At 47.8% G+C, this 230,686-nt stretch carries 203 protein-coding genes, 3 tRNA genes, 1 other RNA gene and 1 pseudogene (1 of these 208 cut by a window edge); 123 read left to right on the top strand and 85 right to left on the bottom strand.

The genetic code is table 11. The features are described from left to right. The 14 genes from OI18_RS09010 to OI18_RS08950 all read left to right on the top strand — a co-directional run. A protein-coding gene (locus tag OI18_RS09010; protein ID WP_039139133.1) for an SDR family oxidoreductase crosses the window boundary here: on the top strand, positions 1 to 360 show its final stretch. It extends 390 nt beyond the left edge of the window; the window shows 360 of its 750 coding nt (coding positions 391–750); the start codon falls outside the window, past its left edge; its stop codon occupies positions 358 to 360. Positions 361 to 401: 41 nt separating this feature from the next. Beyond that, positions 402 to 989, top strand: coding sequence for a TetR/AcrR family transcriptional regulator (locus tag OI18_RS09005; protein ID WP_039139131.1), 588 nt, complete (start codon positions 402 to 404; stop codon positions 987 to 989). A 54-nt stretch (positions 990 to 1,043) separates the two neighbouring features. Continuing rightward, on the top strand, positions 1,044 to 2,345 hold the full coding sequence (locus OI18_RS09000; protein ID WP_052273016.1) for an epoxide hydrolase family protein: 1,302 nt from the start codon (positions 1,044 to 1,046) through the stop codon (positions 2,343 to 2,345). Positions 2,346 to 2,548: 203 nt separating this feature from the next. Continuing rightward, positions 2,549 to 3,844 carry an epoxide hydrolase family protein gene (locus tag OI18_RS08995; RefSeq protein ID WP_240312742.1) on the top strand — a complete coding sequence of 432 codons (1,296 nt, stop codon included), beginning with the start codon at positions 2,549 to 2,551 and terminating at the stop codon, positions 3,842 to 3,844. A 110-nt stretch (positions 3,845 to 3,954) separates the two neighbouring features. After that, positions 3,955 to 4,122: a hypothetical protein gene (locus tag OI18_RS24675; protein WP_160290210.1), complete on the top strand. Its 168-nt coding sequence runs from the start codon at positions 3,955 to 3,957 to the stop codon at positions 4,120 to 4,122. Between the two features lie 98 nt (positions 4,123 to 4,220). Continuing rightward, on the top strand, positions 4,221 to 6,830 hold the full coding sequence (locus OI18_RS24390) for a sigma-54-dependent Fis family transcriptional regulator (protein ID WP_052273015.1): 2,610 nt from the start codon (positions 4,221 to 4,223) through the stop codon (positions 6,828 to 6,830). A gap of 157 nt (positions 6,831 to 6,987) precedes the next feature. Continuing rightward, positions 6,988 to 7,743, top strand: a complete 756-nt coding sequence (locus OI18_RS08985) for an SDR family oxidoreductase (protein WP_039139130.1) — start codon at positions 6,988 to 6,990, stop codon at positions 7,741 to 7,743. Positions 7,744 to 7,801: 58 nt separating this feature from the next. Beyond that, positions 7,802 to 7,993, top strand: coding sequence for a hypothetical protein (locus OI18_RS08980; protein WP_039139128.1), 192 nt, complete (start codon positions 7,802 to 7,804; stop codon positions 7,991 to 7,993). 17 nt (positions 7,994 to 8,010) lie between these two features. Beyond that, on the top strand, positions 8,011 to 9,108 hold the full coding sequence (locus tag OI18_RS08975; RefSeq protein WP_082037897.1) for an alpha/beta hydrolase: 1,098 nt from the start codon (positions 8,011 to 8,013) through the stop codon (positions 9,106 to 9,108). A gap of 17 nt (positions 9,109 to 9,125) precedes the next feature. Continuing rightward, positions 9,126 to 9,902, top strand: coding sequence for an alpha/beta hydrolase (locus tag OI18_RS08970; protein ID WP_039139127.1), 777 nt, complete (start codon positions 9,126 to 9,128; stop codon positions 9,900 to 9,902). Positions 9,903 to 9,943: 41 nt separating this feature from the next. After that, positions 9,944 to 10,291: a YciI family protein gene (locus OI18_RS08965; protein WP_039139125.1), complete on the top strand. Its 348-nt coding sequence runs from the start codon at positions 9,944 to 9,946 to the stop codon at positions 10,289 to 10,291. A 210-nt stretch (positions 10,292 to 10,501) separates the two neighbouring features. Then, entirely contained in the window at positions 10,502 to 11,638 is a 1,137-nt protein-coding gene (locus OI18_RS08960) for an efflux RND transporter periplasmic adaptor subunit (RefSeq protein ID WP_205410012.1), read from the top strand. Between the two features lie 11 nt (positions 11,639 to 11,649). Further along, a complete protein-coding gene (locus OI18_RS08955) occupies positions 11,650 to 14,844 on the top strand; it encodes an efflux RND transporter permease subunit (RefSeq protein ID WP_039139123.1) in 3,195 nt (1,064 codons plus the stop codon). Between the two features lie 21 nt (positions 14,845 to 14,865). Further along, positions 14,866 to 16,266: an efflux transporter outer membrane subunit gene (locus tag OI18_RS08950; protein WP_039139121.1), complete on the top strand. Its 1,401-nt coding sequence runs from the start codon at positions 14,866 to 14,868 to the stop codon at positions 16,264 to 16,266. A 23-nt stretch (positions 16,267 to 16,289) separates the two neighbouring features. Here OI18_RS08950 and OI18_RS08945 read toward each other — a convergent pair whose 3' ends face one another. Further along, complete coding sequence (locus OI18_RS08945) at positions 16,290 to 16,700, bottom strand: hypothetical protein (protein ID WP_039139118.1); 411 nt, start codon at positions 16,698 to 16,700, stop codon at positions 16,290 to 16,292. Positions 16,701 to 17,021: 321 nt separating this feature from the next. Next, positions 17,022 to 18,434 (bottom strand): carbohydrate porin, encoded by a 1,413-nt coding sequence (locus OI18_RS08940; RefSeq protein ID WP_039139116.1) that lies wholly within the window; start codon positions 18,432 to 18,434, stop codon positions 17,022 to 17,024. 237 nt (positions 18,435 to 18,671) lie between these two features. On the opposite strand from OI18_RS08940, the gene trhO reads away from it, so the two are divergent. The 3 genes from trhO to OI18_RS08925 all read left to right on the top strand — a co-directional run bounded on the left by trhO (position 18,672) and on the right by OI18_RS08925 (position 22,604). Beyond that, positions 18,672 to 19,712: an oxygen-dependent tRNA uridine(34) hydroxylase TrhO gene (gene trhO / locus OI18_RS08935; RefSeq protein ID WP_039139113.1), complete on the top strand. Its 1,041-nt coding sequence runs from the start codon at positions 18,672 to 18,674 to the stop codon at positions 19,710 to 19,712. A gap of 149 nt (positions 19,713 to 19,861) precedes the next feature. Beyond that, complete coding sequence (locus tag OI18_RS08930) at positions 19,862 to 20,398, top strand: hypothetical protein (RefSeq protein WP_039139111.1); 537 nt, start codon at positions 19,862 to 19,864, stop codon at positions 20,396 to 20,398. A 100-nt stretch (positions 20,399 to 20,498) separates the two neighbouring features. Next, positions 20,499 to 22,604 carry an endonuclease MutS2 gene (locus OI18_RS08925; RefSeq protein WP_039139109.1) on the top strand — a complete coding sequence of 702 codons (2,106 nt, stop codon included), beginning with the start codon at positions 20,499 to 20,501 and terminating at the stop codon, positions 22,602 to 22,604. A gap of 24 nt (positions 22,605 to 22,628) precedes the next feature. Here the strand turns inward: OI18_RS08925 and OI18_RS08920 are convergent, their stop codons facing one another. Next, entirely contained in the window at positions 22,629 to 23,057 is a 429-nt protein-coding gene (locus OI18_RS08920; protein ID WP_039139106.1) for a CBS domain-containing protein, read from the bottom strand. Positions 23,058 to 23,162: 105 nt separating this feature from the next. Between OI18_RS08920 and OI18_RS08915 the strand changes: the two genes are divergently transcribed. Together OI18_RS08915 and OI18_RS08910 are read left to right on the top strand one after the other, a co-directional pair. After that, positions 23,163 to 25,766, top strand: coding sequence for an MGH1-like glycoside hydrolase domain-containing protein (locus OI18_RS08915; protein ID WP_039139105.1), 2,604 nt, complete (start codon positions 23,163 to 23,165; stop codon positions 25,764 to 25,766). A gap of 7 nt (positions 25,767 to 25,773) precedes the next feature. Next, the gene (locus OI18_RS08910) at positions 25,774 to 27,330 is read left to right on the top strand and encodes an NAD(P)/FAD-dependent oxidoreductase (RefSeq protein ID WP_039139103.1); all 1,557 of its coding nucleotides are present in this window, start codon (positions 25,774 to 25,776) and stop codon (positions 27,328 to 27,330) included. On the opposite strand, the gene OI18_RS08905 is transcribed toward OI18_RS08910, so the two are convergent. After that, positions 27,315 to 28,571 carry a glycosyltransferase family 87 protein gene (locus tag OI18_RS08905; RefSeq protein ID WP_082037896.1) on the bottom strand — a complete coding sequence of 419 codons (1,257 nt, stop codon included), beginning with the start codon at positions 28,569 to 28,571 and terminating at the stop codon, positions 27,315 to 27,317. The genes OI18_RS08910 and OI18_RS08905 overlap by 16 nt on opposite strands. 41 nt (positions 28,572 to 28,612) lie before the next feature. Here OI18_RS08905 and OI18_RS08900 point away from each other — a divergent pair, with 41 nt between their 5' ends. Both OI18_RS08900 and OI18_RS08895 read left to right on the top strand, forming a co-directional pair. Further along, complete coding sequence (locus OI18_RS08900; RefSeq protein WP_052273014.1) at positions 28,613 to 29,449, top strand: aminotransferase class IV; 837 nt, start codon at positions 28,613 to 28,615, stop codon at positions 29,447 to 29,449. Further along, positions 29,446 to 30,390 carry a helix-turn-helix transcriptional regulator gene (locus OI18_RS08895; RefSeq protein WP_039139099.1) on the top strand — a complete coding sequence of 315 codons (945 nt, stop codon included), beginning with the start codon at positions 29,446 to 29,448 and terminating at the stop codon, positions 30,388 to 30,390. Before OI18_RS08900 ends, OI18_RS08895 begins: the two co-directional genes overlap by 4 nt. On the opposite strand, the gene OI18_RS08890 is transcribed toward OI18_RS08895, so the two are convergent. The 6 genes from OI18_RS08890 to OI18_RS08865 are packed head-to-tail and all read right to left on the bottom strand — an operon-like array spanning position 30,385 to position 36,574. Further along, complete coding sequence (locus OI18_RS08890) at positions 30,385 to 31,485, bottom strand: vWA domain-containing protein (RefSeq protein ID WP_039139097.1); 1,101 nt, start codon at positions 31,483 to 31,485, stop codon at positions 30,385 to 30,387. The two genes, OI18_RS08895 and OI18_RS08890, sit on opposite strands and share 6 nt — an antisense overlap. Further along, complete coding sequence (locus OI18_RS08885) at positions 31,486 to 32,379, bottom strand: AAA family ATPase (RefSeq protein ID WP_039139095.1); 894 nt, start codon at positions 32,377 to 32,379, stop codon at positions 31,486 to 31,488. A 6-nt stretch (positions 32,380 to 32,385) separates the two neighbouring features. Continuing rightward, positions 32,386 to 33,219 (bottom strand): FAD binding domain-containing protein, encoded by an 834-nt coding sequence (locus OI18_RS08880; protein ID WP_039139093.1) that lies wholly within the window; start codon positions 33,217 to 33,219, stop codon positions 32,386 to 32,388. Positions 33,220 to 33,248: 29 nt separating this feature from the next. Then, positions 33,249 to 35,615: a xanthine dehydrogenase family protein molybdopterin-binding subunit gene (locus tag OI18_RS08875; RefSeq protein ID WP_039139092.1), complete on the bottom strand. Its 2,367-nt coding sequence runs from the start codon at positions 35,613 to 35,615 to the stop codon at positions 33,249 to 33,251. Beyond that, complete coding sequence (locus OI18_RS08870) at positions 35,612 to 36,094, bottom strand: (2Fe-2S)-binding protein (RefSeq protein WP_039139089.1); 483 nt, start codon at positions 36,092 to 36,094, stop codon at positions 35,612 to 35,614. The genes OI18_RS08875 and OI18_RS08870 overlap by 4 nt, the downstream gene beginning before the upstream one ends. Positions 36,095 to 36,115: 21 nt before the next feature. Continuing rightward, the gene (locus OI18_RS08865; protein ID WP_039139288.1) at positions 36,116 to 36,574 is read right to left on the bottom strand and encodes an SRPBCC family protein; all 459 of its coding nucleotides are present in this window, start codon (positions 36,572 to 36,574) and stop codon (positions 36,116 to 36,118) included. Positions 36,575 to 36,662: 88 nt separating this feature from the next. Between OI18_RS08865 and OI18_RS08860 the strand changes: the two genes are divergently transcribed. Both OI18_RS08860 and OI18_RS08855 read left to right on the top strand, forming a co-directional pair. After that, positions 36,663 to 37,352 carry an SDR family NAD(P)-dependent oxidoreductase gene (locus OI18_RS08860; protein ID WP_039139088.1) on the top strand — a complete coding sequence of 230 codons (690 nt, stop codon included), beginning with the start codon at positions 36,663 to 36,665 and terminating at the stop codon, positions 37,350 to 37,352. A gap of 24 nt (positions 37,353 to 37,376) precedes the next feature. Beyond that, entirely contained in the window at positions 37,377 to 38,489 is a 1,113-nt protein-coding gene (locus OI18_RS08855) for a DmpA family aminopeptidase (RefSeq protein WP_039139085.1), read from the top strand. Positions 38,490 to 38,734: 245 nt separating this feature from the next. Here the strand turns inward: OI18_RS08855 and OI18_RS08850 are convergent, their stop codons facing one another. Beyond that, positions 38,735 to 39,571, bottom strand: coding sequence for an MBL fold metallo-hydrolase (locus OI18_RS08850; protein WP_039139083.1), 837 nt, complete (start codon positions 39,569 to 39,571; stop codon positions 38,735 to 38,737). A gap of 108 nt (positions 39,572 to 39,679) precedes the next feature. On the opposite strand from OI18_RS08850, the gene OI18_RS08845 reads away from it, so the two are divergent. Genes OI18_RS08845 through OI18_RS08835 form a run of 3 tightly spaced genes read left to right on the top strand, consistent with a single transcriptional unit; the run spans position 39,680 to position 42,928 of the window. Continuing rightward, a complete protein-coding gene (locus tag OI18_RS08845; RefSeq protein WP_039139082.1) occupies positions 39,680 to 40,150 on the top strand; it encodes a (2Fe-2S)-binding protein in 471 nt (156 codons plus the stop codon). After that, complete coding sequence (locus tag OI18_RS08840) at positions 40,147 to 42,315, top strand: xanthine dehydrogenase family protein molybdopterin-binding subunit (RefSeq protein WP_039139080.1); 2,169 nt, start codon at positions 40,147 to 40,149, stop codon at positions 42,313 to 42,315. Before OI18_RS08845 ends, OI18_RS08840 begins: the two co-directional genes overlap by 4 nt. Before the next feature lie 25 nt (positions 42,316 to 42,340). After that, complete coding sequence (locus tag OI18_RS08835) at positions 42,341 to 42,928, top strand: hypothetical protein (RefSeq protein WP_039139079.1); 588 nt, start codon at positions 42,341 to 42,343, stop codon at positions 42,926 to 42,928. A 5-nt stretch (positions 42,929 to 42,933) separates the two neighbouring features. Here the strand turns inward: OI18_RS08835 and OI18_RS08830 are convergent, their stop codons facing one another. Beyond that, a complete protein-coding gene (locus OI18_RS08830) occupies positions 42,934 to 43,461 on the bottom strand; it encodes a DinB family protein (RefSeq protein ID WP_039139077.1) in 528 nt (175 codons plus the stop codon). Positions 43,462 to 43,604: 143 nt separating this feature from the next. Here OI18_RS08830 and OI18_RS08825 point away from each other — a divergent pair, with 143 nt between their 5' ends. The 4 genes from OI18_RS08825 to OI18_RS23705 all read left to right on the top strand — a co-directional run bounded on the left by OI18_RS08825 (position 43,605) and on the right by OI18_RS23705 (position 46,816). Next, complete coding sequence (locus OI18_RS08825) at positions 43,605 to 44,090, top strand: DUF4304 domain-containing protein (protein WP_039139076.1); 486 nt, start codon at positions 43,605 to 43,607, stop codon at positions 44,088 to 44,090. Between the two features lie 180 nt (positions 44,091 to 44,270). Further along, complete coding sequence (locus tag OI18_RS24515; protein ID WP_152616768.1) at positions 44,271 to 44,561, top strand: hypothetical protein; 291 nt, start codon at positions 44,271 to 44,273, stop codon at positions 44,559 to 44,561. 185 nt (positions 44,562 to 44,746) lie between these two features. Then, a complete protein-coding gene (locus OI18_RS08820; RefSeq protein WP_039139074.1) occupies positions 44,747 to 45,613 on the top strand; it encodes a sigma-70 family RNA polymerase sigma factor in 867 nt (288 codons plus the stop codon). A gap of 57 nt (positions 45,614 to 45,670) precedes the next feature. Continuing rightward, the gene (locus OI18_RS23705) at positions 45,671 to 46,816 is read left to right on the top strand and encodes a BamA/TamA family outer membrane protein (protein WP_052273013.1); all 1,146 of its coding nucleotides are present in this window, start codon (positions 45,671 to 45,673) and stop codon (positions 46,814 to 46,816) included. A 7-nt stretch (positions 46,817 to 46,823) separates the two neighbouring features. Here OI18_RS23705 and OI18_RS08810 read toward each other — a convergent pair whose 3' ends face one another. Continuing rightward, positions 46,824 to 47,780 (bottom strand): SMP-30/gluconolactonase/LRE family protein, encoded by a 957-nt coding sequence (locus OI18_RS08810; protein ID WP_205410011.1) that lies wholly within the window; start codon positions 47,778 to 47,780, stop codon positions 46,824 to 46,826. A 100-nt stretch (positions 47,781 to 47,880) separates the two neighbouring features. On the opposite strand from OI18_RS08810, the gene OI18_RS08805 reads away from it, so the two are divergent. Together OI18_RS08805 and OI18_RS08800 are read left to right on the top strand one after the other, a co-directional pair. After that, a complete protein-coding gene (locus tag OI18_RS08805) occupies positions 47,881 to 49,167 on the top strand; it encodes a Gfo/Idh/MocA family protein (RefSeq protein ID WP_039139069.1) in 1,287 nt (428 codons plus the stop codon). A gap of 61 nt (positions 49,168 to 49,228) precedes the next feature. Continuing rightward, positions 49,229 to 49,576, top strand: a complete 348-nt coding sequence (locus OI18_RS08800; RefSeq protein WP_039139285.1) for a four-helix bundle copper-binding protein — start codon at positions 49,229 to 49,231, stop codon at positions 49,574 to 49,576. A 2-nt stretch (positions 49,577 to 49,578) separates the two neighbouring features. On the opposite strand, the gene OI18_RS08795 is transcribed toward OI18_RS08800, so the two are convergent. From OI18_RS08795 to OI18_RS08785, 3 genes are read right to left on the bottom strand one after another with little or no spacing between them, the layout of a single operon-like run. Continuing rightward, entirely contained in the window at positions 49,579 to 50,427 is an 849-nt protein-coding gene (locus OI18_RS08795) for an endonuclease/exonuclease/phosphatase family protein (protein WP_039139067.1), read from the bottom strand. Positions 50,428 to 50,456: 29 nt separating this feature from the next. Then, positions 50,457 to 52,241, bottom strand: a complete 1,785-nt coding sequence (locus OI18_RS08790) for a RagB/SusD family nutrient uptake outer membrane protein (protein WP_039139065.1) — start codon at positions 52,239 to 52,241, stop codon at positions 50,457 to 50,459. 39 nt (positions 52,242 to 52,280) lie between these two features. Beyond that, on the bottom strand, positions 52,281 to 55,514 hold the full coding sequence (locus OI18_RS08785) for a SusC/RagA family TonB-linked outer membrane protein (RefSeq protein ID WP_082037906.1): 3,234 nt from the start codon (positions 55,512 to 55,514) through the stop codon (positions 52,281 to 52,283). 430 nt (positions 55,515 to 55,944) lie between these two features. On the opposite strand from OI18_RS08785, the gene OI18_RS08780 reads away from it, so the two are divergent. Genes OI18_RS08780 through OI18_RS08765 form a run of 4 tightly spaced genes read left to right on the top strand, consistent with a single transcriptional unit; the run spans position 55,945 to position 59,101 of the window. Further along, on the top strand, positions 55,945 to 57,033 hold the full coding sequence (locus OI18_RS08780) for a Gfo/Idh/MocA family protein (protein WP_039139063.1): 1,089 nt from the start codon (positions 55,945 to 55,947) through the stop codon (positions 57,031 to 57,033). A gap of 22 nt (positions 57,034 to 57,055) precedes the next feature. Further along, a complete protein-coding gene (locus tag OI18_RS08775; RefSeq protein ID WP_039139061.1) occupies positions 57,056 to 57,799 on the top strand; it encodes a glucosamine-6-phosphate deaminase in 744 nt (247 codons plus the stop codon). Then, the gene (locus tag OI18_RS08770) at positions 57,792 to 58,634 is read left to right on the top strand and encodes an ROK family protein (protein WP_052273011.1); all 843 of its coding nucleotides are present in this window, start codon (positions 57,792 to 57,794) and stop codon (positions 58,632 to 58,634) included. The genes OI18_RS08775 and OI18_RS08770 overlap by 8 nt, the downstream gene beginning before the upstream one ends. 35 nt (positions 58,635 to 58,669) lie before the next feature. Further along, positions 58,670 to 59,101 carry an ester cyclase gene (locus OI18_RS08765; protein ID WP_052273010.1) on the top strand — a complete coding sequence of 144 codons (432 nt, stop codon included), beginning with the start codon at positions 58,670 to 58,672 and terminating at the stop codon, positions 59,099 to 59,101. A gap of 8 nt (positions 59,102 to 59,109) precedes the next feature. Here OI18_RS08765 and OI18_RS08760 read toward each other — a convergent pair whose 3' ends face one another. Next, positions 59,110 to 60,114 (bottom strand): alpha/beta hydrolase, encoded by a 1,005-nt coding sequence (locus OI18_RS08760; RefSeq protein WP_052273009.1) that lies wholly within the window; start codon positions 60,112 to 60,114, stop codon positions 59,110 to 59,112. 118 nt (positions 60,115 to 60,232) lie between these two features. Between OI18_RS08760 and OI18_RS08755 the strand changes: the two genes are divergently transcribed. Together OI18_RS08755 and OI18_RS08750 are read left to right on the top strand one after the other, a co-directional pair. Then, complete coding sequence (locus tag OI18_RS08755; RefSeq protein WP_052273008.1) at positions 60,233 to 60,781, top strand: dioxygenase family protein; 549 nt, start codon at positions 60,233 to 60,235, stop codon at positions 60,779 to 60,781. A 26-nt stretch (positions 60,782 to 60,807) separates the two neighbouring features. Continuing rightward, entirely contained in the window at positions 60,808 to 61,335 is a 528-nt protein-coding gene (locus OI18_RS08750) for a DUF2911 domain-containing protein (RefSeq protein ID WP_039139059.1), read from the top strand. Here OI18_RS08750 and OI18_RS08745 read toward each other — a convergent pair whose 3' ends face one another. Beyond that, positions 61,336 to 61,989 (bottom strand): protein-L-isoaspartate(D-aspartate) O-methyltransferase, encoded by a 654-nt coding sequence (locus tag OI18_RS08745; RefSeq protein ID WP_039139056.1) that lies wholly within the window; start codon positions 61,987 to 61,989, stop codon positions 61,336 to 61,338. A gap of 118 nt (positions 61,990 to 62,107) precedes the next feature. Between OI18_RS08745 and OI18_RS24670 the strand changes: the two genes are divergently transcribed. The 3 genes from OI18_RS24670 to OI18_RS08740 all read left to right on the top strand — a co-directional run bounded on the left by OI18_RS24670 (position 62,108) and on the right by OI18_RS08740 (position 64,876). Continuing rightward, a complete protein-coding gene (locus tag OI18_RS24670) occupies positions 62,108 to 62,275 on the top strand; it encodes a hypothetical protein (protein WP_160290209.1) in 168 nt (55 codons plus the stop codon). Between the two features lie 65 nt (positions 62,276 to 62,340). Next, positions 62,341 to 62,517 (top strand): hypothetical protein, encoded by a 177-nt coding sequence (locus tag OI18_RS24665; protein ID WP_160290208.1) that lies wholly within the window; start codon positions 62,341 to 62,343, stop codon positions 62,515 to 62,517. An 82-nt stretch (positions 62,518 to 62,599) separates the two neighbouring features. Further along, positions 62,600 to 64,876: a hypothetical protein gene (locus OI18_RS08740; RefSeq protein ID WP_240312741.1), complete on the top strand. Its 2,277-nt coding sequence runs from the start codon at positions 62,600 to 62,602 to the stop codon at positions 64,874 to 64,876. 18 nt (positions 64,877 to 64,894) lie between these two features. Here the strand turns inward: OI18_RS08740 and OI18_RS08735 are convergent, their stop codons facing one another. Beyond that, positions 64,895 to 65,755, bottom strand: a complete 861-nt coding sequence (locus tag OI18_RS08735) for a helix-turn-helix domain-containing protein (protein WP_052273007.1) — start codon at positions 65,753 to 65,755, stop codon at positions 64,895 to 64,897. Positions 65,756 to 65,951: 196 nt separating this feature from the next. Here OI18_RS08735 and OI18_RS08730 point away from each other — a divergent pair, with 196 nt between their 5' ends. Beyond that, positions 65,952 to 67,310 carry an amidohydrolase gene (locus OI18_RS08730; RefSeq protein WP_039139055.1) on the top strand — a complete coding sequence of 453 codons (1,359 nt, stop codon included), beginning with the start codon at positions 65,952 to 65,954 and terminating at the stop codon, positions 67,308 to 67,310. 18 nt (positions 67,311 to 67,328) lie between these two features. Here OI18_RS08730 and OI18_RS08725 read toward each other — a convergent pair whose 3' ends face one another. From OI18_RS08725 to OI18_RS08690, 8 genes are all read right to left on the bottom strand, one after another. Then, a complete protein-coding gene (locus OI18_RS08725; protein WP_039139053.1) occupies positions 67,329 to 70,439 on the bottom strand; it encodes an efflux RND transporter permease subunit in 3,111 nt (1,036 codons plus the stop codon). 3 nt (positions 70,440 to 70,442) lie between these two features. Beyond that, entirely contained in the window at positions 70,443 to 71,561 is a 1,119-nt protein-coding gene (locus OI18_RS08720; RefSeq protein WP_082037905.1) for an efflux RND transporter periplasmic adaptor subunit, read from the bottom strand. Between the two features lie 30 nt (positions 71,562 to 71,591). Then, positions 71,592 to 72,851 carry a TolC family protein gene (locus tag OI18_RS08715; protein WP_039139051.1) on the bottom strand — a complete coding sequence of 420 codons (1,260 nt, stop codon included), beginning with the start codon at positions 72,849 to 72,851 and terminating at the stop codon, positions 71,592 to 71,594. A 71-nt stretch (positions 72,852 to 72,922) separates the two neighbouring features. After that, positions 72,923 to 74,287 carry a sensor histidine kinase gene (locus OI18_RS08710; RefSeq protein WP_039139050.1) on the bottom strand — a complete coding sequence of 455 codons (1,365 nt, stop codon included), beginning with the start codon at positions 74,285 to 74,287 and terminating at the stop codon, positions 72,923 to 72,925. Then, positions 74,277 to 74,963 carry a response regulator transcription factor gene (locus OI18_RS08705; RefSeq protein ID WP_039139048.1) on the bottom strand — a complete coding sequence of 229 codons (687 nt, stop codon included), beginning with the start codon at positions 74,961 to 74,963 and terminating at the stop codon, positions 74,277 to 74,279. The genes OI18_RS08710 and OI18_RS08705 overlap by 11 nt, the downstream gene beginning before the upstream one ends. 637 nt (positions 74,964 to 75,600) lie before the next feature. Continuing rightward, complete coding sequence (locus OI18_RS08700; RefSeq protein ID WP_039139046.1) at positions 75,601 to 76,041, bottom strand: hypothetical protein; 441 nt, start codon at positions 76,039 to 76,041, stop codon at positions 75,601 to 75,603. Positions 76,042 to 76,396: 355 nt separating this feature from the next. Next, positions 76,397 to 76,651, bottom strand: coding sequence for a GIY-YIG nuclease family protein (locus OI18_RS08695; protein WP_205410010.1), 255 nt, complete (start codon positions 76,649 to 76,651; stop codon positions 76,397 to 76,399). A 148-nt stretch (positions 76,652 to 76,799) separates the two neighbouring features. Beyond that, positions 76,800 to 76,884: transfer RNA gene (locus OI18_RS08690), tRNA-Ser, on the bottom strand. A 196-nt stretch (positions 76,885 to 77,080) separates the two neighbouring features. Here OI18_RS08690 and fucP point away from each other — a divergent pair. From fucP to OI18_RS08630, 12 genes are all read left to right on the top strand, one after another. Beyond that, the gene (gene fucP, locus OI18_RS08685) at positions 77,081 to 78,364 is read left to right on the top strand and encodes an L-fucose:H+ symporter permease (RefSeq protein WP_039139042.1); all 1,284 of its coding nucleotides are present in this window, start codon (positions 77,081 to 77,083) and stop codon (positions 78,362 to 78,364) included. Positions 78,365 to 78,374: 10 nt separating this feature from the next. Next, a complete protein-coding gene (locus OI18_RS08680) occupies positions 78,375 to 79,139 on the top strand; it encodes an SDR family NAD(P)-dependent oxidoreductase (protein WP_039139040.1) in 765 nt (254 codons plus the stop codon). Position 79,140: 1 nt separating this feature from the next. Beyond that, positions 79,141 to 79,998 (top strand): fumarylacetoacetate hydrolase family protein, encoded by an 858-nt coding sequence (locus tag OI18_RS08675; protein WP_039139037.1) that lies wholly within the window; start codon positions 79,141 to 79,143, stop codon positions 79,996 to 79,998. After that, positions 79,985 to 80,815, top strand: a complete 831-nt coding sequence (locus OI18_RS08670; RefSeq protein WP_039139034.1) for an amidohydrolase family protein — start codon at positions 79,985 to 79,987, stop codon at positions 80,813 to 80,815. The genes OI18_RS08675 and OI18_RS08670 overlap by 14 nt, the downstream gene beginning before the upstream one ends. Positions 80,816 to 80,823: 8 nt before the next feature. After that, the gene (locus tag OI18_RS08665; protein WP_039139031.1) at positions 80,824 to 81,609 is read left to right on the top strand and encodes an L-fucose dehydrogenase; all 786 of its coding nucleotides are present in this window, start codon (positions 80,824 to 80,826) and stop codon (positions 81,607 to 81,609) included. An 11-nt stretch (positions 81,610 to 81,620) separates the two neighbouring features. Continuing rightward, positions 81,621 to 83,261: a UxaA family hydrolase gene (locus tag OI18_RS08660; RefSeq protein ID WP_039139029.1), complete on the top strand. Its 1,641-nt coding sequence runs from the start codon at positions 81,621 to 81,623 to the stop codon at positions 83,259 to 83,261. Positions 83,262 to 83,292: 31 nt separating this feature from the next. After that, entirely contained in the window at positions 83,293 to 84,333 is a 1,041-nt protein-coding gene (locus OI18_RS08655) for a flavin reductase family protein (protein ID WP_039139027.1), read from the top strand. A 39-nt stretch (positions 84,334 to 84,372) separates the two neighbouring features. Beyond that, positions 84,373 to 85,161: a carboxylesterase family protein gene (locus OI18_RS08650; protein WP_039139272.1), complete on the top strand. Its 789-nt coding sequence runs from the start codon at positions 84,373 to 84,375 to the stop codon at positions 85,159 to 85,161. 122 nt (positions 85,162 to 85,283) lie between these two features. Next, entirely contained in the window at positions 85,284 to 85,640 is a 357-nt protein-coding gene (locus OI18_RS08645) for a hypothetical protein (RefSeq protein WP_039139023.1), read from the top strand. 52 nt (positions 85,641 to 85,692) lie between these two features. Further along, positions 85,693 to 86,799 carry an efflux RND transporter periplasmic adaptor subunit gene (locus OI18_RS08640; RefSeq protein WP_039139020.1) on the top strand — a complete coding sequence of 369 codons (1,107 nt, stop codon included), beginning with the start codon at positions 85,693 to 85,695 and terminating at the stop codon, positions 86,797 to 86,799. Between the two features lie 10 nt (positions 86,800 to 86,809). After that, a complete protein-coding gene (locus tag OI18_RS08635) occupies positions 86,810 to 89,953 on the top strand; it encodes an efflux RND transporter permease subunit (RefSeq protein ID WP_039139017.1) in 3,144 nt (1,047 codons plus the stop codon). Then, entirely contained in the window at positions 89,946 to 91,385 is a 1,440-nt protein-coding gene (locus tag OI18_RS08630; protein ID WP_160290207.1) for a TolC family protein, read from the top strand. Before OI18_RS08635 ends, OI18_RS08630 begins: the two co-directional genes overlap by 8 nt. Positions 91,386 to 91,389: 4 nt before the next feature. Here the strand turns inward: OI18_RS08630 and OI18_RS08625 are convergent, their stop codons facing one another. Next, positions 91,390 to 91,659 carry a hypothetical protein gene (locus tag OI18_RS08625; RefSeq protein WP_039139012.1) on the bottom strand — a complete coding sequence of 90 codons (270 nt, stop codon included), beginning with the start codon at positions 91,657 to 91,659 and terminating at the stop codon, positions 91,390 to 91,392. 81 nt (positions 91,660 to 91,740) lie between these two features. Here OI18_RS08625 and OI18_RS08620 point away from each other — a divergent pair, with 81 nt between their 5' ends. The 6 genes from OI18_RS08620 (at position 91,741) to OI18_RS08590 (ending at position 99,102) form a co-directional block, all read left to right on the top strand. Then, positions 91,741 to 92,898 carry a glycoside hydrolase family 53 protein gene (locus tag OI18_RS08620; RefSeq protein WP_052273006.1) on the top strand — a complete coding sequence of 386 codons (1,158 nt, stop codon included), beginning with the start codon at positions 91,741 to 91,743 and terminating at the stop codon, positions 92,896 to 92,898. A gap of 12 nt (positions 92,899 to 92,910) precedes the next feature. Next, positions 92,911 to 94,734: an ABC transporter ATP-binding protein gene (locus OI18_RS08615; RefSeq protein WP_039139010.1), complete on the top strand. Its 1,824-nt coding sequence runs from the start codon at positions 92,911 to 92,913 to the stop codon at positions 94,732 to 94,734. A gap of 118 nt (positions 94,735 to 94,852) precedes the next feature. Beyond that, positions 94,853 to 95,275, top strand: coding sequence for a DUF3276 family protein (locus tag OI18_RS08610; protein WP_072038980.1), 423 nt, complete (start codon positions 94,853 to 94,855; stop codon positions 95,273 to 95,275). 281 nt (positions 95,276 to 95,556) lie between these two features. Next, positions 95,557 to 96,273, top strand: coding sequence for a succinate dehydrogenase cytochrome b subunit (locus OI18_RS08600; RefSeq protein ID WP_039139004.1), 717 nt, complete (start codon positions 95,557 to 95,559; stop codon positions 96,271 to 96,273). Between the two features lie 59 nt (positions 96,274 to 96,332). Beyond that, positions 96,333 to 98,306 (top strand): fumarate reductase/succinate dehydrogenase flavoprotein subunit, encoded by a 1,974-nt coding sequence (locus tag OI18_RS08595; protein ID WP_039139003.1) that lies wholly within the window; start codon positions 96,333 to 96,335, stop codon positions 98,304 to 98,306. A 37-nt stretch (positions 98,307 to 98,343) separates the two neighbouring features. Then, positions 98,344 to 99,102, top strand: coding sequence for a succinate dehydrogenase/fumarate reductase iron-sulfur subunit (locus OI18_RS08590; protein WP_039139002.1), 759 nt, complete (start codon positions 98,344 to 98,346; stop codon positions 99,100 to 99,102). Positions 99,103 to 99,172: 70 nt separating this feature from the next. On the opposite strand, the gene OI18_RS24660 is transcribed toward OI18_RS08590, so the two are convergent. After that, complete coding sequence (locus tag OI18_RS24660; RefSeq protein WP_160290206.1) at positions 99,173 to 99,331, bottom strand: hypothetical protein; 159 nt, start codon at positions 99,329 to 99,331, stop codon at positions 99,173 to 99,175. Positions 99,332 to 99,484: 153 nt separating this feature from the next. On the opposite strand from OI18_RS24660, the gene OI18_RS08585 reads away from it, so the two are divergent. After that, positions 99,485 to 101,125, top strand: coding sequence for an ABC-F family ATP-binding cassette domain-containing protein (locus tag OI18_RS08585; protein ID WP_039139001.1), 1,641 nt, complete (start codon positions 99,485 to 99,487; stop codon positions 101,123 to 101,125). An 18-nt stretch (positions 101,126 to 101,143) separates the two neighbouring features. Here OI18_RS08585 and OI18_RS08580 read toward each other — a convergent pair whose 3' ends face one another. After that, a complete protein-coding gene (locus OI18_RS08580) occupies positions 101,144 to 101,965 on the bottom strand; it encodes a hypothetical protein (protein ID WP_039139000.1) in 822 nt (273 codons plus the stop codon). Positions 101,966 to 102,056: 91 nt separating this feature from the next. On the opposite strand from OI18_RS08580, the gene OI18_RS08575 reads away from it, so the two are divergent. After that, the gene (locus OI18_RS08575; protein WP_039138998.1) at positions 102,057 to 105,539 is read left to right on the top strand and encodes a hypothetical protein; all 3,483 of its coding nucleotides are present in this window, start codon (positions 102,057 to 102,059) and stop codon (positions 105,537 to 105,539) included. A 68-nt stretch (positions 105,540 to 105,607) separates the two neighbouring features. Next, a complete protein-coding gene (locus tag OI18_RS08570) occupies positions 105,608 to 106,132 on the top strand; it encodes a hypothetical protein (protein WP_039138997.1) in 525 nt (174 codons plus the stop codon). A 36-nt stretch (positions 106,133 to 106,168) separates the two neighbouring features. Here the strand turns inward: OI18_RS08570 and OI18_RS08565 are convergent, their stop codons facing one another. Continuing rightward, the gene (locus tag OI18_RS08565; protein WP_082037895.1) at positions 106,169 to 106,687 is read right to left on the bottom strand and encodes a DinB family protein; all 519 of its coding nucleotides are present in this window, start codon (positions 106,685 to 106,687) and stop codon (positions 106,169 to 106,171) included. Between the two features lie 89 nt (positions 106,688 to 106,776). After that, a complete protein-coding gene (locus OI18_RS08560; RefSeq protein ID WP_039138994.1) occupies positions 106,777 to 107,751 on the bottom strand; it encodes a hypothetical protein in 975 nt (324 codons plus the stop codon). A 206-nt stretch (positions 107,752 to 107,957) separates the two neighbouring features. Here OI18_RS08560 and holA point away from each other — a divergent pair, with 206 nt between their 5' ends. Then, positions 107,958 to 108,953, top strand: a complete 996-nt coding sequence (holA, locus tag OI18_RS08555; RefSeq protein WP_039138992.1) for a DNA polymerase III subunit delta — start codon at positions 107,958 to 107,960, stop codon at positions 108,951 to 108,953. Here holA and OI18_RS08550 read toward each other — a convergent pair. Continuing rightward, complete coding sequence (locus OI18_RS08550) at positions 108,940 to 109,893, bottom strand: bifunctional riboflavin kinase/FAD synthetase (protein ID WP_039138989.1); 954 nt, start codon at positions 109,891 to 109,893, stop codon at positions 108,940 to 108,942. The two genes, holA and OI18_RS08550, sit on opposite strands and share 14 nt — an antisense overlap. 83 nt (positions 109,894 to 109,976) lie before the next feature. On the opposite strand from OI18_RS08550, the gene OI18_RS08545 reads away from it, so the two are divergent. From OI18_RS08545 to OI18_RS08525, 5 genes are all read left to right on the top strand, one after another. Further along, positions 109,977 to 111,155 carry an AIR synthase related protein gene (locus OI18_RS08545; RefSeq protein ID WP_039139267.1) on the top strand — a complete coding sequence of 393 codons (1,179 nt, stop codon included), beginning with the start codon at positions 109,977 to 109,979 and terminating at the stop codon, positions 111,153 to 111,155. A 188-nt stretch (positions 111,156 to 111,343) separates the two neighbouring features. After that, positions 111,344 to 112,201, top strand: a complete 858-nt coding sequence (locus tag OI18_RS08540) for a sigma-70 family RNA polymerase sigma factor (RefSeq protein ID WP_039132713.1) — start codon at positions 111,344 to 111,346, stop codon at positions 112,199 to 112,201. A gap of 107 nt (positions 112,202 to 112,308) precedes the next feature. Further along, the gene (locus OI18_RS08535; RefSeq protein ID WP_240312740.1) at positions 112,309 to 113,193 is read left to right on the top strand and encodes a DUF4249 domain-containing protein; all 885 of its coding nucleotides are present in this window, start codon (positions 112,309 to 112,311) and stop codon (positions 113,191 to 113,193) included. 91 nt (positions 113,194 to 113,284) lie between these two features. Next, positions 113,285 to 114,235: a thioredoxin-disulfide reductase gene (trxB, locus tag OI18_RS08530; RefSeq protein ID WP_039138986.1), complete on the top strand. Its 951-nt coding sequence runs from the start codon at positions 113,285 to 113,287 to the stop codon at positions 114,233 to 114,235. Between the two features lie 49 nt (positions 114,236 to 114,284). Further along, positions 114,285 to 114,641 (top strand): dihydroneopterin aldolase, encoded by a 357-nt coding sequence (locus tag OI18_RS08525; protein WP_039138983.1) that lies wholly within the window; start codon positions 114,285 to 114,287, stop codon positions 114,639 to 114,641. A gap of 21 nt (positions 114,642 to 114,662) precedes the next feature. On the opposite strand, the gene OI18_RS08520 is transcribed toward OI18_RS08525, so the two are convergent. Further along, a complete protein-coding gene (locus OI18_RS08520) occupies positions 114,663 to 116,021 on the bottom strand; it encodes an MATE family efflux transporter (RefSeq protein ID WP_039138982.1) in 1,359 nt (452 codons plus the stop codon). On the opposite strand from OI18_RS08520, the gene OI18_RS08515 reads away from it, so the two are divergent. Genes OI18_RS08515 through rluF form a run of 7 tightly spaced genes read left to right on the top strand, consistent with a single transcriptional unit; the run spans position 116,002 to position 122,736 of the window. Then, on the top strand, positions 116,002 to 116,901 hold the full coding sequence (locus OI18_RS08515; RefSeq protein ID WP_039138980.1) for a DUF3822 family protein: 900 nt from the start codon (positions 116,002 to 116,004) through the stop codon (positions 116,899 to 116,901). The two genes, OI18_RS08520 and OI18_RS08515, sit on opposite strands and share 20 nt — an antisense overlap. After that, positions 116,892 to 117,431 (top strand): RsmD family RNA methyltransferase, encoded by a 540-nt coding sequence (locus OI18_RS08510; protein ID WP_039138977.1) that lies wholly within the window; start codon positions 116,892 to 116,894, stop codon positions 117,429 to 117,431. Before OI18_RS08515 ends, OI18_RS08510 begins: the two co-directional genes overlap by 10 nt. Before the next feature lie 8 nt (positions 117,432 to 117,439). Further along, positions 117,440 to 118,069, top strand: a complete 630-nt coding sequence (gene bioD, locus OI18_RS08505; RefSeq protein ID WP_039138975.1) for a dethiobiotin synthase — start codon at positions 117,440 to 117,442, stop codon at positions 118,067 to 118,069. Next, complete coding sequence (locus tag OI18_RS08500; protein WP_039138972.1) at positions 118,066 to 118,638, top strand: 5-formyltetrahydrofolate cyclo-ligase; 573 nt, start codon at positions 118,066 to 118,068, stop codon at positions 118,636 to 118,638. Before bioD ends, OI18_RS08500 begins: the two co-directional genes overlap by 4 nt. Further along, complete coding sequence (gene lpxK / locus OI18_RS08495; RefSeq protein ID WP_039138970.1) at positions 118,628 to 119,704, top strand: tetraacyldisaccharide 4'-kinase; 1,077 nt, start codon at positions 118,628 to 118,630, stop codon at positions 119,702 to 119,704. The genes OI18_RS08500 and lpxK overlap by 11 nt, the downstream gene beginning before the upstream one ends. A 9-nt stretch (positions 119,705 to 119,713) precedes the next feature. Continuing rightward, the gene (gene rnr / locus OI18_RS08490; RefSeq protein WP_039138969.1) at positions 119,714 to 121,765 is read left to right on the top strand and encodes a ribonuclease R; all 2,052 of its coding nucleotides are present in this window, start codon (positions 119,714 to 119,716) and stop codon (positions 121,763 to 121,765) included. A 2-nt stretch (positions 121,766 to 121,767) separates the two neighbouring features. Next, a complete protein-coding gene (gene rluF, locus OI18_RS08485) occupies positions 121,768 to 122,736 on the top strand; it encodes a 23S rRNA pseudouridine(2604) synthase RluF (protein ID WP_072038979.1) in 969 nt (322 codons plus the stop codon). 7 nt (positions 122,737 to 122,743) lie between these two features. Here the strand turns inward: rluF and OI18_RS08480 are convergent, their stop codons facing one another. Genes OI18_RS08480 through OI18_RS08460 form a run of 5 tightly spaced genes read right to left on the bottom strand, consistent with a single transcriptional unit; the run spans position 122,744 to position 126,393 of the window. Further along, on the bottom strand, positions 122,744 to 123,247 hold the full coding sequence (locus OI18_RS08480) for a GNAT family N-acetyltransferase (protein WP_039138966.1): 504 nt from the start codon (positions 123,245 to 123,247) through the stop codon (positions 122,744 to 122,746). A gap of 12 nt (positions 123,248 to 123,259) precedes the next feature. Then, positions 123,260 to 124,876: an amidase gene (locus OI18_RS08475; RefSeq protein ID WP_039138963.1), complete on the bottom strand. Its 1,617-nt coding sequence runs from the start codon at positions 124,874 to 124,876 to the stop codon at positions 123,260 to 123,262. Next, positions 124,873 to 125,370 (bottom strand): nuclear transport factor 2 family protein, encoded by a 498-nt coding sequence (locus tag OI18_RS08470; RefSeq protein ID WP_039138961.1) that lies wholly within the window; start codon positions 125,368 to 125,370, stop codon positions 124,873 to 124,875. The genes OI18_RS08475 and OI18_RS08470 overlap by 4 nt, the downstream gene beginning before the upstream one ends. Before the next feature lie 10 nt (positions 125,371 to 125,380). After that, positions 125,381 to 125,803, bottom strand: coding sequence for an SRPBCC domain-containing protein (locus OI18_RS08465; protein ID WP_052273003.1), 423 nt, complete (start codon positions 125,801 to 125,803; stop codon positions 125,381 to 125,383). 29 nt (positions 125,804 to 125,832) lie between these two features. Then, positions 125,833 to 126,393: a GNAT family N-acetyltransferase gene (locus OI18_RS08460; protein WP_240312739.1), complete on the bottom strand. Its 561-nt coding sequence runs from the start codon at positions 126,391 to 126,393 to the stop codon at positions 125,833 to 125,835. A gap of 84 nt (positions 126,394 to 126,477) precedes the next feature. On the opposite strand from OI18_RS08460, the gene OI18_RS08455 reads away from it, so the two are divergent. After that, positions 126,478 to 129,525 carry a choice-of-anchor tandem repeat GloVer-containing protein gene (locus tag OI18_RS08455; protein WP_039138960.1) on the top strand — a complete coding sequence of 1,016 codons (3,048 nt, stop codon included), beginning with the start codon at positions 126,478 to 126,480 and terminating at the stop codon, positions 129,523 to 129,525. A 76-nt stretch (positions 129,526 to 129,601) separates the two neighbouring features. Here OI18_RS08455 and OI18_RS08450 read toward each other — a convergent pair whose 3' ends face one another. From OI18_RS08450 to OI18_RS08425, 6 genes are all read right to left on the bottom strand, one after another. After that, positions 129,602 to 129,949, bottom strand: coding sequence for an MmcQ/YjbR family DNA-binding protein (locus OI18_RS08450; RefSeq protein ID WP_039138958.1), 348 nt, complete (start codon positions 129,947 to 129,949; stop codon positions 129,602 to 129,604). Between the two features lie 12 nt (positions 129,950 to 129,961). Then, positions 129,962 to 130,552 (bottom strand): hypothetical protein, encoded by a 591-nt coding sequence (locus tag OI18_RS08445; protein ID WP_039138956.1) that lies wholly within the window; start codon positions 130,550 to 130,552, stop codon positions 129,962 to 129,964. Between the two features lie 46 nt (positions 130,553 to 130,598). After that, on the bottom strand, positions 130,599 to 131,264 hold the full coding sequence (locus OI18_RS08440) for a DinB family protein (protein WP_039138954.1): 666 nt from the start codon (positions 131,262 to 131,264) through the stop codon (positions 130,599 to 130,601). A gap of 121 nt (positions 131,265 to 131,385) precedes the next feature. Then, positions 131,386 to 132,735, bottom strand: a complete 1,350-nt coding sequence (locus OI18_RS08435) for a Gfo/Idh/MocA family protein (protein ID WP_039138953.1) — start codon at positions 132,733 to 132,735, stop codon at positions 131,386 to 131,388. A gap of 65 nt (positions 132,736 to 132,800) precedes the next feature. Beyond that, positions 132,801 to 133,778, bottom strand: a complete 978-nt coding sequence (locus tag OI18_RS08430; RefSeq protein WP_052273027.1) for a formylglycine-generating enzyme family protein — start codon at positions 133,776 to 133,778, stop codon at positions 132,801 to 132,803. Positions 133,779 to 133,821: 43 nt separating this feature from the next. Continuing rightward, positions 133,822 to 134,745 (bottom strand): FAD:protein FMN transferase, encoded by a 924-nt coding sequence (locus OI18_RS08425; RefSeq protein ID WP_039138951.1) that lies wholly within the window; start codon positions 134,743 to 134,745, stop codon positions 133,822 to 133,824. 172 nt (positions 134,746 to 134,917) lie between these two features. Between OI18_RS08425 and OI18_RS08420 the strand changes: the two genes are divergently transcribed. The 6 genes from OI18_RS08420 to OI18_RS08395 all read left to right on the top strand — a co-directional run bounded on the left by OI18_RS08420 (position 134,918) and on the right by OI18_RS08395 (position 144,588). Beyond that, entirely contained in the window at positions 134,918 to 135,844 is a 927-nt protein-coding gene (locus OI18_RS08420; RefSeq protein ID WP_039138949.1) for a hydroxypyruvate isomerase family protein, read from the top strand. Positions 135,845 to 135,884: 40 nt separating this feature from the next. Further along, the gene (locus OI18_RS08415) at positions 135,885 to 137,945 is read left to right on the top strand and encodes an alpha-L-fucosidase (protein WP_052273002.1); all 2,061 of its coding nucleotides are present in this window, start codon (positions 135,885 to 135,887) and stop codon (positions 137,943 to 137,945) included. 29 nt (positions 137,946 to 137,974) lie between these two features. Then, the gene (locus tag OI18_RS08410; RefSeq protein ID WP_240312738.1) at positions 137,975 to 140,713 is read left to right on the top strand and encodes a DUF1553 domain-containing protein; all 2,739 of its coding nucleotides are present in this window, start codon (positions 137,975 to 137,977) and stop codon (positions 140,711 to 140,713) included. Between the two features lie 13 nt (positions 140,714 to 140,726). Further along, positions 140,727 to 142,238 (top strand): DUF1501 domain-containing protein, encoded by a 1,512-nt coding sequence (locus OI18_RS08405; protein WP_039138948.1) that lies wholly within the window; start codon positions 140,727 to 140,729, stop codon positions 142,236 to 142,238. 101 nt (positions 142,239 to 142,339) lie between these two features. Continuing rightward, positions 142,340 to 143,167 (top strand): sugar phosphate isomerase/epimerase family protein, encoded by an 828-nt coding sequence (locus OI18_RS08400; RefSeq protein ID WP_240312737.1) that lies wholly within the window; start codon positions 142,340 to 142,342, stop codon positions 143,165 to 143,167. Positions 143,168 to 143,184: 17 nt separating this feature from the next. Beyond that, entirely contained in the window at positions 143,185 to 144,588 is a 1,404-nt protein-coding gene (locus OI18_RS08395) for a c-type cytochrome domain-containing protein (protein ID WP_039139256.1), read from the top strand. On the opposite strand, the gene OI18_RS08390 is transcribed toward OI18_RS08395, so the two are convergent. Then, positions 144,575 to 145,150 (bottom strand): hypothetical protein, encoded by a 576-nt coding sequence (locus OI18_RS08390; RefSeq protein WP_039138945.1) that lies wholly within the window; start codon positions 145,148 to 145,150, stop codon positions 144,575 to 144,577. The two genes, OI18_RS08395 and OI18_RS08390, sit on opposite strands and share 14 nt — an antisense overlap. A 134-nt stretch (positions 145,151 to 145,284) precedes the next feature. After that, positions 145,285 to 145,575, bottom strand: a complete 291-nt coding sequence (locus OI18_RS08385) for a hypothetical protein (protein WP_039138944.1) — start codon at positions 145,573 to 145,575, stop codon at positions 145,285 to 145,287. 146 nt (positions 145,576 to 145,721) lie between these two features. On the opposite strand from OI18_RS08385, the gene OI18_RS08380 reads away from it, so the two are divergent. Next, positions 145,722 to 146,489: a hypothetical protein gene (locus OI18_RS08380; protein ID WP_039138942.1), complete on the top strand. Its 768-nt coding sequence runs from the start codon at positions 145,722 to 145,724 to the stop codon at positions 146,487 to 146,489. Positions 146,490 to 146,584: 95 nt separating this feature from the next. Next, positions 146,585 to 146,749, top strand: a complete 165-nt coding sequence (locus OI18_RS08375) for a hypothetical protein (RefSeq protein ID WP_039138939.1) — start codon at positions 146,585 to 146,587, stop codon at positions 146,747 to 146,749. A 2-nt stretch (positions 146,750 to 146,751) separates the two neighbouring features. On the opposite strand, the gene OI18_RS08370 is transcribed toward OI18_RS08375, so the two are convergent. After that, positions 146,752 to 148,794: a T9SS type B sorting domain-containing protein gene (locus OI18_RS08370; protein ID WP_039138937.1), complete on the bottom strand. Its 2,043-nt coding sequence runs from the start codon at positions 148,792 to 148,794 to the stop codon at positions 146,752 to 146,754. A 131-nt stretch (positions 148,795 to 148,925) separates the two neighbouring features. Further along, positions 148,926 to 149,987, bottom strand: coding sequence for an oxidoreductase (locus OI18_RS08365; protein ID WP_039138935.1), 1,062 nt, complete (start codon positions 149,985 to 149,987; stop codon positions 148,926 to 148,928). A gap of 39 nt (positions 149,988 to 150,026) precedes the next feature. Here OI18_RS08365 and OI18_RS08360 point away from each other — a divergent pair, with 39 nt between their 5' ends. From OI18_RS08360 to rnpB, 5 genes are all read left to right on the top strand, one after another. Then, complete coding sequence (locus OI18_RS08360) at positions 150,027 to 151,265, top strand: MgtC/SapB family protein (protein WP_039138932.1); 1,239 nt, start codon at positions 150,027 to 150,029, stop codon at positions 151,263 to 151,265. 61 nt (positions 151,266 to 151,326) lie between these two features. After that, positions 151,327 to 152,292 carry a polyprenyl synthetase family protein gene (locus tag OI18_RS08355; RefSeq protein ID WP_039138930.1) on the top strand — a complete coding sequence of 322 codons (966 nt, stop codon included), beginning with the start codon at positions 151,327 to 151,329 and terminating at the stop codon, positions 152,290 to 152,292. A 59-nt stretch (positions 152,293 to 152,351) separates the two neighbouring features. Next, positions 152,352 to 154,028: an amino acid permease gene (locus OI18_RS08350; RefSeq protein ID WP_039138929.1), complete on the top strand. Its 1,677-nt coding sequence runs from the start codon at positions 152,352 to 152,354 to the stop codon at positions 154,026 to 154,028. Between the two features lie 35 nt (positions 154,029 to 154,063). Continuing rightward, the gene (locus OI18_RS08345; RefSeq protein ID WP_039138927.1) at positions 154,064 to 155,092 is read left to right on the top strand and encodes a Smr/MutS family protein; all 1,029 of its coding nucleotides are present in this window, start codon (positions 154,064 to 154,066) and stop codon (positions 155,090 to 155,092) included. 20 nt (positions 155,093 to 155,112) lie between these two features. Then, positions 155,113 to 155,488, top strand: an RNA gene (rnpB, locus tag OI18_RS23725) — RNase P RNA component class A. A gap of 6 nt (positions 155,489 to 155,494) precedes the next feature. On the opposite strand, the gene OI18_RS08340 is transcribed toward rnpB, so the two are convergent. Continuing rightward, positions 155,495 to 156,592 carry a DNA alkylation repair protein gene (locus OI18_RS08340; RefSeq protein ID WP_039138925.1) on the bottom strand — a complete coding sequence of 366 codons (1,098 nt, stop codon included), beginning with the start codon at positions 156,590 to 156,592 and terminating at the stop codon, positions 155,495 to 155,497. 278 nt (positions 156,593 to 156,870) lie between these two features. Here OI18_RS08340 and OI18_RS08335 point away from each other — a divergent pair, with 278 nt between their 5' ends. Next, entirely contained in the window at positions 156,871 to 158,481 is a 1,611-nt protein-coding gene (locus tag OI18_RS08335; RefSeq protein ID WP_052273000.1) for a PAS domain-containing sensor histidine kinase, read from the top strand. Between the two features lie 15 nt (positions 158,482 to 158,496). Here OI18_RS08335 and OI18_RS08330 read toward each other — a convergent pair whose 3' ends face one another. The 6 genes and pseudogenes from OI18_RS08330 to OI18_RS08305 all read right to left on the bottom strand — a co-directional run bounded on the left by OI18_RS08330 (position 158,497) and on the right by OI18_RS08305 (position 162,414). Continuing rightward, a complete protein-coding gene (locus OI18_RS08330) occupies positions 158,497 to 159,198 on the bottom strand; it encodes a YceI family protein (protein ID WP_052272999.1) in 702 nt (233 codons plus the stop codon). A gap of 66 nt (positions 159,199 to 159,264) precedes the next feature. Continuing rightward, positions 159,265 to 159,672: pseudogene (arfB, locus tag OI18_RS08325) on the bottom strand (alternative ribosome rescue aminoacyl-tRNA hydrolase ArfB); the annotation flags it as partial. Positions 159,673 to 159,689: 17 nt separating this feature from the next. Continuing rightward, on the bottom strand, positions 159,690 to 160,610 hold the full coding sequence (locus OI18_RS08320) for a CPBP family intramembrane glutamic endopeptidase (protein ID WP_039138922.1): 921 nt from the start codon (positions 160,608 to 160,610) through the stop codon (positions 159,690 to 159,692). A gap of 22 nt (positions 160,611 to 160,632) precedes the next feature. Next, entirely contained in the window at positions 160,633 to 161,589 is a 957-nt protein-coding gene (gene plsX, locus OI18_RS08315) for a phosphate acyltransferase PlsX (protein ID WP_039138921.1), read from the bottom strand. Between the two features lie 33 nt (positions 161,590 to 161,622). Next, on the bottom strand, positions 161,623 to 161,817 hold the full coding sequence (gene rpmF, locus OI18_RS08310; RefSeq protein WP_039138919.1) for a 50S ribosomal protein L32: 195 nt from the start codon (positions 161,815 to 161,817) through the stop codon (positions 161,623 to 161,625). 27 nt (positions 161,818 to 161,844) lie between these two features. Next, positions 161,845 to 162,414, bottom strand: a complete 570-nt coding sequence (locus OI18_RS08305; protein WP_039139253.1) for a YceD family protein — start codon at positions 162,412 to 162,414, stop codon at positions 161,845 to 161,847. 357 nt (positions 162,415 to 162,771) lie between these two features. Here OI18_RS08305 and OI18_RS08300 point away from each other — a divergent pair, with 357 nt between their 5' ends. From OI18_RS08300 to OI18_RS08285, 4 genes are all read left to right on the top strand, one after another. After that, positions 162,772 to 163,833: a saccharopine dehydrogenase family protein gene (locus OI18_RS08300; protein ID WP_039138918.1), complete on the top strand. Its 1,062-nt coding sequence runs from the start codon at positions 162,772 to 162,774 to the stop codon at positions 163,831 to 163,833. A gap of 10 nt (positions 163,834 to 163,843) precedes the next feature. Further along, positions 163,844 to 164,776 (top strand): DUF1338 domain-containing protein, encoded by a 933-nt coding sequence (locus OI18_RS08295; protein ID WP_039139252.1) that lies wholly within the window; start codon positions 163,844 to 163,846, stop codon positions 164,774 to 164,776. 184 nt (positions 164,777 to 164,960) lie between these two features. Continuing rightward, positions 164,961 to 165,995: a sensor histidine kinase gene (locus OI18_RS08290; protein ID WP_039139251.1), complete on the top strand. Its 1,035-nt coding sequence runs from the start codon at positions 164,961 to 164,963 to the stop codon at positions 165,993 to 165,995. A gap of 101 nt (positions 165,996 to 166,096) precedes the next feature. Next, positions 166,097 to 166,876, top strand: a complete 780-nt coding sequence (locus OI18_RS08285) for a LytR/AlgR family response regulator transcription factor (RefSeq protein WP_039138916.1) — start codon at positions 166,097 to 166,099, stop codon at positions 166,874 to 166,876. Between the two features lie 4 nt (positions 166,877 to 166,880). Here OI18_RS08285 and OI18_RS08280 read toward each other — a convergent pair whose 3' ends face one another. Then, a complete protein-coding gene (locus OI18_RS08280; RefSeq protein WP_160290205.1) occupies positions 166,881 to 169,949 on the bottom strand; it encodes a ligand-binding sensor domain-containing protein in 3,069 nt (1,022 codons plus the stop codon). Between the two features lie 231 nt (positions 169,950 to 170,180). Between OI18_RS08280 and OI18_RS08275 the strand changes: the two genes are divergently transcribed. Both OI18_RS08275 and OI18_RS08270 read left to right on the top strand, forming a co-directional pair. After that, a complete protein-coding gene (locus OI18_RS08275) occupies positions 170,181 to 171,524 on the top strand; it encodes a glycosyltransferase (RefSeq protein ID WP_039138912.1) in 1,344 nt (447 codons plus the stop codon). A 17-nt stretch (positions 171,525 to 171,541) separates the two neighbouring features. Further along, the gene (locus OI18_RS08270; protein ID WP_039138909.1) at positions 171,542 to 172,225 is read left to right on the top strand and encodes a hemerythrin domain-containing protein; all 684 of its coding nucleotides are present in this window, start codon (positions 171,542 to 171,544) and stop codon (positions 172,223 to 172,225) included. 65 nt (positions 172,226 to 172,290) lie between these two features. Here the strand turns inward: OI18_RS08270 and OI18_RS08265 are convergent, their stop codons facing one another. After that, complete coding sequence (locus OI18_RS08265) at positions 172,291 to 172,881, bottom strand: hypothetical protein (RefSeq protein ID WP_039138907.1); 591 nt, start codon at positions 172,879 to 172,881, stop codon at positions 172,291 to 172,293. Between the two features lie 132 nt (positions 172,882 to 173,013). Between OI18_RS08265 and uxuA the strand changes: the two genes are divergently transcribed. The 3 genes from uxuA to OI18_RS08250 all read left to right on the top strand — a co-directional run bounded on the left by uxuA (position 173,014) and on the right by OI18_RS08250 (position 176,286). Continuing rightward, on the top strand, positions 173,014 to 174,195 hold the full coding sequence (gene uxuA, locus OI18_RS08260) for a mannonate dehydratase (RefSeq protein WP_082037892.1): 1,182 nt from the start codon (positions 173,014 to 173,016) through the stop codon (positions 174,193 to 174,195). A 74-nt stretch (positions 174,196 to 174,269) separates the two neighbouring features. Then, positions 174,270 to 174,728: a DoxX family protein gene (locus OI18_RS08255; RefSeq protein ID WP_039138904.1), complete on the top strand. Its 459-nt coding sequence runs from the start codon at positions 174,270 to 174,272 to the stop codon at positions 174,726 to 174,728. Positions 174,729 to 174,864: 136 nt separating this feature from the next. Further along, positions 174,865 to 176,286: a glycoside hydrolase family 125 protein gene (locus OI18_RS08250; RefSeq protein ID WP_039138903.1), complete on the top strand. Its 1,422-nt coding sequence runs from the start codon at positions 174,865 to 174,867 to the stop codon at positions 176,284 to 176,286. Here OI18_RS08250 and OI18_RS08245 read toward each other — a convergent pair. Then, positions 176,275 to 176,466 carry a hypothetical protein gene (locus tag OI18_RS08245; protein ID WP_039138900.1) on the bottom strand — a complete coding sequence of 64 codons (192 nt, stop codon included), beginning with the start codon at positions 176,464 to 176,466 and terminating at the stop codon, positions 176,275 to 176,277. The genes OI18_RS08250 and OI18_RS08245 overlap by 12 nt on opposite strands. 129 nt (positions 176,467 to 176,595) lie before the next feature. Between OI18_RS08245 and OI18_RS08240 the strand changes: the two genes are divergently transcribed. Beyond that, positions 176,596 to 177,693, top strand: a complete 1,098-nt coding sequence (locus OI18_RS08240) for a class I SAM-dependent methyltransferase (RefSeq protein WP_039138898.1) — start codon at positions 176,596 to 176,598, stop codon at positions 177,691 to 177,693. Between the two features lie 9 nt (positions 177,694 to 177,702). Then, on the top strand, positions 177,703 to 178,482 hold the full coding sequence (locus tag OI18_RS08235; RefSeq protein ID WP_039138896.1) for a mechanosensitive ion channel family protein: 780 nt from the start codon (positions 177,703 to 177,705) through the stop codon (positions 178,480 to 178,482). Between the two features lie 12 nt (positions 178,483 to 178,494). Here OI18_RS08235 and OI18_RS08230 read toward each other — a convergent pair whose 3' ends face one another. Continuing rightward, positions 178,495 to 178,746, bottom strand: coding sequence for an acyl carrier protein (locus tag OI18_RS08230; RefSeq protein WP_039138895.1), 252 nt, complete (start codon positions 178,744 to 178,746; stop codon positions 178,495 to 178,497). A gap of 87 nt (positions 178,747 to 178,833) precedes the next feature. Between OI18_RS08230 and OI18_RS08225 the strand changes: the two genes are divergently transcribed. The 3 genes from OI18_RS08225 (at position 178,834) to OI18_RS08215 (ending at position 183,889) form a co-directional block, all read left to right on the top strand. After that, positions 178,834 to 180,549 carry a phytoene desaturase family protein gene (locus OI18_RS08225; RefSeq protein ID WP_039138893.1) on the top strand — a complete coding sequence of 572 codons (1,716 nt, stop codon included), beginning with the start codon at positions 178,834 to 178,836 and terminating at the stop codon, positions 180,547 to 180,549. Positions 180,550 to 180,570: 21 nt separating this feature from the next. Further along, on the top strand, positions 180,571 to 183,015 hold the full coding sequence (locus OI18_RS08220) for a carboxylesterase family protein (RefSeq protein ID WP_039138891.1): 2,445 nt from the start codon (positions 180,571 to 180,573) through the stop codon (positions 183,013 to 183,015). 82 nt (positions 183,016 to 183,097) lie between these two features. Next, a complete protein-coding gene (locus OI18_RS08215) occupies positions 183,098 to 183,889 on the top strand; it encodes an alpha/beta hydrolase (RefSeq protein WP_039138889.1) in 792 nt (263 codons plus the stop codon). Here OI18_RS08215 and OI18_RS08210 read toward each other — a convergent pair. From OI18_RS08210 to OI18_RS08185, 6 genes are all read right to left on the bottom strand, one after another. Further along, positions 183,882 to 186,170 (bottom strand): hypothetical protein, encoded by a 2,289-nt coding sequence (locus OI18_RS08210; RefSeq protein WP_039138888.1) that lies wholly within the window; start codon positions 186,168 to 186,170, stop codon positions 183,882 to 183,884. The two genes, OI18_RS08215 and OI18_RS08210, sit on opposite strands and share 8 nt — an antisense overlap. A 122-nt stretch (positions 186,171 to 186,292) precedes the next feature. After that, positions 186,293 to 186,376, bottom strand: a tRNA-Leu gene (locus tag OI18_RS08205). Between the two features lie 37 nt (positions 186,377 to 186,413). After that, the gene (gene hscB / locus OI18_RS08200; protein ID WP_039138887.1) at positions 186,414 to 186,950 is read right to left on the bottom strand and encodes a Fe-S protein assembly co-chaperone HscB; all 537 of its coding nucleotides are present in this window, start codon (positions 186,948 to 186,950) and stop codon (positions 186,414 to 186,416) included. Between the two features lie 22 nt (positions 186,951 to 186,972). Continuing rightward, a complete protein-coding gene (locus tag OI18_RS08195) occupies positions 186,973 to 187,989 on the bottom strand; it encodes a WD40/YVTN/BNR-like repeat-containing protein (protein ID WP_039138886.1) in 1,017 nt (338 codons plus the stop codon). Positions 187,990 to 188,026: 37 nt separating this feature from the next. After that, entirely contained in the window at positions 188,027 to 188,461 is a 435-nt protein-coding gene (locus tag OI18_RS08190) for an ABA4-like family protein (protein WP_039138885.1), read from the bottom strand. A gap of 13 nt (positions 188,462 to 188,474) precedes the next feature. After that, a complete protein-coding gene (locus OI18_RS08185; RefSeq protein WP_039138884.1) occupies positions 188,475 to 189,404 on the bottom strand; it encodes a phosphoribosylaminoimidazolesuccinocarboxamide synthase in 930 nt (309 codons plus the stop codon). 94 nt (positions 189,405 to 189,498) lie between these two features. On the opposite strand from OI18_RS08185, the gene OI18_RS08180 reads away from it, so the two are divergent. Beyond that, positions 189,499 to 192,243 (top strand): TonB-dependent receptor, encoded by a 2,745-nt coding sequence (locus OI18_RS08180; protein ID WP_039138883.1) that lies wholly within the window; start codon positions 189,499 to 189,501, stop codon positions 192,241 to 192,243. 44 nt (positions 192,244 to 192,287) lie between these two features. After that, a complete protein-coding gene (locus tag OI18_RS08175) occupies positions 192,288 to 193,370 on the top strand; it encodes a fasciclin domain-containing protein (RefSeq protein ID WP_039138882.1) in 1,083 nt (360 codons plus the stop codon). An 87-nt stretch (positions 193,371 to 193,457) separates the two neighbouring features. Here OI18_RS08175 and OI18_RS08170 read toward each other — a convergent pair whose 3' ends face one another. From OI18_RS08170 to ychF, 3 genes are all read right to left on the bottom strand, one after another. Continuing rightward, complete coding sequence (locus tag OI18_RS08170; protein ID WP_152616767.1) at positions 193,458 to 193,985, bottom strand: hypothetical protein; 528 nt, start codon at positions 193,983 to 193,985, stop codon at positions 193,458 to 193,460. 27 nt (positions 193,986 to 194,012) lie between these two features. After that, complete coding sequence (locus OI18_RS08165) at positions 194,013 to 194,669, bottom strand: cysteine hydrolase family protein (RefSeq protein WP_052272996.1); 657 nt, start codon at positions 194,667 to 194,669, stop codon at positions 194,013 to 194,015. A 165-nt stretch (positions 194,670 to 194,834) separates the two neighbouring features. Further along, positions 194,835 to 195,935: a redox-regulated ATPase YchF gene (gene ychF / locus OI18_RS08160; protein ID WP_039138880.1), complete on the bottom strand. Its 1,101-nt coding sequence runs from the start codon at positions 195,933 to 195,935 to the stop codon at positions 194,835 to 194,837. A gap of 124 nt (positions 195,936 to 196,059) precedes the next feature. Here ychF and OI18_RS08155 point away from each other — a divergent pair, with 124 nt between their 5' ends. Both OI18_RS08155 and OI18_RS08150 read left to right on the top strand, forming a co-directional pair. Further along, positions 196,060 to 197,298 (top strand): nucleoside recognition domain-containing protein, encoded by a 1,239-nt coding sequence (locus OI18_RS08155; protein WP_039138878.1) that lies wholly within the window; start codon positions 196,060 to 196,062, stop codon positions 197,296 to 197,298. 105 nt (positions 197,299 to 197,403) lie between these two features. Then, positions 197,404 to 197,988: a DUF417 family protein gene (locus OI18_RS08150; RefSeq protein WP_039138877.1), complete on the top strand. Its 585-nt coding sequence runs from the start codon at positions 197,404 to 197,406 to the stop codon at positions 197,986 to 197,988. A gap of 25 nt (positions 197,989 to 198,013) precedes the next feature. Here the strand turns inward: OI18_RS08150 and OI18_RS08145 are convergent, their stop codons facing one another. From OI18_RS08145 to OI18_RS08105, 9 genes are all read right to left on the bottom strand, one after another. After that, positions 198,014 to 198,844 (bottom strand): DeoR/GlpR family DNA-binding transcription regulator, encoded by an 831-nt coding sequence (locus tag OI18_RS08145; protein ID WP_338030052.1) that lies wholly within the window; start codon positions 198,842 to 198,844, stop codon positions 198,014 to 198,016. A gap of 107 nt (positions 198,845 to 198,951) precedes the next feature. Then, positions 198,952 to 200,646 carry a RagB/SusD family nutrient uptake outer membrane protein gene (locus OI18_RS08140; protein WP_039138874.1) on the bottom strand — a complete coding sequence of 565 codons (1,695 nt, stop codon included), beginning with the start codon at positions 200,644 to 200,646 and terminating at the stop codon, positions 198,952 to 198,954. Positions 200,647 to 200,667: 21 nt separating this feature from the next. Beyond that, entirely contained in the window at positions 200,668 to 203,916 is a 3,249-nt protein-coding gene (locus OI18_RS08135; RefSeq protein ID WP_039138872.1) for a SusC/RagA family TonB-linked outer membrane protein, read from the bottom strand. A gap of 26 nt (positions 203,917 to 203,942) precedes the next feature. Continuing rightward, a complete protein-coding gene (locus OI18_RS08130) occupies positions 203,943 to 205,814 on the bottom strand; it encodes an outer membrane protein assembly factor BamB family protein (RefSeq protein ID WP_039139244.1) in 1,872 nt (623 codons plus the stop codon). Positions 205,815 to 205,848: 34 nt separating this feature from the next. Then, positions 205,849 to 206,598 (bottom strand): DeoR/GlpR family DNA-binding transcription regulator, encoded by a 750-nt coding sequence (locus OI18_RS08125; protein ID WP_039138870.1) that lies wholly within the window; start codon positions 206,596 to 206,598, stop codon positions 205,849 to 205,851. 169 nt (positions 206,599 to 206,767) lie between these two features. Continuing rightward, on the bottom strand, positions 206,768 to 207,946 hold the full coding sequence (nhaA, locus tag OI18_RS08120) for a Na+/H+ antiporter NhaA (RefSeq protein WP_052272994.1): 1,179 nt from the start codon (positions 207,944 to 207,946) through the stop codon (positions 206,768 to 206,770). Further along, entirely contained in the window at positions 207,943 to 209,817 is a 1,875-nt protein-coding gene (locus OI18_RS08115; RefSeq protein WP_052272993.1) for an OstA-like protein, read from the bottom strand. Before OI18_RS08115 ends, nhaA begins: the two co-directional genes overlap by 4 nt. Before the next feature lie 2 nt (positions 209,818 to 209,819). Continuing rightward, complete coding sequence (locus OI18_RS08110; RefSeq protein ID WP_039138868.1) at positions 209,820 to 210,815, bottom strand: MlaD family protein; 996 nt, start codon at positions 210,813 to 210,815, stop codon at positions 209,820 to 209,822. A 45-nt stretch (positions 210,816 to 210,860) separates the two neighbouring features. Beyond that, positions 210,861 to 211,823, bottom strand: coding sequence for an N-acetylmuramoyl-L-alanine amidase family protein (locus OI18_RS08105; protein WP_052272992.1), 963 nt, complete (start codon positions 211,821 to 211,823; stop codon positions 210,861 to 210,863). An 83-nt stretch (positions 211,824 to 211,906) separates the two neighbouring features. On the opposite strand from OI18_RS08105, the gene OI18_RS08100 reads away from it, so the two are divergent. Both OI18_RS08100 and OI18_RS08095 read left to right on the top strand, forming a co-directional pair. Beyond that, positions 211,907 to 214,651, top strand: a complete 2,745-nt coding sequence (locus tag OI18_RS08100; protein ID WP_039138865.1) for a putative LPS assembly protein LptD — start codon at positions 211,907 to 211,909, stop codon at positions 214,649 to 214,651. 161 nt (positions 214,652 to 214,812) lie between these two features. Further along, positions 214,813 to 215,058: a hypothetical protein gene (locus tag OI18_RS08095; protein ID WP_039138864.1), complete on the top strand. Its 246-nt coding sequence runs from the start codon at positions 214,813 to 214,815 to the stop codon at positions 215,056 to 215,058. 9 nt (positions 215,059 to 215,067) lie between these two features. Here the strand turns inward: OI18_RS08095 and OI18_RS08090 are convergent, their stop codons facing one another. Beyond that, the gene (locus tag OI18_RS08090) at positions 215,068 to 215,574 is read right to left on the bottom strand and encodes a hypothetical protein (RefSeq protein WP_039138863.1); all 507 of its coding nucleotides are present in this window, start codon (positions 215,572 to 215,574) and stop codon (positions 215,068 to 215,070) included. Between the two features lie 702 nt (positions 215,575 to 216,276). On the opposite strand from OI18_RS08090, the gene OI18_RS08080 reads away from it, so the two are divergent. After that, on the top strand, positions 216,277 to 217,161 hold the full coding sequence (locus tag OI18_RS08080; protein WP_039138857.1) for an SDR family oxidoreductase: 885 nt from the start codon (positions 216,277 to 216,279) through the stop codon (positions 217,159 to 217,161). A gap of 3 nt (positions 217,162 to 217,164) precedes the next feature. Here OI18_RS08080 and OI18_RS08075 read toward each other — a convergent pair whose 3' ends face one another. Then, positions 217,165 to 218,235, bottom strand: a complete 1,071-nt coding sequence (locus OI18_RS08075) for a 3-oxoacyl-ACP synthase III family protein (RefSeq protein ID WP_039138855.1) — start codon at positions 218,233 to 218,235, stop codon at positions 217,165 to 217,167. A gap of 88 nt (positions 218,236 to 218,323) precedes the next feature. On the opposite strand from OI18_RS08075, the gene OI18_RS08070 reads away from it, so the two are divergent. From OI18_RS08070 to OI18_RS08060, 3 genes are read left to right on the top strand one after another with little or no spacing between them, the layout of a single operon-like run. Continuing rightward, positions 218,324 to 219,412: a fatty acid desaturase family protein gene (locus OI18_RS08070; RefSeq protein WP_039138853.1), complete on the top strand. Its 1,089-nt coding sequence runs from the start codon at positions 218,324 to 218,326 to the stop codon at positions 219,410 to 219,412. A 13-nt stretch (positions 219,413 to 219,425) separates the two neighbouring features. Then, positions 219,426 to 219,728, top strand: a complete 303-nt coding sequence (locus OI18_RS08065) for a hypothetical protein (protein WP_039138851.1) — start codon at positions 219,426 to 219,428, stop codon at positions 219,726 to 219,728. 48 nt (positions 219,729 to 219,776) lie between these two features. Continuing rightward, positions 219,777 to 221,087, top strand: a complete 1,311-nt coding sequence (locus tag OI18_RS08060; RefSeq protein WP_039138848.1) for a hypothetical protein — start codon at positions 219,777 to 219,779, stop codon at positions 221,085 to 221,087. Here OI18_RS08060 and OI18_RS08055 read toward each other — a convergent pair whose 3' ends face one another. The 3 genes from OI18_RS08055 to OI18_RS08045 are packed head-to-tail and all read right to left on the bottom strand — an operon-like array spanning position 221,088 to position 222,633. Then, complete coding sequence (locus OI18_RS08055) at positions 221,088 to 221,684, bottom strand: FMN-dependent NADH-azoreductase (protein WP_039138845.1); 597 nt, start codon at positions 221,682 to 221,684, stop codon at positions 221,088 to 221,090. It abuts the gene before it with no gap. A 60-nt stretch (positions 221,685 to 221,744) separates the two neighbouring features. After that, entirely contained in the window at positions 221,745 to 222,152 is a 408-nt protein-coding gene (locus OI18_RS08050) for a DoxX family protein (protein WP_039138843.1), read from the bottom strand. Between the two features lie 13 nt (positions 222,153 to 222,165). Next, positions 222,166 to 222,633: a YHS domain-containing (seleno)protein gene (locus OI18_RS08045; protein WP_039138840.1), complete on the bottom strand. Its 468-nt coding sequence runs from the start codon at positions 222,631 to 222,633 to the stop codon at positions 222,166 to 222,168. A gap of 139 nt (positions 222,634 to 222,772) precedes the next feature. On the opposite strand from OI18_RS08045, the gene OI18_RS08040 reads away from it, so the two are divergent. Further along, a complete protein-coding gene (locus tag OI18_RS08040; protein WP_039138839.1) occupies positions 222,773 to 223,636 on the top strand; it encodes a helix-turn-helix domain-containing protein in 864 nt (287 codons plus the stop codon). 104 nt (positions 223,637 to 223,740) lie between these two features. Then, the gene (locus OI18_RS08035; protein ID WP_039138836.1) at positions 223,741 to 224,292 is read left to right on the top strand and encodes a carboxymuconolactone decarboxylase family protein; all 552 of its coding nucleotides are present in this window, start codon (positions 223,741 to 223,743) and stop codon (positions 224,290 to 224,292) included. On the opposite strand, the gene OI18_RS08030 is transcribed toward OI18_RS08035, so the two are convergent. Beyond that, positions 224,289 to 225,029: a lysophospholipid acyltransferase family protein gene (locus OI18_RS08030; RefSeq protein WP_039138833.1), complete on the bottom strand. Its 741-nt coding sequence runs from the start codon at positions 225,027 to 225,029 to the stop codon at positions 224,289 to 224,291. The two genes, OI18_RS08035 and OI18_RS08030, sit on opposite strands and share 4 nt — an antisense overlap. A gap of 13 nt (positions 225,030 to 225,042) precedes the next feature. Further along, positions 225,043 to 225,714, bottom strand: coding sequence for a uracil-DNA glycosylase (gene ung / locus OI18_RS08025; RefSeq protein ID WP_039138830.1), 672 nt, complete (start codon positions 225,712 to 225,714; stop codon positions 225,043 to 225,045). 113 nt (positions 225,715 to 225,827) lie between these two features. Between ung and OI18_RS08020 the strand changes: the two genes are divergently transcribed. From OI18_RS08020 to OI18_RS07995, 6 genes are all read left to right on the top strand, one after another. After that, positions 225,828 to 226,343, top strand: coding sequence for a DUF937 domain-containing protein (locus OI18_RS08020; RefSeq protein WP_052272991.1), 516 nt, complete (start codon positions 225,828 to 225,830; stop codon positions 226,341 to 226,343). 8 nt (positions 226,344 to 226,351) lie between these two features. Continuing rightward, positions 226,352 to 227,143: a bestrophin-like domain gene (locus tag OI18_RS08015; RefSeq protein ID WP_039138829.1), complete on the top strand. Its 792-nt coding sequence runs from the start codon at positions 226,352 to 226,354 to the stop codon at positions 227,141 to 227,143. Positions 227,144 to 227,154: 11 nt separating this feature from the next. Beyond that, complete coding sequence (locus OI18_RS08010; RefSeq protein ID WP_039138827.1) at positions 227,155 to 227,901, top strand: hypothetical protein; 747 nt, start codon at positions 227,155 to 227,157, stop codon at positions 227,899 to 227,901. An 89-nt stretch (positions 227,902 to 227,990) separates the two neighbouring features. Then, a tRNA-Arg gene (locus tag OI18_RS08005) sits at positions 227,991 to 228,064 on the top strand. After that, positions 228,046 to 229,314: an efflux RND transporter periplasmic adaptor subunit gene (locus OI18_RS24175; RefSeq protein WP_072038978.1), complete on the top strand. Its 1,269-nt coding sequence runs from the start codon at positions 228,046 to 228,048 to the stop codon at positions 229,312 to 229,314. The genes OI18_RS08005 and OI18_RS24175 overlap by 19 nt, the downstream gene beginning before the upstream one ends. Beyond that, on the top strand, positions 229,311 to 230,573 hold the full coding sequence (locus OI18_RS07995) for an ABC transporter permease (RefSeq protein ID WP_039138821.1): 1,263 nt from the start codon (positions 229,311 to 229,313) through the stop codon (positions 230,571 to 230,573). Before OI18_RS24175 ends, OI18_RS07995 begins: the two co-directional genes overlap by 4 nt. The last annotated feature ends 113 nt before the right edge of the window (positions 230,574 to 230,686 follow it).

The raw sequence follows: 230,686 nt of genomic DNA, 5'->3' as shown, positions 1-230,686 counted from the left end.
TCTATTATACTGAATGCTTCCAATGTGGCTCATAAGGGCGTAGCGGGTGCTTCTGTTTATTCGGCAAGCAAGGCAGCTATATTGAACCTGGCAAAGACATTGTCCTCCGAACTGTTAACCAGTAAGATCAGGGTAAATGCAATCAGTCCCGGACCCGTCGCCACACCGATCTATGAAAAATTGGGATTCGGTGAAGCCAAAACTGAAGAATTCAACGAGGTAGTAAAAGGCAAAGTCCCGCTGGGACGATTTGGCAATCCAAACGAAATTGCCCGCATTGCCGTGTTTTTTGCATCCGAAGATTCGAGTTTTGTTTTAGGCGCCGAATTAATTGCCGATGGCGGTTATTCGACCTTATAATTTTAATTAATATTGGAATAGTAATTCCATAATTTTGAACCATGCCCAGGGAAGTAAGTTTTGATGAAGACAAGGTTTTGCAGAAAGCAACCGAATTGTTCTGGCTCAAAGGATATAATGGCACGTCAATGGATGAGTTGACCATTGTAACCGGCCTGAGTCGCTCCAGTATCTATAACAGCTTCGGGGACAAGCGGGCCTTGTTTTTAAAATGCCTTGAGTATTATAAACACAGTCAGCGGGCTAAACTTCGCAAAACCCTGGATAAGTTGAAGTCACCATTGAAGAGTATCCAGATGGTTTTCAAGTTTGCTGTGGAAGAACTGTTGATGGATAAGGAAAATAAGGGCTGCCTGATCATTAATACAACAACTGAATTGGCTAATCTTGAAGCAACGATTTATTCGTTTGTGAAAGGAAATATGGAAGATGTTGAAAAAATGTTCCACGACTGGATTAAAGATGGCCAGGAGTCAGGGGAGATCAGTAAATCCTTTTCCGCTGTCGCTCTTGCCCGGCATCTGTATAACAGCTTTTCCGGGTTGAAAATAATTGCACAAACCAGTAAAGACAGGAAGGCATTGGAGGACGTAGTAAAAGTCAGTCTTTCTGTTCTTAAGCCTGAATAAAGTTACTTCAAAATCAGGTTCTCTTTTAGTTCCCAACACTCACAAAAATTAAAAATGAAAAAGAGTATATCCTCTTTGGCAAAAGTATTGCCAATAGTTACCGTTATGTTTGCCGGGTTACAAGCTGGCGCACAGGTTGCAAAGTCGTCCGACGAAGCCATCCACCCGTTCAAAATACATATTCCGGAATCGCAAATACAGGATCTTAAACAACGTATAAGGTCAACCAGGTGGCCTGAGCAGGAGACCGTCACTGATCAATCGCAGGGCGTGCAGTTGGCGACAATGAAGACCTTAGCGCGTTATTGGGAGAAAGATTATAACTGGCGGAAAGTTGAGGCGAAACTAAATGCCCTGCCCCAGTTCACTACTAAGATTGATGGGGTAAACATCCACTTTATCCATGTACGTTCCAAAGTCCCCAACGCTCTTCCTGTTATTATTACACACGGCTGGCCGGGATCGATCCTGGAACTCATTGATATGATCGGTCCGCTTACTGATCCTGTTGCCTATGGAGGTAAACCGGAAGATGCCTTTGATGTTGTCATTCCGTCCATACCTGGTTATGGATTTTCGGGCAAACCAACTACGCCCGACTGGAATTCCTACCATATAGCTAAAGCATGGGATACCTTGATGAATCGACTTGGATACACTTCATATGTATCCCAGGGAGGCGATTGGGGTGCGAGGGTTTCAGAATCGCTGGCACGCATTGCGCCTAAGGGTCTGATAGGGATTCATACAAATTTGTTTCTTACACTACCGCCCGAAGTAGTAAAAGCGGCCGGCGCAGGCGAAGCGGCACCCGCAGGTCTTTCTGAAGACGAAAAGTTTGCGTATGAACAATGGAAAAAACGTACCCGCGGTTATTTCATTGAACAAGCTACGCGTCCACAGACGATCGGTTTCAGTTTAGCTGAAACGCCAATTGGTCTTGCCGCCTGGTTACTTGATCATGACCCACACAGTTATGAACAGATGGCGGCAGCCTTTAACGGGCATCCTTTTGGTAGCCTGACCAAAGATGCAATTCTCGATAACATCACGCTCTACTGGCTTACCAATTCAGGTGCTTCAGCAGGTCGACTCTACTGGAACGAAGCACGCATCGTTGCCCAGGGTGAGATTTCTGTTCCTGCAGCCTTTACTGTATTTCCCGGTGAAGTATACAAAGCGCCGCGCAGCTGGGTTGAACGTGTATATACCAACCTGGTCTATTTTAACGAAGTTGATAAAGGCGGCCATTTTGCATCTTGGGAACAACCACAACTATTTGTAAAAGAAATGCGGGCAGCTTTCAGGCCTATGCGCACAACCAACAAACAAGCACTAGGTAGTTCTATCAGGTAACTTATACTTCGCAATAACGCTTAGTTAAACATTTAAGAAGAATGCCGGCCGATCAGCCGGAATTCTTCTATTTCAGCATTTTCAATTGACGATCGTGACGAAACTCACACAGCAACTTTTATAACATCAACATTCGCACTTCTTCTCATATGTGAATGTTTCCGGGAGTATGCTGAAATAATTTTGATTTTAAACTAAGGAATATGAAAATGATTATTATCACCGGCCTTGCAATGGCCGTGTTAGCAGGTGTAGATAACGGAACAAGCCAGGTTCCAGGTAATGTAAGGGGAGATTCAATAAATCGGGTGACTGATGAATCTATTCGTCCATTCCATGTTAAAATTCCCGAAGAAAAACTTGTTGATCTCAAACGCCGCGTTCTCGCTACACAATGGCCCGAACAGGAAAATGTTAAAGACGCTTCACAGGGAGTACAACTCGCGACAATGCAGTCCCTCGCAAGCTACTGGGCGAAAGACTATGACTGGCGTAAGGTGGAAGCGCGACTGAATGCTTTGCCACAATTCATCACGAATATCGATGGGGTCGACATCCATTTCATTCACGTCCGTTCGAAATACAAGAATGCTCTTCCGGTCATCATCACGCATGGCTGGCCCGGTTCAATCATCGAACAGATGAAGGTAATAGGACCACTTACCGATCCGGTAGCCTATGGTGGAAAAGCAGAAGACGCCTTTGATGTAGTAATCCCGTCCATACCTGGTTATGGTTTTTCGGGCAAGCCAACGTCTGTGGGCTGGCAACCCGAACGGATCGCAAAAGCATGGATTGAACTGATGAGGCGTCTGGGTTATAAAAAATACGTAGCCCAGGGAGGTGACTGGGGTAATGCTATTTCTGAAATCATGGCTTTGATTGCGCCACCGGAACTGCTCGGCATTCACACCAATATGCCCGCAACCGTTCCAGCTGAAATAGGCCAGGCTCTCCAGGCCGGTATGCCGCCTGCAGATCTTTCGGCCGACGAGGCGAACGCTTACCGGCAGCTGGATTTCTTCTATAAAAAAGGATTAGGCTATGCCAACGAAATGGGCCTTCGTCCGCAGACTCTATATGGAATTGCAGATTCACCAATCGGACTTGCCGGCTGGATCCTGGATCACGATGCAAGCAGTTATGAACTGATTTCACGTGTCTTCGAAGGAAAGTCTGAAGGACTAACAAAAGATGACATCCTTGATAACATAACATTATATTGGGTCACCAATACCGCGGTTTCTTCTGCCCGCTTATACTGGGAAACTTTCCAGGTGGCAAAAGGTGGTTTTTTTGATCCAAGGAACGTTTCGATCCCGGTAGCAGTAAGTGTATTTCCGGACGAGATCTATGCTGCGCCAAAAACCTGGGCAGAAAGGGCATATCCAAAGCTCATTCATTACAACCGGTTGAATAAAGGAGGTCACTTCGCAGCATGGGAACAACCTAAGGCATTTTCCGAAGAATTAAGAGAGTCTTTCAGGTCGCTGCGGTAAAGTCAATAGGGTCAATAAGTCAATAGGTCAATAAGTGAAATAGTTGAATAAATGAATGATCGAAGGACGCATAAGAAGATTTCACTTATTGACCTTTAAAAATGATAACAATGAAAACGATAAGCACCTTCCGGTCTGGGAATGTAACGGAAGAACACGAGCCTGTTAAGGGAGATCTCAATGACAACGAAGATAATACCGGATGCCTGGGTTGCCTGGGGTATGTCCTGTTTCTCATCGTAATATTTGCAATATTACTGTTGCATAGCTTGGTATAAGTTTGAGAATGCTACACGGAAGTCTACTCGACAAGCAACTCTATTCCTTTGGCAAAACGCATTAAATTTAAGAACTTAGTTAAGAGTGAAATAGTGAGATGCGTGATCAACTTCATTCAGCCACTACCAGGAACGAGAGGGATATCCTGCTTGATCTTGGGCAAGACCTTACCCGGGTCAGGGAGAAGAATGACCTTATCATCCTGCTGACTGAGCGGATGAAAACTTACTTCTACTTCTGTCATGCCTCGGTAAGCCTGATCGGCCAACAGGACAATACCTTCAGTGCTTTCTTGCTGGATAATACTTACTCACCGTTGCTGAAATATCCGGGATACGCGAAACTGGTATCTGCAAAATATCCGCTAACAGGCATCTTGCAGGCAGTATTGCAGGCAGAAGGACCTATCTTATACTTACTCGAAGAAATTGTCAACCAGCCAATGATTCCTGCTTTTGTGCCTGTTTATTACGAAGCCGGCATTAAGGAAGTGCTGATAATGAAGTTGATGAATGAAGAAAAGCCAATTGGTTTTTTTCATGTCTACTCCGACACGGCTGGCTCATTTTCAACTGAATTCAGGAATCTTGTTCAGTTTATTGCTCCCCAGATTTCAAGCGCCATCTCCAATATTATCAAAAATGATGAGATCCTTAAAGAGAAAAATGAGAAATCATTCCTGCTTGATTTCAGTGAAGGCATTGCAACTGTAAAGACCAAATCAGAGCTTGAAGATGCAGTCAGTAATGCTTTAAGAAAGCTAACGGGCCTGCGAGGTTATATTATCCTTAAGATCAACGACGATGGTCTCACAATGGGCTCATTTCTATATGATACTTCGGTTCCGATTCCCGATATGGATGAACTGAATGCCCTTGTTTCAACCAGCTTTCCAATCAATGACGGACTTCAGAGCCGGGTACTCGACAGTCAGATTCCTTTGCTCTTTAGTGTGGAACTCGAGATCAGGAGAGGCATTCAATCTGCATACCTGCATTATTGGAAGAAACTGGGCTTCAAGACTATGGTTGGGCTTCGGCTGCGACATGGCGACACAAACCTCGGCATCCTCTGGCTCAATATAGAAGAAATTAATATTGAACTGTTACAGGGGGTATGCTCCCAGATTTCCATAGCAATGGCCAATATCATTGCGAATGAACAGGTTATTGTAAAACAAGCGGAACAAACATTTCTGCTTGACTTCAGTTGTGAAATTGCCCGAGTCAGAACGAAGGCTGACCTGGAAGCAGCAATCTTCAAAGTGCTGGACAAGATCCTGCATGCGAAAGTTGCCATGATCACTGTAATCGCAGATGACGGGTACAACCTGGTTCGTTTTATGTTTGACGAAACCTTATTCGATCATGCCAGGGAAGTTTATGATGAAATGCTGGGTAAGCAGTTCACAATCGAAGAAACATACAATGCAAAGGTGCTTTCCAGCGAGGATGGCCTGGTGTTCAATGTTGAAGAGGAAGCAATGAGTGGTAATGCGCTTGCAGCTCTTTGGCAAACTACAGGATTGAAAAACGCATACAGCCTGCCGTTACGGGTGGGAGACAGGAATATAGGTACTATATGGTTGCTGGCTAACCACCTGAGCCAGCTGATACTCAGGGGAATTGCTGCGCAGATCTCCATTGCCATCGCTAACATCCAGGCTAATGAAAAACTGCAGAACTATAAAAAGCAACTCGAAAATGAAAACCTTTACCTGAAGGAACAGATCAGTAATATTTACAATTTTTCAGAGATAATCGGAAATGGAGCTGAAATGCAGGAGGTGTACCGGCTGATGTCACTTGTCGCGAACTCTGCAACCACAGTATTGGTCCTTGGTGAAACCGGTACTGGCAAGGAGTTGATCGCCCGCGCAATTCACAATGCTTCACCGCGGAAAGACAAACTGATGGTTAAAGTAAACTGTGCAGCCCTGCCTGCCAACCTGGTTGAGAGTGAGTTGTTTGGTCACGAAAGAGGCGCATTTACGGGCGCCATTGACCGGCGCATCGGTAAATTTGAACTGGCCAACCAAAGCACCCTTTTTCTCGATGAGGTTGGCGAATTGCCATTGGAAGCGCAGTCAAAATTGCTCCGTGCGATCCAGGAACGTGAGGTGGAGAGGGTAGGCGGTAAGCAAATCATTAAGGTGGATGTTCGCCTCGTCGTAGCCACCAACAGGAACCTTGAAGAAGAAGTAAAAGCCGGGCGCTTCCGGGCAGACCTTTATTTCCGGCTGAATGTATTTCCCATCATGCTGCCGCCATTGCGGAACAGAACAGAAGACATAGAAGCGCTCACGCTATTTTTTGTAGAGAAATACAGCAGGAATTCGGGTCGCATTATCAGGAAAGTCACTCCAGGCGTAATCCAGCAACTACGCAGCTATTCCTGGCCAGGTAATGTGAGGGAATTGGAACATCTTATCGAACGCAGTGTACTGCTTACTACAAACAGTACCTTACAGGAAGTATATATTCCCACGAATCACCTTTTATCCGAACGGTCTGAAAACAAAGAACAATTCAACCGTACACTTGATGAAGTTGACCGAACTTATATCATCGGCGTTTTAAAACGTTGCCGGGGAAAGATTTCCGGCCACGGTGGCGCAGCAGCAATTCTTGACATCCCCGGCAACACCCTACACTCCAAAATGAGAAAGTTAGGCGTTACGAAGACTGATTATTTCAGTAAAGAGTGAGATGCCATTTTATTTAGTGAGAAATGTAGTGATTTCATCGGATTTAGTGAAGGTTTTCCCTTGCTTACTTACACAATTAGTTGAATTTCAACACTGTGATGATTTGGCATTTTGTTGGACTTACTAAGGTAAATAAATACAACAAAAAAGTAGAATCATGAAAATTGTAGTCATCGGAGGCACTGGCCTCATCGGATCCAAGGTAGTTGAAAAACTCCGTCAACTGGGTCACCAGGTAATTGTAGGTTCTCCAAACACCGGTATCAATACCATAACAGGCGAAGGCTTGGCAGAAGCCATGAAAGGTACCGACGTAGTAATCGACCTCGCAAATTCTCCTTCATTTGATGATAATGCTGTAATGGAATTCTTCCGCACTGCCGGCAAAAATTTACTGGCATCGGCACTGAATGCCGGCGTAAAGCACCATATCGCGGTTTCAATTGTAAACGCAGACAAGATAACAGACAGCGGTTATATGCGCGCTAAAGTAGTACAGGAAAATATTATCAAAGAATCAGGGGTTCCTTATACAATTATCCGCAGCACGCAGTTCCTGGAATTCCTGGCTGGTATTGCTAATTCGGGTACACAAGGCAGTGAATCACATGTATCTGGTGCACAATTCCAACCCATTGCTGCAGAAGATGTTTCTGTTTTCGTAACACAGGTTGCATTATCCGCCCCAATCAACGGCTATATTGAAATTGCAGGTCCTGAACGCAGTACCATGGCGGAATTTGTAGGCCGCTACCTGTACTACATGAATGATCCGCGCAAAGTAGTTTCCGACAATAATACAAGATACTTCGGCGCTTTGCTCAGTGAAAATGCACTGGTGCCACTGGGCCTTGCAAAAATGGGCGGTATCAATTTCGACAAATGGATGAAAGGCCAGGGTGTAAAATCTTAAATGGATTGCCTGCTGACTGCGTATGCCAATCTTATTTTATTTATCAAAACATTTTTCTATGCCAGTGTATTTTTTGCATTACCTCACACCCGGTCGCCGGGAGCGACCGGAAAAAGGCCAGCTTGTAAAGCTGCATGAAACAGATTATAACACTTTTGAAGGTAGCGAATTCCTCGACGATGCTATCCGCAATGACGAATTTGAGCTAACCACTGCAGAAGAAAGTGCTGCATCCGGCAGTCCGGAATAATCATCAATTAAACATTTATGGAAAAGAAATTTAATTCTGCGAAAGCAGAAAACGGCCCTCCTTTGCTTATTGGTTTTATACTTGTTGTCGCTATTTTTTCTTTCACATTACAAGCTATCTCGCAATCAAATACAAAAGGAGTAAAAGCGGAAAGCGATCCCCGCATTTTAAAAGAGGTAAGGGCATTTTTGAAAGCACTTAATTCCGCTCCAGGCAAACCAATAGAACAGTTGAGTCCTGCAGATGCACGGAAAGTATTGGTTGATGCCCAAAACTCGGTGACGGTTGATTACTCGGGTATTGAAGAATCGGAAAGATCCATCTCACAAGACGGCGAGAGCGTTCGGATCCATATTGTAAAGCCCGTCAACACCAGGTCAAATGCACCGGTCTTCATATTCATACATGGTGGGGGATGGGTATTGGGGGATTACCCGACACACAGGAGACTGGTAAGAGATCTTGTTGTTGCAAGCGGGGCTGTTGCAGTGTTTCCTGATTACACACCTTCCCCGGAAGCACGCTATCCTACTGCAATCAACCAGATCTATGCCGCCACAAAGTGGGTATCGGGGCATGGCAGTGAAATCGGGGTTGATGGAAAAAATCTTGCTGTGGTTGGCAACAGTGTCGGCGGAAATATGACAGCCGCAATCGCACTGATGGCAAAGGCTAAAAAAGGTCCTGCAATTAAACTCCAGGTAATGCTTTGGCCGGTTACAGATGCAAATTTTGAAACCGCATCTTACAAAGAATTAGGTGAAGGAAGGTTTCTTTCAAGAAATATGATGATCTGGTTCTGGGATAACTATTTGCCCGATAAAAATGCACGCAAAGAGATTTATGCATCCCCGCTTCGGGCGGGTATTAGTGAGTTGAAAGGTCTCCCGCCTGCTTTAATTCAAACGGCAGAGAATGATGTGCTGCGGGATGAGGGCGAAGCCTATGCCCGCAAACTGGATGAGGCTGGCGTTCCTGTAACGCTAACACGGTATGGCGGGCTGATTCACGACTATGGTTTATTGAATCCGTTGGCAGAAGTACCCGCAGTTAAAACAGCCCTGGCGCAAGCCTCAGCGGCAATCAGGATAGCATTAGAAAACAATAACAGATAAAATTAAAACTAAAATTTATGGTTACTATCAAACAGTTTTTTACGGTTGTATTCTTTATTGCAGTCACTGCTTTTTTTCTTCCAGAAAGGGCAGTATCCCAATCAACTTCAAAAGGAATTAAAAACATCGTATTGGTTCACGGGGCTTTTGCCGACGGATCCTGCTGGTCAAAGGTTATTCCTTCCCTTCAGAAAAGCGGATATAACGTGGTTGCGGTGCAAAATCCACTCACATCGCTTGCGAATGATGTTACCGCGGCCAGGCGCGCCATCGCTCAAATGGACGGTCCTGTGCTGTTAGTTGCACACTCGTATGGCGGAATGGTGATCAGCGAAGCGGGAAATGATCCGAAGGTCGCCGGGTTACTCTATGTTGCTGCACTTGTTCCTGAAGATGAACAAAACGCCAACCAGGTTAACGCCATGATGCCTACAACTGGAATTGAAAAGGAATTCCTGGTCAGTTCAGATGGCTATGTTTCATTGTCGCAGCAAACCGTAAATGAGCGCTTTGCACCTGATGCATCGCTGCAGGAAAGGAAGCTGATCTACGCAACACAAGTGCCACTGGCTGCATCTGCCGGCGAAGAAAAAGTAACAAGCCCCGCCTGGAAAAGCAAACCTTCATGGTATATCGTTGCAAGCCAGGACAAAGTGATCAGCCCTGAACTGGAACGATACAAGGCAAAGCTCATCAAGGCAACTACGATCGAGCTTAATTCAAGTCATATTCCCATGATCTCGCAGCCTAAGAAAGTAACGGATTTCATTATAACGGCAGCCCGCAAATTATAAATGTTTCATTATTTTTTTTCAAACAATAAAAGCAAATCAAAATGAGTGAATTCTTAATTACGATCCACAGGGATCTCACGAGCAAGAACCCCCATCCATCACCTGAAGAGTTGAAGGAGGCGTTTAAGCCTTACCAGGAATGGATCGCCGGTATTGCTGCTGATAACAAATTAGTAGCCCCTGTAAAGAAATGGGACCTCGATGGTAGGGTAGTAAGTACGGCAAAGAAGATACAGCAGGGGCCTTTCACTGAAGGAAAATTGTCAATGGGTGGGCTGTTACTGATAAAGGCAAACGACTATGATGAAGCAGTCGAAATTGCCAGGAAATGCCCCATCATCAAATATGGCGCAATTGTGGAAGTACGCATGGCAATACCCGCAGCATAGGTATAATGCTATAAGGGTGTCTTTGGTCCGGACAAAGACACCCTTTACATCCAAAATTTGGGTTTGTCCACTTCGGGGCAGATCTCGTCTGCTTCACCAGTTTCCTCTTGTCATCCGCCTCTGAGCGGCGATAATTTCGTTCCGCGATACAAGCAGTACTACCTGTCAGGTATCCAATTGCATACTTGTAATTAATTGAAAAGAGAAACGATGACAAAGATGAAAATCATTTTATTAATGGGGCTGATTGCCTGGATCCTGGCAGGCTGCGCAGCTCAAACCGAAACACCACCACCAACACCCGCAGCTTTGCCTGTCCTGCAGATCCAGTCAGGCAACGCGATTACTTACAAGGATTATCCCGCTGCTATTGAAGGAAAAACAAATGTTGAGATCCGTCCACAAGTAGACGGCATCCTGCAAAAGATCTATGCCGATGAAGGTAGTTATGTGGTAAAAGGTCAACCGCTATTCAAAATCGATGAAGCTCCTTTCCGGGAACGTCTTAACCAGGCTACTGCGCAGATGCATGCTGCAGAAGGAGCTTTAGCAAATGCTTCACTGGATGTTGAAAAGTTTACACCGTTGGTGGCAAACAAAGTAGTTTCGGATTACCAGCTGAAGGCAGCGAAAGCGGCTCACCAGGTAGCGTTTTCCAATCTGCAACAGGCAAAAGCGTTGGTAGCAGCTGCACAGATCAACCTGGGCTATACCTTGATCAAAGCGCCCGTCAACGGTTATATCAGCCGGTTGTTCAAAAAGCAGGGGAGCCTGTTAAATCCTGCAGATGTTCAACCCCTCACTTTATTGTCAGATGTACGCCAGGTACATGTCTACTTTGCACTGGCAGAATCTGACTTCATCCGATTTAAATCTCAATATGATGGTACTACCTTACAGGAGATGTTAGGTAAAGTGCCCGCCATTTCACTTATCCTTTCTGACCAGAGCACATTTACCAATTCCGGTAAAATTGATATGATTGATGGTCAGTTCGACAAAACGACAGGCTCTATTACTTTACGCGCTTCGTTTGCCAATGAAGGCGGCGTGCTTCGCTCTGGCAATACCGGCAAAGTGCGACTGCCCTTAAAACATGATGGTATCGTGCTGGTGCCACAGGCAGCAACAATCGAGTTACAGGATAAAGTTTTTGTCTACACAGTAAGCGACAGCAATAAGGTCAGTAAACAACAAATCCAGGTTCTCGGCATAAGCGGTACCAATTACCTGGTCCGCGAAGGCGTTCGATCCGGTGATCGTATCGTTACAGAGGGCTTTGGGCAATTAAAGGATGGCCAGGCTATCCTTCCTGCTATTTCCAACAAAATCGCCACTTCAAATTAATTCCTGGTTTTATGTTCAAGAAGTTTATTGACAGGCCGGTTCTTGCAACCGTGATCTCCATTATTATCGTGATCTTAGGTGGATTGGCCCTGGTGAAATTGCCGCTGCAGCAGTTCCCTGATATTGCGCCTCCCGCCGTGCAGGTTTCAGCACGCTACCCGGGTGCAAATGCAGAAACCATTCTTCGCTCTGTTGCTCCTTCATTGGAAGAAGCGATCAATGGTGTAGAGAATATGATCTATATGAGCTCTACTGCCAGCAATGATGGCACACTGGGTATCTCGGTTTTTTTTAAACAGGGTACTGATCCGGATCGCGCGGCGGTAAATGTCCAGAACCGTGTGGCACAGGCGATCAGCCAGTTGCCGGCAGAAGTAGTGCAGCAGGGGATTGCCACGGCAAAACAACAAAACAGCCTGGTAATAGCCTATTACCTGACATCGGAGGATGAATCAAAGTACGACCAGACATTCTTGTCAAACTATGCATTGATCAACCTGATCCCGGAACTAAAGCGGGTGCAGGGGGTAGGACAGGCAGTAATCTGGGGAAGCAACCGGGAATATGCAATGCGTATCTGGTTGAAGCCCGCACAGATGGCCAGTTATAACCTGACGCCAAATGAGGTCATTGCTGCTATCCAGGACAAGAACCTGGAAGCTGCTCCCGGCAGGTTCGGCGAGCAAAGCCAGGAAGCATTTGAATACGTCATCAAATACAAGGGCAAGTTCAATAAAAGCGAAGACTATGAAAATATCATTATCAGGGCTAACGCGGATGGCTCAGTGCTGCGGTTAAAGGACGTGGCACGGGTTAAATTTGAAGCGTTCACTTATAACGGGATAACACGTGTTAATGGTAAGCCTGCTATTAATATCGGGATCTTTCAGCAACCTGGGTCCAACTCCAACGAGATCCAGATCGCTACCACAAAGTTCATGGAAAAAGCATCAAAGGAATTTCCGAAGGGAATTAGTTTCAAATTGCTGTATAGCACAAAGGAGGCGTTGGATCAATCCATAGACCAGGTGAAGCACACATTGATTGAAGCCTTCGTGCTTGTTTTCCTTGTTGTGTTCCTCTTCCTTCAGGATTTCCGGGCGACGCTAATTCCCGCCATTGCTGTGCCTGTCGCCATCATTGGTACGTTTTTCTTTATCCAGCTGATCGGTTTTTCAATCAACCTGCTGACACTTTTCGCGTTGATCCTGGTGATCGGGATTGTTGTGGATGATGCCATAGTTGTGGTGGAAGCAGTGCACACCAAATTAAATCGCGGTTCAAAGTCCGCCAAAGAAGCCACCCGTCATGCAATGAAAGAAATCTCGGGGGCAATCATTTCCATAACTCTCGTAATGGCAGCTGTTTTCATACCTGTTGGTTTTATTGAAAGTTCCACGGGGCAGTTCTACCGGCAGTTTGCCTTTACTATGGCAATCGCCATTGTGCTCTCTGCCATCAATGCCCTAACCCTGAGTCCTGCATTGGCTGCATTGTTTTTGAAGCCTAACCATAACCACGAGGGCCAGCATAAACTCAAAACATTTAAACAACGCTTTTTTGATGGCTTCAACAGCGGATTTGAAAACCTGACAAACAGGTATGTCAGGAGCCTGCGTTTTTTGTTCCGGCATAAATGGGTGGGCTTGTCTAGTTTAGCACTGGTGCTGGTTGCAACAATCTGGATGGCTAAGAAGACGCCGACCGGTTTTATACCGCCGGAAGACCAGGGGTTTATTGTGATCTCGGTAACACTGCCGTCAAGCGCATCATTGGAACGTAATGCACATATAACCGAAGAAATTTATAAGGCAATTGGTAAGCAGGAATTCAGCAAACAGGTGAATGTACTGGCAGGTTTCAATTTATTGACACAGTCGAGCAGCTCATCGGCAGGAACAGCATTCGTCGGGCTGAAACCATTTGATCAGCGTGGCCCAGTCAAAGACATTGATGCGATCCAGGATATTATCCGTCAGAAACTATCCGGGATCAAGGGGGCAGATTTCTTTGTGTTTACTTTTCCCACGGTGCCGGGATTTAGTAATGTAGACGGCTTGGATTTTGTACTGCAGGACCGGGCGGGAGGGGCGATAAATAAATTCAGCGAGGTGAGTCAGCAGTTCATGGCTGAATTAATGAAACGCCCGGAAATAGGTTTTGTGTTTACGCCTTTCCGTTCCGACTACCCGCAATTGGAAATGGAAGTAGATGATGTAAAAGCTGCCCAGTTGGGAGTAAGTGTTAAAGAGATTTTGCAAACCATGCAGGCTTACTTTGGTACAGCCCAGGCTTCCGATTTCAACCGTTTTGGGAAATACTACCGGGTAATGTTGCAGGCCTCAAAAGAAGACCGGGCTAATGTAGCAGCCATTGATGGTGTATTGGTGAAGAATGTGCACGGAGAAAGGGTTCCTATAAATACCCTTGTCAGCTTGAACCGGGTATATGGACCGGAAACCGTTTCGAGATATAACCTGTTCAATTCGATTGGCATGAATGCCACTGTAAAGCCGGGCTTCAGTTCAGGTGACGGGATCAATGCAGTAAAAGAAGTTGCTGCTAAAATCTTACCTGAAGGTTATTCCTTTGAATTTACGGGGCAGACATTGGAAGAAACTGCAGCCGGCAGGCAGACTACGATCATCTTCCTCCTTTGCCTGGTGTTTGTGTACTTTTTGTTAGCTGCGCAATATGAAAGCTACATCCTTCCGCTTTCCGTAATACTGACTATCCCTACCGGCATTTTCGGGGTGTTTGCTGCCATCGGGTTTACTGGCATTGACAATAACATTTATGTACAGGTGGCCCTGGTCATGTTGATCGGGCTCTTGGCTAAGAATGCCATCCTGATCGTTGAATTTGCGGCACAAAGAAGGCGGGGAGGTGAATCATTGGCAAGGGCAGCTGTAAATGCAGCTGGCTCACGATTACGGCCGATCATTATGACATCGCTTGCTTTCATTGTGGGACTGATACCCATGATGAGTGCAACAGGTCCATCGGCAAAAGGGAATCACTCGATCAGTATCGGGGCCGCAGGAGGCATGCTCAGCGGAATGCTGATGGGATTATTTATCACCCCGGTTCTTTTTATCATTTTTCAACACTTGCAGGAGCGCATTAGCGGAAAGCCTGAATCCCGATTGAACGGAAAAGGTCATGCTGCTGATCTCGAGGCAGCGAATGAGGTATTGCATTCTTAAAATTGTTTAAAGTTGAAAAACATGAAGTATAGCTTAGTGATGTTGGTTTTGGTTGTCGTGCTGAATGCCTGTACGGTATCGCGTGACAGGGAAACACCGCAACCGGATTTACCTGGTAAATTCAGGAATGAACAGGTTGAAGATTCTGTTGGGATAGGAGCGTTTCCCTGGAAAGTATTTTATACTGATCCTTTGTTACAGGTACTCATTGATAGCGGACTGGTACGTAACTATGATATGCAAGTTGCCCTTAACAATATCGAGATTTCCAGTTTGCAACTGCGACAGTCGATGTGGGGGAATATCCCGGAGGTGGGGCTCCAGGTAGGTGCATCGGCTTCCCGTCAGTCCGGTAAAAGCCTGAACGGTCTTAGCCTGGAGAATTTTTTGGGAAAAAAGCATGTTGAAAATTATACTGCTGCCCTGTCCGTTTCGTGGGAAGCGGATATCTGGGGAAAAGTAAAAAATCAAAAGAAGGCCGCATTGGCGTCTTACCTGCAAACGGGGGAAGCAAGGCGTGGCATCCAAACAAGGCTGGTTGCTGCTATTGCGCAAGGGTATTACAATTTGCTGATCCTTGATCAACAGGTAGACATAGCCGAAAGAAATTTAAAGCTTAATGATTCCACATTGCGACTGGTCCGCTTGCAATATGATGCCGGCCAAGTGACCATTGTGGGTGTTCAGCAGGTGGAAGCGCAGCGACTGGCAGCTGCCGGGATAATCCCGCATCTTCATGAGGCACGTTTGGTTCAGGAAAATGCGCTTTCCGTTTTGACAGGTAAATTACCAGGCGCTATCCATCGTTCAGCTAAACTGTCATCTGCGGCACTTCCTGTTTCCCTGTCGGCCGGCCTTCCTGCAGCCATGCTGAGCCGGCGGCCGGATGTTAAAAGCAGGGAATTGGATCTGGCAATTGCGAATGCGGAGGTGGGAATAGCAAAGGCCAGCATGTATCCCTCATTCCGGATCACAGCGTCCGGAGGAGCAGAGGCATTTCAGTTTACCAACTGGTTTAATGTGCCGGCATCACTGTTTGGTGTAGCCGCCGGAAGTATAAGTCAGCCCATCTTGCAACGTCGCCAATTGAAAACACAGTTCGAAATAAAACAGGTTGAGCGGGAAACTGCAGTTCTTAGGTTCCGCCAGGTTGTCCTGACGGCTGTTGGTGAGGTTTCAGATGCACTGGCACAGGTAGAACAGTTGGAGCATAAAGCTGATGTTGCTGGTGAGCGGTTAAACGTTCTTAATGGTGCAGTCCATAATGCCGGCTTGCTTTTTCAAAATGGGCAGGCAACTTACCTGGAAGTAATAACAGCCCAGGCTGGCTTGCTGCAAAGCGAACTTGAGTTGGCTGCTATTAAAAAGGCGCAGCTGGATGCGGCTATTGAACTTTACCGTTCATTAGGTGGAGGACATTAAGCGAATCCGCTGGCAGGTCGCAGCTACGGCGTCGTTGGGTAGTCCCAAACATCGGGAGGCAACTTATCCTTGAGCGATTCATACATGGAGTCGCGGAACAGTTTCACCGCCGGATACGGCCGGAGGGCAATCGTGCGCTCAACTATCAGTCCTTGTTCGTTGTCCACGATGATCTCCAGACTCTCGATCTTGTGGCCATCCATGGTTCCTTCCCAACGCAAAAAGGTGGTGCGCTCATCGAGCTTAAATTCAGCTGTGTAAGTGCCAGAACCTCGCGTAGAGCTCGACTGAGCGAAAATCGCCGCGATGATGTCACGACCTTCGATCGGTCGTATTAGGATCGGGCTGTTGAATACGACGTTTTCGGCAAGCAACATTCTCACCTGGGCGGGTGAAGCGTTACCGGATTCGCGAAGTTTGCGTAACGGATGCATAATGATTCCTCCCGTGTTAAATTCTAGGTGCTGAAATTAATCAAAGGCTTTCTCTCACCGCTGCCATCGACTGCTACAGACTCGTTTACTCAAAAGACTATTGAGAAGGTTTATTCTTTACCTGACAAATTTATACTAAATAAGATTCAAACTAAACGTTCAAGTTTGTGGCAGAAGGCTCGCCTGCATTTTACGCTGATGACGCATTGAATTAGAGGAACGTGAGAAAAAAGTGAGAGAAAAGTGAGACAGATTTCCATGACGTAAGAGTATAATACTCACCAGCTATCATTCTACATTTTAGTTTTCAATTTGCAATTTCTACCAGATCCACCATTCGGCTCTTACCCCGATATAATGGCCCCATTCCTTATTCCCGATCTCCCGGAGGTAGGGTGAGTAGGCATTTTCCGCCGCGAACTTGTTGTATTTCGCTACAGAGTAGATCAGGCGCAAATGCGGCCGTGCCCAGGGATCCGCTTTGGCAGTAGGAACAATCGTAGGCACCAGTGAGAACTTGGCCATGCGTGCATAATCCTGCGCGCCATCCTTCCTGGCCGCATAATGCAGCTCGGTAATGAGATGGAACCACTTTTTTATGTACCAGAAATTTCTGAAGCCGACTGCATATTCTGTCTTCCTGTTGAAGATTTGCCGGTCGAAATAATCTGGTGCTTTATTCAGGCTGTCGGCGGCGCCGCGGCTTTTGGTAAAAATCACATAACCATTAAGGCTATACTTTTTACTGAGGTTGAGCATCAGGTGCTCAATAACGTTAAAGGAATACGCCTCTTTAAATTTATTCGTTTCGAGATCAGGTGCACCATAGGTCAGCCATGTTCTCGAGTTCCCGCCATCATTGCCATTGGCAATGCCACTGCCATACCTGACCGAAGCATGGTTGAAAGAACCTTCGACCGCAGTTTTTAATCCTGTCATATGTTTAATACCGACGACCCATCCGCCGGCCGAAGGATAGTTAAACGCTGTAGCCGTGTCCTCTGCACTTGCATCTGAAAGCTGGTGGTATTCAGCCAGCAGTTTGATCTGCTGGTTATTTTCATCGAACGGAATGATATGTTCTCCAATGATCACGCTCCTGCTTCGTAATCCCAGTCGTGGTGTTCCATCAATTATCGTCACATAAAAATTCGGTGGCACAGAACTGGCAGTATCAACATTCCCCGGGAACATCACGGATAACGTGGTGTTTTTCCATGTTACGCCAAACCCCTGCGTACTGTGATCATCAAAATAGAAATGGTCGGCAATATGTATATCGTTCGTGCGGAAGAATTTTGCCCCAATCCACGCACTCCATTTCGATCCCATGATATTGTTTGCTTCCGCGTATAGTTCCGGTAATGCAAATGCTACCCCACCGTAGTTGGTACTGCTGACATTACCGATCAGTTGCCCGTTGCCGCTATACATGGCCACCCGCGCCTGTACATTGATGAACGTGGTATCGCTTTGCTGGTTGTGTGGTTTGAAATGTAATGCGCCGGCAAATTCCACATAGTCTGCTTCCTCCATTCTGCCCCCAATAGAACCCATTCCGTTCAGGTTAAAGGAGCGACCGATATTTCCTTTGATGGCAGGGGCGAAGCCGGCACCAACCCGCCCGTATGAGCCGAAGGAGAACATTTTGTTGGTGACCGACTGGCTTGCAACATAGTGGCAGTTAGTGACCAGAAGGAATAAACACAACAGTCCTGGTAATCGCGTTTCCATTTAGGCTGTTTTTAGGTCTGGCAATGCGCTATGTAAAAATAATACAGCATAGCCGCTACGGTCAGCCGAATAGCCTTTGCAGCCCTGTTTAACCGTAAACCCTAACAATTCAAATCGATGCCGGCACTGCAGACCGACCCATTTTGAATTTTCACCTCTGAATTTTTAATTTCATCCTACCTTTGCGCCGCACAGGAATTTTGTTCACAACGCAAGTGTCCTTAAAATTTCAACTTAATGGCAGTACTACACAACAGGGTCTCCCAGGAGGAGCTCAAGAAGAAATTAATGGAAGAATCCGAACCCCGGACCACCATCTCATTTTACCAGTATTTTTTTATTGAAGATCCCAAACAGTTCCGGGACGATCTCTACCGCAGTCTCACCAACCTCAAGGTATTCGGCCGGATCTATGTCGCTTCTGAAGGCATCAATGCCCAGATCAGCGTGCCTTCTTCTGACTTCGAGGCACTTAAGGAATTGCTTTACCGCATCGACGCCCTTAATGGCATCCGTCTCAATATCGCGGTGGACGATGACGGTAAGTCTTTCTGGGTGCTGAAGATAAAAGTGCGTGAAAAGATCGTAGCCGATGGAATCGACGACCCCAGTTTCGATATGCGCAATAAAGGCCGTTATGTGAATGCGGAAGAATTCAACCGGCTTACCGACGACCCGGAAACTGTGGTCATCGATATGCGCAACCACTACGAATTTGAGGTAGGTCATTTCGATACAGCCATCGAAGTGCCCAGCGACACTTTCCGCGAGCAACTGCCCATGGCTGCAGAAATGATGCAGGACAACAAGGATAAGAATATCATCATGTACTGCACCGGCGGTATCCGTTGCGAAAAGGCTAGTGCGTATATGCTTCACCAGGGATTCAAGAATGTGTTCCACCTCGAAGGTGGGATTATCAATTATGCCAACAAGGTGAAGGAACAGGGACTCGACAACAAATTCCGTGGAAAGAATTTCGTGTTTGACAACCGCCTTGGTGAGCGCATCAGCGATGAAATTATTTCGACCTGCCACCAATGCGGTGAGCCGGCCGATACGCATACAAATTGCCGTAATGAAGGCTGCCACCTGCTCTTTATCCAGTGTGAAAAATGCGCCGCAAAATACAGTGGTTGCTGCAGCACCGAATGCCACGACACGATCCAGCTCCCCGAAGAAGTGCAGCTGGAAATGCGCCGTGGGATTGACAAAGGCCGCAATGTTTTCAACAAATCGCGCTCGCGTATCAAACCACTTTTGAATAAAAAAGGGTGATTTGCCCGTTTTTTACCCGACGGGTGGCACCCGACGGGTGAACAGGAAAATACCCCCCTTTTTTGGGAATTTCGACCTTGATTTAGGGTGTTCGCGGAGTGTACTTTTGGTTCAGATCGATACACATTAATCACTCTGAAACCACAATCATGAAAAAGTCAGTTTTAAACCTCGCGACAAGTGTTATCCTGCTTTGTGCAGGTTCATTTTCAACGTTGTATGGCCAGGATAACCCTGTTGCCAGCAATACAAAGAAAGCTCCCAGTTATAGTAGCTCACCCGCGGCCGAAGCTGCCGATCCTAAAGGCAATGCCATGATCTTCCTCGAAAGCAATCTGCTGAAGAAGTTCAACAAAGCTTTCCCTGAAGCAAAGGATGCCGTTTGGTACCGCGACGGAAACATGACCCGTTTTTACTTCCATGGCGACGGTACTATTGTTAGGTCTGCCATGAATGAAAAAGGCAGGCTGCTGTTCACCATCCGTTACTATGAACCCGACCATCTTCCCCGCGCCGTTGCTTCCGCCATTCGCGACGCATTCCCTGGTTACAAGATGAGGCAGGTAACCGAAGTATCCATTGACGAGAAAATCGCCTTTATCGTTAAAGTTGACGGTATGGACGACTGGCTCCAGGTGAAATACCTCGATGGAGACGTCACAATACTCCAAAAATTCACGTACTGAAAACCTTGTTAGTCACGGCTTTAGAAACCGTTAAAACACCCCCTCTCACCCGTCGGGTACCACCCGACGGGTGATTTTTTTGCGCTAACTTTGCCGCTGCATGAAACTTTTTCCCGAATCGGCGTCCTTTCAGTTGGAGTTTGACAAGATCAGGACCCTGTTGGAACAGCATTGTAGGACAGAATATTCCCGCCATAAGGCACGGGAACTGCGTATCCATACCCGGCACTCATTTATTGAAACGGAATTGCGGCAGAGCCACGAGTTCAAGCAACTCCTCCTGAACGCGATCTATTTTCCGAACGATTTCACCCTCAACCTGTCGAAGGACATCAAGCTGCTCGGCATCCCCGGTGCGGTCATGTCAGGTGAGCAGCTGGTGCATTTCCGCAAGCTCGCAGAAAACATCAGTAATATTTTCCGCTGGTTCGACAATGAAAGGCGGCAGGTCTACCACGGCCTCGCCCAGGTAATTGATGGCACCTACTACGAAAAGGCCATCCAGGAACTGATCAATGACGTGATCGACGAGCACGGCGTCGTTCTCGACAGCGCGTCCGAGGACCTCAGGCAGATCAGGATGAGCCTGTACCGCAAACGCACTGAGCTGCGCCGCGCCTTCGAAAAAGTGGTGCAGCGGCTGAACAAGCAGGGCTACCTGGCGGATATTGAAGAGTCCTTCCTCAACGGCCGCCGCGTACTGGCTGTTTTCGCAGAGCAAAAGCGGATGGTCAAGGGAATCCTTCACGGCGAAAGCGATACCCGCCGTACTGCTTTCATTGAACCGGAAGAAACCATCAGCCTCAATAATGATGTCTACTCCCTCGAAAACGACGAGAACCGCGAAGTGCAGCGCATCCTTCGCGCCCTTACGGCAAAACTCTCCGTTTACGCCGAACTGCTGAAAACCTACCTGAATGTTACGGGCGAATTTGATTTTATCCGCGCCAAAGCCAGGTTCTCGCAGGACTATAATGGCGAGTACCCGGTGGTGATGGATAAAGCCCACGTACACCTGGTGAACGCTTACCACCCGCTTTTATACATCTACAATAAACGCTTACAGAAGCCTACCATCCCGGTTACCCTCACGCTCGACGATAAAAGCCGCGTCCTCGTGATCAGCGGTCCGAACGCCGGTGGCAAGACGGTGACCATGAAAACCGTCGGCCTCAACCAAATGATGGTCCAAAGCGGCCTGCTGGTTCCCGTGCATCCGTCCAGCGCCTTTGGTATTTTCAGGCAGCTGATGATCCATATCGGTGATACCCAGAGTCTCGAGTTCGAGCTCAGCACTTACAGCTCGCACCTCAAGAACATGAAGCATTTCATGGAAACGGCGAACGGCAAGACCATGTTCTTCATCGATGAGCTGGGAAGTGGTTCCGACCCCAACCTTGGTGGTGCTTTCGCGGAAGTGATCATGGAGGAACTGGCCCGCAAGCATGCCATGGGAATCGTGACCACCCACTACCTCAACCTGAAAGTGATGGCCAACAAAACGCCGGGTATCATCAACGGCGCCATGGCATTTGACGAGCAAAACCTGCTCCCGATGTACAAGCTGATCATCGGTAAGCCCGGAAGCTCGTATACCTTCTCCATCGCCGAACGCATTGGCCTCGACAAGAAGCTGATCGAGCGCGCCCGCAAAATGGTGGACGAAGACCATTTCAGTCTCGATAAACTGCTCAACCGTACCGAACAGGACCTGCGTGAACTGGAAAAGAAGGAAAAGGAACTCAATAAGCTGCTCAAAGAAAACGATAAGCTGAAAAAGGAGATGGAGCAGGTGATGGATCGTGAGAAACACAAGCAGCAGGTCGAGCTCCTCAAGCACCAGAACATGGTCACCGAGGACAGGATCAGTTACTTGAAGGATATGGACCGCAAGATGAAGCAGATCCTTATCGAATGGAAGAAATCCGACGACAAGGACAAAGTGATGAAGGAAATGTTCTCCCTGCTCTTCAAAAAAGATGAGAAGCAGGTCGTGAACAAACTGCAGAAAAAGATCGACTCAAAGTTCGACGAGGTCGGTGGCGATATCCAGGTAGGAGTTAAGGTCAAGATGAAACGCAATCACCAGGTCGGCACGGTCATCGAACTCCGCGGCAAACGTGCAGTGGTGAAAATAGGACTCCTTCCCATGCAGGTCGACATCAAAGACCTGGTGGTCGTGAAAGAGAAACAAGTTGAAAATTAAGCCCCCTTTTTAATTTTCACTTCATCATGAATTTATGTAGGTGTGGAGATGTGAAATCGTCTCCGCCTGGCTCGCGATCACTGCTTTAATAACGTCGTTAACTGAAATGATCCCAGTAAGTTCATGGCCGTGAAATACCGGCAGGTAGCGGATATTGTTCACGGACATCAGCTGCATACACTCCTCGATAGACGTTTCAGAACTGATGCTGGGCAGGTCGATCGACATGATTTCCTTTACCTGCGTATCTGTGGAAGATTTTCCTTTCAGGATCACTTTTCGCGCATAGTCGCGCTCAGTCATAATTCCCCGGTACTCCCCATTTTCCATCACCAGGATGGATCCGATATTATTATCACTCATGATCTTCAACGCATCGAGTACGGTGGTTGCGGGTACCACATAGATCAGGTGGCGGCTCTTGCGCGCCAGGACATCTGCTACTTTTTTCATTTGCAAGCTTTGGTTGGTACTCCATAAGTTACAGATTTATTCCTGAAAATGGAAAGTATGGCTATCCTTATCTTTACTGCCACCGAATTGAGCAAAACCAATTAAATGAACGTTGAGAAGCAGCGGTTGAATGACCCCCAATGGAAAAAATGGGGACCCTATGTTTCAGACCGGCAATGGGCAACCGTCCGGGAAGACTATACAGAAGACACCAATACCTGGGAAGCCGTTACCTACGACATGGCTCGCAGCTACGCGTACCGGTGGGGTGAAGATGGCATCGGGGGTATCAGTGATGAAAACCAGCTGCTCTGTTTCTCCGTCGCGCTCTGGAATAAGCAGGACCCTTTTCTCAAGGAAAGGCTCTTCGGGCTCACCGGCCCGAGGGGGAACCATGGCGAGGATGTAAAAGAACTTTACTACTACCTCGACAATTCGCCGACGCATTCCTACATGAAAATGCTTTACAAGTACCCGCAGAAAGCTTTCCCTTACGACCAGCTTTACCAGGAGAACGACAGGCGAAGCCGCGAGCAACCCGAATTCGAACTGGTTGATACGGGCATCTTCGACAACGGTGCTTACTTCGATGTGTTTATTGAATATGCGAAAGCTGGTCCCACCGATATACTGGTGAAAATTTCAGTTGCCAACCGGGGTAAGGCCCCGGCGCCAATCAGTGTATTGCCTACGATCTGGTTCCGGAACACCTGGTCATGGGGACGGGAGCCCTACCGCCCGGAAATGAAAGCCGATGGCCAGAATACCATCAGGATCGATCATAAACGGATAGGTAATTATTACCTGTATTGTAATGGCAACTGCGACCTGCTTTTTTGCGAGAACGATACCAACGCGAAAAGACTGCAGGGAAAGAAGGGCATTCAGCCTGTCTCAAAGGACGGCATCAACGACCATCTCGTAAATAAAAAACGCACCGTACTAAATAAATCCAAATCGGGCACCAAGGCATCTGCGCATTATAACCTGACCGTTGGCGCGGGGGAAACGGCTGTCATCAAACTGCGGCTATCCAAAGAAGCGCTCGATTATCCCTTCCATGATTTTGATGCCATCTTCTGGCAGCGCATTTATGAAACGGAAGAATTCTACTCCGAGCTTCAACGCGGCGTAAATGAGCCTGATGACCGGCGGATCCAGCGCCAGGCTTATGCCGGTATGCTCTGGAGCAAGCAATACTATTACTACGACGTGGAGGAGTGGATGGAAGGTGACCCCGCAAAACCCGCTCCGCGCAACCGGCGCTGGGGAAGGAACCACGACTGGTCACACCTGAACAACGCCGACATCATTTCAATGCCCGACAAATGGGAGTATCCCTGGTATGCGGCATGGGACCTTGCCTTCCACTGCATCCCGCTGGCATATCTTGACGCCGCATTTGCTAAGAACCAGCTGCAGCTGCTGACCAAGGAATGGTACATGCATCCGAACGGGCAGTTCCCTGCCTATGAATGGAACTTTGGCGACGTGAACCCACCCGTGCACGCATGGGCAACCTGGCGGGTCTACGAAATCGATAAGCAGACCAACGGGGGGAAGGGAGACATCCAGTTCCTGGAAGGTGTATACCATAAGCTGCTGCTCAATTTCACGTGGTGGGTCAACCGAAAGGACGATGACGGCAACAACATTTTCCAGGGCGGATTCCTCGGACTCGATAATATCGGGGTATTTGACCGCAGCGCTCCATTACCCGGCGGCGGCCATCTGGAGCAAAGCGACGGAACCAGCTGGATGGCGATGTATTGCCTGAACCTGCTGCGGATCTCACTAGAACTTGCCACACACAACCATATCTATGCGGATATGGCTACCAAGTTCTTCGAACACTTCTTATATATCGTGAAAGCAATGAACACGATCGGCGACAATAATTTCGGGTTGTGGGATGAGCAGGACCAGTTTTTTTACGATGTTCTCAAAAAGCCGGATGGCTCAGAACAGAAGCTGCGCGTGCGTTCCATGGTGGGACTGATCCCGCTGTTTGCAGTAGAGGTAATTGACCATTCCCTTTTTGAGCAGATCCCTGAATTTGTCAACAGGCTGGAGTGGTTCCTGAAATATAAATCGACATACGCATCCATCGTGTCTGAATGGAGCAGTACCCTGTCCGATTCCAAACACCTGCTTTCCCTGATCAGGTCCGACAGGCTTGTTGCCATTCTCCAGAAAGTACTCGACGAAACAGAATTCCTGAGTGAATATGGTATTCGCGCCCTTTCCCGGTATCATGAAGAAAATCCTTTTTCCATCGAAGTGGAAGGGAATGCCTTCAGGGTAAAATACCTGCCTGCAGAATCTGACAGCAGTATGTTCGGGGGTAATTCCAACTGGCGTGGCCCCATCTGGTTCCCGTTGAATTACCTGCTGATCGAATCGCTGCAGCGTTATCACTATTACTATGGCGATACGCTTAAAGTGGAATGCCCGAAAGGCAGCGGAAATTATTTAACGCTCGACCAGGTGGCAGATGAGCTTTCCCTAAGGCTGCTGCGCATTTTCAGGAGTGATGGAAACGGTAAACGCCCGGTGTATGGTGATTGCGAACTTTTGCAAAAGGATGCTTATTTCCGCGACTATATCCTTTTCTATGAATATTTTCACGGCGACAATGGCAGGGGCGTAGGTGCTGCTCACCAGACGGGGTGGACAGGCCTCATCGCCAAATTGCTACAACCCCGGTGAAAACATCATGACTAAAAAAGCGATCATAGTTGGTGCCGGCCCCGCGGGGCTCACCGCCGCATACGAACTTTTGCAGCGGACCGATATCATTCCCATTATCCTGGAAAAGTCAGGTGATATTGGCGGTATCAGCAAAACGGTCAATTACAAAGGCAACAGGATGGATATTGGCGGTCATCGGTTTTTTTCGAAATCGGACCGCGTCATGAAATGGTGGCTGAATATCCTGCCGCTCGACAATACCACGGGGGAAGAGATCGCATTGCAATACCAGAACCAGCGAACGCTGCTGAAAAATGCTTCCTCCACACCCGCCGGTGAAACCCACCGCATGCTTGTGCGGGAGCGACTTTCCAGGATCTTTTACCTCAACCGCTTTTTCAATTATCCTTTGTCATTGTCGAAGGATACCATCCGCAAGCTTGGCTTCAAAAAGCTGGCGCTGATCGGCTCGTCATACATGGCTGCTAAACTTCGTCCACGTACCGAAACCACCCTCGAAGATTTCTTCATCAACCGCTTCGGCAGCAACCTTTATCAAACCTTCTTCAAGGACTATACAGAAAAAGTATGGGGCGTTCCCTGTAACGCCCTGCCTGCAGACTGGGGCAGGCAGCGGGTTAAGGAATTGTCGGTACGCAAGGCCGTGGTGCATGCGATGAAGAAGAAGCCCGCCGCGGATCTCAAACAGAAATCGACGCAGACCAGCCTGATCGAGAGATTTTTATATCCCGCACTGGGACCTGGCCAACTGTGGGAAGAAGTTGCCGCGCGCATAGTTGAAATGGGCGGTGAGATCCACTTCCATCACGAGGTGAACGGTATAGCTCATTCAGGTGGCAATATCAGTTCCATCCAATCCACAGACACAAACGGAACAACACACACTTGGGAAGGCGATTATTTTTTCTCTACCATGCCCGTGCAGGAACTCATTGCTTCCATGTCGCCACAGCCTCCTGCAGAGATCCGGAGCATTGCAGCAGGATTGCCATACCGCGATTTTATGATGGTTGGATTGCTGGTAAAGAAGCTGCTGATGCATGACCGCTTCGCAAAAACAAACAGCGACGAGATCAGGGATAACTGGATCTATATCCAGGAAAAATCTGTGAAGTTGGGCAGGTTGCAGATCTTCAATAACTGGAGTCCGTATATGGTCAGTGATCCGGGTACTGCATGGTTAGGACTTGAATATTTCTGCAATGTGGGTGATGAATTGTGGAGCATGCCCGATGACGCATTTATCACTTTTGCCACCGGGGAACTGGAGCGCATCGGATTTATCGACAGGAACGATGTGCTTGACAGTAATATCGTGCGAATGGAAAAAACTTATCCCGCTTACCTGGGCACATACAACAGGTTCGACGAGATCCGAAACTATACCGACACTTTCCATAACCTGTTCCTTGTTGGCCGCAATGGAATGCATAAGTACAACAACAGTGATCATTCCATGCTTGCTGCAATGACCGCAGTCGACAATATTATCGCCAACATAACCACGAAAGAAAACATCTGGGAGATCAATACGGAGCAGTCATATCACGAAGAAGAATGACGTTCACGGCGGTTCCAGGTGTACAGCAACATGCAGCCGATAAACAGGCTTTCAGCCACGACCAGGTTAACGGGAATCAGATCCAGCACGAGCAGGATGCAAGCCGTGTTGAAGACATAACGTTCCGTCCTGTTCATCTGGAAATAATTCCCTGCAAAAATCAATATGATCGGAAATACTTCCGGGAAATAATAGGTCAGCCTGAGAATGGGAGAAGTTAATGCAGCCATCCAATAAGCGAAGTATCCAATGAAAAGGGCGTCGTGCATATTGCGGAACTGGTAACGGAATGAAAACCATACCAGCACGGCAAATGTGCAGATGAAAACGACCAGCATCGGCAGGGGAGGAACGGAATAATTCCACTTGCTTTGCACCAGGTGGAAAATATTTCCCTGCTCGCTTTGGTTGGAAATGTAATCCAAAGCACGCGTTGAGCCTTCGAGGCTTTTTCCTTCTGTTACAATGTCGCCGTGACAAAAGATGACGGTGATATCAGCCACGTTATTCTTTACCCATTCCCTGCAGGTATGATAGAAACTCACCCAATCATTAAGATGAAAATACCATTCCATTGTGCCGAGCAGAATTGCGGCTAACGCTATTGCACCGAAAAACTGTTTTTTATCGAGCCGGCAGAACAACAGGAAGGGCGCCAGCAGAACGGCATTCGGTCTTAACCAGACAGCAATACTCAACAGGAGCCCGCAGATGAAATATTTATACCTGCCGTTACCTGCTGCGGTAAAGATCATCAGCGACATGGCTGTAGGTAAAATGAAATGGCATTGTCCCTTCAGGATGGTTTCCGACCATTGTGGTGTCAGGAGGAGAATGATCGCGGCGGCGAGCACCCTGGACTTCGAAGCTTCGTCCCGGAATGCCTGGTGAATAGGCAGTACTATGAGCAGGAAAAAAACGTAATGCAACAGCACCCAGATATAACCAATGCTCATATAGTCCAGTCTCGCGATGGGCCTGATGAGCCACAAAAGGCTTGGCGGACTCGTGGTCAGGTTGTTCCTGAAATTGCAAATGTCAATCGGGTCGCATAAAGTCAGCGGCCAGGCTTTGCTCCATTTGAAGTAGTAGGGGTCCATTCCAAGGTCCATCAGCCTGGAGCCGATGATACGGTTCCTGAGGTCGACGAAATAGTTGATCTCGGCCAATCCCAGGTAATAAACCAAAGTGGAAATAAAGAAATAACAGAAGAAAAAAAGTAAGTATCTATGTAACCGCATCGTGACCGTGAAAATAGGTAATGACTATCTAAATTATCAAAATGAGTATGGATTATGCCATTATCAATGGCAAATTGATTGAAGCAGGGGAAGCGGCTTTGCTCGTGAATGACTTGTCGATTCAGCGGGGTTACGGCATATTTGATTTCTTCAAAGTGGTGGATGGTGAACCCGTGTTCCTTGGTGAGCACCTCGACCGCTTTTATGCTTCTGCTGCAAAAATGCGCCTGGAGCCATCGGTCACAAGAGCCCAGCTGATATCAGACATCCATACCCTGCTCGCAAAGAATAATGTGCCTGAATCCGGAATCCGGCTGACGCTGACGGGCGGATATTCTGAAGACGGTTATTCGCAGTCTGATCCAAACCTTGTGATCACCCAATCTGCACTTAGCCTTAACCGTGAGCTGCCTGCTGGCATGAGCATCATTACACATGAATTTCAGCGCCAGTTACCGCAGGTGAAAACGATCGATTATCTCATGGCCATCTGGCTGCAGCCGCTGATCAAACAATCAGGCGCTGCTGATGTTTTATATCATTCCGGTGGAAATATCACGGAATGCCCGCGGGCCAATTTTTTTATAGTGACAAGTGATGGTGAGATCGCCACCCCAAAAGAGAATATTCTTGCGGGAGTGACCCGGGCGCACGTGATAAAACTTGCAGGCCGGAAGTACAATGTGAGAGAAAGAGACATTCATCTTTCAGAACTGGAAGATGCGTCGGAAGCATTCATCACGAGCACGACGAAACATGTGCTGCCGGTAACTGAAATCAACGGGAAAAAGGTTGGCGATGGCAGGGCAGGTGAGATCACAACCTGGCTAAGCGACGCCTATAATCAACTTGTTTTCCCGGCAAAGCTGAGTAAATGAACAGGATTGACAGGTTAACTGCTATATTGATCCAATTGCAGTCGCGCAGGATCGTGAAGGCCCAGGAAATTGCTGACCGGTTTGACATCAGCCTGCGTACCGTGTACCGCGATGTCAAGGCCCTTGAAGAATCCGGCATCCCGGTAATAGGTGAAGCAGGAATGGGCTATTCCATTATGGATGGCTACAGGCTGCCACCGGTAATGTTCACGCGCGAAGAAGCAATGGCCTTCCTTACTGCCGAAAAACTGGTGGAAAAACTTACCGACCGGAACAACAGTGCCAATTACCAGTCTGCCATGTTCAAGATCAGGGCAGTACTGCGCACCAGTGAAAAAGATTTCCTCGAAACAATTGACGACCATATTGAAGTGCTGCAGGCCCGTCATGTACAGGCCGGTAACAGCGACCTCAACCTGCACCAGACCATTCTCAGGAGTATTGCAGAAAAGAAGGTTGTCCATATCCGTTATTTTTCATTGTATAAACAGGAGCAATCTGAACGCAGCATCGAGCCGGTTGGCATCTTCTTCCTGAACAATTACTGGCACCTGGTTGCCTGGTGCAGGCTGCGGCAGGATTACCGCGATTTCCGGATGGACCGGATCAAATCGCTGACCATGACGGAAGAGATTTTCCGCCAGCAGCATCCTTCCATCAGGACCTATTTAAAACAGTGGGACAAGGGGTGTGAGCTTACCGAAGTAGTGATGTCTGTTGAAAAGAAATATGTTGGTTACCTGGGCGACCAGAAATATTACTATGGCCTCCTTCATGAAAAGGAGGAAGGGGATAGGATCATTATGACCTTTATGACCAATTCGCTCGAGGGTTTTTGCCGCTGGTTCGTGATGATAGGTGACAGAGCGGCTATCCATAAACCGGCAGAACTGAAAACCCGGATCAAAGAATTCGTGTCAAGCATTGCAGCAACCTTATAAGTAGCGAATTATTCTTGCAAGACTTTCCAGGTTGTGGACAGGTGCAAGGAAATCGATATGTGGGTACGCAGCTTTCATGCCGGCGGTTTCCGGCCTGTATTCAGTATAGCCGGCCAGTGGATTCAGCCAGAGAATTTTCCTGGACCGCTGGTGGATAAGATGCATGTTATGTTCGATCGGGGCGGTAGCTCCCTGGTCCCACCCGTCACTGATAATAACAACAATAGTTTTTTTGTCGACCATGTTGCCGTTTTGCTCAACAAATGCATCGAGGCATTCGCCAATGCGTGTACCGCCATTCCATCCCAGGGTCTGCTGGTGCAGCAGTGGCAGGATCTCATTGAACTTTGATTGTTGCAGGTAGGGCGTGATCCGCTCCAGCACGGTACTGAAGATGAAGGTTTCTGTTGCCGCATACACCTGCCTGAATGCATACATGAATAAAAGGAAAAAACCGGAATACAATTCCATCGAGCGGCTTACATCGCAGAGCAACAGCAGTTTTATTTTGTTGCGCTTCGGTCGCCGGTAAACGAGTTCCAGCAGTTCACCGCCCTTACGCATATTCTTCCGTAGGGTTCGCCTGATATCGGGAAGTGTCACCCGGTTTGTTTTTTCATAACGTCTTTTGGTCCGGCTCGCGAGTTTCCTGGAAAGTGAGTGGATTATCCTCCTCATGTCTTCAAGCCCGTCATCGCGTAAAACTGAAAAGTCCCTTCCTTCCAGCCGGCCCTCGCTGCTCCAGGTTGCTGTTGTTATGGGGTCGTCATCATTCCCTTTTCCATTCAGCCATTGGGAAATTGCGATCGCCTTGTTTTTCTTTTCGCGCTGTTTTGGTGGGGGAGGCGCGGATGAAGTTTCTCCTGTGAGCCGATCGCGCCAGAAGGATTTAAACAACGCGTCAAATTTTTCGAGGTCTTCTTTTTTGCGGCAAAAGACGGCTCGGAGCAGGTGGTAAAAGTTGATGTTGTCAAAGAGGTTTTCAGTTACCAATACCTGTAATGCCAAGGCCGATTCTTCATGCCCTGCCTGGTAACCGTTATGGCGGAGCAGGGTGCAGAACTTTAAAATATTTGCAGGCAGTGATGCGGGCATTTAAGTAGGTTGTACGCGGGGATGCACACCGGTTTTTTCCATGAGTTCGCTGAGCGACATCTGAACCTGCCGCGTGTCTTTCCAGTCTTTGATAATTACGCCCAGGGTTTGTTCAATCACTGTTTTATCCAGGTGATCCAGGTGCAGTGCAGCAAGTGCAAATGCCCAGTCGAGTGTTTCGGAAATGCCCGGGATTTTCTCCAGTTTCAGCCTGCGGACCTCCTGCATGAATGAAGTGATCGAAAGCGCAAGTTTTTCATTGATGCCGGGAACCTTCTTTTTAACGATTGTCAGTTCCTTTTCGAAGTCCGGATAATCGATGTACAGGTATAGGCACCTGCGGCGCAGGGCATCGCTCAGGTCGCGCGTCCTGTTGCCGGTAAGTATCACCTGCGGAATATAGGTTGCCGTGATGGTGCCGGTTTCGGGAATGGTGATCTGCCAGTCGCTCAGGACTTCCAGCAAAAAACTTTCGAACTCTTCATCGCTGCGGTCGATCTCGTCGATCAGCAGCACCGGCTTGCGGGTATGCGTAATGGCTTCGAGCAGGGGACGCTTCAGTAAAAACGATTCACCAAAAATGGTTTTCTCTTTTTCTTCGATTGTTCCGGTATCGTGCTCGGTGATCTTGAGGTGAAGCAGTTGCCGCTGGTAATTCCATTCGTACAGGGCATGTGTGGCATCCAGTCCTTCGTAACACTGGAGCCGGATCAGGTCGGTCTGCAAAACGTTTGCCATCACTTTGGCGATCTCGGTTTTGCCCACGCCGGCCGGACCTTCAACCAGCAGTGGTTTTTCCAGCTGGAGTGACAGGAATACGGACATGGCTACCTGCGGATCAGAGATATATCCATTGGCATGCATCATGCCGCTGATGTCTTCCAGTTTTATCATGTTTTATCATGCAATTTCCAGCAATGCTTTTCGGAGATAAACCTTTGCGAGATGTTTCCTGTAAACAGCAGATGCAAACCGGTCGCTCATTGGTTCGGTATCACGGAACGCGGCTTCAACGGCGGCATCAATGTTATTATCGTCAAGGGCTTTACCGGAAAGGATCTCTTCCGCGGCGGATGCCCGGAATGCCTTTTCAGTGAGGCCGGTGATCCCGATCCGGACCTTGCCGCCAGGTGTTTTGACTGCTGCCACTCCAACCATGGCATAGCGTGAAGCCGGTTGCGCAAATTTCTGGTATGTGCCAACTGTACCTTCGGGTGGCACGGGGATCCTGATCGCCGTGATGATCTCATTTTCGTCAAGGGCCGTTGTGAAGAAGCCGGTAAAGAAATCAGTGGCATTGATCCTGCGTTTGCCTTCGGGTCCTTTTACTTCGATCGCTGCATCCGTAGCCAGCACCATCGCCGGCCAGTCTGCCGCAGGGTCTGCATGTGCCAGGCTTCCACCAATGGTTCCATAATTCCTTACCTGCATGTCGCCGATGGTTGAAGTGCCTGCGGCCAGGAAAGGCAGTTGGCTGCGTAGATAATCGTCGGCCATTATTTCCGCGTAAGTAGTGGCGGCGCCGATCACGATCTCGCCATCTTCTTCATGGATGCCTTTTAATTCCTGGATCCTGCTGATATCAACCAGCATAGACGGCCTGCTCATCCGGAATTTCAGGGCAGGGATCAGGCTGTGCCCGCCTGCAAGCAATTTTGCTTCACTTAATGAAAGTGCCAGGATAGCTTCATCAACGGTGTTTGCCTTACTGTATTCAAATTCTGCCGGTATCATTGTAGTTCGTTAAATGGTAATTGTTTTGGTTATTGCATCGCCTTCCAGACACGCTCTGAGGTGAGCGGCATCGGGATATCCTTCACCGTGTAACCGCCTTTCCAGAGTGCGTCCAGTACTGCGTTCACGACAGCAGGAGTAGACCCGATACATCCTGCTTCGCCTGCACCTTTTACCCCGAGCGGGTTATGCGGACAGGGCGTAACCTGGCTGCCGGTTTCAATCATCGGCAAATCATCCGCACGGGGCATACAGTAATCCATATACGAAGCGTTGGTCAGTTGCCCGTTCTCGTCATAGTCCGCGCCTTCGAAGAGCGCCTGGCCAACTCCCTGCACCACACCGCCATGGATCTGTCCCTCAACGATCATCGGGTTGATCACGTTACCTACATCGTCGACGGCAATGAATCTCTTTAACTGTACTTTTCCTGTTGCCTTCTCCACTTCAACAATCGCGATATGGCAGCCAAAGGGGTAAGTGAAATTTGCGGGGTCATAGAATGAACTGAAATCGAGTCCCGGCTCCAGGTCCTTCGGGTATACATGGGGGACATATGCCGTAAGGGCAACATCGCCGAAGCCCATAGACTTATCCGTTCCCTTTACTGTGAACTTTCCATTGGCGAATTCTATGTCATCGGCACTTGCTTCGAGCTTGTGCGCTACGATCTTCTTTCCTTTTTCTATGATCTTCTCAATGCTTTTTACGATGGCAGATCCACCTACGGCAAGGCTGCGCGAACCGTAAGTTCCCATCCCGAATGCAACAGCTTCACTGTCGCCGTGAATGATCTCCACATCGTCCATAGGGATGCCTAATTTATCAGCGACCACCTGTGCAAATGTGGTTTCGTGGCCCTGTCCATGCGAGTGGGCACCGGTATACACGCTGACTTTTCCGGTAGGCTGCACCCGTACCTGGCCAACTTCGTACAATCCTGCTCTTGCACCAAGTGAACCGACTACGGCCGAGGGCGCAATGCCACAGGCTTCTATATACGTGGAGATGCCGATACCTATGAGCTTGCCGTTTGAATTTGCTTTCTGCTCGTTGCGGAAGTTTTCATAACCCGCCATTTCCAGGCCTTTTTTCAACACGCCTTCATAGTTGCCGCTGTCGTACTGCAGCGCAACCTGGGTCTGGTAACCGGGCTGGTTCACCCCATCAAAGGGCGGAATGAAATTTTTGAAGCGGAGTTCGGCAGGGTCGATATTCAGTTCCTGCGCGCCAAGGTCGATCAGTCGTTCGAGTAAGTAAGTAGCTTCCGGCCGGCCGGCACCCCTGTATGCATCAACGGGTGTGGAATGGGAAAAAACGGCAGTCACGTCTATATTGATCTTTGGGGTAGTATACAATCCCTGCATTAGTGTTCCGTGCAGGTATGTGGGCACGCAACTGCCGAAGGTGGAAAGGTATGCGCCGAGATTCGCGTAAGTTTTTACCCTGAGGGCGGTGATCCTGCCTTCGTTATCGAATCCCATTTCCGCTTTGGTAACATGATCACGGCCATGGGCATCCGTAACGAAGCTTTCGCTGCGGGTGGCGGTCCATTTGACCGGGCGACGGGTCTTCCTGCTGCACCAGGTCAACAGCGCCTCTTCCGTATAGTGGAAGATCTTGCTGCCAAAGCCGCCGCCCACATCGGGGCCAACAACCCTGACCTTGTGCTCGGGAATTCCTAAAACAAACGCACACATCAGCAACCTGATCAGGTGTGGGTTCTGGGTGCTGGTATAGAGGGTGTACCTGTCGTTGGCTTCATCATAGGAACTGTTGTAGGATCGCGGTTCAATTGCATTGGGAACCAGTCGCTGGTTTACGAATTCCAGCGTGGTCACATGCGCTGAGTTTTTAAGTGCCTCATCCACTTCTCCCGGCGGGTTTCCCAGGTTCCAGTCAAAACAGACATTCCCTGGAACATCATCATGCACCAAAGGTGCACCTGGTTGTGCTGCCTTCAGCGGGTCGATTACGCAGGACAAGTCTTCGTAGTCGACCATAATGGCTTCCGCTGCATCGACAGCATGTTCTCTTGTATCAGCTATAACAATGGCGACGGCTTCGCCCACGTGCCTTACCTTATCAACCGCCAGCAGCGGGTGTTTAGGTTCTTTCATAGTTGTGCCATCCTTGAAATTCACCTGCCAGCCGCAGGGCACGCCGTTTACTTCGCGCAGGTCTTCACCGGTGTAAATAGCTATTACGCCCGGCATTGCCTTTGCCGCTTCGGTGGTGATCTCAAGGATCTTCGCATGCGCAAATGGTGAACGCAAAAATGCGGCGTAGGTTTGTCCCGGTAGGATGATATCATCGGTGTACTTACCGCGACCGGTAATGAAACGTTTGTCTTCAACCCGCTTTACGGATTTTCCGATCAGTCCGTTAGTGCTCATACGGCTACCTCCTTTTTCATTTTGGTGGCGGCAAATTCAACTGCCTTAACAATATTGTGATAGCCGGTGCAGCGGCAAAGATTTCCTTCCAGCGCAGTGCGGATCTCTTCCTCGTTTGGATTGGGGTTGTGCTGCAGCAGGTCGGCCGCCGTCATGATCATTCCCGGAGTGCAGAACCCACACTGCAGTCCATGGCATTCACGGAATGCTTCCTGCAGGGGATGCAGCTGGTCGTCTTTTGCAAGTCCTTCGATAGTGGTGATTTCCATTCCGTCTGCCTGTACTGCGAGCAGGGTGCAGCTTTTTGTAGCCATCCCGTTCAAATGGATCGTACAGGCGCCGCAGTTGCTGGTGTCGCAGCCTATGTGCGTGCCCGTTAGTCGGAGTACATCCCGGAGATAATGTACCAGCAACAGCCGTGGTTCGACCGTATTGCTGTATTTCACTCCATTGACCTTAACATTGATTGTGATATTCATGGAGCCAGCTTTATATGGTGATTAAGTAGATGCCGACTGCTTTCTTTCCAGCTCAGATTCAAGGTTGGAAAAGAATTGTTTCGTCAATGTGCCCGACACGCCACCCACAACCCGCTGACCCATTGATGCCAGCAGTCCGGATAATTTTACAACCCCGTTGAATTCCATTTCTGTTTGTTGCTCGTTTACCGGCGACAGTTTTATTTTGATGGCTGAAGCTGCGTTGCCGATGCTGCTTTTCTGCTGAACTTTTAATACGAATGATTCAGGTTCCTTAAGTTCTTCCAATTCGAGACTGCCGTTGAATGAACCACTGACCGGTCCCAGTTTGATTGCAAGTGTTGAAGCGAAAGTGTTGTCCCCGGTCCTTTCCAGCCTTGATATACCAGGTACAAGCCTGGCAAGTACATTCTCATCCATGAGGAGATTCCACATGACGGAAGGCGGAGCGTTGAAGGTATGGTTACCGGACAGTTGCATATGGCGTTGATAGGCCCTAGCGTACGGATCGTTCTTCAAGTTATGAAATAAAACAAAGCAAAATATATTTGTATCTCAACATGCAAAAATGAAGAAAGTGATCATAACGGGTGCCAATGGTGCCCTCGGTACGGCAGTTACAAACAAATTCATTTCGGAAGGTTATACCGTTATTGCTGCGGTAGGCAGAACGGCATCTGTGAGTGAGTTGCCTGTCCATGACCGGCTGGAAGTGCACGCGGTGGACCTTACGGACGAAAACGCAGCAGGGGACTTTGTTCGCGATGCCATTAGTGCGCATGGCAGGATAGACGCAGCTTTATTGCTGGTTGGCGGCTATGATTATGGTGACCTCGCCTCGACTTCCGGTGAATTGTTACGAAAACAATTCAGTCTCAATTTTGAGTCCGCATATTTCGTTGCCAGGCCGTTGTGGGATCATTTTACGGCTAACCATTACGGAAGACTGGTATTCATCGGTTCCCGCACGGCGATTGTTCCGGCCCAGGCGCGTCATAGCCTTGCTTATGCGCTGAGCAAAAACCTGCTATTCACTTTCGCGGAAGCCCTTAACCAGTCGGTAAAAGGGGCAAATATTACAGCGACTGTTGTAGCGCCGAGTACCATCGATACGGAAGCGAACCGGAAGTTGATGCCCGACGCAGATCCTTCAAAATGGGTAGCGCCGTCGCAGCTCGCGGATATACTCGAATTTATCGTTTCGGATAAGGGAGATCCGCTGCGGGAGTCGGTTTATAAAGTTTACGGTAACGCTTGAGCGGAAATAATTAAACATCACTTTATGAAACAACTATTGGTTGGGGTTATCCTGTTGATTGGTGTGCAGGCATTGGGACAAAGGAAAACGGCGCGGGAGTATGGGGTGAAGATCGGCGTAATGAAACCGGGGACATTAAACGCTATTACAGACGTGGCGGGAGTTAAGGTCGGACAGGTTACAATTAATGTAGGTGATTCTGTGCGCACGGGCGTAACGGCGATACTGCCGCATGAGGGTAATATCTTCCAGCGTAAAGTACCTGCCGCTGTTTTTGTAGGCAATGGTTTTGGGAAGTTGGCTGGTACAACGCAGGTGAATGAACTCGGGAACCTTGAAACCCCGATTGTACTTACCAATACTCTGGCTGTACCCGTTGGCATGAATGCAGTGATTGAGCATTCATTGAAGCAAAAAGGAAATGAAGCCGCGCAATCTGTGAATGCTGTTGTCGGCGAAACGAACGACAGCTGGCTGAATGACATCAGGGGAATGCACGTAAAAACAGAGCACGTGCTTACTGCGATCCGGCAGGCGAGGAGCGGAGTGGTCGAGCAGGGAAATGTGGGCGCCGGCAACGGCACAGTATGCTTCGGCTGGAAGGGCGGAATCGGCACCTCATCCCGGAAACTCCCTGCGGATCTCGGCGGTTATACAGTTGGTGTTTTGGTGCAGACAAATTTCGGTGGCAACCTGGTTATCGATGGCGTGCAGGTGGGAGAGGCCCTGCAGAAATTTTCTTTCAGCAACAGTCTTTTGAATAACGTTGATGGTTCCTGCATGATCATTGTTGCCACTGATGCGCCCCTCGACGCCCGTAACCTTCAAAGGCTTGCCAAGCGCGCATTCATGGGACTCGCCAAAACCGGTGGCATCGCCTCCAACGGCAGCGGCGACTATGTGATCGCCTTCTCCACCTTCGAAAGCAATTTCATTTCCCACGACCCCACCGACCGAATCCAGCCGCTGCAGGTCCTCCACAACGATGTTGTCTCCCCGCTCTTCATGGCCGCCATCGAAGCAACCGAAGAAGCCATCATCAACTCGCTCTTCAAGGCCACGACTTCGAAAGGCTACAAAGGACATGAGGTCAAAGAGTTGCCCCTCAATGATGTGTTGCCCCTGCTAAAAAAATAACCCGTCGGGTCCCACCGGCCGGGAATCTCCCGTCGGGTCCCACCCGTCGGGTCTCACCCGTCGGGTGAAGTACCGTGAAAGCACTCTTTTTTAGTTGAATAATGTTAGTTGGAATTGCACTCCACGCGGTCGGTTCTTCTGTTGCCAGGGATAATTTCCCCTACGCCAACATTTTTTCACCCTATTTCGGTTCGGGAGAAACCTGAAAAATAATTCACCCGTCGGGTGCCACCCGACGGGTGAAATTAAAACAGCGTCAGCTGGTATTGGCCCGGGTTGGCAACCGTGCGGTCGAGGTGGATGCCGGTGAGACTGTTTTCGGAAATGTTGTAAACGGCGGTTTCGTTGTAGCGCGAGGCGACGACAACTTCCATGTGGTCATCGAAATGGCTGAAGAGCTTGCGCACAAGATCGGGGCAGTTATTGTTCTTCGAAAGGTGCGACAGCAGCAGGTGGCTCATGAAGGGCGGACGGTGCGCAAGCACGAGTTCGAACGCCTGGCGGTTGGACAGGTGCCCCTTGCCGCCGCGGATGCGGTTCTTCAGGTGCCAGGGATAATTTCCCTTCTCGAGCATTTCTTCATCGTAGTTCGACTCCAGAAACACGGCATGACATTGTTTGAAGTAGTGGATCAGCTGGTCACACACCACACCGATGTCCGTGAAAACACCCACTTTGATCGTAGCAGATGCGACCAGGAAACTGTGCGGGTCACTGGCATCATGGGCCTTGGGAAACGGGGTCACTGAAATGCCGCCGATCTGCACCTGTTCAAATGGCCGGAGAAAATGAATGCTGTAAGGTTCTCTGCCGAGGTTTAGGTACTTCCCGGTTTCGGCCGTTACATAAACCGGCAGCTGGTACTTTTTTGCCAGCACACGCAGACCGCTGATATGATCAGAATGTTCGTGGGAAATAAACACCGCTCTCACCCTGTCGATAGAGAGCCCCGAACGCTTCATGCGTTTCTCTGTTTCGCGGCAGCTGATTCCCGCGTCAATCAGCACGGCATCGCGCTCATCGCCTACGTAATAGCAGTTTCCATTGCTGCCGGAATTCAGTGAAGAAATATAAAGCGACATGAAGGTGTTTCTGCCGCGAAAATAGCACGCAATTTGCTTTTTTGGGTAACTTTAGAGAGTCCCACAGATCCCTGCCCTCTGCTGTTGATCATCAAATAAATACATCTTATGGTAAAGCTGACTATTAATGGAAAAGAGCATTCTGTTGATGTAAGGCCCGATACTCCCCTGTTATGGGTATTGCGTGATCACCTCGGACTTACGGGTACCAAATTTGGTTGCGGTATGGCACAGTGCGGCGCCTGCACCGTTCACCTGAACGGGGAAGCGGTGCGCTCATGTGTTACCCTGGTTTCACGCGCTGCCGGCCAGAAAGTAACCACCATCGAAGGGTTATCAAAAGATAACAGTCACCCGTTGCAACGCGCGTGGCTGGAAGATGACGTGCTGCAATGCGGCTACTGTCAATCCGGCCAGATCATGAGTGCGGCTGTGCTGCTCCGTGACCATCCCAATCCATCCGATTCAGACATCGATCAGGCGATGTCAGGGAATATCTGTCGTTGCGGCACGTACCAGCGAATCAGGAATGCCATTCACAAAGCCGCGAAACTCCAAAAAGAAGGAGGTGTAAAATGAGTAAATCAAACCTAACCAGGAGAAAGTTCCTACAGGATAGCACCATCATTGCGGGTGGACTGATCATCCCGTTTTCGGTTCCTGCCGGTAACAGAAAGACAGTACTTGCTGATGGCGCTGATGGCACTAAATTCATAACCCAGAATGCCTACCTGCACATCGGCACCGACAATACTGTCAAGATCCTGCTGGCACATTCCGAAATGGGGCAGGGCGTATGGACCACCATGCCCATGCTGATTGCGGAAGAGCTGGACTGTGACTGGAACAATATCAAAGTTGAACATGGTCCTGCCGGTGCGCCATATATCCACACTGCTTTCGGAATCCAGCTGACCGGTGGCTCTACAAGTACCTGGTCAGAGTTCGACCGTTACCGCAAAGCCGGTGCAACAGCACGGATGATGCTGACCCAGGCAGCTGCCGACAAAATGAACACTACGCCCGACAAGTGCAAAACAGAAAATGGATATGTGATTTCTGCAAGCAATAAAAAGCTGAGTTATGGTGAAGTGGCTGAAGCTGCTGCGAAACTGCCGCCGCCTTCGGATGTGCCCCTGCGTGATCCCTCCAAATGGAAATACATCGGCAAATCGAAACGCAGGCTGGATACACCCGAAAAAATAAATGGCACAGCCAAATTCGGGATGGATATGCAGTTCCCTGGCATGCTCACTGCAGTTGTGGCCCATCCACCGGTTTTTGGTGCTAAGGTGAAATCATTTGACGCCTCCAAAGCCAAAGCTATTCCTGGTGTGCAGCAGGTGGTTGAGATCCCTTCCGGGGTAGCAGTACTTGCGGATCATTACTGGGAAGCCAAGCTTGGCCGCGATGCCCTGAAAGTGGAATGGGATATTGACCCGGCTAAAGCGATTGACAGTCGCGACCAGCTCGATTCTTACAAAAGGATAGCTTCTACCACAGGTGTCGCCGCAGCAAAGGCCGGTGATGTAAATGCAGAGCTTTCGAAGGGCAGCAAAAAAATTGAAGCGGAATATTTCTTTCCTTATCTCGCCCATGCTGCTATGGAGCCAATGAACTGTACAGTGCTGTTGTCTGAAAATTCCTGCGAGATCTGGACGGGTACACAGTTCCAGATGCAGGAGCAAACGGCTGCTGCGAAAGTCCTTGGTATGAAACCGGAACAGGTAATGGTGAACACCACTTTCCTTGGCGGTGCCTTCGGCCGTCGTGCCAATAAGGATAACGACTATGTGGTGGAAGCAGTACATGTGGCAAAGGCCAGCGGCAAAAATGTGAAACTCGTCTGGAGTCGTGAGGATGATATGCGCGGTGGTTATTATCGTCCTGCTTTCCTTCATAAAGTGCAGGTGATGCCCGCAACCGACGGTAAACCAGGTGCCTGGAAACATACGATCGTCGGTCAATCAATCATGCAGGGTTCACCGTTCGAAGCGATGATCCAGAACGGAATCGATCCTGCTTCAACTGAAGGAATTTCCGATTCCCCTTACATGAAAGAGATTCCCAATCACCTTGTTGAGCTGCATTCGCCGGTTGTAAATGTTCCGGTATTGTGGTGGCGTTCTGTCGGTCATACCCACACGGCGTTTGTTATGGAAACCATGATCGATGAACTGGCATTTGCAGCGAAAGCGGACCCGGTTGAATACCGGCGTTCGCTGCTGAAGAATCATGGCAGGAACCTTGCCGCACTAAACCTGGCCGCCGAAAAATCAGGATGGGGCAAGTCCCTGCCTGCCGGTCATTTCCGCGGCGTGGCAGTACATGAATCTTTTGGAAGCAGTGTTGCGCAAGTGGCTGAGATTTCCATCGTAAACGATGCACTCAAAGTGCATAAGGTGACCTGTGCTATTGACTGCGGATTAGCAGTTAACCCGGATGGCGTAGCGGCGCAGATGGAAAGCGGGATCATTTTCGGTCTTACAGCACTGTTATATGGCGAAATCACGCTGGAAAAAGGCCGTGTGAAGCAACGCAATTTCCATGACTACAAAATGGTGCGCATGAATGAAGCGCCGGTGATTGATGTCCATATAGTAAAGAGCACGGAAAAAATGGGTGGCGCCGGCGAACCCGGGACACCGCCAATTGCACCGGCTATTGCAAATGCAATTTTCGCGGCAACGGGGAAAAGGATAAGAACACTTCCTCTGCGGCCTGAAGACCTGAAAACAACATGACAGCGAACCAATAAAACCCTTTTGTATGCTCAGTAAAATCATGGGTGGGATAATTATGCTTCTGGCTGTGCTGGTGATTTCAGTTTCCTTTCAGCCACGGGTAAACGAAGACAAGGCAGTACTCGATGAGCGGATCTCCAAAGAGGCATTTCTTGAAGTATATAAGGTGCTGATGAGTCCGCGTTGCATGAACTGTCATCCGAAAGGTGATGTGCCTTTGCAGGGGGATGATAGCCATCTTCATACTATGGGCGTCACGCGTGGTGACGATGGGAAAGGGGTGTCGGCCATGAAGTGCAGTAATTGTCACCAGGCAACAAATACACCGGGACTGAACCAACCGCCGGGCAATCCTACCTGGCATTTACCGCCTGCAGATATGAAAATGGTTTTCGAAGGAAAATCTCCCCGGGAACTTGCCGCGCAATTGAAAAATAAAGACCTGAATGGCCACAAAACCATGGCGCAACTTATTGAACATGTAAGCCACGATAAACTCGTGCTATGGGGTTGGGATCCGGGAGAGGGCAGGACCTTGCCTCCATTGCAGCATGTAGAGTTTGTCCGCCAGTTTAAACTGTGGGTTGATAAGGGCGCAGTATTGCCCGACTAAGCACATTATTTGCCTGGATCCGATCGTACTATTGCCGCAGTTACCAGTAACTGGCCGGTATGACGCATCGTGTGTTCGGCGGCATGGAACAGCAATCCTATAACTGTTGAGGGTAGTTGCTTTTTGCCTACCAGTCGTTCATCTGTAAGCGTTTCCGCATCGATCAGTCCGACTTTTTTTACAGCCTCGTCAATGCCCGCATTTAGCATGCTTAACAGCCTGGCAACATCCTGTGAGCTGTCATCTTTACTCTCTTCAGCCAAATATGCCCGCTGTGTGGCAGATAACTCCTGACCATCAGCATAAGTGAACAGCCTGTCCAGCACACCCGGGATATGTTTCAGGTGAAATGCAACCGAAGCCATCTCTGCGGGCTTCACCCATAACCCGTTTTCAGGGAAGCCCTCCATCGCCTGGTTGATCTCATCCCGTGCCTGGAGCAACGCATGTGCAACCGGTTGAAGCATTGAAGGTACGTTTGCAACTGGTCCCCGTAACCAATGTTCTGGTTGAATAATAGGGTTGTCTGACATGTTTATAATTTAATTAATACCATAGTTTTGACAGAAGCGATAATGCGTATCCATTAAAGATACTGACTCTTTATTGGGTCTTGAATGAATACATTTCTTTCCTTTTACAACCGGTAGCTTGACGTATATTAAAAATAAACTTTGTGAATAAATCAGATTTAATAAAGATAATTTCTGAAACGTTAGGAGATGAGGGATTTAAGAAGATAAAGAGTATGTGGTATTTGGAAAGTGAGGAATGCTTCGCAATTCTGGAACTCGAAAAGTCTCCCTGGGGAGGACAATTTTCTATATTGCTTGATGTTATCGTCAAGCAACTGGATAATTCGAATGTGCCAGAACCCATAAATGGCAATTTTATTAGCTGGGAATTAGGTCAATACCAGGTTGATCGTGAAATTGTGAAAAAGAATTTTGACCTGGAAGATGATTCTATACCACTGTTTGAGCGAAAGGCTTTTATACAGGAAATTCTGAAATACCGAGCCATGCCATTTCTAAAAAAGGTTAGTACAATTGAAGGAATTAAACACGAAATAATAAATAATAAAATGATAAGGCATCATACGATGCCAAAACTCTGGGATTTTCTAAATCTTGAAGTTGAACGATATCCGCCGGTTAACTAAACTGCAAATTCTGTTACTTTTTTCTATAGCCCAGATAGCGTTGTCCCGCCTTTAAGACGGTTTCACCCCCCCACGGCCGTCACTTTGCCTAGAAATTTGTTAATCACCCTCCCAAAACTGAACACTTGTTAGTTTGCGGCACAGATGTTGCGGTAATGAACAAACGAAAATCAATTCTGCATGAGCAAAATTATCCGGACCCTTACGTTAGCGGTAACGCTCTTTTCCGTTTCGGCGCTCGTAAACACTGCAATGGCACACGGCGGCGGAAAGAAAAAAGGCCACTACAAAGCCAGGAGCTGCGGTCGTTACGAACAACGTTACGAACCAAGGCACTGCGGTCGCACTTATGAAAGAAGCTACCAGTGCTGTGATGGCCATCGTCGCGTTTATCGCCTGCCTGCTCCTCCACGCCCGCCGCGTCCACCCCGCGTGATCATTGATCCCGGTGTGATCATCATCGGAGGATAAACAAGTCTCTCATGTTATGTGTCAAATACCCCCGCTGCCAGTCAGCGGGGGATTTTTTTTGTAGTAATCTTTCTACAACACCACCGCATGGTTTATTACACGCGATCTGTAACCCGTTCTATTTCTATACCCTGACCGGCGCCGTTACTTTGCAACAGGTTAAGGCTCTTTCTTTAATACAACTTATGCGTGCATTCACCATTTCCCAATCCATCACCAATCGTGATTCGCTAAGCCTGGAAAAATACCTGCTGGACATCAGCAGGGAGAAGCTCATTACAGTTGAAGAGGAAGAGGAATTGATGTTGCGCATCAGTAACGGAGATACGACTGCGAGGCAACGGTTGGTGCGGGGCAACCTCCGGTTCGTAGTTTCCGTTGCAAAAAGATACCAGGGTCATGGACTGCCGCTTTCCGACCTGGTTAACGAAGGCAACCTTGGGCTGATGCGGGCAGCAGAACGATACGATCATACCCGCGGATTCAAATTCATTTCCTTCGCTGTCTGGTGGATCAGGCAAAGCATCCTGCATGCAATCGTAACGCATGCCGATACCATCCGGCTGCCCATCAACAGGGTGTTGCTGAGAAACAGGTTGCACCAGGCGCAGGTGATACTGGAACAGCAACTGGAGCGTACGCCGACACCCGAGGAAGTTGCTGATTCCCTTGAACTGGACCCGGACGAAGTCATGCGAAGCATGTGCCGCCATACCAAAGCGCAAAGTCTCGATATGCCGCTTTCCGCTGACGACGAAGGTTCCATGCTCGACCTTATTGAAAATCCCAACGCTGAATATGCCGACAGGTCGGTAAACTATACAGAGTCGCTGCAGCGCGAACTGAGACGCTCCTTGAAAATGCTGGATGACCGCCAGGAAAAATTACTATGTTATTATTTCGGTATTGGAATGGAGCGGCCGCTCAGTACCGAAGACATTGCCGCCAAATTTGACCTGAGCCAGGAGCGCGTTAGGCAGATCCGCGATAAGGCTATTGAAAAACTGCGACGCACCCGTAATACCCACCTGTTGCGCGCATACCTGGGGTAAAACCATCACCCGAAATGCAGTTGCCTTTTAGTATATTGTTTATAACAATAATGTATAATGCATTTGGGTCGCTTCACGATATCCCTGCTGTGTTGCATCTGCCTGGCAACAACGACGTTCAGCCAGGAAAAAGACAGTACCGGTTTAAGTAAGAAAAAAGACAGCACCGGATTCGACAAGTTCAATAAAAAGATGGAAGCCCTGTTCAAAAAGATTCCCGTCCCGATCCTAACTTATTCTTCAGAAGCCGGCCAGGTATTCGGACTTGCAAAATTCAATCTCTTTACACTATCGAAGAAGGACACGATCTCCAATCCCACCAAGCTTTCAGAGGTGGTTACCTTTTCAACCAAGGGACGTATCAACGCTTCCGTAGCAACAGAGCTCAGCTGGAAGGAGAACAAATATGTGGCGATCAGCTACATCAATTACAAAAAGCAACCGGAATACATTTTTGGGATAGGCAATGATGTGGTTCGTGATAGTGTGGAAGAAGTAGAATACGACCGCCTGAAATTCTACCTCGCCCAGCTCATCAGGATAAAAGAAAAGTTCTATGCCGGCCCGGTTTTCGACATGTCAAACTATTTTACGGTTAAACCAGACAGCAACAGTTTCCTGATCAGGAAGGATGTAACAGGACTGAACGGAGGCTGGTCTGTTGGTCTTGGTGCTGCTATAGCATATGACAGTCGCGACAGTCGTTATAATGCGTATAAGGGATATTACGTCATCGCTTCGGTGATCCGCTTTCCGTCATTCCTGGGAAGTACTTATGAGTTCACCAAGTTTGAGCTGGATGCCCGGCACTTCATCAATCCCTGGCTCCGCCACGTGATCGCTTTCCAGGCAACCACCACTATGACAGATGGTGATGTACCTTTTTATGAATTGGCTAAACTGGGTGGCGACAGCAAAATGCGTGGTTACTATGAAGGTGCCTACCGCGACCTGGTAGCTGTTGATGCACAGATCGAATATCGCATGCCCGTCTGGAGTATTTTTGGAGTTACAGCCTGGTTTGGAACCGGGCGGGTTGCCGACAAATATGCCAACATGAACATTAATGGTTTTCACTTTTCCTATGGTGGCGGCTTCCGCATCCGGGTCGACAGTAAGAACAACACCAACCTCCGGGTCGACTTCGGCTTCGGTCCCCACGGCATCAAAGGCACTTACATCAACTTCGCCGAAGCCTTCTGATCTCCGCTCATTTTTTCATCCTGAATTTCAACACATACATATCCGCAGTTATATACAGCGTCTTGTCATCATCAGCTAGTGCACAATTCGATACCGGGACAGGGATCTTCAGCTTTCCCAATACTTTGGCATTTTTGTCGAAGATCCAGATGCCACCAGGCCCCGACGCAAATACATTCCCATGCTTGTCCACCTTGAATCCATCAGGTCCGCCCTTATCCGTCTTTGCAGCTTCAGTCGCATCGTAAAAGATGCGCGCATTCGTGAGCGAATTGTCTGCCGCAATATCATACGCATACCAGATCGCCCTTTCCGATTCTGAATTGGCAACGATCAGTGTGTTGTCGCCAAGAAAGGCAATCCCGTTTGGCCGCGGAATGCTGTCGATCAGCAATGAAACAACTCCGCCTTCAGTAACCCGGTAAACACCCTGGTAAGGAGCAGCTTTCAGCGGATCATCGATGTATTTTTCCAATCCATATGGCGGATCAGTGAAATAATAATCACCATTGCTTCGCTGGGCCACATCATTAGGACTGTCAAATTTTTTCCCGTTGTACTGGTCGGCCAGCGAGATGAAATCCGGTGCCGGGGCATCGAGCGGCGCATTCATCACGGCAAGCCTGCGGTCACCATGCTGGCACATCACGAGCTGGCCTTTTTTATTCAGCAGCAGCCCGTTCGATCCTGTTTCCCCGCCACGCTGGATCTGCCCTGTATATCCCGAAGGCTTCAGGTAAACCTTGTGTTCTTCTCCTTCCTTCCACTGGTAAATGGTGTTCTGCGGAACATCGGAAAACAGCAGTGTTTTCATGCTCTCGATCCAGACCGGGCCTTCGCTCCAGTCGAATCCTTCCGCGATGATCTCCGCTCTTGCCTCATTGTCGATGATGGCATCGAGTGCGGGATCAATTCGTTCTAACGTGCCGATGCTTTGCTTTTCTTTTGGTTTGCAGGAATTCATACAGGTTATTATGACAATTAAGATCGTTAAGTATTTCATGGAATGAATTTACTATATCTCTTCTTCATTCAGTATTTTACATATCACTAAAAGTCAGCTCATGCATAGGCGAAAATTCCTCAAAATGTCTTCTTCGGGCCTGCTCGTGGCAACCATGCCCATTGTTCCGCAATTGACGAAGTATGCGAAATACCGGACGGCGCTGATCGGAACAGGGTGGTGGGGAATGAACATCCTGCGGGAAGCCATTGCCGCCGGCCAGTCGCAGGTTGTAGCGCTTTGTGACGTCGATGAAAGGGCACTTGCACCGGCAATCACCGAAGTGAACCAGTTGACTAACAACAGGCCAAAAACGTATAAGGATTATCGTGAGCTGTTACAGAAAGAAAAACCGGAGATCGTAATAGTCGCCACGCCCGATCACTGGCACCCGCTGATCACGATCGCCGCGCTTCATTCAGGAGCGCATGTGTACGTAGAAAAGCCGATCGGTCACACGATCAATGAAGGCAAAGCAATGGTGAAAGCCGCGCGCGCTACCGGCAATGTAGTCCAGGTAGGCACGCACCGGCGCGTTTCGCCGCATAATATCTCAGGAATGGAATTCCTGAAATCAGGAAAGGCGGGCAAGATCGGGATGGTAAGGGCATTTGTGCACTATGGTGGCGACGCAGGTAAACCGGTTCCTGATGCTGAAGTTCCACTGGGACTCGACTGGAACGCCTGGTGTGGACCGGCGCCACTACGGCCTTATAATCCTGCCATGCATCCGCGGGGGTTTCGGCAGTTCCTGGATTATGCGAATGGGCAACTGGGCGACTGGGGCATTCACTGGATGGACCAGATCCTGTGGTGGACAGAAGAAAAAGCACCGCGGAAGATCTATTCAACTGCAGACCGCCGGATCCGTCGCGATAATACCGACGCGCCCGACACCCAGGTGGTGAACTATGAATTCGAATCATTCACCGCCGTATGGGAGCACCGGTTGTATGCCGCGAATGAAGCGGAGAAGACCAATGTGGGTTGTTATTTCTACGGAACAGAGGGCACTTTCCATATGGGCTGGCTGGATGGGTGGACTTTCTACCCGGCTGACAAGAACAAGAAAATCATCCATACCGACCCCGTATTGCATACCAAAGACGATAACAATATCCAGGAATTGTGGGCCGATTTCCTGCAGTCGATTGAAAAGAAAAAACGCCCGGTCTGCGATATTGAAATAGGCCACCGCTCTACGAATATGAGCCTGCTGGGAATGTTGTCGGCTAAAGCAGGCCGGAGCATTACCTGGGATCCTGAGAAGGAACTGATCATCGGTGACAGTGAAGCGTCTGCATTGCTGCAGCGTCCTTACAGGTCGCCATGGGTTTACCCGGTGTAGAATATTACGGGCAGACTGGTATGATATTTATGCCATGTTATATAACTCAAACACCATTAACATGGCTATCGATAAAAACCAGGGAATCCTGAAAACATTGCACAACTGTGCTGCGGCATGTCACTATTGTGCATCTTCCTGTCTCGATGAACCTACGGTTCAGCACCTGACCACCTGCATCAAAATCGACCTCGATTGTGCGGATATCTGCACAACAACTGCAGCCTTTGTAGCAAGAATTTCTCCACACGCGCCACACCTGATGAAAGAATGTACCGAGATCTGTCTCGCATGCGCCCGCGAGTGTGACAAGCATGCGGCAATGGGAATGGAACATTGCCGGCTATGCGCAGAGGCATGCCGGCAATGTGCAGAAGCCTGTTCCCTTTATATCGGGTCAGCGGCCTGAGATTATTTCAGTGTGATCACTGCCAGTACCGGGAAATGGTCTGATGGAAACTTTCCGAAGTAAGTATCCGTCAGTATACCCCATTTGGTAGTAGTGAACTGGCTTGTGGTGAAAATGTGATCGATGATATCCCTGCTTTGCCGCTTCGATAAACCAAATCCATTGAAGGAAGCATTGTTGGCATAAGGATGTTTCACTGCGCTATAGCTGTCATTCAGCCAGCCTGAAGTGGCAAGAACTTTATACCAGTCAGACTGCTGTGAACCATTAAGGTCGCCTGTAAAGATCACCGGGTCCTTACCTGCGATCTCTTTGATCTTCTGCAGGATCAGCTTGCTGCTTTCCTGCCTTGCCTGTACACCCTGGTGATCGAAGTGCGCATTGAAGAAATAGAATTTCTTGCCTGACTTTTTATCCTGTAACTGCACCCAGCTGCAGATCCGGTTGCAACAGGTTGCGTCCCATCCAAGAGAAGGTTTGTCCGGCGTCTGCGACAGCCAGAAGTCACCGCTCTTCAGCAATTTGAATTTGTCTTTCTTGAAATAAATAACGGAATGCTCGCCTTTGTCCTGGCCGTCATCACGTCCCTTACCATAGCGGTCGTATTCGGGCAACGCTGTGGAAATATCATCAAGCTGGTTCTTCAAACCTTCCTGGGTTCCCAGCACATCGAAGTCGTGAAACCGGATGAGGTCAACAACAACTGGTGCCCGGTCAACCCAGAGGTTTCCGCTGTCTTTTTTGTTGTCGAACCTGAGATTGTAAGTTCCAATGATCATCTGTTGTGCAAATGCAATCTGCACGGCAAGTAAAGCAATAATTGTGGTAAGGATCAACCTGGATTTGTTCATGTCTGTAATTAAATGTTGAAGTGAATTTATTACCATCCGGGATTCTGGCCAAGTGCCGGGTTCATCAGCAGGTCATTTTCCGGGATAGGATAGAGGTAGTTTTTGTTCTCCCACTTCCGCGGAATATTGTTCAGCCAGTTGATTTCTCCCTGTGTGTCACCACTCAACCGCTGCGGGTTGGCCGTTCCATTGATAATGTCTGAAACGTTGATGAATGTAACTCCCGCGATAGGCGCAGGCGCCGTGCCTTTGTAAAACAATACATCTGCTTTCCCGTCTTCGTTCAGGTCAATTGCCTGGTTGAGGTTGCTTACATAGAATCCGTTCCAGGACATTTCCAGTAATTCACCTTTCTTCCACCTTACCAGGTCGTTGAAACGGAGTCCTTCGAATACCAGTTCGATTCCTCTTTCCCGCCTGATCTCCAGCAATGCTGCATCAGCGATCCCGGGGAAGTAGTTGGATTGCAGGTAAGTGTCAACGATCACCGGTTTCATCGCTGTGTTACCGGTAATTCCCGCTCTTCTTCTCAGTGCACCGATCGTTTTGTTCCAGTCGTCGTCAGTCAGTGTGCCGAGTTCTGCTTTTGCTTCTGCATAGTTCAGCAAAACTTCAGCATACCTGATGATCGAAATGGAATTGGTATTGCGGGTGCCGCCATCAAAATACGTATCATCGAGCGTCCACTTGATGGGCTGGTAACCGGTATAGGTATACGAAAAAACGGGAGGAGCAGCTTCTGTTACGCCACCGTTGATCCGCTTGTAATCACCTGAACGGATGGTTTGCTTCAACCTGAGGTCACGGTTCTTTACCTCTTCTGCAAACGGCATTGTTTGGTATCCAGGAGTTTCAGTGAACGGTGTTCCATCAAGCTTCAGGTAGGTGTTGACAAACGTACGGGTGAGGCTCACCCTTGCGCCATAGGTTGCGCTGGTCCACCACCAGTTGGCATCATTGAGCACGTTCAGCGTCGCATCTGCAACTGCCGACAGGATGATCTCATTCGCTACCGGTGCATTGCTGATAAATAACTGGCGATAAGCTTTGTCAGCGCCGCCTGCAGTATTGAGCGAATAACCACCCTGTGCCATTACTGTTTCTGCAGCTGTAGCAGCTTCCTGGAGCCAGGTTTGTGATGTGCTACCCAGGCCTTCTGCGAGTCCGCCCGAGTAGTCATGGTATTTCCTGAATGTTCCTTCAAACAGGCAGATCCTTGACTTCACCGCATTTGCAACCATTTTGTTGATGGAGCTCCGCGAATTCTCCTGCGTTGCGCGCAGTTTGTCACAGGCAAAATTGATGTCTGCAAGTACTGAGTCCATCACCAGCTGACGTGAATCACGCTTATTGAAAAGTGACGGATCGTCAACGTTCATGGTCTTGCCGATCCAGGGTACTTCACCAAAGCGCTTCACCTTATCGTAGTAGAACCAGGCCCTGAAGAAGCGTGCCAGGCCGGTGTAATGGTCTTTTACGTCCTGTGGAAGGGGAGATGTACTGATATTCTCCAGGAAGTAGTTGACATTCCTTAAGGCAGTCCAGCTCCAGCCCGAACTTTGCCGGGGTGTAAATACTCCCGGCCTGATGAAATCAGGTACCGTGTTGCGGGCAGAATAGTCTGCCATTTCATCGATCCTGAAGATACTGTTCCCATCAGGCAGGTTGTCGTAAAATGAATTGGTGTACAACTCAATGCCGCGTTCGCTTCCAAAGATAGCATCACGCGAAATCGTGGCTTCGGGCTGTTGGTCCAGCTTGTCACAGCTGGTAAAAGCTGCACAGAGACCGGCTATTATAATCAGGTTTCTCATCTTATTTTCTGTTGAAAATTATTCGTTTACTGTATTACGTTAAAAGGTCACTGAAATTCCCATAGTATATCCTTTCAGCATCGGGTAGTTGTACCCGTTACCGGATGTACCACTGGTAACCACTGCATCAGAACCGCTGGTGTTTTCGACATCGATATCTTTTGTAACGCGGTAAAGCGGTGACCAGGTCCAGATGTTTTCACCTGACACATAAACCCTGGCAGCAGTCATTTTCAGTTTGCTGGTGAGTTGCTTGGGCAGGTTGTAACCAAGCTGGATATTCTTCAGCCTGATGTAAGCGATGTTCTGCAGGTATTTTGTCTGCGTCTGGTTCAGTACGCCGGCGCCGTTCTGTGCCGTGTAACCACGCAGCCTCGGCAGGTATGCGTCAGGGTTCTCTTCAGACCACATTTCATCTAAATGCCATTTGGGCATCCGGTTGTATGGCCTGTTGTATAAGCCCCAGAAATAGCTGGCTTCGCTACCTGGCCACCAATCCTGTTTTCCAACTCCCTGGAAGAATGCTGCAAAGAAGAAGTTGTTCCAGTCTGCATCGAGGGCAATGCCATAGGTATACCTTGGAGTTGAGTTGCCGATTATTCTCCTGTCACCCGGATTGCCTACCGTATTGGTGCCATTGTCAACCACTCCGTCACCGTTCAGGTCTGCCAGCTTGATATCACCCGGCAGGTAAATTCCGCTGTTGGAACCTTTCATGATGATCTGTTTCGGCGACTTGCTCACATCTTCTGCAGAGGTAAAATACCCAACAGTAGTGTAGCCCCAGATCTCGCCAACTTTCTGTCCAACGTAATAATCTGTCAACCTCTTGTCCGGGTTATTATATCGCGTGATCTCTGATTGGTTGTCTGCCAGTGTCAGGCGGATACCATAGTTAAATGGTTTGCGGCCTGCGCGGAAATAATCCTTCCATGTTAATGTAAGTTCCCAACCTTTTGTTTCGAGGTCTGCATAGTTTCCTTTAGGCACTCCTGTTCCAAATACCGCAGGAAGAGAAACACCATTTGTAAACATGTCCGTAGTCTTACGCTGGTAAGCATCGGCAGTAAGCGTCAGCCTGTTCGATACCATCCCAAGGTCAAGCCCGATATTGGTAGTAGTGGCTGTTTCCCAGGTGAGCCCGTCCGGTAATACGCCCGGCTGGCTGGTACGTTGCGGGCGGATGCCGTTGATGATCCGGCCCGACTGCGAAATGCTGAACTGCTCCTGGAATACATAGGAATTGATGTTTCCATTTCCCAGCGAACCATAAGAACCACGCAGCTTCAGGTCTGAAATAACCGTACGCGGCACATTCCAGAAGTTCTCATTGGAAACTCTCCATCCCGCTGATACAGAAGGGAAGAATGCATAACGCTCGTTTGCAGGGAATTTGCTCGATCCGTCATAACGTCCATTGAACTCAACAAGGTAACGGTCGCGGAAAGAATAGTTCAGTCTGTAGAATCCGCCCACGATCGCCCACTGTTCCCAGTTACCATTTGTAGTGATGGATTGACCAAGCGCGAGGTTGATATTGTCCGCATCCGGGTAAATAAGCCCATTGCGCTGTGTGGTTGACGACTGGTATTTTGATTGCTCATAGTTGAAACCTGCAGTGGCACGGAAGTTATGGCTGCGGCCAAATTTCTTTTCGTATTCGCCATAAATATTCGTTGCCAGGTATTCTGTTTTTGCATTGAACACCTGGATGTCGTTTGTGCTGGTTCCTACATATTCAATCACCCCCGGTTTCCGGCTATAGGGAACCGGTACACGCTTCTGCTGGTCGTTGTTATCGGTGTTGCGGATCGTGAAATCGCCTTTCAGTCGCAGTGTGTTTTTAATGATGTCTGCCACAAATCCTGTTGTGTTGCGGATCACCCTGCGGTTCATATCAATTCCATTCTTGCCATACCAGAAATCGCCGACAGTATATGCAGCAGAGTAGGAGAGTGTTCCATCAGGATTGAACATCGGCGCCATGTTATGGCCTTCATCTGCGATATTGCGCCAGATACTGCCCCCTTCGCCCACGTTAAGCGGGTTGTGGTATTGTTGTTTGCTGTAATCCATGTTGTTGTCGAACCTGAGCCAGGGAAATACCTGTATCGATCCTTTTGCCCGGAAGTTATAGGTCTTGAAATCATCCGAGTTATAACGGAACACACCATCCTGCCCGAAATATCTTCCTGTTACATAAAAGCTGGTCTTTTCACTGCTTCCCGAGAAAGCCAGGTTATGTTCTGTAGCACTGCTGTTCTTCTTATACAATTCCTTGATCCAGTCTGTGCTCCCGTAGTAAACGTATTCTCCATTGGCACCTACTTCCACTTTGGGAAGTGATGGATCCTTTGACCTGCGTTCGAATTCAGCGAGGTATTCCTGCGAAAAACGAACCGTCTTGTTCACATTCTGCGGGGTTTGTGAATAGTCGTTCCAGGCAGTCCATGCTTCGTTGAAATTCTTGGCAAACGTGTAACCGTCGGTAACAAAATCAGGAAGGGTCACCGGTTTTTTGATAGAATGGTTTACTGAGTAAGTGATGCTCATCTTTTCCTTTGCAGGACTTTTTGTGGTGATGAGTACAACACCAAATGAACCCCTCGCTCCATATACTGCTGCGGACGATGCGTCTTTCAACACCGTTACGCTGGCAATATCTGCGGGGTTGATCATACTGGGGTCGCCCTCTACACCATCGATCAGCACCAGTGCGCTTCCGCCCTGGCCGATAGAGGTAGTTCCACGTACATTGTAGGTGGGTGACTGGATCGGTTTTCCATCTGCAATGCGCAGGTTTAGGTTGGGGATCACACCCTGCAATCCCTGCGTAACATTCGGGAGCGCCCTGTTCTCAAATACTTCCGATGACACCTGTGCAACTGCGCCGGTGAGGTTTACTTTCTTTTGTGTTCCGTAACCCACCACCACAACTGCGCTCATGGCATCGCCCGATTGTGATAACTGGAATGGGAAACTGATGCTTTCACCACCATTGTAGCGGATGGTTGTAGACTGCAGCGTATACCCTACATGCGATAACCTGAACACATAAGCTTTGCCGGCCTTCAGGTTGCCGGTTGTAAAAACTCCGTCATTGTTGGTTGTAAGATTGTCAATAATGGTGCTGTCACTGTCCTTAATGGTAACACTTACACCGGGAAGCGCTTCTCCCTGTGGGTTTTTGACCACGCCTTTGACAGTGCCTGTCGACTGGCCAAATACAGCCAGGTTGAAAAGACATAGCAGGTAAATAAGCAGTTGTCTCATGTTAGTGAGGTGATTTTTGATTATTGTTATGGTGAGTAAATACAATACAGGTCCGGTCCCGGAATCGGGATTTTTTCAAATGGCCACGCAATACAACTTATAGTGGGAACTGTTAACCGGTTGGTTCGTGGCGCGAAAGTATAAGTGGAATGTTAAGGGATTGTTATTGGCAGATTACCCAATTATTACCAAGGAGATCTTTTCTTTTGTTCGGGTGTCGAATTGTAATCATAGATGGCATTTTAATCGTTTTCAAAGGCTATATGTAATAAATGTACAATGCCCGAATTGCGTTGCCAAGGTCAGGAAGGATTAAAAATTTGATTTCGGTTATGCATCAGCGTAAACCTACCTGTTAAACCTTTGTTTTTACCATAATTACCAGATTTTAGTCGGTTAGTAATGATTTACTTTTTATTTTTAGTCTGCCATGAAAAAAACAAAGGTTGCCCTGCTCGGTGCAGGTTTTATCACCGATATACATTTTGAAAGTTATCACCGCTTCATTCCCGAAGCGGAAGTAGTTGCCGTATATGCGCGTAATGCCGATAAAGCGAAAGCATTTGCACAGAAACATAATATCCCCCAGTGGTACGATGACCTGGATAAGATCATCAACGAATCCGGCTGCGAAGTGGTGGACATCTGCCTGCCGAATTTCCTGCATGCCAAAGCCGCCCTTTCAGCCGCCAAAGCAGGTAAACATGTGATCATTGAAAAGCCGATTGCCCTCACCCTCGAGGAAGCGGATGAAATGATCGCGGCCTGTAAAAAGGCCAATGTTAAACTGATGTATGCGGAGGAACTGTGTTTTGCCCCCAAATATGAGCGGGTACGCAGCATGGTGAAACAGGGCGCGGTCGGCCAGCTGTATATGCTGAAACAGGGCGAGAAGCATTCAGGTCCGCATTCAGACTGGTTCTACGACAAGGACCAGGCTGGGGGCGGGGTACTGATGGACATGGGATGCCACGCCATTGCATGGTTCCGTTGGATGTTAAATAATGCAAAAGCCGTAAGCGTATATGCCACAATGGCAACAGTTTTTCATAAAGGTCGCACGGTTTGTGAGGATAATTCAGTTGTGATCGTTGAATTTGAGAACGGTGTTACGGCAGTTGCGGAGAACAGCTGGGCAAAACATGGTGGTATGGACGACCGCTGCGAAGTGTACGGTACCGGCGGTGTAGTGTATGCCGACCTGTTCATGGGAAATGCAGCCGTGTCATACAGCCGTGAAGGTTATGACTACGCAATGGAGAAAGCCGATACGACTGTGGGCTGGAGTTTTACGATCTATGAAGAAGTTTTCAACCAGGGATACCCGCACGAACTGAAGCATTTCATTGAGTGTATCCAACAGGATAAGCAACCCCTGGTAACGGGCGAAGACGGTCGCGCCGTACTTGAAATTATATATGCTGCTTATGCTTCCGCAGCAGCGGGAAAAAAGATCATGCTTCCCTTTGAACCAAAAGTGTCGAAACCAATCGACCTTTGGCTCGGAACCAACCAATAGCTCGCTGTTCAAATTATAGCCGATGAAAGTTTTTGTAGCAGACAATTACGAGGAAATGTCAAGGATGGCATTGCAGGATGTTTTACAACTGATGCAATTGCGGACCGAACCTTTGATCTGTGTGGCGTCGGGTGATAGTCCCGCAGGTCTTTATAGTCAACTTGTCGATGAAGTGCGTAACAAACGCATTGACGTCAGTCACTGGAACTTCGTCGGACTCGACGAATGGGTTGGACTGAACGGCAGTGATGAAGGCAGTTGCCGGTATCACCTCGATAACCAACTATTCAATCCTTTGCATGTTGCTGAAGCAAAGCTCCGGTTTTTCGATGGCAGGGCCGCCGATATGGAAAAGGAGATCGAAGAGGTTGAATCATTTATCGAAAAAAATAATGATATCGACGTGGCAATCGTTGGACTGGGACTGAATGGCCATATCGGGATGAATGAACCCGGAACGGACGCCACATCCCGCTCACATATTGCAAAGCTTGATCCCACAACCATCCAGGTTGCGCAGAAATATTTTACGGGCGAACAGGAACTGACTTTTGGCGTTACGCTGGGTCTCGAAACCATCTTCGATGCGAAACACATTTTGCTGCTGGTTAGTGGCGCAAAAAAAGCAGCCATAGTCAAACTCATGCTGGAGGCAGAGATCTCCACCCAGATTCCGGCCACGCTGTTTCGCACGCACCCGGGCTTGCGCATTTACCTTGACAAAGAAGCCGCCACATTGGTTGCTGACCAACTGGAAAATGAATAACCAATTGCATATAGGAATTGACCTGGGCGGCACGAATATCCGTGCGGGACTTCTTGATGGAAAAGAACTCACATCCATCCATTCCAAACGGATCAATGCCAAAGGTAGTGCTGACGAAGTGCTGGATGATGTCTTTGAACTGGTGGAAAAACTTCGGTCGGAAAATGTCGGCTCCATTGGAATCGGAGTACCGGGCCTGGTGGACCTTGATAAAGGTGAAGTTTTTGATGTGATCAATATTCCGTCGTGGACACATATTGCCCTGAAACAGATCCTGGAAGACAGGTTCAAGATCCCCGTGTTTGTAAATAATGATGCGAACTGCTTTGCGCTGGGCGAATATCATTTTGGAAAAGGATTGGGAACCGGGTCCATGATCGGGCTCACGATCGGGTCCGGACTAGGTACCGGGATCATCATCGATGGGAAACTCTATGCAGGCAGACATTGCGGTGCGGGGGAGTTCGGGATGATGGATTATAAGGATCATTATCTTGAATACTATGCCAGCGGCCAGTTTTTTTGGAACATTCATCATATAGATGGTGAAACTGTCTTTAAGCGGGCATCAGCAGGAGACGCGACGGCACTTGCCATGTACGAAGAACTTGGTGGCCACCTGGGCAATGCCATCAAGCGTATCCTGTATGCGCTCGACATCAATCACTTTGTACTGGGCGGATCAGTTCGTTTTGCATATCCCTTTTTCCGCGACAGTTTATGGAGTTCACTCGAAACCTTTGCATACAGGAATACTATCGAGACGCTTAAGATTGAAAGCTCCGAACTTGAAAACGCCGGGCTGCTGGGCGCCGCAGCGCTTTACCTTACCTGATCATTGTTTAGTTTTATAGTATTAAACATGTGGCTATGGTAACTGATTCCCATGCTGCACAATTTGCCGTGCAGCTTGCCCTCGGATTCCTGGAACGCGTCTGGGGTCCACAGCACGAGCTTGATGCAATCGATGAGCTGATGACAGAAGACTACAGCATTGTCAGCGGCGGCACTCTTATCGAAGGCCGGAATGCCTTCAAGGAATGGGTCCGTGAATTCCAGCGGGTACTTCCCCAGGCCCGCACAGTGAACCAGGAAATATTTGCGAATGCTACCGGTGACCTGGTCGTTAGCAGGTGGATCTGCACCGGCAGCAACAATGGAATATTCGGACTGCCACCCGACGGCCGGCTCGTTTCATTTACCGGGATCTCTATCTGGAAGGTCCGGGACCAACGCTTATCGGAATGCTGGGTGGAAAGAAGCGCCCTCGAACTCTATAAGGAGCTTAGTGCGCTTGCCTGAACATTATGCTAAGCCAAAGCTTTCTTAATAGCTGCCGCTGCATATAGCAATGCAGACTGCACTGCAGGGACATGCGCCAGCGGGTTTAGCAATCCATAATCATGGATGAGTCCCATATACCTCACCAGTGTGACATCCACACCAGCTTCATCCAGTTTTCGGGCGTATGCTTCTCCTTCGTCACGCAACACATCGTTTTCTGCTACCTGCACAAGTGCCGGTGGCAAACCCTTAAGTTCACTCAAAGAAGCCTGTAAGGGTGACGCATATTTCTCTTTCCGCTTCTGGGCATCGGCGAGGTAATTGTCCCAGAACCACTTCATCATATTCTTCGTAAGGAATCGCTGGGTCGCAAATTTATTGTAAGATTCAGTTTCAAAATCAGCATTGGTCACCGGCCAGAACAGCACCTGGAGTTTGATCGCCGGACCTTTTTTATCGTTTGCCATCTGTGCGACCACGGCTGTCATATTCCCGCCCACACTATTGCCTACAATGGCAAGCTTGGCTCCGTCAACATTGATCTCCTTTCCGTTCGCAGCCACCCACTTTGTTGCGGCATATGCTTCGTTAATAGCTACAGGATAAGCAGCTTCGGGCGACCTTGTATATTCCACAAATACGGCAGCTGCACCAGATGCTACCACAAGGTCACGGACAAATCTCTTATGCGTGGGAAAGTCTCCCAGCACCCAGCCACCACCATGGAAGAACATGAAAGCAGGAAGTGTACCGGAAACCCCTGAAGGTCTCATGATAAAAAGCTTGACGGAAAGTCCGTCTGCACTGATCGTCTTCTCGCTGATGTCCACACCTGAAACATCAACTTCTACTGAGGTCTGTGCACCCTCAAGTACCGCGCGAGCTTCACCGGGTTGCATCTGTTCCATTGGCTTGCCGCCACCACTGTTCAGCGCTTTGAGAAACGCCTTCGTTTTTACTTCGATCGCGGGATCATTTGCCGCGTCAATTGACTGTGTGCCCTTGCTTTCCTTTTGGATAGTTGAGTCCATAAATAATGATTTACTGGGTGACAAAACTAGTTCCCATGCCAGGCCGGATCAATGGTCAAAAGGTACATTCAAAGGTACATTTCGTATTAAAGGGAATTTGTTTTAAATTCAGCAGGCCATGAAAAGGAAAACTTTTCTCGCAGCTTTGAGCCTGCCGGTTGTCTCTGCAGTAATTCCTGGTAAAGAGATCCCCGGAATGGAGGACTTTTGTAAGACACAACGCGACCAGGAAGGACCATTTTACAAAGCAGATGCGCCGCAGCGTTCCATGATTGAAAAAGACGGAGTTCCCCTTACCATAGAAGGCAGGATCTTTAAAGGATCCGACTGTAAATCACCTGTAGCAGGTGCAGTAGTTGATATCTGGCATTGTGACCGGAACGGTGATTATGACAATGAGGGTTTCAAGTGCCGCGGTATGGTAAAGACTGATTTGGAGGGCAGGTATACGTTCAGCAGTATTTACCCGCCATCTTATGGTAACCGGCCCAGGCATATCCATGTTAAGGTGAGGGCCGAAGGTTTTGAAGAGCTGACGACACAGATCTATTTCAAGGGTGATAAGAATATCCGGAATGATTTTGCGAGGAATGCCGACGCATCGCGGGTGATCGAACTGGTTACGGAGGGGAATATGCGAAAGGGGCATTTTGATATCTACCTGTAAGAAAAAGTCATCATCAATTAAATGCCATGAATAACAGAATCCTGAAGTTTACCCTCGTATTGGGAACGATCCTTTTGTCCACAACCGGTATTAAAGCGCAGGAGCAGTCTGCAAGTCCTGCCGCAACCACCGCCGGTAAAGTAGGCGGTGCAAATGTTACCATCACTTATAGTAGTCCATCAGTAAAAGGCCGCCAGATCTGGGGCGGACTGGTTCCCTACGACAAGGCCTGGCGTGCCGGAGCCAACAAAGCGACTGTACTGATGACAGACAAGGACATCCAGCTGGAAGGCCAGACGCTGAAAGCCGGTTCATACAGCCTGTTTGCCGTTCCTGGTCAGCAGGAATGGAAAGTGATCCTTAATTCGGAAACAGGTCAATGGGGCATAAAGCGGGGCGGTGAAGCCAACCGTGATCCGGCGAAAGATGTAATGACGCTTACGGTGAAGCCGGAGAAGAACGCGATGACAGAAAAGCTGACTTATGAAGTGGCCAATGATGCGATCATCCTGAAGTGGGAAAACTTACAGGTGCCCATTAAGGCCAAGGGCTAATCATTGATGTTTCCCGGGCAGCATAGGCACAAAGGAGAAAAGGTCAAATTCCTCTTTTAGAACTCCGTCTGCCTGCCTCGTGATCCGCATCATGCGCTGGAAGCCGGCCTTCCCGACAGGTAAGACCATAAAGCCACGCATGGACAGCTGGTTAACAAGGGAAAACGGAATTTCAGGTGGTGCGGCCGTGATCAGGATCCGGTCATAGGGTGCGTGATCCGGCCAGCCAAGAAAGCCATCTCCATAACAGAAGTGCAGGTTCTCATATCTTTTGAGGTATGCCAGTTCCTGCACTTTTTCATATAGTTTCTTCTGTCTTTCAATCGTATAAATTTCTGCGCCCATTTCTGCAAGTACAGCCGCCTGGTATGCACTGCCGGTACCGATTTCCATGACTTTGGTACCCGGATCAACATCGAGCAATTCGCTCTGGTAGGCAACCGTATATGGCTGGGAAATGGTTTGTCCTTCCCCAATGGGAAAGGCCCTGTCAACATATGCCTTGTCGTGTAGTTCTTCCGGCATGAAAAGTTGTCGCGGTACTTTTGAAATGGCGGCCAGCACCCGTTCATCATCGATCCCTTTCCTGCGGATTCCGGCTACCAGTGAGTTTCGCCGGACGATATCTTTAGGTCTGTCATAATATTCTTCCAATGGAGATAGGGTTATCCCTGGAAAGGATCAAAAATTATTCCATGGCGGCACCGGATGCAACCAAAAAGCCTGTTCCTGCTTCTTTGGTATATCCGCATTCTTTTACTAATTTGTTAATATGCCGGCCAGGTTTTACGATATCATTCAAAAGTTCCTGCGCGAGCCTGTTGCGCTCGACCTGAGTGATGTGTATACCTGGTCATTTCCGGAATTTGTTCCATTCTGCCTGCATCTCTATTACTTCTCCAGCTTCAAGGCCTTTAAAGGCATTACCCAGGCCCGATAACCTGAGCTGTCCAGGCCTGGGATGATTTGCGTGTACCTTCTTGTTAATCCGGAAATTCTAATGACATGCAGCAAAATCAAGAACCTGTTTCAATCGCTGGAAGCTTTGTGCAGATCCTGGTACTGTTAAACGTAATAGTGATCAAATACGCCTTTATTTATAACCTTGACTGGTACAAAGTGGAGTATTGCTTCCTGCCCCTGCTGGTAATAGCTATGCTGGCGCAGAAAAAGAAGGCATAGGACCGGGGGACGTCAAAATAACATCAGTATTTAGCAAATTCCAGTCGGATCAGGATGATGAAATGAAATAGTTTTATCAGTTATGGGTAAAAATATTTCAATAAGTTTTTTATTTATTGCTGCACTATTCTGTGCATTGAATGCAGCAGGTCAATACAGCTTTACTACCGATTATTTCAGGATCAGTATCAATAACAAAGGTTGGGTCACAAGTATGAAAAACATTACCGTGCAGCCCAATCGTGAATTCAGTCCAAAGGACAAGCCTTCGCCCTTAATGAGTCTTTATGATAGCAAAAGGAAAATCTACTATCAACCTGTTAAGGCTTTATATGCAAACGAAAACAAAACCCTGGCACTAAATTATTCCAACGGATCAGTAGCGAAGATCACCATTCAATCAGAAGAAAAATATTTCAAATTGACGCTTCAATCTCTCACTCCTCGGAGGGGAATTGATGTAATTCAATGGGGATCTTTTCATACCAACATCACTAACCTGTTGGGAGAAATAATTGGTGTGAGTCGCGATACCAGCACTGCAGTGAATTATGCTATTGGAATACTTGCACTAAACGATAATACAATTGGCGGTTTAGCAGAAACAATTGGCGACGCCGCGCCATTTCAATATATTATTCATTCGCCGGATCCCGGGCGTTATCCATTGCCCGACAGTTTACATGAAGGGCAGGTCTTTACGCTTGGTGGTAATGGTATCAGTGATGTGGCTTTTTATGCGCACAAAGAGCCGTGGTACAGGATCATGTACGGCAATGCTGCTCTGGTTGACGACAAAGGAAGAATATCTATTGCTTACCAATCGAGGGAACGGTCCTTTGAAAGGGAAATTTCGTTTTCACTCATCCCCAATATGGCTGCCAATACGCCAAACCATTTACAGGTACAGCCATTGCCGGGAGTGGATTTTATCGGTTCATCAGTTGCTTTATGGGGTAGTGCTGATAGTACCGCTTTGCTGGATGTGGTACAGGATATTGTGCTGTCGGAAGGGCTGCCATATCCGGCGATCAATGGAAAATGGGTCAAAGACCCTGCCTCGTATGTTCCCGATGCAATTACCAGCGGTGGTTTATATGATAGCATTATATCGTATACCTCAAGACTTGGCTTAAAAACAATCAGTCTTTATGACCAGGGCTTTTTGCGGCCCGACAGAAGCAATGATGGCTATATTGATGGCAAAGAATTTAAAAACAAACCGCTGAAGCTTACAGCCGGAAATGTTTCACATAAAGAATTTGCAGGCATGGCCGCAAAACATAGTATCACTATTGGAAGAACATCGATCACCAACTCCCTGGCTCCCGGAACCAAAGATGCCAGTCCGGTGCCAGCCGATAGTTTGTGTTATCAGCAAAAACGTTTGCTGGCAAAAAGCATCAATGCAAATGACACGGTCATTATTGTGGATGACCCAACGCATCTTGAAGAGATTGCAAGCTGGGAAGGACACGCTGCGAATCTGAACATGATAAAAATCGGTAAGGAGCTTATTCATTACCTGGGTGTTTCTGATTCCAGGCCTTACCGGCTGTTAAATGTAAAACGGGGATACTGGAATACAATACCGTCAAACCATAGTAACGGAGATACAATTTACAAACTCCAGGTGACACTCAATTATGGGTACGATGGAGTGATTCCGAATATGCAGTTACAGGACAAAATTGCGGAATACTATGCAGATGTATGTTTCATTAACGGGTTGCGGTATTATGATTTTGACGGCCAGGAATTTTTGTTCAATAACGGCCACGGCTATTATTCAGCCAAACGCTTTTTTCATAAAATGTTTGACAGGGCAAAGGCTCTGGGTGTTTCCTATATCCGTTTTACCGGTGCTACATTGTCTGAAGGTTCGTGGCATTATCAAAGCATCTGGAATGTTGGCGGTGGAAAAAATCTGTATGATGTGAACACAAGGGAATGGGGAAGCACTACCAGCCAGGGCAAGGATCTTAGGGATGTAACATATTCCAATTATTTCCCAGTAGGTATGGGAGGAAATTTCGCTATAAATGCCGATTCAAAAGTGCAGGATTACGAGCATGTGCAGGCTATATCCGTGGGTATTGGCACAACATACAGCTTGTATCTGAATCAAAAAGATGTTGAAAGTTGCCCGCAAAAAGAACCAATTTTTAAAGTGATAAGAACCTGGGAAAATGCAAGAGCTGCCAATGCTTTTCCCCGATGGGTAAAAAAAGAACTAGCTGACGCTTCACAATCTTTTCACCTTGAAGAAGTGGATAAGGATCATTGGAATTTATATAAAGTAGATGCTAATGGGTCGAATAAGCGGTTTTTCGTCGGGTTGACAAGAGATAAATTGTAAAAGACTTCGTCGCAGTATTCACTTTTCCCTAAACGCAGTAGGAGTGGCTCTTGTCTGGGTTTTGAAAAAATTGGAAAAATAGGCATGATCTATAAATCCAAGTTCAAAAGCGATTTCTTTTATAGAAAGTTCTGTTGACTGGAGAAGCCGTTTGGCTTCCAGCAGAACCCGTTGTTGAATCAACTGAGTTGCAGATACGCCGAGGTTTTTCCTGCAAAGGATATTCAGGTAGTTGGCTGATATATTAAGTTTGGATGCATAAAAATTAACCAGCTTTTCTTCTTTAAAATGTCGTTCAATAAGCATTTTGAAGTTAGCGAGCCTAGGATTTGACTGGTACACTTTAAGATCTGTGAAAAGATTTTCGGCCTCTTTGCTTACAATTGCGGCAATGACTGCGGCCCTTGCGCTGATAATATCCTTAAGAGAGTTGCCTGTGCTGAGTTCATCCTTTATTGCATCAAACTCGTACTTCAACAGTTTGAAACTGTTATTGACCAGTGGAATCACCGGGTGGTTCATATAATTCGTAAACGAAAACCGGAAGTACGGAGCAAAACGTTCAAAAAAAACACGATCAATCATTAACTGGTACCCGATTGTTTTGGGTTCAATATCCCATCGGTGTACCTGGCCTGGAAATAGCACGTGCACCTGCCTGTTCTCTATCGGGTAATCATGAAAATCTATAGTGTGTATGCCTTTTGCCCTGTCAAATAATATGATAATAAAAAAATCGTGCTTATGTGGTTTGTCAATATGCTTTTCCCCACGCAACTCGTTAAACAGCAGTTCGTCCCGGCCTGCCAGTTGACCTTTCCTGAACTCCTGGATACCTAAAACCGGTACATATTTACCTTTACCCGGTAGCTTCGCCATTAAAACTGTTTGCTGTTGTTAAAGTGCCCATGGGAAATTAATAAAAATAACAGCACATTCTTTGCGAAATCCATCCGGATACTTGAGGAATTTGTCACTGCATTACTGAATAGTGATAAATCTTTCAAGGGTTGGAATAAATCCTGCACACAGCAATCGGCTTCGTTAACTAGCTTTGGCCAAATTTTTTCATCCCATGCGTAAGTCAGACATCTCACGTAAAGATTTTTTGAAACAAACCGGGTTAGGTTTCGCCGGAATGGCAACGGTGCCCGCGCTATTAAATACCCGGGATATTTCAACTCAACAATCGACAGGCAAAGAGAATCGATATGGGAGAAATGACTTTACATTAAAAAACGTAAGACTGGAAACCGGGTTCGGGTATGATGGCGACGAGGTTACTCATACCACAACCGGTTTATTTTCAGTTGCCATCAGTAATGGCAGGTTCAAAAGTATTTCGGCTAATACGCCGACTAATTCCCATGCCATTGATGCCAGGGGATTGTTGATGCTTCCGGCGTTCAAGGATATGCACATTCACCTGGATAAGACTTTTTATGGCGGGCCCTGGCAGGCTACGAAGAGAATAACTGGTGGTGTAAAAGGCATGATAGCATTGGAGCAGCAAATTCTACCTGAGATGCTGAAAACATCCACCGATCATGCAGGGAGATTGATTGAACTGCTTCAGTCAAAGGGGACTTCGTTTGCAAGAAGCCATGTAAATATTGAACCTACTTCAAAATTGCAATCGCTGAAAAACCTGCAAAAGGCGGTTGAAAATAAAAAGAACTGTTTTGGAGCAGAGCTGGTAGCCTTTCCGCAACATGGTGTTTTTTATACAGATTCGGTTCCCTATTTAAAGGATGCTGCACAGATGGATATCGATTTTATCGGTGGCCTGGATCCTTACAGCATTGATGGGTCTATTGAAAGAACAATTGATTTTACAGTTCAATTGGCATTAGATAATAATAAAGGAATAGATATCCACTTGCACGAATCAGGAGAATCAGGTTTGAAAACAGTGGAATATCTTATTAAAAAAGTAAATGAAAATCCTGTTTTAAAGAAGAAGACTTACTTAAGCCACTGTTTTGTTTTAGGAAAACTGGAAAAATCAAAGCAGGAAGAAATTGCAGAACAATTGGGCACAGCCAATATCGGTATCGTATCTACCATACCCTTTGGAGGACTGATAATGCCGATACCTGTTTTATACAAGCACAACGTTACGGTGCTGACCGGCAACGACAGTATCATTGACCATTGGAATACCTGGGGAAGCGGGAGTGTATTGCAGAAAGCCAACCTTATGGCACAACTCTATGGCTATTCATCCGAATTTTTATTATCAAGAAGTTTGAAACTGGCAACAGCTAACGTACTTCCTTTAGACGATAAAGGCGTGCAGCAATGGCCTAAAGCAGGTGATGCTGCCGACGCGGTGCTAATTGATGCAAGCTGTTCGGCAGAAGCAGTTTCCAGGATATCGCCGGTAAGATCGTTGATAGTCAAAGGAAGTATTGTTTACAATGATCAACCTTAAACCACAATGTGGGGGCTGTTAAACAGTTTTTATACGCCTCTGTTCTCTCAGGTGAAGCGACTTGTGATAGATGATCGGGAAAACAAGCAGGGTGAAAACAGTAGCTGTGACCAATCCCCCGATTATAACGATCGCCAGCGGTTTTTGGCTTTCGGAGCCGATGCCTGTGCTTATGGCAGCCGGCACCAACCCAATGGCCGCCATCATGGCCGTCATCACAACAGGCCGGGTCCTTACTTTCACCGCATTCACAATTGCCTGGTTCAGGTCAGTTACCGATTTTGCCTGTTTATGAAATTCAGAAATCAGTATCACGCCGTTTTGTACGCAGATTCCGAATAAGGCGATGAAACCAACGCCTGCCGAGATGCCGAAATTTATCCCGGTTAAATGGAGTGCAAGAATACCGCCTATCAATGCGAAGGGCACATTGATCAGCACGTAACCTGCATCCCTGGCGTTCCCAAACATGACAAACAGCAAAACGAAGATGAGGAGCAGGCTTATGGGAACGACCTGCGCAAGCCTGTTACTTGCCCTTACCTGGTTTTCAAATTCGCCTGTCCAATCCATGGAGTAGCCTGCAGGTAATTTGACTTTCGCTTTTGCATTCCGCTGCGCCTCTGCTATGGTACTGCCCAGGTCTCTTTCCCGCACAGAAAATTTCACGCCGATAAACCTTTTCGTATCACTGCGATAGATAAATGCCGGACCCGTAATTTGTTTAATGGAGGCCACTTCCTTTAAGGGGATCCGTTTGCCGGTAATGGTGGGGATCATCAGCATCAATATATCCTCTTCATTCTTGCGGAATTCCTTGTCGTATCGAATGCGGATATCAAATTTTCGCTCTCCTTCGTACTTCGAAGTGGCTGTTTTTCCACCGATTGCCATTTCAATAACTGCTTGCGCGTCAGCTTTGGTCACCCCGTAAATGGCCATCCGTTCCTCGTCTAGCAATACGCTGATCTCCGGCTGGCCTACGTTGCGGAGAATGCCAACATCCTTGATGCCTGGCACATCCTTGATCTGTTCCAGCACCTGGTTTGCGTATTCATCCAGTTTCCCGAGATCATCACCATAGATTTTGACCGCGTTTGATGCGTTCATTCCCGCAACTGCTTCTGCCACATTATCAATGATCGGTTGGGAATAGTTGTAGTTGATGCCCTGGTATTTCTTGAGCTTACCATCCATTTCTTCAACAAGCTGATCCAGTGTGATCTTTCGTTTCCATTGTTCTTTCGGCTTTAAGTTTACCTGCATTTGCACATAGTAAAACCCACTGGGGTCCGTTCCGTCATTGCTGCGCCCGGTTTGCGATAGTACTCCATTGACCTCCGGGAATTTGGTTAATTCTTCCCGTAGTAACCTGACCGTGTTTACGGTGTTATTCAAGGAATAACTCATCGGCATTTTTGCTTCTACCCAAAGGGCGCCCTCGTTCAACTGGGGCAGGAATTCGGAACCCAGCCAGCGGGTAGAATATACTGTCAACCCAAAACAGGTGAAAGCAATAATAAGCGTCAATTTTTTCCTGGCGAATGTCCAGCCAAAAGCCTTTTCGACAGTGTTATTGACCATTCGGGTGAAGAAGTTATTCTTCTCCCTGACATTTTTCCGTAGCAGCGCAGCACTCAAAACCGGCACCAGCGTAAGCGTAAAAATGAGTGCGCCTAACAGTGCGAAGCCAAGCGTGTAGGCGAGGGGCGCAAACATTTTTCCCTCCACTTTTTCAAATGAAAAGATGGGTAACAGGGCAGAGATGATGATCAGCTTAGAAAAGAAGATCGCCTTGCCCATCTGGGTGCCTGTTGTTTTTATCAGTCCCAGTTTCGAAAGCTTATTGAATTTATCCATCCCTCGTTTATGCGCCTGGTGATCCAGTGCTACAAATAGTCCTTCCACCATTACCACGGCTCCGTCTATTATTATCCCAAAGTCCACCGCTCCTAACGACAGCAGATTTGCGCTCATGCCTTTGAGCTTGAGCATGAAAAAGGCAAATAACAGCGACAGCGGGATAATTAAGGCTACGATTACAGTAGTTCGCCATTCAGCCATGAACAGGAACACGACCACTGTTACCAAAATGATTCCTTCAACCAGGTTATGCATCACTGTTTTGGTACAGTATGCCATCAGGTTGTCACGGTCATAGAAGGTTTCCATTTTAACATCGGCCGGCAGGACTGACGTATTCAGTTCGGCGATCTTTGCTTTTACCCTCGATAGTACTTCACTCGGATTCTCGCCTTTTCGCATCACCACTATGCCTTCTACCACATCGTCATTGTTGTTGAGTCCCACCTGGCCGACGCGGGGGGCACTGCTTTCCTGCACTTTGGCGACATTTTTTACCAACAGGGGATTGCCATTGAAAATGTCGACGATTGTATTTTCAATATCCGCTTTGGAGTCGATCAGTCCTATGCCCCTGACCACAAATGCCTGGCCGTTTTTCTCGATCACATCACCGCCGACATTCAGGTTTGCTTTATGGATAGCCTCGTATAACTCAACAGGAGTGAGGTCGTATTGCTGTAGTTTGACGGGGTCGACTGAGATCTCATAGATTTTTTCCTGTCCCCCGAATGCCACTACATCAGCAACTCCCGGTATAGCCCTTAACTGCCGGTCGATCTGCCAGTTTTGGATGGTTAGCAGGTCGCGGGTGTCTCTTGTGTCACTTTTCAGGACATAACGGAATATTTCACCTGTTGGTCCATATGGTGGTTGTACATCCGGTTCAACCCCCTCGGGCAACTGCACGTTCCGTAACTGGTTATTGACCTGTTGCCTGGCAAAAAAGTCTTCGACATCGTCTTCGAAAATTACTTTGATCACTGACAAACCAAACATGGTGATACTGCGCACATTGGTCTTGCGCTGTACACTGTTCATGGAGATTTCGATAGGCGAGGTGACAAAGCGTTCAACCTCTTCTGCGCTTCGTCCGTTCCATTCCGTTACAATGATGATCTGGGTATTGGTAACATCCGGGAATGCTTCAATCGGGATCTTGATAAAGCTTATTATGCCTGCTATGACCAATAATCCCACCCAAAAGAACGTAAAGAATTTATTCTTCAGTGAAAATGCTATGATATTCTTGATAAACTTATTCATCCTTTAGTCGTTTAAGGCATCGTAGATCAACAGCCCGTTTTTTGAAATAATGGTCTCACCGGCATTCAGCCCCTCACTTATATACGTGACATCTCCCAACTCCCTGTAAATGGAAACTTTCCGGGTTTCTATGTTGTGTTTGTCGTTGAAGACCATTACCCAGTACTTGCTCTTGTCGAAGATGACCGATGATGCAGGTACGGAAATCATTTGGCGGCCTTCTGTATAGCTGATTGCTACCGTACAGCTCATCTCAGGTTTAAGCTTGAAGTTTGCGTTTGGGATCCTGACACGGACTTTCATTGCCCTTGTTTCCGGGTCAATTGCACTGAAGATCTTATCAATTTTGCCATTGTAAACTTCGTCGGGGAAGGCAATGGTCCGGACTTGGGCATCATAACCAACCTGCACTTTTGCAATATCGCTTTCGGTTACATTGGCCAGCGCCCATACTTCATTTATTTCGGCGATAGAAAAAATCGGCTCGGTATTGTCGGACCGGATCTGCTCATTCCTGTTGATCTTTTTGGTAACGACAAAGCCATTGATCGGGGCTATCACGTTGTACACAGATCCGCCTTTCAGGCTATAAATGTTATAGATCTCCTTTACCCGGGCCAGTTCTGCCCTTGCTTTTTCCAGGTCTTTTTCTGCAGCTGTTACGTCTTTTTCGGAGTTGAGTTTGCCTGCAAAGAGATCTTTGGCCACCTGGAGTGATTTTTCGGCAACTGCTACATTGCTTACCGCATCCATCTTTTCTTTCTGGAACTGCGCAACCTCGCTGCTTCGGATCGTTGCCAGTACCTGGCCCTGCTTCACATAGTCACCTAATTCAACGTTAATGGCGGTTACTACTCCGCCCACTATGGGATAGACCTGTGCCAGTTTATTGTTGTCTGCCGTTATCTTCCCAAATAGGCGCACTTCGTTCTTTACATTTTCCATCGATACTTTGGAAAAAGTACAGTTGGCCATCATGGTATCGCTTAATGAAAAGGTTGTCATTTCTTCGGCCTTTGCATTATTATGGCAGCCGGTATACATTAAGGCCGGTATCGTGATCAAAAGAAGTATTGCTGCGTTGCGCCGGTTTGCAAGCAGTGATTTTGATTTATGGTTCATGATTTCTTTTTTCAGGTGAGAAGATGTCAATCAATAGATGTCGGTACCTATTGATAGATTGAGCTGTTCGGCAGAGGTGACCAGCTGGCTTTTTATCCTGGCCAGTTCCGCTATGGTTTCATTATAGGCTTCGAAAAAGTCAACGAATTCAATAAGGGATACATTCCGCTTCTGGAAGTTGTCTGACATACCTTTCAGGGTAATTTCAAAGTCCTGGTTGTACAGCTTCGTAGCTTTCTCAAACTCCTGGATAGTGTGCGTATAAAGCGCATAGCTGTTCTGGAGACTGCTGATAATTTCCTGTTGTTTTGCGTTCAGGTCATACTCTGATTCTTTGAGACTGAAGCGGGCTGCTTTGATATTGCCCTGGTTCCTGTTCCATAGGGGAATTGGAATTGCGATACCGGCATTGACCTGGTTGTTGAAAGCGCCACCACGTTGATCGTATGCAGTAAACAGGTTAAGGTCCGGGATTGCGGTTCGTTTCTGGTAGCTGAGGTACTGGCGGGCAAGATTTTGGTTTTGCCGGAACAGGATCAGCTGCGGGTGATTATTTTGGGCGATCGTTTTTAATTCGTCTAAACTCTTTGTCTTGATATAGGACCTGATGTCGTCATCAGTAAACCGGAATACTACGAGCTGGTTGGTTTGCAGCAGGGTCTGGATATCTGCCTGGGCTTCGAAATATTGCTTTAACAGGTCTGCCCGGTCATTATTGAGCCCCAGGTATACCCCCTTTAACCTGACAAGATCCTTAAGTGGCATATTGCCCTTTGTTACCTGGATTTCATATCCAGCCATTATAGAATCCAGTAAGGTCAGTTGGCTATTGTATTTTTCCAGCAGGTATTGATATTGACCCAGGGTAAACAGGTTCTTGTGCAGCCTGAACTTAAGCTGGCGGACCAGATCCTGGAACTCCAGCTGGGCTATCTCCGTGTTGGACCTGGCTATTTCGATTTCTGATTTTCTTTTGCCGCCAAGAATGATCAGCTGTTCCAGTTGAAATGATTTTTGCCCGGTCTGCCCGATATGCAGAACTTTATTGTTCTGCGGATCGTAAGCGTTAAGATCCATAGTCAGGATGGGATTGGGGTAAAGCTTTGCCTGGAGTACCTGCGCTTTTTTGGCTTCTACATTCATCGAAGATGCCAGCAGGTAATAGTTATTTACAAAGAAGATACTGTCTGCCTGCTGGATGTTGATCCGTAGCGTATCAGCAGCAAACAGACCGTTAGTAAGCGCAATGCCGCCCAATAGTAGAACCAGGAACCGTCGGTTGAACCCCATGTATTTTGCCTTTTTTTAAAGGCACGAATAACCTGGAATCGGGCTTAAAAACGCATTAAAGCGAATAAAAATCAGTTTAAGGGTAATACGATTGTGAAGATATTAACATCGCTGCCTTCGTTGTGATATGACACTGAGCCGCCATGCAGTTTGATGATCCGGTCAATAAGCACCAGTCCCAAACCGAAGCCCGGCTTGTCTTTGCTGTTTTCCCCGCGGAAGAAATGCTGGAACAGGTATTCTTTCTCACTCTCGGTAATAGTAGCCCCTTGTGATAGAAATTCAATTTTCAGGTTTTGGGAAGACGGGGTGATAATTATTTTCGCCCGTGAGTTGTTACTATACCTGATGCAGTTGATCATTAAATTCATCAATGCGGCCTGCAGCAGCCGCGGGTTGGCTGTTATGGTGAGCAGGCTGTCGTCTTCCGTTCCGGGAGCGTATTCGATAGAAAACAGGAAATCTTTATATAAGGTGTTAAGCTCTTCTGCAAGATCAAAAAGCATTTCATCAATCCTGAACTTCGTTTGCGAAGAATTGTCGCCGGATTCGACTTTGGCAATTTCCAGTAAAGAGTTGATAATTTCACTCAGGTTCCGCGTGCTTTCTTTCTGGTGTTTTACCAACTGGACTATGGTTTCTTTCTCTGTTTCTTTTTCTATTCTTTCAAAGTTGGATACCAGGATCGCTATTGGCGTTTTCAGTTCATGTGAAATATGATGGATAGCGTGTTTCTGGAATGAGAAAGCATCATTCAGTTTCTTCATGAGCTCATTGAATCGCCGTGCGAGCAGGTGGATTTCGTCATTCTTGTCCTCGATGCTAAGCGGGATATAACGATTGTTGAAGTCATAGTCCTTGATCTGGCCTGTCAGGTCAACAATTGACCGGGTAATCTTTTTCGATAAGAAGTATGATACCAGTCCGATTACAGCAGAAATTCCAAAAAAGGTCAGCAGCAAGATGTATTTCAGGTACCTGATTTTTTTATACCCGGAAATATCGAAGGCTTTGCTGATCCCATAATATTCTCCGCTTTTATGATTAAGGTAAACGCCAACCACGTCATATAGCCCGTCTTTTTTTTCAATCCATGGATGTTTTGTAGATAAGGATTCCAGGATAGCGGTCGAAACCGGTATAGGGGTATCATCCACGCTGGAATAGATCAGCCGTTTGTCTTTATTGAAGATCAGCAGCTTTTCATCATAGAGGTGGTGGATGGTGACTTTATCCATTGTCTGGATCAGGTCTTCATCCATTTCCCTGGCCTGTGTCAGGAAATTTAATGTTGTGGTGATCTTGTCCTTTTGCCGCTGCTGAAATTCTTCTTCCCGGTATTGCGAGAATAGGATGTAAACGAAAAAAAATGCAATGCCTGTCAGGAGAACAACTGCAATGGAGAAATAGAGTAGTATTTTTTTTCTAATGCTCATCGAAGTAATACCCGAAACCGATTTTGGTTTTTATTGAATCCTTGCCGAAGGGCTTATCCAGCTTCTTACGGAGAAAGTTAATATATACTTCGATTGTGTTGCTGTTGGAGTCGAGCGCTACTCCCCAGATTTCCCGGATCAGCTCTTTCTTGGATACCAGTTCTCCATTTGACGACACCAGTTTCACAAGGATCTGGTATTCCCGGGGAGTCAGGTTTATTTCCGTTCCCTGGCGGGTTACTTTACTTGTGGACCGGTCTATTACGATATCCCCGGCAGTAATCTTTGGATTCGCTTTATCTGCACCGTTGAATTTGCTCCTTTTAAGCAGCGCCTGAACCCGCAGTAACAATTCTCTTGTATAGAACGGTTTTGTCAGGTAGTCGTCCGCACCGCTGTCATATCCCTGGATCTTATCTTCCAGTTCATTGAAGGCTGTTAGCATAATTACCGGGGTGACTAAATTAATTTTCCTGAAGTCCTTACAGATGGCGTATCCTGTTTTGCCGGGAAGGTTTATGTCCAGTATAATACAATCATACTCCTGCTTCCGCAGCAGCTTTTCCGCCAGCAGTCCGTCATATGCACTTTCGACGTAGAACCCTTCAGCAGACAGTGCGTCCCTGATATTTGCGCTAAGCGTCATATCGTCCTCAACCAGCAAAATTCTTTCCATACGACGGTATGTCTTTATGTTATGCGAAATTGCAACTATTCATTCGTAAAAGTAGATTTTTTGGAAATGCTACTGCTTCATAGAATTCACCTGGGTCAGAGATACATGAACCATCCAAGTTCATGAACAGGGGAGTAGGCGTAGAAGAAGAAATCTGACATTTCATTGAGGGTTTCTCCAACATAGCCTGCAATGGCAAACTCCCAGGCAATTTCATTGCTTGGAGCTCCTGGCCGGCTTTCCTTGCCTGTAATTAACAGGATTACCGGGCAGCTACCCGGCTGCGCAGGAGAGGTAGCCCTGCAACGCCTCCCGGTAAGAACTTGTTTTCGAAGGCCTGGGGAATAGCCGCTTCAAGCAGGGCAACCATAGGAAGAACGTATGAAGAAGCTAAGAAGAAGCTAAGAATACACTACAAAAGTGCGTGACGCGAACATAAAACACCGGTGAAAGCATATAGCGAGCTTATAGCGGAGCTTATACAATCACCATAGAAAAGTGCATGAACGGTAACTCCTATGCATGTACGAACGACAACAAAGCAGTACTCATTACGAGGCAGACAGGATCTTGTCGCCAAAACAACAGGCTGCCAAAGAAGCCTTCCAACGCGCTGCAATGCCATTTTCGCCCTGGCTCAATCAAATGAATTCGTGGTCAATATTACCATTGTGCCCGGAGTTTCCGTACCGGCATTGTCCTCTGCAGAAATATAGACTCTTACGGGTTTAAATGTACTCACTGTTTCAATTGAGGCTTTTTTCGTTTTTGAAAACATGCTGCTTGAGCTATGGATCTGGCCGATGTTTTTAGTGCCGTTTTCTTTTGTCTCAAGCCAGACTACGTATGCATTTTTTGCAGGGGTGAGTTTTTTTGAATCTGCCAGATGTTCAATGTATACATTGATTAGATAATTATTGTTTTTATCCTTTTTCACTTTTACAGTTCCTTCGGCTCCCGGCACAACTGTTGAAGCATTAAAAGGAACTTGTTTTGTAGTTCCGCAGGATGCCAGGCAGAATATGATAGTCAGTGATACCAGGGAAAACTTCGCCTTCGTATATAGTAGAGTTTTCATTGCATTTGTTTTGTCAAATTTATTTTTTAGGCTAGCTATTTCTGTATGGTTTACAGTTAACCATGTGGGATTTACTGTTAAACGACTGGCATTGGAACAATGCTGTCTTCCGCTTTGGCACTATGGTCAACTAGTGGAAGAAGCTTTCATGAAGCAATGAAGAAGCAATGAAGAGTAGTCAAAAAGCAGTGTCAGAAACATAAAGCACCAGAGCCCGACTAGTGAAAGACTAGTGCCAACACTAGTGATTTCACGGAGAAACAGTAGTGAATTTGCGTGAACGACATAGTCAATATTAGTATGAACGACCATGTTCTGATCACACTCAGTTAGGTTTGAACTCCGACGAAGCCAGCTACACTAATCGCTTCTTCAGAAAAGCAGTGCCGGAGCCGGATTTGAGATATTTTTCGAATGCAAATGCCTTGTATTTGTCCATAAACGCGGCATAAAACAGAAGTTGTACAGGCAGATTTTGTGCCGTTGCCTGAACCTCGCCAGCCCGGTGACGGGCAATCCTGGCTTTCAAATCAGAGGTGCATCCCTTATAATAATCGCCATTCGCACAAAGAAGAATATACACATAATACATGCCTGAAAAATAAAACACGGTTTACTTTTAGAAAACCGTGTTTTAACTGATTTCTCTTGCATAGCTGTTTTAACTAGCGGACTTCGTCCGCCGTAGCCCACCGGCTGAGAAGATTGGTTGCTATAAAAGCAAAGCCCACCTAAGCTAAAGCTTCGGTGGGCGAAGGCGGAGAGAGAGGGATTCGAACCCCCGGACCTGTAACAGTCAACGGTTTTCAAGACCGCCGCATTCGACCGCTCTGCCATCTCTCCGGGCGCAAAATTAGGGTTTGAGATTAATTACCAAAATATTTTTTAAATTATTCTGAAATTCCTGACACGTATAGGTGAAAACTGTAATAGTTTGGTGCGGTTAATTTTAGCAGATAAAATGGCAGATTTCACGATGTCGAGAACATTGGAGCTCTGTATTTTACACCCCTTAATATCATATCATCAACGTCATTGCATGTCGAAAAAGAATCAATACTTACTGCCTTTCATCCTGGTAACCTGCCTGTTTTTCCTGTGGGCATTTTTGCATAACATCAACCCGATCCTCATTCCCCACCTGAAGAAAGCTTGCCAGCTCAGTGATACGCAATCCGCACTGATCGACTCTGCGGTTTACCTGGCATACTTCAGCATCGCCCTGCCAGCAGGTTGGTTCATGAACAAATATGGTTTTAGAAATGGATTGATCCTGGGTCTTGTTCTTTATGGTGCGGGAGCATTATTATTTTTACCGGCAGCGGGTACCCGAACTTATGGCGTATTCCTATTGGCGCTTTTTGTGATCGCCGCAGGAGCAACCTTTCTTGAAACTATCGCTAATCCATACATAACCCGGCTCGGTGATCCTAATACCGGAACGCAACGATTGAATTTTGCGCAGTCATTCAATGGTCTTGGTGCGGTAATCGCACCAATTATTGGTGGCAAGTTTATCTTCAGTGGCATCGAGCATTCAAAGGAAGAACTGGCACAGATGGAGGCTGCGGGTACGCTCAGCGCATACCTGCAGACAGAAGCCAACACCATCAGGATGCCTTATCTTGTTATTGCTGTTGTGGTACTCGTTCTTGCAGTTGTCTTTTACCTGGTCAGGTTGCCGGAAGGAGAAACCGGACAACACCACGTTAAGGAAGAAGATGATAAATTTTCATTTTCTATTCTTAAGAACAAACAAGTCCGCTGGGCAGTGATCGCACAATTCTTTTATGTCGGCGCACAGGTTTGTGTCGGCAGTTTCTTTATCCGGTATTCCAAATTTGTAATGGAATTGCCCGAGAAGCAGGCAGCGGTCTGGCTTTCTATGGCAATGTTCGGTTTCATGGCAGGACGTTTCACCGGCACATTTTTCATGCGATACATCAAGCCGGCAAAACTGTTGCTGTTATATGCCACTATCAGTTCTGCATTACTGCTGTTCGCCAGCTTTATGAAAGGATCGGCCGCAGTGTATTGCCTCATGGCTGTACCGTTCTTTATGTCGATCATGTTCCCAACCATTTTTGCGCTGGGAATTTCAGGCCTCGGCCCTGCAGGCAGGATGGCTTCTTCACTGCTGATCATGGCCATTGTAGGCGGCGCGATCTTCCCACTCGTGATGGGCCAGGTTTCTGACCTGACCGGTGGTAATATCCAGCTTGCATACTTAGTGCCGATGGTTTGTTTTGTAGTGGTGGGCCTGTTTGCATGGACGCAATCAAAAGAAGAAATGGAAGTCGTAAGCCTCAGCGCAGGACACTAAAAACTTAATTATGCTCGACTACTCAAATAAAACTGTACTTGTAACCGGTGGCGCCAGTGGTATCGGCCGCGCGGCAACCCTGGCCTTCGCACGCCAGGGTGCATCGGTACAGGTTATTGAACTGAATGATTCCGCATGGCCAGCATTGCAGGAAGAACTAAAGGACCTGGAGGGAAACGCAAATCTCCACACCTGCGACGTGAGCGACCAGCAAGCCGTTGTTGCACTCTTCAACAAGATCGGAAGGGTAGATGTGCTCATCAACAATGCCGGTGTTGCCCATGTCGGAAAAGTAACCAACACCCCCGAAGCAGACTTCGAAAGACTGTTCAGGGTGAATGTGAAAGGTGTCTACAACTGCATGTATGCAGCTATCCCGTTGATGCAACAGCAGGGCGGCGGTGTAATCCTGAACATGAGCTCGATCGCGGCATACGTAGGACTGCCGGATCGCTTCGCTTACTCCATGACGAAGGGTGCCGTGAGTGCCATGACCATTTCCGCCGCACGCGATTACCTGGCTGACAAGATCCGCGTGAACAGCATTTCACCGGCCCGTGTGCATACACCATTCGTTGATGGCTTCATCGCCAAGAACTATCCCGGTAAAGAAGCCGAGATGTTTGAAAAGCTCTCCCATTCGCAGCCGATAGGCCGCATGGGTAAGCCGGAAGAGATCGCAAACCTTGCCCTTTACCTCTGCTCAGATGAAGCCTCATTTATTACCGGAACTGATTACCCGATCGACGGGGGATTTATAAAACTGAACACCTGATATGAAACTGATAAGATTTGGCGAACCCGGCAGGGAATTACCCGGGGTATGCATTAACGACAAAAACTATGATGTATCGGCATTCGTGCACGATTACGATGAGAAATTTTTTGCAGCAGGTGGACTGCTTGAACTCGAAAATATTCTCGAGCGTCATGGTAACACACTGCCGGAAATCCCGGCCTCAGTTCGCTTTGGTGCGCCTGTTGCACGTCCATCGAAGATCGTCTGCATCGGGCTGAATTATGCAGACCACGCGAAAGAAACGAATGCGAATCTTCCGCCCGAGCCGGTAATCTTCCTGAAATCAACTACAGCGATCTGCGGACCGTTTGATAATGTGGTAATTCCCCGCGGCTCCGAAAAAACCGATTGGGAAGTTGAACTGGCTGTAGTGATCGGCAAGAAGGCCAGCTATGTTTCCGTGGAAGACGCCATGAATTATGTTGCCGGGTATTGCCTGCATAACGATGTAAGCGAAAGGGCTTACCAGCTGGAACGGAATGGTACCTGGGACAAAGGCAAGGGCTGCGACACGTTTGCACCTCTTGGTCCCTTCCTGGTTACCAAAGACGAGATCCCCGATATTCACCAGGTAAAGCTGTGGCTGACTGTGAACGATACGCTCATGCAGAATGGAACTACTTCAAACCTGATCTTTGATATCCCATTCCTGATTTCGTATACCAGCCAGTTTATGACCCTGCTTCCGGGCGATATTATTTCAACCGGGACTCCTGCCGGTGTGGGACTCGGGATGAATCCGCAGGTATACCTGAAACCGGGCGACATAATGGAACTGGGAATTGACGGGCTGGGCGTATCCAAGCAAACCGTGGTGGCATATGCTGAGAATTGATGCACACAATCATTTCTGGACCTTTGACCCGGTTCGCGACAGCTGGATCGATGACAGCATGAGTGTGATCGCCCGTGACTTTCTTCCATCCGACCTGGAGCCATTACTAAAGGCAGAAGGAATAGACGGATGCGTTGCCGTACAGGCCGACCAGAGCGAGGAAGAAACCCGTTTTCTTTCCGTGCTCGCAGCAAACAACCCTTTCATCAAAGGCGTGGTGGGCTGGGTAGACCTGCGGTCAGAGACGATCGAAAGAAGGCTACAATATTATCAATCCATCCCTGTCATTAAAGGCTTCCGTCACATCCTGCAGGGTGAAAAGCAGCGCGACCTGATGCTGACGCCGGAATTCAAAAACGGGATAGGGCTGCTGGGGAAATATGGATTCACGTATGACATTCTCATCTATCCTGACCAGTTGGGATATGCATGGACGTTATGCAAAGAATTCCCCGACCAGTCATTCGTTATTGATCACCTGGCGAAACCGGCTATTAAAAGCGGCGATCTCGGGAACTGGAAAAAAGAAATGGAACGATTTGCAGACCTCGAAAATGTGTATTGCAAAGTATCGGGCATGATCACGGAAGCCGACTGGAAACAGTGGACTGCCGCTGATTTCCGCCCGGCCCTGGACACGGTCACATCAACCTTTGGCACCGATCGGTTGTTATTTGGTTCGGACTGGCCCGTGTGCCTGGTTGCCGGATCCTACAGCCAGGTGGTCACCCTGACAGCGGATTATTTCTCTTCATTTTCAAGCGAAGAAAAAGCGGCGATCTTTGGTGGCAATGCACAAAAATTTTACAGACTATAACTAGAAATATGGACCTCTCTTTACAAAATAAAATAATCCTGGTAACCGGTGGTGCCAAGGGAATTGGTGAAGGAATCGTAAGGCTGCTTGCAGCCGAAGGTGCTATTCCTGTGATCATCGGTCGCGACGCAAAGGATAACCAGCGGCTTGCTGATGAGCTTAAAGCCAATGGGAACAAAGTGTTTACGGTTACCGCAGAACTTTCAGTTCCCGAAGATTGTAAAATGGCAGTTGATGCCGTATTGAAAGAATTCGGCAGGATCGACGGTGTAGTGAATAACGCCGGTAAGAATGATGGAGTAGGATTGGAGAGCGGCTCTTACGAAGATTTTGTTGCTTCCCTGCACCGCAATCTCATCCACTACTACCTGGTGGTGAAATATTCCCTTCCTTCCCTGATTGAATCAAAGGGTTCTATCGTCAATATCACCAGCAAAACAGCTGAAACCGGCCAGGGCAATACTTCTGCCTATGCAGCGTCAAACGGTGGCAGAAATGCCCTGACCCGTGAGTGGGCTGTAGAGCTCCTGAAATACGGCATCCGGGTCAACGCTATTGTGGTAGCGGAATGCTGGACACCCCAGTATGCCAGCTGGATCGAAACTGTACCCGACCCGGAAGCAACCCTGGCAAGAATCACGAAGCGAATCCCGCTCGGAAACCGGATGACCACTACGGAAGAGATTGCCAACACGACCGCATTCCTGTTGTCAGATAGGTCAAGCCATACCACCGGCCAGCTCATCCACGTGGATGGCGGTTATGTTCATTTAGATAAAGTAATAGACTACTAATCAACCTTACCATGAAACAGAGTGTACTGCAAATACATCCGTCAGACAATGTGCTGGTGGCGCTCGCTGATCTCCCAAAGGGAATGATCATCGAGTGGAACGGCGACACGATCGAGTTAAAAGATAATATTCCCGCAAAACATAAACTTACCCTCCACGAACTGAATGCCGGAGATCCGGTACATATGTACGGCGTGCTGGTGGGGAAGGCGCAGGTAACTATAGTTAAAGGCGGACTGCTTACTACCGAGAACCTGAAACATGCTGCAGATCCGTATGACTACCGCGGCGTAAAATACAGCTGGCATTCTCCCGATGTTTCTAAGTTCGAAGGCCGGACATTCAATGGGTACAGGCGGAGTGACGGTCGCGTCGGCACAGCCAATTACTGGCTTTTCATTCCAACCGTTTTCTGCGAGAACCGCAACCTCGACGTGATCCGTGAGGCCCTGGTAAATGAATTGGGATATGGTGTAACTGACAAGTATAAGCGCTATACCCATTTGCTGGCTGAAGCGGTAAAGAAGGGTGACGACCTGGGCAGCATCAGCTTTGCACCCTCGGGTGAAGTGTCACAGGAACGCCTCTTTCCCAATGTGGATGGCATCAAGTTCCTGAACCACGACGGCGGTTGCGGTGGCATCCGCCAGGACTCTACCGTGCTCGGAAAACTGCTCGCCGCATATGCGAACCATCCCAACGTGGGTGGTGTAACGATTCTCAGTCTCGGTTGCCAGCACCTGCAAACAAAAGAATTACTCGAAGGAATAAAAGAGCTGAATCCCGGGTTCGATAAACCCTTGCTGGTGTTCGAACAGCAGCAGTCGGTAAGCGAATCACAACTGATCAGCGATGCGATCAGGACAACATTTGAAGGTCTGCAGCAGATCAACAGGCTGGAGCGCGAACCTGCATCACTGGATAAACTTTGCGTAGGGGTGAAATGCGGTGGCAGTGATGGTTTCAGCGGCATCTCTGCGAACCCGGCTGTGGGCTATTGCTCTGACCTGCTTGCCGCACTTGGTGCGAAAGTGTTGCTAGCTGAGTTTCCTGAGCTCTGTGGAGCCGAACAGGAAATGATCGACCGCAGTGTGGATGAAACTACTGCCCGGAAGTTCATGCGCCTGATGCAGTCGTACGACGCACTGGCACACCAGTCAGGTTCCGGCTTTTTCATGAACCCATCGCCCGGCAATATCCGTGACGGTCTCATTACCGATGCGATCAAAAGCGCCGGCGCCGCCAAGAAAGGTGGTACATCTCCTGTCGTGGATGTGCTCGACTATACAGAGCCTGCAGTAAGGCCGGGATTGAGCCTCGTATGTACACCGGGTAATGATGTGGAAGCTACAACAGGCAAAGCGGCTTCCGGTGCAACTCTGATCCTGTTTACCACAGGACTGGGTACACCAACCGGCAACCCGGTTTGTCCCACGATCAAGCTCTCTACCAATTCGGCGCTCGCCAAACGGATGCCGGATATCATCGATATCGACACCGGTCCGATCATCACCGGGGAAAAGAGCATCGAGCAGATGGGAGAGGAGATCCTGGAATATTGTATCAAAGCTGCAAGCGGGGAAGTAATTCCAAGTGCGGTGCGACTGAACCAGGATGATTTCATTCCATGGAAAAGAGGCGTGAGTCTTTGACGCAGTAACTACTCTTGGTATCTTCGGCCTGATGAGTACAAAGGCAATTAACCGGGTCAGGATAAGCAAAATAATAGTTGAAGCAAAAGACGCCAAAAGCTTCGTGCTGGAGCCGCTTGATGGCTGGCAGCCGCAATACCGCCCAGGCCAGTTCATTACGCTCGTCTTTTATACAGCGCATGGTGAGAAGAGAAGGTCCTATTCCTTCTCTTCTGCACCAGGCCTGGATGAACCCATGACCATAACCGTTAAAAAGGTCGATAACGGTGAATTCTCCAGGTGGTTGGTCTATGAAGCTGTGCAAGGTGATATCCTGTTTACTTCAGGTGTATCGGGATTTTTCCAGCTTCCCGATATTCCCGATACCGTAGAGCAATATGTATTTCTTGCGGCAGGAAGCGGCATCACACCCTGTTTTTCACTGATCAAAACATTGTTGTTTACCACCACGAGCAAAGTGTTGCTGATCTTCAGTAACCGGACCCGGGAAGACGCCATTTTTTATGAAATGCTGAAAGATCTCGAGGAAAGATTTCCTGCGCGAATGCATACGCGCTTCCTTTTCAGCAACAAATTCAATGTGTATGAAAGCCGGCTCAGCAAATGGCTGTTGCTGCAATTGCTGGAAAAACACGTGATCGCTGACCATAATAAAGTGTTGTTCTACCTCTGCGGTCCGCAGGATTACATGCAAACGATCACGATAACGCTGCTTGGAAAGGCAATCCAGGCTGCGAATATCCTGAAGGAAAATTTCAGCACCTTACCCCGCCTTGTCGTTCCCCGTCCTCCGGATAGTGATCCCCATGAAGTAATCATTCATTTCCAGCACGACGTGCACAGGTTGATTGTGCAGTATCCCAAAAGCATTATTGGCGCGGCAAAAGACAAAGGCATTGAACTGCCCTACAGCTGCGAAGCCGGCCGCTGCGGTAGTTGTGCTGCCACCTGCATCAGCGGTAAGATCTGGATGGCTTACAATGAAGTTTTGATGGAAGATGAGATCGCCCGTGGCCGGGTGCTGACCTGCCAGGGCTTCCCGGTAGGCGGAAATGCAGAGATCATATTTTGATCCCAAGGCACTATCTTTAAGAGTATATACATGATTGTTATGCGAAACCTGCTGGTACTTATACTCCTGTGCATGGCCGTTACCTCACCTGTCTCAGCCCAGGACCTTTCCCAATTTGAAAAGAAAGAATTTGTCAGCTCACATGGCGATACCCTGCTTTACCGGGTGTTGTACCCGGTCAATTACGATCCGGGGAAGAAATACCCGCTTATGCTGGTCCTGCACGGAGCCGGCGAACGGGGGAACGACAATGAGAAGCAATTGACGCATGGGGGTAAACTGTTCCTGGCCGACAGCAACAGGAGCAAATATCCCGCGATCATCCTATTTCCGCAATGCCCGGAAAACAGTTACTGGAGTTCCGTACAGATCGACAGGTCTACACAGCCGCTCACTATTGCATTTGATTATGCGTCCTCACAAATAACGCCACCGCTGCGGTCGGCAATTGAGCTTACCAAAACATTCATCAATGACGGTAAAGCGGATAAAAAACGAATCTATATCACCGGCCTGTCGATGGGTGGCATGGGCACATTCGAAGCTGTTTACCGCGAACCCAAACTATTTGCAGCTGCAGCACCGATCTGCGGTGGCGGTGATACCAAAGCGTATAACAAGCAGGCTGCTAATGTTCCCTTCCGGATTTTCCACGGGGAAGATGATGCTCTTGTGTCAGTAGACCTGTCGCGCGCAATGCTCGGCCGGCTTAAGGAACTGGGCGCATCCGTGCAATACGTGGAGTATCCCGATGTAAATCATAACAGCTGGGATAATGCATTTGCTGAACCTGATTTCCTTGATTGGTTTTTTGCTAAAAGACGTTAACAAATTCTCGGTTATTCATAACAGTTGTTAGCTTATTTTAAGGCCTTTTTAATGTGTGCGCAACCAGTGCGGTAATCAATACATCTACCTTTGCGATGTAAAAAAATCGCCAGCCACAGGAAATGTCATTTGCGTTCAATAAGAGGGTTTGCAGGCTTATCACACTGGTTGGCTCGATCGGATGGCTGTTATGCTGTATCCCTGCGAATGCTGTGAAGGCTTCCCAATCGCAGTCCGTTGACTGGAGTGAATTCTGTAAGGGAGAAATGGTCAGCAAGCTGAATATTATCTTTGGTGAGTCAATTCCTGAAGCACTTCATGTTGCTTTTGTCCGCCACGTTAACCTGCGTTCCAATCCTGATTTTTGTCCGCCAACTTTTTCAACACTTCGTCAATTCGTCTTTCCGCCTATACCGGCAACCCATCATTCTTACTCACCGGATTTTGTTGGTTTCCTGTTCCGCCTCAAGCCTTTCTGATCATCGGTTGCATAGCCCGGCTTCAACCTATTGATCACATCAAATTCATTTCATGAGCGGTTCATTTCGATCCCTCCGGTGGCTCGTATTCTTTGCCATCGCAGGATGTACAGCAAATTCAGCAGAAAACAATACTAAAGACGTTCCCGAAATTCCCGTAATTAACCTTGCAGATTCTGATACCACGTTGTATACAGGATATGTCGCCAATATCCAGGCTGTTCAGCATGTGGAGATCAGGGCCAAAGTAAAAGGCTTCCTCGACAGGATCCTGGTAGATGAAGGTGCCATCGTTAAAAAAGGCGAAGTGCTTTTTCGTATCAATGGCGACGAGTACTCCAACGCGGTTGCAAAAAGCAAGGCCCAGCTGGCCAATGCGCACGCCGATGCCCAGGCTGCTGAGCTGGAAGTAAAACGCGTGAAGCTACTTGTAGAAAAAAATGTGCTGACTTCTTCCGAACTCAAATTAGCCGAAGTAAAGCTAATGGCTGAGCAGGCGAAGATCAGGGAGGCATTGTCAGCCAGCGAACTCGCGGAGTTGCAGCTCTCTTATACTGCAATCCGTGCGCCCTTCGACGGAATCGTAAACAGGATGCCATTGAAAGTCGGCAGTTTACTCGACGAAGGCACATTGCTCACAACCATTTCGGATAACCATGCTGTGTATGCGTATTTCAAGGTTTCAGAAATAGAATACCTGGACCTTGCGCGTAATGACCAGGAAAAGCTCGGTGGCAACAGCACCGTGCAGATGATCATGGCAGACGGTCTGCCTTATGACAGTAAAGGAAAGATAGAAACTACCGAAGGAGAGATCGATAGAAGCACCGGTTCACTGGCCATCAGGGCAAAATTTCCCAATCCTGACAGGATCCTTAAACACGGTGCGACCGGCCGGGTTAAACTCAGCAATGCGGCTCACGATATTGTGACCGTGCCGCAGAAGTCGGTGTTTGAAGTCCAGGACAAACACTTTGTTTTTGTCGTCGATAACAGCAACCGGATCAGGCAGCGCAGTTTCGAGCCTGAACGGAGATTGGCTTCCTCCTATATCGTTGCCTCGGGTCTCAAGGCCGGCGACAAGATCGTTTATGAAGGCATTCAGCACCTGCGCGACGGCATGGTGATCAAACCCCGCTACACTGTTGTAAAGCTTTAATTTTTTTCCCATGGTAGAAATGTTTATCCGGCGGCCGGTGCTGTCGCTGGTGATCTCTATTTTCATTACCCTGCTCGGTTTGCTGGCACTGTTCCAGTTGCCCGTAACACAGTTTCCCGATATCGTGCCACCCTCAGTTGTGGTTAGTGCAAAATATACCGGCGCCAACGCCGAGGTATGCGCGAAAGCCGTAGCCACCCCGCTTGAGAGGGCCATCAATGGCGTTCCTGGCATGACGTACATGTCATCCGTTTCGAGCAACAACGGCAACACACTGATCCAGGTATTCTTTGAAGTCGGTACTGACCCTGACCTCGCGGCCGTGAACGTGCAGAACCGCGTGACCACCATCCTTGATGAACTACCAGAAGAAGTGATCAAAGCCGGTGTTACGACGGAGAAGGAAGTGAACAGCATGTTGCTTTACCTGAACGTGATGAGCAGTGATCCTGCTGCCGACGAGGACTTCATTTACAACTTTACAGACATCAATATCCTGCAGGAACTTAAAAGGATCGATGGCGTTGGTTTCGTGGAGATCATGGGGCAGAAGGAGTATTCGATGCGTGTGTGGCTGAAGCCTGACCAGATGCTTGCTTACAATGTGTCAGCTGATGAAGTGGTGCAGGCACTTCGCAACCAGAACATAGAAGCAGCGCCGGGAAAAGTGGGCGAGAGCTCCGGTAAGGAGACCCAGCCATTGCAATATGTACTGCGTTACACCGGTAAATTCTACGAGCCCGGGCAGTATGAAAATGTAGTGATCCGTTCGAAGGAAGATGGTTCCCTGTTACGACTGAAAGAAGTTGCGGATATCGAGTTCGGTGCCATGACCTACAGCATGGTATCGAAGACGGATGGTCGTCCTGCCGCTTCCATCATGCTGAAGCAAAGGCCCGGTTCAAACGCAAGCGATGTAATTGAATCTGTAAAGGCCAGGATGGCAGAACTGAAAACAACAAGCTTTCCCCCCGGCATGGAATACAACATGGCCTATGATGTTTCCCGCTTCCTTGACGCATCCATCCATGAAGTGATCAAGACCCTGGTGGAAGCATTCATTCTTGTTTTTATAGTTGTATTCATCTTCCTGCAGGATTTTCGTTCCACGTTGATTCCCGCCCTGGCTGTGCCTGTGGCATTGATCGGTACTCTTGCATTTATGCAGGCAGTAGGATTTTCGATAAACCTGTTGACATTATTCGCGCTCGTACTCGCAATTGGTATTGTTGTGGATAATGCCATCGTTGTGGTGGAAGCAGTGCACGTGAAAATGGAGAAGGAACATCTTCCGCCAATGGAAGCAAGTATCAGCGCCATGAAGGAGATCAGCGGGGCGATCATTGCCATTACACTGGTGATGTCTGCGGTGTTTATCCCGGTAGCTTTCCTGTCAGGTCCCGTCGGCGTCTTTTACCGGCAGTTCTCCATTACGCTCGCTATTTCCATTGTGATTTCAGGGATCAATGCGCTCACGCTCACACCTGCGCTTTGTGCCCTGTTGCTAAGGCACCAGGTGGTAAAGGAAAAGGGACTCATCAACCGGTTCTTCAAAGGCTTCAACCGGCGATATGAACAAACCGAACTGGGCTATTCAACACTGATCGCCAAGATGGCGGCGCGCAAGGGGCTTACGCTGGTCCTGCTGCTTGTATTCTGTGCCGCTACTTTCGGGATCACGCGGATCCTGCCATCAGGATTTATTCCGACTGAAGACCAGGGAATGATCTATGTGAATGTGACCACGCCACCAGGTGCAACTGTTGAACGTACGGAGAAAGTGCTTGACGAGATCCAGCGCGTTGCGGATTCATTGCAACCCGTTGAGACCGTTGCCACGCTCGCAGGTTTCAGCCTCATGAATGATGTTGCCGGCGCGTCTTACGGAATGGGAATGATCAACCTGAAGGCTTGGGATGAGAGAAAGGAATCCGTTCAAGACCTGATGGAAACCATGCGCGAAAAAACAAAACATATTCACGACGCAAAAATTGAGTTCTTCCCGCCGCCAACAGTCCCGGGTTTTGGAAATGCCAGTGGCTTTGAATTGCGTGTGCTCGACAAAACCGGTACCGGCGACCTGCAGCAGACAGCGAAAGTGACAAATGAATTCCTTGCTGCCTTGCGGGAATCAACCGCCATCAGTGATGCCTTTACAGGCTTCGACCCGAGCTTCCCGCAATACATGCTTCATGTCGATTATGAAATGGCGGCTAAAAAAGGAGTGACGGTCGATAATGCGATGAGCACATTGCAGACACTACTGGGAAGCTTCTATGCAACAAACTTCATCCGCTTCGGCCAGATGTATAAGGTGATGGTGCAGGCCTACCCGCAGTACAGGAAGAACCCGGAGGATATCCTTGACCTGTATGTAAAGAACGACCGGAATGAAATGGTGCCATATTCCACATTCGTTACATTGGAAAGGGTTTACGGTCCGGAGCAGCTGACCCGGTACAATATGTATACGTCGGCGATGGTGAACGGTGATGCCGCGCCAGGATACAGTTCCGGTGATGCGATTGCTGCCATCCAGGATGTGGCGTCTAAACTCCCGCGCGGCTACAGTTATGAATGGAGCGGGATGACACGCGAACAGATCCTTTCAGGGAACCAGGCGGTGATGATCTTCCTTATCTGCCTGTTGTTTGTATACCTGCTGCTTGCAGCGCAATATGAAAGTTTCCTGCTGCCGCTGCCCGTTTTGCTTTCGTTACCCGCAGGGATCTTTGGAGCCTTCTTTTCACTGTACCTGCTGGGACTGGAGAATAACATTTATGCCCAGGTGGCACTGGTGATGCTGATCGGGCTTTTAGGCAAGAATGCCATCCTCATCGTGGAGTTTGCCATCCTGCGCAGGCAGCAGGGAGTATCCGTGTTTCAATCTGCGATCGAAGGAGCCGTCAGCAGGTTAAGGCCGATCCTTATGACTTCCTTTGCATTCATCGCCGGGCTCCTGCCGCTGTGTATGGCGAATGGAGCAGGTGCAATGGGCAACCGCTCGATCGGAACAGCAGCAGCAGGGGGAATGCTGATCGGGACAATCTTTGGTGTGCTGGTCATACCAGGACTTTATTTCCTGTTTGCCTCGATGGTTAAAACCAAACAACAACCCGTAACCGAAAATTTACAAGTAGATGGTGATGCGTAAAATATTGAAGTGGTCGCTGATTGGATCCTGTGTTATCTTTTCAGTTGCGGCGTGCCGTACTCCGCAGTTGCCGGCAACGCCGGACATGGCAAAGTTGCCTGCAGCTTTTGTGACGGACAGTTTACCTGCAGACACAGTGTCTTCCGGGCAAACCGGCTGGCAGAAGTTTTATACCGATGAATTTTTAGTGCAGCTGATTTCGGAAGTACTGGAGAATCACCCCGACCAGCAGCTCGCCTTACAGCAGGTGGAGATCATGCACCAACAGGTTCTGCAACGACGCGCAGCCTTCCTCCCGACCTTTGATGGTGTGCTTTCGGGTAGTTATGACAGGTACGGAAAGTACACCCTGAATGGTGTGGGTAATTTCGACACGAATCTTTCCCCGAACATCGATAAGGACCAGCGGATTCCCGATCCCACTCCCGACCTGTTCATAGGGATCCGGAGCCGCTGGGAGATTGATCTCTGGGGCCGTATGAAGTCGGAAAAGAAGGCCGCGCTGTCGAGGTTGCTGGCTGCTGAAAAAGGTCGTCGTTTTGTAAGTACGCAGCTGGTTGCGCACACCGCGTCCCTTTATTACGAGCTGGTGTCGCTGGACCGTGAGCTGGAGATCCTGCTGAAGAATATCCGGCTGCAACAGCAGGCTCTTGACATGGTGCGGATCCAGAAGTCTGCAGGCCGCGCGACCGAACTTGCCGTTTTGCAATTCGAAGCGCAGCTCGTGCGCACGAAGTCGATGGAATTCATCACCAGGCGCCAGGTCAGCGCCATAGAAAACGAACTTAACTTTTTGTGTGGCCGCTATGAAGGTACCATCGTACGCTCGGGTAAAGTGTTGGCACTTGCTCCTGAAATTGTGGAGACCGGTGTGCCCGCGAAAGTGATCAATAGCAGGCCCGATGTGCAGGAAGCGGAATGGTTGCTGGAAGCCAGTAAAGCAGATGTGATTGCGGTTAAGAAAGCCTTCCTGCCTGCCCTCACCATAATGCCGTATGCAGGACTGAACAGCTTCAATATTTCCAAATGGTTCAGTCTTGAATCAGCTGCGCTGGGAATTGTAGGTGGACTTACGGCGCCGGTACTAAACCGCCGTATCCTGAAGACCAATTTTGGAATTGCTTCCGCCCAACAGCGATCCGCATTCGAAACCTACCGGAAAACATTGCTCAATGCCTTTTTCGAAATTAATACCGGTATCAGTAACTGGAGGAACCAGCAATCGCAGTATGAAATGAAACAGAAGGAATTCCTGGTACTGGAAGCAGCATTGCGTACTGCCAATGACCTTTACATCAGTGGTTATGCGAGTTATCTTGAAGTAATTACTGCCCAGAAAGGTGTGCTGGACGCGGAACTGGAACAGGTGAGGACGCGCCTTCAGATGTTACAGACGAAAGTAGGGCTGTATCGCTCTTTGGGAGGAGGCTGATTGTTTAGTCCTGGCTCCTGCGGATGGCGGAAGAACCGTTTGCTCTTGCCTTTTTCATCCCGAGGGCTGTCAGCCGTACGATAGTAAACCGGTCGTATTGCTGGAGACTGACCATTCCTTCCTCGTCAAGTTTCCTGATATTAACCAGGATCGTATCCCAGGGCAGGAATTGCCTCACGATGATCTGCGCCGGCTTGCACGGGTAGCTGGTAGGATCGGGGTCGTCCTTTACGATCTCGTAGATAGTCCTGAGCGTTGAGTAGTGGCTGTCCATAAACTGCTTTAAAATACTCTCTTTTTACAGCAGTCAAAAGAGAAGTTTTCAACATATGTGGATGACCGTTAATTTCAATTCATGAAAAAGCGGTTGCACACCCATCCTTATGCGCTGATTATCATGGTTCTGTCCATCACTGCCTGCCATTCGAAGGTAGACCGCGGCAACGCACCTGGCGCCGCCGCGGAATTTACCAGCGGGGCAGATCTTTCGTATGTGAACCAGGTGCAGGATCATGGCGGCAGGTATTACCTGGCTGGCCGTGAAACCGATCCGTTCACCATTTTCCGGTCTGCAGGCTTCAATACCGTGAGGGTGCGGCTATGGCATAACCCGAAGTGGACCGCGGCCCTTAACGAAGGAAAAATGTATGGCGACCTTGCCGATGTAACGCGTACCATCAGCCGGGCGAAGTCGGCAGGCATGAAAGTGAACCTGGACCTTCACTATTCAGACGACTGGGCAGATCCGCACAAGCAGGCAACGCCGGATGCATGGAAAGGTCTTTCTCCAGCTGTACTTGGCGATTCTGTCTACCGGTATACCCTGGGGGTACTCGAAACACTTCATGCAAAGGGACTCACGCCCGAAATGATCCAGGTCGGAAACGAGACCAACGACGGAATGCTGTTCCCAACCGGTAAAGTCTCCGTCAATGGCTGGAAGCCCTTCGCATCCGTGGTTTCCGCTGGCATCAAAGCAGTACGTGATTTTTCAGCTTCTCATGCTGTCCACATCAATATCATTCTTCATGTGGCACAGCTTCAGTTTGCAGGCCACTGGATGCAGCAACTTGAACAGGAAGGGGTGAGAGATTTTGAGATAATCGGCCTTTCACATTACAGCAAGTGGTCTGCTGTCAATTCCTGGTCAGCGTTTACCGATACGATCGCCATGTTGCGCGAAAGGCATCAGAAGAAAGTGATGATCGTTGAAACAGCGTATCCATATACAGCAGATAACGCAGATGCATACCCGAATGTGATAAATGGTGCAGATACAGTTCCGGGCTACCCCGCAACTGTAGCCGGCCAGGCAGCATATCTCCGTGATCTTGTTGCTGCGATCCGCAAAGGCGGCGGAAGTGGTATGATGTATTGGGAGCCAGCCTGGATCACCAGCAGGCTTCGCGACCAGTGGGGCCAGGGCAGTTCCTGGGATAACTGCACCTTATTCGATTCCAAAGGAAATGCGCTGCCGGTGCTGACCCCGGCTTCCCCGCTTTTTATTCCTTAGTTTCGCAGTTCCATGAAGCACCTTTCGTCGTTAAATAAATATTTCTGGAAGTACCGGTGGAGACTGATCCTGGGCATTCTGTTTATCCTTATCTCGAACTATTTCAGTATCCTGGCGCCACAGATCACCGGCTTTGTGATCGATGCAGTGGAAAAGCAGCTGCCTGGTTATTCTCCCCGTAAGAGCATACACGCATATGATCCGCTGGTTAAATCGATCGTAAGCTTTACAAACGATGTAAACTTTTCCAGCCTCGTTATCCTCTGCGGGGTTACCCTGCTGCTGCTTGCCATCCTTCGCGGCTTTTTTATGTTCCTGATGAGGCAGACGATCATTGTGATGAGCAGGCATATTGAATTCGACCAGAAGAATGAGATCTATGCCCATTACCAGCAGCTTGACCTGGGCTTTTATAAACGCAACAGCACGGGCGACCTCATGAACCGGATCACGGAAGATGTGAGCCGCGTGAGAATGTATGTGGGCCCCGCGGTCATGTACTTGATTAACCTGGCATTCACGATAGGCTTCAGTGTGTTCTATATGTTCAGGACCAACCCCAAACTTACGCTGCTTGTACTTTCGCCGCTGCCGCTGCTTGCACTCACCATCTACCTGGTAAATACCATCATCCACCGCAGGAGCGAACGGATTCAGAGGTTGTTGTCGGAACTGACCACAACAGCACAGGAATCGTATTCGGGTATACGCGTGATCAAGTCATTCGTGCAGGAAAAAGCACAGCAGAAATATTTTGCGGAAAACAGTGAGGACTACCGGGCGAATGCTATTGGTCTCGCCAAAGTGGAAGCAATTTATTTTCCATCCATGGCATTGATGATCGGACTGAGTACACTGATTACCATTCTCGTAGGCGGTATCTATGCCATGCAACCGGGAAGCGGCGTCACTACCGGTACACTTGCAGAGTTCGTAATGTATATCAACATCCTGACGTTCCCGGTGAGTGCAATCGGGTGGACAGCCAGCATGATCCAGCGGGCCGCAGCTTCACAGAAGCGGATAAACGAATTCCTGGAACTGAAGCCCGATATCCGCCAGCCGCAGGCGGCACTAACCTCGCCGATCAGTGGAAATATTGATTTCAATCAAGTAAATTTCACTTATGCGCAAACAGGCATCAAGGCGGTTTCTGACTTCAGTCTCTCTGTCAGGCAGGGAGAGAAGATAGCGATCATCGGTCGCACCGGCAGTGGTAAAACGACACTTGCACAATTGCTGTTGCGGATGTTTGACCCGGACTCAGGAACGATAGAAATCGATGGAACAGACATCCGGAAATTCAACCTGCAGCACCTGCGCAGCAAAGTGAGTTATGTACCGCAGGATGTATTTCTTTTCAGTGATACGATCCGTAATAATATCGGCTTCGGGCTCGACGACTTTTCATCGCAGGATGTGGTGAAAGCCGCCATGGCAGCGAGTGTGGACAGGGAGATCGAAGGCTTCAGCAACAAGTATGAAACGATAATAGGAGAGAGAGGCGTTACACTGAGCGGCGGCCAGAAACAACGCATCAGTATAGCCAGGGCACTGGTAAAAGATCCGGGAATAATCATCTTTGATGACTGCCTGAGCGCAGTGGATGCAAAGACAGAAAAGCAGATCATTGGTAACCTGTATACTTACCTGCAGGACAAGACAGCAATCATCATCACGCACAGGATCTTCTCACTGTTCGCTTTCGACAGGATCATTGTGATGGATGACGGCAAAATAACGGAGATGGGCACCCATGAAGAGTTGATTCGCGTCAAGGGATATTATAATTACTTATATGAACACCAGCAGGAAGAGCCGGAAGAGAGCGAATAATAAGAAAAAGTATAGGGAAAACACTTTTCCTGTATAAAAGTTTTGTAAAAGTTTTGCAAATTCACAAACAACCCCTTTATTTGCTTCTACATAATTAAACAGCAAAAACACAACAACGGTGGCGTACGAGAATAACGACAAAAAGATGGAGAGCGTTTACAGCAAGCGCATCAGAGCAGGGAAAAGAAGAACATATTTTTTTGATGTAAGAGCGACCCGTAGCAATGATTACTATCTGACCATTACAGAAAGCCGTAAGAAGTTTGATGACAATGGTTATGACAGGCACAAGATCTTCCTGTACAAAGAAGACTTCAACAAGTTTCTGAAAGCGCTCACAGAAGCAGTTGATTATGTAAAGACTGACCTCATGCCGGATTTTGATTTTGATGCATATAACCACGACAACATTGAAGAAGGTGGGGAAGTGATCGAAAGCCTGGAAAGGAACGCAGCAGTTGTAGCTGTTGCCGCCGCCCCGATCGTAGATACTGCAGTTGAACCTGCTGCAGGAAACGACGAAGAAGTTGACAAGTGGTAAGAACCAACCAATTGCTTATTCAAAGTGGTCCCATCCGGGACCATTTTTTTTTGCGGTACTTCATAAGTTTCAACACAGGTTCGCATGACAGTTACATTATATATGCCTGTGAAAGCAGCATGTTTAACTGTAATTGCGGGAAACATTATCCGACCTGGAATGTCCGCAGGATGCAGGTTTTTGCCTTCATTTTGACTTTTGACTTTTGAATTTTCGCGTAATATGACTTTCCTATGACTTTGCTAACTATTTTTGTGCAAATTTTTAAACTGTAGCTCCGTATGAAATGGTCTGACTTCTTCACCTCATCGGTTGGCAAGAAATTCGTAATGGGTCTTACCGGTTTGTTCCTGATCAGTTTCCTTATTATTCATGTGGGTGTAAATGCATGCATGTTTGCAGACCTGTCGATTTTCAATCCGGCGGATGATGGTACCATGTTCAACATCGCCGCACATTTCATGGGTTCGATGGTAGTTATCCGTCTCCTGGAATATGTGCTGTTCCTCGGCATCATTCTTCACATCGTGCAGGGTTATGTGCTTGAAGCAAAAAACCGTGGCAGCCGCTCGGTAGGTTATGATGTGAAAATGGGTAACCGTGGCAGTAAGTGGTACAGCAGGTCTATGGGGCTGCTTGGAACACTCATCCTACTGTTCCTCGTTATTCACCTCGCGCATTTCTGGGTGAAGGCACGCTTCACTGAATCACTTGAACCCGTTTCTTACCGTGGTGTTGAAATGCATAACATGTTCAAGGAAATGCTGATCGTCTTCAAAGAACCACTGGTTGTGGTCATTTATGTGCTTGGCTGTATTTCACTTGCTTACCACCTTGCACACGGCTTCCAGAGCGCCTTCCGCTCAATCGGTGTGCACAACAAAAAATACAACCTGATGCTGACAAGCCTGGGTTACGGTTTCACGATTATCGTTACACTGTTGTTTATTCTCATGCCAATCGCCGTTTATTTTGACTGGGTAGGATATCATAATTAAGTTACTTCTCCGTTCATTCAGCGATTAATACCAAACAAAACCTGTCTAATTTTCGAAATATGCTCAACTCAAAAATTCCCGCAGGCCCGCTCGATCAGAAATGGACCGAATTCAAGGGGCACTGTAAACTGGTGAACCCTGCGAATAAGAGAAAGCTGGAAGTGATTATTGTAGGAACAGGACTGGCAGGCGCGTCGGCGGCCTCGTCACTCGGTGAGTTAGGTTACAAAGTAAAAGCATTCTGTTTCCAGGATTCCCCGCGCCGTGCCCACAGCATTGCCGCACAGGGAGGAATCAATGCAGCAAAGAACTACCAGAACGACGGTGACTCTGTCTTCCGTCTTTTCTATGATACTATTAAAGGAGGCGACTATCGCGCAAGGGAAGCCAACGTGCACCGCCTTGCTGAAGTAAGTGCCAATATTATTGACCAGTGCGTTGCACAGGGTGTTCCGTTTGCACGCGAGTACGGCGGACTGCTCAGCAACAGGTCATTCGGTGGAACACAGGTACAGCGTACCTTCTACGCCGCAGGCCAGACCGGGCAACAGCTCCTGATCGGTGCTTACCAGTCGCTCGAGCGCCAGGTAGCCCTCGGAAACGTGACCATGTACAACCGCCACGAAATGCTCGACGTGGTAGTGATCGACGGAAAAGCAAGAGGCATCATTGTACGGAACCTGGTAACTGGTAAACTCGAAAGACATTTCGGTCATGCCGTACTGTTATGTTCCGGCGGATATGGAAACGTGTTTTATCTCAGTACGAATGCAATGGGCTGTAACGTAACAGCAGCCTGGAAAGCACACCGCAAGGGTGCCTACTTTGCGAACCCCTGTTTCACACAGATCCACCCGACATGTATCCCCGTTAGCGGTGATCACCAGAGCAAGCTGACCCTGATGTCGGAATCATTAAGGAACGACGGCCGGATCTGGGTTCCGAAGAAGCAGAACGATAACCGCAAACCTTCAGATATTCCTGAAACAGAAAGGGACTATTACCTCGAAAGAAGATACCCCGCGTTTGGTAACCTCGTACCCCGTGACGTGGCGAGCCGTGCAGCGAAAGAGCGTTGTGATGCAGGTTATGGTGTGGGAACCTCGAAGCAGGCGGTATACCTCGATTATGCAGATGCGATCCAGCGTTACGGTGAAATTGAAGTTAGTAAAAGGAACCTGCAGGATCACTCAGCGGAAACCATCACCCGCCTCGGAAAGGAAGTAGTGAAAGAGAAATACGGTAACCTCTTCGATATGTATGAGAAGATCACCGGTGAGAACCCATATGAATTGCCGATGCGTATTTACCCTGCGGTACACTATACCATGGGTGGACTGTGGGTCGACTATGAACTTATGACAACGGTACCCGGACTTTATTGTATGGGAGAGGCGAACTTCTCTGATCACGGTGCCAACAGGCTGGGAGCTTCTGCGCTGATGCAGGGACTTGCCGACGGCTACTTCGTGATACCGTATACTATTGGTAACTACCTCGCAGATGAGATCAGGACGAACGCTATCCCAACGAATCACCCCGCGTTCGATGAAGCTGAAAAGTCAGTGTCTGACACCATCAGCAGGCTCATGAACATCAAGGGCAAACAGACCGTCGAAAGCTTCCATAAAAGACTCGGCAAGATCATGTGGGACAAATGCGGGATGGCCCGTAATGCCCAGGGACTGCAGCAGGCGATCCAGGAGATCCGTGAACTGAAAAAAGAGTTCTGGTCAGACGTCCGCATTCCGGGTGCTATAAACGAAATGAACCCGGAGCTTGACAAAGCCAACCGTGTAGCGGATTTCATCGAACTCGGTGAACTGATGTGCCTTGATGCACTTAACCGGAATGAAAGCTGTGGAGGTCACTTCCGCGAGGAAAGCCAGACAGAAGAAGGCGAAGCAAAACGTGACGATGCCGAATATTCATATGTATCTGCATGGGAATTGAAGAGTGAGCACGAATGGCAGTTGCATAAGGAAGATCTCGTATTTGAAGTAGCTAAACCTTCTCAACGCAGTTATAAATAAGCAAGGGACGAATAAGAAATTATAAAAAAACCGGAGTATGGAACATTATACTATGAGCCTCACCCTGAAGGTGTGGAAGCAACAGAATAGCCAGGATAAAGGCCGTTTTGAGACCTACCAGGTGAAGGATATCTCCTCTGAAATGTCATTCCTGGAAATGTTCGATGTACTGAATGAACAACTGATCAGGGAAGGGAAAGATCCCATTGCGTTTGACCACGATTGCCGTGAAGGTATCTGTGGCACATGCTCCATGTATATTGATGGCCGTCCTCACGGTCCATGGCATGCGAATACTACCTGCCAGCTGCACATGCGCGCTTATAAAGATGGCGACACCATCGTGGTGGAACCCTGGCGTGCAAATGCATTCCCCGTTATTAAGGACCTGGTGGTAGATCGCTCTGCTTTTGACCGGATCATCCAGGCGGGTGGCTACATTTCCGTAAATACCGGTAATGCCGTTGACGCCAACGCGCTGCCGGTTGATAAGGATAAAGCGGATGCATCCTTTGCCGCCGCAGCCTGTATCGGTTGCGGAGCCTGCGTTGCAGCCTGCAAGAACAGCTCTGCGCTGTTGTTCGTGGGTGCCAAGGTATCGCACCTGGCCCTGCTGCCACAGGGTGATCCTGAACGGAAGAACCGCGTACTGAATATGGTTGCGCAGATGGACCGGGAAGGATTTGGTGCCTGTACTGCGACCGGAGCCTGTGAAGCTGTTTGTCCAAAGGAAATTTCCCTCAGCAATATCTCCCGCCTGAACAAAGAATATCTTGCGGCAGGACTGGAGAAATAAACGCTAAAAGCGATACCAGGAATACTGTATTGAAAAAGGCCGTCAATTCTGACGGCCTCAATTTTTTAAACTAGCTGAAAGGACAGGGCCTGTTACACGACTTTTTCTTTTCTACCTTCTTCTCAATCTTCTTTTCAGGTAAGCTCTTCTTTGAATTGGTTCTCATACTGGCAAATCCTACTCCAGCAATAGTTGCTAACAAAATTCCGCCAATGACTACCTTTTTCATAGTAGAAGTTTTTCATATCTAAAAGTTACGATAAATACCTATTTAAGAAATTCTTAAAGTTTTATCACCTTTCGGGGTGCTGTTTACCCGGGGAATAAAGGCCTAAACTTGAAACTTATTCGTACTTTTGCGCCTCCAAAAAGTTACTCGAATATGATTTCTGTAAATAATGTGACACTGTCTTTTGGTAAGCGTGTGCTGTTTGACGAGGTGAACCTCAACTTTACCAAGGGCAACTGTTATGGCGTGATCGGTGCAAATGGTGCGGGCAAGTCGACTTTCCTGAAGATCCTTTCAGGTGAAATTGAACCATCGAAGGGTTCTGTAAACATTACCCCCGGCGAACGGATGGCAGTGTTGAAGCAGAACCACTTTGCGTTCGATGAGATTTCCGTGCTTAATACCGTGCTGATGGGCCACCAGAAAATGTGGCAGGTGATGCAGGAGCGTGATGCTATTTATGCCAAGGCTGACTTTACGGAAGAAGACGGCATGCGTGCCGGTGAACTGGAAGGCGAATTCGGCGAAATGGGTGGATATACAGCGGAAAGTGATGCCGGCAGTATGCTTATCGAACTGGGTGTACCTGAGCAGTTCCATTCCAGTCTCATGAAAGACATCCCGGGTAACCTGAAAGTGCGGGTGCTTCTTGCGCAGGCGATCTTCGGTAACCCAGATATCCTGCTGCTCGATGAACCGACCAACGGACTTGATATTGAAACCATCAGCTGGCTGGAAAATTTCCTTGCCGACTATGAAAATATCGTACTGGTAGTTTCCCACGACCGTCACTTCCTGGATGCGGTTTGTACCCATGTTGCCGACGTAGACCGCCAGAAGATCAAGATCTTTACCGGTAACTATACATTCTGGTATGAGAGCTCGCAGCTGATGAGCCGCCAGATCAACGACAAGAACAAGAAAACGGAAGAGAAGCGTGCTGCCCTGATGGAGTTCATTGCCCGATTCAGTGCAAACGCCTCTAAGTCGAAGCAGGCCACCAGCCGGAAGAAGGCCCTCGAAAAACTTACGATTGAAGAGATCGAGCCATCGACCAGGCGCTATCCGGGTATTATATTCCAGCCCCAGCGCGAAGTGGGTAACCAGATCCTGAATATAGAAAAGCTTGCTTCATCTGTTGATGGCCGTGTGCTGTTCGACAAAGTGAACTTCAGTGTGAATAAAGGCGATAAGATCGCTTTCCTCAGCAAGGATCCGCTTGCCGTTACCAATTTCTTTGAGATCATCACCGGTAACAGGAAAGCTGATAAAGGCCAGTTCGAATGGGGTACAACCATTACAAGTGCCTACCTGCCGTTGGAAAACAATGAATTCTTTACACAGGGACTGAACCTGCTCGACTGGCTGCGCCAGTTCGTACCTGCAAATGTTACAGATGCAGACGAGCCTTTCCTGCGTGGCTTCCTGGGTAAGATGTTGTTCAGTGGTGATGACATTATGAAGAAAACGAATGTGCTCAGTGGTGGAGAGAAAGTGCGTTGCATGATCAGCCGGATGATGTTGCAGAATCCGAACCTGGTGATGCTCGACCAGCCAACCAACCACCTCGACCTCGAAAGTATCCAGAGCTTCAACGAAGGTTGCCAGAATTTCCCCGGAATCGTGCTCCTGACCTCGCATGACCATACGTTCATGCAGACAGTAGCCAACAGGGTGATTGAACTGACACCGAACGGCATTATCGACAGGCTCATAACCTTCGACGAATACCTGGAAGATGGCAGGGTTAAGCAATTACGCGAAGAACTCTACGGCGAAAAAGTATTGGCTTAATCGCCATGTAGCATAGAATTATTTCAGCCGGAAGCTGAGTCCAAACTGGAATCCGGCGAAATAGTTCCCGAACCTGCCTGAAAAGTAGGTGGTAACATTATCACGGGTGAAATGAAATGTCTGGTAAAAATACCGCGGCCTCAGGTAGCGGTATTCTTCTGTATGGGAGACCAGCCGGTTGATCCCGGTTCCCCAGCCAAGCTGGAAGCCGAGTCGCACCTTAGGGTTTGATGGCCGGAATACCCATTCTGTGAACCCACCGAGAGTCGCAGGCCATTCACCCTTGTCTACGAATGTTACTATACTGTCCGGCATCATTTCCCTGAATTGCATGTAATCCCCAAACTCCCTTGATACGGAACCTTCCACTCCGAAGATCCGCCATTCATGCCTGCTTCCCATGGGCACAACAAATGCAAAACCGCCGTTCAACCCGGCCGCACCTGTATACTTTATGCCCGACGCGTTGTTGATTTTCGGGATATCCACATAGTAAGGCAACTCGCCTTCAGATTCGCGGATCGGCCGCACTTCATAAGTGCCGGCACTGAACTGTGCACCAATGAATCCCTGCACGTTATTGGCGATCTTCATGCTGTAATGCCATTTGGCCTGGCCCACAAAAACATAGTCTGTAAGCTGGTCATTTGCACCTGCAAAATTTGCACTCATAGTCAGGTAGTGCGTATTCCGGGAGGAATCGCTGATCATGGGCATTGCGTGGTAACTGTTCTGGATATTCGGGTAGGGGCTTCTATAATAGAATTCGCGGGAGCAACCGGTAGTTATAATGAAAAAGCATAATGCAATAAGGCTGTATTGCAATTTTCTCGTAAGCATATTGCATTGACAGTGGTTTTAGCAGCATCGCTGCACTAATCGAATGGGCAATAAATACTAATTTTAACCGCTTATTAGGAAACCTGGCCGTTTGGGAAAATTACTGTTGATATGTGTTCTGGTCGTATTGTGCACGGGAATCGTGAGCGGGCAGGTTGCGGAACCGGTTTCCGGAAAATATCCCGTTTCCAATCTTCGTTCCCGCTACCTTAAAGTGCTTCCCGGCAAAACGACGCTGGACAGTTTGAGTCTTGTCCCTGGTTCCATGCATATGCCCGGGATTGCCGATAGCACATACGAGGTTGACTGGCTGAATGGAACTTTGACATGGTTTAGTGTTCCGCCGCTCGATTCAGTCAGGGTCACTTACAGGGTCTTCAGTATGAAGCTGAATGCACGGCGTCAACAGATGAACTTCGATAGCCTGCTGAACAGGGCCGTGAGCCAGCATACCATCCAGGCTTTGACAAACACGGTCAGCGAGCCTGATTTTTTCAACTTCGGCAACATCACGTATAACGGAAGTTTCGGCAGGGGAATCTCATTCGGGAATGCGCAGGATGCAGTGGTCAGTTCAAACCTTAACCTGCAGATCAGCGGTTACCTGGCTGACAGCATTGAAATTGCAGCAGCTATAACGGATAATAACATCCCTGTTCAACCGGATGGAACAACACAGCAGCTCAACGAATTTGACCGCATCTTCCTCCAGTTTAAAAAGAAAGGCTGGCAACTGAGCCTCGGCGATATCGATATCCGGCAGAACCGGAATTACTTCCTGAATTTCTATAAACGACTCCAGGGCGGAGCATTTGAAAACACTTCACAGATCTCACCAGGCATTCTCAACAGGACGCTTGTGAGCGGCTCAATTGCAAAGGGGAAATTCACGCGGAACATCTTCAACGGCATTGAAGGTAACCAGGGCCCATACCGGCTCACAGGCGCAAACAATGAACTGTATTTCGTGGTGCTGGCCGGTACCGAAAGAGTGTACATTGATGGAGAACTGTTACAGCGGGGGGAAGACATGGATTATGTCATCAACTACAATACTGCTGAAATAACGTTTACCCCCAGGCGAATGATCAATAAGGATAGAAGGATCCAGGTGGAATTCGAATATGCCGACAGGAACTATCTCAACACCAACCTGTACCTGTCAAATGAAACAGATTTCGGTAAACGTTTCAGGTTTCGCATGGGAGTGTTTTCAAACAATGATGCAAAGAATTCGCCGATCAACCAGAGCCTTGACGCAAAGCAGAAACAATTCCTGGGCCTCATCGGCGATAGCGTTCAGAAAGCATTCTATCCTGTCGCAAGTATCGATTCCTTTTCTGCAGATAAGATCCTGTACATGAAGATCCCGAATCCTGTTGACCCTGCTGCTGATTCCATCTATGTATATTCTACAAACCCGGACAGTGCCAGGTACAATCTTTCATTTATAGATGTGGGAGACGGGAATGGTAATTATATTCCTGACCTGAATGCAGCAAACGGTAAAGTGTATAAATGGATAGAACCGCTTAATGGCCGTCCGCAGGGGCGTTATGAAGCCGCGACATTTCTTGTTACACCCAAGCGGCAACAGGTGCTGACCTTCGGGGGCGATTATTTTATTTCGGGTAAGACAAGTATAAGTGCAGACATAGGAATGAGTAACTACGACATCAACTCATTTTCGCACCGGAATAAAGGCAATGACCGTGGATTTGCAGGAAGGGTGCAGGCTAAACACATAGAAAAGATCAGCAGCAAATTAAAGATCCAGGGCGATGGATCTCTCGAGTGGGTAGAACATACTTTCCGGCCAGTGGAAAGGCTCAGGAATGTCGAGTTTACCCGTGACTGGGGACTTCCCCTTGTGGTACAACCTGCAGATGAAACCATTTATACAGCAGGCCTGGAACTGGCTGATGAAAAAGAAAACCGGTTACGGTACCAGGTTACGGGATATAACAGGAATGACAACTTCAACGGGATCCGGAACAGCCTCTCGCACCAGCAGGCTGTGAGTGGCTGGAAATTCAATAACATTATCAGCATTACCAAATCCTCGAGCCTTGCAGACAAAGGCAATTTTTTCAGGCCCTCGATCGACATTGCCAAAACACTTCCTTCATTACGTAATTACACGCTTGGCTTCAATTATGCACTCGAACATAATGAAGCGAGGAACAAGGCGACAGACACGCTGACACCCTACAGTTTCTCTTTCGATGTAGTTAAGTTTTACCTTAAATCGGATGAAGAGAAAACGAATAAATGGTCGGTAAGTTATTATACGCGGAGCGACCAGGTGCCGATGGGAAAGAGCCTCGTGAGGACAGACCGCAGCCAGAACTTTACGGCAACGGCTGAGCTGATGTCGAATGAAGCACACCAGGTCAGGTTGAATGCCACTTACCGGACTTTGCAGGTATACCAGAAAACAGCTCTTAACACCGGGTCGGATAAAAGCCTCCTGGGCCGGATTGAATATATGATCAATGAATGGAATGGTGCAGTTACCGGTAACCTGCTTTATGAACTGGGTTCAGGACAGGAGCAGAAAAGGGATTTTGCCTTCCTTGAGGTGCCGGCAGGACAGGGAGAATATACCTGGTTCGATTACAACAATGATGGCGTTCAGCAGCTCAATGAATTCGAAATTGCCCTGTTCCAGGACCAGGCAAAATTCATCCGCATTTTTACCCCGACAAACGAATTTGTTAAGGCGGCCTATAACAGCTTTAATTACAGTCTTGGCTTCAACCCGCGATCGCTCTTCGACCAGGCGACAGTAAAGGGTATGCGTAAGTTTATTTCGCGGATAAACCTGCAGTCGTCGCTCCAGTTGTTCAAAAAGGAAATTTCAGACGGCATGGCCCAGTTCAATCCTTTCAGTGATGCGCTGAACGACAGCTCGCTGATCAGTCTTGCCAATATCTGGGTGAACAGCGTATCATTCAATAAGTTCAGTCCCAAATGGGGTTTTGATGTAAGTAATGCCCGGAATAAAGGCAAGGTGCTGCTGACATATGGACTGGAAAGCCGTTTGCTAACGGAATGGACTATGCGTACGAGGTGGAACATGAGTCGCAGGATAACACTTGAGCTGGTGGGAAGGGATGGTTCAAATGGATTGGTCTCAGGCAATGAAAAATTTGAGAATAAAAATTACCAGGTTGAGCAATATTCACTTGAACCGAGGCTGACCTTTACCCGCGGTGCCACCTTCCGCATTATCGGTTCATATAAGTACAGCAACAAGGAAAACACGCAGGGTGCTAAAGAAAAATACAGTTCAAACGCCTTTGCCGCAGATGCAAAATATAATATCCTGCAAAGTGCATCTGTGCAGGGTAAGTTCACTTATAGTGCGATCCGGTTCCCTTATGAAACAAATAATACGGTGAGTTATATCATGCTTGATGGATTGAGACCGGGAAAAAACCTGTTGTGGTCACTTGACCTCACAAAGCGCCTCGGTAAAAACCTTGAAGTGAATATCCAGTATGAAGGCAGGAAACCCGGCGAGACAAGGGTGATTCACGTGGGGCGTGCGGCACTGCGGGCGATATTGTAATGCGGCGGGCATTAAACGAAATTCCTTTACTTTGCAGCACCAAATTTTGACGTAAAATTAAAACCTGTATGAAAAATCTATTCTTATCAGTTCTTTTGGTTTGTGGAATGCTGGGAACAGCCTTTGCGCAGAGTGATTATAAAAGTGCAATAGGTGGCAGCATTAGATCCGGGTACCATGAAGTTGTTTCAGGATCATTCAAAACATTCATAACAGACGCTGGCGCGCTCGAATTCAACCTTGGCGGAAGAGGAAAGAAGTATGGCGATTTCGATTGGGTCACCGTTGCATTCTCTGCAACCTACCAGCATCACTTCGACATTAAGCCTGTTCCCGGCCTGCGCTGGTACGTTGGCGGTGGATTGATGATGTACAATTCATTCTCTGACGACGACGCCTACAAAGGATTCGGTATGGGCATCTATCCGACCGGTGGTATTGACTACAAGTTCGCCAACATCCCGCTGAACCTGTCGGCAGATATCCGTCCGACCATTTCTGTTGTTGATCCATATGACAGTCATGAACACGGTTACGACTACCGTACATTCAATGGTGACAACTTCGGGATCTCAGTTAGATACACCTTCTGATAACCATTATTTGAATGAATTAAGAAAGCCACTTCGTTATGAAGTGGCTTTCTCTTTTAACAGTGCTTTCACGATCTCGTTAATCGCGACCAGGTGATGGTCATCATGTTCGGCATCGAAAAAGGCGAGGTCTACAGGCGTCATCATAACCTTTAACCTGGGATGAAGTGAAGCCATTTGCAATTGCTCCTCTGTAAGCTTTTCGTAATGCGAAAGGTTCTCCTTCCTTATCCTGTCGAAGTGATCAAGTACCTCCTGCAAAGCCCAGGTGGAATAATCCTTCGGCTCAAATACTGCAGGTGAAAGTTCCGGTTTGCCCGAAACCATTTCAACTATCCTTTTGGAAGCAACCTGGTCAACTTCTGCCAGGTGGCCGATATGTTGTTTAACTGACCACTTACCATTGTATTTCTCAGACAGGATACTATCGTCAATTCCATCCAGCTTTGCCCTCATCCTGGTGCTGGTACCAGCAAGCCGTTCCAGGTAGAAGGGGAGCATAGCATTGGGAAGTCCAAAGGTGAAATTTCGGTCGAACCATTTTAGAAGAGTCATGAGTCGGTTTTAGAATGGAAAGTTAGGATACAGTACAATAAAAAAGCCATCCCGACTGGAATGGCTTTTTTATAAGAAGTTGTGTTCGATTAACCAAACAGACCACCTTTCTTAAGTTCACGTGTACCTTCACCAATTTTGAAACCATTGTGGTAGATTTCAATCTTGTAGTTACCACGCTGGAAGTTTTCTCCTGGCTTCCATGCGAACTCAACCGGAGTCTTTTTGCCTGTTTCGATCTTTACAGGAACTTTTGCAGTGAAAGGCCTGTCACCTTCTTCACGGGTAGTGAAAGTGCCTGAACCCAGAGTTTCCTGTGAAACCGGCTTACCATCAGGACCAGTTACCAGAACATATACGTCTGACTGACCTGCAGGAGCAATACGGTTGTCAACATCGAAAGAGATAACGAGTTTGTCTACACGCTTAGCAGTAGAAGTTACCTTCTCTTTGCCGCCTTTTTTCTCGTTGATAGGAGTGATGGCGATGTTGTAAGCGTTCAATGTAGAAGCTACATCCACTTTCTGCTCGAGCTCTACTTTTTGGGAAGTTGTAGTTGCGAGATCAGAAGTAAGCTGGGTTGTTTTTGTCTTTTCAGAAGTCAGGTCTGTGTTCAGCTGCTGGTTTTCTGTAGTCAGACGGGCTACTTCCTGCTCCAGGTTAGCAACCTTTTCATTCATTTGTGCAATGAGTTCTTTAGCGCGCTTCAGTTCTGCTGCAGTAGCATTACGCTTATTGAGGATGCTGCGGATTTCTGATTTCAGCTTGGTAATTTCACTGTTCTTTTCGCTGAGTTTACCTTCCAGTGCGTTGTTGTTTCCGGTTACGGAATCCAGGCGGGCCAGTGAAGCATCGAAATTGCGCTGCAATTCAGTTTTCTCATCTGTTACCTGGGCAATAGTAGCTTCTTTCTGCTGGATGGTTTGTTCGTTTTTATTGTTGTTCCACAATAAATAACCCCATGTACCAAGAAGGCCAGCGGCCAGTAATGCGATAATCAGGCCTTTGTAGTCCTTTTTAGGCTCCTGTGAAGGGGTTGCTGAAGGATAATTTGAAGTACTCATTCGTATTTGTTTTTCTGAATTTAGAAATGGTTTGATCAGTTTTTATGTTGATTTTGATTCCCCGTATTGATGCCCATTCTAAAACCGTGCCAAAAAAAATCTCCTTTTCCTACAAACACTGTCTCAGCCAGTTACGCGGCAGGTAGTCGCTAATTTCCAACTTTTTTCGCAGCTTTCAAGTATTATTGCAGCCCATAAACTGAATCATGTCCGTAGAACAAATACTGGCCGACTGGAAGCAGAAAAAATTCAAACCGGTATACTGGCTGGAAGGGGAGGAAGACTATTACATCGATAAATTGATGAAAGAAGCAGAAAGAAACCTGCTGACAGAAGCCGAGGCAGGATTCAATCTAACGGTGTTCTATGGACGCGAAGCCAACTGGGCAGATGTAGTGAATGCCTGCATGCGTTACCCCATGTTTGCCGAGCGGCAGGTGGTGCTGCTCAAAGAGGCCCAGCAGATGAAGGAGCTGGACAAACTCGAAGGATATATCTCCAATCCCCTCAAATCAACTGTTTTTGTCGTAGGTCACAAGGAAAAGAAGGTTGACGGCCGCAGCAAGCTGGCCAAAATGCTGAAAGACAAGACCGAGTTGCTGCAGACGAAAAAAATGTACGACAACCAGTTGCCGGGGTGGACCGAAAAACTTATTTCTTCCAAAGGCTACCAGGTTAACCAGAAGGCGCTGATGCTGCTTGTCGACCATATCGGAAATGACCTCAGCAGGATCGATAACGAGATTGACAAACTGCTGCTGAACCTGGGCTCACGGAAAACTATAACCGAAGACGATATTGAACAGTTTGTCGGCGTCAGCAAGGAGTTCAACGTCTTCGAATTACAGGACGCCATTGCAAAAAAGGACCTGGCAAAAGCTATCCGGATCATCAACTATTTCGGGGGTAATCCCAAGGCCGGGCCCATCCAGATGGTGCTGCCTGCGTTGTATAACTTTTTCAGTAAGGTCTTCCAGGTATTCGGCGTACCGTCACGCGATGAAAAGGCTGTCGCTTCTTCATTAGGTGTTTCCCCGTTCTTTGTGAAAGATTATCTCGCTGCCGCCCAGCGTTTCGACTACGAGGGCATTGAAAGGATCCTGTTGTTATTGCATGAATACAACCTCAAATCAGTTGGCGTGAATGATGCAGGTACCGAAGATGCCTCATTGATGAAAGAAATGGTGGCTAAGATGTTTTAGCGAGGAAAGACTGGCTTGCTTCCCGGTCGAGTGCCAGTTGTTTTTTCAGGGCATCAAGTCCATCGAATTTCTTCTCTTCCCGCAGTCTTTTGTGCAATGTCACCTGCAGGCTTTCCCCGTAAATATCCTCATCAAAATTGAAGATGTTCACTTCGATGACCCGGTTGAGGCCGTCGACAGTTGGCCGCACCCCGATATTCATCATTCCATTGAGATGTTGCCTCAGCTCAGTGGTCTGGTTAAGCCTTTGTACAGTAACCGCATAAACACCGTTGGCAGGAATGAGTTTTTCGTTATCAGTCAGTTGCAGGTTGGCTGTGGGAAACCCCAGTGTTCTTCCGAGCTGGTTTCCTTTGACCACAATGCCTTCAAAAAAATAATCGTATCCCAGCAGGTTGGCTGCAAGTTCGGAATCGCCCTGCAGCAGCGCCTGGCGGATCCGGGTGGAACTGATGGTTGATTCCTCCAGCAATTTGCCCGGGATCTCTACAAGCTGGAAGGCATGTTTCTCCGCATATGCTTCCAGCAGGTGAAAATCACCTTCCCGGTTATGGCCGAACCGGTGGTCGTAACCAATTATGATCGTATGCGGGTTAAAGTGCCTGATCAGGAAGGATTCGACATAGTCCTGCGGCGACTGGGCAGCAAACTCCTGGTTAAAAGGCACCACAATAAGATGGTCGATTCCCGCCGCCCGCAACAGGTGGATCTTTTCCGGAAGGCTGGTCAACAGCTGCACTGGTTGTGCTTCATTCCCCACGATCCGGCGGGGGTGCGGGTGAAAGGTAATAATTACCGTTTCGCCGTTGACGCGGGTCGCGACTTCCTTCAGCTGGCCTATGATACTACAGTGGCCCAGGTGAACACCGTCGAATGTACCGATAGTAATGACAGCGTTCCGGAATATCGGAAGGTCTTTGATATTTCTGTGAACTTGCATTCGAAGGGAGCAAAGCTAATTGAAAGTAGGAGATTTTGAATTTTGGGTTTTCATTCTCACCTTCGCAGTTCGAAATCAACAACATGAGTCTTTATTCGCAAAGGGGTGTTTCTGCTCAGAAGGAAGAGGTACATAAAGCAACGGAAAAGCTTGACCAGGGACTATTTCCCTTTGCATTCTGCAAAATTTACCCGGATTTCCTGGGTGCTGATGCAGAATGGGTAAATCTCATGCATGCCGACGGGGCCGGAACAAAAAGCATCCTGGCCTACCTCTACTGGAAGGAAACCGGTGATATTTCGGTATGGAAAGGCATCGCGCAGGACGCGATCGTGATGAATATCGATGACCTGCTTTGCGTGGGGATCAACGACAATCTCCTTTTTTCATCCACCATCGACCGTAACAAGAGGCTGATCCCGGGGGAAGTCCTGGAAGCCATAATTTCCGGGACCCAGGAGTTTTTTGACGAAATGAAGGGCTACGGGGTGAATATCCACTACCTCGGCGGGGAAACCGCCGATGTGGGCGACGTGGTACGGACGATCGCGGTGAATGGCACCATGACCGCCCGCTGGCCAAAGAACAGGCTGGTGACCAATGACCGGATCAGTGCGGGCGACGTGATCGTTGGTTTTGCCAGTTCCGGGAAAGCCAGCTACGAAAACACTTATAACAGCGGGATCGGCAGCAATGGCCTCACCAGCGCCCGCCACGATGCACTGCATAAAAGTTACGGATCAGGGTTCCCGGAGTCTTTCGATACCGGGCTTAACGACCAGGTAGTATATATTGGTCCCAATAAGATGACCGACACCATCGACGTGGAAGGCTTTGGCCGGACCGACATCGGTCACCTGCTGCTGAGCCCGACCCGGACCTACGCCCCGCTGATGAAACAACTGTTGAGCGGCTTTTTTGAGGAGATCCATGGCCTGGTTCATTGCAGCGGTGGTGGACAGACGAAATGCATGAAGTACCTGCCCGGAAACTTCCGGATCACCAAGGATAACCTTTTCGCGCCCCCGGTAGTATTCAATCTTTTACAGCAGGCATCCGGGTCCGACTGGCGTGAAATGTACCAGGTGTTTAATATGGGTCATCGCCTGGAAGTGTTTACCACGGAGGCAGCGGCTGAAAAGATGATCCTGGCCGGAAAAGCGCTCGGACTTGAAGGGAGGGTTGTCGGCAGGGTAGAGGCCGCAGACAAAAAGGAACTATTTTTGCATGCTCCTGATGGTGAGGTGATCACCTACAGCTAATGGTTTCCATATAATAATTATCTATTAAAAGCAGATAATTATCCACATAAGCTATGAAGTCTGTATTTTCGTGATTACTTTTGCAGACAGTTCTGGACCATTTTCGCCTTCTTTTAACCTTCACCGTTGCAACTTCCGGCGAACCGTATGCGTCATTAGAGCGTTATTCATTAAATTAACAGACAGGCATGAGGCAGCTTAAAATTGCTACACAGATTACCAACCGCGACTCCCAGGCGGTAGAAAAGTACCTACAGGAAATTTCCAAAATTTCAATGATCACTCCGGAAGAGGAGACCACACTGGCCCAGCGGATCAAAATGGGCGACCAGCGTGCGCTTGACAAACTTGTTCAGGCCAACCTCCGTTTCGTGGTGTCCGTGGCCAAGCAATACCAGCACCAGGGTCTTTCACTCAGTGACCTTATCAATGAAGGTAACCTGGGTCTGATCAAAGCTGCCCAGCGTTTCGATGAAACAAAGGGTTTCAAATTCATTTCATACGCTGTATGGTGGATTCGTCAGTCGATCCTCCAGGCATTGGCTGAGCAGGGCCGTCTCGTTCGTCTGCCCCAGAATAAGATCGGAACATATAATAAGGCCAACAAGGCTTATATGGCATTCGAGCAGGAGCATGAGCGTGAGCCATCAACTGAAGAGCTGGCTGAGATCCTCGAAATGAGCGAAACTGAGATCAACAATATTTTCCAGAGCAATACCCGCCATACCTCCCTTGACGCCCCGGTTCACGAGGCAGAAGACGTGGCAATGGGCGACCTGCTGGAAGGAAGCGACGATACCGACGAAGACGTTATGCAGGATTCACTCCGTAACGAAATCCGCCGGGTGCTTAAATCCCTGAGTCCCCGCGAAGCCGAAATTGTGAACGCATATTTCGGACTCGACGGTGAAAACGGGGTAACCATCGAGCAGATCGGTCAGAAATACGATCTTACCAAAGAACGTATCCGCCAGATCAAGGAAAGGGCGATCAAACGCCTCCAGAAAGCCCGTTACAGCAACGCGCTGAAAGCATATTTAGGATAATGATACCGGTTATATAGTTTAATGACACGTCCCGCTGCCTGCAGCGGGATTTGTTTTATAACCATTTGGCCGGTACCTTGTTATAGTTCAAAACCTGACGCCTGAAAATGATGCGGAGATCCATTCTCGCGGTAACAGCCGCCATCTTTCTTAGTGCCTGCGAAAAGAAAATTGACTTTGATCTGGATGAGCAGGAACCCAAGCTTGTGGTGGAAGGAGTTATCGAAGCAGGCCAGGTACCGGTATTCATCCTGAGTAACAGCCTCGATTATTTCAGTGAGATAAGCCCGGAGATCCTCGCTGGCTCGTTTGTCCGCGGTGCCGACATCCGGGTGTCAAATGGCGTCACTACTCATAAACTCAAGGAATATTCCGTGCCCTCACCGGCAGGGGAACTTTATTATTATTCCGTTGATTCGGCTGACCTCGCCACTGCCTTTGCCGGTGAGGAAGGAAAATCTTACCAGGTGACGATAGAGTCGGCAGGGAAAACATATAACAGTTCCACTACCATTCCTTTCCTCACGAAAACCATAGATTCCCTCTGGTGGAAGCCATCACCCAACAATCCGGATACTTCGCTTGTCATTATGATGGCCCGGGTCACTGACCCGCCCGGATTCGGAAACTATATCCGTTTTTTCAATTCCACCAACGGTGGTCCGTTTAACCCCGGCTTCAACTCGGTGTTCGATGACCAGGTTGTAGATGGCACTACCTATGATATTGAAGTGGAGAAAGGTGTTGACAGGAACGAGGAAATTGATTTCGAAACCTACTCTTTCTTTACCAGGGGCGATTCTGTTGTAATGAAATTCACCAATATCGATAAGGTTACTTTCGATTTCTGGCGGACCATGGAATACAACTATTCCAGCATCGGAAGTCCATTTTCCTCACCTACAAAGGTGCTTGGCAATATCTCGAATGGTGCCCTGGGATATTTCGGCGGTTATGCGGTCCAGTATACCACACTGGTTATCCCCAAATAATCCCGATTTGCATAACCGAAAGCTTACAGCATATAAAAACGATTTGTATAACCACTATTTTTGATGGTTCTATCAGTAAAAGATTTTATGTATGGCAAATAGTTCAGCAGAGCACGTTCATTGTTTGATTATAGGTTCAGGACCTGCAGGGTATACAGCCGCGATATATGCGGCCAGGGCTGCGTTGAAACCTGTACTTTACCAGGGTATCCAGCCGGGTGGTCAGCTTACCATAACGACCGAAGTAGAAAACTATCCCGGTTATGCAGACGGCATCCAGGGACCTGAAATGATGATCGATTTTGAAAAACAGGCCGTGAGGATGGGCGCAGATATCCGGTTCGGGCTCGCCACAAAAGTGGATTTTTCGGAACGTCCTTTCAAAGTTTGGATTGATGAAGAAAAAGAGATCAGGGCAGATTCGGTGATCATTGCAACAGGTGCCTCTGCAAAATGGCTGGGCATTGAAAGTGAGCAACGCCTGAACGGCTTCGGCGTTAGTGCGTGCGCAGTTTGCGACGGATTCTTTTTCCGCGGTAAGGAAGTGGCAATTGTTGGTGCGGGTGACACGGCATGTGAGGAAGCAGTATATCTCTCCAAGCTTGCTACCAAAGTTCACATGATCGTGAGGAAGGGTGAGGACGGAATGAAAGCATCGAAAGTGATGCAGGACCGGGTTAAAGCAACTTCGAATATCCAGGTGTACTATCACAGTGAAACAGAGGAAATAGTTGGTGACCAGAAGGTAACTGCGGTACGCATCCGCAACAACCAGGATAATTCCATAACCGAAATACCGGTGAACGGATTTTTTGTAGCCATCGGGCATCAGCCAAATTCTGATATTTTCAAAGGCTGGCTGACCATGGATGAAGCCGGTTATATCCAGACCGTTCCAGGTACTTCAAAGACCAATGTGGAAGGTGTATTTGCTTCCGGCGATGTGCAGGATAAGATCTATCGCCAGGCCGTAACAGCTGCCGGCAGTGGTTGTATGGCAGCCCTGGACGCAGAACGGTTTTTATCAGCCAATGCTGTTTAATGCCAATGTTCTGATGCGTTTTTTACTTTTGAACTTTTAATATTGAATCTTGCTTACCGTCCACCTTCATAACCTCATTTTTTACGGTTACCACGGCTTGTATGCCGGCGAAGAAAAAGCCGGCAACGACTTCGAAGTAAGCCTGGATGTGAACTATGAAGCTTCAGAGGACCGGTATAACAATCTGAAGTACCTGGTTAGTTACGAAGAGGTGTACCGCATCGTAAAGGAGCGGATGCATGTGCCGGCTCCATTGCTTGAAGAGCTGGCAGACGCCATCATCCGGCAGATCCGTGAGCGCTACCAGCAGGTGACTTCTGTCCGGATCACGATTTATAAACTTAATGCACCGATTGAAAGTTTTCACGGCAAGGCAGGCATAACCCTTTTTAAGCAGTTCAGCTGAGACAATGGTAGGGCATGGTAATCAGATTACCTTGCCCTTCCATCTTCCACTGCGTATATACATGTATGATAGGGTGAACATGATTCCCCAGTATAACCATTCAGACATCCAGCCATAAGTAATCGGCAGCTGGTAAACCTCAAGTACCACAAAGACATACAGGCTGTAAAAACAGATTGCCACTACTTCAATCATCAGGTTGATCCGCGTGTTACCTGTGCCCGTTACGGAATTCAGCCATACATTGGCAAATGACATGATCACCAGTGCAAGCGAAACAATTCGCAGCACCGGTATCGCATCAGCAATAAACTGATCACCCTGTCCATACAATGCCAGGAATGCCTGCGGGAAAACATTCAGCATTATACACAGGATCAGGGAGAAACTCATACTCAGCTTCACGATGCTTACAATGAGTGCTTCAACCCGTTCCTGCATACCCTGGCCGATAATGTTACTTACCATCGTGTTGGCAGTGGCTGCGAAAGCCCAGGTGAATACACCGAAAATGCCGAAGATGTTCCGCATGGTATTGGAAATGGCGAGTGCACGTTCGCCATGGTGTTCCACAAGCACGTAAAAGAATTCCCAGCTGATGATGCTGATGGCATACTGGAAGATCAGTGGCGACGACTGAACAAGAACCAGCCGCGTTTCATCTGCATTGAACTTAAGATCACGATACAGTCCCAGTTGCTTGCTGATTCCCTTCCATTCGATCACGGAAAATACGACGAACATGCCCAGGAACTCTGCAATAATGGAGGCGATTGCCGCGCCATTGAAACCGATTTCGGGCAACCCCAACTTACCGTAGATGAGGCCATAATCGAGCACGATATTGGCGATGGTTTCAGCCATTGTTCCCCAGATCAGGTATTTGCTCTGGTTCGTTCCGACAAGCAGCGCATTCCGCATCTGGTAGATGTACAGGAAGGGTAGTCCCCAGATGCGTATATACAGGAAGTCCACACATTTGGCGGTGAGAACATCTGATTTTAATGCCAGTCCCAATATATATGGTGCAAGCAGGTAAGTGATCAGGATCCCAAGTGCCGCAAATGCAAGCGAGATATACACACCCTGGATGAAAAGCTTACCTATTTCGGAAACCCGGTTTTGCCCCGCCCTTCTTGAAATCAATGCCTGGAGGCCGTTGTTGAGACCGAAGCCAATGACTGCGAAGATCAGGTAGAATACCCCGGTAATACCCGCTGCGGCCAGCGACTCTTCTCCGAGTCCGCCGAGGAAAACATTATTCGTTACAAAATTGATCTGCGGGATAAAAATGGAAAAACTGATCGGTAGTGCAATGGAAAGAATCTGCCGGTTGCTGGTATTAACCCGTAGATCTGAAATGGGAGCTGAGCTGGACATAAAGCCCGAAAATAATGCTATTATTGCAGCCATTGATATGGTTTATACTACAAGATTTGATGTTTCATTCAGCGATGTGGCTAATCCCGCAGATCATACCCTGCTGTTGCAGGTTCATGATACCGGCGTTCAGCTGTTTGCAGTAAATGAAAAATGCCAGCCGGTTCTATATAAGAATATCCAGTTCGACAGTAGCAGCATGGAGTTCGGAACACCCCTTACTGAATGGCTGAAAGAACAAAAGGACTGGTTGAACGGGTGGGGCAGACTGGTGGTGGTTCACTACGCTCCGCAGGCCGCAGTGGTACCTGCTGCCCTTTATAGTGTCGACAATGGCAAGGAGCTCCTGGACATCCAGTTCGGTGACCTTTTCCGCGGCACTTTGCTGGCAGAACAGGTTCCCGGAAGGAATGATTATACTATCTATCGCATACCGACCTCGTTATACCAGGAATTGTCTGCCATTCACGCGAAGGTGCAGCACAGGCACCTGTTTTCGTTATGGATTGCATGGCTCGACAAGCAACATGCCTCCGCCAACGGCGACGTATACCTGCTGTTTGAAACCTCCCATGTGGCAGTTGCCGTCCGGAAGCACGAGTGGGTGCTGATGCAGCTGTATGAATACAATGTTCCTGAAGATGTAAGCTACCAGGTGTTACATGCGCTGGAACAACATGAACTTTCACCACAGTCCGTAAACCTGCATGTGGATGGCTGGATTGACAAGGATTCTGCACTTTACCTGGAGCTGTTCAAATATTTCAGGAATATCCGGACGGCACGTGTCCCTGATAGTATGGAAGTTGACATCAGCAGGCTGCAGGAGCAACCCGAACATTATTTCACTCCCTTAATGCAAATGGCGACATGCGTATAATTAGCGGAAAGCTGGGCGGGCGCAGGGTGAATCCACCTTCGAAGATGCCGCATACGAGGCCTACTACTGATATAGCAAAGGAGGGACTCTTCAATATCCTGCAGAACAATATAAATTTTGAAGGCATAACTACACTCGACCTTTTTGGGGGCACCGGCAGCATCAGTTATGAACTTGCTTCAAGGGGAGCTGCTGACCAGACCATAGTAGAGAAAGATCCTTCCATGCATGCCTTCATCAAGAAGACTGCTGAGAGCTTTGGGCTCACACAGCTCAAAGTGATCAGGATGGATGTGTTCAAGTTCATCGATGAATGCAACCAGCAATTTGATTTCATCTTTGCCGGTCCACCATATGCACTTGAGACCATTGATGACTTGCCCAGGAAGATTGTGGAGAAAAACCTGCTGAAGCCGGGTGGTATGTTTGTCCTCGAGCACACGCCGCGAAACAACTATGCGGAATTTGATAAGTTCGTTTCCGAAAGGAATTACGGGACCACCCTGTTTTCATTTTTCATCAACCGCTGACCGCTGACATGTCAAAGCCGATTTTTATTACAGGCATCGGAACCGGGATAGGAAAGACGCTTGTTTCTGCTATCGTGACAGAAGCGCTGCAGGCCCATTACTGGAAACCTGTGCAGGCAGGGTTTGCTGATGGCACCGATACGGGTTGGATTAAGGCAAACACCAGTGAATCAACTGTCGTTCATCCTGAGGTTTATAAACTCGCCATGCCTGCATCTCCTCATATCGCTTCACGTGAAGAAGGAGTGGAGATTGACATTGACAGGATTGTTTCCAATAAGCCGCAAAGCAAATGTCCGTTGGTAGTGGAAGGTGCGGGGGGCTTACTCGTTCCTCTAAACGACAGCCAGTTTGTGGCCGACCTTGTTATAGCCCTGGACGCAGCTGTGATCCTTGTCAGCCGGAATTACCTGGGCAGCATCAATCATTCCCTGCTCACAGCAGAAGCCTGCCGGGTCCGCGGCATCCCCGTGATCGGCTGGATCTTTAACGACCACTTTGGAAGTTATGAAAACGAGATTGCGGGGTGGACGAAATTGCCTGTACTCGCTTCCATTCCATTCACTGACCATTGTGACAGGGATTTTGTCCGTGACCAGGCGAATAAGATCCGTTCATCGCTCACTCATTATATATGACGAAGGCTGCATTACGAAAGCATTACAGGGAAAAGAGATTGTTACTCGGAGATCACGGGAGAAATCGCATGGACGACCTCCTGCTGATCAATTTCCAGCAATGGGAGATCCCGGATCATGTGCAAACCGTGTTGTCCTACTGGCCGATAAAAGAGAACGGGGAGGTGAATACTTTCCTGGTGACAGATTTCATGGAATTCAGGATTCCGGGAATGCAATTGTGCTATCCCGTCAGCGATTTCCGGCATAATCACCTCCAACCTGTTGCCGTGAATGATGATACAAATTATAAGCGGTCAGAGTTTGGAATAGCGGAGCCTGTAGATGGGCAACCGGTACCGGTACACGAGATCGACATGGTGATCGTTCCCCTGCTGGCGTTTGACCTGAAGGGTTACCGGCTGGGATATGGCCGCGGGTTTTACGACAGGTTCCTGGCAACATGCCGGCCAGACGTGATCCGCGTTGGATTCAGCTATTTTGAACCTGAGCCTGCACTACCGGGCATCGATCAATATGATATACCTTTATCTGCCTGCATAACTCCAGAACAGATTTATGAATTTTAATTTTCCCTTGCTGAAACCGTTGCGGATCATTCTCTTTCCTTTTTCACTTGTGTACCTGTCGGCGGTAGCTATCCGCAATTTCCTGTACGACAAAAAGCTGCTTCAGTCGTCATCATTCGGGCTGCCCATAATCTGTGTCGGAAACATCGCAGCAGGGGGCACAGGAAAGTCACCAATGGTGGAATACCTGCTCCGGACATTCGGTTCAGAGTACCAGCTGGCAACACTGAGCAGGGGATATAAAAGGAAGACACGTGGTTATGCGCTGGCAACATCTTCCACCACAGCACTCGAGATCGGGGATGAACCTATGCAGTTTCACCTCAAGTTTCCCAAAGTTTCAGTAGCAGTGGGAGAAGAAAGGATTGTGGCTGTACCGCAGTTGCTTCATGACCGTCCATCGACCCAGGCAATTGTTCTGGATGATGCCTTTCAGCACCGTGCCATTAAGGCGGGGATGAATATTGTACTGACGGATTTTAATAACCTCTATACACGCGACTGGTACTTGCCTACCGGCGACTTGCGGGATGAAAAGCGCAGTGCAAAAAGAGCGGATATCATTATCGTGACGAAGTGTCCCGAAGACCTGGAGAGCGAACAGGCAGATGCCATCAGGAAGGAGATTGCGCCACACGCCGGCCAGGAAGTCTTCTTTTCCACTATCCGGTACGGTGAGCTTTATCACATTGTCAATAATTCGCATTACGGGATAACGCCGGATGTGGAAGTGTTGCTGGTCACCGGCATTGCAAATCCCAGGCCACTTAAAAACCTGCTTGCTGACCGGGCTCATTCCTACGATCAGCTGGTGTACAGCGATCATCACATCTTCAGCATCGATGACCTTAATGAGATCTCAAAGCGCTTCAGCCAGCTCACGGGAGCGCATAAAATTATACTGACAACGGAGAAGGATGCTGTAAGGCTCGTGAAATTTGAACAGGAACTCAGGCAGCTTCCCGTGTATGTGCTACCGGTCGAAATGCAGTTTTTGTTCGGAAACGCTGATCGGTTTAACACATTAATCGGTACATTTATTAAGCAATTTTCAGCCAGTGCTTAATAGAAAAGAATGAGTAAAAAGAATCAAGGTAAAAAGAAAGAGAAGAGCAAATCCAACGCTGCTAATATTGTAAAAGGAAGGCTTGATGTGACCCGTAGTGGTATGGGGTTTGTGATTGTGGATCAGCTGGAACAGGACGTTCTGGTAAGACCCAATGATTTTAATACAGCCATGCACGGTGATACCGTAATGGTAAAGATAAAACAACCGGCCCGTCACAACGGGCGGATGCAGGGCGAGGTTACCGAAGTGCTGGAAAGAAAGCAGAATATCTTCATGGGAAGGCTTGAGGTCAGTAAGACTTTCGCCTTCTTCATCTCCGACAGTGATAAACCGATGCCGGATATATTTATCCCCCTCAGCAATCTTAATGGTGCAGTGAATGGTGCGCGGGTATTGGTTAAAATGGTGGAGTGGGAGCCCAATAAGAAGCCCCTGGGTGAAGTGATCGAAGTGCTGGAAGAAATAGCCGAGAATGATCTCGATATGCGTGAGATCATCATTGAAAATGGTTTCCCGATGGCTTTTTCAGAAGAAGTGCTTGAGGAAACAGCCCGCATTCCGGAAATACTTTCAGGTTCCGAAATTGCAAAGCGACGCGACTTTCGCGATACACTTACTTTCACGATTGACCCCGTTGACGCAAAGGATTTTGATGATGCATTGTCCATCCGCAAAGTGAAGAGCGGTTTTGAGATCGGGGTTCATATTGCTGATGTCAGTTATTATGTGGAACCCGATACCTCACTCGATAAGGAAGCATACCAGCGGGCGACCTCTGTATATCTGCCTGATCGCGTTAATCCCATGTTGCCTGAGAAGATTTCAAATGAATTGTGTTCACTGCGGCCGCTTGAAGACAAATTCACTTTCTCAGCAGTGTTTCGCATGTCTGATAAGGGTGATGTAAAAGATTACTGGCTCGGGCGCACAGTAATCCATTCCAATCACCGGTTCACTTATGAAGAAGTGCAGGAGATCATTGAAAGCGGTGACGGGTTATACAAAGAAGAAATCCTGTTGCTGAACAAGTTTGCCCAACGGTTCCGCAAGCAACGGTTCAAGAAAGGGGCAATCAATTTTTCATCGCAGGAAGTGAGGTTCAAACTGGATGAAAACAGGAAACCGATTGGCATCATGGTGAAAGAAAGCAAGGAAGCACACCAACTCATCGAGGAATTTATGCTGCTTGCCAACCGTACGGTTGCGGAGCATGTTGATAAGTTTGGCGAATCGGCAAAGAAGAAACTGCCATTTCCATATCGAGTGCACGACCAGCCGGACGAAGAGAAGCTTGCGCCGTTTGCAGCATTCGCAAGGAAATTCGGGCATAGTTTCGATACACGTTCACCGGAGCAGATCGCTGAGTCCTTTAACCAGCTGTTGAAAGATGTGGCGGGTAAGCCCGAACAACATGTGCTGGAGCAGCTTGGGATCAGGACAATGGCCAAAGCAATCTATACGACGAAAAACATCGGTCACTATGGATTGGGCTTTGAACATTACTGCCACTTTACATCGCCCATCAGGAGATATCCTGATGTAATGGTTCACCGCACATTGCAGGATGTGCTGGATGGAAAATTTGCGCCGGATAAAAAGATGGAAGAGAGATGTAAGCATAGCAGCGAACGGGAGCGTGCTGCAATGGAAGCGGAGCGGGCAGGCAATAAATACAAGCAGGTTGAATACATGCAGAATTTCCTCGGTGAAGAATTTGATGGCGTGATCAGTGGTGTGTCTTCATTTGGATTCTGGGTGGAAACAGTTGAACATAAATGTGAGGGCCTCGTGAGCATTGCCAGCCTTTCGGAGTATGATGATTTCAGTCATATCGAAAGCGACTATATGCTCGCCGGGCGTCGCACCGGCCGGATGTTCCGGATGGGCGACCGCGTACGCATCACCGTTATAGCAGCAAACCTCGAAAAACGCCAGCTGGATTACGAATGGGTGATCACCTCCGCGTTAAAGGAAGAAACGGGTGAAAGCAGGTACCAGAAAAGGGTTACTGCAAAAGCAACAGAGAAAAAAGGTTCCCGCAAGTCAAAGAAAAAATAGGAATGTCTGAGTCAGTCAGTTTAAACAAATTCATTAGTGATACCGGTTATTGTTCCCGCAGGCAGGCAGACGAACTGATCCGCGCCGGTCGGGTTTTACTTAATGACAAACCGGCCCAGCCGGGTAACCGCTATACGCCAGGTGACCAGGTGGAAGTCGATGGAAGCCTGATCACGCCTGATAAAAAAGAGAAACCGGTTTACCTCGCTTTTCATAAGCCCGTAGGAATAACGACGACCACCGAAGAGCAGGTCCGCGATAATATCATCAGCTACATCAATTATCCAAAGCGGATCTTCCCCATCGGGCGGCTTGATAAAGATTCATCAGGACTCATCTTTCTCACTAATAACGGTGATATCGTTAACAAACTACTTCGTGCCGGAAACGAACATGAAAAGGAATATATCGTTCGTGTAAATAAGCCGCTGGCCACCGGGTTTGCAGAGAAGATGTCAGGCGGTGTTCCACTGTCGGAGGGGCGAACGCTTCCATGCAAGGTGCAGGTACTGGGACGGCAGCAATTCAGGATCACGCTCGTACAGGGACTCAACCGGCAGATCCGCAGGATGTGCGAATACCTTGGGTACAGTGTAATGACCCTGCAGCGCGTAAGGATCATGAATGTGCAACTTGGGAAACTAGCCATCGGGAAATGGCGTTACCTCAGCGATACTGAACTTTCCGCACTATTGGAATCCATCAAACATTCAACCGGCATTGCTCCCAAAAAAGTGAAGACCGGAAGAAAAATTCCGGCTTCGCATGCGCCGAAATTTGCGCGACCTGGTAAACCGGCGCAGCCCGGTAAACCGCTGCAAACTGGCAAACCGGTGCAGCCGGCAAAAGCTGCAAAGCCTGCCAAATCCACAAAGCCTGCTCAAACTGCCAAGACGCCGGTGAAGCAGGAAAAGGATAAAAAGCCAATAGGGAAATATAAGGCGTTCCGGCAGAAAGGCAGGTCGCGGTAATTGATATCTAAGCCACTGTTTCCCGTTCTTTTAAATTCATTACCATTTTGAGAACCCGGAATGATTTGTCCTGGAACACCATGTCGGGGATCGTTTCATCTGTAAACTGAAAGCCGATCTTTTTATAACAGTTTGCGGCGGCCACATTACTCTCGAGTACAAAGAGGCAGATGTTCCTGGGGTTGTGCAGCCGTACACATTCATCGACAAGTTCCCGCACGAATCTTTCTCCAAGGCCCTTTCCCCGCTTGGCCTGGTCACCCACCAGGATCCTTCCCAGCCTTGGAGAGTGTTCATCATTTGTAATTATTTCACCGATCGCAACCGGTTCATTCCGCTGGTCATAACCGATATATAGTTGTTTATGGGGATGATCGAGACGGTGCCGGTTAATCTGCGTCGGAGTAAGCGGATAGGTCCAGCTCGAACCGGCAACCTGGAATAGTGTTGTGGCATCAGTAATCCACGACTGCAGGAGGAAGAAGTCTTCCTCTGTATATTTCCGGATCATTTCATATCTAAGTTAACCTTCAAATTGCTGGTGAAATTGGGGCAGGATCCTGCTTTTGGCAGCTTGTTCGAAGTCATAGGACATGGCGATTAGTTGTGGTTCAGTATATGGCCCGCCGAAAAATGATAATCCTACCGGCAGACCATACACGAGTCCAGCAGGCACGGTGATGTGCGGATAACCGGAAACAGCAGCAGGCATGGTCAGGAAAACATCGCCCCAACGATCGCCGTACCAGCGGTCGATGCTGCATGACGGTCCCATCGTAATACCACAGATTGCATCGAGCCTGTTGTCTTTCATTACTTCGTCGATAATTTTCCTGGAACCGGTATTGCTTTTTGCAAGTGATTCTTTGTATTCAGGCGAATCGAGTCCACCCAGCTTTTCACAGGCCTCAAGTGTATCCTGTTTGAAATAGGGCATTGCCTTGTCCTCGTTGGCTTTATTGAAATCGATGACTTCCTTCAAAGACCGAACCCGTGCGTTGGCCGTCGACAGGTATTTGTTGACCCCATGCCTGAACTCAAATTTCAGTACGGCAAATTCATGGTCGCCCATCTGGGAGATTTTATCGAGGTATTCGATCTCTATAATTGTTGCGCCCCGCTGCTGAAGAAGATCCCTGCATTTTTGTAACAGTGAGTGAATGAATTGGTTTTCACCAGGCAATTTTTTTTCGATCCCGATCCGTTTTCCCTGCAGGGCATTGGCCTGGAGGAATGTTGTGTAGTCGGCATGTACTTTTCCCTGGTTGTCATGCGTGGCTTCATCTTCATCATCCCTGCCGGCCAGGATCCCGAGCAGGATGGCGGCATCACGTACCGTTCGGCACATGGGACCAGCCGTGTCCTGGGTGTGGGAGATCGGGATTATTCCGGACCGGCTCACCAGTCCGACCGTAGGTTTAATCCCAACGATGCCGTTAACGGCTGATGGACATACGATGGATCCGTCTGTTTCAGTGCCCACCGCAATGGCGCAAAGGTTCGCGGCGATGGCAACGCCTGAGCCGGAACTGGAGCCGCAGGGATTGTGGCTAAGAAGGTATGGACTTTTTGTTTGTCCGCCCCGGCTGCTCCACCCGCTGCATGACTTCGAAGAACGGAAGTTTGCCCACTCGGAGAGGTTAGTCTTGCCGAGAATAACAGCACCTGCGTCTCTCAATTTCTTAACGAGGAAAGCATCCTTCGAGGCAATATTTCCTTCCAGTGCCAATGATCCTGCAGTTGTCTGCATTTTGTCTGCAGTATCTATATTGTCTTTGATCAGCACGGGAATCCCGTGAAGCGGTCCGCGGATCTTTCCGTTCTTCCTTTCTTCATCAAGCTGACTGGCGATAGTAAGCGCGTCCGGGTTCACTTCAATGACGGATCGGAGTACCGGGCCGTTTTTATCAAGTGCTTCAATCCGGCTGAGGTATTTCTGCGTTATTGAAAAAGATTTGAGTTCGCCTGAAGCCATTTTTTCCTGGAGACCATCGATGGTAATTTCATTCAGGTCGAATTCATTCGTAGTTGCGATCTTCCTGGATTCGTCGTTGGTTACGTCGGTACAGCCAGGCAGGGTTGCAATGGAGAGCGACAGCCCTGCCAATGATCCATTCTTCAGGAAATTCCGTCTGTTCATTTGATAGGAGTTAGTTGTTTGTTTGCCCTTGCGCTCATGAATGCCTCCAGTCCTTTCATCGCCTTTGACCTGATCTTGCGCCTGATATAAGGTGTCCATCCCAATAGCAGGCCTGCTGTAAATCCAAGCGCCTGCCGGGCCCAGTTATAGAATTCGAACTGGTCAGTCTGCCTCGATATTTTTCCATTTGCGAACTCGAAAGCGGAATGGATCCTGTTTACCACTTTTTCGCCGGTTGCTGAAAATGTGTACTCGGCTACCCATTCTGCTGAGCCCCTGGAATCATCTGCCCGGATGCTATCAAAGCTGATGACGAGGTCCTTCGCTTTCAGCAGCAGCATTTCCCACATGGCCCTGACTTCATCGGCATCAAGGTCAATGAAGACAGGATCATTGAACCTCGCATTGTCCGAATAACAATGTTGCATACCCTTATAGTCTTTCTGCTGAAAGCAGGTATAGAAATAAGTCAGAAGGACTTCATTGGGGTGCATGTGCAGGGATTTATGCTTCTGCCAGTTCTTTTATTTTTTGTGCGGCACGATCCGCGAATTCAACGGATGCTTCGTAAAAACTTTCACCGTTGGAGAGTAGTGAAAAATCGCCGACCCTGATGGATAGCAGCGTTGTTGTGCCGTTGTCTTTCAGGATATAATGGTAGGCAATATCACCGGGCGACGGAAGCTTTTCCCAGGTTGATACATAAAGCGATTGCTGGAGGTATTGCTCAGGCTCCCAGGCGGTGACAGTAAGGGTCGTGAACTTGTCAGGTTCTATGGTCCATTTGATCTCTGTTCCCATTTCCAGCCTGCTTTCATTAAAGTCCTTAGGAAGGTCATCCCATGACCTTATGTAGTCGGGACTTACCAGAATGTCCCAGACCCGGCCCCGTTCTGCATGAATGATTATGGTAGTTTCAGCGAACATAAATCTGGAAATGAATTTACCGAATATTTTTAAGTAGTGAACAACATCAGCGGCCTTTCCTCGCCCGGCCAATCGATCAGTTTGCTGAATCGGAGTCCCAGCTTCAAAACCAGTTTTATGGAAGCATCATTGTCCTGCGTTGTTATTGCGACGATTTTTTGCAGGCCAAGCTGTTCCCGCCCGAATGCCAGGATTGCACTGGCCGCCTCATAGGCATAACCCTGACCCGCAAACGAAGGGAGAAAAGCAAACCCGATGTCAACATCTTCCAGTTGCTCGCGTTTGATAAGGCCGCAGATTCCCAGTACCGTACCATCTTTTTTCAATGACACCCGGTTGATTCCGAATCCGTTTTCACGATAACTTTTCATCGGTCCATCCTGCACATATTTTTCGGCGTCTTCAATTGTCTTTACGCCCCTGTCGCCAATGTATTTCAACCATCCCGGGGAATTGAGTAATTCAAGCAGAAATGCTGCGTCTTTGGTGCTGAGCTGTGAAAGGACCAGGCGTTCAGTCTGCAAAACCTTCATGGAAATGGCTTTTCCCAAATATACTTCATATCGCAATGGATGCATCTCATCCTTCATTTCAGGCATTTCACACCTTATGACGTTAACCTGTATGCGTTTTTGGAATAACTATGCACACTGAACGACGACAACCTTATTACTATGAATATCTTTACACGCTTCAAAGCCATGGGGAGGCTTTTGATTTGGCTTCCCCTTATTCTTACCTGCCTCACTGTTAAACTGCAGGCGCAGGAAGAACTGATCGGTCTCTCTTCGAATGGTGGACAGGAAGGCAAGGGAACGGCCTTTTCCATCATGACCAACGGCACCGGTTTTTCCATTATCAAAGGATTTGCAGACTGGGGCGCAGGCCCACTGGGTCACCTGGTTCGCGGCGCGGACGGCAACATGTACGGCACGTCTTACCAGGGCGGTACCTATGGACACGGGACTATTTTCAAGGTCACGTCTGCCGGTGTTGTTACGGTGCTGAAACACCTTAACCTCTCGGTTGATGGCGGTTATCCCAAGGGGAGCCTGTTGCTGGCTTCGGATGGCAATTTTTATGGAACAGTTAGTGGCGGCAGTCCCAATAATGGCGGAGCCATCTTCAGGATTACCCCGGCTGGTGTATATACGATCGTCAGGAGCCTTAGCATCAATACGGATGGCGGAAGGCCCGCAGGATCGCTGATCCAGGCGACAGACGGCAATTTATACGGATTGAATTATGCAGGCGGCGCTTCGAGCTACGGCACGATCTTCCGGTTGTCCTTAACAGGTGTTTACACCGTTCTCAAAGTTTTCAATAACGTGGATGGAAGTAATCCTTATGGAAGCCTGGTCCAGGCAACGGACGGAAATTTTTATGGAATGACTTATGGCGGTGGTGCGACGAAGTTTGGAGTGATCTTTAAAATGACGCCCGCAGGTGTTTACACAATATTGCGTTCTTTCAATGGCACCACAGACGGTGGTTACCCGTTGGGAAGCCTGGTGCAGGGTAAGGATGGACTATTGTACGGAATGGCCACTGCACGTGGCGGCTTTTCAAATGGGACAGTTTTCAAAATCAGCACCGCAGGCGTTTTTACCTTGTTGAAGGCCCTGAGTGCGACGGTTGAAGGAGCGGGCCCAGAAGGTCATTTGATCCAGGCCAGTGATGGCAATTTTTATGGAATGACAGCATATTCCAGTGGCGGAACAAACGGAACGGTTTTTAAGATGACGCCTGCCGGCGTGATCACCGTGTTGAATAAATTCGTTTCAGCTACAACTGGTGCGGGCCCCGCCGGCAGTTTGTACCAACACACCGACGGGAATTTTTACGGCATGACCAACTCCGGTGGAACTAATTTTTATGGAACGATATTTAAGATAACTCCTGCCGGTGTAACTACGGTGATCAGTCACCTCAGTGGTGCATCGCATGGTAACGAGCCGCAGGACAGGCTGGTCCTGGGAAAGGATAGCGCCTATTACGGCACCACCCGCTTTGGGGGAACGAAAAACCACGGCACAATCTTTAAGATCTGCGGAGGAATTACCAGCGTATTACGTCATCTCGATAAGAACATCACGGGAGGTAACCCGGTTGGTAGTCTTCTGAGAGCTACTGACGGCAACTTTTATGGTACTACCGAAACAGGCGGTACAAATGGCGCTGGTACGATTTTCAGGATCACCCCGACAGGCGCATTAAATGTTATCAGGCACCTGGTAGCTAACACTGATGGCGGTTATCCCAAAGGATCGCTGGTACAGGGCACAGATGGCGCTTTATACGGAATGACAAGTTCCGGGGGAACCGGGGCAGGGGGAACCGTGTTCAAAATCACTACTGCTGGTGTGTTTACAGTGCTCAGGCATCTGGCTTATGCCACTGATGGCTCAAATCCCGAGGGTGACCTCGTGTTTGGGAAAGACGGGAATCTCTATGGCATGACCTACAATGCCAGCAGGTTTTTCCGGGTAACCACTGCAGGAGTTTTTACAGTGTTGACAACCTTCAATTCCACTACGCAGGGATCATACCCGACGGGCGGACTGATCCTGGCTAAAGACGGAAATTTTTATGGAACGCATACTACCGGTGGTACAAACCGGGGCGGCACAATTTTCAGGATCACTACGGCGGGTGCGGTTACTGTCCTCAGGCACCTGAATCCTGCAACAGATGGAAGTGTGCCGAAAGGGACCCTGTTGCAGGCAACAGACGGAAACCTGTATGGCCTGACATCTGCGGGCGGCACGTTTAATTCCGGAACAATTTTCCGGGTTACAACAGCCGGTGCATTTACGGTGTTGCGCCAGATGAATATAGCTACTGACGGTGCTGCTGCTTTCGGTGGAGTGATACTTGCGCCTAAGAATAACCTGGTTGCATTGCCGCAGGCCAATCTCGCCCTTAAAGAAGACGGCACCCTGGCAGTTGTTCTGAAGGGTACCGGAACCACAACTCCAGTTTTCAATATCGCGGTAGCTCCCAGGAATGGCACACTTACAGGTACTGGTGCAAATCGTGTTTATAAACCAAAGTTGAACTACAATGGTCGGGATTCATTTGCGTTTACTATCTCTGTTGGATGCCTGAGTTCAAAGCCGGCGTATGTTTCATTTAATATCGCAGCGGTAAATGATACACCGGTACTTGCACCCATCGGGCCCAAAACAGCAACAAGGGGAGTGGCTATGACTTTCCGTGCGACAGCCACTGATGTGGATGCAGGGCAAACGAAAACATTTTCCCTGCTTACACCACCAGCAGGTGCTTTGATCAATGCAACGACAGGCACGTTTACCTGGACTCCTGCCGCAGCCGGAAAATTTAGTGTGAAAGTTCGCGTGACAGATAACGGATCTCCTACGTTGTATGATGAAGAGACGGTAGTGGTTACCGTGGCAAACCCACCAACTGGACTGGCTTCAGGATCCGGTGCGATGACCAAAACGGGAATCGTTCAAACCAACACACTCTATCCCAACCCGGTTAGCGGGGGGCAATGCAGCATTGTCCTTGAAGAAAATTTTGAACACGTAAACACGATCATTACAGATACCAAGGGTACTGAGGTATTGCGTAACATACATTCCATCGCAGGTGGAAACAGGCTGGACCTTGATGTGGCTAAGTTGCGGCCAGGTATTTATATCGTACAGGTGAGAACTGAAAACTCCCAGCAGAGTTTCCGCTTCATAAAACAATAAAAGCAGTTAGTACAGGTTGGTTTTCTCAGCATTCCGGGGCTATAACAGGCTCCGGTTTGCTTTTTTAAGCCGGTACCTATAAACCAATTTCCTGTTTTGTTTTTTTGGGAAGCTTTGACGCTACCAGGTTGTAGGATTGATTAATAAAGTGTTCCCATTCTTTACGGGTCAGTTTGCTGATGTCTTCAACCATTACCCAAAAATAACGGCCAAGGTGAGGGGCTTTTGTAAAGCCTTCACGACTGCACATCTCATCAAAATCTTCTTCAGGAACTTTAAATGTTGCATTCGTCGGATCGCCTTCGAGGGTTGTAATCAGGTACATTTTAGCGCCTACATTAAAACAAAGGTGGTCTTCCCACTTGATGTCTTCCGTTGTTCCTTTCAGCTTCGAGGAAATTTCTCTAAGGATATCGATTGTCATCTTTGTAAATAGTTATTGACTTTTGAAAACCCGGTTCATGATTGTGAAGTCAGCTCCACCCACACCTGTAGAATCATTCAGCCGGACGCCATAAAATCTGCCTGTATAATTATAAATGTTTAGTTGGGTATTTCCGGTAATGGTCAGTCCGGTCAGGAATGCTCCCTGGCCCTGGGGAATGGGAGTGAACGTAAAAGGCGTTGTCAGGTTACCGTTTGTTGCGGACAAATACACCATGTTTTCATTATTGGCAGCGGCATTTTCTTTTACACTCCAACTGCCAACAACTCCACTGTTCAGGTTGCAATTCTGCAAAATTAGTTTTCCATCTTCGCGAAAACGGTAGATCGTGTTTTGTCCACATGCGTTGGCTAAGAGTGGCACCGTTCTGCCGGCAATGGGAGGCAATGGTGAGCCAGCTACGAGGTGTACAGTATCGTAGTAAGTATAGGTAGTATCATAGTCCTCGTTAAAATACCAGTTCACGGTAGTGAGGTTCTGGAATTCAGCAGGGATGTCAATCTTGTCCGGGTCCGAATCATCTTTGCTGCAGGCAAAAAATGTAAATACTATGGCAGACAGGAGCGGGATGATTTTTTTCATAAGCAGCTGGTAGCTTGTCGCTAAAAATACATAAAAGAGCGGTATGTTATTCCCTGCCCGGTTTTGCGCCTGGTAACCGTCCTTTGAGCCAGGTGATCTGCCCTCTGTGATTTGACTCGTGCTCGCAAACATGGAACCATTTCCAGTAGGTATTGAATTTCTCTCCACGACCGAAGTCAGGATCAACGGCAAGAAGCCAGGTGTCGTCGCGTTTTTTGAACTCTTCGAGTGTTCTGTTCCGGACTTCCGTAATCAGGTCGATGTAATATTTCAATTCCTTTCCCTTAATGTTTTGTCTTCCTGCGTCACCAAGATTTAACCCCGCGTCCCAGAGCTTTTTTTCTTCTGCATTGAATTCATTTCTTTTTTCAAATGAATTGATCTGGTACCATTTTTCAACCGCACCAAGGTGCATAAGCAGTGCTCCGATAGTGTTGGCATTCGGGTCGTGCAGGTGATCAAGTTCTGACATGGACAGTGACTTTGTTGTCCTGACGATCGTATCGCGGTTGTAATTAAGCATGGAAACCATTGTACCAATATGGGGTGTATACCCCTCCATAGGTCCGATCACATACAGACCTTGTCCATCGGTCGCAGCTGCCTGCTCTTTCGCCCATGCAGGTACGCCGGCACCAGCAATTACCGACGACAGCAACAACGACTTCCGCAAAAACTCCCTCCGCCCTCCGGTTGGTGCAACTCTCTTCATAACAGGAACTTTCTCCTAAAATACCGTTTTTTCGCCCATTCTCACCCGACGGGTGGGACCCGACGGGTGAAAAAAAGCCCCGCAGGGATTTTGCGGGGCTGAGGTTATTGGTTCTGTTGGTTTAGACGAATTTGGTGACACCGGGAACCGCAACGGCGTAGTAACCATCGGAGTTTGGAAGTACGGGCGGTGTGGCGTCCCAGGCATAGGATTTCGGCGCCAGGTCGATGCCGCTGTTGATTGCTTTATCCCACTCAACGATCTGGCCACTGTAGGTAGCCATCCGACCGAGGATAGAAGTCATTGTGCTTTTTGCGCCATTTTCGGCGTCTGCGAACAGGTACTGACCTTTTGCAATAGCAGCAAACAATTCATCATGTTCAACCTGGTAGGGGTTAGGATCATTCTTTCCAGAGTGCTTGAAAAGTGATTTGCCCTTGCTGTCAACGATGTTTGCAGCATTGCAGTAAATTTTGCCCTTTGTCCCGATCAGCAGCTCGTCAACACGGCTCATTGTTCCGGGAATATGACGGCACTGGCTATTAAGGATGGAGCCATCCGCATAAGTGAATTCTACGAAGTGGTGGTCAAAGATTTCACCATGATCTTTTCCCTTTCTCACCTGGCGGCCTCCCATACCCTGTGCTTTCACCGGGTAGCTGCCTTTGAACCAGTTAATTACATCGATATTATGGATATGCTGTTCGTTAATATGATCACCGCAAAGCCAGTTGAAGTAATACCAGTTACGCATCTGGTATTCCATTTCGTTCTCGTCTGCCTTACGTTCGTGAACCCATACACCGTCATTATTCCACCATGCCTGTGCGGAAATGATATCACCGATCAGGTCTTTACGTTTGAAAAGTTCGCGGTATGAATTCTGGTAATGACGCTGTAATCCAACAACTACGTTCAGTTTCTTTTGCTTTGCAACAGCGGCGGCTGCCAGCACTTTCTGTACACCAGCAGGATCAACTGCGACGGGTTTCTCCATGAACACATGTTTTCCCTGTTTGATCGCCTCTTCAAAATGAACTGGCCTGAAACCGGGAGGTGTAGTCAGGATCACCACATCTGCGAGAGCAATTGCTTTCTGGTATCCGTCGAAGCCTGTAAATTTCCTTTCCTCCGGAACGTCGATCTTATCCTTTACATTAGGAACGGCACTTGTCCAGTCAGAAATGTCATCAGCTGAAAGAATTTTATAACAGCTGTCGAGGCGGTCGCGGAACGCATCAGCCATGGCAACCAGGCGAACATTCTGTTTGCTCAGCATTGCCTGCATGGCAGCACCGGTTCCCCGGCCACCACAACCAACCAGGGCGACTTTAATCACATCGGACGAACCGGAAAAATAATTTGCATTGGAGATAAGTGGAGCAGCCATCAGTCCACCTGCGAGTATACCCGACTGTCGTACAAATTCCCTGCGGGAAGTTTCTTTTTTGTTGGAAGCATCGAATGTCATGTTCAGGATTTATGTATTGTCTAAAATATTGAATTTTGGGCGCCAGCTGTTGTACTTTTTTACTCTTATTTACCTAAATATTGCTCAAAGAAGGCTTTTGCTGCTTCCGGTGTCGGCTGCTGCTGCGGCCTTACAATGCGGAATCCGACGGAACCGGCATCGGTAAGCCACCACTTGCTCTTTGGGATCTGGGGATCCCGGCGATTCCAAGAGGGATCTGATTTTATCCTTCCGGCACAGCGAAGGGTGGTAGCCTCATCGCTAAATCCACCTCCTTTCAGCACTTTCGGATAACGGGAAGAACTGAATGGTGGCTTTGGGTCAGTGACCCCTTTCTCCAATTTTGCAAGGGCATCTTCATTGTAGTGATCGAGCGTCCACTCACTCACATTTCCGAGCATGTCATAAAGTCCCCATGCATTTGGTTTTTTCTGGCCGCTCTTATGAAATTTATTCTCGCTATTACTACTGTACCATGCGTACTGTGCCAATTGCTTTTCGTCGTTACCGAAATAATATTTCCCGCTTGCACCGGCCCTGCAGGCATATTCCCATTCCAGCTCTGTCGGCAGCCGGTAAAAAGTGCCCGTTTTTTCGTACAGCCAGCGACAATACATCAGTGCTGCATATTGACTGAGACTATTTACAGGGTATCCGCCTTCTTTGCCCATCCCCAGGCTGAAATCGATATATTGGGGACTAGGACGCGTAACTGCGTCCACCGCAGAATTCTGGCTAGTTTTGTCATCTTTGTAAAACACATCAAATGCATCACGGCTTACTTCCATCGAAGCCATCCAGAATGCAGATAAGCGTACGGTTTTACCAGGTCCTTCATCTTTATTCCGGTCCTTTTCCGAAACCGGGCTACCGGGAGTGAAGTCGCCGGCGGGAATCGGAACCATTTCAAAACTGATGTCTGAACCGGGAATGGATTGCTTGTATGCCTTAAAGGATTCACTGCTTTGCGCAGATGAAAAAAGTGGAAAAGCAAGGCTGACAAAAACGAGTGATGTGGCAGAGGTTAATAGAGATCTTCTCACAACAAATTCGATTAATAATTTTCCCAAGATAAGTTATAATTAGTTACGGGGCAGATTGCTTCCAGTAGTTCCGGAACAACCGGTTACTATATGTTTTCAGTTTTCCGTTTTCCAGTTCGGCGATCAAAAAGCCCGCCTGTAGCCGCTTTGAGAGCTTCCTGGCTTTTTTTAGCGGCATTATGCTGCATGCTTTTGTGAGCCAGTCGGCGGTAGTGCAATCGTTTGCGATAACTGTAACATTCCGGCTGCTGGTAAGGCCATAACCGGTTCGCGGATCGATCACATGTGAATATTTTTTACCGTCATGGACCATATACTGGTAAATGTTTCCTGAAGTCGTCACTGCTTTATTCTGAATATGCAGAGTCTTGGTCAAAAGTTGCTCACCATTATCCGGCACATTGATTCCAATGTTCCATCCGGCCGCCCCTGGTGGTGTGCCGATACAGATGATATCGCCGGAAACATCTACAAGCGCACCAGTGATTCCCGCAGAAGAAATCAACCTGATTACCTGGTCGGCAATATAGCCCTGTGCAATTCCCCCAAAGTCAAGCTGCATATATTCTTCCAGGAGCACAACCTTTCGTGTCCTGGCATCCAGGACAATCTTGTCTGACCCGATAAGCTGCAGTTTTGCAGTCACCGTTGAGTCAGCTGGCCATTGTTTTTCTTTTCTTGCACGGCGCCAGAGGCGTGACAATGGACCTAACGTGATATCGAAACTTCTTTCGCTGAGGCGGTATGCCTGCAGGGAAATTTCCAGCAGTTCGAATAACGCCGGCGACACAATGAAGTACTGCCCCGGTTTGCCTGCCGTTGCGCATAACCTGTTTACTTCACTGCTGTCGATATAGTCACTGAAGATCAGCACAAGCGAATCGACCAGGCTGAAGCAACGTTGTGAAATCGTCGCTGCCTGTAAGCTGTCACGAGCATACATAGTGATCCCGAATGGAGATCCCATCTTTTGTTCTGTAAAACGAAATCTCTGTAGGTGAAGATTATCGTTGATCTGCGTTTGTGCCCCACAGTTACAGGTGGTAATTAACAGAAGCGCAGCAAAAATTAACCTGTTAAACAATATATTTACTTTTTAAAACGGAAACCCGGTAAATTTAAGACTCAAACCGATTTGCATGCAAAGAAGAAAATTTGTTCAGCAGTCACTGCTCGCAGGTGGCGCACTTTTTACATCCGCATCAGCTATGGCCAAAAATGATAAATTAAGGTTGGAAGATCTCGCAGCTGAGAAACCTTTCCAGTTGAATTATGCCTTTCACGACGGGATGTTTAAAAACCATGCGGGAAATGACTTCGTTGAACAGATTAAATTTGGGCACAGCATGGGCTTCAGGGCGATTGAAGATAATGGCATGATGTCAAGGTCAGTGGCAGATCAGAAAAAGATCGGTGAAACCCTTGCAAAGCTGGGAATGACTATGGGCGTTTTTGTTATTACTTCACAGAACTGGCATTGGAAGACTTCCCTCACTACCGGCAAGCAGGAGTTCCTGGACCTGATGATCAAAGATTGTAAGGAAGCTGTTGAAGTTGCTAAAAGATGCGGTGCAAAATGGATGACTGTGGTTCCGGGAAACTATGACCGCAGCCTGTCAACCGAATTCCAGACATCAAATGTTATCAATGCACTGAGAAAGGCATCCGACATACTGGCACCTCACGGGCTAGTTATGGTTCTTGAAGCACTTAGCGACAACCCGGACCTGTTTTTACGTCATTCGGACCAGACCTTCATGATCTGCCAGGCAGTAAACAGTCCGTCGTGCAAGTTTCTTTTTGATATGTACCACATGCAGCGCAATGAAGGCGATATCATCAAGAACATTGACCGGACATGGAGCGAGACCCCATATTTCCAGATCGGGGATAATCCTGGCCGTAATGAACCGGGAACAGGTGAAATGAACTACCGCAACATTTTCAAACATATTCACGGAAAGGGATATAAAGGTGTACTCGGAATGGAACATGGAAATGCAGGTGCCGGCAAAGAGGGTGAACTTGCGCTTATCAAAGCCTACCGGGAAGCAGATACTTTTTAATTTCCCTTTACCTTTTCCTATAACCCGAAGTCCGCATTACATGAAAAAAATATTCCTTGCCATCCTGATCATGGGTTCCGGTTTATGCGCCGTTGCACAGACCTTTCAGCCCGATTGGGAAAGTCTCGACAAACGCAAAGTTCCTGACTGGTTCAGCCACGACAAATTTGGAATTTTTATTCATTGGGGCGTTTATTCTGTCCCGGGATGGAGCGGCAAAACCCAGTATGCGGAGTGGTATCAGAATGGTTTGGAATCGGGCGATACGGCAAGGATTAAATATCATAAAGCGAGGTTCGGCAACCGCTCTTACTATGATTTGGCCAAAGATTTCAAAGCGGAGTTATTTAACCCGGATGAATGGGCCAGTCTTTTTGAAAGATCCGGTGCGAAATATATTGTATTAACAAGCAAACACCACGATGGTTATTGTCTTTGGCCCAGCAAAACTGCCAGCCAGACCTGGGGCTTTCCCTGGAATGCAAAAGAAACAGGGCCCAACCGTGATCTTTTAGGAGAACTGTTTGCTGCGGTAAGAAAAACGTCGGTACGTCCCGGAATGTATTATTCACTCTATGAATGGTACAACCCGTTATGGAAAACGGACAGGACGCGATATGTCAACGAGCATATGTGGCCGCAAATGAAAGAACTGGTCAATACCTATAAGCCCGATGTCTTCTGGACTGATGGTGAGTGGGATGCTCCGGCCGAAACCTGGAGAAGCCAGGAATTCCTTGCCTGGTTATACAATGAAAGCCCCGTGCGTAACAGCATCGTAACCTACGATCGTTGGGGAAGTGGGGTTCGCTTTCATCACGGAAGTGTATATACACCGGAATACCAGCCCGACCTTGACTTCGAGAATCACGCCTTCGAAGAGAGCAGGGGAATGGGGCACAGCTATGGTTATAATCGTGGTGAAGATGCATGGGATTATAATTCTACGCAATCATTGGTCGTAGCGCTGGTGGACAAAGTCAGCAGGGGCGGAAATTTCCTGCTCGATATCGGACCCGATGAACACGGTAAAATTCCACCGATCATGCAGGAAAGATTACTGCAGATTGGTGACTGGCTGAAAGTAAACGGTGAGGCAATCTATGGCACATCCCGCTGGCGCACCCCATCACAGGGCCGCGATCTGTATTACACCTGGAACAGCAAAACGAATTCACTGTATGTGATCTTTCCAAAATATCCGTCAGACCGGAAGCTGACTTTAAAGAATCTCACGCTTCCCAACGGTACACTTGTAAGGATGCTGGCAACCAATGAACACGTTTCATACCGTAATGAATCAGGTAATCTTGTTATCAATCTGCCTGAGTATGATCCGAACAGTTATTCTTCGCCTTATGCCTATGCCATCAAGATCCTGGACTTCGGCACATTTGCAGAGAAGCCTGTTATGAATGTCCTGTACCCCGATGGTTCCCTGCAGCCAATCATCCAGTTTACCACCGCTACCACAAACCACGATGAGATCCGGTATACCACTGACGGCACAGAGCCAAATGATAGTTCAATCCTCTATATGGGACCTGTCGCACTGGAAAGATCTGCTACCATCAAGGCAAAAAGATTCCGTCATGACCAGCTGCCAAGCAATACGGTAAGCAACGAGGTGAAACGTTATGAATGGCAGAAGCCGGTGAAACGGAAAAAGCTGTCGCCCGGTATCAGCTGGAAATATTTCGAGCCTGAAGGAAAAATTACGTTGAATTCCATCGAAACATCCAAACCGGTCAAACAGGGTACTGCCAGTGAAATTTCGGAAAAGGTTAAAGTACGTGCAGAAAAATATGCACTCTCTTTCGATGGATATATAAACATCAAGGCCGACGGGATTTATGAATTTTTCACCCTTTCGGACGATGGCAGCAAACTGTATATTAATGACCAGGAAACAGTTAACAACGACGGCGAACATGGTTCGGTGGAAAAGTCGGGAGTGGCCGCACTTAAAAAGGGCTATCACCGGATCAGGGTGGTGTACTTTGACAGCGGCGGTGGCAATGAGCTGAAAGTATACTGGAGTCCGAATGGTGGACAAAAGGATCTGCTACCCGCCGGGATCCTGTTTTCAGAGCCCCGTTAATGTTTTAAATTTGGGTATTAACGGTTGCCTTGAAGCTTTTCTTCACCAGGAAAAAGTTGCTCGTGATTGTGGGAATGATCGTACTCATAACCTGCGCAGTAGCTTTTTTGCGTCCTTCACCGGTTGACTTTAGCTCCCAGGTAAAACCAATCCTTAACAAGAAATGTATCACATGTCATGGTGGTGTCAGGGCAAAGGCCGGCTTTAGTGTATTATTCCGTGAGGAAGCGCTTGCAGCGACCGAGTCAGGTAAACCAGCGATAATTCCGGGAGATCCCGGGTCAAGCGAGATGATCCGCCGCATTACTTCCAACGATGAAGAGGAGAGAATGCCGTATAAACACGAGCCATTATCCCATGAAGAAATAAAAACACTGAAACGCTGGATAAGGGAAGGAGCGAAGTGGGGCGATCATTGGGCTTACCTGCCGGTAAAACAGACTGCTGTTCCCGGGATAGAAGATCCCTGGGTAAAGAATGACATCGATAAGTACATCCTGCAAAAACTCAACGGGGAAAAAATAACACCTTCTTCCGAAGCTCCAAAAGCTACCTTGTTACGCCGCGTTAGCCTTGACCTTATCGGTATCTATCCTTCAGATAGTATATGCAGGAATTACCTGCAAAACAATAGCGGACAATCGTATGAAATATTAGTCGACTCATTACTTGCCAGCCCGCAATTCGGCGAGCGTTGGACTTCTATGTGGCTGGATCTTGCACGGTATGCCGATACAAAAGGATATGAATCTGATGGAGGCCGGTCGATTTGGCAATACCGTGACTGGGTAATCAAAGCATTTAATGAAGACATGCCATATGACCGGTTCCTTACAGCGCAGATTGCCGGGGATCTGTTACCGGGTGCATCGGGTGAGGATTTTATTGCAACAGCATTTCACCGCAATACCATGACCAATGACGAAGGAGGTACCGACAATGAAGAATTCCGCGTGGCAGCAGTGACAGACAGGGTCAATACCACCTGGGAAGCGATCATGGGTACAACCTTTTCATGTGTGCAATGTCACAGTCATCCTTATGACCCATTCAAACATGATGAATACTATAAATTCCTGGCCTATTTCAATAATACCCGTGATGAAGACATTGATGAGGAGTTCCCGGTAATGCGTCAGTTCACGGACACAATGCAGCGCCAACTCAATGACCTGTCTGATTGGGTCAGCCGGCACTCATCGAAAGAAAGATCACAGCAAATTGAATGGCTCATCCGGACACATCAGCCTGCCATCAATTCCACAACTGCGGACAGCCTGGTCAATGCCGTTATCATTTTGAACAATCACGGGTTGTTGTTACGGAACCATTCAATAGCCCGGATCCGAAATATGGACCTCAGCGGAAACGATCAGTTCATCTGGCAGTTTTATTCACAGCGGAAGGGAGGGAAGCTGACATTCCGTAAAGATTCCATCCACGGACCTGTAATCGCTGTTTACACAATTAAACCATCGGCAAACTGGCAATATGGATATACCGGGTTTTCAACGCAACAGGGAGTCCATGACATTTATCTCAGTTATGAAAATTCCCTGATGCCAAAGGGGAAATATGAAGACGGAATGTCTTTCGGTTGGATAGCGGCAAGCGTGAAATTGCCGGGGAAAGGAACAAAAGAATACAGTAAATATCATGACGTCTACCGTCAACTGCTTGAGGCCCCGGTTCCCGGAACACCCATCATGCTGGAAAACCCAGCGAACCTGGCGCGAAAAACGCAGGTCTTTGAAAGGGGAAATTTCCGGACGCCCGGGAAAGAAGTGACCCCGGCAGTTCCCGCCGCCCTGCAATACGCCATGCCGGAGAATGCCCCGGCAAACCGGGCAGGACTTGCACAATGGATTACCAGCGATAAGAACCCGCTGGTAGCCCGGACTATCGTAAATCGATTGTGGGAACAACTGTTTGGTACGGGCATTGTGGAAACACTTGAAGACATGGGCACGCAGGGCATAGCTCCAACGCACCAGCAGCTGCTCGACTACCTGAGTTATAGACTGGTGCATGAATACCGTTGGAGTCTTAAATCCCTGCTTAAAGAAATGGTTATGAGCGCAACCTACCGGCAGGATTCACGCCTTACTGATGAGATAAAGGAAAAGGATTTCTTCAACAGGTTTTATGCAAGAGGCGCAAGGGTCCGGTTAACAGCTGAACAGGTGCGTGACCAGGCGCTGCAGGCTAGCGGGAAACTGAGCGTAAAGATGTTTGGAAAACCCGTGATGCCCTGGCAGCCTGACGGCATCTGGCTGTCACCGTATAACGATGCACGTTGGGAGAAAAGTACGGGCGAAGATCAATACCGCAGGGCTATATACACATACTGGAAGCGTAGTTCGCCGTATCCGTCTATGATAAGTTTCGACGGCGCACAGCGGAATGTCTGCAGTGCCAGGAGAATCAGGACCAACACACCCTTACAGGCTTTGGTAACCCTTAATGACTCTGCATATCTTGATCTTTCACGGCAATTTGCTTTCCGGATGAAAAAGGTGGCGGGACAGGATCCTGCTAAACAGATTGCAACTGGTTATACATTATTGCTGTATAGAAACATGCCGGCTGCCAAACTGGAACTGTTCCTTGAACTGTATGACAAGGCCCTGAAAGATTTCAGGAATGACAAGGATAGAACCTGTGAAATGACAGGATTGCTGGATGAGAATAATAATCCGCAAACGGCAGCGCTAGTGGTTGTGGCCAATGCTATGTTGAACCTGGATGAAGTTATTATGAAGAACTGAGTAAATAGTTTTTATGACCAGGCAGGAACTCATTGATCAGCGAATGGCGGGGGAGGCCCGGGAGGCGCAACTCAGGTTGCACACCAGGCGGCATTTTATCAGGGAAAGTGCCATGGGACTTGGCGCACTTGCAATTGGTTATATGATTGGTGGTTGTGGCAACAATTCCTTGCCTGCAACCACAGCTGTTGCTTTTGATCCGGCTCATCCATTGTTACCCAAATCACCACCATTTGCAGGGAAAGCAAGAAGTGTTATTTACCTCCACATGGCGGGAGCGCCGTCGCAGCTTGAATTATTTGACTACAAACCCGAATTGATGAAGATGGATGGCCAGGATTGCCCGCCGTCACTCATGGAAGGAAAACAATTCGCATTCATCAGGGGTGTCCCAAAAATGCTTGGGCCGCAGGCCAAATTCAGCCGGCACGGACAATCAGGCTCGTGGGTAAGCGAAAACCTTCCGCATTTTTCAACGGTTGTGGATGAAGTTTCTTTCCTGAAGGCTGTTACAACAGATCAGTTCAATCATGCGCCCGCACAGTTACTGATGCACACAGGCAGTCCGCGGCTCGGCAGGCCAAGCATTGGCAGCTGGGTGACATATGGACTTGGTACCGACAACCAGAACCTGCCTGGCTTCGTTGTGTTAACCAGTGGCGGAAGTTTTCCCGATGCAGGTAAAAGTGTTTGGGGAAGTGGCTTCCTGCCTTCTGTATACCAGGGCGTTCAATGTCGCAGCGAAGGAGATCCGGTCCTGTTTATAAACGATCCGGATGGCATGAGCAGGAATGTGCGCAGAGCCTCGGTCGATGCGATCAATGCGGCTAACATGCAGGAGTATAAAGAGTATAATGATCCGGAGATCCTGTCGCGCATTTCTCAATACGAAATGGCTTTCCGGATGCAGATCACTGCACCGGAAGTCATGAACATAAACGACGAGCCTTCTTATATCCATGAAATGTATGGCACAAAACCAGGCGAAGCATGTTTTGCGAACAACGTGTTACTTGCCCGTAAGCTGGTAGAAAAAGGTGTTCGTTTTGTGCAGCTTTTTGACTGGGGCTGGGATGCTCATGGCGATAATGCTTCTAACTCATTGAACATAGGCATGATCAATAAATACCGCAGTATAGACAAGCCCGTAACGGCTTTGCTGCTCGACCTGAAGCAACGTGGACTCCTCGAAGAAACGCTGGTGGTATGGGGAGGTGAATTCGGCCGCACACCAATGATGGAAAACCGCAATGGAGCCCAGAACCCATTCAAAGGCCGCGATCATCATACCGATGCATTCACCATCTGGATGGCAGGTGGTGGAATAAAAAAAGGAATTACTTATGGTGAAACCGATGAAATTGGTTATTATGCCATTAAAGGAAAAGTGGAAGCCTATGATATACAGGCAACCATCCTGAATCAACTTGGTTTTAATCACGAAACATTTACATATCCGTTCCAGGGACGACCTTTCCGGCTCACTGATGTTGCCGGGAAAGTGATCAATGAAATAATTGCATGAGTATAAACAGGAGAACTTTTATCGGATCCGCATCTTCCGCTTCGCTGGGCCTTATGCTTTCGTCGCTGGATAGTTTTGCTACGCCAATTTTAAACGCTCACATGAATAAAACGTATGAACTTATAGTCCTGGCAACCAACTGGGGCTTTGAAGGAACTACCGACCAGTTTTGCGCAGCTGCAAAAAAAGAAGGTTATGACGGAATTGAAATCTGGTGGCCGGGTGATGACCAGAAGGCGCAACAGGAATTGTTTGCTGCACTTGAAAAGCACAACCTGCAGGTAGGATTTCTTTGCGCCGGATGGCAAACCGATCCCCGTGAACACTTTAATACCTTTCGTTCTGCAGTTGATGCCGCTTCTGAAAACCGCTTCAGGAAACCGCTGTATGTCAATTGCCATTCGGGGAAGGACTTCTTTTCTTTTGACCAGAACCGCATGTTTATAGAGCATACCATTGCACAGTCGAAGAAAACCGGGATCCCGATCTGCCACGAAACTCACAGGGGAAGAATGATGTTTGCTGCAAACATCTGCCGCCAGTTCATAGAGAAACTTCCCGAACTGAAACTTACGTTCGATGTGTCGCATTGGTGCAATGTCCACGAAAGCCTGCTTGCGGACCAACAGGAAACTGTGTCCATGGCGCTTGACAAAGTAGAACATATCCATGCACGGATCGGCCATGCCGAAGGGCCCCAGGTAAATGACCCGCGCGCACCTGAATGGAATGAAGCTGTGTCACAGCATTTCGGGTGGTGGGACAAGGTCGTCGACCGCAAAAAGAAAACCGGCGAACGAATGACCTTCCTTACCGAGTTTGGTCCGGCCGACTATATGCCTACTTTGCCATACACGCGCCAGGCTTTGTCAGACCAATGGGCAATCAACGTGCACATGATGCAATTGTTGCGAAAAAGATACCAGTAAAAGATACAGCAAGCCCTATGACAATACTGTCAATTACGGAATTTGTTGGTCACCTGCATCCCATGCTGGTACATTTTCCCATTGGCATTTTATTGATGGCTTCCATTTTCAGGCTCGTTGCAACGATTGGAAAATCTCCTTCATTACAACCTGCAGTCCCTGTGATGATCTTTTGGGGAATGCTTGCTGCTATTGTTTCCTGTATAAGCGGACTGTTACTTTCCCAGGGGGCAGATTATGACCAGGCTCTGATCACCAGGCATAGATGGCTGGGAATTGGCACTGCCGTAATAAGTATAGCTTTATACATTACATATAAGCGAAGACTGAATCCAAAACTTACTGCCTGGATAAGTGCGCTGCTGGTAGTCCTCGTCGCTACAACCGGCCACCTGGGAGGCTCACTAACTCATGGTGAGGATTATTTATCGGCATCTTTCGGTAACGTAGTGGACACAGGCCCCGCACTACCGCCAATTCCGCAAGTGCAGGAAGCCCATGTTTATAACGATATTGTACAACCGCTCCTGGAAGCACGCTGTTACAACTGTCATGGTACAAACAAACAAAAAGGCAAACTGCGGCTCGACCAGCCCGGACTTATCCTCAAAGGTGGTGAAGATGGGAAGATAATATCGGACAGCAACCCCGACGAAAGCGAAATGATCAAAAGGTTGATGCTGCCCATTGATGCAAAAAAGCACATGCCGCCAAAAGAACGTGCCCAGCTGACGCCGGAAGAGCTCGCTTTTCTTCATTGGTGGGTAACTAACGGAGCTCCATTCGACAGTAAGGTGAACCAGTTGGCCATGACTTCCGGAATACAACCTGTATTGGCCGCCCTTCAATCAGGAACAACAGCCGGGCCGGTGATCAACGATGATCTGCCTGCGGTACCGGTAGAACCTGCACCTTCAGAGATCGTAAACAGGTTGAAAAAAGCCGGGGTAATGATAGTGCCGGTGGCCCAAAACAGTAATTACCTTTCAGCGAATTTTGTAACGGCGTCTTCCACAACAGACAGTATAATCAGCTTGCTCGAATCATTGAAAGGTCAGCTTGTCTGGCTTAAACTGGATGGAGCCCGGCTGAGCGACAGCGCCTTCCGTCTCATTGGCAGGGACACTTTACTCAGGCGTTTGCAGTTAAGTAATACAACCCTGACGGATCAAAGTATCATTCACCTCCGTTCGCTTAAAAATCTCAGGTCGTTGAATATTGTAAATACGCGGGTAACATATTCAGGAATTCAGGTACTCAGGGAACTGAAGCATCTCAGGCATCTTTATCTCTATCAAACAGAAATAAGCAATGCCGACTGGCCGGCATTGCTGCGTGCATTTCCCGATGTTGCACTTGATTCTGGAAATTATTCATTGCCCATGCTGCCTGGTGATACAACAGTGATCAGGCTTCCCTAGCAGAGCGATACATTTTTACCAGTTTAAGGTTGAACCGTCCTTCGATAATCACGTTCTCCAGGTGTTTGCCTGTGCCTGAATCAAATCGCCCTGCAGGTCCGATCACAAAGGAACCACTCACTTCGTCACCTTCCTTGCCGATTGATTTAATATTCAGCAACCCGCCACTCGTTTCCTTTGATTCATTATTCGACCTGAAGCCGGAAACGTAGTAAGTGTTGTCGGGAAGGAAGTAAGCAAAATTTATTCGTGCCGGAACATTCCCGGTGTCACTCCACCGGAAATAGCCTTCGCCGCCAGGCCAGTTGATGTTAAACATGGACGATCCTGAATTGCTGCTTATGCCGAATTGGTGTGGTGCAGAATTGGCTGCAAGGCCATCAAGGCTGATCCAGCTGCCACCGTTTATGCGGATCTCGAGGTATTCATCTGGCGCTTTTCCTCCCAAAGGAATCTCAGCTCTGGCCGGCTCCGCATTGTCTGATTTGCTGCATCCTGTTGCCAGCAGCAGAAATACTGCCAGCACCAGTCTGCCCGCAAGGGTTAGAAAAAACTTTTTCATAATAAGGTTTAATAGTTCTGATAATTGCAGGGCAAAGTTCGCACGCGGAAAGTCCCGCGGCAATAACGCATTGCGTGAACTGAAGGATTTTCAGTCTGAATTGAAGAAAGCAGCTAAAACAGGAAGAATCGGCGTTACAGGAAGAACACCTGGCCAAAAACGGCTATTGCAGTAACATCTCCGGTTATTTTGTGTTTCACCTCGCGGTAAACCACATGATCTTTTATGCTGATCGATTTTTCCGCAGCCAGCTTTGCCAGTCCGCCGGCAATAAATTCCCTTGTCGAACCTTTTGGACCGGTATCAGCCTTTGCAATAAAATGTTCGCGCACTTCTTTGCGGATATTCGCTTCCGTTGGTTTGGTAAAATATGCTACACAGGCAACCAGCCCAAGGAATATGAAGAGTTTGAACAAGGTATTCATCTGCGGATTTTGCGGGTAAATTACATGGTTATACGCAATTAATCCAATTCAGTTAGTAAAATGTTCAATTCAGTCACTTCGCAGGTGTTGATGTGATTATGCGCAAGTAATATTGCGGCCATAACTCACTATTCAAACCTTCATTTATGAAAAAAATTTCAATGCTCCTGCTGTCGTTAACTGTTCTTGTCATTTCATCCTGCAGCAAAGACGACGATGCTCCAGGAGGCGGATCAAACGGCGGATCTAACGCAAAGCTTCTAAAGAAAATGATCAAAACGGAAGATGGCGTACAAACTACCTACCAGTTTTCTTACGACTCTAAAAAGCGGGCTACCTCAGTTATCAGTACGAACGGTAAAGAATCTACGAAATTCACCTACGATGGGGACAATCTTGTTAAAGTGGAAGAAATGGACGAAGAGTTCGTGAACGTTTACACCTATGCCTATGCGAATGGTAAACCGGTTTCCGGCACTTTCAAAAGCTGGCAGCACCATGCCGGAGAGCCTGATGAACTGATCGAAGATGACGTGCTGACTTATACGGTTCAGAATGGCGTGGTAACAAGAATTCACCTTAATATGACCCAATCGGAGCTGGAAGCAGATTTCGACCTGACCTACACCAACGGTAACCTTACCAGGGTGGCCACAGCAGGTGATAATTTCTACACTGCAACCTTTACTTTCGGAAATAAGAAGCCTGTTTTCCCGGTGATTTCTCCCTTCATCCTGGATCATGCGGGCTTTTCACTGCAGTTCGCGGCAAAGAACGAACTGTTGTCGGCTCATTATGATTTTACGGGAACGGAAATGGACCGCACCATTACCAACCAGTACACGTACGATGACAAAGGCTATGTGCTCACTTCAAATGATGGCTCTGCACAGCTGAAGTTCCAATACGAATAATGGGTATTAATCGATACAGGGAAACATTCAACCGATCATAAATTTAAAAAACCGGGCTGGCCCGGTTTTTTTTATATCCTGGAAAATGACATGCAATGGGAAACAATTCAGTCATCCTTTTCCTTGTATTTTTCCTCGTAACTTTTAGTGGTTGCTCTGTAATCGGTGACATTTTCGAAGCTGGCGTCTGGGTAGGAGTACTCGCAGTTATCGGCATCATTGCCCTGATAATCTGGCTCGTTGGCCGCGGGTCGAAATAGACTTAGCGCATCAGTATTACAACACCTCTCTTATTTATGATCCCACAGGCAGAGTTGCCCTGCACTTGGTATACATAAGTTCCGGCCGGCTGTGCTTTCCCCCGGAAGGAACCATCCCAGCACTTTGTCTGCGTTTGCGTTAAGAAGACTACCTGTCCAAGGTTGTTCCAGACTGTAAGCCTGTATTGGTTCAGCTTCCCCCAATGAATGGTACCAAAACAATCATTTTTCGAATCCCCGTTCGGACTGAAAGCATTCGCCAGCTGAAATGCGAGCATTTTATCAGAAAGGTCCAGTGCCACCCGGATTGAATCCATGGTCGTACAGCCGTTTGCCCCAGTCCCTTCCAGGTAGTATGTAGTGGCTTCCTGTGGTGCGACCACTATTTCGCCGCCATTGTTTTCAGTTATCGAGGAATGGGGTAGCCACCGGTATTTCGTAGCGCCACTGCCGGAAATCTTTGATTCGGTTACCTGGCAGCTTACATCATTTGATTTGGATATGGTTATTTGCGGTACTGGTAATACCGTTATAGGGATAACGATATTTTTGAACTGATTGCAAACTGAATCTACCAGGTTAACCTCGACTGCCGTGACCCCTTCCGGATTGAGTTGGACCATGCTGTTCGTTCCAATCTTCGTTTGATCAATAAACCATTCATAACTGTCCGCTCCCTGGGCTTTCAGCTCAATACTTTCCCCTTTGCATACGATAATATTTTCCGGCGTTACACGAAAATCGGCCGGCGGCTTTACGGCCACTTTTACCGTATCGGTAACGGCACAACCAGATGGGTTAGCCGCACTAATAACATATTCCGTTGTAACGGTTGGCGAAACAACCGGGTCTGGTGACAGGGGGTCCGATAATCCAGCTCCGGCGATCCATTGCAGGGTATTACCAACTTCTGCTTTTGCATTCAACCGGAAACTGCTTCCATAACAGATACTGGTATCACTGCCCGCACTTACACCAGGAGCGGGAGATACGGTCACGCGAGCAGAGTCCCGTACGATCGTGAAAGTGGAAAAGGAAATGTCATCCACCCCAAAGCTGTTTCCTGCCTGGCTGGTAACTTCATTTACAATTGAAATTTCCACATTGGAAAGATCTCCTGAATTCCAATACAGTGAAATATTCTCCGGGCTGCAGGGCACCCGGGTTAACTGGATACTTCTTCCTAATGGCAGGCCATTAAAATAAACCTGTAGACGGGCGGGACTTAACAGTTGCAGTGATTGTGCGTTGAATCGGAATACATATCCGATATTTTGTTGAACCGGAATTTTTTGGGACCAGACCTTTTGGCCAGGAACGGTATGGCCTTTAACCATCAGCATCAGGTCATTTACACCGTTGCCGATACAGCCTTCCATTCCTGTTCCCCAGATATGCGGCTCCGTGCCTGCGCTGGCGCTGCCCGGACTGTTTCCGGTTGATGTTAAGTGGTAGTCGGAAATAAATCCTGTATTCCCGTCAGTGAAATCACCGTTTACAATAAGGTTGTTTCCGGCTTCGTACCTGTTAAAAAAATAGGTAGTGGTTACAGCCGGGTCCACCAAAGGTGACTGGATGAACCTGTTGTAGATATTGGGCGAAGCTGACCAGCAATAAGCCCATGACTTCGGCGCACTCAGGATAACTGATTGCCCGGTGCAGATGGAAGTATCGAAAATTCGGGTTGGATTTGGTGCAATTAAGAGTTGCGGAGTAATCTGTTTTGTGAGGGTTCCGGTACAACCATTCTTATCTGTAACAGTCAGGGTTACCTCATATGTATTACCGTATGATTTAAAATCAAACACCGGCGTTGCCTGGTTAATAATGGTTCCCAGGCTGCCAAAGTCCCAGGTTATTGCTGCCAGGTCCCCTGACTCTATATGGAACCGGTACTGCGAGGGGAGACAAAGATCCGGCTCGAAAGAAAAATCAATTTTCCGAGTGCAATTTGCCCGGTGTGAGCTGCTATCGCCGGCAAAGACATCCGGCAGGGCCAGTATGCAGCAGATCAAAACCGGGAACGAATATTTCAAGGAATTCATTTCTGGCCAGATTCAACACTCAAACCTGAGAAGAGAATTAACAAAGTGATTGGAAAAGTCAATATTTGCATAGGTAAGGTTTGCCACCAAGATAATGTACTTTTCTTTACGTTGAAACCTGCAGACGAAGGTCAGAGTTGCACAGCCCTTTTTTCCCTGCTGCTCTGCATAGCCAGTTCTATAATCTGGATCGTGTCCCTGGCCTGTTCCGCCTTAACGATCAGTTCGGCAGTCCCCCAAATGGCATCACGTACATTGATAAAGTAATCTGTATAATTACCTGCCTCGCTTTCTACAATTCCTGAAAACTGGAGTCCCTTGTGTTCTGTCTTTATCTTTCCCCACATTTCCTCGGGTTCCTTTCCCCAATCCGGTGAACCCTTTGGCATCTGGCCCGCTTTGAGGGCATTTTCCTGCACATCCATCCCATATTTGGTGAAAGTGCCGAGGTCGCCGCAGAGCAGGAAATGCGGCCCGGGATCCCTGACCAGCATACCGGCCTTTAGAATGACCTTAAGTCCGGGATAGTAGAGTATAACGTCAAAATTGTCGATTGCTTTGGCACCTTCCCGCTGGATGCGGATATCAGCCCGGACTTCATCCGGCTTACCGAATAATACCAGCACCTGGTCGATCAGGTGGGAGCCAAGGTCATACAGAATGCCTGAACCCGGAAGGTTTTCCTCGCGCCAGGCATTTGCTTTCAGCATTGGACGATAACGGTCATAATGTACTTCATATTCAACCAGCCTGCCAAGAAGACCACTGCTGATCACTTTCTGGATCGTGCGGAAATCGCTGTCAAATCTTCGGTTGTGGTGAATGGTAAGAACCAGGTTTTTCTTGCGGGCCAGGTCGATCAGAACATCTGCCTCGCCGGTATTAATCGTGAATGGCTTTTCAACTATAACGTGTTTGCCGGCCATCAGGCATTCCTTGGTCAGCGGGAAATGCGCAGTGTTCGGTGTACCTACTATAACCAGGTCAATTGCCGGATCATCAATGATCTCATGGGCATCGCGCACTACCTCAGCTTCAGGGTAATGGCTATGCGCATATGCGGCCGACTCCCTGTTGGCAGTACTGATCTTCGCAAGATGCATTCCTTCGGTATTTTCAATGAACGGCGCATGAAAGACCTTTCCGGCGATTCCAAATCCGATCATGCCGACATTTATAGTTTTAACATCCATGGTTTAACTTGCTGGTATATGAATTGAAACGATTCAGGCATGGAAAATAATGTTTTTCTGTTACTCGGCATATCACTCGGACTGGGATTGCTGGTTGGTATGCAGCGGGAATATTCCAATTCACGCATTGCGGGGATAAGGACCTTTCCATTGATCACGTTAACCGGCACCATCTGCGGGTTACTCGCGGATGAGCTGGGGATACTTGCCATTGCTGCAGGCCTTGCAGGTATCGTTGCTATGATGATCATGGCCAATCTTCAGAAAACAGGGCAGGAGAAGGAGATGAGTGGTATGACCACTGAAGTGGCTGCCATTCTCATGTATTCAGTGGGTGCTTATATGGTTTTCGGACCATTACCGGTTGCGCTGGTAGTAACAGGTGTAGTCGCAGTATTATTGCATGCAAAGCCGGAGCTGCATGGACTTGTAAGTAAACTCGGTGCCAAAGACCAGCGGGCCATCATGCAGTTTGTTCTTATCTCACTGGTAATTCTGCCGGTATTACCGGACAAGTCATACGACCGCTTCGACGTCCTGAATCCGCGGGATATCTGGCTGATGGTGGTATTGATTGTAGGCATCAGCCTGACCGGTTATTTCATTTATAAAATCTATGGTGAAAAAGCAGGTGCATTGCTGGGAGGGATACTGGGGGGATTAATATCCAGCACTGCAACCACAGTTTCCTTTGCGCGCCGCGCCAGGGGAGCAGAGCAAACCGTAAGGCTTGCTGCCTTTGTTATCCTAACGGCCTCAGCTGTTTCCGTGATCAGGGTGCTTATCGAAATTGGGATTGTCGCACCGCAGTCATTCCGTGTAATGGTGTTTCCAATCGGGGCCGAACTTCTGGTGATGATAATCCTGACAGTTTTATTATTTATCCGGAATGCAAAGGAAAAAAGCGAACTGCCTGAGCAGCAGAACCCGGCTGAACTCAAAAGCGCACTTGTTTTTGGGATCCTGTATGCCGCTATCAGCTTTGCATCAGCCTGGGTGAAAGCACAATTCGGGCAGGGGGCACTGTTTGTTGTGGCAATCGTGTCCGGACTTACGGATATGGATGCGATCACCCTGTCAACCGCAAAAATGGCCGAAAACAAAAGCATTGATACCACCCTTGGCTGGAAACTGATCCTCATTGCTGCCTTGTCCAACATGGTGTTCAAAGGGGCTATGGCAACAGTCCTCGGGGGCTGGAAACTGGGGCGCCAGGTATGCCTTCTATTCGGAATAGCGCTTGCCGCAGGAATCGCCATCCTGCTTGTCTGGCAATAATGTCCGCTCATTCTGGCAAAATCTTTTAATTTAGCCCCTCGCATTAAATGCCAGATACAGTATGCATTCTTTTGAAGAGTTGTCCAGAGATTTTGCAGCGCATTTTCAACAAGCCCATTTTCCTGATCAACCCCAATCTTTATACGCACCCGCAGATTATTTCCTTTCACTCGGCGGAAAGCGCGTCAGGCCGGTTTGTGCCCTGATGGGCAATGAGCTGTTTGATACCATCAATCCCGATACATGGCAGGTTGCCACGGCAATTGAGCTGTTCCATAATTTCACGCTTATCCATGACGACATCATGGATAAGGCGCCCCTCCGCCGTGGAATGGAAACGGTGCACATAAAATACGGTGAGCCGACCGCCCTGCTTGCGGGTGATGTAATGCTTGTGGTAGCGTACGATTACCTCAATAAAGTGAAGTCGGAGCATTTTCACCGGATCATCAGGCTGTTTAACAACACAGCGAAGCAGGTATGTGAAGGGCAACAGATCGACATGGACTTTGAAAAGTCGGAACATGTTGGTATGGACGCTTATTTGAATATGATTGAGCTGAAGACCTCGGTATTACTTGCGGCGAGTTTGAAAATGGGCGCCATTCTAGGTGGTGCCGGTGAAGGCAACCAGCAGCATATTTACCAGTTTGGCCGTAACCTGGGCATTGCCTTCCAGGTGCAGGATGATTACCTGGATTGTTTTGGCGATCCGGAAAAGTTCGGCAAACAGGTAGGGGGCGATATCCTCGCTAACAAAAAGACCTTCCTGCTTATCAAAGCCCTGGAAAGCTGCAATGAGAGTCACACGCAGGAACTGAAGGAGTTAATGCGATCGGCTGACCCTGGGAAAGTCGAAAAGGTGCTGTCCATTTACCGGCAATGTGGAGTGGATGACTGGGCCAGACAGTTAAAGGAAAAATACATCAATGACGCCCTATACCACCTCGATGAAATCGCCGTAGTGAGTAAACGAAAGGAGCCACTGCGCCTGCTCGCAGAGTTTCTTGTAAAGCGGGAGTACTAGGTTCCCGAAAACTTGGTAGTGGAAATTAATTATTTATCTTGGCGCACTAAACGAACTGCATGTCGAATTCGCTTTTCCGTAAAAAATCGATTGAAAAAATAATCAGTGATCATCAACAGGGACTGGCAGACGGCCATATCGGGGGGATGAAAAAAGTGCTCAATGTGCGCGATCTGACCCTGATGGGAGTAGCAGCAGTAATTGGCGCAGGTATTTTTTCCACGATCGGTTCGGCAGCGTTCAATGGTGGACCGGGTGTTATCTTTCTCTTTATTATCACAGCCATAACCTGTGGGTTTACCGCACTTTGTTATGCTGAATTTGCAAGCCGGGTTCCGGTCAGCGGTAGTGCATATACTTATTCTTATGTGACCTTTGGCGAACTGATCGCCTGGATACTGGGGTGGGCACTGATCCTCGAGTACAGCATTGGTAATATTGTAGTGGCCATCAGCTGGAGCGCCTATTTCAATAATATCCTTGAAAATGTGTTTCATATCTCGCTGCCTGCTCACCTTACCACAGGCTATGAGACCGCAAAACATGCATATGAAGCCGCACTGGCAGCCGGTCAACCAACCGGTGATCTTATTTATACAAATGCGCCGAAACTGCTTGGTTTTCCCCTGATCGTGAACCTGCCCGCATTCCTGATCGTTTGCATTATCACCATGCTTGCGTATATCGGTATCAGGGAGAGTAAGAACACCGCCAATTTCATGGTAGGATTAAAGATCGTTGTGTTACTTTTTATTGCAGCAGTGGGAATCTGGATAATTTTTACAGATGACCTTACTGGTAACTGGACTCCTTTTTTGCCTAATGGAATGGCAGGTGTACTCAAAGGAGTTTCCGCAGTTTTCTTTGCCTATATAGGGTTTGATGCCATTTCGACAACAGCGGAGGAGTGCGCCAATCCACAACGCGACATGCCACGCGGCATGATCAACAGCCTGATCCTTTGCACTGTCATCTATGTGATTACCACGCTGGTTATTACAGGTATGGTGAACTATAAAGATTTTGAGGGCGTAACAGACCCGCTTGCCTTTGTTTTTGACAAGATCAACATGCAGAAGGTGGGAACCTTTATTTCCATCAGTGCCGTTATTGCAGCCACCAGTGTGATGCTGGTTTTCCAGATCGGTCAGCCAAGGATCTGGATGAGCATGAGCCGTGATGGACTGCTTCCAAAATCATTTTCTAAAATTCACCATCGTTTTCAGACGCCTTCATTTGCGACTATTGTTACCGGTTTTGTGGTAGGAATTCCCGTGTTGTTTGCCGACGATAAGCTGATGACAGACCTTACTTCGATCGGTACGCTCTTCGCCTTTGTGCTGGTTTGTGGTGGCGTATTGGTGCTGCCGCGGGTTGCCAGTACACCAGGTAAATTCAATCTTCCATACATCAACGGAAAGTTTATTATCCCTGTGCTGGTAATTCTCTTCACCATTCTTTCCTGGAATCGGTTAACCGAAGCTGTTGGAAACATCGGTACAGAGGGATACCAGGAGATTCTCTTCCTGGTGTTCATGTTTGTCGCCTGGCTGATAGCAATTGTTTCCTTCATCCGTAATTATTCACTCATCCCGGTGCTGGGTATGCTTTGCTGTATGTACCTGATGATCGAAATCCCGGCAAAAAGCTGGCTGGTATTCTTTGTATGGATGGCACTCGGACTCATGATTTATTTCTTCTACGGGTATCGCAACAGCAGGCTTGCCCGGGCATAAAGGGAAGTAAGTGAAAGCATGCTATCTTTGCCTGCATGAAATTCGAAGTAGGAGACAAGGTAGTCATCAGGATTACCAATGAAGACGCCGAAGTGATTGATATCATCAACGACAAGATGGTAATGGTTGATGTGAGGGGTGTGAAATTCCCCGCTTACACTGATCAGCTTGATTTCCCGTATTTCAAAAGGTTCAGCCAGCAAAAACTTGTTCCTGAAAAAAAGGAGCGGCCAAAAACCTTTATTGACCAGGTTCCCAGGGAAAAGATCAGCCAGTTACCTAAACGGCCGCCTAATGGAACCTGGATCACTTTCATTCCCAAATTTGAGAATGATGAATTTGGTGATGAAGTGGTGACCCTGCTTAAAGTGCACCTGCATAACCAGAATGATGAAGGATACCAGTTCACCTACCAGGTAAAGTATTTTGGCAACCCTGACTTCGAATTAAAGAACCAGGTGCTCGCCTACCAGGATTTTTACCTGCACGATATTCCGTTTGGGGATCTGAACGATAGTCCTTCTTTTCATTTTGAATTTTCCCTGGTTACAGCAAACAAAAAGAAGGCACCTTACTTTGAAGCGGCGCTGAAGCTTAAACCGAAACAGATCTTTAAGAAGATCCAGGAGATCCAGGAAAAAGGAGAGCCCACATTTTCATACCAGTTGTTCAAGGACTATCCTGATAAAGTGGAAGAAGAGATTGTGGAGCTGGGCAAACTTGCCGCAGCCGGCTTTAAATTGTATGAGGCTTCGAAAGCAAGGCAGCATTTGCCGCCGGCCCGTACAGTGGTTGACCTGCACATTGAAAAGTTGACGGACGACTGGAAGAACATGAGCAACCACGAGATCCTGACCCTGCAGGTAGAAGAATTTGAAAAGTTCTACGAACTTTCTCTGGCTCATTATCAACCAATGCTCACTATTATTCATGGTGTCGGCAGTGGACGACTTCGTGATGAGATCCATGATATCCTGCGTCACCGGAAGAATGTGAAATATTTCATCAACCAGTACCATCCCAGCTATGGCTATGGTGCTACAGAGATCCATTTCCAGTACTGATATTTTCCTACTTTTGCAGATCTTCTCTCCGGGCTATCGCGGACTGCGCTGCAGGTCGAGGAAAGTCCGGACAGCATAGGGCAATACACCGGCTAACGGCCGGGAAGCGGGTAACCGCTTACAGACAGTGCCACAGAAAATGACTACCTCCAACGAGGAAAAGGTGAAAATGTAGGGTAAGAGCCTACGGTACCCGGCAGTAATGCCAGGTACGGGTAAACCTTGTATGCTGAAATGCCATGTATACCGGTGGTAGAGGGTTGCCCGCCCGATGACAGCCCGACTGTCAACACCGGAGGGTAGGCAGATAGATCGTGCCAGTAATGGTACGGCCAGATAAATGATAGCCCTCACTTTCGGGTGAGACAGAATCCGGCTTACAGGAGAGAAGATTTTTTTACCTCATTCCAGGTGAAAAGGCAGTCGATCATATTCCTTTCCATTGATGATCACTGATACCTGGTGCTGGCCGGAGTAATACCTGCGTGTGGTAATTGGTCTGAAACTTTGCTTCCTGTTAATTGTAGTTTCTTCCCCCGGAGCATAGCTGCGTTCGCTGATCTTAAAGACTTTTTTAGAGATCCTTCCTTTCTGCCGGAGAAAATAAACAGCATATTCCAACCTGATAACTTTTGCTTTCCTGCCGGTGTTGCGGAATGAAACAGAGAACCGCAGGTCACCGCCATTGCTTACATTATTTTCAGCAAGTGAAAATTCCCGGAGTTCCACCGAAGAGCCATTTAAGCCAAACAGTTGAAGTGTCTCCCTGTTTCCCTGCTTCAGCAATGTCCGCGTACCATGACGGACGATTGCATCTGTTGTTTTATTGCTCCCTTTCCATTTCCTGGCCAGGTCAATTACAATCTGCGGATGGTCGCGCGAAATATCATTGAGGTTATTGGCTACACTCCGGCGCACATATTCAGAAGGGTCGTTTTTCAGGTTTTCGAGAATAGGAAGCAAGGGCGTCGGATCTTTCTTCAGGAACGGTAACGCGATAGCCCAGGGGAGCCGTGGTCTTATTCCTTCCGAAGCAAGCCTGCGCACATGATGGTCCTGGTTAGTTGACCATTGGGTCATGATCTCTATCATCCTCGCGCCATAATTTAACAGGAAGGGCCTTACTGCGAATTCGCAACTCGTGAACGATGTTATTTTTTCAAATGCCCCGACCGATTCGTCGAAATGCTTTAATCCATAGGTCTCTATGTAATGAGGGAAAAACATGAATTCCAGTGCTGCAGTGAAGTCGTTGGCCTTTAATTCATCTATCGTATAACGGATGACATTGAGCGCGTCAGGGTATTGCGGTGGCAGAAACTGGTGTAAGACACCTGCGATATGTTTCATGCGCTGCTTCAGTTCCATCTGGTGCCAGTCGTTATGAAAGACATTCTTCTTGAAGCGGGCAGGCTTAAACTGCGGGTTTGTTTTTTCCATAATGGAAGCAAACCGGTCTACGAATGCAGGCGAATAGAGGTCTTTTAAAAGTGATGACATAATTAAAATAAGATTAATGAATTCACTGGCGTGAAGGTATGCTGGGGCTGTGACAGCCCTATGTCAGCAGTAATCTGCATATTCCGGCACTATATGTGTTCCAACAATAGTAATGGGAAAGCAACATACGCGGCCGTAGCATTGGGTTACTGCGGCGAATAGCCGTTAACTGGCTCGGGTTTATCGTGTAATGTGGCAACAAACGTGGAATATATTCCTCGTTGCCTCCCCATCCTGAGCAGAATGGATTATTGACGTGAACTAAAGGATTAAGATTTATGGCGCTACCTGAAGTTAACCCTGGAACCACCTTGAACCGCGACTTTTCCGAGGTCTACCAGTTCATGGATGATTTGCCGGTTGCGATTTATTCCTGTGATAAAAACGGTTATATCACCCGGTATAACGAGGCTGCCGTCAACCTCTGGGGACGCACACCCGAACTCGGAAAAGACCTGTGGTGCGGTTCATGGAAAATTTTTGATACTGATGGTGTCAGCCCGGTGTCATTGGATACCTGTCCCATGGCTATAGCGTTAAAGACCGGGGTAATTTTAAAGGAGAGGGAAATAATCATCGAGAGACCGGATGGTTCAAGAAGAAATGTTATTCCTTTCCCCCGGCCTATTTTTGACGAGAAGGGAAATATCACGGGCGCATTCAATATGCTCCACGATATCTCGGAACATAAGCAGACAGAAAGCCAGAACGCCACCCTGATTGCAATCGTTGAATCTTCCGACGACGCCATTATCAGTAAGAATTTTGACAGCATAGTAACGAGCTGGAATAAGGCTGCAGAGAAGATCTTCGGTTATACAGCAGAGGAAATAATCGGCCGCTCCATTACCATCCTGATTCCACCAGACCGGGCATACGAAGAAGCGGAAATCATCAGTGCCCTGAAAAAAGGGAACCACGTTGATCACTTTGAAACGAAACGCAGGCGGAAAGACGGAAAGATCATCGATATCTCGCTGACCATCTCACCGGTGAAAGACAGCTCGGGAAATGTAATCGGGATTTCAAAGATTGCGCGTGACATTACGGAACAGAAACAATTACACGATGAATTGAAAGTAAGCGAATTGAAGTTCCGCAATCTCTCCGAAGAACTCGACCTGCGCGTTACCATGCGCACCAAACAGTTGCATGAATCCAACTCGCAACTGGAAAGTTCAAACCGCGACCTGGAACAGTTCGCATTTACTGCCAGCCATGACCTCCAGGAGCCGTTGAGAAAGATCCAGACATTTACAAATATTCTTTCAGAAAGGGTGTATGACAAGGTTGATCAGAAATCAAAGGAATGCATTGAAAAAATCAATGCCGCTGCGCTTCGTATGTCAGCATTGATCGGCGACCTGCTTAATTTTTCGCGGATTACACGGAATGAAAAAGAAAAAGAGATTGTCAACCTGAACGATGTGGTCAGAAATGTAACAGGGGACCTGGAACTGATGATCGAAAGGAAGAATGCAACTATTCATATAGACAAACTGCCAGTGGTAAGGGCTTATGCATTGCAGATGAATCAGCTGTTCTACAATCTTTTGGGAAATGCGCTAAAATTCTCCCGTGCCGAAATACCACCGCAGATCACGATAACCTCGGAAGACCTGTTGAAAGAGGAGTTAAATAATTATGGACTCAACCCGGAACGCCGGTATTTCCGGATAGAGATCTCAGATAACGGCATCGGCTTCGACCCGGCTTTTGAAAAAAGCATTTTTGACCTGTTTCAACGGCTGCATATGAAGCACGAATATGAAGGAACAGGAATCGGACTTGCGCTTTGCAACAAGATCGTGAAAAATCATAACGGTCTCATTTACGCGAAGTCAGAAGAAAATAAAGGGGCAACATTTTATGTGATTCTGCCCCTTTAAATCCATTGATCATTTTCACTTATGCGCCTTCAGAGCAATGCCCAGGTGAATATCGTCCCGGATCAGGTCATCCGGTTTGCCGGGATAAACGATCCCCCATTGTTTGCGATCCACATTGAACTTGGCAAGTGCGTCTACTGATTCACCATTGATGGTGATGCGGGCGGGAAATTCAACATTCTTGGTTACTCCTTTAATTGTCAGGTTGCCGCTGATGGTGTGAGTGGGATCAGACACTTTGTACTCACTGATCTCATCCTGCCTTGGATCAGTCGTATCTTTCACCTGGCCTGTAAATGCCTGTACGCCGGTAATCTGGAAAACGGCTTCCGGGTATTTGTCCACCTCGAAAAAATCGCCGGAACGCAGGTGATTCAGAAGTTTGTCGTTGTCCTTCTGCTTGGAACCCTGGGGCCCTGAAACTACTATTCCCTGCATATTAAGCACAATTGTTCCTCCGCTGAGAGCTGTGCCATTCACCTGCAGGTCGCCGCTTTTAACAGGTATGGTTCCTGTATGGTAGCCGGACACTTTAGTGGCAACCCATTCTACTTTGCTACCCGTTGTGTCCACATTCAGGTTAAGGGCGGTTGTTGGTTGTTCAGTTACTTCTTTGGCCTCCGAGGTTTTGGCCTTATCACTTTCCGGGGCGTTTGTACAGGAAAATAAAAAACTGGTTATCAACGCGGGAAGTGCTAACATTCGGATGTTTTTCATGTTGACTATTTAATGGTATAAAAAACAAATGGTTAATGCTACTCTTCGCGGTGCAAAAAATGTTCCTTAAAATTCGCCGGGCTTCAGTCGTCTCCGGTTTTGCTTGACTGCCGATTGCTGTTTCTTGTTGTCCAGCCTGTTTTCCTTTGAACCGGGCGACGGTTTTGTCGCTATCCTGGCTTTCTTTTTTACCAGGGCCTGTGCTACCAGGGCGTTCATCTTTTTGATTACTATCGCCTTGTTACCCTGTTGCGTACGCTCGGTCTGCGACTTTACCAGCAGGAATCCTTCAGCTGTTATACGGGAAGAAAGTTTTTCTGATACCAGTTGCTTCTGGTGAGTATCCAACAGCATGGTCTGGCTCACATGCCACCTTCCTTCGACCATGGTTTCAACCTTATTCACATTCTGGCCACCACTACCACCACTTCGGGCGGTCCTGAACATGATTTCCTTTGAGATATCCGGTTTCATCAGGCAATATTATCAAATTAAAGACCGCTTCGCCATGCCGCAGCCAATTCCATCATCCATGCCAGGCCGAGGTGCACCACGATGCCACCGAAGATCGATTGGGAGTAACAGGCTACAGCCCCAAGAATAATTCCGCCGAAATAAGATGAAATACATTCAAGCATTGGCTTCCCGAAATGGATGGAACAATAGAAGACCGCCATTGGCAATATTGCAACAGCCCCCACATATCGGGAAAGCGCTACGACCAGGAACCCGCGGAAGAATAGTTCAATGGTCAAAAAGTCACTTCCATAAGAAAGTTCATAAACCAGCTTCTGCCATAAAGGTGCGGCAGGCGGACAGATCCTGTCCAGTACTTTCACCTTCGGATAGGCATGCAGGAAATCGGGCCGGGTTGCAGCAAACGCAACAAGGGGTATCATGAAAGCAAGCAACAGGAGGTAAGGCCACCAGCTGAAATTCCTGGTGGTAAGGCCATAAACTTCGTTAGTTCCCGGAAACATCAGCTTCTTCAGCACCCATAACAGGCTAACGGTTATAACCAGCCGCAGCGGCCAGTCCACGAGTAAGGCCATAATCCTTCCCGTGCTACCGGCAAAGGCTGATCGAAGCAGCTCATTCCATCCGCCGGCGGTTACTTTTATGGCAAAGATGGCTGGTGCGACAAGAACAGTTGTAATGACGAGGTTTTGGTGACCGGGTTTTTGACCCAGCAGGAAACAGATGAGGTATGGAACGGAAAATGCAGTTAAATATAACAGGTAGAAGGCCCCGAACCGGGCAGTCCGGCTGGCTATTCCCTGGATCATTTTAGTCTCGATGCCCCACTTATAGTTTGCTGCCACAAGCAGGGCCGCAAAGAGGGTACAGCAAAGCAGGTAAACCTTGTTGGTCTGTTGTAAAAATTCGTTGAGATAGGAGAGGATCTGTTGCAATGTACCTTACACTAGTATCATACTAAGATAAGGCTGAAGGAGCAAATGCCTGTTGCATTTGTTCGAACAGATTGCTGTTGATCATTTTTGAAGAAAGGGAAAGCATGTTTTTGAATGCTTTCGCATGAGAAATGCCATGCCCGATAATGACAGGCTTGTTGATGCCCAGCACTGGGGTACCACCGTAATTCTCGAAGTTGAAACGGTCAAAATATTCGTGCTCGATGGATTTGCGTTGGGTAATATCATACAGCGACTCGGCAAGCTTTAGAATGATGTTGCCGGTAAATCCTTCACAAACCATTACATCAGCGCTGTCGATAAACACATCACGGCCTTCCACATTTCCGACGAAATTGATCTGGTTGTTTTCTTTAAGCAGGGGATAAGTGGCCTGGGCAAGGATGTTTCCTTTACCTTCTTCCTCACCTATATTGATGAGACCTACACGTGGTTGCTCAATGCCAAGGATATGCTTCGCATAAAGGCTGCCAAGCAACGCGAACTGGTTGAGGTTCTCAGGCTTGCAGTCTGCATTAAGACCAACGTCCAGCAGGAGCCCGGTTTTACCATCTTCCTTTGGGATAATTGTGGAAATGGTTGGTCGTAAAACACCTTCGATGCTCTTGAGGCTGTAGCATGCGCCAACAAGCATGGCCCCGGTATTTCCGGCACTGATGAAAGCGTCTATTTTACCACTGGCCAGGAAATGGAATCCAACGGTAATGGATGACTGTTGCTTTTCCTTCAGGGCCTTCGTCGGATGTTCGTGCATGCCGATCACCTGGGGAGTATGAACGACAGTAACCCTGTCCAACGGAACCTGGTGTTCCTCGAGGAGCGGGCGAACCTGCGCCTCATCACCAAACAAAAATACATTTGCCGGAGCTTCTTCCTGACTGGACAGGAATAACTGAAGACCCTTCACCGCTTCTAGCGGCGCAAAGTCTCCACCCATCATGTCCAGACCGATTTTCATCTCCGGCAAACTATAAAATTGTGTCCTGGTTAATTATTTTTTGATGGGAGCTTTCTCAGCTACCAGCTTACCCTTATAGAACAATTTTCCTTCACTCACGTGAGCGCGGTGACGTACATGCAGTTCACCAGTAGTGCTGTCTGTGCTCAGGGTAGTTGCTTCTGCTTTGTAATGCGTTCTTCTCTTGGCACTACGCTGCTGTGAATGTCTGCGTTTCGGATTTGGCATATCTCAACAGTTTATTAAATACAAAAATCAATTATCTAAATCCTTAAATTTCTCAAGTCCTTTCCAGAGCGGGTTCCTCACGTTTTCTCCTTTTTCCTGTTCCCTGTTCTCTCCGCTTCCCAATTTCTTAAGCATTTCCAGGGCTTCCTTATTACAGAAAGGCTGACCGATCTCTTCCGGAGCGCACATCTTCTGCATCGGCAGGCTCAGCAGGATGAATTCATAGATCCAGTCGGAAACATGAAGGTGGCTTTCTCCCCTTGATATATAATATACATCAGGATCTTCCTCCTGGTCGTTCATTTCTTCAGGATTCTCTACCAGCTTTACTGCGATGTTGAATTCGTCCCAAAGTGTCCAGGGAAGGGAGGGACTGCCACACCTGTCGCAGGTCACTTCCACTTTTCCGCCGATCTCAAACTTCAGCAGCATAAAGCCCGTCTTTTTATCGAGCGTAAGCTTCACATGTGCCGCCATGTTTTTGAAATCCTGTTGCTGGTAATGCTCAAAGAACCTGTCCTCAATATGATACTCGAAAGAATGAATGCCGGGTTTCAATCCCACAAAAGCGATATCAAATTCCCGTCTGCTGTTCATGAGTACCTTTTTAAAAGGTTGGCAAAGGTAGTAAAATATAATTGGAATCCAGCCTTTTTTTTGTTCTAAACACTTAATTTCGACACCGTAATTCAAAAATACAGTTTTCACAGGCATGAACGCTTACGTAAATATATTCGGCGCTTACCTGGCCTTTTTACGGTCTGCCTGTGCTAACGTGCCATGATTTCCGCCCGCCCGGATGTGTTACATATGGTTCTGCAGGTGGGGCATGGCGTTGTCTTGCTCAAATAATATACAGACAACTTCATTTGTCATTCCCGTACTGCCGCACGAACCCAACTCATCGTCATTTACTGATACTTAATTACTTACACACTAAATCTTCTATTTAACATGAAGCATGTTGCTGTAATCGGTCTCGGCAAAGTGGGTTCCCTGGTAGGGACATTGCTGAGCGATATTTTCACCGTTACCGGCTTTGACCAGTCTAAGCCTGCCGCTGAAGTTCCCTTTGAAATAACCACAGGATCAATCAGGGACACTGCAGCCCTGGAAACGTTTTTATCCGGGCAGGATGCCGTTGTTTCCTGTCTCCCCTATAATCTTAACCTTCCCGTGGCACAGGCTGCCCATAAGCTCGGGATCCATTATTTCGACCTTACCGAGGATGTACCCACCACTGCAGCCATCCGTGAAATGGCCAAAACCTCGAAAGGGGCAATGGCACCACAGTGCGGACTGGCACCCGGTTTTATTGGCATTGTAGGTGCAGACCTCTATAAGCGCTTTTCCCGGCTGCGCGACGTGGAACTCAGGGTGGGCGCTTTGCCTCGTTACCCGAACGGACTGATGGGATATTCCTTCACCTGGTCGCCTGCAGGTGTGATCAATGAATACATCAACGACGCCGAAGTGATCCATAATGGCGAACGCAAAATGGTGCCCTCACTCGAAGGCATCGAAATGATCAATATCGAAGGACAGGAATTCGAGGCCTTCAGCACAAGCGGTGGACTGGGTACCATGTGCGAAACCCTCGCCGGCAAGGTGGATACGCTTAATTATAAAACAATGCGTTATCCCGGGCATGCAAGATTAATGCGCTTCCTGCTCTATGAACTCATCCTGAAAGAAAAAAGGGAACTGGTTGAACAGATCCTCACCGAAGCCAAACCTCCTGTACGGGAAGATGTTGTTTATGTATATGCAGTTGTGGAAGGCTGGAAAGGTGACCAGCTCGCCCGTGAAGAATTCTATCATGCCTATCATCCCATCCTGATAGGTGGGAAGGAATGGCGCGCGATCAGCTGGACCACCGCCGCCTCCGTGGCAGCCGTTGTGGAAATGGTGGCAAATGGCACACTTCCGCAGCAGGGATTCATCAAACAGGAGGAAATTTCTTTTGAATCCTTCCTGGAAACCAAAAACGGGAAACTGTATTCAAATCACCAATAAAACATTCCAGATGTCAGCAGTACCACAGGATAAAGCGAGAGGCAGCAGGGAAGGACTGGAGTTCATCCTGGGTGGCCTGATGCGTCGCTACCAGGAAAGGGTACCCGATGTACAGGCTATCATGGATGCAATGGTAAAGCAGGGCATTATCGGCAGTGAGACGGAAATCGAAAACGACCATATTGCTTTCCGCACAATGGGCGTTCCACAACTGGGAATCCAGTCGCTGGAAAAGATCTTCCTTCACTTCGGCTATGAACGCCGCGACCATTATTTCTTTCCCGAAAAAAAACTTGACGCATACTGGTATGCCCCGCCTGCCCCGCAATATCCCCGCATTTTTATCAGTGAGCTGCGGGTGAGGGACCTGTCGCCCGAAGCAGCGGAGATCATCTACAGCTATACCGACACAGTAAGCACCGACCCTGTTACCGAACTGCACCTCGATGACGCAAAGGAAGTGGACTGGTTTTTACACAGCAGTCTGTGGAAGCTGCCCACCTGGGACGATTACCAGCGGCTTGCCCGGGAAAGCGAATACGCAGCATGGGTGATTTACAACCGATATTACCTGAACCATTTCACCATCAGCGTTCATAACCTGCCCGAAGGTTACAATACCATCGAAGGTTTCAATGCCTTCCTGGAAACGAACGGGTTTGTCCTGAACGATGCCGGCGGCAAGATCAAAACAAGTCCCGATGGCAAGCTGTCGCAATCTTCCACAGTAGCCAGGATGGTTAAAGCCACTTTCGCCGGGGGCGAAGAACAGATGATAGCCGGTTCCTATGTAGAGTTTGCCGAACGAAAACTGCTGGATGCCTTTTCGACCCTCGCAAAAGCCGAGATCCGCCGCGAACACCGCAGGGAAGGCTTCGAGGCAGGAAATGCAGACAAGATCTTCGAGAGCACCTACAGCAGCCAGACGAATAAGAGCGAATAGGTCAATAAGTCAATGAATTCAACATTCAGAAATGGACCCCATTTTTGAATGTTGAATTTTTCTTTTTCAATTGGGTCCCCGTATTTCGCAATTCATCCCCTAAATTAACAGTTCATTCCCTGCTTGAAGAGCCACTGCGGTTAAACCGGTATATTGAACCAAAGGCCGGGAAATGTTGAACAGTATGGCATTTTTACGTTACTCTAAGAAGGAATCCTGGATTGCCCTGATTCTCCTGCCGCCGATAGCGGGGGTGGTGAACTATTTATTGTTTGGTAACCGCTATTTTGAATCAGCTGCTAACTTCCTGGTTGCAACTTTCATCACGCTTACCGTCATCTTTCTTGTTTATGTGGCATGTGGCATGATAGCTACTGTGCTGGCGCATAAGTATCCCCGTTACAGCCAGACCTTCAGGCGAATAGCCATCGGGTTGATGTTTTATATCCTCATTATGGTGGCTGGTATCAGCATCCTGTTCTGGGGCTATGATTACCTGGGTTTCCTCGGGTACTCGATCAACACGAAGGATTATATTATTGCTTTAATTGTTGGTGCCGGTACAAACCTCCTGGCAACGAGTTTCAATGAAGGCGCGGCATTTTATGAAAAATGGAGAAGCCTGGTTGACGAAGCGGAACAGCTTAAAAAGGAAAACCTGCAGAGCCAGCTCGAAGGCCTGAAGGGCCAGGTTAACCCGCATTTTCTTTTCAATAGTCTCAATTCACTTTCATCGCTGATCAGTGAAAACCCGGCAAAAGCGGAGAAGTTCCTGGATGAAATGAGCAAGGTGTACCGCTACCTGTTAAGGACAAACGAAGATGGACTGACCACTCTCGATACGGAGCTTCAGTTCATTCATTCCTATTTTCACCTCCTGAAGACCAGGTATGGTGACGGACTCGAACTCGAACTTAAGATTGACGACAGGAGCCTCGGCTACCTGCTGCCCCCGCTGACGCTCCAGATGCTGGTGGAAAATGCCGTTAAGCACAATATGATCCTGCGGGACAGCCCGCTTCGCATCATGATCCTGACCACCAACAGCAACCGGCTCGTGGTAAGCAATAACCTGCAGCGTAAGGACAGGATGGTGTATTCAACCAGGGTTGGACTGAACAATATCCATAATAAATACCGGCTGATGAAACAGGAAGAGATCATGATCCGTGACGACGGCAAAGAGTTTGCGGTTGCCGTTCCCCTGATCCAGCCATAACCGGTATTAACAATTCATTCGGTAATTTTAACAAGTCGTACACAGGCCGAAAGCTGGAAACGGGTTCACCACTAATTTGCAATCAATACTAATACCTTTCTATGAAAGTGCTTATAATCGAAGATGAAGACCTGGCAGTCAGGAAATTACAGAAAACACTCCAGTCAGTTGACTCCAATGCTGAAGTTGTCGGCGTTACGGATAGTATCCGTTCCTCCGTTAAATGGCTGCAGGACAACCAGGCCCCCGACCTCATCCTCATGGATATTGAGCTTGCCGACGGCCAGAGTTTCGAAATCTTCGACAAAGTGGATGTTAACAGTACTGTGATCTTTACCACTTCCTACGATGAGTATGCACTGAAAGCCTTCAAGGTAAATAGTGTAGATTACCTGCTTAAACCCGTACAGAAAGAAGACCTTGAAGCTGCACTTGAAAAGTTCAGGAAAATGAAACAGCTGCTCGGGGTAGGTGAATCACAGGGTAACCTGAACGTCGACAGTCTTGTCAAGGAATTGCAGCAGAGACTGCAACCACGCGAATTCCGCAAAAGATTTCTCGTGAAGCAGGGCCAGAAACTGGTTAGCGTGGAAGTGGATGATATCGCTTATTTCTACAGCGACGGACGGGTGAACTTCTTCAAGACAAAAGACAACCGCAAATTTATTGTTGATTATACCATGGACGAGCTCGAGGACATGCTCGATCCCGACCGCTATTTCCGCATCAGCAGGTCATTTTATGTTTCCATCGAAAGTGTTGACCAGATCCACGATTACTTTGGGAACCGTCTTCTGCTGAATCTCCAGCCAATAGTAGACAAGGAAGCGATCGTGAGCCGCGAAAAAGTGGGTGATTTCAAGAAGTGGATGGGCAAGTAAAAAGCTAGCGGGCGCGCAGTTTCATTTCCAGCCTCACGATACTCCCGGTATTTATTTCTGAAAGGATATCAAGGCTTGCGCCCACGGCTTCCGCGCGGCGCTTCATATCGTTGATGCCACGCCCCAGTCCAGCTTTGGTGAGATCGAATCCTTTACCGTCATCCTGCACAATAAGGATCAGTTTGTTCTTCCGCAATCTTACCTGTACATGAATGTTTTTTGCTCCTGCATGTTTAACGGCATTGCAGATGGCTTCCTTGTACACTGACAGCAACTCATAACGGTGCTCCATATCCGACTCCCGCTCCTTAATGGCAGGATCGGCATCTATCGTGATGTTGGTTTCATGCGTTGATTCCATCTCCATCGCGTAATGCTTCATCCGGTCGAGCGTTTTATGCATCTGGTCGTTCTGCGGATTTATGCTCCAGACCATATCATACATTGCCTGCGTCATCCGGTTGCTGGTTTCACTGATGTGGTGGATGTAATCCTTTGTCCGGACAGCATCGGTATCAACCTTGGTCTTCGCCAGCTCACTTGAAATATTGATACTGCTGAGTGAATTGGTCAGGTCGTCGGTCAGGCTGGTCGCAATGCGTGTGCGAATGCTTTCCGTAGCCCGAATCTTCTGCATCCGCAACCTGTCGAGCCAGTACAGGAAACCGATACCCAGGAAAACCATCAGTCCCATGAACCAGTAGGAACGCCAGAAAGGCGGCCGTACCTGGATGGACAAATTCGTGATGGAAGATGATTCGAGTCCGTCACCATTCACACATTTGACCAGGAAATTATATGTCTTGTAAGGCAGGTAGTTATATACGGCTTTATTGTTTGTAGATCTTACCCATTCTTTGTCAATTCCTTCGAGCTTATGGTAATAGGCGAGCTGGTCGTGTTCGAGATACTGCAAAGAAGAATAATCAATAGTAATGGAATTGTTGTGATGGTCAAGCTCAAGTCGTTTTTCTTTCATCACCGAATCTACCGGCAACCTTTTCTGCATTACCTGTAAACCCGTGATCGTTACCGGCGGCGGTGCATCAGACTGCAGAACATTGGTGGGATCGAATACCAGGAAATTGTGATCGGAAGTAAAAGCAAGCCTGTTGTTACTGAGCGGATAAGCACCGCCTGCTGTGAGGTTGTCAAAAATGATCCCGTCTTTCCGGTCGAAGAGGGTAAAGGTATTTTTCTCAAAGTTCCACCGGCATAGTCCGTTCTGCAGGGCGATCCATAACCTGCCACGCACGTCCTTTTTGATGTAATAAGCAGTGTTTGACGGAAGTCCTTCATCCAGGCTGATCACCCGGTTCGTACGATTTCGGGTATTGATCACGGAAATGGTATAACCTGCAACGATCAGCAGGCTGTCGTTATACCTGACCACGTCAGTTGGTGAGTCATTTCCAAGTTGCCACCCGCCTTTTGTGGTGCTGGTGATATGATCGGTGATCATGGATTTACGGGGGTCGAAGTGATAGAGCCCGTTGCCCTGCGTAGCGATCCACATAGTTCCATCTGTGTCCGTATATAGCCGCGTGATCAGTGACAACTTCGTAACCAGTTCATAGCCCTTGCCAGGATCTCCGCCCGAAGCCTTGTAATTCCATTTGATGAGTTGTCCCCCATGTGTGCCGAACCACAAATTCCCTTCTTCGTCTTCAGCGATTTGCCGGATGGTCTTCTTTTCGAATACCGGCAGTTGCATGTCTGTCAGTTTTTTTGACACGGGGTCGAACACTTTCAGTTTGCCGGTTTGTTCCCCGATCCAGATCCGGCCATCCCGATGCTGGTGAATATACCAGATCACCAATATGTCTTTCACGTGGTTGAAAGCCGCAGGTATCGGTAAGGGATTCATGTTTTCATCGTAGGTGTACAAACCGAAACCCCAGGTTCCCACCCAGATCTGCTTATTGCGTAATTGCGTTACACTTGTTACCGGTCCGTCAATTGGTTTCGCTCCGGGTCGCAGCAGGTAATAGGAATTGAAATGCTGCGACTGGGGGTTAAAAACATAAATGCCGTCCGACGTGGAAAGCCAGAGATTGTGTTGCCGGTCCTCGAAAATATGATTGGCCCGGTCGAACCGGAGTTGCGGACTGTATGGTGTTGCCTGTGACAGCACCGCAAATTTTTTCCCGGAATGATCAATCGATCCGATAAAGGGCATTCCATAGATCCAAAGGGAACCATCTTCCTGTTCAAAATGACCTTTCACTTCATGATAGGCCTTTTCCAGATAGTCCGCAATGTTGTAAACATCCGGTTTCTTCTTAGCCGGTTCATAATAATAAACAAATGGCTGTCCGCGGTCACGCGGCCAGTTATTACACGAAAATCCATCTCCGCGCTTCAGGGGAGTAACGCCACTTACATAACGGAGATCGCTGAACGCTTCTATTATGGAATCACGGTTTGGATTGTGACCACGGTAGCTGAGTTGCCGGGTTACCGGGCTATACTGTGCAAGTCCCGAATCGGCACCAAGCCAGAAAACTTTCCGCTTGCTGTCGGCCGCAATATCGTGCAGGTGCCAGTTGGATGGGATTCCAAACCTGTCAACGATCGGTTCAAAGACCGTTGCCTGTTCATTCAGCAGGAAAATCCCGAGCGACTCGATGAAGAGGTAAAGGCGCCCATTCCAGTCCTCGAGCATCTTGGCAGGCAGGTACATATTGGACCCCCTCGGTTGCGTTACGATCGGCACATTTGAATAGCTGAAGTTAATGGTATTAAAGATGCCGACTGAATTGTCCTCATTGATCACCCATACTCTCGATTGCCTGTCTGTATACACCGCGACAACATTATTTGCAGGCAATGAGCTTTTTGAATTGCGGTTATGCCTGAAGGTGATGAATTCCTTACCGTCAAATCTTTGCAGCCCGTTTACGGTAGCAATCCAGATATAACCCTGTTTGTCCTGGGTGACATTATACACCTGGTTACTTGCCAGCCCATTCGTTGTGCTGTAATGGGTAAAAGAATATTGTCTTGCCTGCTGCGCGTTCAGCCGGCAAATGATCAGGAATAGGATGCTGCAGACGATGTAAAGCTTCTTCAACTGAGGAATAGTATCCTTCAAATATAGTCAGGCCCGGGTCAATTTCAAACGACCACCATATCGACAGCATGATAGGCAGATGAATTGGTGAAATCCGGGTATCAATTGTAATAGTGATTCTGCCCCTACAATTGGCGCAGCATTATTGGAGGTTCATCCACGTGTCGCTTCTGCGGCGCGTAATACCGTAGTAATATTGCTTCGTCAATGTAAACCTTATCAATTGAATCTATGAATCACAAACATTCCAGGAAGATCCTGATGGCCAACGTGCCTGCGGATGGCCACTTTAATCCGCTGACCGGCATCGCGGTTCACCTGAAGCAGCAGGGCTACGATGTACGCTGGTATGGCTCGGATGTTTACAGCAAAAAAGCCGCAAAACTGGGTATTCCTTATTTTCCTTTCAGCAAGGCTCTTGAAGTAAACAGCGAAAATGCCGAAGAGGTCTTTCCGGAAAGAAAACGCATTAACAGCAAGATTGGCAAGCTGAATTTTGATCTGCAGAACTTCTTTGTTCGCCGCGCACCGGAATATTATGCTGACCTGATCGACATTCACCGCGAGTTCCCTTTTGACCTGCTGATCGCTGACTGTATGTTTACTGCCATACCGTTTGTTAAGGAACTCATGCAGATTCCTGTGCTGTCGATCGGAATTGCGCCACTGCTGGAATCTTCCCGCGACCTGGCACCGTATGGCCTGGGCCTTCATCCTGCCCGCAGCTGGGCCGGCAAGTTTCGCCAGGCAGGCTTACGCTGGGTTGCAGACAATATCCTTTTCCGCAAATCCATCAACGTCATGTATGACCTTTTTGAAGAGTATAATATCCCGCACAACGGGGAGAATTTCTTTGACATGGGTGTAAGAAAAGCTTCCCTGTTCCTCCAGAGCGGAACACCGGGATTTGAATATAACCGCAGCGACCTGAGTGAACATATCCGTTTCATCGGCGCATTGCTTCCTTACGCCGGAGAAAGAAAAGAAGAGCCCTGGTTCGACAGCCGCCTGAACAAATTTGACCGGGTGATCCTGGTTACCCAGGGAACTGTGGAACGTGATGTGACAAAGATCATTGTGCCGGTACTGAAAGCCTTCCGTGACAGTAACTACCTCGTGGTAGCCACTACCGGCGGCAATGGAACCAAATTGCTGCGGGAGCAATACAAGGCAGATAATATCATCATCGAGGATTTTATTCCTTTCACTGATATCATGCCCTATACGGATGTATACGTTACCAATGGTGGTTATGGTGGTGTAATGCTGGGGATAGAAAACCAGCTTCCACTTGTTGTTGCAGGCGTTCACGAAGGGAAAAATGAGATCAATGCAAGAATAGGCTATTTCAGGCTTGGTATAGACCTGCGCAACGAAAGACCGACACCGGAACAGATGCGCAATGCCATTGAAAAAGTCATTGCAAACGGTGAATATCGCAGGAATGTGCAGGCACTGGCCCGCGAATTCAAAACCTACGCACCGCTTGAATTAACGGAAAGGTTTGTGACAGAACTGCTGCTCAGCAGGCGACATAAACTGGTTCCGGTAAACGACGATGCGCTTATTTACTAAGTCAAACTGATATACTCATGCGCAGGTTCAATATTTTCCAGCATTCACACAGTGCACTACGGTCACTGCTACTCGATACAAGCCTGTTGATCCAGTTTACGGACTTCAGCGACCCCGGGCAGGTTCAGGCTACTTTCGACCAGGTAACCGAACTGGTACTTGCCTGTCAGCGTCAGGCGGAAGAAGAAGCCAGGTATATCATTCCCGCGATCAGTGTGCTGCATGGCAGGGTAGAGGAATGTTTCGCTCACGGGGACGAACAAAAGCCTTCAGCGTCCATGAAAATGCTTAACAGGATGAACCTGTATGAGCAGTATGCCGGTACGCCAAGGGCTGCAAGACTTGCGGCCAGCATCGCCAACACGAGCTTCCAGAAGTTTGCGGAGCAGGTAATTGCAGGTATGCAGTTACAGGAAGAAATACTGAACCCTTTGTTATGGTCATATTATTCTGATGATGCACTGCGTCAGCTTCACATGCAGATCGAAGGCCGCCAGACAATAACCGAATGGCTGAGCCTCTGCACATGGATGATGAAAGACATGTCAGATGAAGAAATTGTCAGCTGGTTGCTGAACGTTCGTCCAACACTACCACTCCAGGTGTATGAAATGTTGCTGGAAAGGATCTCGGGAAAGATGCCGATGATGAGGTGGGACAACGTTCAGACCGGCATGACAGAAGAAGCTATGGTAGCATAAGGTGCCACAGCATGGTGATTTGTGTATAAAAAAAGTGCGCTTTTGCGCACTTTTTTTATTGGAGGTTAAGATCTTAGTTTGGCAGGTGGCACCACGTTTTTAACTGGTTTCGTCGACTGGAGATATTGGAACATTGCACCCAGGTCTTCGTCGGTCAGTTTGGCGAAGTTTGCCCAGGGCATAGGTGGCAGCAGCGGGCGGCTGTTGTCCATTCCCTTATACTTCCCTTCACGCATGGCCTTTATGAATTGTTGTTCTGTCCACGTGCCGATACCGGTAGAGTCAGAACTGATATTGGCTGCATAGGAAATGCCCCAGGGGCCGGCGGCAACAGTAAGTTCCGGACCGAAGAGTGCCCATCCTTTTCCCAACGCTGCAGTATCGACCTCGGGAATCGGGTGGTCGGCAAGATGACCGGCAAAGCGGTTGGCCATGTCTGGTTCAGGGCCTCTCGGACCAAAATTCTTCGGCGTGTGACAATCATCACAGCCAATGGTGTTTACGAGATATTCACCCCTTTTGACCTGCTCCTCCTGCGTAAGAGGCTGTTTGGCAGAAGCTGTTTCCGTTGCTGCTTTCGAACTGTCCTGGCAGGCAATCAGGCCGCTGATCAGGATTGCAGTCAATCCCGCAGTAGTGAGCATGATCTTTTTCATGTTGTCTGGTTTTCGGTTTTATTCTGCCAAAGTAATCGCCGGGAAAACTTTCTTCCAATGCGTCAGGAATGAATTGTAGAAATGAGAGGATGAATTGAAAGTTCTTTTCATAAATTGGCGAAAAAAAATCCCATGCCCCAGTTTTTCATGCAACAGACAATGCGTTGGTTTGGTCCAGATGATACTGTTTCACTTGCCGACATCAGGCAGGCTGGTTGCACTGGCGTTGTCACAGCATTGCACCAGGTCCCGGTCGGAGAGGTATGGACAGCCGGAGAGATCACAACACGAAGGGAGATGATCAGGGCTGCCGGTATGGACTGGAAAGTCATAGAAAGCCTGCCGGTGCATGAAGACATTAAAAAACGCTCGGGCGATTATAAGAAGTGGATAGAGAATTACAAGGAAAGCATCAGGAATGTGGCAGCTTGCGGACTTGAAGTGATTACCTACAATTTTATGCCCATCCTTGACTGGCTGCGTACTGACGTAGCATATAAGTTGCAGGATGGAAGTACGGCGCTGTATTTTGAAAGGAGCGCATTTGTCGCCTTCGATCTTTTTTTGCTGCAAAGGCCCGGTGCTGAAAAGGACTATACAGAAGAAGAGATCCGGCTGGCAAAAGAAAAGTTTTCAGCCATGGGCGAACAGGAAAAAGCGGACCTGTTCCGTAATTCCATGCTTGGGCTTCCCGGCAGCAAGGAAGCGTTTACCCGCGAACAGGTGCTCGAAGCGCTGAATACCTATGCAGGCATCGATGCCGAAAAACTGAAACAACACCTTTTTGAATTCCTTCGCGAAGTAGTGCCGGTTGCGGAGCAGGTTGGTGTCAAAATGGCCATTCACCCCGACGATCCGCCGTACCCGATCCTCGGCCTTCCCCGGATCATGAGTACAGCAAAAGATGTTGATGAAATGCTCCAGGCAGTACCATCCACCACTAACGGGTTGTGCTTCTGCACGGGCTCTTACGGGGCGCGGGCCGATAATGACCTGGTCAGCATGCTGAAGAAATATGCGGCTCATATCCACTTCCTGCACCTGCGCAATACCTCGCGCGATCCCCAGGGGAACTTTTATGAGGCAGACCATCTCGGGGGTGACTCCGACATGTATGCGATCGTCAGTGAGATCTGGGATATTATGCAGGCAAGAAAACAATCTATCCCTATGCGACCTGATCATGGCCACCAGATGCTGGATGATCTTAAAAAACAAACTTATCCCGGCTATTCGGCAATCGGAAGGCTCAAAGGACTTGCTGAGCTCAGGGGCCTGGAGTATGGCGTGAGCCGGGCTTCCGGCGGAAAATAGTTGTCCATTTTCCGGTAGGCATTTAGTAATTTTAGGTCAGCAGTTCTTTTCTTACTTACCTAAAACTTAACTATATGAACCTCCTTCACCGCCTTGAATTATGGGGCGACAGGCATCACCCCCGTTGGATGGATATAGTACGCGTTGCACTGGGTATTTTCCTCTGTATCAAAGGAATTCAATTTGTGTACAACATGAGTTCCCTGATGGCCGAAGTGGATAGTAAACTGCCCATGCCACCATTTGCCCTGGTTGTTTTAGGACACTATGTTTTCGTTGCCCACCTGCTGGGCGGCATTCTCTTCATCCTGGGAGCATACACCCGGGTGGCTGCTCTCTTCCAGATCCCAATCCTTATCGGAGCAATTTTGTTTGTAAACTCATCACGGGATCTCTGGAGACCGTTTCCTGAACTTATCATTTCCGTCCTCGTTCTTGCACTGCTGGTTTATTTCCTGATAGCCGGCGACGGACCATGGTCTCTTAGGGGAGAGGATGAAATGAATAGGAATTCACCAGGGAGATCCAGCTAAAATATTTTCTTCAACCACTCAAAGTACCGGTCACAATGCCGGTATTTTTTTTGCCGCTTTCGCTAACTGTTATTATTAATCTCAGTATGTTGCACCGCTTTTTTTAATTTTCAATTTTGAATTTTAAATTATTATCGTGAAGAGAAGGAAATTTATTCAACAGTCCGCATTTGCAACAGCAGGCGTAATGATAGGCTCAGGCGTTTTCGCCAATGGCCGCAACCAGTTTCCCGAGGTGCGAACTCCGCTTGCACAACGTAAATTCAACAGCAAAGCGGTCGAAAAACTAATCGCCGATATCCGCCGTAACACCGGCAATAAAGAGATTGGCTGGCTTTTCGAAAACTGCTTTCCCAATACACTGGATACTACTGTCGAGTTTGAGATGATCGATGGAAAACCGGACACCTACGTAATAACCGGTGATATCGATGCCATGTGGCTGCGCGACAGCTCCGCACAGGTCTGGCCCTATATTCCTCTCTGTCACGAAGACAAAGACCTTCAGCAACTCATCAAGGGGGTGATCAACCGCCAGGTGAAATGTATCATTAAAGATCCCTATGCGAATGCCTTCTATAAGGATGAAAAGAAAGTAAGCGAATGGAAGGAGACAGATATTACTGACATGAAGGCGGGTGTCCATGAACGTAAGTGGGAAATTGATTCCCTCTGTTATCCCATCAGGCTCGCTCATGGTTATATTAAAGAAACAGGTGACCTTTCCGTTCTCGATGACCAGTGGGTGGAAGCCATGCGCCTGGTGATCAAAACATTCCGTGAGCAACAGCGGTTCCATAACGCGGGCCCTTATAATTTCCAGCGTAAAACTGCCTGGGCGACCGATGGCGTTCCTATGGCCGGTTACGGTTATCCGGCGAAACCAAACGGGCTCATTTGTTCCATGTTCCGTCCGAGTGACGATGCAACTATCTATCCTTACCTCATACCAGCCAATTTCTTTGCCGTTGTGTCCCTTCAGCAGATGGCAGAACTGTTTCAACGGAAAGGAGGACTGGAGAAGGAAATCAATGAAGCAAAATCTCTTGCTCAACAGGTATCAGCAGCCTTGAAGGAAAATGCAGTCACTCCACACCATAAATATGGGCAGATCTATGCATACGAAACAAACGGTTTTGGAAGTTTTAACCTGATGGACGATGCAAATGTGCCATCACTGTTAGCGTTACCATACCTCGGAGCAATACCTTCTACCGATAAACTGTACCGGCAAACACGCAGTTACGTGTTGTCAGAAGATAACCCGTTCTATTTTAAAGGGACCAAAATGGCAGGTGTCGGTGGCCCGCATATCGGCCTCGACATGGTGTGGCCAATGAGCATCGTGATGCAGGGACTCACCTCAACTGACGATAAGGAAATAAAAAATTGCCTCAGCATGTTGCAGCAATGCCATGCAGGTACCGGTTTCATGCATGAGTCTGTTCACAAGGACGACACCGCAAAATTCACCCGAAAATGGTTCGCCTGGGCAAATACCATTTTCGGGGAATTCATCTGGAAAGTGTACCGTGAGAAACGCGGATTACTTGCCTGACCGGCTATGATCCTGTTTGTGCTTCTCTGATTTGGTCTCCTTTTTATTGTGGGTAACATCGTCGCCCTTAAAGTCCTGCTCTTCACCTTCACGGTGATCCAGGTTGTCTTTATTTTCAGGACGGGCATTTTTGTCCTTCAACACCTGGGGTTTGATATTTTTTGTCTGGTCCTGTTTCATAACTAACATTTACAGAGAACGGTCAAAAAAACATACCAGAAAGAGTGTGGAGGTTGCTCTACAGATCCGGAATGCCATGGACTTACGACTTTTCGATCCCCATGGTCCACGGATTGTATTCTCACCTCTATGAGCTTAAAGGAACTTATTGTCCAACGCATTAAAAACGACGGCCCGATTACATTTTGCGATTTCATGGAGATGGCCCTCTATTATCCGGGGTTAGGATATTATTCCTCGCCCCGCAACAAATTGGGCAAGGACGGCGATTTTTATACCAGCCCGCTTTGCAGCAGTTTGTTTGGCCGGCTGATCGGTCGCCAGCTGGAAGAAATGTGGTTGTTAATGGGCGGCGGCCCTTTCATTATTGTTGAATATGGTGCGGGTACAGGCGAGTTATGCCGCGATATCCTTGCGTATATTGAACGAAACGGTCGCTTTTCCAGGCATGTGCAATATTTCATTATTGAAAAGAGCGGCTACATGCGCGAACTGGAAAAGTCCATCCTGCCCCAAAGGGTAAAATGGGTCGATTCCATTTCTGAAATTCCCTCTTTTTCAGGCTGCGTCCTGGCCAATGAACTGCTGGATAATTTCTCAGTACACCGGGTATGTATGCAGCATGAGCTTATGGAATTTTATGTTGATTACAAGGACGGGTTTAAAGAAATCCTGTTGCCCGCCGGTGATTTATTGCAGGATTACCTGGCACAGCTACATGTTAAACTGCCATGGGGATACTGCACAGAGATCAACCTGCAGGCCAATGATTGGGTAAGTGAAATTGCTAACCGCATGAAACGCGGATACATGATCACATTTGATTATGGCTTTACTTCATCCAAGATGTATGAAGCCCAACGCAGTACCGGAAACATGGTTTGCTATTACCAGCATAAGGCAGGTTCCTGTCCCTATGATAATATTGGCGACCAGGATATTACAACTCATGTGAATTTTTCTGCGCTCGCACACTGGGGCCGCCTGAATGGCCTTAACGTGAACGGCTATACGAACCAGCTCCATTTCCTGCAGGGACTCGGACTCGCAGGTGAGTTACGGACCATGCAGGAAGCTGAGTCATTGAAAGAATCGGCACGGCGAATGGATATTTCCTTTATCCGGAATTTTGTGATGGAACTGGGAAGTCGCATTAAGGTGCTTGTTCAGTCCAAAGAAGTCAGGAGCCCGCTCTCGGGCCTGCAATTTGCAATTCCGCTAACCTAAAACGGCTATATGGAATGGAATTGGGAGAAGTTCTGGCAACGTGCATCTGACTGGGCGGTAACGCATTTGCCGTTATATGCGCTCGCGATCGTATTGCTGTTTGTTGGTTTCTGGTTAATCAAGCTTTTCAATAACTGGCTCCGGGAAAGGTTTCAAAAGAGAAAATTTAATCCCTCACTGGTCTATTTTCTGCAGAACCTCATCGTTATCGCCCTGCAGGTAATGCTCGTGATCAGCGTATTCAATATCGCGGGCATCAGGCTTACATTCATGACCGCGATCATCGCCGGTTTCAGTGTGGCCGCGGGCCTCGCATTGTCGGGAACGCTGCAGAACTTTATGTGTGGGATACTCTTACTGGTTCTTCGTCCATTCAGGGTGGGGGATGTGATTGTTACCCAGGGATCGGAAGGGGAGGTGAAATCCATCCAGTTGTTTTATACCATCATCCTGACTTTCGATAACAAAACCATTATCATTCCCAATGGCAAATTGTCGAATGAAGTGGTGATCAATTTAAGCCGGCAGGGACGCAGGCGGATCGACATCGACCTGAAATTTCCATATTCCAAAGATTTCAATGAAGTGAAGGCTGTGCTGGAAAAAACGATCGCAGAAAACGCGGATATCCTGAAACAACCCCCGCATAAAGTCGGCGTTGCAGACCTGGAAGCCGACAAATACGTTTGCAGGCTGGAGTTATGGATCAATGCACACGATTATCCAAAGCTTCAACTGCAGCTGTTTGAAGAAATCCTCCGCGACTTAAAAAGTAAAGGATTGGTTTAAAGACCGGGATCGTCAGTATGCAACTGAAGTGCGTGAAATGGCGTAGTTGTAAAAATCCTGCACCGTTTTCATGTCTTTAAAATCTTCCGGTTTTACCTTGAAATTAAAATTGTATTCGATCACCACGGCAAGGTCAATATAATCCAGGCTGTCGAGCTCAAGCGCTTCAGCCAGGTTTGCATCGGGTGTTATCTTTTCTGGATCAACTTCGAATTCCTCAACCAGGAACGAATTGATTTTCTCAATAATCTCTTTCTCTTTCATATCACAATAAGGTAGCGAAACTTCACTAAAATCTCTTTTAATTTAGCAAATTTACAAATATTGCGAACTGTTCTGTAATTTCCTTGCATGCAAAGACCTGGATTGAAAGATCATTATGATGTTATAGTAATTGGAGCGGGTGTAGGCGGACTGACGGCGGCAGCTTTGCTGAGCAAATGCGGCTATTCCGTTTGTGTCCTGGAAAAAGAACCGCACGTTGGCGGCTACCTCGCAGGATTCCGGCGGAAAAATTTCATTTTTGATACAGCGATCCACTGGTTGAACCAATATGGCCCTAACGGCATGGTCACCAGGCTTTTTAATGCGATTGGCAATGACCATCCCTCCGCTGTATGCCAGAAACGCATCCGCCGCTACAAAGGCGAAACTTTTGACTACCTGCTTACCGATAATCCCGACGAATGGCGTGACCAGCTGATCCGGGAATTTCCGGCGGAAGAAAAGGGCATCCGGCGTTTTTTCGCAGAATCAAAAAAAATTGGCCGGTCCTTCGATAATTATAATACGGTCTTCCGCTGCGGTGAAACGCAGAACTTCTTCGAAAGGCTCGCCAAGAAATGGGGACTGCTGAAATTTGCACTTCCATTCATTCCCTACGTAACATACAAGGGAGAAAAAGGGCTAAAAAAGGGCCTGAATAAATTTTTCAGGGATCCGGCTTTGCATAGAATTTTTACATCCGAAAACGAACTGATCGGATGCATGGTTCCCATTGGCTGGGCATATTATGGTGACTTCCAGAGCCCGCCAAACGGTGGTGGACAAATGATCCCCAAATGGCTGCAGCACGTGGTTCAGTATTATGAAAACACCGTCATGTTCCAAAGCAGGGTCACTAAGATCGATGTGGAAAATGGTGTCTGCCGGGGCGTAAAATTTGAACATCGCGGGAAACCTTACGAAATCACCGGGAAATATGTAATTGCAGCAAATGATATCGAAACGCTTTACGAAAAAATGCTGCCTGCAGATGCAGTTCCCGAAAAACTGAAAGCGAAGCTGAAGAATGCAGAATTGTACAGTTCCTCCGTTACGATTTCCATCGCCCTCGATTGCCCTTCTGAGGAACTGGGATTCAATGAAGAACTGGTTCACCTTGCAGATGAAGGATTGCCTTACAGTGACTATTCCAGCGGTGACCCAACCAAAACGGAGATCAGTATTCTTGCACCTTCCGTACGCGACAAAACCATGGCGCCGGAAGGAAACGGAACACTTACGATTTATATGCCTGCCTGCATCAGCTACATGAACGAGTGGAATACCAGTAAAGATGACAAAGGGAATTACGTTCGTGGTGAATCATACCGTGAGCTGAAATCAGAGCTTGCTGAAAAGATCATCAAAAGGGTGGAAGAGCGTGTGGCACCCGGGCTCCGCAGTCATGTACTCTTCTATGATGTGGCTACACCGGTTACCCATTGGCGATATACCGGAAACAGGAACGGTACCATGATGGGCGCAAAACCCGGCCGGGAAAATATGCAGAACAATATTGCACATTACCTGACACCGGTCAAAAACCTCATTCTCGGCGGACACTGGGCAGAACTCGGCGGCGGTGTACCCATAGCTGCAAAAGCCGGGGCAAATGCATGCCTCCTTGTGCTGAAAAAAGAACGCCATGCAGCATTCGATGTGCTGGCTACTTATATGGATGGCAAAACTTCGCTCGACACAGTGCTTGCACACCCATCATTGCGTCCATACGATAATTCATGGGTACGTCCTTTAACACCTGCCCAAAAACTTCAACGCGCACAGGCAAACGAAACAATATAGTCTGCCGAAATTAATTTAACTATGAAACGAGTAATAATAGCAGGCCTGCTGTTGGCAGGATGCATCAATGGCTTCGCACAAAAAAGCCATGTGTTTACCGAGGGATTGTATGTTGGCAACGTAAGTCATTACGGCAGGGAAGCAGTGTACAGCGATGTACTTGCATACCGCTTGTATACCAATTCAATGGCAACGCCAGCCGGCGGCCAGGTGTTCGATACAGTAAAAGGAAAGCCCGTTAGCTGGCAGCTCATTAAAGCGGACAGCCTCAACAGGATGAGGGGTAGCCGCGGTTTCGGTGGAGGTGGCGGATATTTTTATTTGACTTATACATCCGGTAAGCAACAGGTGGCATTGCTGAAAATGGCCGGTAACAGTGCTGTGTACGTGAATGGCGAACTGCATACCGGCGATCCTTATGGATCGGGCTGGCTATATATTCCCGTTACCCTGAAAAAAGGATTGAATGAATTTTATGCAAGGGCTGGCTTTCTCACCGCATCACTTGAGTTTCCGGCGAAACCGGTTCATCTCAATATCCAGGATCCTACGATGCCTTTTATCGTTGCAGGGCTGAACAATAATGAACTTATGGGAGCCGTGGTGGTAACCAACACTACTTCGAAAAAACTCAGTGGACTGGAAATCGCGACCTCGCTGAACAACAATAAACTCAGGTCATCCATTCCTGAGATCCCGGCCATGAGCAGCCGGAAAGTAATTTTCCGCTTCAATGGCCAGGACATTTCTGCGAAGGGAAAATATGCCTGTGACTTGCAGCTCCTGCAATCCGGCAAAGCATTGGACGACACTTCCATCCAGGTGGAAGCAGTTGATGCAAACGAGTCCTACAGCCGCACATTCATCAGCAATATTGACGGCAGCCTGCAGTATTACGCAGTTACACCAACATCAGGCAAACCGGACAACGCAGCTTTGTTTCTTTCCGTACATGGTGCAGGAGTGGAGGCAATCGGCCAGGCGCGTGCATACAAACCAAAGGATTGGGGTAATCTCATTGCTGCGACCAACCGCAGGCCCAGGGGATTCAACTGGGAAGACTGGGGCAGACTGGATGCACTGGAAGTGTTGAACATCGGGCTGAATCAGTTTAAGCCAGACCCACGGAAGATCTACCTTACAGGTCACTCGATGGGTGGCCATGGCACCTGGTTCCTTGGTGCTACTTATCCCGACAAATGGGCCGCAATTGCTCCATGCGCGGGGTATCCTACATTGAAAGGTTATGGTTCGGCAGATGGACTTGTTCCTGACAACAGCAGTGTTCCCATTGAACAAATGTTGCTGCGTTCAAGCAACCAGAGCGATGTTCCCAGGCTCGCAGAGAACTATAAACAATTGGGCGTATATATTTTTCACGGCGACTCAGACCGCGTGGTTTCGGTTAACTATGCCCGCCAGATGCGCGCGCAGCTCGGTGGATTCCATTCTGACATGAGTTACTACGAATATCCTGGTGGTAGTCATTGGTTCGGGGATCATAGTGTGGATTGGAAACCCATTTTCGATTTCTTCCAATGGCACCAGTCAAAAGCCGACAGCGCTGTTAACGAGATCGATTTCCAGACCGCCAGTCCGGGTATTTCGCCCGCATATCGCTGGGCTTCCATCCTGCAGCAGGACCTTCCCCTGCAGTATAGCCGCATTAAACTGAATCGGAATAAAACTGCCGGAACAATTACAGGTTCCGCAACCAATGCAAGACTCCTGAAGTTCTCGCTCGAAGATTTTGGTGCCAATAAATCGATCCGGATAACACTCGACAGCCAGCAGGCCATCACATACACGACGAAACAGAACGACAGTATCTTCCTCGTAAAAGCTGATGGTAAATGGACAATCGCAACTGCACCCACAGCCAGCGAGAAAAACCCTGCCCGTTATGGTACGCTGAAGGATGCATTTAACCATCGCATGGTATTCGTCTATGGCACAACAGGCAACCGCGAAGAAAATGAATGGAGCTTTAACAAGGCCAGGTTCGATGCAGAAACCTGGTACTACCGCGGTAACGGTGCGGTTGATATTATTTCGGATAAAGAATTTTCTCCCGAAAAATATAAAGACCGCGGGGTGATCATTTTCGGAAATAAGTCCACCAACTCGGCATGGAAATCATTATTGAGTGATTGCCCGATCCAGGTCGATCGCAACCAGGTAATTGCAGGAGGAACAACGATGAACGGTGATGACCTGTCAGCTTACTTCGTTTGGCCGAACAGCAGGTCGGCTGTTGCCTCCGTAGGAGTTGTAACAGGTACAGGAATCAAAGGAATGAAAGCTGCAAATGCCAACCAGTACTTCGCAGGCGCAAGCGGGTTTCCCGATTTCATGATCCATGACCTGCGCATGTTGCAGAAAGGAGTGGAGGGTGTAAAGATGGCCGGCTTCTTCGATCACAACTGGAAACTGGTGCCGTCAACGGAAATGGTAATCGTTCCCTGATCGATTATACAATTGTTTGCACGGTTTGACTATGTACCGGCGCGCATCGCTTTTATAGCTTTGTGGTCAAATCCCGTTGTTTATGTCAGCCGCAACAAAACACCCGGTATTATTTGTGACAGGCGCATTCGTTTCCAACTCATGTTGGGACGAATGGAATACCTATTTTCAAAGTAAGGGCTACACAACTATTGCGCCGGCATGGCCATTCAAGGAAGGCAGTCCTGAATCGTTGCGCAATAAGCAGCCGCACGATATCGAACTGGCCACGCTGACATTGAAAGAAGTGATTGATCACTATGCCAGCTATGCAAATAAGTTTACCGAAAAACCCATCATAATTGGTCATTCTCTCGGCGGCATGATGACACAGGTTCTGGTGAACCGTGGTTATGCCGCCGCAGGTGTGGCCATTCACTCTATACCTACATTGGGAGTGTTCCCATACGAATTCAGCTTCCTGAAAGCCGGGTGGAAATCACTCGGGGTCTTCACATCGCTGAAGAAGACCTACCTGATGTCATTCAAAGACTGGCAATATGCTTTTGTGAATGGAATGCCTCTTGATGAGCAGTATGATGCATATGAAAAATATACCATCCCGGAATCAAAGACCGTCGCCAGGGGCGGACTCACCAGTGCGGCCAGTGTGGATTACGACAAACCGCATGTGCCATTGCTGTTCACCTCCGGCAGCGAAGACACGATCACACCTGTGCACCTGAATGTCCGGAATTTTAACCGGTATAAGAAGAATGGTTCGGTACTTGAGTATAAGGAATTTCCCGGCCGGAACCATTTCGTATTGGGTCAATCTACCTGGAAAGAAGATGCAGACTATATCCTCGACTGGCTCGACCGCCGGCTTAACTGACCAGCTTTACACGCAAAGCCTTGAGACCGCTTACCCCCTGCAGGTCCTCGACCTGCAGGTTTTCTATTTCAGTTGTCAGCAGGTTTTCTTCCTGCAGGATCCGGATATAGCCGAGGTATTCAATTTCCTCGGCACGGTTCGAATAAACAATGGTGATCTTACCTGTTTCGGTTATCCGTTCGGTACTGTTTAGGATCCGCGCTTTGTCAATTCGCTTCTTGACGATCTCAAACCGGGCGTTGTAGCTTCCATCCACATCAAACCGCTTTTCATCCATCCGGAATCGGATCGCTATCGTTGAACCGGACACCATGATCAGTGTGGTGACGTCCAGCGGGAACGGCAGTGAAGGTTTGAGGCGATGGTGTAAACGTTCCATTTCACATAACACCCTTATCTGCCACAACCGCAAAGCCTGCAGGTGTCGATGATCAAATACGTGTGTCGGGGATATTGACCGGCCAATATACAGATTGTGTTCAACGCCGTCTGTTTTGAATCGTTCATAGTAATGGGGAAAGATCAGTTGTGCTTCACTCTGCCGCTGGTCAAGCAATGCGGCCAGCTTTTCATTGATCAGCCTGATGGAATCCTCATACATTCTCACGTTCCGGCGGAAGGAACCGTTCTCAGTCATTGTCTCATCCAGGTAATTGTTCACCATTACTGACAGTTCCCCCTCATTTACCTGCTTCAGCTGCGGGTGGATGCGCGTGTCGATATAATTCTGGATATACTGTTCAGTTCCCGCCATGATCGGAAGATCCAGTTCCGCAAGCAATTGTTTCACCCTTTCCGTTTCACGTACGAAATCATGAGCACCATTGATATTTTCCAACAGGGTAAGTAACGATGCCAGTTGGTGTTTGAGGTCATTCTGCACACTGAGGTTGCGGACATCCGACGAACCTTTGATATCAACCTGTCCATATAACGGGTAAACATCCGGGAAAAGGATCTCATCCGCCTGGCGGCTGATGCCGGATTGATTGTGGTAGATCAGCTTTTTTGCGACTGCCCTGAACTTCCAGTAAACGCTGCGATGAATGGTAGTATAATGATCCTGGATAATGGCTTCCACCTGGTTCTGGAATTCAGCAACAACCCTTTCTATGGAATCAGTCAGGAATGGCATCACAACATCCAGCTTATTCGCATTGATGCTGTTAAGTTCCTTGGCGTTTTTTGACACCAGTTCCAGCACGCCAAATAGTCGCCTGTTCTTGACCATCGGGGCGAGAATGAAGCTCTGATACTTTTGTTCATAGAGATACTTTGAAAGTATGCTGTCAGGATTCGCCGCGAGGAAGTCACTGATCTTTGAAACAGCGAAATATGTTTTCTTCTCCAGCAGGTGATGGTAGGCTTGTTTGTTCAGCATTTCTTTGGCCTTCCTGTCAACACCTGACTGCACCAGGAAACTCTTTGCCTGTCTGCCGAATGCGTCAGTGGAAAAAGTTTCTTCTTCGTCATCGTAAATGCAAAGGCCGACTTCAAGTTCGGGCAATCGGAAGATTGACCTCAGTATGGATTCTGTCCGCAAATGCAGGCTGCTGCTGGTCAGCCCGAGCAACTTCTCCTTGAAAATGGAAACGGCATTTTCAATCGTTGCATCAAACAGCGACATGATGGTATATCCTTTCAGGAGGAAACTCTCCTTCGGGAATTTCTCTTTCCATAATGCAATGTCGTCGTAGTTGTCCATCAGGTGGTCAATATCCTCCGGCGTCAGGGCCAGGCTTTTTTCCGTGGGAAGAATATCCAGGAAATCGGCATTGTACAAAATGCGGTAATGTTTGATAATGCCTTCCGCAGTCGGGATATCGTAGAACAGCGGTTTGGAAAAGTCTAGGTGTGTACCGTAAAATTCGTTCAGGATGAGGCAGCAGTTCATTATATAGAACTGGTGTTCATCAAAATCACGGATAATGATATCAAAGTTTTCACCGGCATTCCGGAGGATCTGCCTGAAGCGTTCGGTATGGTTGAATATAAGGCCGGTATAAGGAATGCTGATCGCCTTGATCTCGTTGCGTGTAAGGGCAGGAGGGAAGACGGTTTCCAGCATCCGGCTGAGAAGGTCTTTGTTTTCGTAGATCTGCGATATATCCGTAATACCATCCCGGATTTCGGGGTGTTTTTCGATTTCCGCAAGAAGTGATTTTGCACGCATAAAGCATTCATGCGTGGGATCTGCCGCCTGCTTTTCGAGTTCGTCTACCAGGTCAGGAAAACAGAGCAACAGTTTGAATGGTGTTTCCCAGTAAAAGGGAAAATTCATAGTAGTGATTCAGGTATTAAAGCTACTGGAAATTATAAAAGAACTACCTGACTATGAAAATGCTGATCGGTAATGCGTAAAAATAGAAATGGGTTGTAAGTTATTACAACCCATTTTTTCCGTGCCCAGAACAGGAATCGAACCTGCACTACCTTGCGATAACCAGATTTTGAGTCTAGCGCGTCTACCAATTCCGCCATCTGGGCTTATGTCGCTCCGCCTGTGAAGCACCTGAAAGTGCGGTCACTTGCGGGTTGCAATATTACGCGATGAGGCAATCTTGTCCAAAATTCGCTGTAAGTATTTTTTACGGTAGTAGTAATCCTTTACTCGCAGCAACGCTTTTTCGGAAGTAACAGCTTCCTGATAACCTGCCATATCCTGCTCCACTTCATCGTATATCGATTTTAATAATTCATTCGCAGCTGTCTCAGCCCGCTCCAGCAGCTCTGGATCCTCTTCCATTTCCCATTCCATCAATTGTTCGTTGATGTCCATAACCTCCGACAGGAACATCGGGTCCAGCTGGTACTTTTCCTCGGGTTCCACGAGGCCCTTCATTTCAAGCAGGTATTGCATCGTGGAATCCTTATCGCGGAACGCCTTGTAAGCTTTGTTTACCTGCGACGATTTTTCCAGCACATCTGCCTGTTCTTCCGGGCTTGCCTGCGTGAAAAAATCAGGATGGTAGCGGCGACTTAGTTCGTAATATTTTTTCTTCAATACACCGGGATCAACTTCAAAAGTTACCGGGATCCCGTAGAGTTCGAAATAATTCATGCGGTGCAAATGTACGATCAACTTACCATTTAAGGCGGGCAACACGCCCATTCCCGCCGGCAAGGTAAACTGCCCTTCCACTCTTCGACCTTTGGGTTACATGATATCCCGTTTTGCTGATATTCCGCCAGGTACGCCCGCCATCGGATGACACATCAACCCCCGAGGTTCCACAGGCTACCAGCTTGCGGCCATTTAAAAACACAACTCCTGAACGATAACCAAAAGGGGGAACATCCGCAGCCTTCCAGGTGCGGCCACCATCTGTAGTTATGGCAATATTTGAGGCACGACTCGTATCCTTTGCAAAATCACCACCAACAACGACCCATTTCCTGCTGTTTTTCTTCCTGCCTGCTTTCCGTACCGCAAGCCCGTTTGCACCGGTTGTGGCCTCACCCTGAACCAGCGGCAAATTCACCACCTTCCCATCCACAAATGCTCTTGATTTCCTTCCGCCGCTGACAAAGGCAAACCTGCTCCCCGACAATAACCTGATATTGCTGCCGCTCGCAGCAAAACACGCTTCGCCGGTATCCGCAAGTGGGCGTTCCTGTTCCGGCAGTTCGCGCCAGCTGCGGCCGCTATCATCAGTCTGTAACAAAAAGAAACGGCCGTCGAGCGGGTCACCGATCACCATGCCTTTCTCATCTTTCCAGAAGGTCATGGCATCGAGGAAAATGCCACTGCGGTTGTTCCGGTATACCTGGTTCCAGGTTGCACCGCCATCATAAGTACGGAGTATAAGTCCGGGTGAATCAACGGCAATCACCACCGCTGTCACCGCATCAAATGCTTCGATATCGCGAAAATCACGCTGCTCATGTCCCTTCACGGTCATCCAGGTAAAATGTTTGCCGCCATCAGTGCTACGTCCCACTGTTCCCTTGGATCCGCTCACCCACAACATCCTTTCATTCACCACGCTCAACCCCCGCAGGCTTACACCGGGCTTACCGGGAAGCTCAACCAGTTCCTGCGCGTCAGCAGTTACAGCCAAAATAAAAAACAATAACAAAAACGAAATTCGTGTGTTCATGACCGGAAGCTACGGAATTCACTGCAATCGAATGCCTCTATTCAGTTTCTGCGAAATACGTCCGTGTCTGGTACCAGCGCAGCACCAGGTAAAGCAGGAACCCAAACGGCCCGAACATGAATGTGAAAAACAGGCAGGGAAGAAGGGGCCAGAAGCCGATGCCGATTTTCCTGGCCTCTGTTACGATATAGATACCCGTTAGGAGATCGAATGCGAGGTAATGCACCCATCCTGCCAGCAACGCCTCCCGGCTGCGGAATAAACTGGCTACATTGTCCAGCGAATTGAAACTGTCTGACTGGAACGCGCCCAGGTTTGAAGCCACAAGCCAGGTGTATAACAAAGCCAGGAAGGTCACGATGGTGCCGACGAGCACTTTGGAGATCCACAAGGTTTTGTGAAAGCTCAGCAACAGCACCCAGCCCAACAGGGCAATGCCACTGCTCAGGCGGAATAGTACGTCTGATACCATATAGTGATAGGTTTTAACCTGCTTTCACCATCAGTTCCTTTTCAATCCGCGCGTTGGTTTCTTCGGGGGTCAGTTGCTGTGGTACGAACGATTCACCGATCACCTGTTCATACAGCTCAATATATCGTTTACTGATGGTATCGATCCATTCGGGAGTCATTGCAGGAACGGTCTGGCCTTCCTTGCCCATGAAATTGTTTGCGATCAGCCATTCCCGCACGAATTCCTTGCTCAGCTGCTTTTGCTTTTCACCGGCAGACTGCCGTTCCTCAAATCCGTCTGCATAAAAATAACGTGATGAATCGGGCGTGTGAATCTCGTCCATTAAATAAATGGTGTCGCCGATCTTCCCGAATTCATATTTTGTATCAACGAGGATCAGTCCGCGTTTTGCTGCGATCTCTTTTCCGCGCTCAAACAACTGTAGTGTATATTTTTCCAGAACAGCCCACTCTTCTGCAGTGGCCAGTCCTCCCGAAATGATCTCTTCTTTTGAAATGTCTTCATCATGCCCTTCAGCCGCTTTGGTCGAAGGTGTGATGATCGGGGTGGGGAAGTAGTCATTTTCCTTCAGCCCCTCAGGCAATGTTACTCCGCATAAAACCCTTTTTCCACTGCTGTATGTACGCCATGCATGACCGGTAAGATTTCCTCTTACCACCATTTCAATTTTAAAGGGTACGCACTTTTTCCCGATTGATGCATTTGGTGCAGGTACGGACAACAGCCAGTTCGGGCAGATATCTGCAGTTGCTTTGAGCATGTATGCAGCGATCTGGTTCAGCACTTGTCCTTTATATGGGATGGGTTCAGGAAGAATTACATCGAATGCTGAAATACGGTCCGATGCAATCATCACCAACAGGCGGTCATTGATCGTATATACATCGCGAACCTTTCCTCTGTAAAATGCAGTCTGTCCGGGGAATTGAAATGTTGCCATGGCGCGAAGTTACCAAGCCGCAGCCTAAAAAAATTTGTCTGAGAAAAGAAATCCTTATTTTGCCCTGAGAAACTCTAACTAAAACCTACGAGGTATGAGAAAAACCACCAGCTATTCTGCTTGTATGCTGTTGGCCCTTTTTCTGTCGATTGCTGCCTTTGCCCAAACCGTTACCATTACCGGAAACGTCAAAAACAGCTCGAACCAGGATATAGTGCCTGCAGTATCCGTAACCTTAAAAGGTACCAGCTCCGGTACTTTTACGGACGATAAGGGAAATTTTACACTAACTACTGCACAGAAGCCTCCTTTCACGCTTGTATTCTCCTCGGTTGGATTTGAATCGCAGGAGGTCACGGTAAACAGCGCGTCTCAAGCCGTGAATGTAAGCTTCCGTCCTTCTTCCACTCTCGGAACGGAAGTGGTAGTATCTGCCAGTCGCGTTCCTGAACGTATCCTCGAATCACCCGTTTCCATTGAGCGGGTTGGTGCCGCTGCTGTGCGTGCTTCTCCTGCTGCTTCATATTATGATATCGTCGCCAACCTGAAGGGGGTGGATGTGGTGACTTCTTCCATGACTTTCAAAACCCCGACCACCCGCGGATTTTCAAAAAGCGGCAACACGCGTTTCAACCAGCTGGTGGATGGAATGGATAACCTGGCCCCCGGGCTTAACTTCTCCGTTGGTGCGATCATCGGGTTGTCTGAACTAGATGTTGATAATATGGAACTGCTGCCAGGTGCGTCTTCTGCGTTATACGGACCTGGAGGAATGAACGGAACGCTGCTCATCTCCAGCAAGAACCCATTCAAGTATACCGGCCTCTCATTCCAGATTAAAGAAGGGATGATGAATACGGATGGTCGTTACCGTGACATCTCTGCTTTTCACAACTGGACGGCCAGGTGGGCTGAAAACATTAATAACCGTTTCGCGTATAAGATCACCGCAGATTTCATCCAGGCAAAAGACTGGGTAGCTGCTGATAAACGTAACTATGCCGGTCGCCCGACAGGAAGGGGACAGATCGTTCCGGGAACCCGTGAATCAGATCCCAACTATGACGGCATCAACGTGTATGGCGACGAAACTACGGCAGATATCCGCGCTGTGTTCAGGGGTATAGCTGCACAGGCACCTTTCCTGGCGCCATACATCAATTCAATCTCAGCTGATCCGATTAATGTAAGCCGTACCGGTTATGATGAAAAAGACATCATTGACCCGTCGACACTGAACTTCAAACTCGGTGGTGCGGTCCATTATAAGTTTACTGATAAGCTGGAAGGCGTTATCGCTGGTAACTGGGGAACCGGAAACAGCGTTTATACGGGAAATGACCGTTACTCCTTCAAGGATTTCAAGATGGGCCAGTACAAACTCGAGCTGAATCACCGCAACTGGTTCTTACGGACTTACACTACACAGGAAAACGCGGGCCAGTCGTTCGCGGCGGTAACAGCTACCAGGCTGACCAACGAAGCATGGAAATCGAGCACGGATCCTGTCAATGGCTGGTATTCACAATACGGCCAGGCTTACCTCGCATCCAAGATGGCCGGTTTATCTGATGCCCAGGCGCATAGCCAGGCACGCTCGGTTGCTGATGTAGGTCGCCCTGCAGCCGGCAGCGATGAATTCAAAGAGCTTTTCAACCGCGTTCGTTCCGTTCCCCTGTCGCAGGGCGGAGCGCTGTTTATTGAACAGTCCGATATGTACCAGACCGAAGGCCAGTACAATCTTTCCGATATCACCGGCAAGGTTGCCGATGTGCTTGTCGGTGCCAACTACAAAGTGTTTAACCTCGATTCGAAGGGAACACTGTTTGTGGATACTGCCGGTACCATCAAGATCCGTGAGTATGGCGCGTACGTTCAGGCATCAAGACGTTTGTTCAATGATGTGCTGAAGCTTACCTTCTCAGGACGCTACGATAAGAACGAAAACTTCGAGGGAAGATTCACCCCGCGAGCAACTGCGGTGATCAAGGTTGCAGAAAACAACAATGTTCGTGTTTCTTACCAGACCGCATACCGTTTCCCTTCAACCCAGGCACAGTTCATCAACCTGTTCATTGGTGGCGGAACGCAGCTGATAGGTGGTGACAAGAGCTTCCAGACTTATTATAATTTCACGAAGAACAAACCTTACGATTTCAATGTCGACGGTACACCAGGCGGCACCCACAACTTCAAGGAGTACAAACCGGAATCGGTTTCTTCCTATGAAGTGGGCTACAAGGGACTCTTCGGCAACAAGCTGCTGTTTGATGTGTACGGTTACTATGGCAAATACACAAACTTCCTTGCACGTACCATTATAGGACAACCTGCATCTGAAGGTGCAGCGCCCAACCCGCTGACCGACCGCAGGTTCTCAGTTCCCTACAATGTTGACCAGAAAGTGAATGTATATGGTTTCGGTATCAGCATCGACTACCGGCTGCCCGCGAATTTCGTGATCGGTGGTAACCTGTCATCCGATGTACTGGACAATGCAGATGATCTGAAGAACTCAGGTTTCATCGCCAATTTCAATACACCGAAATACCGCACCAACCTAAGCCTGAGCAATAATAGTCTCGGTAAGAAAAAACTCCTGGGCATGAGCATTGTGTACAAGTGGCAGGATGCGTTCTTCTATGAAGAGGATTTCGGAAACGGTGGTATACCCGCAATTCATACCCTGGATGCACAGGTCAGCTACAAGATTGTGAAATACAAATCCGTAGTTAAGCTTGGCGCAAATAACCTGCTGAACCAGTACTATTACAACGGGATCGGCAACAGCTTCGTAGGTGGATTGTACTACGTGTCATTCGGGTACAACATCTTCTAAATGCAACAAGCAACCGCATTCGAAAACTTACAAATCAAGAGATCATGTTTGAGCATATAAAAAAATATTCAAAACTGGTACTGGTGACGATGGCTGCCGGTTTCCAGTTGACTGCCTGCAACAAGATCCCCGAGGTGGAAGAGATCCAGCCGGAGATTCCCGAGGGCAGGACAATCGCAGAGATCATCAATACAGAACCACAGTATTCGCTGATGAAGCTGGCGGCAACGAAGGGTGGCATCATGGCAACACTAAGCAATCCTGATGCACAGCTTACCCTGCTGGCGGTGGACAATGACGCATTCGCCCTGTCAGGCATAAACGAAGCTATCATCAATGCACTGCCAGCCGCTACTGTTGCAGGGATCGCGCAGTATCACATCATCCCGCAGGCATTGCCCACTACCTCCATTACAGATGCTTACCCGAATGTGCAGATGCCCACACTTATCCAGTTACCTGGCGCACCTGCAGTTATCAAAATGCCGACTTTCCTGTCCAGGCGAGGCGACATGGCTTTTGTGAATAACATACCAGTCAAGGAAGCGAATATCCAGGCTTCAAACGGTGTGATCCATGACGTATTCGCAGTTGTTGCGCCACCAACGCGGGTGGTGATGGACTCTATTGCCCGCGACACTTCACTCACTTTCTTTACGGCTGCAATCGCCAGGGCGGACGAAGGTTTGCCGGATGGTTCAAAGTTCAGCCAGTTGCTTGCCAACCCGCTTGCCAACTTTACTGTTTTTGCCCCCGATAACAATGCATTCAAAATGTTGCTGGCAGGTTTGGGATTGCCTCCTGATCCTTCTGTGATAGGCATGCTACCCATTCAAACTGTACAGGGTATTGTCGCATATCATATCCATATCCTTGATGGCAGTCCACCCGCAGATCCAACCAAGATCAAGTTCGCGCGGGCTTTCACTGTGAACTTTCCTACAACACCGTCGCCCGTAAAAACTTTCCTGAACGTGGTGATCGATCCGGCACCGCCGTTAATTCTCGATGCAGCCCAGGGCGTGAAGGGTTGGGTAAACCCGACTTTCTCTAAGATCATTGGTGCAAACCGCAACGCAGTAAACGGTGTGGTTCATAAGATTGACCAGGTGTTGAGGCCACAGTAGTGAACTGCAATTGGTCGATAAGTGAATAAGTCAATAAGTCAATAAGTGAATAAGAGGGTCTCAGATCGGGATCCTCTTTTTTTTGAATCAGGAATTTAAGGCCGCCCGTTCAATGCTTGCAGCAAACAATGGTGTTTCCATCCGGTTGTGATAGATGGAATTGGGCTGGCGTTGTGCCCGGAATACATCAAAAGGGATCCCCTGTTTATCCAGGCCTTTCATCATATCCTCAGTTGCATGGGAAGTTACATGATTGGTGAACTCACATTGGGTATCATTGATTGCTTTAACACTGAGTTCCCAGCGGACATAAAGAACAACTCTGCCTGTTGGGGTGAAAACATCTGAGAATGAGGTGAGCACCAGGTGCTGTGGTTCCGACACTTCTTCCTGGTAATGTTGTACCATAAGACTTCCGCCAATCATTTCCACATTGATCGACATCCGGCGGCCGTCAGCACCAATGGTTTTTGCCGCAGTGATATGGGCTGGTGAACAATCCTGGTATTCTTTCTCCGGTAAATTGAAGGCCCACTCCGGGAGATTTATTTTTTCTATGGGCGTGTTGATTACCGCACTGAAACTGGAATCAACGATCTGGTCTGCTATTTTCATAAATTATTATTGTATTGTCCGAATGTATTATTTCCTGGCCCGGAGTATCTCCAGCAGTTCTTCAGTGCTTAAAATGGCATGGGCGAAAGTCGGGCCATTTAACTGGTGAGCTGCATTCATATGATCCCAACTGTATGCGGCTGTTGCATCGTTTACAAGCGTAACGTGATATCCCAGTTCCATTGCCATCCTGCCGGTTGCTTCAATACAGGTATTGGCGATCAGTCCCACCAGTATTACCCGGTCAATATCATGTTGCTTTAGCTGTTGATCAAGGTCTGTATTGGCGAAGCCATTTTGTGACCAGTGTTCCTTGATGATGATGTCACCTGGCTGTGGCTGGAAATCATCATGAAACGTTCCACCCCAGGTGTCTTTGGCGAAAACCTGCCTGTCTCTTGTTGACAGCTGGATACTGGTTGGGTATTTCCAGTTCATATAGTCTGTGGGTTCGGAACGATGATGTGGCACGTAGAACACTTTAATTCCCAGCTGGCGGGCCTCGCCGACCACTTTCGACATATTTTCCAGTAGGTGAACGGCTTCTGCGATTTCTTTTAACCTGCTGTAGGCTTTTCCTTCATGGTGTAGGAAGTCATTGTAGGGATCCACTAGCAGGATGCCGGTCCGGCTGGGTTGATAGGTACCATACCTTTCAAATCCCTGTTCTGTTTGCTTATCCATATTTTACTTTTTTCACTGTTACCCGAAATCCTGTCCCGCTATGAGACCTGCATCACATTTAAATAAAGACACTTTCCGTCGCTTTCAGGCTCCAGAAAGAAATAAAAAAAAGGCGCCCGCACCGCGGACGCCTTATAAACTTTCACTTTATAATTTTTGTGTCGATCAGACATTAAACCTGAAGTGCATCACATCACCATCTTTCACGATGTATTCTTTCCCTTCAATTCTCAGTTTGCCGGCATCCCTGCAGGCAGATTCTGAACCATATTGAATGAAGTCATTATAGGCGATTACCTCAGCCTTGATGAATCCTTTTTCGAAGTCGGTGTGGATCACGCTGGCGGCCTGTGGCGCCTTCCAGCCTTCGTGGATGGTCCAGGCACGAACTTCCTGTACACCAGCAGTGAAGTAAGTCTGCAGGTTCAGCAGTTTGTATGCAGCACGGATCAGTTTATTCAACGCAGGCTCGGTCATTTTATATTCATCCATGAACAGTGCGCGGTCGTCAGGATCTTCCAATTCCGCGATCTGCTGTTCGATGCTATTGTTCATGATGATCACGTCCGCGCCTTCAGCCGCAACAGCAGCTTTCAACGCATCGGAGTATTTATTACCGGTATGCATGGATGCTTCGTCAACGTTGGCAACATAAAGCACAGGCTTCTCAGTAAGCAGGAAAAGGTCGGCAATGGCAACACGGTCTTCCTTGCTGAGGTTTAACTCGCGGATATTGCGGCCGGCTTCGAGGTGCGCATAACATTTCTTGAGAATTTCCAGCTCCACTTTCACTTTGGGTTCACCGGTACGCACCATCTTTTCCGTACGCTGCATTTTCTTCTCAACGCTTTCCAGGTCTTTCAGCTGCAGCTCTGTATCAATGATCTCCTTATCGCTGACCGGATTGATCGCACCTTCTTCGCGGAGGATGTTTTCGTCTTCAAAACAACGAACCACATGTACAATTGCATCCACTTCGCGGATGTTGGCCAGGAATTTATTCCCAAGTCCTTCGCCTTTGCTGGCACCCCTTACGAGGCCGGCTATATCAACTATCTCGATCTGCGTTGGCACAGTGCGGTTAGGCTTCACCAGTTCTGCCAGCTTGTCGATCCGGTAGTCGGGCACGTCCACGAGTCCTACGTTTGGTTCGATCGTACAGAAGCGATAGTTGCTCGCCTGCGCTTTTGCGCTGATGCTTACTGCGTTAAAGAGGGTGGATTTTCCCACATTCGGCAATCCGACAATACCTGCTTGTAATCCCATGAATAAATGAATTTATATATATGTACTTATATATTTCGGGCCGCAAAGATAAGAAAACTCCGCGAGGCGCCTTTTTTCACTTTTACTTTTTACTTTTAACCTTTACCAACCCGTTCGCACCGCTATGGCTTTAAATTACGTCTGGATTGCATTTTTCCTCGTTGCCTTTGTTGTGGCCCTGTTCAAACTGATCGTATTCGGGGATGTGGAGATCTTCAAGAAACTTGTGGACGGACTCTTCGATTCAGCGAAATCGTCGGTTATGGATGTCGCTTTCCCGTTGACTGGTACCATGGTGTTCTTCCTCGGGTTACTCAATATTGCGGAGAAGGCTGGAGCTGTGCGGTTCCTGGCCCGTTTCCTGGATCCATTGATGCGAAGGATCTTTCCCGGGGTTCCGGGCGGCCACCCGGCAATGGGCCAGATGGTCATGAACTTTTCGGCTAACCTGCTTGGACTTGATAACGCTGCGACACCATTCGGGCTCAAGGCCATGGAAAGCCTCCAGACCCTTAACCCTGAAAAGGAAAAAGCCACCAACGCACAGATCATGTTCCTGGTGCTGCATACCTCGGGGCTCACGATCATCCCGCTTACCATTATCGCTTACCGGATCTCGGCAGGAAGTACGGAACCGGCTTCCATCTTTATACCGTGTGTGATAGGCACTTTGATGACTACCCTCGCTTCTGTGATCGTAGTAAGTTTCTGGCAGCGGATCAAATGGGACCTGGTACTGATCGGGTGGGTAGCTTCCGCACTCGCTGCTGTTGGATTGTTGCTATTCTATGTGAACAGCCTGTCGCCTGCAAATAAAGAAGTGTTTTCAAAAGTGGCAGGAAATATTCTCCTGTTTGTGATCGTGGTGAGCTTTATTGTTGGCGGTGTGCGCAAGAAGATCAATGTGTTTGATGCCTTTATAGAAGGAGCGAAGGAAGGATTCAGTGTCATTCTCAAGATCATCCCTTACCTGGTGGGCATGCTCGTTGCCATCCGCGTGTTCCGTGATTCCGGCGCGCTGGATTATGTCATCAATGGTATTTCCTGGTGTATCGCTGCTGTCGGTATTCCTACTGATTTCGTACCTGCATTACCGGTAGCCATTATGAAACCTTTCAGCGGCAGCGGCGCCCGCGGCATGATGCTGGATATTTTCAACAACCCGGCCCTGGGCCCTGATTCATTCGTCGGTAAAACCGCGAGTATCTTCCAGGGTTCTGCCGATACCACGTTTTACATTATTGCACTTTACTTCGGAAGTGTGGGGATCAAGAAAGTCAGGTATTCGATCTGGGCTGGAATGATCGCCGATTTTATCGGGGTGATCGCTGCGATCTTCATCGCGTATATTTTCTTCAGGTAATAATTTATTGTTGATTTTAATCAATGCCATTTCTTACCCAAACGCAAGTGGGACGCTATGGTGGTGGTTTAGCTTTGTGTAATCAATTTTGCTCCAAAACACATTATGGAAAAAATATTCATTTATGCTGCATCATTGCAAAACACTGGCATTCATTTAGCCCGTGTCGGACTTGTGATCGTGTTACTATGGATAGGAGGGTTAAAGGCATTCCGATATGAAGCCGTTGGAATAGTTCCTTTTGTTGCCAACAGTCCTGTGATGAATTTTTTATACAAGTATGAAGCACCCGAATATAAAAAGTACATGAACAAGGAGGGGGAGTACAAGCCGGCAAATATTACCTGGCACGAGGATAATAATACCTACCTTTTTTCCTATGGCTTAGGTGCTGTAATAATGCTGATCGGGGTGCTGATTGCACTGTATCCGGTTTGGCCCGCTGTTTCAGCAGTTGGTAGTTTCCTTGCCTTTATTATGTCGCTGGTTACGTTGTCATTTTTGATCACGACACCCGAAACATGGGTTGCGGACCTGGGTGACAAGGAATTCGGGTTCCCTTATTTGAGTGCCGCGGGCCGATTGGTCATCAAAGATGTGATTATGATGGGTGCAGCAGTCGTCACAATGGCTCAGGCTGCTAAAAAGCATATACTTTTAAAACGGCAAGGCTGTTGTCGCCACGTTTAAAAAACTTACCTCCCCGAATTTCCTGTTACAACAGGTTTATTCCCGCCGCCCTGTATTGCTGAAGCTGCGGGTCAGCTGAATCAAGTTCTGTAATCAGTAAGTCTACGTCTTTGAGATCGCATACATGGAGTGGCTGTATGGATTCCATTTTTTCGGAGATAGTGAGGCACACTACTTTCTGCGAGGCTTCTATAATGGCCCGTTTGATCATGACCACTTCCCAGTCGTTATCAGTTACGCCGTGATTCAGGTCAATGGCATTTATCCCAAGAAAACAGATATCGGCCTTGATCCTTTTGATCTGGGAAATCGCTTCTGACCCAACAGTGATTCGTGAACTCTTGGATACTTTATCACCGATCACAATCACATCGATATTGGGATGGTTCATGTATTCAAGTACAGCCGGGATACTGCCGGAAATAAAAGTGGCTTTGAGCCCGGGATGCAATGCCTTTGCCAGTTCCATAATGGTGGTACCGCCGCTGGTTAGTACAAACATGCCGTCTTTGATCAGGCTGGCTGCCTTGCGGGCAATACTCATTTTATTTTCCTGCGAATAGACTTCTTTTGGCGAAAAGGTTACCTGGCTGAAAGAATGTGACAATGCCCCGCCATGCACTTTGATGAGTTTCCCTTCCTCCGCCATTTCCTGCAGGTCGCGGCGGATCGTATCTTCTGACACCTGGATCTCTTCACATAGCTGTGTGGATAATACCTTGTTGTGCAGGTTGACCTTGTGCAGGATATAGGCTTGTCGTTCCTTTTTTAGCATGGCAATAAGGATAAGCAGTTGGGTTAAAATGGAAAAACGCATAAACCCGAAACAGATTGCAGGTTCTTCGCGCAATTTCATGTTTAAATTAAGATTTTTTTGCGTGTTTCTGCAATGGTGGGATAAAAAGAAAGCTGCCTGAAAAAATCAGGCAGCTCGTATGTGTTTTCAGAAAACCGGGTTTATGCTTATTGCCAGCCCGGGTTTTGTTTCAGTTCATACCCGTTATCCTCGTATAGCTTGATCTGGTCAAGGGGAATAGGATCAAGGTAAACTTTGGGATCAAGGAAAGGACGCTGAGATTCGGCCTTGGTTGCAGGAATAATATATCCTTCAGCCGCACCGCCTTCAATGAATACATCAGTATTGGGATAATCCGCTTTACGGATCCATGCTCCTTTGTTAATGTCTGCATTTGCTTGGGTATCGGTATAATCAAGCTTTTTCCAGCGCCTGAGGTCGTCATACCTGAATCCTTCCATCATGAGTTCAATCCTACGCTCACGGCGGATTTCCCAGATAATTGAGCTGACAGTGGCATCCCTTGAAGGGTCATCATATAACACACCATTGATAGCAGGCTGGTCGCCCATAACCTGGAGGTTAGGCATATTGATACCTGTTCTCTTTCTCAATACATTGACAGATTTGTCCAGGTCAGCCTGCGTAAGCTGGCCAAGTTCAGCAGTTGCCTCTGCGTAGTTCAGCAATACCTCCGCGTAACGGATAATTGGTGCGTCTGTCTGGTTCAGACTACCACCGCCCTCCGGAAGATTTTTAACTGACTCGTTGAGGAACTTGTGCAGTGAAAAACCTGAGGTGGAATAGTTTGAAGCATACTTGCTTATCCTCAGTTGATTTACTACTGTGGCATACATCCTGGGATCCCTGTTGGCCATAACCTTGTCAATTCCATTATCACCCTGGTAAGCAGTTGATACACCAATTGGAAGTCCATCGTTTGCCAGGTAGCTGTCAACCGCATCCTTTGAAATTCCGGTCTGCGGTTCCAGGTAGTTATAACTTGCGAGAGCGTGAGTGATCATACCTGTTTCATATTTCCGATACATGATGATCTCTTTCGCACTTGCGAGGCTGAGTGAACTGAAAAGTGAGCGATACTCATCTCCAATAGTATACTTTGCTGAAGTGATCAGCTGATCAGCTGCCCACTTTGCTGCTTCAAGGTAGATGGTAGCCTTTGACTGGTCAATATTATGGTACTTAAAGTAAGTTCCTTCATAAAGCATGATCCTCGACATGAAAGCAAGCACAACAGCTTTATTTACATGAAGGCCTTTATCACCGTCGCTTTCACGAACATTTTCAGCTGCATATTTAAGGTCATTCAACATACTGTCAACCACCAGTGCCCGGGAGTCGCGTGGCTTATACAACTGATCAAAGTCAGTTTCACCCAATACTGTACCGTACCAGGGAACATCGCCATAACGCTTTACCAGGTTGTGGTATTCAAGGGTCCGGAAGAAACGTGCTATACCACTCCAGTGTTTCACTGCTGCTTCTTCCATAGGCACAGTCTGGATCCTGTTCAGGTACAAATTGGCCTTCCTGATCCAGGAAAATCCCCAGCTGGTTGAGGAAGCGGAAGTCGGTATATTTTTGATGAACTGCGTTGGAGCAGATGGTGCGAAATCATCATTCAGAGATTGACCGGAAAAATATTTTCCCCAGGTAAATCCTGAACCATAACCATCGAAATAACGGGGATAAAAGTCCCAGGCAAAAATGCGGACATTACTTTCGCTGGTCCAATATGTGTCGTCGGATAGTTGGTCCTCCGGCGGACGATTGAGAAACTCTTTCTTACAGCCCGCAAATGCAAGTGCTGCGGTAGCTATAAATAAAATATATTTTTTCATGTTGTAGCCAGATTTTAAATATTATAATGTTGCCTGGATTCCGAAGGAAACCGTTCTGCGGTATGGATAAACACGGCCGAAAGTGGCAGCCTGGCTGCTGGCGTTCTTAAATCCAACTTCAGGATCGATTGGCACACTCAGGTTTTCTTTTTCAAACAGGTTTTCACCATTCACATAGATGCGCATACGCTGCAGTTTAGCTTTTTGAGTGAGATGTGCCGGGATCGTATAACCGATACCAACAGATTTCAACCTCATGTAAGCCATGTTCAGCATGTATTTGTCCTGTACCAGGAAGTTTTGAGCATCATTAGATTGACCGGTATTGGAAGGACGCGGATAGAATGCATCCGGATTTTCAGGAGTCCAGTAATCCATCTGGTGTGCATACATGTTGTCACTGGGATTGAAACCAGGAATTACGATCATACCCGTTCCCCAATAATCGCGCTTGCCGACACCCTGAATGAACAAATTGAAATCAATTCCTTTCCAGTCTGCACCAAGGCGGATGCCATACTGATAGCGAGGTGTACTGTTTCCAATTACTACCATGTCACCATGATCATCTAATGTTTTCGCACCGGTAAAGATTGTTCCGTCACCGTTAAGGTCTTTATACTTTATGTCACCAGGTCCATAGAAGAACCAGCTCGCTTCGTGCTTGGACTGTGTTGGCACTCCTTTAGCGGGAATGTAATGGCCGCTGGCATCAGTGATCAGGTTTCCGCTCGCATCCTGCTCAAAATCATCCTTTGTAAAGAAACGATCGGTTCTATATCCCCAGATTTCGCCCAGCTGCTTGCCTTTGTAATACCCGTTGATATTGTTTCCATCGTACTTGGTGATCTCTTCTTTGAAATCAGAGAAAGACAGTGTACCGTTGATATTCAGCCCGTTGCTGAAACCATGGTTGAGGTCAATTGCAATTTCCCATCCAGTTGTCTGCATTTCACCGTAGTTCCTTTTAGGAGGTGTTGCGCCAAATGTAGCAGGAAGCACCTCTCCGGATGTGATCATATCACTGGTTGTTCTACGATACCAGTCGAAGCTCACACCAACTTTGTTATTCAGTAATCTTGCATCAAAACCGAAATCAAGTGATTTGATGGTCTCCCATTTCAATACTGGCGGAACCAGTGCAGGAGTGTTAACAGTCAGCATGTTGGTGCTGCCTATCCACCATCCTGAGGTTGAAGAAGACATTGAGGGCCTGAAAGTAGCGCTGCCCACGTCTGTATTTCCCAACGAACCATAAGAAGCACGGAGTTTCAGGTGACTGAGCACGGGTGCTGCAAAGTCCATGAACTTTTCATCAGAAATAATATATCCTGCAGATACAGAAGGGAAAAATGCCCAACGGTCATTGGATGGGAAATATGAAGATCCGTCAAAACGACCATTCACTTCGAGGAGGAATTTATTTCTGAAAGTATAGTTGATCCTTCCAAAGAATCCCTGTGTTGTCCATTCCCGTATTCCTTTCCAGTCGACACGTCCACCTGAAGTGATCATATTTCCTGTGGCCAATGGCAATTCAGGTTGGGTTTGGTCAATCAGGTTTTGTTTTTCAGAACCTTGTGAAAAGGGTTTGTAAAGGTCAACATCCATACCCGCAATAACCTTGAAATCATGATCCTTGATATCTTTCTGATATGTTGCAAATGCTTTTACAGTATGCAGTTCATTCCATTCGGAATAATATGCGATCCTGTTATATGTTGCAGAAGAATACGGTCCGTATACCCACACAGCGTTCCACTGGTTCCATGCTGTGGCAACACCGCCTGGATCTTTGATGTGGTTATTGTTGTTGGTATAAGTATAGTTTGTATTCAGTGTCAGACCCTTTGTGATCTTGAATGTTCCGCCAACTGTTGTCCGAAGAAAGTTGCGGGCTTCTTCAACCATGTTAGCCTGCTGCATTTCTGTGATCACGTTACGGAAAGGTTTGCCCTGGAAAGTTCCGTAAGGATATACTCCATGCCAGCGATAGAGGTAATACAAAGGATCAAATGCAGTACCGTTATATGAAAACGGAGTCTCCTGTTCTGTTTTAGACATCATCACCTTTCCAGTCAGGTCCAGCCATGGAGTAACTGCGGAGTTGATGCTGAATGAAGCATTATACCTTTTGAAAAGATCAGTTTTTTCGGTCAGTACACCTTTCTGATCGAGGTAACCGAGATTGACGTTGTAAGACGTTTTATCATTGCCTCCTGTGAAGTTGAGGTTATGGTTTTGTTGCGGCGTCCATTTCTTCATGTACAGGTCAACGGCATCCCATGGACGGTAGAAATACTTCTTACCGCCGATGTCTTCAAAGTCACGTCCTTCAACCATTTCGGGTCCAAGATCCTGGCCACCGTAGGTCTTTTGCCAATCGCGGATCTTCTGAATGCTTGCTTCATCGAATGTCATCCCAACAGTCCCGAAGAAAGTGTTATTGGGGTTGGTACGAATCGCTGCTGCAAGCGCATATTCCGGTCCGTCAGCAGCATCTGCAATCTTAGGCGTTGTAGTTGGTGTGCTCCAGGAAAAGTTGTTGGAATAGGTGATCCTGCTTTTTGAATTCTTCTTTCCCGTTTTTGTAGTAATCAGCACAACGCCAAATGCAGCCCTGCTTCCATAAATTGATGTGGAGGCTGCATCTTTCAATACAGAAATAGCTTCAATGTCTTCAGGGTTTACCAGCATCAGGCTTGGAATCTCCACGTTATCTACGAGGATAAGAGGCTGTGCACCATTGGCAGCATTCAATGATCCCGTTACACCGCGCAGGCGGATCTGTGGATTGGAACCCAGATCACCTGTTGTAGTACTGATGGTAAGTCCTGGTACTGCGCCCTGCAATGCACGCGCAGGATCCGTCATCGGCCTTGACTGCATTTGCTTGGTAACATTTACTGTTGAAACAGCACCGGTAAGATTGGCTTTCTTTTGGGTGCCATAGCCTACAACGACCACCTGTTCCAGTGATTTGTCATCGTGTTCCAGCTGGATACGGATATTTCCGCTTCCAACTTTTACGGTAATTGTACCATAACCAACTGATGATATGGTAATGGATTTTGTTCCATCCGGAGCAGTAAAACTGAATTTTCCGCTATCATCGGTGGAAGTACCGGCATCCCCGGCACGTACAGTTGCCCCCGAAATGGGTTGCTGCGAGGCTTTGTCCACAACCTCGCCGCTGATCGTTTGTCCCACCGCCAAACCTGATATACAGGTTAGCAGCAGCACTACCAGCAGAGACTTTAAATTTCCCATGTTGACGTGTTTGGTTTGGTTTGTTATTATAGTGATTGATTGAAACGCTGAATTTTTCCTTCGATGAGACTGATCCAGATCTCATCTTTTTTGCCGGTACGGATAGCATTGATCGATGAATTGCCTGCCTTGTATTTCCAAAGCATCTGTCCCTTCTTTTCGTCGATGGCCACCAACTCGCCGTTCTTTGTTCCGGTGAACACCACACCGTTATGGACGGTAATAGGACAGGGGTTATGCTCATATCCGAACGCGGCATTGACGATCCATTTTACCTGCATGGTATCCGGGCTGGTCGCTACCGCGATTACCGTATCCATCATGGTTTTCGCGTAAACAGTCTGGCCGTCGGCTGAAATGCCGAGTGATTCACGCACCCGGTACTGGTTATTGCGCCAGATTGTTTTCCCGGTCTGCAGGTCAATCGCGGTCATATACCTGTCAGGAGCAACGATGATCACTTTATTGCCTGCGATGGCAGGTACCACGTTGCCGGGAGAGTAAAGTTTGGCGCGACTGCCATTGTTCCATTTCCATTTCAGTTCGCCATTGGTTGCATTTAGGCAGTAGAGGTGAGTGTCCCACGCTCCGAATACCAGTTGCTTTCCATCTTTGCTTAGTGCAGGTCTTGCCTGCAACTGGCCTTCAATGCCTTTGTACGACCAGATGATCTTTCCGTCGCGCGCATCCATGCAGTACATGGTTCCGCTGCCCACGCCGAGATAGATCAGGTTGTTATGTTGAATGGGCTCGCTGATCAGTGGTTCATTGAATTCGAGGGTCCAGGCACGTGTACCGTTCTTCTGGTTCCAGGCGATCAGTTGGCCGCTGATGGTGCCGGCAATGATGTATTCCCCGGTATATAACGGGTTGGTATAAATGCTTCCGAATACACTGTCTTTCCAGAGCAGTTTACCTGTAGTGGCATCAATGAGTTTTAGATTCCCATCCGATGTGCCAAATGTGATGGCTTTCTTTCCGGCAGGAACTGCCGCAGTGAACAGGGACGCATTGTCCTGGTAAGAAAATTTGGGCGCATGCTTCGCATACTTTTCGTTGATGGAATAGTCGGGAGCCGGACCGGAGATCTTTTTCTGCAGCGCCTTGTTTTCGGCAAGTGACATATGCTGGAACAGTCGCGGCTTTGCTTCGCCCACGATCTTTTCTTCTATCTGTACGGAGTCATTCTGAAGCGTAATGATGTTATAACCGAGTCCCGCCGTGTTTTTAGGGAGACTGCTTCTTCCCATTACACCGGTGATGCCGTCGAAATTGTGCAGCGACAGGCGATGGCCATGACCGCAAAGGATCAGTTTCGTCGGGTACTGTTTGAGGATTGCCGTTACATCGAACCAGTTATCGAGGCCGTCGCCGATAGGATAGTGGGCGAGTGAAACAACGTCCATTCCCGGTTTCAGTTTTTCGGCAAGTTCCCTTTTCAGCCAGAGCAGGTCTTCCTGTTTTACATGTCCGTCGCCCATTTTCAGGTATGGACCGGTATTGAAGCCGATAAAGAAGTACCGGCCATGGTTAAATGAAAAGCGGTCATTCTTCCAATGGTCCAGGAATGTTTTGCCGGCGCTCTCAGACCAGTTCGTCTCGTGGTTGCCAGGCAGTACATGGAACGGATGCTTCAGCCTCGTAAGGATCCGCTTCACTGATTCCAGTTCGGCATTGGAACCGGTATTGCTGACATCGCCCGTCACGACAACGAAGTCGAAAGGAGTACGGTTGATCTCATCCACGATCGATTCAAGACCGCTTTCGCTGTCGATACCCGGACTCACATGCAGGTCAGTCAGGAAGGCAAAACGGAGCGGTTTCTCGGTCGCAGTTTGCGCATATCCCAGGCAGTTGGCCAATAACAGGAATGCAAGCAGCAGTTTGCTTTTTTTCACGTGTGTCTGTTTTCTATGTGTTTCGAGTGCCAGATCATAAAAGGCGCAATCCCTTGTCAGAATAGGGTTTGAGCCTTTCATGATCAGCCGGTAAATCCGTTATAAGCGTATGTAATCCACTCACCGGGCTGAGGTGAATGGCTTGTATCGTATTGATTTTCTCTGCGATGCTGAGGCCGACAACATGCCTGGAAGTCTGGATCATGGCCTTTTTCAGCATTACCACATCCCAGTCGTTATCCGAAATGCCATGCTCAGGGTCAATGGCATTAATACCCATAAAACACAGGTCCGCCTTGATTGCCTTAACCTGCGAAATCGCCTGCGGTCCTACCGTTATTCGCGCATTACGTGATAACTTGTCACCAATCACGATCACTTCAATATTGGGATGCTGCATGTATTCAAACAGGGCAGGAAGGCTGCCGCAAAGAAACGTGGCTTTGAGACCGGCGGGTAATGCCCTGGCCAGCTCAATGATGGTAGTGCCGCCTGTCGTTAGCACGAACATGCCGTCTTTGACGAGACTTGCGGCTTTTTGAGCGATTATCTTTTTGCTGTCGGAAGCGTAGATGGTTTCATTCTGCGCAGTGGTGTGACTGAAGGAGGTGGACATGGCACCGCCGTGCACCTTAACGAGTTTTCCATTGGTGGAAAGCTCCAGAAGATCACGCCTGATGGTGTCTTCTGATACGTTCATCTCCTGGCACAGGTTGGCAGAAAGGATCTTGTTATGAAGATTTACCTGGTGCAGGATATAGGCTTGTCTCTCCTGTTTAAGCATTTTCTATTTGGCAGCGCAGTTTAGGATCGCGGGGCCAAATTATGCAAAAACCGCATAAACTTGCATTAAACTGTAAAAAATGCGGGATTATGCGAAAATGACCAGCAAAAAGCAGTTCTTCACCCGTCGTGTCTCACCCGTCGGGTGCCACCCGACGGGTGAATGAGTGTTAGTTCTGGTTTTTGCGGGGAATTGCAAGTAGTACCAATCCCAATATGATCGACAGAATTGCCCCGAGCAGTATTGAGATTTTAGAGATGTTTTGCGCAGAAGGGTCGGCAAAAGCCAGCATAGTGATGAAGATGGACATAGTAAAGCCGATGCCGGCAAGTGCACCTATGCCTACCAGTTGGACCCAGCTGGTTCCGGTTGGTGGCTCACTCAGCCCGCTGCGGATCGTGAGCCAGGAAAACAGGGATATCCCGAGTGGCTTCCCCACTACAAGCCCCGTAATGATGCCCCAACTCAAATGTGTCATCAGTGCTTCGGAAATATTATCAGGTATCACTATGGCGGTATTGGCCAGGGCAAACAGCGGAAGAATGATGAAGTTTACGAAATCATGAAGGGAGTGTTCATAGTGACTTAGCTTGCCCAGGGGAACCAGGAATGCAATCAAAACACCGGCAATGGTGGCATGGATACCCGAATTCAGGATACAATACCATAACAGGATGCCACCCACCAGGGTAACACCCCACCTTTGCCAGCCAAACTTTGTAAACAGGTAAAGCACCAGCACCAATACCGCACCTGCCAGCAGGTACATCCAGTTGATAACACCACCGTAAAAAACAGCGATCACCGCGATGGCGCCGAGGTCATCGATTATTGCCAGTGCCATGAGGAAGATCTTAAGCGAAACAGGCACCCTTGACCCAAGCAGAGATGCCACTCCGAGCGAAAATGCAATATCTGTCGCCATTGGGATGCCCCAGCCGGAATGGTAGGGACTCTGGCCGTTAAAATAGAGAAAGATAAGGGCAGGAACAATCATTCCCCCGAGTGCAGCCGCTATTGGCAGGCTGGCTTTTTTAACGGACGAAAGTTCGCCCAGTAAAAGTTCCCGCTTTATTTCCATTCCAACCAGGAAGAAGAATAAAGCCATCAGCCCGTCATTGATCCAATGGAGTATAGTGTGGGGGAGCAGAAGTCCCTTCACCGGATGCACCTCCCGCTCAATGATCGAAAGATATTTTTCGCTGAACCCACTGTTCGCCAGCACCAATGAAACTACAGTACAAACCAGCAGGGTTACGCCGACAGCGCGGCTGTCTTTGATGAACTCCTGGATCGGACTTATCAATTGTTTCCTGATGATTCGTCTTAGCCGGATGAGCGCTGTCATGGTCGTTGTACGGTTGGTACCGTTGGTACTACTGGTGCGTTAGGTACTGAAGGTGGCGCATCCTCGAACAATTCAAACTTGGTTTTCGGACGCCGGCTCTCCAGCCACTGGAAACCGCGTAGTCGCATTTCTTCGTGATTCACCTGGCGGAACGGGTACATTGTTCCCTGTACTTCGCTTCGGAATACAACCCGGCTCAATTCCTGGTTGCGGAAAAACATATCAATAACTCCGGCTGTGGAACGGTTAACGCCTGCATAGGCACTGTCTTCATCCTGCGCGTAATAAATACTTTCAGCTGTTCCGCGGGCACGCATATAATCGACATTCCCTTCAGTAAAATAGCCGTTGATAGTATTGCCTTTCAGCTGGTTGTAAAAATTGTCGGAAGTTCGGTTCACTACCAGTGCGTTCTCAAAAACCCTGATCCGCAATGGCTGTTTGTCCCTGGTATACAGGTACATGGTGTCTCCCGTTATCTGGCTGTTGCTTGCCCATGCCACAGGCTGTTTGAATAACCGGAACACAGAATCTACTCCCGAATAGAAAAGGCTGTCGCATACCGCCTGCAAAGAATCGGAGAAGATGCGCACATGGTGGAAGGCCTGGAAATAACGGTTTCGGTTGGTCGTATCTGTTGGTTCCACCTGCCAGGGGTAGTGCAGGGTATCATAGCGGACTGAATCCGGCACAACAGCCAGTGAATCCGGAACCGCAGCAACCGTATCCCGCCGGACATTCAGCGAGTCTGGCTGAACAGCCAGCGTATCCGGTTGGATTGGCGCCCCTGTACTGTCTACCAGTACTCCCTCGGCAGTCGGAGCTTCAGCTGCTGCACTGTCAACCGGAACGGTATCATTCAGTAAGTAGGTTCGCTTGTAGTCAGGTATGGACGTCAGTCTTCCGGAATAAAGCGTATCCGCAGTAACATAAATGGAATCATTTTTCTGCTGGATGATCATCAGCGGTTTCTCGGTTGCAAACAAGGTGTTGTTTATCTTGTTCGCCTGCAGGTTGTTTGCGAGAATGGAAATGCCCTGTGCCGTATCGCGGAACACTGCATTGCCTCGTGCGTAACTTTCTCCGGTAACATCGTCAAAGCCTACATCATCACCGGTCACGTACGTAGTACCGTCCTTGATCTGCGGCCGGCTGCCGAAGCGCGCATTCTTGTTGGCTAAATCATAATATCCTTCGGATGTCACGATATTACGGCGGCCCGAGTCGGCGCGGATATGCGTTTGCGTTATGAAGGTCGCAATACGGGTATCGGTGTTGTAAAGCAATGAGTCCGTGTCGAGCTCATACTGCGGATCACGCATCTTCACATTCTTCTTGAAGTAGACGTCTTTCAGGTCGCCATAATAGATGGCTTCTTCACTTGTAAGTGTAGTGGTTTCACTCACCACTTTTCCACCTTTGAAATACTGGCCAATCTTCAAATTGGTATCATATATCAGTTCATTGGTAGTGAGTACACCTTTGCCGTCCGTCAGCTTTACATTCTTCCGCAGGTAGGCTTTCCGTTCATTGGAATAATAAATCAGGTATTGAGAATAAGTGTGAATACTGTCGGCATCATTGATATGAATATTGCCGAAGGCTTCAACTATGCCTTTATTATTATCGATTACCGCACTGTCGCAATAAAATAATGTGTTTTCCTGTTGCAGCAAAACATTTCCGGCCAGCATCTGCAATTGTGTGGCGGAATCAATTTTTTCAAAACGCAGGCGATCCGCTTTCCTGATCATTACAACGGATGTGGTATCGGCGTGCGCCGAAGGTGGCGGCACCGGGATCTGCGCCTGCAGGTTAAGCGCGGGCAGAAAGCATGCACAAAGCATCAGCACAATTCCTATGGTCCTCATGCTTATTGTTTAGGTGCTGTATTGACAGAATCTGACAGGGGAGCGGATAACGGTTTGCTTTTGTCTTTCTTTCCAAAAACAGATACGCTCACATACCGTTTGGGGTGTGTGCGGAAATCATCAAGCAGTATATTCAGGCTCCTGGAAGTGCTTTCCAGGTTGGTGTACAATTTTTTATCGTTCAGCAGCAATCCAAGTGACCCGTCCTTGCTGTTTGCTTTGTCGAGCACACCATTCAGCCCGGAAACCGTTTTATTGAGTTCATCAATAGTTTCCTTGAGTTTGGCATTGGCCAGGTTTTCACTGGTCTTCTCCAGGTTCGCCAGGGTATTGTTGATCTTTGGGTTGTTGCTGGCCAGGTTGGAAGTTACGGTATCCAGGTTTGCGAGGGTCCGGTTCAGTGAACTGTTCTGCGCTGCAATCAACCTGTTCAGCGAAGTTGATGCCGCCGAGAGGTTGGCAACGATCTTTTGGAAATTATTTTTAGTGGCCGGATCGAAATAAGTGCCCGCAACTTCTACGAGGGAATCCAGCGAATGCAAAGTGCCATCGAGGGTACGCAGGGCAGGATTAAGGGTTGCTGTAACCTGGTCAACAAGACCCGGTTTCATGGTTGTTTGCAGGGTATCGCCCGGCTGCAGGTATTCATTGGCGTTACCCGGGTCAATTACCAGCTGTGCACCGCCTAGCAGGTCGGTGCTGATAAATCCCACTGAATTGGCCGGGATATTCACATCACGATCGAGGTGAACGGTAACAATGATCCCGTCAAAGATATTCTGGCTGCGCTCTTCGATGTTCTGCACCATTCCGATCTGCAGGCCATTGATCAGTACCGGGTTGGAGTTTGTTAACCCCGTTACCCGCGGGAACACAGCGTAAATTTTTTCGTTTTTCTTGAAGAGGTTTTTTCCTTTCAGGTAATTGAAGCCAAGTATTAAAGAGGCAGTAGCCACAACAGCAAGGAGACCAATCTTGGTTTCATTATTGATTTTCATGCGGAAAGCGTTAGGTTCAAAAGTAGGCAATTTTTGCCTGCTGCATTACCGTGAGGTACTGCGGGGTGCTTCCAGTTCCTGTTTGTATCTTCTGAAAGCATTGAGAATATTCTCTACAACCTCCTGCTGTCCTTTCTCACTGTTGAGATATTCTTCTTCTTCTTTATTGGAAATAAATCCTGTTTCAATCAGGATGCTTGGCATACCCGTAGCCTGTAACACCCAAATTCCCTTATTGTTCCGTTGTTTTACACCATAACTTTTCCTGCCGTTGTTGCCAAACTCTTCCTCCACCATCTGGGCAAGCAATGCCGAGTTACGGAAGAAATATTTTGTGTAAAGCTGTGCCCTGATCTTTGCTTCCGGCGTAGTCAGGTCAAGTACGTTGTGCGGGTCATCTACGGGTTCTTCTTCACCACCTTCTTCTTCGGGGACATATTCACTTTTCGATCCGCTGCGGTCGGCAGCCCAGATATAGGTTTCAGTACCCACACGTGTATTCTTTACGTAATAGGATTCGTAAATGGGCTGTTTAACATACTTCTTTTTGCGTCGTTTACCCGTGCCCGTGTACACAATTTTATTCTTATAACCTGTGATCCTTTTTGCATACCAGCCGCCGGCTCGCTGCCCGGTAGCATTCAGGTGGATGCTGATAAAGAGATCACCCTTTGCTTCGTTTGCCATTTCCGCCCGCACCCGGTTGGCCTTGTTGGGATCCGACTCGCCACGGGGAAGATTGTGGTCAGTTCTTGTATAAACGAATTTTATTTCAGGATATTCGCGCTCAAGTTCCTTACCAAGTTTGAGGGCGATGTCAAGCGCTACTTCCGCTTCTGTGGAGATCAGGCCACGCGCACCCGGATCACGACCGCCATGACCTGCGTCTATGATCACGGTTCTAAGGGCGGACTTGGATGTTCCCTGGGCAAAAATAGATTGACAAAACATTAGGAAACATCCCGCAGCAGCCAGTATATAAAGTTTGGTCTTGATCTTTTTAGTCATAAGATATCCTTTGATAAATGGGTTTTAACTTTCATTACTACGGATTCACTTGTGAATCATTATTTTTGCCCCCATTCAATAGTATGATTAACGGCGGCAAATTTAGTTTAAAATACACTTCATCCGGGGTTTTTACGCTGCTACTTTGCACTTTAACGCTCCTGGCTTCGGGTAATTATCATAAATCGACAAAATTTTATAAACCGTTTCTACAGGTCCGCGATACCATACCTGTCAAACGCGATACTGTTCCGGTCAAACGGGATACCATTCCATTAAAACGTGATACCATCCCGCAGGTTGACACTACCAATAAGCAGACTGATTCTTTGCGGTCAAAGTTCCAGCTCATCGATACTTTAAATGTTAAAATTTCAAAGGACTCGCTGGATGCGCCTGTTTCCTATGCTGCTTCTGATTCCATGGTGCTTGATGTCCATACCAAGAAAATCACCTTATATAATAGTGCCAATACCAAGTACAAAGACCTTGACCTTACCGCCTACAAGATAGAACTCGACCAGACAAGCCAGACGGTTGTGGCCACTTATATGGTAGATTCAACCGGTAACCTTGTCGGTAAGCCTAAATTCCTGCAGGGTGAAAGTAATATGGATGCCGATTCCATAATATATAATTTCAAGACCCAGAAAGGAATTACCAAGAGCACCTTCACGCAGCAGGGAGAGATGTTCGTATATGGTGAACGGATCAAAAAAGTGAACGTGACGGATTTCTTTGCCTTGAAAGGAAGGTTCACCACCTGTAACCTCGATACCCCGCACTTCGCGTTCCGTACCAATAAGATGAAACTGGTGAACCAGAAACTGGCGGTCAGCGGACCCATCCACCCCGAATTCGAAGGGGTACCGGTTCCCATATATATCCCGTTTGGTTTCTTCCCGCTCTCGCAGGGAAGGCATTCCGGCATCCTGCCACCCCAGTTCACTGCCAACGAACAGTTCGGGCTTGGGCTAGAGGGACTCGGGTACTACAAGGTGCTGAGCGACATGTTCGATATGATGCTCCGGGCGGACATTTATTCTTATGGCGGTTATCGCCTGAACCTGACGCCGACCTACCGGAAGCGCTACCGCTATTCGGGCAGGATGAACCTGGCCTACCAGAGCACCCGGATCCTCAGTGACGATCCAGAAAAAGAATTCGACGTTTCGAAGAGCTTCAATATCCAATGGAGCCATATGGCCGACGCCAAAGCACGCCCCGGAACGAGTTTCCAGGCAAGCGTAAACGCCGGTTCAACCCAGTATAACCAGTTCGTGGGGGTGAACCCGACCATCAATTTTCAGAACCAGTTGTATTCATCTATTTCATACAGTAAGAACTGGGACAATAAGTTCAACCTTAGCCTGAACGCAGGCCACGACCAGAACAGCAACAGCAGGCTGATCAACGTGCGGCTACCGGACGGTTCCTTTACCGTCAACAACTTTTATCCCTTACAACAGAAGGAATTTGTTGGTGAAGCCAAATGGTATGAAAAGCTGGGTATAGGCCTGAACACCCAGTTCCGGAACCAGGTGTCCTTTTATGATTCTGCCATGTCGATGAACCAGATCCTCGATACCCTGCAGTGGGGCGTGCAGCATAATATCCCTATTACACTGGCGCTGCCCTCACTCGGACCCATCCAGGTTTCACCAGGGATGAGTTATACGGAAAGATGGTACAGCTCTCATTTCGACCAGAACTGGAACCCCGCACTGAATAAAGTTGATACCTCTTTTACCAAGCAGTTCAGCGCTGCGCGGGACATTGCGTTTAGTCTTGGTGTGAATACCGCCGTGTTTGGAACTTATAATAAGTTCGGCAAGAACAGCCGGGTGCAGGCAATTCGACATGTTATCCGTCCACAGGTCAGCGCAAACTATAAACCTGATCTCAACGGTAAGGATTATAAGACAGTGCAGGTCGACTCAACGGGTCGCACCATACGGTACAGCAAATACCAGGGAACCTTATATGGACCGTTCGGGGAAGGCGAGTTTGGGGGAATGAGCTTTACACTCGACAACAACCTCGAAATGAAAGTACGGTCGAAGAAGGATACTACGGAGGAAGGGATCAGGAAAGTAAGGCTGCTGGATGGTTTCGGTGTAACGGGCAGCTATAATTTCATGGCAGATTCATTCAAGCTTTCCACTTTTAATTTCTACCTGCGGAGTACGTTATTTGAAAAGGTGAATATTACAGCGTCGGCAACAGTCGATCCATATAAAACTGACCGGCAGGGATACCGGGTAGATGAGTATGCGTGGACAGGCGGTGGCTTCTCCCTGGGCAGGCTGACATCAGGTAACATCGCGATCAGCACATCGTTTACCAGTCAGAAGAGCACATCGAAAGAACAGGTGTCACAGGTACAGGATGACCTGGCAAGCGCGGCGCTGCCAATGACGCTGGAGGAACAACAGGCACAATTGAATTATGTACGCAACAACCCGGCAGAATTCGCCGACTTTGATATCCCCTGGTCAGTAAACCTTTCCTACTCGCTCAGCTTTACCCGCTTCCTGAAGGGGGATTATTCCGGTTATGAAACACAGATCTCATCCAGCATCAACGTGAGCGGAGATTTCAACCTGACCCCAAAGTGGAAGATCGGGGCCAATACCTACTATGATTTCCAGGGTTCCTCACTACAGCAGCTAACGATGTTCCTTAGCCGCGAACTTCACTGCTGGCAGCTGGGCATCAATATTACACCGGTTGGATTATACAGGTCTTTCAATATTACGATCAATCCGAAATCAGGGTTACTGCGTGACCTCCGGATCAACAGAACACGTTATTTTTATACGCAATAACCTAAACAGCCCGCACATGCGGAAAGATTAACCAGGCCGAGTACAGGCCGGGGATGCATACCACGACCTCCAGAAAAGAAACCAGGATTTTGGTTACGTTTTAATCAACAGTGGTGTTTAAGGAACCGGATCGTATTAGCTAATTACAACGCCCGGTGTCTATGAATGCGCGCAAATATTCTATCAGCGGAATAGAGTTTCTGATTGAGTTATTCCACGACGCAGATCCTGAATTCATTTATAAAGGTACCCTGCTACGAGTAGGCGACCAGGTTAATTCAATAGCCCAGGAGTTTAAGTTTGCAGGAGCTTCCCCTAAACATCTCGCAATAACACCGCTTTTCCCTGTGCTCGAACAACTTGCCATCATGACGGCTATTGAAGACTTTGAAAAAGGAAAGTATTGAACTAGTGTTTTAAAGGTTATCACCTTTAACCGGCACTTTTGATTTATCCAATTCACCAATGAAGGGAATATTGTTCATGATATATAACCGGGTGAGGTTTTGCAGGTAGGTTTCAAGCTGGAACAGCTCGGCCGACTTTTTGCCACCGATTACTGAACTGAATTTCTTAAAGTAGGCCTGGTAAAGGTTGTTGTATTTGGAATCGTTTGCAAATGCAGAAGAAGCCAGCTGCGCCGCCTTGGCATCATCAAGCTTATCATACTGATCCGCGTATTGCTGCAACAGGCCGATTCTTTCCCTGCCAAGGGCTTTCCTCTTGGCTTCATATTCATCGTACAATTTCCAGAAAGCAACACTGTCCTTCGCCGCGATCTGCATGACCTGGCCTATCAGCACTTTTTTGTCTTTTCCAAAGGCAGACTGGATAATATCGATGTCTTCCTTATTGCTTTGCGCGAAAGTTGAGATGTTCAATGTGGTAATCACAATGAATAACAGGAGGGGGAGTTTTTTCATATATGTGTTATTTGGAAATCAGGGTTGGAGGCAAGACCAATATGAATTTAACTATGGCTCAGGATCCCAGCTGTAACACATGTGCCTATTTTCTTACCACAGATTCTGCTACAGGAAATTCGCCGGATCTTACAATAACCAGAAATTTTTAAATAACAATTAGTTGAATATTAATATTATATGGATTTTAACGGCGATTTTACGCGACTTGATTCCCCTTTCAACCACTTACCGGGGTTCGTCCGGCTGCTGGCCAGTTGCAGGCCAAAAGCTAGCACCCGTCATAACGGCAAAAAAACGGCAAACAAACGGCAGACAATCGGAATAGAAAATATTTGGCCCGGGGCCTGGGGTGTTCTCACCTTTCTGCAAAAAGTTCACAATCGTCTTATCCGGAAAGCAGTCGCCTGTTCAAAATAGCGGACAGGGAATCACCAAGGCTCCCGGCAGGGAAGTGGGTGCAAAGTATTCATTGATTCCGCTAGTGAAGAAAAACGAGGAATAATTGGCTCACAGTTTCAAAAAATTGGCTCTGGAAGGCTAAAAATTGGCTCATAATCGAATAATTGGCTCACGCCATAAGATCTGAACTCCCAAAACTGTTGTAGATTTAAGTGAACAGCCGTATCGTAAACTCACAAAACTACCCACCCTTTTTTCTGCGCCCTCTTCATTTACTTCCAAAATAAAAAGGAGGCTAACATGGCAAATGTATTGATCACCGGGGCCAGCAGGGGAATCGGAATGGCTGCCGCATTAACCCTTGCCAGGGCAGGTCACAAAGTACAGGCAACTATGCGCAATCCCTCCGGATCACCGGAACTTTCAAAGATTGCTTCGCAGGAATCATTACCTATCATAATTTCCGAAATGGATGTTGATTCTGATGTGTCTGTAGACGTCAGGATCAGCACAATCTTACGGGAAAATCAGCACATCGATGTTCTTATCAATAACGCCGGGATTGAGGAACGCGGCACAATGGAAGAACTTGAAATGGACCGATTCCGTGCGGTTATGGAAACAAATTATTTCGGGCCGGTTCGCTGCATCAAGGCTGTACTACCGCATATGCGTGAACGCAGGAATGGATTAATTATTAACATAGCATCTGTTGCAGGAAAGATCTCATGTTCCCCGCTCGGACCTTATTCAGCCTCCAAGTTTGCACTGGAAGCCATAAGTGAATCTCTTGCCCAGGAGGTGAAGCCGTTTAATATCCGGGTCGCCATTGTAGAACCGGGCATTATTGACACGGCTATGTCAAGGGGAATCGCAGATCATTTCAGGGAAACAGCTTATCCCACATCTGAACGTTTTAGCAACCTGTTCAGGGCCGCCCTCGAAAATCCTTCTTCAACCTCGTATGTAAGTGAAAAGATCCTCGAGATAATACAAAGCAAAGATTGGAAACTTAGGCATCCCGCAGGTCCGGACGCAGAACCATTCCTTCAATGGCGATTATCCATGTCTGACGAAGAATGGGTCGACTGGGCGGCTGCGGACGATGAGACCTGGTATAAAAAGGTAGAACAGGACTTCGGCCTGAAAGCAAACCCAAAAAAAGTAACTGCAGGCACCTCCTGATAGTCAGTACCGGTAACAGGCGGCATTGATATTCATACCGGCTCCGACTGAAGCAAACAGTATGATATCGCCGGCATGTAAACGATGTGATTCTAATTGTTCCTTCCGGACTAGATCCAGCAGGGTAGGAACTGTTGCAACCGAACTATTGCCCAGCCAGTGAATGCTCATGGGCATCACGTTTTCTGTAGGCTCATTGATCCCATAGAGCTGGAAAAGTCTTTGCATAATGCCCTCATCCATTTTCTCATTGGCCTGGTGAATGAAAATCTTTTTTACTGCCGAAATATCAATTCCACATTTATCAAGACAGTCTTTCATCGCTGCCGGTACATAGGTCATCGCATACTCATAAACTTTCCGTCCATTCATTTTAATGTAACGCACATTCGGATCACTATCCGGGAAATCCGACTTGCCCATATTGATGTAATTGACTTCTTCAATCGTATGTGTTTGTGTGGAGCTTCCGAGGAGTCCGCTGTCGCCAGGGCCCGTCTCCCTGAATTCAAGAACAACTGCTCCGGCGCCATCGCTGAAGATCATGCTGTCGCGATCGTGAACATCTATAACGCGTGAAAGGGTTTCCGTGCCAACTATTAATGCCTTTTTTGCAAGTCCCGCTTTAAAAAAAGCATCTGCCTGGATCAGCCCCTGGATCCATCCCGGGCATCCGAACAAGATATCATAGGCCGTACATCCAGGGTTCCTGATACCTAAAGTATGTTTGATCAGGCTGGCTATCGATGGCACGGCCGCAGTCTGGATGGTGTTTTTGAGTACGTCACCGAAATTGTGTGCGACAATAATCTGATCGATCTCTTCCGGGTTTACCCCGCTGTCAGCCAATGCATTTTTTGCAGCAATGGCCCCGATATCCGATGCATTAAGATCTTCCGTAGTATATCTTCGCTCTTCAATTCCGGTTATTTGCCTGAATTTGCTAACAATTTCCTCTGGCGCCGTCGTCAACGCATGCCCCTTCGAATAAAATACCTGTTTCGTAAAATCTTTGTTCGTTTGAATAAAAGGAGGAATGTAGGAGCCTGTACCGGTAATAATGGATCGAAACATATGTATAACTACTTTGGTAGGTTGAGATTACACAAATTAAGGAAATTGCGCCTTTTTGATCGTACCTTGTCTCCCTAGTATAAATATAATGGGTAAAATCTCCTTCAATAATAAGAACGCTACATTTTTTAAATCCCTTACCGAAGAAACTGATTCATATTTCAGCAGTCAAAAACTATTAAAGACCGGAAACTGGCGATTATATGCTAAAACGGTTATCCTGATCTTCTCCGCAGTTTCAATATATCTCCTTGTACTCGTAAAACCGATGCCAATCCTCTATACGACTGTACTTGGTTTAGCACTGGGTTTTATTTGTGCATGTATCGGTTTTAATGTAATGCATGATGCCAATCACGGCAGTTATTCCTCGAAAAAATGGATCAATGAAACACTGGGACTTACCTTAAATGCTTTAGGTGGGAACAGTTTTATCTGGAAGTATAAACATAATGTAATTCATCATACGTATACCAATGTGGATGGTATGGATGACGATATCGCCAAAAGTCCATTCATCCGGATGTGTGAAACGCAGCGATGGGTGCCGGCACACCAGTATCAGCACTTTTACACGCCATTCCTGTATGCGGTGAGTTCTGCTTTCTGGGTACTGTTCCAGGACTTTGAAAAGTATTTCAGGCCAAAACTGAATAATGTGAGCATTGCAGAAAAAATGCCGCTGAAAGATCATCTTATATTCTGGGTAAGTAAACTGTTGTATGTTCTTTTCTACCTATTGATTCCTGCCATGCTTATCGGTTGGTTGCCATGCGTTGTCTTCTTTATCGCTTTGCATATAGGTCTGGGATTCACCCTTGCAATCGTTTTCCAGTTGGCACATGTGGTGGATATTACTCATTTTGAATTTATGATACCCGGGGAAGCAAAACGGATCGACGACGAATGGGCAATCCACCAATTAAAAACAACTGCAAATTTTTCACCTTCAAATCCTGTAATTACCTGGCTGGCAGGCGGATTGAATTACCAGGTGGAACATCACTTATTTCCGCGGGTGAGTCATATTCATTACCCCATGTTAAGTAAGATCGTACGATCCAAGTGCCAGGAGTTTGGCCTTCCTTACCATTCCATACCCACCCTGGGCAAAGCAGTAACAGCGCACTTCCGGTACCTGAAGATTATGGGCAATAAGCCTTCGATAATTTATTGAGACAAACCTCTTTATGGATAAAGACATCAGGATCAGCCATGCCGAATTCAATGAGCAGGCCATGCGCATTTTCTTTCCACTTTTGCGTGAATTCCGGAATGAAGCAAAAGCAATTGAAAGAAATGGTTCTGAAAACATTTTCCAGTTGCTGCGGGCGAGATATGTTAATGTCCTGAAACAACGGCTTGAAAGAAGCGCCGGTTCCTTATTGGATCAATGTAAGACTGCTCAATCACAAGGTCTCCTGAGGAATGGTTTCTCAGAGAGGATTTCATATTATCTGAAGGAATTTACCCGGAATTCCGAGTCATTCTGAGTGAATCAGACCGTTTCAATCTCTATTTTCACGACATAAACTGACTGCATGAATAAATTCTTTATTCTGGCATCCATTTTTTTACTGTCCGCCTGCGGACAGTCTAAAACTGATTCAAAGCCAAATACAAAACTCGATGATCTCGCCCATCAATACGTGAAGCTGGGCCTAACAATCGGCCAGTATGATACAGACTTTGTTGACGCATATTATGGACCTGATTCACTAAAACCAACGTCAACGCCAAAAGGTGAGTTCCCGAAGGACAGCCTGCTAACTGCTGTGAGCAACCTGGTAAATGAACTGAACACAATTGACAGCACCACTGGCGATACCCTTGCCATGCGCATAGGATGGATCAAATCACAGTTAAGGGCATTCGACAGGCGCATCAGGATCTTCGCTGGCGAACAAACTTCCTTCGACCAGGAAACGCAGGACCTCTTTGGGGTAACGGTACCAAAAAAATCCGAAGCGCATTTCAAAGAGCTGGTGTCGAAACTCGACAGCATGTTACCGGGTAAAGGAGATATCAACCAGAAGTTCCAGCAGCTTGCCAACCACTTCATTATCCCGAAAAACAGGCTGGATACGGTTTTTAAAGCGGCTATTGCTGAGTGTCGCAAGCGCACCAAACAACATTATACACTCCCCGAAAATGAAAGCTTTACCCTGGAATATGTAAATAACAAACCATGGAGTGGATATAACTGGTATAAAGGAAATTATCGCAGTGTGATCCAGATCAATACCGACATGCAGATCTTTATCGACCGCAGTATTGATGTGGGTAGCCATGAAAGTTATCCTGGTCACCACGTTTACAATATGCTGCTCGAAAAGAACCTTTACCGCGATAAAGGTTGGGTCGAAATTTCTTTATACCCGTTGTTCAGCCCGCAAAGTCTGATTGCAGAGGGTAGTGCGAACTATGGAATTGCAGTCGCTTTCCCGGGCGATGATAAAGTGAAGTTTGCTAAAGAAGTGCTGCTGCCTTTGGCCGGGCTGGATACCGCCGGCATCAGCACTTATTTCAACGCAATGTCCGTTAGGGACGAACTGAACTATGCACGGAACGAAGTTGCCCGTGGATTGCTCGACGGCTCCATGACGGAAGAAGCAGCCATCAAATGGCTGATGGATTACAGCCTCATGAATAAGGAAACTGCTGCCAAGTCGATCAGTTTCATCCGTCGCAACCGCAGCTATGTGATCAATTATAACTACGGAAAGGATCTCGTAAGAAATTATATCATGTCAAAAGGCGGGGAGCAGTCACCAGGTAAACAATGGGAACTGTTTGGCTGGTTGCTCAGTAACCCGGTTAGGCCTGCTGATCTGCAGTTGAACGCGCAATAATTACACTGCGATTCGCTCCACTGCAAGATCAAAGGCTTTGTCCTTCAGGTCCGGCAGTGCCACGCCTTCCACGCGGAATACAGTGATGTCGCTGATGCCGATAAAGTTCAGCATGTTCCGCATATATGGCACGCCGAAATCGAAAGATTGCATGGGACCATCACTATAGATTCCACCGGAGGATGCAGCGAGGTATACCTTTTTACCATTGACGAGACCGGTAACGCCGCTTTCCGTGTAACTGAAGGTGACGCCGGCCCGCGCCACATGATCGATCCATGCTTTCAAAGTAGAGTGGATAGAAAAGTTGTACATCGGAACACCGATCACGATAATGTCGGCATTCATCAGCTCTGCAATGGCGTCGTCGGAATGTTTTACGGCCTCGTCGAGTTCGGCTGATCTGCTTCCGGGCGTTGTAAAGAAGGAAGTGAGGTGAACTTCTTCAAGGTGAGGGAAAGGCGTATCCGTCAGGTTATGTGTATTAACTGTACTGCCTGGATATTTCTTTATTAACCGCTCTATGATTTCTTCTCCCAGCTTAACACTAAAGGAAGCCTTTCCTCTCGGGCTTGAAATAAGATGCAGGATTTTCATTACTGTAAAATTTTGACTGCAAATTATTCACACCCCTTGTCGGAAAAGTCAAACTATACTCTAGGATAGTGGTAACCTTTTGTATAGTAATCCTGTAAGTTGTGAGCGATAAGCAATGGCAAGAATGAGGCAGCAGATGAATACGATCAGTGCATAAATAAACAGTTGTCCCGAATCGTTTTGAACCACAATTCCAAGTTTGGTAAGGTGGAAAAAGAGGGCGCCACTCATGAGTCCAAGTCCCATTACTGCGCCGAGGGCTGTGGTTCGTGGAATTACCAGCAGTACAGATGCTACCAATTCCATAACCCCGGTTCCGATCCTGCCCCATGGTTCCATTCCAAGTGTTGTGAAGATATAAATTGATTCCGGTGCTCCCGTGAACTTGAAGAAGAGTGTCTGTAGCATTATTACTGCTGCAACCAGCCGGAGAATCCAGTAAGCGATGTTTTTTGCGTTGAAGGTCATGGCAATAAATTGATCAGTTAACAAATTTTGTCCAGTTCTTGTCTGCATTAGGTTTCAGCTTTGCCTCATCCTTGTTCCAGTAGTTGAGCGTATTGGTCTGCAACTTATTGTAGAACAGGTAAAGCTTACCGTTTACGATCTTGAATGTTTCCGGATCCACTTCGACTTTTTCTCCCTTCGCGCCCATTGCGTAGGCGCACCAGCCACCATACTGTGGTTCATACCTTGCAGGATCCGCCTTGAATAACTGCAGGTTTTGTGCGCTGGCAAAGCGATAGGTCACGCCATTGAAACCTGTAGTGAATTCTTTTTTTCCTTCAATGGCCTTTTGGCTGGTAAAGTAGGCAACCGGGTCATAGCCCTGGATAGCTACCCCGGACTTCTCCAGGTTATATTGCTTTTTGCGGATTTCGGGTTGCTGGGCGGTGGTACTGCCAATCAACACCAGCATAATAACCATTGAACCAAGTAGCTTTTTCATTGTTGTTGATTTTTATTGAATCAAAGCTACCATTGGAGGCGCCCCGGAAAAATGCCCGGATTTCCCGAACACTTCGGCAAACTTCCCGAACGCAGCTGCCTGCACCATAAAATTTTTACTTTTACTTTTTACTGCAACTGTGAACCTCAGATTTGTTAACCACAAAACCACGGGTGAATGCCGCCTGACGCTGGATGAAACCATCTTCGACCGGGTATTTTATGGCAAAGATCGTAAAGATAAATTCCTGACAATTGCCTGGAATAAAGGCGAAAACCAGCAGGTTAAGATCGATAGTGTGATGTATGATTTCCCGCAGCATTCCATTCTTTGCCTGATGGTTAACCAGAGTTTCGAGTTTTCAAATCCCGGAGATATCATTGCCTGGCAATTCAACCGCGATTTTTATTGCATTGTGAACCATGATAAGGAAGTCAGTTGTGTAGGGTTCCTGTTTTATGGATCCAATAAAACCATGTTCACAGCACTGGAAGAAAAGGTGCAGCTGAAAATCGGACTGCTCCTTAAAGTTTTCATAGAAGAATTTGAAACCGTCGATACCGTGCAGGAAGAAATGTTACGCATGTTATTAAAGCGGTTGATTATTATCATTACCCGCCTGGCCAAAGAGTGTTTCCTGAAAGATAAAGACCTTAGCGACCAGAAACTTGACATCATCCGCAAATACAACCTTTTTGTTGAAAACCATTATAAAACACAGCATCGGGTGAAGTTTTATGCCGACCTGCTGAACCGTTCTCCCAAAACCCTCGCCAACCTGTTTGCCATCTATAATAATAAATCGCCTCTTGCGGTGATCCAGGACCGCATACTCCTGGAGGCAAAGCGCCTGCTCATTTACACCGATATGTCTTCCAAAGAAATTGCATATGAACTGGGGTTTGAAGACATCGCTTATTTCAGCAGTTTCTTCAAGAAACTATCTTCAGTTTCCGCATCGGAATTCCGGAAAGGAAAGCTTGCCGATACGGCTGTTAGCTGACGGCAACGGGACAATTTTACAATTTACAGGGAAGTCTGTCTATTCTTCCCGGGCCTATCATGATGGAACTTTGTTCTCACAATCAATAACAAAAAACAATCATCATGAACACGTTTCCCATTCCGCAAAGAGAGAATGTTTCACCGGCAAACCAGGCGATTTTCGATGGAATCAAAAAGTCAGTAGGATTTGTTCCGAACCTGTATGCGATTTTTGCACATTCAGAGAATGCATTGGGTAATTACCTCAACCTGCAAAGCGGTAAATCAACTCTCCGTGCGAAGGAAAAGGAAGTGATCAGCCTGGTGGTAAGCCAGCTGAATAATTGTGAATACTGTTTAAGTGCACATACGGCGATTGCCAGGCTGAACGGCTTCAGCGACGAGCAGATCCTGCAGATCAGGAGAGCTGAGATTTCCTTTGATAGGAAGCTGGATGCCTTGGCGAAACTGGTGAAAGCAATTGTTGAAGAACGTGGTTTCGTGCGCGACGAACTGCTTCAGAATTTTTATTTTGAAGGTTATACAGAGGCGAGCCTGGTAGAAACAACAGTTGTTGTTGGTGATAAGGTCATAACAAATTACCTGCATGCATTAACGAAAGTTCCGGTCGATTGGCCTGTCGCCCCAAAACTTGATGAAGCAGCGGCAGCTTAAGCATTTTTTGAATAGTAATCCTTCATGATTTCAAAGGATCTGTTCCGCAATGATTCAACTGTGTCGCCCGGTTCTACAGCAATGGGAGGAAGGAAATCCATGTAGAGCCGGTGCGGCATGATATAAAAGAACTTATCTGCCGGATTCACCTTCCGCGTATTGAAGATCATCCCGGGGATGATTGATTTCCTGGTATCTAATGCCAGCCGGAATGCACCATCATGAAAAGCTTTCAGGGGCTGTTCGGTTTTATTGCGGGTACCCTCGGGATAAATACACATATGCATGCCCATGTCAAGCACCTTCTTCATATTCAGGTAGCTCTCCTTGCGGCTCTTGTCGCTCTTGCGGTCCACCAGCACGGAGCCCATTTTATAGATCATACCAAAGACCGGGATTTTCGCCATTTCTGCTTTGGCTATGGTCTTGTTTGCACCGGGGATGGAAGGGGAGGACACAGGTACGTCCATCAGCGCATTATGATTGCAGATAACAATATACTGTTCACCCGGGGCGAAATTTTCCTTGCCGCTGATGCGTAACGGACAGCCGATCAGCCTAAGGTAAATTGCCATCCATACCCTTGCATATTTGATGAAACGCCGCGTGCGTGCCGGTTCAGGAGCCGTGGCGCAAAATGCCAGCGCCGGCAGCAGGAAGGGGATCATCGTAACAACAAAGAGGAGGAGTACCCATAACGCCCAGACGCGACCGAAAATTTCCCTGAAGATTCTCATGCTGTGAAATTAATTACAATGACCAGTCGATCGGATCAATTCCGTTTTTTGCAAGGTATTCGTTTGTCCGCGAAAAATGCCGGCATCCGAAAAATCCCTTATCTGCACTGAAAGGCGAGGGGTGTGCTGCTTTCAGCACCAGGTGTTTGGTTTCATCGATAAGGTGTTGTTTTTCCTGCGCGAACTTTCCCCAAAGCAAAAATACCACATGTTCCTTATCGTTACTGACGTGCCGGATAACTGAGTCAGTAAAGTCCATCCAGCCGATCTTCGAATGACTGGCAGGCTCGTTTGCACGGACCGTGAGTGCAGCGTTCAGTAATAAAACACCGCGTTCCGCCCATTTCTCGAGATTTCCCTGGCGAGGCATCGTTACCCCGATATCGCTTGCAATTTCTTTATAAATGTTGATCAGCGACGGCGGTGGTGTAACACCCTCAGGTACGCTAAAGCTTAATCCGTGCGCCTGACCGGGATTGTGATACGGGTCCTGCCCGAGAATTACGACTTTCACTTTATCGAACGGTGTTTTGTCGAAAGCATGAAAGATCATCGAGCCGGGCGGGTAGATCACTTTTCCCGCCATCTTTTCCATTTTAAGATGTGTAACTACCTGCTGGAAATAGGTTTTTGTGAATTCCGGCTTCAGAACTGCCTTCCAGCCTGGTTCAATCTTTACATCCATTCCGGTGATAAGTTTTCGTAAAAATAACAGTAAATTACATCACTCTCTCTTAGTAGCAGCCTATCCGTTACGCTTCATTTTACGTCATTCGATAACCATTAAAATATTCAGTCATGTTGGATCAACTAATGAACCTGATCCGGGAAAACGCCGGTGACAGCATTGTCAACAATCCCGATATTCCCAATGAGCGCAATGAAGAAGCTATTGAAACTGCAGGCTCATCGCTGGTGAGTGGCTTACAGGGAATCCTTGCACAGGGCGGAACGAAAGATGTGCTGGGGTTCTTTACAAATGAATCCAACGCAAATGCGGGCAATCCGATGGTGCAGCAGTTATCCGGCGGCGTGATGGATTCATTGATGAACAAATTTGGATTGAACAAGTCACAGGCAGGAGGAATTGTAGGCAGCCTGTTGCCGATGGTACTTGGAAAGTTGATCGGCAGGACCAATAATCCAAACGACAGCAGTTTTAATATCCAGGATATTTTTAATAGTCTCAGCGGCGGGAAAAGTGCGGGCATCAACATGGAAAGTATGCTGGGAAAAGCCGCGTCAGGCGGGTTGGATAAGGATCGTGACGGAGATGTGGACCTGCAGGACCTGACGGCGATGTTCAGTCGATAATTACGGATGTGTTTACGGAAATATTCAACAGGACTGACGCAATTGTACTGACGGTTGTGCTGTTTTTCAGCATGCTGCTGATTTCATGGTTCGGGAACCGGGTGAGGAAGCTGGTTGATCAGCGCTTGCCGGTTTCAGATGCAGATGGAATCAAAGGCCTGGAAGGCGGGATGCTTGGGTTGCTGGCATTTGTATTGGCGATAACATTCGGGATTTCAGCCAATAAATACGAAAGGAACCGTGACGTGATCATTGCAGAGGCAAATGCGATCGGAACAGCAGTGCTGCGTGCAGACCTTTATCCCGACACCATCAGGCAGGCATTCAGGATAGATTTTGAACAATATGTAGAAAAGCGGATCCGGTTTTATACGACAGGTGCAGACGTGCAAACGATCATCCAGGCGAAAAAAGAAGCGGCTGTTATTAGCGACAGGATCTGGAAACGGGCGGCTGGGGCTTCCAAACTGACCGGTATGCTGATACCATCCAACCAGATGATCCCATCCCTTAATGAAATGATCGATATCACGACAAGTATTGAAGCGGTTCAGAAAAGTCGTGTTCCGGACATCATTCTCCTTACCCTTGGGATACTGGCATTGACCAGCTCTTTTCTTGCCGGGTTTGAAGCGAAGCGTATGGTTTTGAGGGATTGGCTGGTGATGACCGGGTTCTGCCTGCTGACCTGCCTGGTGATTTATGTGATCCTGGACCTGGGCAGGCCGCGTCGCGGATTGATCCGGTCTGAAATTGGTGAGCAGGCGATGATTGAATTGAGACAGATGTTTCACCCTTAAAATAAACGGCCATGAACATACGCACTTCTGCAATGTTCCTTGTTTTACTGCTTTCCTTCAACAGTACAAGGGCCCAGGATACGCTGATCGTCGACAACGGTAAGCCTTATCCCAACATAGTCAAGGTCAGTCTGACCAACAGTCTTCTCTACAACAATGCCGTTCAGCTGTTATATGAAAGAGTGCTTAATAAGAAGCGGTCTTTCGTACTTTTTGGCGGATATGAAGAATTTCCGCTCGATATAAAGCTGGTCAGAAGCGACGTAAATCTCGGCCGGTCTGTGAGCAAGTCTGGCTTTTCTGCCGGCTTTGAATACCGGTTCTATCTTGCCAAAGAAAATAAATACCATGCCCCTCGCGGCGTATTTATCGCTCCGTTTGTCAGTTATCATGGATTCAAGGGAGAACGTATAGTTAACGACAGCGCTCATACTCAATCGGTCACTCTCAATACAACCGTAGGTTTCGGGAATATCGGGGCCTCCCTCGGGTACCAGTTTGTACTATGGAAGCGCTTCGTGATCGACGCCGTTATGTTTGGTCCCGCTATTACTTCTTATCGCTTTAAAGCCAAAATGGATGGTCACATTGATGGCATTGAGGATAATGAACTTCTCCAGGATATCATCGATGCCATGAAAGAAAAGCTTCCCGTCCTGGAACGCCTCACCGAAGGAGGCGAGATCAATTCATCCGGGGTGGAAAGTTTCTGGTCAGGTGGTTTCCGTTATAATATCAGCATCGGATACCGATTTTAAAAAACACGCGGAACTGCCTAACACGCTGGTTTTCATAACATTTTAATTTTTGCTTTCCATTTTGATTTTGCATTATCTTTGCGCCCCATGGTCCGGTAGCTCAGTTGAATAGAGCAACTGCCTTCTAAGCAGTAGGTCATTGGTTTGAATCCAATCCGGATCACGAAAGCGCAGGTAGATACTGCGCTTTTTTGTTTTGGAGTAGCTAAGGGAATCAAAGCTTCTGGGCTGCGCAAACTCAGTGAAGTGACTGACGGTCGTCATTTAAAAGAAACCCTGGTTACGCTACATTGGGGTATGTCTGCTTCACATCTTGGCATAATTGGCTTCCTGGTTGCAACAATATGTTCAGCCTGCAACAGGCACCAGGTGATCTACCCGGAAAGGAAAGATATAATTGAAACTGTTTATGCTTCGGGGAAGATCGTTTCTCAGAACGAATACAAACTTGCGTCACTGGGAAATGGCACGATCATCAAAAAGCTGGTCAAAGATGGTGACACGATTCAGAAGGGTCAATTGCTGTATGTCATCGGCAATGAAGCTGCAAAGCTGAAATTTGAAGCTGCCAGGAAAAATTACGATTACGCATCAGGCAATCTTTCAGGTGATTCCCCGTTGCTGAATGACCTGGAATTGTCATTACAAAACGCAGCCGTAAAATGCAATAATGATTCGTTGATTTACCACCGTTATAAGACTTTGTGGGAACAGCACATCGGCACCAGGAACAACCTGGATTATGTATTTGCCAACTACCAGTTATCATTAAACCAGAAAAAGATTGCCGAGCAGAAATATCATGCTGCCATCCGTGAACTGGAAGTATCACAAAGCAATGCCCGCAGTCAGTTGACAGCAGCAGGAGAAGATTTTCAGGATTATTTTATCAGGAGCGACCGGACTGGTGTAGTCTTCCAGACCTATAAAGAAATTGGTGAAACAGTCTACTCAAATGAAGTGGTTGCACTGGTGGGTGAAGCCGGTAAACAGGTAATCAGGATGGCTGTTGACCAACAGGATATTAATAAAGTGCGAAACGGTCAACAGGTGTTGCTGCAAACTGATGCAACTGGTGAAACGGTATATGAAGCGATTGTAACAAATATTTACGCGGTTATGAATGAACAGGACCAGACTTTCCGTGTGGACGCATTATTTACCGGCCAGACAGCGATCTCTTTTATTCACACATCCATTGAAGCCAATATTGTTGTCCTTAAAAAATGTAATGCATTGGTACTGCCAGTCAATGCCCTGGCGGGTAAAGACAGTGTGTGGATCCAGGAGAAAAAAACTGCGAAAAAAACCGCCGTACAAACAGGTATTACTACGCTCGAAGATGTCGAGATCATATCCGGCCTTGACGAAACAACTCCGGTTTTGGTGAAGGCACAAATTGAAAAGCCATGAAGTTGCCTGTAAACCTGAAGATCGTTAAAGTGCATATGCTTTCGCGCAGGCGACAGACCATTGTAGCGATGATGGGCGTAACATTCGGAATTGGCATGTTCATCCTGATGATGAGTTTTATGAAAGGGATGAATGATTTTTTCGAAACTATTATGCTGTCAGTTACACCGGATATCAGGATCTATAATGACTACAATACAGATTACACATCTTCTGTTGCGGATAAGTACTTTGGAAAAAAGCAGGAAACATGGATCATTGTCCGCCACCCGCGCCCCAAACAGATCAACCTGAACCTGAAAAATGCTCCCGGTATTATAGAAGACCTGAGAAAAAATAAAGAGGTGGAGGTAGTGTCGCCTCTTGTTTCCTCGCAATTGCTGTTCAATTATGGCCCTGTTCAACTTGGAGCGATGGTCGATGGCGTAAATATACTGGAGGAAGACCGGCTGTTTGGTTTGTCAGAAAAAATGTCAAACGGGCAACCGCAAAACCTGCTGACAGCAGATAACGGCATCCTGCTCGGATATAAACTGGCCGACAAATTGAATGTGACAACCGGTGATCTCGTTACAGCTACCGCACCTTCCGGGGCCAGGTTACGTTTCAGGGTAGTGGGTACTTATAAATTCGGCATCGCCACTGTAGATGAGTTCAAAGCTTATGTGAGCCTTACTGACATGCAACAATTACTGGGGAAAGGCCGGGATTATATCACAGATATTCGCCTGAAGCTGAAAGATATGAACAGGGCGCCTGCGCTGGCTCCGGCATTGGCTGTCAAATATGGTTACAGGGCGGAAGATTGGGAAACCGTGAATGCATCGGTTAAAGCAGGCAACATGATCCGCGATACCTTCACTTATGTACTAAGCTTTACGCTCTTGTTGATAGCAGGTTTTGGTATCTACAATATCATGAATATGGTGATCATCGGTAAACTGAAAGATATAGCCATCCTGAAGGCGGAAGGTTTTGCGCGAAAAGATATCGTGCAGATCTTTCTTTCACAATCTTTGATCATCGGCCTGGTAGGAGCAGTAGCTGGACTGTTACTGGGTTTCCTGCTATCGTATGCTTTATCGCAGGTTCCCTGGCCGGAAGATGAATGGATTATTATCAAACATTTTCCGGTAAATTTTGATGTGCTCTATTATGTGATAGGCCTGGTCTTTGGCCTGATTACAACTGGCCTGGCAGGTTTGATGCCTGCACTGAAGGCATCGAAGGTGGACCCTGTCTCAATCTTAAGAGGATAAAACCGGATGTATGTCACAAGAAGTATTGACTGCAGAGAGGTTGAATAAATATTTCCATGTACCGGCAACCACACATGTACTGCATGATGTATCACTGTCAGTATATAAAGGTG

This window comes from Flavihumibacter solisilvae (assembly GCF_000814475.1).
Taxonomy (GTDB): Bacteria; Bacteroidota; Bacteroidia; order Chitinophagales; family Chitinophagaceae; genus Flavihumibacter; species Flavihumibacter solisilvae.
This window is presented reverse-complemented; position numbering and strand designations above follow the sequence as displayed.

Coding starts and splice junctions, on each gene's coding strand:
- OI18_RS09005 (WP_039139131.1), top strand. CDS start 402: ATGCCCAGGGAAGTAAGTTTTGATGAAGACAAGGTTTTGCAGAAAGCA.
- OI18_RS09000 (WP_052273016.1), top strand. CDS start 1,044: ATGAAAAAGAGTATATCCTCTTTGGCAAAAGTATTGCCAATAGTTACC.
- OI18_RS08995 (WP_240312742.1), top strand. CDS start 2,549: ATGAAAATGATTATTATCACCGGCCTTGCAATGGCCGTGTTAGCAGGT.
- OI18_RS24675 (WP_160290210.1), top strand. CDS start 3,955: ATGAAAACGATAAGCACCTTCCGGTCTGGGAATGTAACGGAAGAACAC.
- OI18_RS24390 (WP_052273015.1), top strand. CDS start 4,221: ATGCGTGATCAACTTCATTCAGCCACTACCAGGAACGAGAGGGATATC.
- OI18_RS08985 (WP_039139130.1), top strand. CDS start 6,988: ATGAAAATTGTAGTCATCGGAGGCACTGGCCTCATCGGATCCAAGGTA.
- OI18_RS08980 (WP_039139128.1), top strand. CDS start 7,802: ATGCCAGTGTATTTTTTGCATTACCTCACACCCGGTCGCCGGGAGCGA.
- OI18_RS08975 (WP_082037897.1), top strand. CDS start 8,011: ATGGAAAAGAAATTTAATTCTGCGAAAGCAGAAAACGGCCCTCCTTTG.
- OI18_RS08970 (WP_039139127.1), top strand. CDS start 9,126: ATGGTTACTATCAAACAGTTTTTTACGGTTGTATTCTTTATTGCAGTC.
- OI18_RS08965 (WP_039139125.1), top strand. CDS start 9,944: ATGAGTGAATTCTTAATTACGATCCACAGGGATCTCACGAGCAAGAAC.
- OI18_RS08960 (WP_205410012.1), top strand. CDS start 10,502: ATGACAAAGATGAAAATCATTTTATTAATGGGGCTGATTGCCTGGATC.
- OI18_RS08955 (WP_039139123.1), top strand. CDS start 11,650: ATGTTCAAGAAGTTTATTGACAGGCCGGTTCTTGCAACCGTGATCTCC.
- OI18_RS08950 (WP_039139121.1), top strand. CDS start 14,866: ATGAAGTATAGCTTAGTGATGTTGGTTTTGGTTGTCGTGCTGAATGCC.
- OI18_RS08945 (WP_039139118.1), bottom strand. CDS start 16,700: ATGCATCCGTTACGCAAACTTCGCGAATCCGGTAACGCTTCACCCGCC.
- OI18_RS08940 (WP_039139116.1), bottom strand. CDS start 18,434: ATGGAAACGCGATTACCAGGACTGTTGTGTTTATTCCTTCTGGTCACT.
- trhO (WP_039139113.1), top strand. CDS start 18,672: ATGGCAGTACTACACAACAGGGTCTCCCAGGAGGAGCTCAAGAAGAAA.
- OI18_RS08930 (WP_039139111.1), top strand. CDS start 19,862: ATGAAAAAGTCAGTTTTAAACCTCGCGACAAGTGTTATCCTGCTTTGT.
- OI18_RS08925 (WP_039139109.1), top strand. CDS start 20,499: ATGAAACTTTTTCCCGAATCGGCGTCCTTTCAGTTGGAGTTTGACAAG.
- OI18_RS08920 (WP_039139106.1), bottom strand. CDS start 23,057: ATGAAAAAAGTAGCAGATGTCCTGGCGCGCAAGAGCCGCCACCTGATC.
- OI18_RS08915 (WP_039139105.1), top strand. CDS start 23,163: ATGAACGTTGAGAAGCAGCGGTTGAATGACCCCCAATGGAAAAAATGG.
- OI18_RS08910 (WP_039139103.1), top strand. CDS start 25,774: ATGACTAAAAAAGCGATCATAGTTGGTGCCGGCCCCGCGGGGCTCACC.
- OI18_RS08905 (WP_082037896.1), bottom strand. CDS start 28,571: ATGCGGTTACATAGATACTTACTTTTTTTCTTCTGTTATTTCTTTATT.
- OI18_RS08900 (WP_052273014.1), top strand. CDS start 28,613: ATGAGTATGGATTATGCCATTATCAATGGCAAATTGATTGAAGCAGGG.
- OI18_RS08895 (WP_039139099.1), top strand. CDS start 29,446: ATGAACAGGATTGACAGGTTAACTGCTATATTGATCCAATTGCAGTCG.
- OI18_RS08890 (WP_039139097.1), bottom strand. CDS start 31,485: ATGCCCGCATCACTGCCTGCAAATATTTTAAAGTTCTGCACCCTGCTC.
- OI18_RS08885 (WP_039139095.1), bottom strand. CDS start 32,379: ATGATAAAACTGGAAGACATCAGCGGCATGATGCATGCCAATGGATAT.
- OI18_RS08880 (WP_039139093.1), bottom strand. CDS start 33,219: ATGATACCGGCAGAATTTGAATACAGTAAGGCAAACACCGTTGATGAA.
- OI18_RS08875 (WP_039139092.1), bottom strand. CDS start 35,615: ATGAGCACTAACGGACTGATCGGAAAATCCGTAAAGCGGGTTGAAGAC.
- OI18_RS08870 (WP_039139089.1), bottom strand. CDS start 36,094: ATGAATATCACAATCAATGTTAAGGTCAATGGAGTGAAATACAGCAAT.
- OI18_RS08865 (WP_039139288.1), bottom strand. CDS start 36,574: ATGCAACTGTCCGGTAACCATACCTTCAACGCTCCGCCTTCCGTCATG.
- OI18_RS08860 (WP_039139088.1), top strand. CDS start 36,663: ATGAAGAAAGTGATCATAACGGGTGCCAATGGTGCCCTCGGTACGGCA.
- OI18_RS08855 (WP_039139085.1), top strand. CDS start 37,377: ATGAAACAACTATTGGTTGGGGTTATCCTGTTGATTGGTGTGCAGGCA.
- OI18_RS08850 (WP_039139083.1), bottom strand. CDS start 39,571: ATGTCGCTTTATATTTCTTCACTGAATTCCGGCAGCAATGGAAACTGC.
- OI18_RS08845 (WP_039139082.1), top strand. CDS start 39,680: ATGGTAAAGCTGACTATTAATGGAAAAGAGCATTCTGTTGATGTAAGG.
- OI18_RS08840 (WP_039139080.1), top strand. CDS start 40,147: ATGAGTAAATCAAACCTAACCAGGAGAAAGTTCCTACAGGATAGCACC.
- OI18_RS08835 (WP_039139079.1), top strand. CDS start 42,341: ATGCTCAGTAAAATCATGGGTGGGATAATTATGCTTCTGGCTGTGCTG.
- OI18_RS08830 (WP_039139077.1), bottom strand. CDS start 43,461: ATGTCAGACAACCCTATTATTCAACCAGAACATTGGTTACGGGGACCA.
- OI18_RS24515 (WP_152616768.1), top strand. CDS start 44,271: ATGAGCAAAATTATCCGGACCCTTACGTTAGCGGTAACGCTCTTTTCC.
- OI18_RS08820 (WP_039139074.1), top strand. CDS start 44,747: ATGCGTGCATTCACCATTTCCCAATCCATCACCAATCGTGATTCGCTA.
- OI18_RS23705 (WP_052273013.1), top strand. CDS start 45,671: ATGCATTTGGGTCGCTTCACGATATCCCTGCTGTGTTGCATCTGCCTG.
- OI18_RS08810 (WP_205410011.1), bottom strand. CDS start 47,780: ATGAATTCCTGCAAACCAAAAGAAAAGCAAAGCATCGGCACGTTAGAA.
- OI18_RS08805 (WP_039139069.1), top strand. CDS start 47,881: ATGCATAGGCGAAAATTCCTCAAAATGTCTTCTTCGGGCCTGCTCGTG.
- OI18_RS08800 (WP_039139285.1), top strand. CDS start 49,229: ATGGCTATCGATAAAAACCAGGGAATCCTGAAAACATTGCACAACTGT.
- OI18_RS08795 (WP_039139067.1), bottom strand. CDS start 50,427: ATGAACAAATCCAGGTTGATCCTTACCACAATTATTGCTTTACTTGCC.
- OI18_RS08790 (WP_039139065.1), bottom strand. CDS start 52,241: ATGAGAAACCTGATTATAATAGCCGGTCTCTGTGCAGCTTTTACCAGC.
- OI18_RS08785 (WP_082037906.1), bottom strand. CDS start 55,514: ATGAGACAACTGCTTATTTACCTGCTATGTCTTTTCAACCTGGCTGTA.
- OI18_RS08780 (WP_039139063.1), top strand. CDS start 55,945: ATGAAAAAAACAAAGGTTGCCCTGCTCGGTGCAGGTTTTATCACCGAT.
- OI18_RS08775 (WP_039139061.1), top strand. CDS start 57,056: ATGAAAGTTTTTGTAGCAGACAATTACGAGGAAATGTCAAGGATGGCA.
- OI18_RS08770 (WP_052273011.1), top strand. CDS start 57,792: ATGAATAACCAATTGCATATAGGAATTGACCTGGGCGGCACGAATATC.
- OI18_RS08765 (WP_052273010.1), top strand. CDS start 58,670: ATGGTAACTGATTCCCATGCTGCACAATTTGCCGTGCAGCTTGCCCTC.
- OI18_RS08760 (WP_052273009.1), bottom strand. CDS start 60,114: ATGGACTCAACTATCCAAAAGGAAAGCAAGGGCACACAGTCAATTGAC.
- OI18_RS08755 (WP_052273008.1), top strand. CDS start 60,233: ATGAAAAGGAAAACTTTTCTCGCAGCTTTGAGCCTGCCGGTTGTCTCT.
- OI18_RS08750 (WP_039139059.1), top strand. CDS start 60,808: ATGAATAACAGAATCCTGAAGTTTACCCTCGTATTGGGAACGATCCTT.
- OI18_RS24670 (WP_160290209.1), top strand. CDS start 62,108: ATGCCGGCCAGGTTTTACGATATCATTCAAAAGTTCCTGCGCGAGCCT.
- OI18_RS24665 (WP_160290208.1), top strand. CDS start 62,341: ATGCAGCAAAATCAAGAACCTGTTTCAATCGCTGGAAGCTTTGTGCAG.
- OI18_RS08740 (WP_240312741.1), top strand. CDS start 62,600: ATGGGTAAAAATATTTCAATAAGTTTTTTATTTATTGCTGCACTATTC.
- OI18_RS08735 (WP_052273007.1), bottom strand. CDS start 65,755: ATGGCGAAGCTACCGGGTAAAGGTAAATATGTACCGGTTTTAGGTATC.
- OI18_RS08730 (WP_039139055.1), top strand. CDS start 65,952: ATGCGTAAGTCAGACATCTCACGTAAAGATTTTTTGAAACAAACCGGG.
- OI18_RS08725 (WP_039139053.1), bottom strand. CDS start 70,439: ATGAATAAGTTTATCAAGAATATCATAGCATTTTCACTGAAGAATAAA.
- OI18_RS08720 (WP_082037905.1), bottom strand. CDS start 71,561: ATGAACCATAAATCAAAATCACTGCTTGCAAACCGGCGCAACGCAGCA.
- OI18_RS08715 (WP_039139051.1), bottom strand. CDS start 72,851: ATGGGGTTCAACCGACGGTTCCTGGTTCTACTATTGGGCGGCATTGCG.
- OI18_RS08710 (WP_039139050.1), bottom strand. CDS start 74,287: ATGAGCATTAGAAAAAAAATACTACTCTATTTCTCCATTGCAGTTGTT.
- OI18_RS08705 (WP_039139048.1), bottom strand. CDS start 74,963: ATGGAAAGAATTTTGCTGGTTGAGGACGATATGACGCTTAGCGCAAAT.
- OI18_RS08700 (WP_039139046.1), bottom strand. CDS start 76,041: ATGAAAACTCTACTATATACGAAGGCGAAGTTTTCCCTGGTATCACTG.
- fucP (WP_039139042.1), top strand. CDS start 77,081: ATGTCGAAAAAGAATCAATACTTACTGCCTTTCATCCTGGTAACCTGC.
- OI18_RS08680 (WP_039139040.1), top strand. CDS start 78,375: ATGCTCGACTACTCAAATAAAACTGTACTTGTAACCGGTGGCGCCAGT.
- OI18_RS08675 (WP_039139037.1), top strand. CDS start 79,141: ATGAAACTGATAAGATTTGGCGAACCCGGCAGGGAATTACCCGGGGTA.
- OI18_RS08670 (WP_039139034.1), top strand. CDS start 79,985: ATGCTGAGAATTGATGCACACAATCATTTCTGGACCTTTGACCCGGTT.
- OI18_RS08665 (WP_039139031.1), top strand. CDS start 80,824: ATGGACCTCTCTTTACAAAATAAAATAATCCTGGTAACCGGTGGTGCC.
- OI18_RS08660 (WP_039139029.1), top strand. CDS start 81,621: ATGAAACAGAGTGTACTGCAAATACATCCGTCAGACAATGTGCTGGTG.
- OI18_RS08655 (WP_039139027.1), top strand. CDS start 83,293: ATGAGTACAAAGGCAATTAACCGGGTCAGGATAAGCAAAATAATAGTT.
- OI18_RS08650 (WP_039139272.1), top strand. CDS start 84,373: ATGCGAAACCTGCTGGTACTTATACTCCTGTGCATGGCCGTTACCTCA.
- OI18_RS08645 (WP_039139023.1), top strand. CDS start 85,284: ATGTCATTTGCGTTCAATAAGAGGGTTTGCAGGCTTATCACACTGGTT.
- OI18_RS08640 (WP_039139020.1), top strand. CDS start 85,693: ATGAGCGGTTCATTTCGATCCCTCCGGTGGCTCGTATTCTTTGCCATC.
- OI18_RS08635 (WP_039139017.1), top strand. CDS start 86,810: ATGGTAGAAATGTTTATCCGGCGGCCGGTGCTGTCGCTGGTGATCTCT.
- OI18_RS08630 (WP_160290207.1), top strand. CDS start 89,946: ATGCGTAAAATATTGAAGTGGTCGCTGATTGGATCCTGTGTTATCTTT.
- OI18_RS08625 (WP_039139012.1), bottom strand. CDS start 91,659: ATGGACAGCCACTACTCAACGCTCAGGACTATCTACGAGATCGTAAAG.
- OI18_RS08620 (WP_052273006.1), top strand. CDS start 91,741: ATGAAAAAGCGGTTGCACACCCATCCTTATGCGCTGATTATCATGGTT.
- OI18_RS08615 (WP_039139010.1), top strand. CDS start 92,911: ATGAAGCACCTTTCGTCGTTAAATAAATATTTCTGGAAGTACCGGTGG.
- OI18_RS08600 (WP_039139004.1), top strand. CDS start 95,557: ATGAAATGGTCTGACTTCTTCACCTCATCGGTTGGCAAGAAATTCGTA.
- OI18_RS08595 (WP_039139003.1), top strand. CDS start 96,333: ATGCTCAACTCAAAAATTCCCGCAGGCCCGCTCGATCAGAAATGGACC.
- OI18_RS08590 (WP_039139002.1), top strand. CDS start 98,344: ATGGAACATTATACTATGAGCCTCACCCTGAAGGTGTGGAAGCAACAG.
- OI18_RS24660 (WP_160290206.1), bottom strand. CDS start 99,331: ATGAAAAAGGTAGTCATTGGCGGAATTTTGTTAGCAACTATTGCTGGA.
- OI18_RS08585 (WP_039139001.1), top strand. CDS start 99,485: ATGATTTCTGTAAATAATGTGACACTGTCTTTTGGTAAGCGTGTGCTG.
- OI18_RS08580 (WP_039139000.1), bottom strand. CDS start 101,965: ATGCTTACGAGAAAATTGCAATACAGCCTTATTGCATTATGCTTTTTC.
- OI18_RS08570 (WP_039138997.1), top strand. CDS start 105,608: ATGAAAAATCTATTCTTATCAGTTCTTTTGGTTTGTGGAATGCTGGGA.
- OI18_RS08565 (WP_082037895.1), bottom strand. CDS start 106,687: ATGACTCTTCTAAAATGGTTCGACCGAAATTTCACCTTTGGACTTCCC.
- OI18_RS08560 (WP_039138994.1), bottom strand. CDS start 107,751: ATGAGTACTTCAAATTATCCTTCAGCAACCCCTTCACAGGAGCCTAAA.
- holA (WP_039138992.1), top strand. CDS start 107,958: ATGTCCGTAGAACAAATACTGGCCGACTGGAAGCAGAAAAAATTCAAA.
- OI18_RS08550 (WP_039138989.1), bottom strand. CDS start 109,893: ATGCAAGTTCACAGAAATATCAAAGACCTTCCGATATTCCGGAACGCT.
- OI18_RS08545 (WP_039139267.1), top strand. CDS start 109,977: ATGAGTCTTTATTCGCAAAGGGGTGTTTCTGCTCAGAAGGAAGAGGTA.
- OI18_RS08540 (WP_039132713.1), top strand. CDS start 111,344: ATGAGGCAGCTTAAAATTGCTACACAGATTACCAACCGCGACTCCCAG.
- OI18_RS08535 (WP_240312740.1), top strand. CDS start 112,309: ATGATGCGGAGATCCATTCTCGCGGTAACAGCCGCCATCTTTCTTAGT.
- trxB (WP_039138986.1), top strand. CDS start 113,285: ATGGCAAATAGTTCAGCAGAGCACGTTCATTGTTTGATTATAGGTTCA.
- OI18_RS08515 (WP_039138980.1), top strand. CDS start 116,002: ATGGGAGCTGAGCTGGACATAAAGCCCGAAAATAATGCTATTATTGCA.
- OI18_RS08520 (WP_039138982.1), bottom strand. CDS start 116,021: ATGTCCAGCTCAGCTCCCATTTCAGATCTACGGGTTAATACCAGCAAC.
- OI18_RS08510 (WP_039138977.1), top strand. CDS start 116,892: ATGCGTATAATTAGCGGAAAGCTGGGCGGGCGCAGGGTGAATCCACCT.
- bioD (WP_039138975.1), top strand. CDS start 117,440: ATGTCAAAGCCGATTTTTATTACAGGCATCGGAACCGGGATAGGAAAG.
- OI18_RS08500 (WP_039138972.1), top strand. CDS start 118,066: ATGACGAAGGCTGCATTACGAAAGCATTACAGGGAAAAGAGATTGTTA.
- lpxK (WP_039138970.1), top strand. CDS start 118,628: ATGAATTTTAATTTTCCCTTGCTGAAACCGTTGCGGATCATTCTCTTT.
- rnr (WP_039138969.1), top strand. CDS start 119,714: ATGAGTAAAAAGAATCAAGGTAAAAAGAAAGAGAAGAGCAAATCCAAC.
- rluF (WP_072038979.1), top strand. CDS start 121,768: ATGTCTGAGTCAGTCAGTTTAAACAAATTCATTAGTGATACCGGTTAT.
- OI18_RS08480 (WP_039138966.1), bottom strand. CDS start 123,247: ATGATCCGGAAATATACAGAGGAAGACTTCTTCCTCCTGCAGTCGTGG.
- OI18_RS08475 (WP_039138963.1), bottom strand. CDS start 124,876: ATGAACAGACGGAATTTCCTGAAGAATGGATCATTGGCAGGGCTGTCG.
- OI18_RS08470 (WP_039138961.1), bottom strand. CDS start 125,370: ATGCACCCCAATGAAGTCCTTCTGACTTATTTCTATACCTGCTTTCAG.
- OI18_RS08465 (WP_052273003.1), bottom strand. CDS start 125,803: ATGTTCGCTGAAACTACCATAATCATTCATGCAGAACGGGGCCGGGTC.
- OI18_RS08460 (WP_240312739.1), bottom strand. CDS start 126,393: ATGAAGGATGAGATGCATCCATTGCGATATGAAGTATATTTGGGAAAA.
- OI18_RS08455 (WP_039138960.1), top strand. CDS start 126,478: ATGAATATCTTTACACGCTTCAAAGCCATGGGGAGGCTTTTGATTTGG.
- OI18_RS08450 (WP_039138958.1), bottom strand. CDS start 129,949: ATGACAATCGATATCCTTAGAGAAATTTCCTCGAAGCTGAAAGGAACA.
- OI18_RS08445 (WP_039138956.1), bottom strand. CDS start 130,552: ATGAAAAAAATCATCCCGCTCCTGTCTGCCATAGTATTTACATTTTTT.
- OI18_RS08440 (WP_039138954.1), bottom strand. CDS start 131,264: ATGAAGAGAGTTGCACCAACCGGAGGGCGGAGGGAGTTTTTGCGGAAG.
- OI18_RS08435 (WP_039138953.1), bottom strand. CDS start 132,735: ATGACATTCGATGCTTCCAACAAAAAAGAAACTTCCCGCAGGGAATTT.
- OI18_RS08425 (WP_039138951.1), bottom strand. CDS start 134,745: ATGGGATCTCCATTCGGGATCACTATGTATGCTCGTGACAGCTTACAG.
- OI18_RS08420 (WP_039138949.1), top strand. CDS start 134,918: ATGCAAAGAAGAAAATTTGTTCAGCAGTCACTGCTCGCAGGTGGCGCA.
- OI18_RS08415 (WP_052273002.1), top strand. CDS start 135,885: ATGAAAAAAATATTCCTTGCCATCCTGATCATGGGTTCCGGTTTATGC.
- OI18_RS08405 (WP_039138948.1), top strand. CDS start 140,727: ATGACCAGGCAGGAACTCATTGATCAGCGAATGGCGGGGGAGGCCCGG.
- OI18_RS08400 (WP_240312737.1), top strand. CDS start 142,340: ATGAATAAAACGTATGAACTTATAGTCCTGGCAACCAACTGGGGCTTT.
- OI18_RS08395 (WP_039139256.1), top strand. CDS start 143,185: ATGACAATACTGTCAATTACGGAATTTGTTGGTCACCTGCATCCCATG.
- OI18_RS08390 (WP_039138945.1), bottom strand. CDS start 145,150: ATGAAAAAGTTTTTTCTAACCCTTGCGGGCAGACTGGTGCTGGCAGTA.
- OI18_RS08385 (WP_039138944.1), bottom strand. CDS start 145,575: ATGAATACCTTGTTCAAACTCTTCATATTCCTTGGGCTGGTTGCCTGT.
- OI18_RS08380 (WP_039138942.1), top strand. CDS start 145,722: ATGAAAAAAATTTCAATGCTCCTGCTGTCGTTAACTGTTCTTGTCATT.
- OI18_RS08375 (WP_039138939.1), top strand. CDS start 146,585: ATGGGAAACAATTCAGTCATCCTTTTCCTTGTATTTTTCCTCGTAACT.
- OI18_RS08370 (WP_039138937.1), bottom strand. CDS start 148,794: ATGAATTCCTTGAAATATTCGTTCCCGGTTTTGATCTGCTGCATACTG.
- OI18_RS08365 (WP_039138935.1), bottom strand. CDS start 149,987: ATGGATGTTAAAACTATAAATGTCGGCATGATCGGATTTGGAATCGCC.
- OI18_RS08360 (WP_039138932.1), top strand. CDS start 150,027: ATGGAAAATAATGTTTTTCTGTTACTCGGCATATCACTCGGACTGGGA.
- OI18_RS08355 (WP_039138930.1), top strand. CDS start 151,327: ATGCATTCTTTTGAAGAGTTGTCCAGAGATTTTGCAGCGCATTTTCAA.
- OI18_RS08350 (WP_039138929.1), top strand. CDS start 152,352: ATGTCGAATTCGCTTTTCCGTAAAAAATCGATTGAAAAAATAATCAGT.
- OI18_RS08345 (WP_039138927.1), top strand. CDS start 154,064: ATGAAATTCGAAGTAGGAGACAAGGTAGTCATCAGGATTACCAATGAA.
- OI18_RS08340 (WP_039138925.1), bottom strand. CDS start 156,592: ATGTCATCACTTTTAAAAGACCTCTATTCGCCTGCATTCGTAGACCGG.
- OI18_RS08335 (WP_052273000.1), top strand. CDS start 156,871: ATGGCGCTACCTGAAGTTAACCCTGGAACCACCTTGAACCGCGACTTT.
- OI18_RS08330 (WP_052272999.1), bottom strand. CDS start 159,198: ATGAAAAACATCCGAATGTTAGCACTTCCCGCGTTGATAACCAGTTTT.
- plsX (WP_039138921.1), bottom strand. CDS start 161,589: ATGAAAATCGGTCTGGACATGATGGGTGGAGACTTTGCGCCGCTAGAA.
- rpmF (WP_039138919.1), bottom strand. CDS start 161,817: ATGCCAAATCCGAAACGCAGACATTCACAGCAGCGTAGTGCCAAGAGA.
- OI18_RS08305 (WP_039139253.1), bottom strand. CDS start 162,414: ATGAACAGCAGACGGGAATTTGATATCGCTTTTGTGGGATTGAAACCC.
- OI18_RS08300 (WP_039138918.1), top strand. CDS start 162,772: ATGAAGCATGTTGCTGTAATCGGTCTCGGCAAAGTGGGTTCCCTGGTA.
- OI18_RS08295 (WP_039139252.1), top strand. CDS start 163,844: ATGTCAGCAGTACCACAGGATAAAGCGAGAGGCAGCAGGGAAGGACTG.
- OI18_RS08290 (WP_039139251.1), top strand. CDS start 164,961: ATGGCATTTTTACGTTACTCTAAGAAGGAATCCTGGATTGCCCTGATT.
- OI18_RS08285 (WP_039138916.1), top strand. CDS start 166,097: ATGAAAGTGCTTATAATCGAAGATGAAGACCTGGCAGTCAGGAAATTA.
- OI18_RS08275 (WP_039138912.1), top strand. CDS start 170,181: ATGAATCACAAACATTCCAGGAAGATCCTGATGGCCAACGTGCCTGCG.
- OI18_RS08270 (WP_039138909.1), top strand. CDS start 171,542: ATGCGCAGGTTCAATATTTTCCAGCATTCACACAGTGCACTACGGTCA.
- OI18_RS08265 (WP_039138907.1), bottom strand. CDS start 172,881: ATGAAAAAGATCATGCTCACTACTGCGGGATTGACTGCAATCCTGATC.
- uxuA (WP_082037892.1), top strand. CDS start 173,014: ATGCCCCAGTTTTTCATGCAACAGACAATGCGTTGGTTTGGTCCAGAT.
- OI18_RS08255 (WP_039138904.1), top strand. CDS start 174,270: ATGAACCTCCTTCACCGCCTTGAATTATGGGGCGACAGGCATCACCCC.
- OI18_RS08245 (WP_039138900.1), bottom strand. CDS start 176,466: ATGAAACAGGACCAGACAAAAAATATCAAACCCCAGGTGTTGAAGGAC.
- OI18_RS08240 (WP_039138898.1), top strand. CDS start 176,596: ATGAGCTTAAAGGAACTTATTGTCCAACGCATTAAAAACGACGGCCCG.
- OI18_RS08235 (WP_039138896.1), top strand. CDS start 177,703: ATGGAATGGAATTGGGAGAAGTTCTGGCAACGTGCATCTGACTGGGCG.
- OI18_RS08230 (WP_039138895.1), bottom strand. CDS start 178,746: ATGAAAGAGAAAGAGATTATTGAGAAAATCAATTCGTTCCTGGTTGAG.
- OI18_RS08225 (WP_039138893.1), top strand. CDS start 178,834: ATGCAAAGACCTGGATTGAAAGATCATTATGATGTTATAGTAATTGGA.
- OI18_RS08220 (WP_039138891.1), top strand. CDS start 180,571: ATGAAACGAGTAATAATAGCAGGCCTGCTGTTGGCAGGATGCATCAAT.
- OI18_RS08215 (WP_039138889.1), top strand. CDS start 183,098: ATGTCAGCCGCAACAAAACACCCGGTATTATTTGTGACAGGCGCATTC.
- OI18_RS08210 (WP_039138888.1), bottom strand. CDS start 186,170: ATGAATTTTCCCTTTTACTGGGAAACACCATTCAAACTGTTGCTCTGT.
- hscB (WP_039138887.1), bottom strand. CDS start 186,950: ATGAATTATTTCGAACTCTACGGGATCCCGGTAACTTTTGAAGTTGAT.
- OI18_RS08195 (WP_039138886.1), bottom strand. CDS start 187,989: ATGAACACACGAATTTCGTTTTTGTTATTGTTTTTTATTTTGGCTGTA.
- OI18_RS08190 (WP_039138885.1), bottom strand. CDS start 188,461: ATGGTATCAGACGTACTATTCCGCCTGAGCAGTGGCATTGCCCTGTTG.
- OI18_RS08185 (WP_039138884.1), bottom strand. CDS start 189,404: ATGGCAACATTTCAATTCCCCGGACAGACTGCATTTTACAGAGGAAAG.
- OI18_RS08180 (WP_039138883.1), top strand. CDS start 189,499: ATGAGAAAAACCACCAGCTATTCTGCTTGTATGCTGTTGGCCCTTTTT.
- OI18_RS08175 (WP_039138882.1), top strand. CDS start 192,288: ATGTTTGAGCATATAAAAAAATATTCAAAACTGGTACTGGTGACGATG.
- OI18_RS08170 (WP_152616767.1), bottom strand. CDS start 193,985: ATGAAAATAGCAGACCAGATCGTTGATTCCAGTTTCAGTGCGGTAATC.
- OI18_RS08165 (WP_052272996.1), bottom strand. CDS start 194,669: ATGGATAAGCAAACAGAACAGGGATTTGAAAGGTATGGTACCTATCAA.
- ychF (WP_039138880.1), bottom strand. CDS start 195,935: ATGGGATTACAAGCAGGTATTGTCGGATTGCCGAATGTGGGAAAATCC.
- OI18_RS08155 (WP_039138878.1), top strand. CDS start 196,060: ATGGCTTTAAATTACGTCTGGATTGCATTTTTCCTCGTTGCCTTTGTT.
- OI18_RS08150 (WP_039138877.1), top strand. CDS start 197,404: ATGGAAAAAATATTCATTTATGCTGCATCATTGCAAAACACTGGCATT.
- OI18_RS08145 (WP_338030052.1), bottom strand. CDS start 198,844: ATGAAATTGCGCGAAGAACCTGCAATCTGTTTCGGGTTTATGCGTTTT.
- OI18_RS08140 (WP_039138874.1), bottom strand. CDS start 200,646: ATGAAAAAATATATTTTATTTATAGCTACCGCAGCACTTGCATTTGCG.
- OI18_RS08135 (WP_039138872.1), bottom strand. CDS start 203,916: ATGGGAAATTTAAAGTCTCTGCTGGTAGTGCTGCTGCTAACCTGTATA.
- OI18_RS08125 (WP_039138870.1), bottom strand. CDS start 206,598: ATGCTTAAACAGGAGAGACAAGCCTATATCCTGCACCAGGTAAATCTT.
- nhaA (WP_052272994.1), bottom strand. CDS start 207,946: ATGACAGCGCTCATCCGGCTAAGACGAATCATCAGGAAACAATTGATA.
- OI18_RS08115 (WP_052272993.1), bottom strand. CDS start 209,817: ATGAGGACCATAGGAATTGTGCTGATGCTTTGTGCATGCTTTCTGCCC.
- OI18_RS08110 (WP_039138868.1), bottom strand. CDS start 210,815: ATGAAAATCAATAATGAAACCAAGATTGGTCTCCTTGCTGTTGTGGCT.
- OI18_RS08105 (WP_052272992.1), bottom strand. CDS start 211,823: ATGACTAAAAAGATCAAGACCAAACTTTATATACTGGCTGCTGCGGGA.
- OI18_RS08100 (WP_039138865.1), top strand. CDS start 211,907: ATGATTAACGGCGGCAAATTTAGTTTAAAATACACTTCATCCGGGGTT.
- OI18_RS08095 (WP_039138864.1), top strand. CDS start 214,813: ATGAATGCGCGCAAATATTCTATCAGCGGAATAGAGTTTCTGATTGAG.
- OI18_RS08090 (WP_039138863.1), bottom strand. CDS start 215,574: ATGAAAAAACTCCCCCTCCTGTTATTCATTGTGATTACCACATTGAAC.
- OI18_RS08080 (WP_039138857.1), top strand. CDS start 216,277: ATGGCAAATGTATTGATCACCGGGGCCAGCAGGGGAATCGGAATGGCT.
- OI18_RS08075 (WP_039138855.1), bottom strand. CDS start 218,235: ATGTTTCGATCCATTATTACCGGTACAGGCTCCTACATTCCTCCTTTT.
- OI18_RS08070 (WP_039138853.1), top strand. CDS start 218,324: ATGGGTAAAATCTCCTTCAATAATAAGAACGCTACATTTTTTAAATCC.
- OI18_RS08065 (WP_039138851.1), top strand. CDS start 219,426: ATGGATAAAGACATCAGGATCAGCCATGCCGAATTCAATGAGCAGGCC.
- OI18_RS08060 (WP_039138848.1), top strand. CDS start 219,777: ATGAATAAATTCTTTATTCTGGCATCCATTTTTTTACTGTCCGCCTGC.
- OI18_RS08055 (WP_039138845.1), bottom strand. CDS start 221,684: ATGAAAATCCTGCATCTTATTTCAAGCCCGAGAGGAAAGGCTTCCTTT.
- OI18_RS08050 (WP_039138843.1), bottom strand. CDS start 222,152: ATGACCTTCAACGCAAAAAACATCGCTTACTGGATTCTCCGGCTGGTT.
- OI18_RS08045 (WP_039138840.1), bottom strand. CDS start 222,633: ATGAAAAAGCTACTTGGTTCAATGGTTATTATGCTGGTGTTGATTGGC.
- OI18_RS08035 (WP_039138836.1), top strand. CDS start 223,741: ATGAACACGTTTCCCATTCCGCAAAGAGAGAATGTTTCACCGGCAAAC.
- OI18_RS08030 (WP_039138833.1), bottom strand. CDS start 225,029: ATGAGAATCTTCAGGGAAATTTTCGGTCGCGTCTGGGCGTTATGGGTA.
- ung (WP_039138830.1), bottom strand. CDS start 225,714: ATGGATGTAAAGATTGAACCAGGCTGGAAGGCAGTTCTGAAGCCGGAA.
- OI18_RS08020 (WP_052272991.1), top strand. CDS start 225,828: ATGTTGGATCAACTAATGAACCTGATCCGGGAAAACGCCGGTGACAGC.
- OI18_RS08010 (WP_039138827.1), top strand. CDS start 227,155: ATGAACATACGCACTTCTGCAATGTTCCTTGTTTTACTGCTTTCCTTC.
- OI18_RS07995 (WP_039138821.1), top strand. CDS start 229,311: ATGAAGTTGCCTGTAAACCTGAAGATCGTTAAAGTGCATATGCTTTCG.